The organism is Neobacillus sp. DFD-2R (assembly GCF_057747865.1).
On record NZ_CM173228.1, the window covers coordinates 977,287 to 1,207,972 of the forward strand.

General features: G+C 38.1%; 188 protein-coding genes, 22 tRNA genes, 3 rRNA genes, 1 pseudogene, 1 riboswitch and 1 other annotated feature (2 of these 216 running past the window's edge). Of the genes and pseudogenes, 181 read left to right on the forward strand and 33 right to left on the reverse strand.

Features of this window, described 5'->3' with window-relative positions; translation table 11 throughout:
• Window positions 1–696: the 5' end (the start) of an MDR family MFS transporter gene (locus tag AC3ANV_RS04730; RefSeq protein WP_488312515.1), read on the reverse strand. Its footprint begins 831 nt before the window's first position; the window shows 696 of its 1,527 coding nt (coding positions 1–696); its start codon is at window positions 694–696; its stop codon lies beyond the left edge, outside the window.
• Window positions 697–850: 154 nt separating this feature from the next.
• Between AC3ANV_RS04730 and AC3ANV_RS04735 the strand changes: the two genes are divergently transcribed.
• The gene (locus AC3ANV_RS04735; RefSeq protein ID WP_488312516.1) at window positions 851–1,318 is read left to right on the forward strand and encodes a MarR family winged helix-turn-helix transcriptional regulator; all 468 of its coding nucleotides are present in this window, start codon (window positions 851–853) and stop codon (window positions 1,316–1,318) included.
• Between the two features lie 18 nt (window positions 1,319–1,336).
• Window positions 1,337–2,203, forward strand: a complete 867-nt coding sequence (locus tag AC3ANV_RS04740; protein WP_488312517.1) for an aldose epimerase family protein — start codon at window positions 1,337–1,339, stop codon at window positions 2,201–2,203.
• Here AC3ANV_RS04740 and AC3ANV_RS04745 read toward each other — a convergent pair.
• The 7 genes from AC3ANV_RS04745 to AC3ANV_RS04775 form a co-directional block, all read right to left on the reverse strand.
• Entirely contained in the window at window positions 2,114–2,461 is a 348-nt protein-coding gene (locus tag AC3ANV_RS04745; protein ID WP_488312518.1) for a hypothetical protein, read from the reverse strand. The two genes, AC3ANV_RS04740 and AC3ANV_RS04745, sit on opposite strands and share 90 nt — an antisense overlap.
• Window positions 2,462–2,499: 38 nt before the next feature.
• Window positions 2,500–3,714 carry an MFS transporter gene (locus tag AC3ANV_RS04750; RefSeq protein ID WP_488312519.1) on the reverse strand — a complete coding sequence of 405 codons (1,215 nt, stop codon included), beginning with the start codon at window positions 3,712–3,714 and terminating at the stop codon, window positions 2,500–2,502.
• A 13-nt stretch (window positions 3,715–3,727) separates the two neighbouring features.
• A complete protein-coding gene (locus AC3ANV_RS04755) occupies window positions 3,728–4,141 on the reverse strand; it encodes a MarR family winged helix-turn-helix transcriptional regulator (protein WP_488312520.1) in 414 nt (137 codons plus the stop codon).
• Between the two features lie 687 nt (window positions 4,142–4,828).
• Window positions 4,829–8,278 (reverse strand): methionine synthase, encoded by a 3,450-nt coding sequence (metH, locus tag AC3ANV_RS04760; RefSeq protein WP_488312521.1) that lies wholly within the window; start codon window positions 8,276–8,278, stop codon window positions 4,829–4,831.
• Window positions 8,256–10,124 carry a bifunctional homocysteine S-methyltransferase/methylenetetrahydrofolate reductase gene (locus AC3ANV_RS04765; RefSeq protein WP_488312522.1) on the reverse strand — a complete coding sequence of 623 codons (1,869 nt, stop codon included), beginning with the start codon at window positions 10,122–10,124 and terminating at the stop codon, window positions 8,256–8,258. The genes metH and AC3ANV_RS04765 overlap by 23 nt, the downstream gene beginning before the upstream one ends.
• Window positions 10,121–11,308 carry a cystathionine beta-lyase gene (gene metC / locus AC3ANV_RS04770; RefSeq protein ID WP_488312523.1) on the reverse strand — a complete coding sequence of 396 codons (1,188 nt, stop codon included), beginning with the start codon at window positions 11,306–11,308 and terminating at the stop codon, window positions 10,121–10,123. The genes AC3ANV_RS04765 and metC overlap by 4 nt, the downstream gene beginning before the upstream one ends.
• Window positions 11,308–12,420 carry a methionine biosynthesis PLP-dependent protein gene (locus AC3ANV_RS04775; protein WP_488312524.1) on the reverse strand — a complete coding sequence of 371 codons (1,113 nt, stop codon included), beginning with the start codon at window positions 12,418–12,420 and terminating at the stop codon, window positions 11,308–11,310. Before AC3ANV_RS04775 ends, metC begins: the two co-directional genes overlap by 1 nt.
• An 88-nt stretch (window positions 12,421–12,508) precedes the next feature.
• Window positions 12,509–12,623: riboswitch (SAM riboswitch) on the reverse strand.
• Window positions 12,624–13,073: 450 nt separating this feature from the next.
• On the opposite strand from AC3ANV_RS04775, the gene AC3ANV_RS04780 reads away from it, so the two are divergent.
• The 39 genes from AC3ANV_RS04780 to AC3ANV_RS04970 all read left to right on the forward strand — a co-directional run bounded on the left by AC3ANV_RS04780 (window position 13,074) and on the right by AC3ANV_RS04970 (window position 50,550).
• On the forward strand, window positions 13,074–15,023 hold the full coding sequence (locus tag AC3ANV_RS04780; RefSeq protein WP_488312525.1) for a lasso peptide isopeptide bond-forming cyclase: 1,950 nt from the start codon (window positions 13,074–13,076) through the stop codon (window positions 15,021–15,023).
• A 4-nt stretch (window positions 15,024–15,027) separates the two neighbouring features.
• Window positions 15,028–15,195, forward strand: coding sequence for a paeninodin family lasso peptide (locus tag AC3ANV_RS04785; protein WP_488312526.1), 168 nt, complete (start codon window positions 15,028–15,030; stop codon window positions 15,193–15,195).
• A 165-nt stretch (window positions 15,196–15,360) separates the two neighbouring features.
• On the forward strand, window positions 15,361–16,290 hold the full coding sequence (locus AC3ANV_RS04790; protein ID WP_488312527.1) for an aldolase: 930 nt from the start codon (window positions 15,361–15,363) through the stop codon (window positions 16,288–16,290).
• Window positions 16,291–16,593 carry a lasso peptide biosynthesis PqqD family chaperone gene (locus AC3ANV_RS04795; protein ID WP_488312528.1) on the forward strand — a complete coding sequence of 101 codons (303 nt, stop codon included), beginning with the start codon at window positions 16,291–16,293 and terminating at the stop codon, window positions 16,591–16,593. It abuts the gene before it with no gap.
• 38 nt (window positions 16,594–16,631) lie between these two features.
• A complete protein-coding gene (locus AC3ANV_RS04800) occupies window positions 16,632–17,114 on the forward strand; it encodes a lasso peptide biosynthesis B2 protein (protein ID WP_488312529.1) in 483 nt (160 codons plus the stop codon).
• Window positions 17,107–18,273 (forward strand): nucleotidyltransferase domain-containing protein, encoded by a 1,167-nt coding sequence (locus AC3ANV_RS04805; RefSeq protein ID WP_488312530.1) that lies wholly within the window; start codon window positions 17,107–17,109, stop codon window positions 18,271–18,273. The genes AC3ANV_RS04800 and AC3ANV_RS04805 overlap by 8 nt, the downstream gene beginning before the upstream one ends.
• Window positions 18,274–18,286: 13 nt before the next feature.
• A complete protein-coding gene (locus tag AC3ANV_RS04810) occupies window positions 18,287–20,086 on the forward strand; it encodes an ABC transporter ATP-binding protein (protein WP_488312531.1) in 1,800 nt (599 codons plus the stop codon).
• Window positions 20,087–20,302: 216 nt separating this feature from the next.
• Complete coding sequence (locus AC3ANV_RS04815) at window positions 20,303–21,040, forward strand: YveK family protein (protein WP_488312532.1); 738 nt, start codon at window positions 20,303–20,305, stop codon at window positions 21,038–21,040.
• Window positions 21,027–21,683, forward strand: a complete 657-nt coding sequence (locus tag AC3ANV_RS04820; RefSeq protein WP_488312533.1) for a CpsD/CapB family tyrosine-protein kinase — start codon at window positions 21,027–21,029, stop codon at window positions 21,681–21,683. Before AC3ANV_RS04815 ends, AC3ANV_RS04820 begins: the two co-directional genes overlap by 14 nt.
• 259 nt (window positions 21,684–21,942) lie before the next feature.
• Window positions 21,943–22,083 (forward strand): hypothetical protein, encoded by a 141-nt coding sequence (locus AC3ANV_RS04825; protein ID WP_488312534.1) that lies wholly within the window; start codon window positions 21,943–21,945, stop codon window positions 22,081–22,083.
• Between the two features lie 37 nt (window positions 22,084–22,120).
• Window positions 22,121–23,947 (forward strand): polysaccharide biosynthesis protein, encoded by a 1,827-nt coding sequence (locus AC3ANV_RS04830; protein WP_488312535.1) that lies wholly within the window; start codon window positions 22,121–22,123, stop codon window positions 23,945–23,947.
• 13 nt (window positions 23,948–23,960) lie between these two features.
• On the forward strand, window positions 23,961–24,851 hold the full coding sequence (gene galU, locus AC3ANV_RS04835) for a UTP--glucose-1-phosphate uridylyltransferase GalU (protein WP_488312536.1): 891 nt from the start codon (window positions 23,961–23,963) through the stop codon (window positions 24,849–24,851).
• Window positions 24,852–24,875: 24 nt separating this feature from the next.
• A complete protein-coding gene (locus AC3ANV_RS04840) occupies window positions 24,876–26,027 on the forward strand; it encodes a glycosyltransferase family 4 protein (protein ID WP_488312537.1) in 1,152 nt (383 codons plus the stop codon).
• Entirely contained in the window at window positions 26,012–27,118 is a 1,107-nt protein-coding gene (locus AC3ANV_RS04845; RefSeq protein ID WP_488312538.1) for a glycosyltransferase family 1 protein, read from the forward strand. Before AC3ANV_RS04840 ends, AC3ANV_RS04845 begins: the two co-directional genes overlap by 16 nt.
• A 51-nt stretch (window positions 27,119–27,169) precedes the next feature.
• Complete coding sequence (locus tag AC3ANV_RS04850) at window positions 27,170–28,303, forward strand: glycosyltransferase family 1 protein (protein ID WP_488312539.1); 1,134 nt, start codon at window positions 27,170–27,172, stop codon at window positions 28,301–28,303.
• Entirely contained in the window at window positions 28,266–29,168 is a 903-nt protein-coding gene (locus AC3ANV_RS04855; RefSeq protein WP_488312540.1) for a glycosyltransferase family A protein, read from the forward strand. Before AC3ANV_RS04850 ends, AC3ANV_RS04855 begins: the two co-directional genes overlap by 38 nt.
• Window positions 29,169–29,187: 19 nt before the next feature.
• Window positions 29,188–30,255, forward strand: coding sequence for an EpsG family protein (locus AC3ANV_RS04860; RefSeq protein WP_488312541.1), 1,068 nt, complete (start codon window positions 29,188–29,190; stop codon window positions 30,253–30,255).
• 69 nt (window positions 30,256–30,324) lie between these two features.
• Window positions 30,325–31,407, forward strand: coding sequence for a UDP-glucose 4-epimerase GalE (gene galE / locus AC3ANV_RS04865; RefSeq protein WP_488312542.1), 1,083 nt, complete (start codon window positions 30,325–30,327; stop codon window positions 31,405–31,407).
• Between the two features lie 14 nt (window positions 31,408–31,421).
• Entirely contained in the window at window positions 31,422–31,562 is a 141-nt protein-coding gene (locus tag AC3ANV_RS04870; protein WP_488312543.1) for a YwzD family small protein, read from the forward strand.
• Window positions 31,563–31,590: 28 nt separating this feature from the next.
• Window positions 31,591–32,205 carry a sugar transferase gene (locus tag AC3ANV_RS04875; protein ID WP_488312544.1) on the forward strand — a complete coding sequence of 205 codons (615 nt, stop codon included), beginning with the start codon at window positions 31,591–31,593 and terminating at the stop codon, window positions 32,203–32,205.
• Window positions 32,202–32,867 (forward strand): acetyltransferase, encoded by a 666-nt coding sequence (locus AC3ANV_RS04880; RefSeq protein ID WP_488312545.1) that lies wholly within the window; start codon window positions 32,202–32,204, stop codon window positions 32,865–32,867. Before AC3ANV_RS04875 ends, AC3ANV_RS04880 begins: the two co-directional genes overlap by 4 nt.
• 28 nt (window positions 32,868–32,895) lie before the next feature.
• Window positions 32,896–34,023 carry a DegT/DnrJ/EryC1/StrS family aminotransferase gene (locus AC3ANV_RS04885; protein WP_488314140.1) on the forward strand — a complete coding sequence of 376 codons (1,128 nt, stop codon included), beginning with the start codon at window positions 32,896–32,898 and terminating at the stop codon, window positions 34,021–34,023.
• A 40-nt stretch (window positions 34,024–34,063) separates the two neighbouring features.
• Entirely contained in the window at window positions 34,064–34,420 is a 357-nt protein-coding gene (locus AC3ANV_RS04890) for a helix-turn-helix domain-containing protein (protein ID WP_488312546.1), read from the forward strand.
• Between the two features lie 10 nt (window positions 34,421–34,430).
• The gene (locus tag AC3ANV_RS04895; RefSeq protein ID WP_488314141.1) at window positions 34,431–35,168 is read left to right on the forward strand and encodes a glycosyltransferase family 32 protein; all 738 of its coding nucleotides are present in this window, start codon (window positions 34,431–34,433) and stop codon (window positions 35,166–35,168) included.
• Window positions 35,169–35,197: 29 nt separating this feature from the next.
• Entirely contained in the window at window positions 35,198–35,827 is a 630-nt protein-coding gene (locus AC3ANV_RS04900; RefSeq protein ID WP_488312547.1) for an acyltransferase, read from the forward strand.
• Window positions 35,828–35,862: 35 nt separating this feature from the next.
• A complete protein-coding gene (locus tag AC3ANV_RS04905; RefSeq protein ID WP_488314142.1) occupies window positions 35,863–37,065 on the forward strand; it encodes a glycosyltransferase in 1,203 nt (400 codons plus the stop codon).
• 18 nt (window positions 37,066–37,083) lie between these two features.
• Complete coding sequence (locus AC3ANV_RS04910; RefSeq protein WP_488312548.1) at window positions 37,084–38,112, forward strand: glycosyltransferase; 1,029 nt, start codon at window positions 37,084–37,086, stop codon at window positions 38,110–38,112.
• 16 nt (window positions 38,113–38,128) lie between these two features.
• Window positions 38,129–39,289 carry a polysaccharide pyruvyl transferase family protein gene (locus tag AC3ANV_RS04915; protein WP_488312549.1) on the forward strand — a complete coding sequence of 387 codons (1,161 nt, stop codon included), beginning with the start codon at window positions 38,129–38,131 and terminating at the stop codon, window positions 39,287–39,289.
• Window positions 39,290–39,302: 13 nt separating this feature from the next.
• Window positions 39,303–40,502 (forward strand): glycosyltransferase, encoded by a 1,200-nt coding sequence (locus AC3ANV_RS04920; protein WP_488312550.1) that lies wholly within the window; start codon window positions 39,303–39,305, stop codon window positions 40,500–40,502.
• A 4-nt stretch (window positions 40,503–40,506) separates the two neighbouring features.
• Window positions 40,507–41,700: a glycosyltransferase gene (locus AC3ANV_RS04925; RefSeq protein ID WP_488312551.1), complete on the forward strand. Its 1,194-nt coding sequence runs from the start codon at window positions 40,507–40,509 to the stop codon at window positions 41,698–41,700.
• Between the two features lie 73 nt (window positions 41,701–41,773).
• Window positions 41,774–42,334 (forward strand): acyltransferase, encoded by a 561-nt coding sequence (locus AC3ANV_RS04930; protein ID WP_488312552.1) that lies wholly within the window; start codon window positions 41,774–41,776, stop codon window positions 42,332–42,334.
• Window positions 42,335–42,373: 39 nt separating this feature from the next.
• Window positions 42,374–43,585 (forward strand): glycoside hydrolase family 88 protein, encoded by a 1,212-nt coding sequence (locus AC3ANV_RS04935; RefSeq protein ID WP_488312553.1) that lies wholly within the window; start codon window positions 42,374–42,376, stop codon window positions 43,583–43,585.
• Window positions 43,586–43,598: 13 nt separating this feature from the next.
• On the forward strand, window positions 43,599–44,561 hold the full coding sequence (locus AC3ANV_RS04940; protein ID WP_488312554.1) for a glucosamine inositolphosphorylceramide transferase family protein: 963 nt from the start codon (window positions 43,599–43,601) through the stop codon (window positions 44,559–44,561).
• A 40-nt stretch (window positions 44,562–44,601) separates the two neighbouring features.
• Window positions 44,602–45,480 (forward strand): glycosyltransferase family 2 protein, encoded by an 879-nt coding sequence (locus AC3ANV_RS04945; protein WP_488312555.1) that lies wholly within the window; start codon window positions 44,602–44,604, stop codon window positions 45,478–45,480.
• Between the two features lie 73 nt (window positions 45,481–45,553).
• Complete coding sequence (locus AC3ANV_RS04950; RefSeq protein ID WP_488312556.1) at window positions 45,554–45,880, forward strand: acyltransferase family protein; 327 nt, start codon at window positions 45,554–45,556, stop codon at window positions 45,878–45,880.
• A 143-nt stretch (window positions 45,881–46,023) separates the two neighbouring features.
• Window positions 46,024–46,662 (forward strand): acyltransferase family protein, encoded by a 639-nt coding sequence (locus tag AC3ANV_RS04955; protein ID WP_488312557.1) that lies wholly within the window; start codon window positions 46,024–46,026, stop codon window positions 46,660–46,662.
• A 194-nt stretch (window positions 46,663–46,856) separates the two neighbouring features.
• Window positions 46,857–47,858: a glycosyltransferase gene (locus tag AC3ANV_RS04960; protein WP_488312558.1), complete on the forward strand. Its 1,002-nt coding sequence runs from the start codon at window positions 46,857–46,859 to the stop codon at window positions 47,856–47,858.
• Between the two features lie 83 nt (window positions 47,859–47,941).
• Window positions 47,942–48,862, forward strand: a complete 921-nt coding sequence (locus tag AC3ANV_RS04965; protein WP_488312559.1) for an SP_1767 family glycosyltransferase — start codon at window positions 47,942–47,944, stop codon at window positions 48,860–48,862.
• A gap of 128 nt (window positions 48,863–48,990) precedes the next feature.
• Complete coding sequence (locus tag AC3ANV_RS04970; protein WP_488312560.1) at window positions 48,991–50,550, forward strand: lipopolysaccharide biosynthesis protein; 1,560 nt, start codon at window positions 48,991–48,993, stop codon at window positions 50,548–50,550.
• Between the two features lie 173 nt (window positions 50,551–50,723).
• Here AC3ANV_RS04970 and AC3ANV_RS04975 read toward each other — a convergent pair whose 3' ends face one another.
• Together AC3ANV_RS04975 and AC3ANV_RS04980 are read right to left on the reverse strand one after the other, a co-directional pair.
• Window positions 50,724–53,045 carry a right-handed parallel beta-helix repeat-containing protein gene (locus tag AC3ANV_RS04975; protein WP_488312561.1) on the reverse strand — a complete coding sequence of 774 codons (2,322 nt, stop codon included), beginning with the start codon at window positions 53,043–53,045 and terminating at the stop codon, window positions 50,724–50,726.
• A gap of 269 nt (window positions 53,046–53,314) precedes the next feature.
• Entirely contained in the window at window positions 53,315–55,435 is a 2,121-nt protein-coding gene (locus AC3ANV_RS04980) for a right-handed parallel beta-helix repeat-containing protein (protein WP_488312562.1), read from the reverse strand.
• A 324-nt stretch (window positions 55,436–55,759) separates the two neighbouring features.
• On the opposite strand from AC3ANV_RS04980, the gene AC3ANV_RS04985 reads away from it, so the two are divergent.
• The 6 genes from AC3ANV_RS04985 to AC3ANV_RS05010 all read left to right on the forward strand — a co-directional run bounded on the left by AC3ANV_RS04985 (window position 55,760) and on the right by AC3ANV_RS05010 (window position 60,533).
• A complete protein-coding gene (locus AC3ANV_RS04985; protein ID WP_488312563.1) occupies window positions 55,760–56,011 on the forward strand; it encodes a hypothetical protein in 252 nt (83 codons plus the stop codon).
• Between the two features lie 87 nt (window positions 56,012–56,098).
• Complete coding sequence (locus AC3ANV_RS04990; RefSeq protein ID WP_488312564.1) at window positions 56,099–56,884, forward strand: hypothetical protein; 786 nt, start codon at window positions 56,099–56,101, stop codon at window positions 56,882–56,884.
• Window positions 56,884–57,159, forward strand: a complete 276-nt coding sequence (locus AC3ANV_RS04995) for a PqqD family protein (RefSeq protein ID WP_488312565.1) — start codon at window positions 56,884–56,886, stop codon at window positions 57,157–57,159. Before AC3ANV_RS04990 ends, AC3ANV_RS04995 begins: the two co-directional genes overlap by 1 nt.
• The gene (locus AC3ANV_RS05000; protein WP_488312566.1) at window positions 57,146–57,595 is read left to right on the forward strand and encodes a S24/S26 family peptidase; all 450 of its coding nucleotides are present in this window, start codon (window positions 57,146–57,148) and stop codon (window positions 57,593–57,595) included. The genes AC3ANV_RS04995 and AC3ANV_RS05000 overlap by 14 nt, the downstream gene beginning before the upstream one ends.
• 20 nt (window positions 57,596–57,615) lie before the next feature.
• Window positions 57,616–59,424, forward strand: a complete 1,809-nt coding sequence (locus AC3ANV_RS05005; RefSeq protein ID WP_488312567.1) for an ABC transporter ATP-binding protein — start codon at window positions 57,616–57,618, stop codon at window positions 59,422–59,424.
• A 14-nt stretch (window positions 59,425–59,438) separates the two neighbouring features.
• Complete coding sequence (locus AC3ANV_RS05010; protein ID WP_488312568.1) at window positions 59,439–60,533, forward strand: nucleotidyltransferase family protein; 1,095 nt, start codon at window positions 59,439–59,441, stop codon at window positions 60,531–60,533.
• Window positions 60,534–60,570: 37 nt separating this feature from the next.
• On the opposite strand, the gene AC3ANV_RS05015 is transcribed toward AC3ANV_RS05010, so the two are convergent.
• From AC3ANV_RS05015 to AC3ANV_RS05025, 3 genes are all read right to left on the reverse strand, one after another.
• The gene (locus tag AC3ANV_RS05015; protein WP_488312569.1) at window positions 60,571–61,437 is read right to left on the reverse strand and encodes a metallophosphoesterase; all 867 of its coding nucleotides are present in this window, start codon (window positions 61,435–61,437) and stop codon (window positions 60,571–60,573) included.
• Between the two features lie 167 nt (window positions 61,438–61,604).
• The gene (locus AC3ANV_RS05020; protein WP_488312570.1) at window positions 61,605–62,909 is read right to left on the reverse strand and encodes a uracil/xanthine transporter; all 1,305 of its coding nucleotides are present in this window, start codon (window positions 62,907–62,909) and stop codon (window positions 61,605–61,607) included.
• 80 nt (window positions 62,910–62,989) lie between these two features.
• Entirely contained in the window at window positions 62,990–63,694 is a 705-nt protein-coding gene (locus AC3ANV_RS05025; protein WP_488312571.1) for a DUF421 domain-containing protein, read from the reverse strand.
• A gap of 167 nt (window positions 63,695–63,861) precedes the next feature.
• On the opposite strand from AC3ANV_RS05025, the gene AC3ANV_RS05030 reads away from it, so the two are divergent.
• From AC3ANV_RS05030 to AC3ANV_RS05060, 7 genes are all read left to right on the forward strand, one after another.
• Window positions 63,862–65,793 (forward strand): BglG family transcription antiterminator, encoded by a 1,932-nt coding sequence (locus AC3ANV_RS05030; protein WP_488312572.1) that lies wholly within the window; start codon window positions 63,862–63,864, stop codon window positions 65,791–65,793.
• Window positions 65,794–65,820: 27 nt separating this feature from the next.
• Window positions 65,821–66,129, forward strand: coding sequence for a lactose/cellobiose PTS transporter subunit IIB (locus AC3ANV_RS05035; protein WP_488312573.1), 309 nt, complete (start codon window positions 65,821–65,823; stop codon window positions 66,127–66,129).
• 359 nt (window positions 66,130–66,488) lie between these two features.
• A complete protein-coding gene (locus AC3ANV_RS05040; RefSeq protein WP_488312574.1) occupies window positions 66,489–66,794 on the forward strand; it encodes a lactose/cellobiose PTS transporter subunit IIB in 306 nt (101 codons plus the stop codon).
• 13 nt (window positions 66,795–66,807) lie between these two features.
• Window positions 66,808–68,145: a PTS cellobiose transporter subunit IIC gene (gene celB / locus AC3ANV_RS05045; protein WP_488312575.1), complete on the forward strand. Its 1,338-nt coding sequence runs from the start codon at window positions 66,808–66,810 to the stop codon at window positions 68,143–68,145.
• Window positions 68,146–68,245: 100 nt separating this feature from the next.
• On the forward strand, window positions 68,246–68,575 hold the full coding sequence (locus AC3ANV_RS05050; protein WP_488312576.1) for a PTS sugar transporter subunit IIA: 330 nt from the start codon (window positions 68,246–68,248) through the stop codon (window positions 68,573–68,575).
• Window positions 68,572–69,900, forward strand: a complete 1,329-nt coding sequence (locus AC3ANV_RS05055) for a 6-phospho-beta-glucosidase (RefSeq protein ID WP_488312577.1) — start codon at window positions 68,572–68,574, stop codon at window positions 69,898–69,900. Before AC3ANV_RS05050 ends, AC3ANV_RS05055 begins: the two co-directional genes overlap by 4 nt.
• 196 nt (window positions 69,901–70,096) lie before the next feature.
• The gene (locus tag AC3ANV_RS05060) at window positions 70,097–71,059 is read left to right on the forward strand and encodes a 2-hydroxyacid dehydrogenase (RefSeq protein ID WP_488312578.1); all 963 of its coding nucleotides are present in this window, start codon (window positions 70,097–70,099) and stop codon (window positions 71,057–71,059) included.
• A 58-nt stretch (window positions 71,060–71,117) separates the two neighbouring features.
• Here AC3ANV_RS05060 and AC3ANV_RS05065 read toward each other — a convergent pair whose 3' ends face one another.
• The gene (locus AC3ANV_RS05065) at window positions 71,118–72,179 is read right to left on the reverse strand and encodes a lactonase family protein (RefSeq protein ID WP_488312579.1); all 1,062 of its coding nucleotides are present in this window, start codon (window positions 72,177–72,179) and stop codon (window positions 71,118–71,120) included.
• Window positions 72,180–72,401: 222 nt separating this feature from the next.
• Between AC3ANV_RS05065 and AC3ANV_RS05070 the strand changes: the two genes are divergently transcribed.
• From AC3ANV_RS05070 to AC3ANV_RS05100, 7 genes are all read left to right on the forward strand, one after another.
• The gene (locus tag AC3ANV_RS05070) at window positions 72,402–74,216 is read left to right on the forward strand and encodes a sensor histidine kinase (RefSeq protein WP_488312580.1); all 1,815 of its coding nucleotides are present in this window, start codon (window positions 72,402–72,404) and stop codon (window positions 74,214–74,216) included.
• A complete protein-coding gene (locus AC3ANV_RS05075; RefSeq protein ID WP_488312581.1) occupies window positions 74,213–75,286 on the forward strand; it encodes a response regulator transcription factor in 1,074 nt (357 codons plus the stop codon). Before AC3ANV_RS05070 ends, AC3ANV_RS05075 begins: the two co-directional genes overlap by 4 nt.
• A gap of 99 nt (window positions 75,287–75,385) precedes the next feature.
• Window positions 75,386–76,666: an ABC transporter substrate-binding protein gene (locus tag AC3ANV_RS05080; protein WP_488312582.1), complete on the forward strand. Its 1,281-nt coding sequence runs from the start codon at window positions 75,386–75,388 to the stop codon at window positions 76,664–76,666.
• 131 nt (window positions 76,667–76,797) lie between these two features.
• Window positions 76,798–77,712 (forward strand): carbohydrate ABC transporter permease, encoded by a 915-nt coding sequence (locus tag AC3ANV_RS05085; RefSeq protein ID WP_488314143.1) that lies wholly within the window; start codon window positions 76,798–76,800, stop codon window positions 77,710–77,712.
• The gene (locus AC3ANV_RS05090; protein ID WP_488312583.1) at window positions 77,712–78,530 is read left to right on the forward strand and encodes a carbohydrate ABC transporter permease; all 819 of its coding nucleotides are present in this window, start codon (window positions 77,712–77,714) and stop codon (window positions 78,528–78,530) included. The genes AC3ANV_RS05085 and AC3ANV_RS05090 overlap by 1 nt, the downstream gene beginning before the upstream one ends.
• Window positions 78,531–78,644: 114 nt before the next feature.
• Window positions 78,645–80,660, forward strand: coding sequence for a beta-galactosidase (locus tag AC3ANV_RS05095; protein WP_488312584.1), 2,016 nt, complete (start codon window positions 78,645–78,647; stop codon window positions 80,658–80,660).
• Between the two features lie 22 nt (window positions 80,661–80,682).
• Complete coding sequence (locus AC3ANV_RS05100; RefSeq protein ID WP_488312585.1) at window positions 80,683–82,011, forward strand: glycoside hydrolase family 30 protein; 1,329 nt, start codon at window positions 80,683–80,685, stop codon at window positions 82,009–82,011.
• A 56-nt stretch (window positions 82,012–82,067) separates the two neighbouring features.
• On the opposite strand, the gene AC3ANV_RS05105 is transcribed toward AC3ANV_RS05100, so the two are convergent.
• Window positions 82,068–83,228 carry an ROK family protein gene (locus AC3ANV_RS05105; RefSeq protein WP_488312586.1) on the reverse strand — a complete coding sequence of 387 codons (1,161 nt, stop codon included), beginning with the start codon at window positions 83,226–83,228 and terminating at the stop codon, window positions 82,068–82,070.
• A gap of 228 nt (window positions 83,229–83,456) precedes the next feature.
• On the opposite strand from AC3ANV_RS05105, the gene xylA reads away from it, so the two are divergent.
• The 27 genes from xylA (at window position 83,457) to nagA (ending at window position 120,732) form a co-directional block, all read left to right on the forward strand.
• A complete protein-coding gene (gene xylA / locus AC3ANV_RS05110; protein ID WP_488312587.1) occupies window positions 83,457–84,788 on the forward strand; it encodes a xylose isomerase in 1,332 nt (443 codons plus the stop codon).
• Window positions 84,789–84,972: 184 nt separating this feature from the next.
• Entirely contained in the window at window positions 84,973–86,472 is a 1,500-nt protein-coding gene (gene xylB / locus AC3ANV_RS05115; protein WP_488312588.1) for a xylulokinase, read from the forward strand.
• Between the two features lie 167 nt (window positions 86,473–86,639).
• Window positions 86,640–87,689 (forward strand): aldose epimerase family protein, encoded by a 1,050-nt coding sequence (locus tag AC3ANV_RS05120; protein WP_488312589.1) that lies wholly within the window; start codon window positions 86,640–86,642, stop codon window positions 87,687–87,689.
• A 435-nt stretch (window positions 87,690–88,124) separates the two neighbouring features.
• Entirely contained in the window at window positions 88,125–89,633 is a 1,509-nt protein-coding gene (gene xylB, locus AC3ANV_RS05125) for a xylulokinase (protein ID WP_488312590.1), read from the forward strand.
• Window positions 89,634–89,803: 170 nt separating this feature from the next.
• The gene (locus tag AC3ANV_RS05130) at window positions 89,804–90,427 is read left to right on the forward strand and encodes a YesL family protein (RefSeq protein WP_488312591.1); all 624 of its coding nucleotides are present in this window, start codon (window positions 89,804–89,806) and stop codon (window positions 90,425–90,427) included.
• Window positions 90,428–90,887: 460 nt separating this feature from the next.
• On the forward strand, window positions 90,888–91,907 hold the full coding sequence (locus AC3ANV_RS05135) for a LacI family DNA-binding transcriptional regulator (protein ID WP_488312592.1): 1,020 nt from the start codon (window positions 90,888–90,890) through the stop codon (window positions 91,905–91,907).
• Window positions 91,908–91,960: 53 nt separating this feature from the next.
• Window positions 91,961–92,842: a carbohydrate ABC transporter permease gene (locus AC3ANV_RS05140; protein WP_488312593.1), complete on the forward strand. Its 882-nt coding sequence runs from the start codon at window positions 91,961–91,963 to the stop codon at window positions 92,840–92,842.
• Between the two features lie 60 nt (window positions 92,843–92,902).
• Window positions 92,903–93,796 (forward strand): carbohydrate ABC transporter permease, encoded by an 894-nt coding sequence (locus tag AC3ANV_RS05145; RefSeq protein WP_488312594.1) that lies wholly within the window; start codon window positions 92,903–92,905, stop codon window positions 93,794–93,796.
• Between the two features lie 206 nt (window positions 93,797–94,002).
• The gene (locus tag AC3ANV_RS05150; protein WP_488312595.1) at window positions 94,003–95,277 is read left to right on the forward strand and encodes an ABC transporter substrate-binding protein; all 1,275 of its coding nucleotides are present in this window, start codon (window positions 94,003–94,005) and stop codon (window positions 95,275–95,277) included.
• A 150-nt stretch (window positions 95,278–95,427) separates the two neighbouring features.
• Window positions 95,428–96,684 (forward strand): amidohydrolase family protein, encoded by a 1,257-nt coding sequence (locus AC3ANV_RS05155; protein WP_488312596.1) that lies wholly within the window; start codon window positions 95,428–95,430, stop codon window positions 96,682–96,684.
• A 5-nt stretch (window positions 96,685–96,689) separates the two neighbouring features.
• The gene (locus AC3ANV_RS05160; RefSeq protein ID WP_488312597.1) at window positions 96,690–98,726 is read left to right on the forward strand and encodes a hypothetical protein; all 2,037 of its coding nucleotides are present in this window, start codon (window positions 96,690–96,692) and stop codon (window positions 98,724–98,726) included.
• Window positions 98,727–98,744: 18 nt separating this feature from the next.
• Window positions 98,745–99,404, forward strand: coding sequence for an aspartate/glutamate racemase family protein (locus tag AC3ANV_RS05165; protein ID WP_488312598.1), 660 nt, complete (start codon window positions 98,745–98,747; stop codon window positions 99,402–99,404).
• A 37-nt stretch (window positions 99,405–99,441) separates the two neighbouring features.
• Window positions 99,442–100,389 carry a class II fructose-bisphosphate aldolase gene (locus AC3ANV_RS05170; protein ID WP_488312599.1) on the forward strand — a complete coding sequence of 316 codons (948 nt, stop codon included), beginning with the start codon at window positions 99,442–99,444 and terminating at the stop codon, window positions 100,387–100,389.
• A 3-nt stretch (window positions 100,390–100,392) separates the two neighbouring features.
• The gene (locus AC3ANV_RS05175) at window positions 100,393–102,819 is read left to right on the forward strand and encodes an alpha-mannosidase (RefSeq protein ID WP_488312600.1); all 2,427 of its coding nucleotides are present in this window, start codon (window positions 100,393–100,395) and stop codon (window positions 102,817–102,819) included.
• A gap of 2 nt (window positions 102,820–102,821) precedes the next feature.
• Window positions 102,822–103,493: a class II aldolase/adducin family protein gene (locus AC3ANV_RS05180; protein ID WP_488312601.1), complete on the forward strand. Its 672-nt coding sequence runs from the start codon at window positions 102,822–102,824 to the stop codon at window positions 103,491–103,493.
• The gene (locus AC3ANV_RS05185) at window positions 103,490–104,764 is read left to right on the forward strand and encodes a four-carbon acid sugar kinase family protein (RefSeq protein WP_488312602.1); all 1,275 of its coding nucleotides are present in this window, start codon (window positions 103,490–103,492) and stop codon (window positions 104,762–104,764) included. Before AC3ANV_RS05180 ends, AC3ANV_RS05185 begins: the two co-directional genes overlap by 4 nt.
• A gap of 27 nt (window positions 104,765–104,791) precedes the next feature.
• A complete protein-coding gene (locus tag AC3ANV_RS05190) occupies window positions 104,792–105,421 on the forward strand; it encodes a D-sedoheptulose-7-phosphate isomerase (protein WP_488312603.1) in 630 nt (209 codons plus the stop codon).
• On the forward strand, window positions 105,418–106,395 hold the full coding sequence (locus AC3ANV_RS05195; protein ID WP_488312604.1) for an ROK family protein: 978 nt from the start codon (window positions 105,418–105,420) through the stop codon (window positions 106,393–106,395). The genes AC3ANV_RS05190 and AC3ANV_RS05195 overlap by 4 nt, the downstream gene beginning before the upstream one ends.
• Window positions 106,396–106,431: 36 nt before the next feature.
• Window positions 106,432–108,585, forward strand: coding sequence for a Sip1-related alpha-galactosidase (locus AC3ANV_RS05200; RefSeq protein ID WP_488312605.1), 2,154 nt, complete (start codon window positions 106,432–106,434; stop codon window positions 108,583–108,585).
• A 19-nt stretch (window positions 108,586–108,604) separates the two neighbouring features.
• Window positions 108,605–111,757 carry an FAD-dependent oxidoreductase gene (locus tag AC3ANV_RS05205; RefSeq protein ID WP_488312606.1) on the forward strand — a complete coding sequence of 1,051 codons (3,153 nt, stop codon included), beginning with the start codon at window positions 108,605–108,607 and terminating at the stop codon, window positions 111,755–111,757.
• Window positions 111,758–111,794: 37 nt separating this feature from the next.
• Window positions 111,795–113,138: a GH1 family beta-glucosidase gene (locus AC3ANV_RS05210; protein WP_488312607.1), complete on the forward strand. Its 1,344-nt coding sequence runs from the start codon at window positions 111,795–111,797 to the stop codon at window positions 113,136–113,138.
• Between the two features lie 7 nt (window positions 113,139–113,145).
• Window positions 113,146–115,029 carry a beta-N-acetylhexosaminidase gene (locus AC3ANV_RS05215; protein ID WP_488312608.1) on the forward strand — a complete coding sequence of 628 codons (1,884 nt, stop codon included), beginning with the start codon at window positions 113,146–113,148 and terminating at the stop codon, window positions 115,027–115,029.
• A 12-nt stretch (window positions 115,030–115,041) separates the two neighbouring features.
• Window positions 115,042–116,535, forward strand: coding sequence for an FGGY-family carbohydrate kinase (locus AC3ANV_RS05220; RefSeq protein WP_488312609.1), 1,494 nt, complete (start codon window positions 115,042–115,044; stop codon window positions 116,533–116,535).
• Between the two features lie 36 nt (window positions 116,536–116,571).
• The gene (locus tag AC3ANV_RS05225) at window positions 116,572–117,651 is read left to right on the forward strand and encodes a GNAT family N-acetyltransferase (RefSeq protein WP_488312610.1); all 1,080 of its coding nucleotides are present in this window, start codon (window positions 116,572–116,574) and stop codon (window positions 117,649–117,651) included.
• Between the two features lie 75 nt (window positions 117,652–117,726).
• The gene (locus tag AC3ANV_RS05230) at window positions 117,727–118,545 is read left to right on the forward strand and encodes a sugar phosphate isomerase/epimerase family protein (RefSeq protein WP_488312611.1); all 819 of its coding nucleotides are present in this window, start codon (window positions 117,727–117,729) and stop codon (window positions 118,543–118,545) included.
• 28 nt (window positions 118,546–118,573) lie between these two features.
• A complete protein-coding gene (locus tag AC3ANV_RS05235) occupies window positions 118,574–119,551 on the forward strand; it encodes a Gfo/Idh/MocA family protein (RefSeq protein ID WP_488312612.1) in 978 nt (325 codons plus the stop codon).
• Between the two features lie 26 nt (window positions 119,552–119,577).
• Window positions 119,578–120,732, forward strand: coding sequence for an N-acetylglucosamine-6-phosphate deacetylase (nagA, locus tag AC3ANV_RS05240; protein ID WP_488312613.1), 1,155 nt, complete (start codon window positions 119,578–119,580; stop codon window positions 120,730–120,732).
• Window positions 120,733–120,811: 79 nt separating this feature from the next.
• Here the strand turns inward: nagA and AC3ANV_RS05245 are convergent, their stop codons facing one another.
• Window positions 120,812–121,615, reverse strand: coding sequence for a sugar phosphate isomerase/epimerase family protein (locus AC3ANV_RS05245; protein WP_488312614.1), 804 nt, complete (start codon window positions 121,613–121,615; stop codon window positions 120,812–120,814).
• A complete protein-coding gene (locus tag AC3ANV_RS05250) occupies window positions 121,612–122,700 on the reverse strand; it encodes a Gfo/Idh/MocA family protein (protein ID WP_488312615.1) in 1,089 nt (362 codons plus the stop codon). Before AC3ANV_RS05250 ends, AC3ANV_RS05245 begins: the two co-directional genes overlap by 4 nt.
• A 124-nt stretch (window positions 122,701–122,824) precedes the next feature.
• Between AC3ANV_RS05250 and AC3ANV_RS05255 the strand changes: the two genes are divergently transcribed.
• From AC3ANV_RS05255 to AC3ANV_RS05340, 18 genes are all read left to right on the forward strand, one after another.
• A complete protein-coding gene (locus tag AC3ANV_RS05255; protein WP_488312616.1) occupies window positions 122,825–123,673 on the forward strand; it encodes a cupin domain-containing protein in 849 nt (282 codons plus the stop codon).
• A gap of 26 nt (window positions 123,674–123,699) precedes the next feature.
• Window positions 123,700–124,284, forward strand: coding sequence for a YesL family protein (locus AC3ANV_RS05260; protein WP_488312617.1), 585 nt, complete (start codon window positions 123,700–123,702; stop codon window positions 124,282–124,284).
• A 276-nt stretch (window positions 124,285–124,560) separates the two neighbouring features.
• Complete coding sequence (locus AC3ANV_RS05265; protein ID WP_488312618.1) at window positions 124,561–125,901, forward strand: ABC transporter substrate-binding protein; 1,341 nt, start codon at window positions 124,561–124,563, stop codon at window positions 125,899–125,901.
• A 79-nt stretch (window positions 125,902–125,980) separates the two neighbouring features.
• Window positions 125,981–126,955: a carbohydrate ABC transporter permease gene (locus AC3ANV_RS05270; protein ID WP_488312619.1), complete on the forward strand. Its 975-nt coding sequence runs from the start codon at window positions 125,981–125,983 to the stop codon at window positions 126,953–126,955.
• Window positions 126,952–127,827: a carbohydrate ABC transporter permease gene (locus AC3ANV_RS05275; protein ID WP_488312620.1), complete on the forward strand. Its 876-nt coding sequence runs from the start codon at window positions 126,952–126,954 to the stop codon at window positions 127,825–127,827. The genes AC3ANV_RS05270 and AC3ANV_RS05275 overlap by 4 nt, the downstream gene beginning before the upstream one ends.
• A 35-nt stretch (window positions 127,828–127,862) precedes the next feature.
• Window positions 127,863–128,885, forward strand: coding sequence for an ROK family protein (locus tag AC3ANV_RS05280; RefSeq protein WP_488312621.1), 1,023 nt, complete (start codon window positions 127,863–127,865; stop codon window positions 128,883–128,885).
• Entirely contained in the window at window positions 128,866–129,450 is a 585-nt protein-coding gene (locus tag AC3ANV_RS05285) for an SIS domain-containing protein (protein WP_488312622.1), read from the forward strand. Before AC3ANV_RS05280 ends, AC3ANV_RS05285 begins: the two co-directional genes overlap by 20 nt.
• A 37-nt stretch (window positions 129,451–129,487) precedes the next feature.
• On the forward strand, window positions 129,488–130,408 hold the full coding sequence (locus tag AC3ANV_RS05290; RefSeq protein WP_488312623.1) for a class II fructose-bisphosphate aldolase: 921 nt from the start codon (window positions 129,488–129,490) through the stop codon (window positions 130,406–130,408).
• Window positions 130,409–130,424: 16 nt separating this feature from the next.
• Window positions 130,425–131,792, forward strand: coding sequence for a protein O-GlcNAcase (locus AC3ANV_RS05295; protein ID WP_488312624.1), 1,368 nt, complete (start codon window positions 130,425–130,427; stop codon window positions 131,790–131,792).
• Complete coding sequence (locus AC3ANV_RS05300) at window positions 131,789–133,123, forward strand: amylo-alpha-1,6-glucosidase (protein WP_488312625.1); 1,335 nt, start codon at window positions 131,789–131,791, stop codon at window positions 133,121–133,123. The genes AC3ANV_RS05295 and AC3ANV_RS05300 overlap by 4 nt, the downstream gene beginning before the upstream one ends.
• The gene (locus AC3ANV_RS05305) at window positions 133,120–134,928 is read left to right on the forward strand and encodes an MBL fold metallo-hydrolase (RefSeq protein WP_488312626.1); all 1,809 of its coding nucleotides are present in this window, start codon (window positions 133,120–133,122) and stop codon (window positions 134,926–134,928) included. The genes AC3ANV_RS05300 and AC3ANV_RS05305 overlap by 4 nt, the downstream gene beginning before the upstream one ends.
• 210 nt (window positions 134,929–135,138) lie before the next feature.
• The gene (locus AC3ANV_RS05310) at window positions 135,139–135,933 is read left to right on the forward strand and encodes a DeoR/GlpR family DNA-binding transcription regulator (RefSeq protein WP_488312627.1); all 795 of its coding nucleotides are present in this window, start codon (window positions 135,139–135,141) and stop codon (window positions 135,931–135,933) included.
• A 237-nt stretch (window positions 135,934–136,170) separates the two neighbouring features.
• Window positions 136,171–137,190, forward strand: a complete 1,020-nt coding sequence (locus AC3ANV_RS05315; RefSeq protein ID WP_488312628.1) for a Gfo/Idh/MocA family protein — start codon at window positions 136,171–136,173, stop codon at window positions 137,188–137,190.
• 17 nt (window positions 137,191–137,207) lie between these two features.
• Window positions 137,208–138,269 (forward strand): Gfo/Idh/MocA family protein, encoded by a 1,062-nt coding sequence (locus AC3ANV_RS05320; RefSeq protein ID WP_488312629.1) that lies wholly within the window; start codon window positions 137,208–137,210, stop codon window positions 138,267–138,269.
• A gap of 241 nt (window positions 138,270–138,510) precedes the next feature.
• The gene (locus AC3ANV_RS05325) at window positions 138,511–139,281 is read left to right on the forward strand and encodes a sugar phosphate isomerase/epimerase family protein (protein WP_488312630.1); all 771 of its coding nucleotides are present in this window, start codon (window positions 138,511–138,513) and stop codon (window positions 139,279–139,281) included.
• On the forward strand, window positions 139,278–141,053 hold the full coding sequence (locus tag AC3ANV_RS05330; protein WP_488312631.1) for a glycoside hydrolase family 2 protein: 1,776 nt from the start codon (window positions 139,278–139,280) through the stop codon (window positions 141,051–141,053). The genes AC3ANV_RS05325 and AC3ANV_RS05330 overlap by 4 nt, the downstream gene beginning before the upstream one ends.
• A 23-nt stretch (window positions 141,054–141,076) precedes the next feature.
• Entirely contained in the window at window positions 141,077–144,223 is a 3,147-nt protein-coding gene (locus AC3ANV_RS05335) for an alpha-mannosidase (RefSeq protein ID WP_488312632.1), read from the forward strand.
• Window positions 144,224–144,324: 101 nt separating this feature from the next.
• Window positions 144,325–147,828: a glycoside hydrolase family 38 N-terminal domain-containing protein gene (locus tag AC3ANV_RS05340; protein ID WP_488312633.1), complete on the forward strand. Its 3,504-nt coding sequence runs from the start codon at window positions 144,325–144,327 to the stop codon at window positions 147,826–147,828.
• A gap of 272 nt (window positions 147,829–148,100) precedes the next feature.
• Here the strand turns inward: AC3ANV_RS05340 and AC3ANV_RS05345 are convergent, their stop codons facing one another.
• Window positions 148,101–149,237: a substrate-binding domain-containing protein gene (locus tag AC3ANV_RS05345; protein ID WP_488312634.1), complete on the reverse strand. Its 1,137-nt coding sequence runs from the start codon at window positions 149,235–149,237 to the stop codon at window positions 148,101–148,103.
• 450 nt (window positions 149,238–149,687) lie between these two features.
• Here AC3ANV_RS05345 and chvE point away from each other — a divergent pair, with 450 nt between their 5' ends.
• The 8 genes from chvE (at window position 149,688) to AC3ANV_RS05385 (ending at window position 162,009) form a co-directional block, all read left to right on the forward strand.
• Complete coding sequence (gene chvE / locus AC3ANV_RS05350) at window positions 149,688–150,764, forward strand: multiple monosaccharide ABC transporter substrate-binding protein (protein ID WP_488312635.1); 1,077 nt, start codon at window positions 149,688–149,690, stop codon at window positions 150,762–150,764.
• A gap of 84 nt (window positions 150,765–150,848) precedes the next feature.
• Window positions 150,849–152,387 carry a multiple monosaccharide ABC transporter ATP-binding protein gene (mmsA, locus tag AC3ANV_RS05355; protein ID WP_488312636.1) on the forward strand — a complete coding sequence of 513 codons (1,539 nt, stop codon included), beginning with the start codon at window positions 150,849–150,851 and terminating at the stop codon, window positions 152,385–152,387.
• A complete protein-coding gene (gene mmsB / locus AC3ANV_RS05360) occupies window positions 152,384–153,598 on the forward strand; it encodes a multiple monosaccharide ABC transporter permease (protein WP_488312637.1) in 1,215 nt (404 codons plus the stop codon). The genes mmsA and mmsB overlap by 4 nt, the downstream gene beginning before the upstream one ends.
• A 281-nt stretch (window positions 153,599–153,879) precedes the next feature.
• Window positions 153,880–155,574, forward strand: coding sequence for a ribulokinase (gene araB / locus AC3ANV_RS05365; protein WP_488312638.1), 1,695 nt, complete (start codon window positions 153,880–153,882; stop codon window positions 155,572–155,574).
• Window positions 155,568–156,263 (forward strand): L-ribulose-5-phosphate 4-epimerase, encoded by a 696-nt coding sequence (gene araD / locus AC3ANV_RS05370; protein WP_488312639.1) that lies wholly within the window; start codon window positions 155,568–155,570, stop codon window positions 156,261–156,263. The genes araB and araD overlap by 7 nt, the downstream gene beginning before the upstream one ends.
• A 54-nt stretch (window positions 156,264–156,317) precedes the next feature.
• A complete protein-coding gene (gene araA / locus AC3ANV_RS05375; RefSeq protein WP_488312640.1) occupies window positions 156,318–157,805 on the forward strand; it encodes an L-arabinose isomerase in 1,488 nt (495 codons plus the stop codon).
• 669 nt (window positions 157,806–158,474) lie between these two features.
• Entirely contained in the window at window positions 158,475–160,244 is a 1,770-nt protein-coding gene (locus AC3ANV_RS05380; protein ID WP_488312641.1) for an ABC transporter ATP-binding protein, read from the forward strand.
• Window positions 160,231–162,009, forward strand: a complete 1,779-nt coding sequence (locus AC3ANV_RS05385; protein ID WP_488312642.1) for an ABC transporter ATP-binding protein — start codon at window positions 160,231–160,233, stop codon at window positions 162,007–162,009. Before AC3ANV_RS05380 ends, AC3ANV_RS05385 begins: the two co-directional genes overlap by 14 nt.
• Window positions 162,010–162,084: 75 nt before the next feature.
• Here the strand turns inward: AC3ANV_RS05385 and AC3ANV_RS05390 are convergent, their stop codons facing one another.
• Window positions 162,085–162,399 (reverse strand): winged helix-turn-helix transcriptional regulator, encoded by a 315-nt coding sequence (locus AC3ANV_RS05390; RefSeq protein ID WP_488312643.1) that lies wholly within the window; start codon window positions 162,397–162,399, stop codon window positions 162,085–162,087.
• A gap of 142 nt (window positions 162,400–162,541) precedes the next feature.
• Here AC3ANV_RS05390 and AC3ANV_RS05395 point away from each other — a divergent pair, with 142 nt between their 5' ends.
• From AC3ANV_RS05395 to AC3ANV_RS05410, 4 genes are all read left to right on the forward strand, one after another.
• On the forward strand, window positions 162,542–163,303 hold the full coding sequence (locus AC3ANV_RS05395; RefSeq protein WP_488312644.1) for a DODA-type extradiol aromatic ring-opening family dioxygenase: 762 nt from the start codon (window positions 162,542–162,544) through the stop codon (window positions 163,301–163,303).
• A 185-nt stretch (window positions 163,304–163,488) separates the two neighbouring features.
• Entirely contained in the window at window positions 163,489–164,193 is a 705-nt protein-coding gene (locus tag AC3ANV_RS05400) for a DsbA family protein (RefSeq protein ID WP_488312645.1), read from the forward strand.
• Window position 164,194: 1 nt separating this feature from the next.
• Window positions 164,195–164,614, forward strand: coding sequence for a disulfide oxidoreductase (locus AC3ANV_RS05405; RefSeq protein WP_488312646.1), 420 nt, complete (start codon window positions 164,195–164,197; stop codon window positions 164,612–164,614).
• Between the two features lie 86 nt (window positions 164,615–164,700).
• A complete protein-coding gene (locus AC3ANV_RS05410) occupies window positions 164,701–166,299 on the forward strand; it encodes an acetolactate synthase large subunit (RefSeq protein ID WP_488312647.1) in 1,599 nt (532 codons plus the stop codon).
• Window positions 166,300–166,423: 124 nt separating this feature from the next.
• Here AC3ANV_RS05410 and AC3ANV_RS05415 read toward each other — a convergent pair whose 3' ends face one another.
• Window positions 166,424–166,513 carry a YjcZ family sporulation protein gene (locus tag AC3ANV_RS05415; RefSeq protein ID WP_488312648.1) on the reverse strand — a complete coding sequence of 30 codons (90 nt, stop codon included), beginning with the start codon at window positions 166,511–166,513 and terminating at the stop codon, window positions 166,424–166,426.
• A 343-nt stretch (window positions 166,514–166,856) separates the two neighbouring features.
• Here AC3ANV_RS05415 and AC3ANV_RS05420 point away from each other — a divergent pair, with 343 nt between their 5' ends.
• From AC3ANV_RS05420 to AC3ANV_RS05485, 14 genes are all read left to right on the forward strand, one after another.
• Window positions 166,857–167,456: a cell wall hydrolase gene (locus AC3ANV_RS05420; RefSeq protein ID WP_488312649.1), complete on the forward strand. Its 600-nt coding sequence runs from the start codon at window positions 166,857–166,859 to the stop codon at window positions 167,454–167,456.
• Between the two features lie 349 nt (window positions 167,457–167,805).
• Window positions 167,806–169,158: an APC family permease gene (locus AC3ANV_RS05425; protein ID WP_488312650.1), complete on the forward strand. Its 1,353-nt coding sequence runs from the start codon at window positions 167,806–167,808 to the stop codon at window positions 169,156–169,158.
• A 376-nt stretch (window positions 169,159–169,534) separates the two neighbouring features.
• Complete coding sequence (locus AC3ANV_RS05430) at window positions 169,535–170,827, forward strand: Glu/Leu/Phe/Val family dehydrogenase (RefSeq protein WP_488312651.1); 1,293 nt, start codon at window positions 169,535–169,537, stop codon at window positions 170,825–170,827.
• Window positions 170,828–170,868: 41 nt separating this feature from the next.
• Window positions 170,869–171,159 (forward strand): SAV0927 family protein, encoded by a 291-nt coding sequence (locus AC3ANV_RS05435; protein ID WP_488312652.1) that lies wholly within the window; start codon window positions 170,869–170,871, stop codon window positions 171,157–171,159.
• Between the two features lie 16 nt (window positions 171,160–171,175).
• On the forward strand, window positions 171,176–171,424 hold the full coding sequence (locus AC3ANV_RS05440; protein WP_488312653.1) for a biotin/lipoyl attachment domain-containing protein: 249 nt from the start codon (window positions 171,176–171,178) through the stop codon (window positions 171,422–171,424).
• 309 nt (window positions 171,425–171,733) lie between these two features.
• On the forward strand, window positions 171,734–173,872 hold the full coding sequence (locus tag AC3ANV_RS05445; RefSeq protein ID WP_488312654.1) for a sigma-54 interaction domain-containing protein: 2,139 nt from the start codon (window positions 171,734–171,736) through the stop codon (window positions 173,870–173,872).
• 431 nt (window positions 173,873–174,303) lie between these two features.
• The gene (locus tag AC3ANV_RS05450) at window positions 174,304–175,797 is read left to right on the forward strand and encodes an aldehyde dehydrogenase family protein (RefSeq protein ID WP_488312655.1); all 1,494 of its coding nucleotides are present in this window, start codon (window positions 174,304–174,306) and stop codon (window positions 175,795–175,797) included.
• Between the two features lie 21 nt (window positions 175,798–175,818).
• Window positions 175,819–177,189, forward strand: coding sequence for a putrescine aminotransferase (locus AC3ANV_RS05455; RefSeq protein ID WP_488312656.1), 1,371 nt, complete (start codon window positions 175,819–175,821; stop codon window positions 177,187–177,189).
• Between the two features lie 50 nt (window positions 177,190–177,239).
• A complete protein-coding gene (gene gabT, locus AC3ANV_RS05460; RefSeq protein ID WP_488312657.1) occupies window positions 177,240–178,610 on the forward strand; it encodes a 4-aminobutyrate--2-oxoglutarate transaminase in 1,371 nt (456 codons plus the stop codon).
• A gap of 1 nt (window position 178,611) precedes the next feature.
• Entirely contained in the window at window positions 178,612–180,072 is a 1,461-nt protein-coding gene (locus AC3ANV_RS05465; protein ID WP_488312658.1) for an NAD-dependent succinate-semialdehyde dehydrogenase, read from the forward strand.
• A gap of 151 nt (window positions 180,073–180,223) precedes the next feature.
• Window positions 180,224–181,408 (forward strand): CaiB/BaiF CoA transferase family protein, encoded by a 1,185-nt coding sequence (locus tag AC3ANV_RS05470; protein WP_488312659.1) that lies wholly within the window; start codon window positions 180,224–180,226, stop codon window positions 181,406–181,408.
• Between the two features lie 12 nt (window positions 181,409–181,420).
• On the forward strand, window positions 181,421–182,629 hold the full coding sequence (locus AC3ANV_RS05475) for an acyl-CoA dehydrogenase family protein (protein ID WP_488312660.1): 1,209 nt from the start codon (window positions 181,421–181,423) through the stop codon (window positions 182,627–182,629).
• Between the two features lie 45 nt (window positions 182,630–182,674).
• On the forward strand, window positions 182,675–184,150 hold the full coding sequence (locus tag AC3ANV_RS05480) for an APC family permease (protein ID WP_488312661.1): 1,476 nt from the start codon (window positions 182,675–182,677) through the stop codon (window positions 184,148–184,150).
• A gap of 223 nt (window positions 184,151–184,373) precedes the next feature.
• Window positions 184,374–185,501 carry an HAD family hydrolase gene (locus AC3ANV_RS05485; RefSeq protein ID WP_488312662.1) on the forward strand — a complete coding sequence of 376 codons (1,128 nt, stop codon included), beginning with the start codon at window positions 184,374–184,376 and terminating at the stop codon, window positions 185,499–185,501.
• 228 nt (window positions 185,502–185,729) lie between these two features.
• Here the strand turns inward: AC3ANV_RS05485 and serA are convergent, their stop codons facing one another.
• Window positions 185,730–187,370 carry a phosphoglycerate dehydrogenase gene (gene serA / locus AC3ANV_RS05490; RefSeq protein WP_488314144.1) on the reverse strand — a complete coding sequence of 547 codons (1,641 nt, stop codon included), beginning with the start codon at window positions 187,368–187,370 and terminating at the stop codon, window positions 185,730–185,732.
• 141 nt (window positions 187,371–187,511) lie between these two features.
• Window positions 187,512–187,724, reverse strand: a binding site (T-box leader).
• A gap of 252 nt (window positions 187,725–187,976) precedes the next feature.
• Here serA and AC3ANV_RS05495 point away from each other — a divergent pair.
• The 4 genes from AC3ANV_RS05495 (at window position 187,977) to nagE (ending at window position 193,692) form a co-directional block, all read left to right on the forward strand.
• Complete coding sequence (locus tag AC3ANV_RS05495) at window positions 187,977–189,272, forward strand: homoserine dehydrogenase (protein ID WP_488312663.1); 1,296 nt, start codon at window positions 187,977–187,979, stop codon at window positions 189,270–189,272.
• On the forward strand, window positions 189,269–190,330 hold the full coding sequence (thrC, locus tag AC3ANV_RS05500) for a threonine synthase (RefSeq protein WP_488312664.1): 1,062 nt from the start codon (window positions 189,269–189,271) through the stop codon (window positions 190,328–190,330). Before AC3ANV_RS05495 ends, thrC begins: the two co-directional genes overlap by 4 nt.
• Window positions 190,327–191,244: a homoserine kinase gene (gene thrB, locus AC3ANV_RS05505; protein WP_488312665.1), complete on the forward strand. Its 918-nt coding sequence runs from the start codon at window positions 190,327–190,329 to the stop codon at window positions 191,242–191,244. The genes thrC and thrB overlap by 4 nt, the downstream gene beginning before the upstream one ends.
• A gap of 561 nt (window positions 191,245–191,805) precedes the next feature.
• Complete coding sequence (nagE, locus tag AC3ANV_RS05510; RefSeq protein ID WP_488312666.1) at window positions 191,806–193,692, forward strand: N-acetylglucosamine-specific PTS transporter subunit IIBC; 1,887 nt, start codon at window positions 191,806–191,808, stop codon at window positions 193,690–193,692.
• A gap of 127 nt (window positions 193,693–193,819) precedes the next feature.
• Here nagE and AC3ANV_RS05515 read toward each other — a convergent pair whose 3' ends face one another.
• Window positions 193,820–194,119, reverse strand: coding sequence for a spore coat protein (locus AC3ANV_RS05515; RefSeq protein WP_488312667.1), 300 nt, complete (start codon window positions 194,117–194,119; stop codon window positions 193,820–193,822).
• Window positions 194,120–194,323, reverse strand: a complete 204-nt coding sequence (locus tag AC3ANV_RS05520) for a hypothetical protein (protein WP_488312668.1) — start codon at window positions 194,321–194,323, stop codon at window positions 194,120–194,122.
• Window positions 194,324–194,469: 146 nt separating this feature from the next.
• Between AC3ANV_RS05520 and AC3ANV_RS05525 the strand changes: the two genes are divergently transcribed.
• The 4 genes from AC3ANV_RS05525 to AC3ANV_RS05540 all read left to right on the forward strand — a co-directional run bounded on the left by AC3ANV_RS05525 (window position 194,470) and on the right by AC3ANV_RS05540 (window position 197,232).
• Complete coding sequence (locus tag AC3ANV_RS05525; RefSeq protein ID WP_488312669.1) at window positions 194,470–194,679, forward strand: spore coat protein; 210 nt, start codon at window positions 194,470–194,472, stop codon at window positions 194,677–194,679.
• 14 nt (window positions 194,680–194,693) lie between these two features.
• Window positions 194,694–195,053, forward strand: a complete 360-nt coding sequence (locus AC3ANV_RS05530) for a spore coat protein (protein ID WP_488312670.1) — start codon at window positions 194,694–194,696, stop codon at window positions 195,051–195,053.
• A gap of 18 nt (window positions 195,054–195,071) precedes the next feature.
• Complete coding sequence (locus AC3ANV_RS05535; RefSeq protein WP_488312671.1) at window positions 195,072–196,208, forward strand: zinc-dependent alcohol dehydrogenase; 1,137 nt, start codon at window positions 195,072–195,074, stop codon at window positions 196,206–196,208.
• 145 nt (window positions 196,209–196,353) lie between these two features.
• Window positions 196,354–197,232, forward strand: a complete 879-nt coding sequence (locus AC3ANV_RS05540) for an alkaline phosphatase family protein (RefSeq protein WP_488312672.1) — start codon at window positions 196,354–196,356, stop codon at window positions 197,230–197,232.
• 32 nt (window positions 197,233–197,264) lie between these two features.
• Here the strand turns inward: AC3ANV_RS05540 and AC3ANV_RS05545 are convergent, their stop codons facing one another.
• The gene (locus AC3ANV_RS05545) at window positions 197,265–197,843 is read right to left on the reverse strand and encodes an RBBP9/YdeN family alpha/beta hydrolase (protein WP_488312673.1); all 579 of its coding nucleotides are present in this window, start codon (window positions 197,841–197,843) and stop codon (window positions 197,265–197,267) included.
• 167 nt (window positions 197,844–198,010) lie between these two features.
• Here AC3ANV_RS05545 and AC3ANV_RS05550 point away from each other — a divergent pair, with 167 nt between their 5' ends.
• Both AC3ANV_RS05550 and AC3ANV_RS05555 read left to right on the forward strand, forming a co-directional pair.
• Entirely contained in the window at window positions 198,011–199,411 is a 1,401-nt protein-coding gene (locus tag AC3ANV_RS05550; protein ID WP_488312674.1) for a DEAD/DEAH box helicase, read from the forward strand.
• A 148-nt stretch (window positions 199,412–199,559) separates the two neighbouring features.
• A pseudogene (locus AC3ANV_RS05555) lies at window positions 199,560–199,658 on the forward strand (fumarylacetoacetate hydrolase family protein); the annotation flags it as partial.
• Between the two features lie 118 nt (window positions 199,659–199,776).
• Here AC3ANV_RS05555 and AC3ANV_RS05560 read toward each other — a convergent pair.
• Both AC3ANV_RS05560 and AC3ANV_RS05565 read right to left on the reverse strand, forming a co-directional pair.
• A tRNA-Ala gene (locus AC3ANV_RS05560) sits at window positions 199,777–199,849 on the reverse strand.
• Window positions 199,850–199,934: 85 nt separating this feature from the next.
• Complete coding sequence (locus AC3ANV_RS05565) at window positions 199,935–200,630, reverse strand: MgtC/SapB family protein (protein WP_488312675.1); 696 nt, start codon at window positions 200,628–200,630, stop codon at window positions 199,935–199,937.
• 759 nt (window positions 200,631–201,389) lie between these two features.
• On the opposite strand from AC3ANV_RS05565, the gene AC3ANV_RS05570 reads away from it, so the two are divergent.
• The 29 genes from AC3ANV_RS05570 (at window position 201,390) to AC3ANV_RS05710 (ending at window position 216,865) form a co-directional block, all read left to right on the forward strand.
• Window positions 201,390–202,939, forward strand: a 16S ribosomal RNA gene (locus AC3ANV_RS05570).
• Window positions 202,940–203,179: 240 nt separating this feature from the next.
• A 23S ribosomal RNA gene (locus tag AC3ANV_RS05575) occupies window positions 203,180–206,115 on the forward strand.
• Window positions 206,116–206,246: 131 nt separating this feature from the next.
• Window positions 206,247–206,362: ribosomal RNA gene (rrf, locus tag AC3ANV_RS05580) — 5S ribosomal RNA — on the forward strand.
• The 16S, 23S and 5S rRNA genes sit together here with 21 tRNA genes alongside, the layout of an rRNA operon.
• A 9-nt stretch (window positions 206,363–206,371) precedes the next feature.
• Window positions 206,372–206,447, forward strand: a tRNA-Val gene (locus AC3ANV_RS05585).
• A gap of 8 nt (window positions 206,448–206,455) precedes the next feature.
• Window positions 206,456–206,531, forward strand: a tRNA-Thr gene (locus AC3ANV_RS05590).
• A gap of 25 nt (window positions 206,532–206,556) precedes the next feature.
• A tRNA-Lys gene (locus AC3ANV_RS05595) sits at window positions 206,557–206,632 on the forward strand.
• A gap of 34 nt (window positions 206,633–206,666) precedes the next feature.
• A tRNA-Leu gene (locus AC3ANV_RS05600) sits at window positions 206,667–206,751 on the forward strand.
• 35 nt (window positions 206,752–206,786) lie between these two features.
• Window positions 206,787–206,861: transfer RNA gene (locus AC3ANV_RS05605), tRNA-Gly, on the forward strand.
• A gap of 6 nt (window positions 206,862–206,867) precedes the next feature.
• Window positions 206,868–206,956 (forward strand) — tRNA-Leu (locus AC3ANV_RS05610).
• A gap of 37 nt (window positions 206,957–206,993) precedes the next feature.
• Window positions 206,994–207,070 (forward strand) — tRNA-Arg (locus tag AC3ANV_RS05615).
• A gap of 7 nt (window positions 207,071–207,077) precedes the next feature.
• A tRNA-Pro gene (locus AC3ANV_RS05620) sits at window positions 207,078–207,154 on the forward strand.
• Between the two features lie 19 nt (window positions 207,155–207,173).
• Window positions 207,174–207,249: transfer RNA gene (locus AC3ANV_RS05625), tRNA-Ala, on the forward strand.
• Window positions 207,250–207,267: 18 nt separating this feature from the next.
• Window positions 207,268–207,344: transfer RNA gene (locus tag AC3ANV_RS05630), tRNA-Met, on the forward strand.
• Window positions 207,345–207,371: 27 nt separating this feature from the next.
• Window positions 207,372–207,448 (forward strand) — tRNA-Ile (locus AC3ANV_RS05635).
• Window positions 207,449–207,465: 17 nt separating this feature from the next.
• Window positions 207,466–207,558, forward strand: a tRNA-Ser gene (locus AC3ANV_RS05640).
• Between the two features lie 178 nt (window positions 207,559–207,736).
• Window positions 207,737–207,810: transfer RNA gene (locus AC3ANV_RS05645), tRNA-Met, on the forward strand.
• Window positions 207,811–207,813: 3 nt separating this feature from the next.
• Window positions 207,814–207,890, forward strand: a tRNA-Asp gene (locus AC3ANV_RS05650).
• 6 nt (window positions 207,891–207,896) lie between these two features.
• Window positions 207,897–207,972, forward strand: a tRNA-Phe gene (locus AC3ANV_RS05655).
• A 29-nt stretch (window positions 207,973–208,001) separates the two neighbouring features.
• Window positions 208,002–208,077 (forward strand) — tRNA-His (locus AC3ANV_RS05660).
• 15 nt (window positions 208,078–208,092) lie between these two features.
• A tRNA-Gly gene (locus AC3ANV_RS05665) sits at window positions 208,093–208,166 on the forward strand.
• Window positions 208,167–208,171: 5 nt separating this feature from the next.
• Window positions 208,172–208,248: transfer RNA gene (locus tag AC3ANV_RS05670), tRNA-Ile, on the forward strand.
• Between the two features lie 20 nt (window positions 208,249–208,268).
• Window positions 208,269–208,343 (forward strand) — tRNA-Asn (locus tag AC3ANV_RS05675).
• A 3-nt stretch (window positions 208,344–208,346) separates the two neighbouring features.
• A tRNA-Ser gene (locus AC3ANV_RS05680) sits at window positions 208,347–208,437 on the forward strand.
• 4 nt (window positions 208,438–208,441) lie between these two features.
• Window positions 208,442–208,513, forward strand: a tRNA-Glu gene (locus AC3ANV_RS05685).
• A 414-nt stretch (window positions 208,514–208,927) separates the two neighbouring features.
• On the forward strand, window positions 208,928–210,874 hold the full coding sequence (glgB, locus tag AC3ANV_RS05690) for a 1,4-alpha-glucan branching protein GlgB (RefSeq protein WP_488312676.1): 1,947 nt from the start codon (window positions 208,928–208,930) through the stop codon (window positions 210,872–210,874).
• Window positions 210,816–211,961: a glucose-1-phosphate adenylyltransferase gene (locus tag AC3ANV_RS05695; RefSeq protein WP_488312677.1), complete on the forward strand. Its 1,146-nt coding sequence runs from the start codon at window positions 210,816–210,818 to the stop codon at window positions 211,959–211,961. The genes glgB and AC3ANV_RS05695 overlap by 59 nt, the downstream gene beginning before the upstream one ends.
• Window positions 211,962–212,005: 44 nt before the next feature.
• Window positions 212,006–213,037, forward strand: coding sequence for a GlgC family sugar phosphate nucleotidyltransferase (locus tag AC3ANV_RS05700; protein ID WP_488312678.1), 1,032 nt, complete (start codon window positions 212,006–212,008; stop codon window positions 213,035–213,037).
• Window positions 213,034–214,482 (forward strand): glycogen synthase GlgA, encoded by a 1,449-nt coding sequence (gene glgA / locus AC3ANV_RS05705; RefSeq protein WP_488312679.1) that lies wholly within the window; start codon window positions 213,034–213,036, stop codon window positions 214,480–214,482. Before AC3ANV_RS05700 ends, glgA begins: the two co-directional genes overlap by 4 nt.
• Window positions 214,472–216,865, forward strand: coding sequence for a glycogen/starch/alpha-glucan phosphorylase (locus AC3ANV_RS05710; RefSeq protein WP_488312680.1), 2,394 nt, complete (start codon window positions 214,472–214,474; stop codon window positions 216,863–216,865). Before glgA ends, AC3ANV_RS05710 begins: the two co-directional genes overlap by 11 nt.
• 82 nt (window positions 216,866–216,947) lie before the next feature.
• Here AC3ANV_RS05710 and AC3ANV_RS05715 read toward each other — a convergent pair whose 3' ends face one another.
• Window positions 216,948–217,877 carry a 1,4-dihydroxy-2-naphthoate polyprenyltransferase gene (locus AC3ANV_RS05715; RefSeq protein WP_488312681.1) on the reverse strand — a complete coding sequence of 310 codons (930 nt, stop codon included), beginning with the start codon at window positions 217,875–217,877 and terminating at the stop codon, window positions 216,948–216,950.
• A 350-nt stretch (window positions 217,878–218,227) separates the two neighbouring features.
• Here AC3ANV_RS05715 and AC3ANV_RS05720 point away from each other — a divergent pair, with 350 nt between their 5' ends.
• The 6 genes from AC3ANV_RS05720 to menC all read left to right on the forward strand — a co-directional run bounded on the left by AC3ANV_RS05720 (window position 218,228) and on the right by menC (window position 225,697).
• Window positions 218,228–219,628: an isochorismate synthase gene (locus AC3ANV_RS05720; protein ID WP_488312682.1), complete on the forward strand. Its 1,401-nt coding sequence runs from the start codon at window positions 218,228–218,230 to the stop codon at window positions 219,626–219,628.
• A gap of 1 nt (window position 219,629) precedes the next feature.
• Entirely contained in the window at window positions 219,630–221,387 is a 1,758-nt protein-coding gene (menD, locus tag AC3ANV_RS05725) for a 2-succinyl-5-enolpyruvyl-6-hydroxy-3-cyclohexene-1-carboxylic-acid synthase (RefSeq protein WP_488312683.1), read from the forward strand.
• On the forward strand, window positions 221,378–222,187 hold the full coding sequence (gene menH / locus AC3ANV_RS05730) for a 2-succinyl-6-hydroxy-2,4-cyclohexadiene-1-carboxylate synthase (RefSeq protein WP_488312684.1): 810 nt from the start codon (window positions 221,378–221,380) through the stop codon (window positions 222,185–222,187). The genes menD and menH overlap by 10 nt, the downstream gene beginning before the upstream one ends.
• A gap of 19 nt (window positions 222,188–222,206) precedes the next feature.
• Window positions 222,207–223,025, forward strand: a complete 819-nt coding sequence (gene menB / locus AC3ANV_RS05735) for a 1,4-dihydroxy-2-naphthoyl-CoA synthase (protein WP_488312685.1) — start codon at window positions 222,207–222,209, stop codon at window positions 223,023–223,025.
• 69 nt (window positions 223,026–223,094) lie between these two features.
• The gene (locus AC3ANV_RS05740; protein ID WP_488312686.1) at window positions 223,095–224,591 is read left to right on the forward strand and encodes an o-succinylbenzoate--CoA ligase; all 1,497 of its coding nucleotides are present in this window, start codon (window positions 223,095–223,097) and stop codon (window positions 224,589–224,591) included.
• Window positions 224,591–225,697, forward strand: a complete 1,107-nt coding sequence (gene menC / locus AC3ANV_RS05745) for an o-succinylbenzoate synthase (protein ID WP_488314145.1) — start codon at window positions 224,591–224,593, stop codon at window positions 225,695–225,697. Before AC3ANV_RS05740 ends, menC begins: the two co-directional genes overlap by 1 nt.
• 246 nt (window positions 225,698–225,943) lie before the next feature.
• Here menC and AC3ANV_RS05750 read toward each other — a convergent pair whose 3' ends face one another.
• Window positions 225,944–226,102 (reverse strand): DUF1540 domain-containing protein, encoded by a 159-nt coding sequence (locus AC3ANV_RS05750; RefSeq protein WP_488312687.1) that lies wholly within the window; start codon window positions 226,100–226,102, stop codon window positions 225,944–225,946.
• Between the two features lie 198 nt (window positions 226,103–226,300).
• On the opposite strand from AC3ANV_RS05750, the gene AC3ANV_RS05755 reads away from it, so the two are divergent.
• Window positions 226,301–226,870, forward strand: coding sequence for a beta-class carbonic anhydrase (locus AC3ANV_RS05755; RefSeq protein WP_488312688.1), 570 nt, complete (start codon window positions 226,301–226,303; stop codon window positions 226,868–226,870).
• Here the strand turns inward: AC3ANV_RS05755 and yidD are convergent.
• Window positions 226,867–227,094, reverse strand: coding sequence for a membrane protein insertion efficiency factor YidD (yidD, locus tag AC3ANV_RS05760; protein WP_488312689.1), 228 nt, complete (start codon window positions 227,092–227,094; stop codon window positions 226,867–226,869). The genes AC3ANV_RS05755 and yidD overlap by 4 nt on opposite strands.
• 132 nt (window positions 227,095–227,226) lie before the next feature.
• On the opposite strand from yidD, the gene AC3ANV_RS05765 reads away from it, so the two are divergent.
• On the forward strand, window positions 227,227–227,700 hold the full coding sequence (locus tag AC3ANV_RS05765) for an S-ribosylhomocysteine lyase (RefSeq protein WP_488312690.1): 474 nt from the start codon (window positions 227,227–227,229) through the stop codon (window positions 227,698–227,700).
• Between the two features lie 27 nt (window positions 227,701–227,727).
• On the opposite strand, the gene ytzI is transcribed toward AC3ANV_RS05765, so the two are convergent.
• Both ytzI and AC3ANV_RS05775 read right to left on the reverse strand, forming a co-directional pair.
• The gene (ytzI, locus tag AC3ANV_RS05770) at window positions 227,728–227,910 is read right to left on the reverse strand and encodes a YtzI protein (RefSeq protein WP_488312691.1); all 183 of its coding nucleotides are present in this window, start codon (window positions 227,908–227,910) and stop codon (window positions 227,728–227,730) included.
• A 138-nt stretch (window positions 227,911–228,048) separates the two neighbouring features.
• Complete coding sequence (locus AC3ANV_RS05775) at window positions 228,049–228,306, reverse strand: DUF6154 family protein (protein ID WP_488312692.1); 258 nt, start codon at window positions 228,304–228,306, stop codon at window positions 228,049–228,051.
• A 217-nt stretch (window positions 228,307–228,523) separates the two neighbouring features.
• On the opposite strand from AC3ANV_RS05775, the gene AC3ANV_RS05780 reads away from it, so the two are divergent.
• A complete protein-coding gene (locus AC3ANV_RS05780) occupies window positions 228,524–228,847 on the forward strand; it encodes a hydrolase (protein ID WP_488312693.1) in 324 nt (107 codons plus the stop codon).
• Window positions 228,848–228,944: 97 nt separating this feature from the next.
• Window positions 228,945–229,427: an RNA deprotection pyrophosphohydrolase gene (ytkD, locus tag AC3ANV_RS05785; RefSeq protein WP_488312694.1), complete on the forward strand. Its 483-nt coding sequence runs from the start codon at window positions 228,945–228,947 to the stop codon at window positions 229,425–229,427.
• A gap of 21 nt (window positions 229,428–229,448) precedes the next feature.
• Here the strand turns inward: ytkD and AC3ANV_RS05790 are convergent, their stop codons facing one another.
• Together AC3ANV_RS05790 and AC3ANV_RS05795 are read right to left on the reverse strand one after the other, a co-directional pair.
• A complete protein-coding gene (locus AC3ANV_RS05790; protein WP_488312695.1) occupies window positions 229,449–230,255 on the reverse strand; it encodes an ABC transporter permease in 807 nt (268 codons plus the stop codon).
• Window positions 230,236–230,686: the 3' portion of an ABC transporter ATP-binding protein gene (locus AC3ANV_RS05795; protein ID WP_488312696.1), read on the reverse strand. Its footprint extends 326 nt past the window's final position; only the last 451 of its 777 coding nucleotides appear in the window; its start codon lies off the right edge, out of view — the gene reads right to left on this strand; the stop codon is at window positions 230,236–230,238. Before AC3ANV_RS05795 ends, AC3ANV_RS05790 begins: the two co-directional genes overlap by 20 nt.

Genomic DNA, 230,686 nt, shown 5'->3' on the forward strand with positions numbered 1-230,686 from the left:
AAATAACCCGATAATTTGTGGAGAATTCCAATCATATTCTTTTCCGCCAAATTCGAGGGCAAACATTAAGCTGACAACGGAGATGACAAGAGTAATTGCGCCAGCCCAATCAATTTTTTGCTTCGAATGCTGTAAAGATTCTTTATAAAAACGAATAATCAAAATAAGGGAAACGATTCCAATCGGAACATTTACATAAAAGACCCAATGCCAGCTAAAGGTATCGGTTATATAAGCTCCGAGCAGCGGTCCTAAAACGCTCGCTGCACCAAATACGGCACCGAGTAAACCGGTCATTTTTCCACGGTTTTCCGGCGGGAAAATATCAAAAACAATCGTAAAGGCGATCGGCATGAGAGCCCCGCCGCCAATCCCTTGAATGGCCCGGAAGATACTTAACTGAATGATGCTTTGTGCCAATCCGCAAAGGGCAGATCCGATTAAAAATACAGCTAATCCGAATATGAAAAAGCGTTTCCGCCCGAACATGTCTGACAGCTTCCCGAAAATCGGCATACCCGCCATAACAGCAACCATATAGGCGGACGTTACCCAAATAAATTTGTCAAAACCGCCAAGGTCTGACACGATTGTTCCCATCGCCGTCGCTACAATCGTATTATCCATAGCCGCCATTAAAATCCCTAATAGCAGACCCGCAACAACGAATTTAAGGTTATTATCTTTTTTTATCATAAAATATCTCCTTATTCATTCCTGAAATTTAAAGTAATCGTTTTAATAAACCTCCTTTATTTTAAAAATGGGATAAGATAAAATAAACATTAGAATACCGTATATCTTGATAATCAAGATATTTTAATTTTAAAAGGAAGGATGAAAACTGTCAATGGCTATGTCCAATCATCCTGAGCTCATTAGTCAATTAATTAGCGGCTTGCGAAGATTAACCACGAGAACGGTTCTTTTTCAACAAAAGGCCGCTCATACTCTTGGGGTTATTCACACTGATTTTAAAACGGCTGACATTTTGAATGAAGTCGGACCCCTGACTGCAGGTGAGTTAGGAAAAATGACAGGTCTTAGCACTGGATCTGTTACTGCTTTAATCGACAGGCTCGAGCAAGCAGGGTTTGTGAGGAGAGAAAAGGATCCGGGCGACCGTCGTCGGGTCATAATCGTTCCCGTTAAAGAACGTCAGCAGTATATCAAAGAGCATTATGTCCCTTTAAACAAATCTTTTTCAGAATTATGCTCACACTATAATGAAGCGGAATTATCGCTTATTATTGGCTTTATTGAAAAAACGATTGCCATTCATGAACAAGAAATTCAACGAACCGGTCAATCGGATTAGGAAGGATGTAAAGAGTTTATGTATCAAGTTAAAGTATATAAAGATAACGCATTGGATGTTTATGAACTGATTCATTCGGGAGCTGATTCCTGGTTAAAGGTCGTTCCCGAGCGCGGAGGAATTATTATCGGCTTTGGAGTTAACGGAGAAGAAACACTTTTCCTCAACAAAGAAACTTTATATAATCCTGATAAAAATATCAGAGGCGGTATTCCGATTCTTTTTCCGATCTCCGGTCAATTAGATAACGGCGAATATGAATGGGACGGGAAAGTTTTTCAAATGAAAAATCATGGTGTGGCAAGAAATCAGTCATGGGAAATAATTGCCACCAAGGCAGATCAAGATCAGGCATCCATTACTTTATGTTTAAAAAGTAATGAAGAAACTAAAAATGAATATCCATTTGATTTTGAATTAATTTTCACCTATACCTTAAATGAAGCCGGGTTAGAGATACATCAGCAATACATAAACCATTCCGAATCATCGATGCCAATGTATCCGGGTTTTCATCCATACTTCAAAACAACATATAAGGATTTGTCATATGTAACGGATGCAAAAACGTACTTGGATTATAATGATATGGCGGTAAAAGAAATGGAAGGAAGCTTGGACTTAACGGAAAAGAAGGAATCCTTCGCACTTTTGGATGCAGCCCAAAGAGAAATTGAATTTGAATTACCTGATCGCCAGAAAACGATAAGGCTGACATATGGTGAGGAATTTAAATATGTTGTCCTGTGGACGGAAAAGGGCCAGGATTTCGTTTGTGTGGAACCATGGATGGCATTAACAAATGAACTCAACCGGAAAGAGCAATTGGTTATGGTTCAGCCGGGGGGAAATTTGAAAACCGGGCTGAAGATTTTCGTAAAATAAAAGAAGGTCAGCCTCTAGATAGTCTTCTTGGCAAATATAATAAAAAGAACCATCATTTCCTTCATGGGATTGATGGTTCTTGTGTTTAAATAGATATAAATGATCTTTCTTCGTCTTGGTTGTTCTTGTTCGCATGTCAGTAAAAACAAACGGACTACGCTTTGCTTCAGGATTCATTCTTCCTTCACGCGTCAGCTTTTCGCGCAGTTTTTTGGCTTTTGACTTTGCCATAAAATCACTCCTCATATAATGGTACATTCCATTATATTACATTAAGAGCGTATTTGCGAGGTGTTTTAGGATTCTTTTACACTTAAATTTTGTTCGCTTTTTAATTTCTGTGATGAAGCCTGTTTACGTGTATGCAAGAAATAGTAGAGAACAGCTCCGAAAAGAATATAGAAGGAAGATAAGTAATATAAAGAACTATAATCCATTTTTGCCACAACCAAGCCCACTAAAAACGAACCCAGCGCAATACCCATATCAAAAATCGATAAAAAGGTAGCTGTTGCTATGCCTCTTTTTCTAGGTGCAGCATCCTGAATGGCAATTGTCTGAAAGGTTGGAAAAAGGGTTCCCCATCCTAAACCAATTATTCCAGCTGAAACGAGGAAAGTAACCGCTCCACCGCTTCTGCTTAAAACAAACATTCCGATTGCAAATAGAAAAATGGCTGGAAAGGTAATAACGTTAGAACCATATTGATCCAACCATTTTCCAGTAAACGGTCTTGACATTAACAGAACAATAGCATATACCACAAAGAAAAGACTTGAGACATGTTCAAGATGAATTTCATTTGCATAAACCGATACGAATGAAAGTAGGGCTGAATAGGCGATTGCAAGGAAGCCGCCAACAATCGCAATTGGAACAGCAGAAGCTTCGACAAGGTTTCGAATGGAAAAAGCTGAACGAACTACCATTTGCTTTGATTGTTCTGTTTTCGTAAGCTTAACACTTAAACCGGTAATCAAAGCACCGACAGCAACAATCACACTGATGATAAACATGATTTTTGCGCCCCATTGTTGAATGGCCATCAAACCGAAAAATGGACCTATTACCATTGCCATATTTGTCGACATAATAAAGTATCCCATTCCTTCTCCGCGGCGTGAAGTCGGAATGATGTCGGCAACAATTGTACCTACAGCTGTTGTCGCCATACCAAAACCAACTCCATGTAACAGACGAATCACAAGAAAACCGATGACGGTTTTTGGGAAAAAGTATAAGAGTGAGGCACCCGCGAAAATTAAAAGTGCTATTAACAATACTTTTTTATTCCCAACCCTTTCAAGCCATTGACCCGCGATCGGCCGTGAAATGATGGAAGAAAGCAAAAAGACAGTGGTCATTAATCCTGCTTGGGTGGCACTGCTGTGAAATTCCTTTAATGCAAAAATGGGAAGGGTAACAAGCAGGATATAAAAAGTCAAAAACAGAAAAAAATTACTTAAGGAAATACTGATAAAATCCTTTGTCCATAGTTTAGGTTTGTTCATGTGATGCACTCCTTTATAAAAGATTCTTTAACCATTCGCTTTGTAAGGAGAAAAGTTGTTCTTGGGATTCATCTGGGAAATTTTTTAATAACGACTGATTATGATCGATAACCGCTTTTTCCCACTTTGGATACTCCTTTAAGGCCGCTTCGGTTAATTGAATATGCTTTTCCCGTTTGTCTTTCCCCGGCACTTGTGTAACATATCCTTGTTTGACTAGTCTTTGAATGGTTCTTGTCATCGGCGGTGCTTCAACAAATAAATACTCACAAAGTTCTTTTTGCGTTAAGGAACCTTTTGTTTTTAAAACAAAAATGACAGCCCACTGAGCGCCGTATAGTCCAAATGATTTCAATACTTCATTGAGTTTGTTGGTGAGGTGTCTTGAAAGCTGATGAAGTGTATGGAATAATTCGTGGCTATGCATGATGAAAATCACTCCGGATATTTAATTAGTAAAATTAGTTACCTAGGTAACTATAAGGTGTTTTATAAGGATTGTCAAGAAATGTTCACAGTTTGAAGTGTCACAATAGCGTTTGCGGAATCATTGAGAATTCGCGCGGAATGAAAAGGAAAGTTCGCGGAATGCTCAGGAATTCGCGTGGAATTAATAAAAAAGTTCGCGGAATAATCAAGCAAACGTGCGGAACCCATATGAATCCCGTAGGAGAACCATAAAAGTTCGCGGAATGCTCAGGAATTCGCGCGGAATAAATAAAAAAGTACGCGGAATAATCAGGAATTCGCGCGGAATTAATAAATAAATTCGCGGAATCATCGAACAATCGCACGGAATCCATATGAATCTCGTAGGAGAACCATGAAAGTTCGCGGAATGCTCAGAAATTCGCGCGGAATTAATAAATAAGTTCGCGGAATTATCGAGCAAACGCGCGGAATCCATATGAATCTCGTAGGAGAACCATAAAAGTTCGCGGAATGCTCAGGAACTCGCGCGGAATAAATAAAAAAGTTCGCGGAATCATCAGAAATTCGCGCGGAATTAATAAATAAGTCCGCGGAATCATCGAACAAACCTGCGGGAAAAAATAAAAATCCCGCGGAACGATGATGATTTTCCGCGGAATCTAAAAACTCTTATTAAAAAATCCTACCTTAACACATTGAAATACCTAGCCTCAGGATGTGCAAATACAATCGCCGAAACTGAAGCTTCCGGTTCCATCATGCATCCTTCAGTTAATTGAATACCAATTTCTTCTGGACGGATCAGACCGAACAATTTCTTCTGATCTTCTAACTCAGGACAAGCAGGGTATCCAAAGGAGAAACGCTGACCTTGATAATGTGCCGCGAAACGATCCTGCATCGAGAAATCAATTGGATCCGGGAATCCCCAGCGGTCGCGCATTTGCCGGTGAATCAATTCAGCAAAACCTTCTGCAGTTTCAAGTGCAAGTGCTTGAAGAGCATGACACTCCAAGAATCGTCCTTCACTTTTAAATTGCTCAGCTCGTTCACGAATGCCGCGGCCTGCTGTTACTGTAAAGAAGCCGACATAATCTTTCTCACCGCTATCAACTGACTTAAGAAAATCAGCTAAACACAAATGCGGTGCTGACTCCTGGCGTGGGAAGTCAAACGTTTCAATGACCTGTTCAGGGTTTTCAGGATGATAAATAATTACTTTGTTCCCATCCGATTGAGCCGGGAAAAATTGATAAACTGCTGCAGGTGTGATCCAATTATTTTGACTGGCATCTGCTAGCAATTGATCGACTACTCCTTTTACCTTTAGCGCCTTTTCATCCTTCTCGGCTACTAATTTTGCGATTTTCCCTTTTACGCCAAGATGATGGCCGATCAACATTTGCATATTGATATACGGTTCAATATGAGATAGAGAATATGATCTTAGTAAATGCCTCTTCGTATCCATTGGCGTAAAGACAGGAACCTGTGTTGACACTGCCGGCTTTGGTTTTACCGCGACGGAAACAGTAGCTGGGCGTTCATATTCCCTAGGAATATCTAAAGAGGCTAACTTTTTACTTTTCTCTTCTAACAAATTTTGAACTTCCTCTTCCGAATTCAGCTGATTCGCAAGGGCAAGACCTGTCATCGCATCCTTTGCATAAAGGACGAGACCATCATATTCCTTGGAAATTTTGGTATCGGTAAACTTTCGTGAAAGGGCAGCGCCTCCAACTAAAATCGGCACGGAAATTCCCGCTTCCTTCATATCCTGTGCCGTTAAGACCATTTGCTGTGCTGATTTTACCAGTAAGCCGGATAATCCAACCATATCAGGTTTTTCCCTACGAATCGCCTGAACCAAATCGGTTGGTGAAACCTTTATGCCCATGTCGATGACATCATAACCGTTATTGCTAAGGATAATGTCGACAAGGTTTTTACCGATATCATGAACATCGCCTTTGACGGTTGCTAAAATAACTTTTCCTTTTGAAGAGGAAACATCGCCTTTTTCCATGTACGGTTCTAAAAACGATACGGCTGCTTTCATGACTTCGGCACTTTGCAGCACTTCAGCAACAATAAGCTGATTATCGTTAAAGAGACGGCCGACTTCCTTCATCCCTTCCATTAATGGACCATTAATAATCTCAAGCGGTGCAGGATAGGCTTCGAGTGCTATGGCTAAATCCGGAAGCAATCCTTCCTTTGTTCCTTCTATAACGTAATAAGCAAGACGCTCCTCCAAAGTCATATTCGGAACTGTCACTTTAGCTTCCTTCTTTTTGCCCCGATAAAATTCAGTAAATGTAGCCAACGTTTCATCAGTTGTATTAAAGAGGAGCTCTTCTGCCATTGCCACTTCTTCTTTGGATATCGAAGCGAATCGCTCCAGTTTTTCTGTATTGACAATCGCATAATCAAGCCCGGCCTGTGTGCAGTGGTAGAGGAAAACTGAGTTTAACACTTCACGGCCAACAGGTGGAAGTCCGAATGATACGTTGCTGACTCCGAGAATGGTTTGTGTTTCAGGAAGCTGTTCTTTGATAAGGCGAATTCCTTCAACGGTTGCTTTTGCCGAACCAATATATTGTTCATCCCCGGTACCGACCGGAAACACAAGCGGGTCGAAAATAAGATCCTGCGGGTTAAGATGATATTTGTTGACTAACAAGTCATAGGACCGCTTCGCAATGGCTAATTTTCGCTCCGCCGAAACACCCATGCCTTCTTCATCAATGGTTCCAACAACAACAGCTCCGCCGTAACGATGAATTAACGGTACAATCGCTTCGAAGCGTTCTTCGCCGTCTTCAAGATTGATCGAATTAATGATGGCCTTTCCTTGTGAAAACTTTAGCGCCCTTTCGATTACCTTTTCATCCGTTGAATCGATAACAAGCGGTACCTTGATTTTCTTCACCACTTCTTTAATGAAGTTTTCCATATCGACAATTTCTTCACGATCGGGATCGGCAAGGCAAATATCGATGACATGTGCGCCGCTTTTTACCTGTGCTCTGGCAATTTCCGAAGCTTCCTCAAATTTCCCCTCGATAATCAACCGTTTAAATTTACGCGAACCAATAACATTTGTTCGTTCGCCCACCATAATCGGGCGGAGGGTAGGGTCGTCGTAAATAAATGGCTCAATGCCAGAAACCATGTGAGTTAATGATGATTTGGTTTCCCGCGGCTGGTAATTTTGCATCACTTCAGAAATGGCGCGAATATGCTCCGGAGTGGTACCGCAGCATCCGCCAACAATGTTAAGCCATCCTTGGGCCGCAAAGTCCCCAAGCTTCTTCGCCAAGGTTTCAGGTGTTTCATGATAGTGTCCTTCTTCATCCGGTAAACCGGCATTCGGATAACAGCTGACAGCAGATGTAGCCAAATTCGCCAATGAGCGGATATGCTCCTGCATAAATTCCGGACCTGTTGCACAGTTCAAACCGACCGCAACCGGATTCATATGTTCAATAGAAATATAGAAGGATTCAATGGATTGACCGGCAAGCGTAGTGCCCATTGGTTCAATGGTTCCTGATAGCATTAACGGCAGCGTTTTGCCTGTTTTTGAAAAAGCATTTTGGATCCCAACGAAACCGGCTTTGACATTCAACATATCCTGACTCGTTTCAAGAAGAAGAAGGTCGACTCCGCCGTCAATCAAGCCAATGGCTTGTTCTTCATAGGAAGCAGTGAGTTCATCAAACGTTGTCCCGCCGGTGACACTTAAAGTTTTTGTCGTCGGTCCCATCGAACCGGCAACATAGCGGGGCCATTCATCTGTCGAAGCCTTTTGTGCTTCCCGGCCCGCGATCAGTGCGGCGATTTTATTAATTTCATACGCTTTGTATCCAAGTCCATATTCATCAAGGACAATGCTCGTTGCCCCGAAGGTATTGGTTTCTATGATATCTGCTCCTGCCTCTAAATATTCTTTATGAATAGTAGCAATCACCGAAGGAGCTGTTAAATTCAAGTTCTCGTTACAGCCATCATATTCTTCACCGCCGAAGTCGGCAGCCGTAAGATTGGCCCGCTGGAGCATCGTACCCATTGCCCCGTCCATTATGAGGATTCGTTTCTTTAGTTGATCAATAAATGGAGCTTTCGACATAGCTGTTCCCCCTAATCTGACTTGCACGCTGACGGGCATAAATTGCCAACTCTGCTGTTAGTTCATAGCGTAAAAATGGTGTAATTAAATAAATTCCGTTAAATAGGTCAAGGGCTGCATCAATTAATGATTTCGTAATTTCAATTCCTTCACGAACGGCAAGCTCAGGATTGTCATTTAAGGCAGCCATAGATTCGCGAATGCTATCGGAGATTTTGATTCCCGGGACTTCGTTATGAAGAAACTCGGCATTTTTGCTGCTTAACAATGGCATTAAGCCGATATAAATCGGTGCTTCTAGATGCTTGGTATTTTCATAGACTTCGAGTAATTTCTCTTCGGAAAACACCGGCTGAGAGATAAAGTAATCGGCCCCGAAGTGAATTTTCTTTTCAAGCCTTTTCACCGCTTTCTCGAGTGAGCGAACGTTTGGATTAAAGGCAGCGGCAATGCTAAAGGCGGTCTTTTGTCCAAGATCTTTTCCTGAAAAAGATAACCCGTTATTCAGCTGCTTAATCATTTGGATTAACTCGAATGATGAGACATCGTAAACGGATGAAGCTCCAGGGAAATCTCCCACTCTGGCAGGATCGCCGGTAATCGCCAATACATCATGCATCCCCAGGGTATGAAGGCCCATTAAATGAGATTGCAGGCCAATGATATTACGGTCTCTGCAGGCAATATGGATAAGTGGTCTCATTCCTAACTCTTGTTTAACCAAATATCCTAATGATTCATTCGAAATTCTTACAGAGGCAAGGGAATTATCGGCTAGCGTAATCGCATCGATTCCTGCTTCTTTTAATGCTCTTGCCCCTTCAAAAAACTTAGTCGTATCGAGCTTTCTCGGAGGATCTAATTCGACGATTACGGACGGCTTTTCTTTTACGAGTTCCTGAAGAGGAGAATCCTCCCGCTTCGCCGGAACAGAAACGGCTTCAACAATAATCTTCTCCGGCTTTAATTTTACGCTTTTTTCTGAAATCGGTACACTATTCTTTAGTTCGGAAGCAAAGGCCTTAATGTGTTCCGGTGTTGTCCCGCAGCAGCCGCCAAGCAAGCGGACACCTTCTTTTCGAAAGGCTTGTGCGGACTGCCGAAAATAATCTGCATCACTTTCATAGTGGAATTTTCCGTCTGTATAGGTCGGAAGACTGGCATTTGGATACGCCGAAAGATATGCATGCTTTGGCAGTTCGATCTGTTCAAGTGCTACGAGCATATGATGGGGACCGAGCCTGCAATTGAGGCCGACTACATCTGCACCAAGTCCTTCAAGACGCTTTAGGGCATTATTTACGGGTATTTGATTTTGCAAAATTCCCGGCTCCTGCAAGGAAACCTGAGCAATGATTGGCAGCTTTGTTTCCTTCCTGGCGATGGTGAGAATGGTTTCAAGCTCTTCAAAGTCATAAAAGGTTTCGAGCAGTATTCCGTCCACACCCTCTAACAATAGACAATACAGCTGCTCACGGAAGCTCCGCTTTATATCTTCCTTTGTAATAGAATTAGGCTTGATACCGCGATTTCCGCCAATCGTACCAAGAACATATGCTTGATTTCCCGCAGCGATTTTGGCATTTCGGACAGCGGCGCTATTAATTTCTTTAACAGAGTCCTCCAGACCGTATCTTAGCAGCTTCAGATAGTTGGCCGCATAGGTATTGGTTTGGATGACATCTGAACCGGCATCGATATAAGCTTTATGGATAAGCTGGATTTGCTCCGGGTGAGACAGGTTTAATTCTTCAAAACAACAATCCGTCCCATATGAGTAGAGAAGTGTGCCCATGGCGCCGTCAGCAATTAAAATTTGATTTTGTAATTTTTCTAAAAAGCTCATGAGGATTCTCCTTGCTGTAAAACTAATTCTTTTTGCTGAATAGATTCCAGGGCATCAGAGAAATCCTTAATAAGGTCATCGGGATTCTCCAGGCCAACTGATAAACGAATCAGGCTATTTTTAATACCGCGTTTTTCCCTCTCTGCTTCGGGCATTGCGGCATGAGACATTTTGGCCGGATAAGATAAAATCGACTCAACCGCCCCGAGGCTTACAGCAAAAACAGGGATCTTAACCTTTGAAACAAAGGAACGAAGGGCATCCTCATCAGCCAGTTCAAAGGATAAAACCGCTCCGGGACCGGCTGCTTGGCTTTTTTGCACATGGTATTGCGGATGATGCTCAAGGGCCGGATAATGTACCTTTGCAACGAGCGGATGCGCATCTAAAAATTCCGCCAGTTTAATCGCTGATTTTTGCGATTGTTCCAGGCGAACGTGAAGTGTCTTTAATCCCCTTAGAACGAGCCATGCATCCTGAACGCCAAGGATTGCCCCAAAGCCATTTTGCAAAAAGCCCAATCGTTTCGCCAAATCTTCGTCCTTGACAACGGCAAGTCCTGCGACGACATCACTGTGACCGGACAAAAATTTAGTGGCACTATGCAGCACAACATCTGCGCCAAGCTCCAATGGTTTTTGCAGGGCAGGAGTTAGAAAGGTATTATCGACATAGGTTAATGCCCCAATTTCCTTTGCTAATTCGCATATTGCTTTGATATCCGTTACCTTCATTAACGGGTTGGATGGTGTTTCGACATAAAATGCTTTTGTATTTGGCTGAATCGCCTGTTTTACTTCATCTATATTGGTCATATCGACAAAGGTATGCTCAATTCCGAATCTCGTCAGAACCTGTGTAACCATCCGAAACGTACCGCCGTATACATCTTCGGTAATAACCATGTGATCACCTTGAGAAAGAAGAAGAAAAGCGGTTGAAATGGCGGCCATTCCTGATGAAAAGGCAAAACCTTTAGTGCCGCCTTCTAATTCGGCAATCACATCCTCCAACGCTTCTCTTGTTGGATTTAAACTGCGGCCATAATCATATTTACCAAACTGATCGAAATCCGCTTGGTGGAAGGTGGATGCATGCTGGATCGGTACACTTACTGCCCCAGTAGCAGGATCAACCTTGTGCTTATTATGAAGGAGTCTTGTTTCAAATGTATATTCACCCATTATGCAATCACTCCTTCTTTAATTTTGGCAAATGCCTGTTCAAGATCCTGTTTAATATCCTGTGAGTCTTCAATTCCAACGGAGAAACGCAATAAACGATTGCACACTCCTTGTTGGATTCGTATCTCTTCCGGTATATCAGCATGTGTTTGTGTTGCCGGATAAGTAATGAAGCTTTCCGTACCGCCAAGACTTTCAGCAAAAGAAATGAGAGATAAACCTTGTAGGAACGGATTCACCCAAGATTCATCTTTGATCCGGAAAGAAAGCATTCCGCCTTTTCCAGGATAAAGGACGTCAGTTACACCGTCATGATTAGAAAGATATTCAACAAGTTCCTTCGCATTTTTCTCATGTCTTTCCATTCGGAGGGCTAGTGTTTTCATTCCGCGCATGACCAGCCAAGAATCGAATGGACCAAGAACTCCACCTGCTCCGTTGTGATATAATGCCAGGTCTTGACAAATTTTTTCACCCTTCGCAACAATCAGCCCGGCAAGGACATCATTGTGTCCGCCTAAGTATTTAGTGGCACTATGAATGACAATATCGGCACCAAGTTTGATTGGCTGCTGGAGGAGTGGAGTATAGAAAGTATTGTCAACAATCAGCAAGATTCCGTGTTTCTTGGCAATTTTTGAAATAGCGGAAATATCTGATTCCTGCATGAGGGGATTGGTCGGAGTTTCAAGAAAGATGGCCTTTGTATGAGGAGTAATCTTACTTTCCACTTCGTCCGGACAACACGTATTCACATATTGAGTCTTTAAGCCCCATTTTTTAAAACCTTGCTCTAACAAACGGTAGGTACCGCCGTATAAATCTTCACTTATTAACCATTCATCTCCGGATTGGAATAATGAAAGAATCGTATAGATGGCTGCCATTCCCGAGCTGCAAGCATAACCTTGGTCCCCATATTCCAAATCGGCAATTGCTTTTTCAAGGAGCTGGCGAGTCGGATTTCCTGTGCGGCTATAGTCAAAGCCCGTTGACTGGCCAATCCCCTCATGACGGTAAGCCGTTGAAAAATAAACAGGTGGGTTTACAGTTCCTGTTGCGGTTTCACTGCGATTTCCAATTTGAGCAAGCTTCGTTTCAATTTTATACATGTCATCCACTCCCATTTTTTAAAATAATAATAAAAAAAAGCCTTCTTATAAGAAGAAGACTTTGTCTGTTCGGACCGTTCAGTCATTCTTCTTATCTCGCAAATTACCTAGAATTTGCAGGACTTAGCACCTTTTCAATGAAAAAACCATTGAAGGTTGCTGAGGTGTCTTCGGGCCATTCCCTCAACCTCTCTTGATAAGAAAGCAATATTTAGATTATTTATAAAATTTACTACAATTTCGCGGGGGTGTCAATTGGTTTTTTATTTTTCTCAATGGCTGATTCAAGATTAGAAAATTATGAAAAAATTTAAAGTTAATTTCCAAGAAAGATGTTGACACTAATATTAAGAGATGATATTTTTAATCTACAAGGTGTTCTTAATAATGAACTATATTGAACAGTAAATTGTCATGTAGAATCCAAATGAACATTGTCATAAAAAGCAAGAAACATAGATTTACATGGTTTTATAACAATGAAATAATAGTTGGTAATAAGGGAGAATCATTGTGAATGAACCCTTATCGATTAACTATGGATTGCGTGTTCTGTTTAAAGAACTACAAGCTGGTAACGTTCTATATTTTAATACTACATATAAATTATTTAAACTACATACAGTTTATTTCATGCTTGGCAGGAGGAAAAGATGAGTGCTATTGCTGGTATTTATCATTTGAACGATGAACCTATTAATCTAGAACATGGCAGGCGGATGATGAAAGATTTGGAGAAGTATCCGGCTGATGATGTTCAAATATGGCATAGTGACAAAGTCTTTCTTGGCTGCCATGCCCAGTGGATCACACCTGAATCGATTGGTGAAAAGTTGCCTAACTATGATCATGATAGGAAGTTAGCCATTACGGCTGATGCGATTATTGATAATCGTGAGGAATTGTTTGAAAGACTGCAGGTCAAAAAATCTGATAGAAAAACAATAACAGATAGTGAACTTATTCTTCTTTCCTATGATAAATGGGGAGAGGATGCACCGAAGTATTTAGTTGGCGATTTTGCTTTTATGATTTGGGATGAGAAAAAACAACAATTTTTTGGAGCCAGGGACCCTTCGGGATATCGAACACTTTATTATTATTATAATCAATCCAAACTAGCATTTTGTACAACTATCCAACCGTTATTGTCCCTGCCGTATATTGAAAGGAAATTAAATGAAAACTATATTGCTGAGTTTTTGGCAATTACGGGAATGATTGATACTGTAGATGCTCGTATGACGCCTTATTGCAATATAGATCAAATACCACCATTTCATTCAATTACTATTATTAAAGATAAAATAAAGTTAACTAAATATGGTGTTTTTACTCCTAGTGAGCAATTAAAACTAAAATCAGATGAAGAGTATGTTGAGGCATTTCAAGAGGTTTTTCAAAAATCAGTAAACTCTCGGCTAAGAACTTATCGTAATATTGGTTCATTTTTAAGTGGGGGTTTAGATTCAGGAGCTGTTGTTGGTTTTGCTGCAAAAGAATTGAAAAAGGAAAATAAGTTATTACATACATTTAGTTATATCCCACCAAGTGATTTTGTGGATTTTACATCTAAACAATTAATGCCTGATGAAAGGCCATTTATTAATAAAACCATTCAGTTCGTGGGTGGAATCTCTCCTAATTTCTGCGATTTTAAGGGTAGGAATTCTTATTTGGAAATTAATGATACTCTTGAAGTGATGGAAATGCCTTATAAATTTTTTGAGAATTCCTTTTGGTTAAAGGGAGTATTTGAGAAAGCCCACGAAAAAGGAATAGGGGTATTACTGAATGGAGATAAAGGAAATTTTACGATATCTTGGGGTTTTGCCTTAGACTATTACGCGATCCTATTAAAGAGGTTGAAATGGTTGCGTCTATTGCAGGAATTGAATCAATATAGTAGAAATACTGGTGGAGATAGGTACCGAAATCTCCCTTTTATTACAAGAATAGGATTTCCAATTATTGATAAAGTATTTTCGATTAGGACACCACAAAAATACAATACATTAATTAATCCAACTTTTGCACATCGAACAGGTGTTTTTCAAAAACTAAAAGATCATGGATTAGATGGGTCAGGATGGCTTGCAACATCAAACTTATATGAGCAAAGAAGGGTTACATTTGAGGATCTTTTACCTTGGAATTCAGGGAATACACTGGATTCTAAGCTTTCCTTACGATATTCATTATGGAAACGTGATCCAACTAACGATATACGAGTTGTCCAGTTTTGCTTGTCTGTTCCAGAAGAACAATGTGTACAAAATGGATTAGATCGAGCCCTTATTCGGAGATCTACTAAAAAAATTTTACCTGACCAAGTTAGGTTAAATCAACGAATTCGAGGGATTCAAGCTGCTGATTGGGTTCATCGGATGACTCCTTATTGGGACCGCTTTATAGAAGAAATTAAGCAACTTAGTGAAGATAAAACAATGTTAGAGTTTGTGGATGGTCAAGTAATAGGATCTGCTTTACTCAAAGCCGAGCAAGGAGCTCAAAGAGAGCATATTACTGATCCAGAATATAGAAAGCTAATGCGAAGTTTAATTGTATATCGTTATATTAAAAAAAATTTTGAAAGGAGGTGATACTATGAAAAAGGAATGGCAGAAACCAACATTGGAAATGCTGGATGTAAAAATGACAATGGCTCAATTTTCTGGTACTCATGTTGATGGTTCTTATGACGCCCAGCATCCACCTCAAACAGTACCTGATCCAAATAACCCAGGTAAAGGTATTGGCTTGGTTATGAGTTAAATCATTTATTTTATTCAATTATCAATACACGGGCTTTTTATACATTTGAAGTCACGAAGGTAGCAGTACATTTTTTTAAAAAGAACAAATTTCAAATGCCCTTATATTATGAATAAATGATATAAGGGCTTTTATCATAGTCGGGATAGTAACGGAGTGAAAAGAATGTTAAAAGTTAAGGAAAAGGTGAAATATCAGGCTTTTGGCTTATCCATTTATAGTGAAATTACTCTGCCTGAATTACCAATAATTAGTAATGAGGGGAATATAACAGATATAGAAATAAAATTTGGTGATCTATCGGAAATATGGAATGAATTATCAGGTAAGGAATTTGATTTCGTAATTAATGAAAATTTAGTAATTTTCCAAATTCCTAGTGTCGCAATATTTTCTATTCAAGATGGAAAAGATATTACCGTTTCACCTTTGAATGATGCGGATGAGGATATAATTAGAATATTTATTCTTGGAACTTGTATGGGTGCTGTATTGATGCAGAAAAAGATATTCCCTTTACATGGTAGTGCAATAGCCATTAATGGTAAGGCATTTGCTATTGTAGGTGACTCTGGTGCTGGGAAATCCACCCTTGCATCTGCATTCTTAAGTAATGGTTATAAACTTTTAAGTGATGATGTAATAGCCGTTTCCTTTTCACAAATTGATAAAACTCCAATTGTTGCCCCATCTTATCCTCAGCAAAAGTTATGGCAGGATAGTTTAAATAGTTTTGGAATGGAAGCTAGCAATTACCAATCGATTTATGGCAGAGAAAACAAATATTGTATTCCAGTTTCCTCCCAATACATCACTGAACCATTACCTCTTGCTGGGATTTTTGAACTAGTGAAAACTGAGGAAAAAGAGATAGACATCTGTCCTATAGAAAATCTTAATAGGTTCCATACTCTCTTTATGCATACCTACAGAAATTTTTTTATTGAAAGATTAGGGTTAATGGACTGGCATTTTAGTTTTTCAGCTAATATCCTTAAACACGTGGAAATTCACCAATTGAAACGTCCAATGAAGGGTTTTAGTGCTTCTCACCTAGTATCCATAATATTAAATACAATAAAAAAAGGAGATTAAATGATGATTACTAAAGGAAATATTTCATTAGATCAATCCATTTCACAGGTAAAGGGACACCTTGTTAGTGATATGGGTGGGGAAAAGGTAATGTTAAGTGTTAAAAATGGAAAATATTATAATTTAGGCAAAACTGGTGGAGTTATTTGGGACCTAATTGAAGAAAAGGTAGAGGTTAATCAATTGATTACAACTTTAATATCAAATTATAATGTCGAGCAGTCAGAATGTGAGGAACAAGTTATTTCCTTTTTGAAACTTTTATTGGAGGAAGAAATAATTGAAATAAATGTAAACTTATAATCTAGAAAGCAATATTTAATATAAGTAGGGAGTATTAAATGAATGTGTTGAAAAGAATAATCCTTTTTTTGTTTTTTGACTTGGAAACAAAGTTCATATTAATAGAGGCTTTTATACTTCTAGCTTGGGCTCGAGTTTTTAAAAGTATGTCATTTTCAAAGGTGGCAACTTCTTTAGGTGAGCAAATGTCTGAAACATCTTATATTACGGATGAATCAAATATAAAGTTAATTAAGCATGTATCTAAAGCAATAAATATTATGAGCCGTTATACTTTTTGGGAAAGCATGTGTCTTGTAAAAGCCATTGCTGCAATGAAAATGTTGGAAAGACGAAAAATCGAAAGTACTATTTACTTTGGTACTGCAAAAGATGTGACTGGAAAAATAATTGCTCATGCATGGTTACGCAGTGGCCCTTACTATATTACGGGATTCGAAGAGATGAATAGGTTTACCGTTGTTGGTAAATTCGCAAAAAGAATTAGGGCTGAAAATATTAAGGGAGAAAATAATGGATAACAACTTAAGTCTCAATTTAGCTCAGGTTCCTAAAGAACTTAAGCTAATACTTGAAATTTTAAACGCGAAAAATATTGAAAATATCAGAGAATTGTCCGCTGATATTGATTGGGGACTATTTCAGGAATTAGCAATGCATCATCGAGTGTATCCACTATTGTATTCTACCATAATGAAGATGGATGGGAACTTGATTCCTTCGAATATTGTCGAAGTATTATATCAGCAGTATAAAATTAATACTTTTAGAATGCTTCAATTGGGTGCAGAAATGGAGATAGTGGATAAAGCATTTAAAGAAAATGATATTTGCACTATTTTTTTAAAAGGACCTATTTTAGCAGCTGAACTTTACGGTGATCTATCACTCCGTCCTTCCAGTGACATAGATATCCTTGTTCCAATAAATGATCTAGAAAAAGTGGATGAGATACTATTAAAGTTTGGCTATGTGCAGGAAGACCTTTTTAAATCAATTTTAGGTGACTGGAAATGGAGAAACCATCATAAAGAGTACTACCATTCTCAAAAGGGTATCAAAGTTGAAATTCATTGGAGGTTAAATCCTGGTCCTGGGAAAGAGCCTAAATTTAATGAACTGTGGAAAAGAAAAAGTATAAGCAAGAAATCATTGTTTTTTTTAGGGGAAGAAGACTTATTTTTATTTCTTGTTTCTCATGGTGCGCGCCACGGATGGTCACGACTACGTTGGTTAATTGATATTGATAAAATTGTGAAAAAAGGACTTGATTGGATAGCTCTTAATAAATTATTGAAGAAATATAACTATCTACATATTGCTGATCAGGCATTAATCTTATCTTCACAATTATTAAATACACCTATTTCCAAAGAAACAGAATTATTAAATATTAGAAAAAGGCCATTAAGGTTAGCGCAAGAGGCCGTTTTTTATTTTGAAAATATGGTGAATCTACACTCACCTCCAGTTCCTAAGGATGTAGCAATGTATCACAAGCATCATTTATTTTCTCTTATGTCTACTCAGCAAAAGCTTTTATTTGGTTTAAGTTGTTTACATCCTTATCCCTCTGATGCCGAGACACTACCATTACCTAAAAAACTTCACTTTTTATATTTTATTTTACGTCCCTTTTTATGGGTCTGGAGGAAATCAAAAAAACATGCAGTATCTTAGGAGGATTTTGGAAATGAAACATGTTTTTTATTTTACAAAACAAATACACTCCTTTTCTGGAAAAATTCTCTACTTAAATCTTATAGGTATGGTTTTGATAAGTCTATTTGAAGGTGTAGGTATATTATTATTAATTCCATTAATAAATCTTAGTGGGATATTAGATGTCAACCAAAAATATAATTCGGTCCTATCTTTGATGTCTTCATTTTTTCATAGCTTTCCTAAAACTTTGAGTTTGTCGATCATCTTAGGTTTATATATCATACTAATATGTGGTCAGAGTTATTTTCAAAGGAGACAAACAATCTTAAATGTTAAAATTCAACAAGGTTTTATACGACATTTAAGAGAAGAAACCTATAAGTCATTATTAGAAGCAAATTGGGCGTTTTTTCTTAACAAAAGGAAGTCAGACCTGATAAATTTAATGACTACAGAAATAACACGTGTAAGTGCAGGAACATATATGTTTTTACAGTTCTTAACCTCACTAGTATTTACATTAATCCAGTTAGGAATAGCCTTTTGGTTGTCCGCCAAAATGACTATTTTTGTCCTGTTTTTTGGAATAGCAATTATCTTTTTTTTGCGTAAATTTGTAAAAAAATCTAATACTCTAGGTAAAGAAACTATAGAACTTTCCCAAATGTTTTTAGCAGGGATTACAGACCATTTTAATGGAATTAAGGACATAAAAAGTAATATGCTCGAGGAATCACATGTAAATTGGTTTAGAGTTATTATCCAAAGAATGGAACAAAATACAATTAAATTAGTTAAAGTGAATACAATCTCACAGTTTACATATAAGGTAGTTTCTGCTTTTCTAATAGCAATCTTTATGTATTTATCAATAAAAATGTTCCAAGCACAGCCTGCACAGTTAATCTTAATAATTATGATTTTTTCAAGATTATGGCCACGATTTAGTGGTACTCAAGCAAATTTAGAACAATTAGGTTCTATTGCTCCCGCATTTAAAGCGTTGATAGATTTGCAAAACCAATGTAATCGGGCCAAGGAATTAGATGAAAGAGAAATTCATAATGTAAAACCAATCCATATCAGGCGTGGTCTGGAATGTCGAAACGTTAATTTCCGATATAATCTTGATGAACCTGAATATGCACTTCTTAATATAAATTTACAAGTTCCAGCTAATCGAATGACAGCAATTGTTGGTCGATCTGGAGCGGGGAAAAGTACACTGATTGATATACTAATGGGACTCAATCAACCTGAAACGGGTCAGGTTTTAATTGATGGGAATACTTTAACTAATGAAAATTTGCTTGAATTAAGGAGATCGATTAGTTACGTACCCCAGGATCCTTTTTTATTTAATGCAACAATAAGAGAGAATTTACTAATTATTAATCAATTTGCGAGCGAAGAGGAAATTTGGGAAGCATTAAAATTCGCTGTTGCCACAGATTTTGTAAGGAAATTTCCTAATGGCTTGGATACTCTCATTGGTGATAGGGGTATTAAGCTTTCGGGCGGGGAACGACAAAGGCTTGTTCTTGCTCGGGCCATTTTACGCAAACCATCAATTCTTGTTTTAGATGAGGCAACTAGTGCATTAGATACAGAAAATGAGTCAAAAATTCAAGAAGCTATTGAAAAACTCAAAGGAACAATGACAGTTATAGTTATTGCCCATCGGTTATCCACAATTAGAAATGCTGACCAAGTAATTGTATTAGACCAAGGTGAGATCATCCAACAAGGCCAATTTAGCCAACTTGCTAATGAAAAAAAAGGAGTGTTTAGTAGTTTGCTAAGAAAGCAAATGGGAGTTAGTGTTTAATTATTAGTATGCCGCCTTTTTTCTATGAGTTTTAATCTATTTTTAATTGACATGTTCTATATAAAGAACTAATATTATGGATATAAAGATCAATTATGGTTTTACGATGTAATTTCCTAGAATAAGCAAGTTAGAGAGAAACTAAGTTTTTTTAATCAATATGTTCTTTATCTAGAACAAAAGAGTTATTAAAAGTCTTATTTAAAAGGTGGTTTAATGAATAGCTTCGATCAAATGAACAATGGAGACCAAAGGAAAGCAAAGGAAATTAATTTAAAAGAGTTATTCACTGTTATGAAAAGACACTTTTGGGCGATCCTAATTGTTACCCTACTTGCAAGTATCGTGGGTTTTATTCAAAGTAATTCCAAGCCTGCTCTACTTTATCAAGCTTCTTCCAGGATCATTATAGGTGCTGATGATCAATCAAGGACTACACTTCAAGTTATCATTAAAGATTCAACAATCCTAGACAAAGTAGTAAAAGAGTTAAATCTTAAAAAGTCATCTGATGCTTTGGCTAATCAGATAACCGTTGCAAGTGTTGATAATTCGCAAGTAGTAAGTATAAGCGTTGTGGATACCAATCCATTGCTAGCTGCCGAAATTGCGGATACGACAGCCCAAGTGTTTAAGGATGAAGTACCAAACATAGTTGGCCAAAATTATGTACGCCTATTATCTCAAGCCAAAGTAAATCCATCACCTATTAATCATAATAATAGTAATAAAAAAATTATGTATTACTTTATTTTCGGTTTAGTTATTGGAGTTGGATTAGCATTTTTATTAGATTCCTTGGATGATACGATTCGCTCAGACCGTGAAATAGAATCATTACTAGGGGTGCCTGTATTAGGAAGAGTCTCTAAAATGAACAATAAAAATATCAAAAAGAAGAAAAACAAGCAAAATGATTTAGAGTTAAGGGGTGAGACAATTGGTTTTAAATAGACAAAAAACCTTAGTTGCTTCAAAAAGAAGAACATTAATTACCTATTCTAATCCAGAGTCGATCATTTCGGAGCAATTTCGGACTATCCAAACAAATATTAAATTTTCGATTACTAAGCAAAAAAGCCAAACTTTCTTAATCACATCACCAGGTGAAGGTGAAGGAAAATCGACAACTGCGGCAAACCTAGCAGTTTCAATTGCACAGCAAAAAGAAAAAGTCCTGTTAATCGATGCAAATTTAAGAAAACCTGCAGTACATTCGTTTTTTAAAATTCCCAATTCTAATGGGTTGACAGATGTTCTTACAGGTAAAACATCTTTCGAGGAAGCTATTTATCCTACGGAAATTGGTAGGTTAGATATATTGTTAAGTGGACTAATCTCTCATAATCCAGTTGAATTACTAGGATCGAGTATGATGCAGGAATTGCTTAAAAATGCTTTACAATCATATGACGTGATATTAATAGATTCCAATGCGATACTTGATGTAACAGATACCAAACTTTTGGTTCAACAATGTGACGGTGTAGTATTGGTCATGCAAACCGGCAAAACAAAGTTCGAAAAAGCAACAGAAGCTAAAAAAGTATTAGATTTTGCTAAGGCAAGACTTGTGGGAGTAGTTTTGAATCAATAAAAGAAATACAGATTTTTTTTAACTTAACCGTTCTTTATTTAGAACTTATTTGTATTTTTTAACGTGTTTATGAATTTCTGGTAATGTCTCCTTTCCATTATAAATGGAGGCACTCGGTCATGCTGTGGGTCAAAGACCTTAGACGCTAGTCGTCGAGAGTGTGATGTGAGGGCGGGTTAAATGCCCGACTTAATTAAAAAGGTTAATTATTTGTTCTTTACGAAGTTCAAATAATTAACCTTTTTAAGGAGATGAAAGAATGAAAAATTTTGATCATTACCCCAAATCAATCAAAAAGGCTGTTAGATACATTAAACAGGATGCGACGAAGGAACAGCTCGAAGAAATTAGGCAATTAATTGAAAGTGCAATCAAATTAAGAAGTCTTAAAGTAGATTAGTAGATGTATGATAAAGCTTTCTTAAAGGAGGGAAAGTATGACGTATCGCCAAAGGCTATCATTATTTATCATTATTGATTCATGTATTGTACTTACGGCCTTTTTCATAAGCTGTTTTTTAGTAAACGGTACTTTAAATGTAATTACCTTTCCAATCGTTTTAAGTTCTCTTGTTCTTTTGTTGAGTCACCATTTTTTTACATTAAAATACAAGCTTTACAAAAAGGCATGGGAATATGCCAGTGTTGGGGAATTATTAATTATTTTAAAGGCTATTACATTTTCAATTTTAATTTCAGCTATTACTCAACAATTATTCCTTCAAAAAACTTACATTCGATTACTTATCGTAACCTGGCTAGTCAATATGTCATTTATTGGTGGCTCCCGTTTTTGTTGGAGAATGGTGCGCGATTCCTATCTGTTTAAATCTGAAAACAAAAATAGAACACTCATCATTGGTGCAGGATCAGCCGGGATGATGGTAGCAAGACAGTTAAAGAAAAATAATGAAGCTGACCTATTGCCGGTTGGATTTATTGATGATGATGAAAAAAAACATGGTCTTGATATTTTAGGAATTCCTGTACTTGGGGGAATTGAAGATATCGAAGGAATCGTCAATGAGCTGGACATAGATAACATTGTTATCGCCATCCCATCATTAAGTAAAAAAGCGTTAAATACGATATTTCAAGAATGTATAAAGACGCGTGTAAAAACGCAGATTCTTCCGATGCTCGAGGATCTTATGACTGGAAAGGTATCTGTTAAACAGTTTCGGGACGTTCAAGTGGAGGATTTATTGGGAAGAGACCCAGTTGAATTAGATATCGAAAGTATATCAAGCTATATCAAGGATAAAGTCGTTTTGGTAACCGGTGCCGGTGGATCGATTGGATCGGAAATTTGCAGGCAAATTTCAAATTTTAATCCGAAAAAGCTTGTTTTAGTGGGACATGGTGAAAATAGTATTTATTCGATTGAGATGGAATTAAAAGAGACATATAAAAATTCAGAAATTGAGTTTGTTCCAGTGATTGCTGATTTACAGGATGAAAAGAAAATGATGATTGTTATGAGTACATATCAACCGGATACTGTTTATCACGCAGCGGCTCATAAGCATGTTCCACTAATGGAGGGTAACCCTGAAGAAGCCGTTAAAAATAACTTGATTGGTACGATGAATGCTGCAAAGGCAGCAAGTTGGAATGGAGTAAAGACATTTGTGATGATTTCAACTGATAAAGCCGTAAATCCAACAAGTGTAATGGGAGCAACGAAAAGGCTTGCGGAAATGATCATCCAAAACATGGATAAAATAAGTGATACAAAATTTGTTGCCGTACGTTTTGGGAATGTATTAGGAAGCAGAGGGAGTGTTATCCCCTTATTTAAAAGACAGATTGAAAAAGGCGGACCCGTCACCGTTACTCATCCTGAAATGGTTCGTTACTTTATGACCATTCCTGAGGCATCAAGACTTGTTCTTCAAGCCGGGGCACTTGCCAAGGGTGGTGAAATCTTCGTATTAGATATGGGCGATCCTGTTAAAATTGTTGATTTGGCAAAAAATTTAATCAAACTTTCAGGAAATTCCATTGATGAAATAGGGATCGAATTCACAGGCATGCGACCCGGGGAAAAGCTATTTGAAGAATTACTTAAAGAAGATGAAGTTCAGGAGCAGCAAATCTATCCGAAAATTTATATTGGAAAGACATCTGAACTTTTTTTGGAGGAAATTGAAGAAATAATAACAACTTATTTAGTTTTAGAGAAAGAGGAAATTAGAGAGAGGCTTCTAAAGCTAGCTAATAAAAAAGTGATGCCTCATCCTATTTTGTCAGCCTCAATTTAAAGGAGTGCATGAAATGAAAGTCAGAAAAGCAATCATACCGGCAGCAGGACTTGGTACAAGGTTTCTTCCTGCAACGAAAGCAATGCCAAAAGAAATGTTACCCATTGTCGATAAACCAACGATTCAATATATTGTTGAAGAAGCGGTAGAATCAGGAATTGAAGATATTATAATCGTTACCGGTAAAGGCAAAAGAGCGATTGAAGATCACTTTGACAACTCTTTTGAACTGGAACAAAACCTCTATGAAAAAGGGAAGTTTGCTTTATTAGATGAGGTTCAAAAGTCATCGAAGATGGTGGACATCCATTATATTCGCCAAAAGGAGCCGAAAGGATTAGGCCATGCCATTTGGTGTGCACGAAAGTTTATTGGGGATGAACCATTCGCCGTATTACTGGGAGATGATATTGTTCAGGCAGATAAACCTTGTTTAAGGCAACTGATGGATCAATATGAAAGATACAATGCTTCTATCCTTGGTGTGCAATCAGTTGCAGAAAGTGAAGTATCGAGGTATGGGATTGTTGACGGTAATTTTATTAACGAACGTTTTTATAGTGTTAACAGTTTAATAGAAAAACCAAAACAAGAAGATGCACCCTCTAATCTTGCGATTCTTGGACGATACATTTTAAGCCCTAAAATTTTCGAAATATTAAGTAAGCAAGGACCGGGAGCAGGCGGTGAAATTCAACTTACTGACGCCATATCTAATTTAAATCTTTACGAAGCTGTCTACGCCTTTGACTTCGAAGGGGTTCGATATGATGTCGGTGAAAAAATGGGCTTTATTCAAACCAGTATTGAATTTGCATTACAACGTGAAGAGTTAAGAAATCAGTTATTAGAATATTTATCATCTGTTCTGGAAAAAGAGCTCATTAAAGAAAAAGCCCTATAAAAAGATAATAGGTGGATGATAAATATGCATAAAAAGGTGCTTTTTTGTGCCACAGTGGATTACCATTTCAAAGCCTTTCACCTTCCATATTTGAAGTGGTTTAAGGAGAAGGGGTGGGAAGTTCATGTTGCTGCAAGTGGAGATTTAAAGCTTCCGTATGTAGACAAAAAATTTACTATTCCCATTCAACGATCTCCTTTGAACAAATTGAATTTAGCAGCTTACAAAGAGCTTAAAGAAATTATAAATAAACATCAGTATAAGATCATTCATTGCCACACACCTATGGGTGGAGTACTCACTCGGTTAGCTGCAAGAATAGCAAGAAAGAATGGGACGAAAGTCATTTATACAGCCCATGGTTTTCACTTTTGTAAAGGTGCTCCTTTACCTAACTGGATTCTCTATTATCCAATTGAAAAGTTTCTTTCCAGGTTTACAGATTGTTTGATTACGATTAATCAAGAGGATTTTAATCTGGCACAAAAACATCGGTTTAAGGCTGAATCAATCAAGCATGTACATGGTGTTGGGGTTAATACGGAAAAGTTTAAACCAATAGAAATAGATCAAAAGGATATTGTTAGAAAATCACATGGTTATAAAGCAAGTGATTTTTTAATGTTTTATGCGGCCGAATTTAACAAGAATAAAAACCAAAAGCTGCTTATTGAATCCTTAGCCATAGTTAAAAATGAGGTGCCGAATATGAGGCTGTTACTCGCAGGAAATGGTCCTTTATTAAAGGAATGTCAAGAACTTGCCCAAACGTTAGGTGTTGATGGGATGGTTGACTTTCTAGGGTATCGGGATGATATTGAGGAGCTTTTAAAAATGAGTGACGTAGCAGTTGGGTCAAGTTTACGCGAGGGACTTCCAGTAAATATTATGGAAGCGATGGCTTGCGGATTGCCTGTGATCGCGAATGAAAATAGAGGGCATAAAGAACTTATTGAAAATAACAAAAACGGTTTTATTAGTAGGAATAATTCTGTGGAATTTTCTAATAAGATAAAGCTTCTAGCAGGAAATAAGAATTTAAAACATGAACTTGGATTACAAGGACGTAACCTGATCCTTACAAGGTATAGTATCAATAAAATCCTTGAAGAAAAAAGCGATATTTACAGATTGTATATGGATGAAATGGAGGATGTAATGTGGGCAGTCCATTAAGGATATTACATGTTGTTGTCAATATGAACCGGGGCGGTGCAGAAACCTTGATTATGAATCTGTATCGGAATATAGATAAATCTAAAGTTCAATTTGACTTTTTGACATGTAAAGAGGGTGTATTTGATGCTGAAATATTAAAAATGGGTGGTAAAGTCCATAGAATTCCTTACATTTCGGATGTTGGACATTTCAAATATATTAAAGAACTTGATAAATTTTTTACTACCAATCATTATAAAATTGTGCATTCACACATGGATAAGATGACTGGTTTGGTTCTTCGCTCAGCCAAAAGGGCAGGCATTCCAAATCGAATTTCACACAGTCATAATACTAGCAGTGAGGGTGGATTGGCTGCAAGGTTTTATAAATGGTATATAGGTAAAAACATCTTAACTAGTGCTACAAATTTTCTGGCATGTTCTACCGAAGCTGCTACCTGGTTATTTAAAGGTAAATCTCAGTCAGCAAGAATTGTAAAAAACGGGATCGAAAGTGAAAAATTTGCTTTCTCTTCTGCAGTAAGAGATGAAATAAGAGAAGAACTTAATCTTAATAATAAATTTGTTATAGGTCATGTAGGGAGATTTTATCAACAAAAAAATCATTCGTTTCTTTTAGAGATTTTTAATGAATTTAACCAAATTAACAATGATTCTGTTTTAGTATTAGTCGGTGAGGGGCCTCTAAGGATGGAAATTGAGAAACAGGTTAGGGATCGTAACTTAGTAGACAAAGTGAAATTTGTCGGTGTCCGTAGTGATATACATCGTTTGCTTCAAGGGTTTGATGCTTTTGTGTTCCCATCCCTGCATGAAGGGTTACCAGTTACACTAATTGAAGCTCAGGGTGCAGGTTTGCCCTGTGTTATTTCTAATGTTATTTCTAAAGAGGTTGATTTAGATGTAAACTTAATCAGCTATGAAAATATTAAAAATAGCCCTGACGTATGGGCGAAAAAAATTCTTCTCATAAAAAAACGTGAAGAACAATTTAAAGACATATCCTCAAATATAAAAAATAAAGGATATGACATAAGAAAATCTTCTTCATGGCTTCAGGAATATTATTCTAGCCTTTCTTTATAATGAAAATTCTTTTAAAAAAGTAATTGGAAAAACAATAAGGGGTTTAAAGAAATGTCAAAAATTTCATGTTGCATTAGGATGGGGGAGATTCCTCTTCATCTTTACCAAATTACTAGTGGATTTCTTTCTCTTCAAAGATCTGGAATTATCGATCTAAGGTTAGAAAAATTAGGGAAGAATGATAAGAATAGATTACCTTACAACATGATGGAAGTTATTATTAATGATAATATCCGAATTTTGTACGATGTGAATGATGGATATGATAATCTATTATCCAAAAGTCAGGATTACATTGAGTTTATGGGAAAACTATTAGAAAATGTGGATTTTTGTTTTAAAAGAAGTTTTAGCCATAAATATAATAGTAAATTAAAAGAAAGTAATAAAATTTTTCCCCTTGGACTGAATTATATGGTCACTGTACCAAGGAATATTTCTCATTATCCTACCCCGAATGATCCTAGTAAAGAGAAACTAAAAAAGTTAATACGAATGGTTCCATTTACACAATATTTTAATGGGCAATATTATATTGATTCATTTGAGGATATCCCAAAACGAGTTACTGACCCTAAAATCCTTTTTATGGCAAGACTATGGGATATTGAGGGTGATAAAGGAATGAGTATACCATTAGCAAAAAAAGAGGAACGATCTTATATTAACGAGTTACGAGTTAGATGTATGAGACTTTGCAGAAAAGAATTTGGGGAGAGTTTTTTTGGTGGTATTTCACCATCCCCATATTCTAATAGAAGTTACCCTGATGTCGTTATTCATGATAAAGAGATTACTAAGAGAAACAATTACATAAGCAAAGTAAAAGATTCCTCCATTTGCATTGCGACAATGGGATTACATGAATCAATTGGCTGGAAATTTGCTGAATATATAGCTTCAAGTAAAGCAATTGTTACGGAAGAACTACACTATGAATTACCTGGAAACATAAAAAATGAACAAAATTATCTGATTTTCAAGACACCGGAAGAATGTATTGAACGGATTTATCAATTAAAAGCTAACGACGATTATAGGTATCAAATGATGGTAAATAACTTTAACTATTATCACCAATATGTCAGACCAGATCGATTAGTGTTAAATAGCTTATTAACAGTTTTAAATAATGGAGGGATCAAGCATGAAGCCGACTTTAACAGTATTTACGCCTACATTTAACCGTGCTTATACTCTTCATTTGTGTTATGAAAGCCTAAAAAAGCAAACTTGTGGTGATTTTGAATGGTTAGTCATTGATGATGGATCTACTGATAATACAAAGGAATTAGTAAACCAATGGTTAATCGAAGGGGTAATACCAATAACATACGTTTATCAAGAAAATCAGGGAATGCACGGTGCCCATAATAAAGCATATGAATTAATAAAGACTGAACTTAATGTTTGTATTGATTCAGATGATTATATGCCAGATGACGCAGTAGAAAAAATCGTTTCGTTTTGGAGAAAACAGGGAAGCAGAGATTTTGCTGGTATTGTTGGGTTAGACGCTACAAAAAACGGGGAGATTATTGGAACAATATTGCCAAGTGGAGTAAAGGCATCAAAACTTACCGATTTACATGGAAAGCATAATGTTAAAGGTGATAAAAAATTGGTTTACCGAACAGAATTAACTAAGAAAGTTCCCCCCTATCCTATTTTCCAAGGCGAGAAGTATTGTCCTCTTAGTTATAAATATATCCTTATTGACCAAGAGTACCCATTGCTCTTGTTGAATGAGATTGTTTGTCATGTGGAGTACTTAGTTGATGGATCTAGCATGAATATAATTAATCAATATAAAAGAAACCCAAACGGGTTCTCTTTTTTTAGAAAAACTGCAATGAAATTTGCGCCTACCTTTAAGACAAGGTTTAGAGAATGTATTCATTATGTTTCAAGTAATTTGATGATTAAAAATTTTAAATTTCTGGCTGAGTCTCCATGTAAGCTACTTACCTTTTTAGCAACTCCTTTTGGTGCAGCGCTTTATTTTTATATTCAAAAAACAAGTAAGACAACAGTTTTAAAAAGTAATTAAAGTGAAAGGATATTAATTCATGGCTCCTCTATGGATTAACCTAATAATTGTTTACTTTTCAACGTTTTTTGCAAGATATTTTTCTAAATTTCAAGCAATAAATATTCCATTTGTTAAGCCAAATAAATTACTAATATTTTTGTCAATTGTTTCATTAATAATTATTTCAGGTCTTCGGAACAACATTGGTGATACATATTTTTATATGTATAGCTACAAGATTACGAATTTTAATTCATCAAGTACTATATTTAAAGGAGACTTTGGATTTAATCTCCTACAAGGAATTTTACAGAAGGTTTCGAAGGACCCACAAATATTAATTTTCACTGTAGCACTGCTTACTAATTTTTTGATAGTAATAGTATTATACAAATATTCTAGAATGCTTGAATTAAGCTTATTTGTTTATATTGCTTCTGGAATGTACACTACATCAATGAATGGAATAAGACAATTTCTTGCTGCTGCAATTGTATTTTCTGCAACGAAATTTATATTAAATGGAAATTGGAAAAGTTTTATTTTAATCGTTCTATTAGCGTCCACAATCCATCAAACAGCTTTGGTTTTTATTCCCATATATTTTATTGTCAGGAGGGAAGCCTGGACTAAAGTTTCCTTTATACTCTTATTTTTAGCCGTATTAATAGCAGGAGCATTTGGTCAATTTTCATCACTTTTATTTGATGCTCTTGATAACACACAATACGGACACTATAGTAACTTTTCCGAGGGAGGTGCAAATATCTTAAGAGTGGCTGTCACGAGTGTACCTCTGATTATTGCATTCTTTGGAAAGGAAAAACTTAGAGAACTATGGCCGAAAAGTGATATTATTGTAAATTTATCATTAATAGGATTTGTCTTTATGGTCATATCAACAAAAAATTGGATATTTGCAAGATTTGACATTTATTTTGGGTTATACGATCTAATATTAATTTCTTGGATGGTAAAATTATTCTCTAAACGGGATAGAAAAATTATATATTTTCTGCTTTTAGGGTGTTATCTTTTATACTTTTACTATGAGCAAGTTATATCCCTTAATATCATATATAAGAGTAATTATATTAGTTTGTAATTTTAATTATCTATTCAAATATTAGATGGTAAGTGAAAATATTTAGAGTTTCGGAGGTGTAAAATTTAAATGTCAATTTTAATTACTGGAGGCGCCGGCTACATTGGCAGTCACACGTGTGTAGAACTCTTAAATGCCGGTTATGAGATTGTAGTATTGGATAATTTTATTAATAGCAAGCCCGAAGCAATCCAACGAATAGCTGAGATTACAGGCAAATCGTTTAAATTTTATAATATTGATTTGCTGGATGAGAAAAAAGTGAATAAGGTCTTTTTAGAAAATGAAATTGATGCAGTAATTCATTTTGCGGGTCTAAAAGCAGTAGGAGAATCTGTCTATCTTCCTCTAAGATATTATCATAATAATATAACAGGAACACTTGTCCTCTGTGAGGCGATGAAAAAAAATAATGTCAAAAAATTAGTTTTTAGTTCTTCGGCAACTGTTTATGGAATCCCAAAACAATTTCCGATTTCAGAGGATTTTTCTTTAGGAGCTTTAAATCCTTATGGAAGAACAAAACTAATGATCGAGGAGATTTTACAAGATCTTTATCATTCTGATAATAGCTGGAGAATTGCACTTCTTCGATATTTTAATCCAATTGGTGCTCACAAAAGTGGTCTCATAGGTGAGGATCCAAATGGTATTCCTAATAATCTTATGCCATACATAACACAAGTGGCTGTAGGAAAGCTGGAGCAGCTTAATATTTTTGGAAATCAATATCCAACCAATGACGGAACGGGTGTACGAGACTATATTCATGTGGTGGATTTAGCAGAAGGGCACTTGAAAGCACTCGAAAAGGTTTCGAACTTTACAGGAATAGAAGCGTATAACCTTGGTACAGGAATAGGGTACAGTGTATTGGAAATGGTATCTGCTTTTGAAAAGGCGTCCGGAAGAAGGGTTCCCTATAAAATAGTTGAAGCCAGGCCTGGGGATGCAGCAGTTTGTTATGCTAATCCGTTAAAGGCTGAGCAAGAATTGAATTGGGTAGCTGTTAGGGATATTGAAGATATGTGTAAGGATTCATGGAGATGGCAAGAAAAGAATCCAAATGGATATGATACAGAATTAAATATGTTTGAAAGTCCTCACTTAGTAAATAGTGGGGACTTTTTATATAGTAATAAACAAAGTTAGGTGAGGATCAGATTATGAAAGTCTCTGCAAATTTAACCCTTCAAAAATTTCAGGAAATTTTATTCAGTGCCTATTTGAAAGGCCAAGAGAATGAAAAGATTAATGCAAAAGAATTAATAGAGGATATTAAAAAGCAAGTTTTAATGAATAAGTAATATGAATATTTTCAGGGGATGGCTGGTAATGAAGCGTTTGTTTGATTGCTCTTTTTCATTGGTATTGTTTATAGGTCTTTTCCCTATTTTTATCATTATCGCATTATTGGTCAGGATTAAATTAGGAGTCCCCATCATATTTAAACAACAACGGCCAGGGTTATATGAAAAGCCTTTTTATCTTTATAAGTTTCGTACAATGACGGATGAAAGAGATCCAAATGGTCATTTGTTGCCAGATAATATTAGGTTGACTTCCTTCGGCAGGTTTCTTAGAAAGTATAGCTTAGATGAATATCCGCAATTAGTGAATGTGATAAAAGGTGATCTTAGTTTGGTTGGACCTAGACCGTTACTAATGGAATATCTTCCACTATATACAAAGGAACAAGCTATGCGCCATAACGTTAGACCAGGTATAACTGGATGGGCACAAGTAAATGGACGGAATGCGATTACATGGGAAGAAAAGTTTAAATTGGATGTTTGGTACGTCGAAAAACATTCTTTGTTCCTTGATCTTAAAATCTTATTTCTTACTGTTTTCAAAGTCATGAAATCAGAAGGGATAAATCAGCCTGGTAACGCCACAGTTGAAAGTTTTACTGGATCTAAATCTTCTGTTGGAGGGGGTCATGGATGAAAATTGCTGTAATAGGTCGCGGAGGTCACAGTAAGGTGATATGCGATATGATTTTATCGGATGAAGAAAATGAAATTGTCGGGTTTTTAGATGATAAATACGAAGAAGTAAGATTAATAGAAGATGCATTTTGTGGTCCGATAAAAGCAGCTAAAAAGTTGATTGAATACTTTAAAGACATAAAATTTGTGATTGCTATTGGCGATAATAAAGTCCGGAAATTAATTGTTCAAAGACTTAGCATTCCTATTGAGTATTATGCTACCGTATGTCATAAATCTGCAGTAATTAGTCCAACTTCAAGGATAGGAAATGGTACTGTTGTTATGCCTCACTCAGTTATAAATGCCGATACGAAAATTGGAATCCATTCCATTATCAATACGGGATCAGTGATTGAGCATGATTGTTTAGTTGGGCACTATGTTCATGTGGGCCCTAATGCTACATTAGCTGGGACTGTTTATTTGGGGGAGGGTTCTTTCATAGGAGCAGGAGCAACGGTTATTCCTAACATTAAGATCGGTGAATGGTCTAATATTGGAGCGGGAGCAACTGTAATAAATCATCTTCCTTCCAAATGTACTGCTGTGGGTGTTCCTGCTAGGGTTAACAGATTAAATAAGGAAGAGGGTGAATACATTGCTAAATACAACTTATAAAAAAAGGATTTTCCTTTCATCACCACATATGAGTGGAAATGAAATCAACTATATTAATGAAGCATTTGCAACAAATTGGATTGCTCCATTAGGACCCAATGTAGATGCTTTTGAAAGAGAGATTGCCCATTATGTAGAAGTCAAGGAAGCGGCAGCAGTTAATTCGGGAACTGCAGCGATTCACTTGGCTCTTTCTTTATTAGACGTAAAAAAAGGTGATAGGGTTTTTTGTTCGAGTCTTACTTTTGTTGCTAGTGCTAACCCAATTATTTATCAAGAGGCAGAGCCAGTTTTTATCGATTCTGAGCCTGATACATGGAATATGTCACCAGAAGCATTAGAAAGAGCATTTATAGAAGCTTCTAATGAAGGTAAACTGCCAAAAGCAGTTATTGTGGTTAATTTGTATGGCCAAAGTGCAAAGATAGAAGAAATTCTAACCATTTGTAATCATTATCAGGTTCCGATTATCGAAGACGCAGCGGAATCTCTCGGCTCTACATACAAGGGTAAAGCAAGTGGAACCTTTGGAAAGTTTGGTATCTATTCCTTTAATGGGAACAAGATTATCACCACTTCTGGTGGGGGCATGCTCATTTCCAATGAAATTGAGGCCTTAAGAAAAGCTAGATTTTTGGCTACTCAAGCAAGGGACCCAGCGCCACATTATCAGCATAGTAAAATTGGATTTAATTATCGGATGAGTAATGTTCTGGCTGGAATTGGAAGAGCACAATTAGAAGTATTAGATGAAAGGGTGGAAGCGAGAAGGGCAATCTTTAATTGGTACTTTCAAGAATTAGCTCAATTACCTGGTATTTCGTTTATGCCCGAATTAGCCAATACACGATCAAATCGTTGGCTAACTGCCCTTACCATTAATGAAGAGGAAACAGGTGTTTCAGTCAAGGAATTGTTAAATGTCTTAGCTAAAGAAAATATCGAGGCACGTCCAGTATGGAAACCACTTCACTTGCAGCCACTCTTCCAAGGGCTTCGTTACTATCCTCATAGTGAAAATAAGAGTGTTTCTGAACATTTATTTGAACATGGTATTTGTTTACCATCGGGGTCGAATATGACGGTGGAAGACCAATTGAGAGTTATTAATTGTATTAAGCAAATGGTAGGAAAGAGGATAAAGAAAAGTATCTAATTTTTTGAAAATATTAGAACTAAAAACGGGGTATGTGTTGATGATTGGGGCTAAAATTTATGAAATTCGTAAGATGAGGGGATATACCTTATCTGGTCTCGCAGAGAAGGCAGGTATCTCTAAGTCATACTTAAGTAATATTGAGAGAAATATAAATAAAAATCCATCGATTCAGGTAATAATAAAGATTTCAAGTGTGTTAGATGTTGACTTAGACGTACTATTAAAATATGAACAAATTTTTGAAGAACAAATGCCTGATAAAGAATTAATTGATTTAGCAAATGAACTAAAGGAATCTGGGATTGAAAAGGAACAATTCCAAGATTATAAAACATTGATTCAATTTATCAAATGGCAGAATCAAAACTTGCAAGGAAAAAATAAAGTTGACTGAGGAATCTGAGATGAAAAATAAAACTAACAAGATTCCAAGAATCATTCATTACTGTTGGTTTGGAGGCAAAGAGAAACCAGACTTAGTAAAGAGATGTATTGAGACTTGGAAAAGGAACTTATCAGATTACAGAATTGTTGAATGGAATGAAACAAACTTTGATATAGCAGCAAATTCATATGTGAAAGAAGCGTATGAATCAAGAAAGTTTGCATTTGTCAGTGATTATGTCCGAGTGTTTGCACTCTATAACTTTGGTGGTATTTATCTAGATACGGATGTAGAGGTTTTTAAATCATTTGACAAATTGCTGCATCATACTTCTTTTTGGGGGTTTGAACAAGAAAACTATATTGCTACCAGCACTATTGGGGCTGAAAAAGGAAATAGGTTAATTAAGCTATTCTTAGATTCTTATAAGGATAAAAAGTTCATTCAAGAGGATGGGACATATAATGATTTAACAAATGTAGCAATGATAAGTGAAATACTAAAGGATTTTGGACTTAAACTAAATGGACAATATCAAGAAATCACTGATATGGGTGTTTTTTACCCTCAGACATATTTTTCACCATATGATTATATCAATTGTCGAAAATTTCTTTCCCAAAACACCTATACGCTACATCATTTTTATAAAAGTTGGCTTCCTCCTAAAGCTAAATTTAAAGGCCAATTAAAATTACTTTTATCAAAAATAATAGGCGGAAACAATATCGCTAGGTTAAGAAAAATAAATCGATAAAATAAAATCCATAAGGAGAAATATTGATTATGGGTATGGTTAAAAAGATAGTTATAGTACTAGCTACGGAATGTAATAAAAGAGGAGTTTATTTAACAATTATAATGAATTTATCCCATTTGATCGGAGTCTTAAGAGGTTTTTTCTTTAAACTTATTTATTTTAAGAATATTAAGTCATCCATTTTTTCACTCCAGGCGAACAGTTGTATAGAGATTTTTAATAAAAAAGCAAGAATCAATATCGGAAAATTTGTTTTTGTTAGAAAAAATGCGAGCATTCGTATCGATTTTAACGGAGAACTGAATATAGCCGATAATGTTTTCATAAATGATAATTGTAATATAAATTGCGTAAAACGAATAACGATTGGAAAAAACACAAAAATTGCACCAAATGTTTGTATAAATGACCATGATCACAATTATAAGAATTCTTCTGAGGATCACCTTGTGAGAGGTGAGGTAACGATTGGAGAAAATGTCTGGGTTGGATCAAATGTAGTGATATTAAAGGATACCCACATTGGAGATAATGTTGTCATTGCTGCAGGAAGTGTTGTAAAAGGAGTTATCCCTGCTAATACATTATTTGTCAATAAAAGAGAGAATGAATTTATACAATTTAAAAGTAAAAATAAGGTGATTAATATTAAATAGGTGAATATTACCCCTTTTTAGAGCGAGGATGAATGATGAAAAAGAATATTTTAATTTCAGTATACAATATGGAAATTGGTGGAATTGAAAGAAGTTTAATAAACATGTTAGAAAGCTTTGATTATGAAAAATTTAATGTTGATTTATTTATCTTTCATCATGAAGGTGACTTCATGCGTTTAGTTCCAAAATCTGTGAATATCTTACCTGAAATTGAAAGCTACACTGTGTTTCGAAAATCAATTTCCCAATGCTTAAAAGAGGGGCAGTTTTCCTTATCATTGGTTAGAGTCCTATCAAAGTATGTAGCAGGGCTAAAAGCTAAAAGTAGAAAATTAGAAGAGGGCTCTGGATATATTCAAATGCAGCTCACTCTAAAATACGCTTCTCTATTCTTACCAAAGCTAGACAAAGAATATGATGTAGCAATCAGTTACGCTTGGCCGCATGATATTCTGGCCAAAAAGGTGAAAGCAAAAACAAAAATTGCTTGGGTTCATACCGATTATAGCAAGTTGGAAATAGATAATAAGCTGGACTTAAGTGTTTGGAGTCAATTTAATTACATTGCATCGGTTTCCGAAGCATGTACAAATTCGTTTTTAAAAATGTACCCATCTTTAAAAACGAAACTTTTAGTTATTGAAAATCTGACTTCACCTAATTTTATAAAGAATATGGCTTATCAAGAAGAAGTTCCATTAAATAGCGGAAGGAATCATACATTTAATATTGTTTCTGTAGGAAGATTGTCTTACGTAAAGGGTTTTGATCTGGGTATAGAAGCACTGAAATCCTTACATGATAAAGGATTAACTAATATTAAATGGTACGTTGTTGGATATGGTGGATATGAAAAGGAATTAAAAGAATTGATAAATAAATATAATTTAGGTAACAGCTTCATTCTATTAGGTAAAAAAACAAATCCGTATCCATATATCAAAGATTGTGATTTATATGTACAGCCGTCGAGATATGAAGGGAAAGCAGTAACGGTTTCAGAAGCAAAAATATTAGGAAAACCTATTCTTATCACAAATTACCCAACCGCAGCCAGTCAAATTGAAAATGGAGTAGAGGGAATCATTTGTGATTTAAGTATTCCAGGCCTAGCTAATAGCATAGAGAGATTTTATTATAATCAAGAATTAAGAAATTCATTGGTTAACAATATAAGAGATAAGGATTATAGCAATAGTTATGAATTAGATAAGCTTTATAAAATCATTAGTTAGTCCAGGGAGTGATTTGATATGAGTGTAAAAGTAAGTGTAATTGTACCTGTCTTTAATGCAGAAAAATATATAACTCAATGTATCGAATCACTATTAGCACAAACACTTGATGAGTGTGAATTTATTTTTATAAATGATGGTTCATCAGATAATAGTGCAAATATTATTAAGGAATATCAAAGGTCTGATCACCGAATAAAATTATTAGACCAAAAAAACCAAGGTGTAAGTATTGCAAGAAATAGTGGGCTTCGTATTGCTACTGGGGAATATATTGGTTTTGTTGATGCTGACGATTTTGTTGAAGAAGACATGTTTAAAATATTATACAATATCGCAATAAAAAATGAATGTAATGTAGTCGTATCTAACTTTCAAAGTGAAATGAATGGACGAAAAGTAACATCAATCTTACCTTTTCAAAAGGATGTTAAATTAAAGGAAGATTATATTAAACAGGAAATTCTTCCTAACTTTTTAAAATCAGATTGTTTAAATGCAATTTGGAATAAAATTTATAAAACAAAAATAATCAAAGAAATGAATTTAGTATTCCCCAAAAATATTGCACTAGGGGAAGATATGCTTTTTAATATAAGATTTTTTAGCTATGCAAGAAATGTCTATTTTATAAACTACAGCGGTTATCACTACAAGGAGGTTGATGGGAGTGCAACTAGAAATATTTCAAAAAAAGATTATTTTCAAAGAGCACTAGAGGTATACAATATGGACATTCCAGAAATTAACAAAGTTGTTTCTGACAAAAATTTGGTAAAGAAACTAAAGTCAATAAAATTAATCAATAGTGTAATTTCTTTTATACATATCTATTTTTCCCCATGCAAAGAAGTGAATTTTAGAAAAAGGTTTAATTACGTAAAGAATATGATTAGAAATAAAGAAGTAACAGAAGCCTTACAAAATTATAATGAACTTTTTGAAAATAGAGGAAGATATGAAAAACTAATAATGAATATGATTAAAAGAAAATTTACTTTTGGACTGTATTTTGCAACTTCTTATAGTAGATTTAGAAATAAGTAAACCAGGAGGGATTTAAATGAAAATTATGATGTTTTTACATGCAGGAAGCTTAAATCGTGGTTGCGAAGCAATAGTTCGTTCATCCACAAGCTTGATAAAGGAAAAGATAAATAATGCACAGGTTTATTTATCCTCAGGAAGACCAGAAACAGATAGAGTTATCCCAAAATTAGACGCGATATTTGATGGATCTGATTCCAAATTAAAAAGTTATTCATATGATTGGTTCATATCTTCATTTAAGGTGAAGTTTTTTAATGATGAATCATACGCGTTAGGAAAAATTCATAAAAACATTATAAAACATATAAAAGATGTAGATGTTTGTTTATCTATTGGAGGTGACAATTATTGTTATGGAGAACAACCTGGATGGTATGAGGTTGATAGAAGAATAAAGGGCCAAGGGAAAAAGTTAGTTTTATGGGGATGCTCAATTGGTGAGGAAGACCTGTCTGATAGAAAAATGGAAGATTTAGAGTTATTCGATTTAATATTAGCTCGTGAAACTCTTACTTATAACTTATTAAAAAGTAAAGGAATAAAAAATATCAAATTAGTTGCTGATCCCGCATTTACAATGGAAAAGGAAGAGTTGGCATTGCCAAAAGGATGGCAAGAGGGAAATACTGTTGGACTGAATTTTAGTCCACTTGTTTGGAAAAGAAATATGGAATCTCAAGCAGCAATAAGAGAACTAATTAATTATATTTTAAATACTACCGACATGACGATTGCCTTTACCCCTCATGTTATTGATGAAGGGAATAATGATTACGAGGTTTTATATGAATATTATAAAGAATTTAAGAATACGGGAAGGGTTCTCATCTTACCAGATCATTTAAATGCCGTTCAATACAAAGGCTATATTGGTAGGATGAGATTTTTTATTGGTGCCAGAACTCATGCAACAATAGCTGCTTACTCTAATTATGTACCAACAATGGTTTTAGGATACAGCATTAAGTCCAGAGGAATTGCAAAGGATATATTTGGTGAAGAAAAGTTAGTTTTGGGTATCAGAGAAATTTCCGATAGTCAAAAATTAATAACAAATTTTGACCAAATGGTTCGTGATGAAAAAATAATAAAACAACAATTACAGGGGTCTATTCCTAATATTAAGAAAAAATCGCTTAAGGCAGTAGAGTATTTGAAAGATCTAGTTGGATAAGGCGAGGTTCATTATGAAGAAGAAAAATTTATTATTTGTAATTCCTAGCTTGACTGCTGGTGGAGGGGAAAAAAGTTTAGTCAATCTTTTACTTCAAATTGATTACTCTAAATATAATGTTGACCTATGTTTATTTAGTAAAAAAGGGATCTTTATAAACTCCTTACCAGTCGATGTAAATGTACTAGATTTAACAAATGACTATAAAACTTTTTCTAAAAAATTTAATAGTTCAGTATATGCCTTTTTTATTAACAAACAATTTAAATTAGCTTTAAGTAGAATAATGTTTACTTTTACAAACAAAGTGCGAAGAAATAAAGCAGTTTCAGAACAATTAAATTGGAAATATGTTGGTGAAACTTTCGTCTGTTTAAATAAAGAATATGATGCAGCAATTGGATACTTAGAGAAGTCTTCTATCTATTATGTGGTCGACAAAGTGAAATCTAAAAAGAAAATTGGCTGGATTCATACTAATTATTCAGATTCTGGAATGAATAAACACTTTGATGAGCCATATTTTAAACAATTAAACTATATTGTTACTGTATCGGAACAATGTGCAAAATCTTTAAAAGAAAACTTTATAAATTTAAAGAATAAGGTTAGAGTAATTTATAATATTGTATCACCAGAAATTATTTATCAATTATCAAATAAGGATGAATTAGAGGGATTTTCCTACGAGCACGATTCTATTTATATTGTTACTTTAGCAAGATTAAGTGAGGAAAAAGGCATTGATCTTGCAATAGGGACGTGCAAAATATTGCTGAAAAAGGGATATAAAGTAAAATGGTTGGTGGTTGGGGATGGAAAAGAACGGATGAATCTCCAAAAAATGATTGAAGAAAATGGTATTAGTGATCATTTTAAATTATTAGGAGTTAAAGAAAATCCATATCCATTTTTAAAAAGAGCTGACATCTATGTCCAACCTTCTAGATATGAGGGTAAATCAATTGCCTTAGATGAGGCAAAAATACTTTGTAAACCCATAGTAGTAACAAACTTTGAAACGGCAAAAGACCAAATAAGTCATGAAGAAGATGGACTTATTGTAAATATGAATATAGAGGGATTATTTATTGGAATTGAAAAACTAATTAATAACAATGAACTAAAGGAAAGACTAATGTTAAATTTATCACATCAAAAGTTAGGAACCGAAGAAGAAGTAAATAAATTATATGGGATATTAAACGAGTGATAATATGAAAAAACAAATATTATTTATATCAAATAATTTAAATTGTGGCGGGGCTGAAAAAGCTATCATCTCTCTTTTGGAATCAATTGATTACTCGAAATATAATGTAGACTTATTTCTTTTTAAACATGAAGGCATATTCATGAATAAGATTCCCAAAAAAGTGAATTTATTGCCTGAACCGACAAATTATAAATATTTTGACATGCCAATAAAAAAATCTCTAAAGGAGTTAGTTTCGAAAGGAAATATTAAAGTAGCATTAAATAGAATGAGATTGGGATATTTAGCCAAAATGGAAAAAAATAGTTCAATAGTTGAGCAAAGATTATGGAAGCATCTTTCGAACTCTTTAGATGGGATTAAAAAGGAATATGATGTAGCAATTGGTTTTCAAGAAAAAAGTCCAATTTATTTTTGTGTAGATAAGGTAAAGGCTAAAAAGAAAATCGGTTGGATTCATACTGATTATGATAAATTAGGAATCAACCAAGAAAAAGATCGATTTTATTTTAACAACCTGGATTTTTTAGTGACTGTTTCAGATGATTTAGTAAACAAACTTAAAGAAATTTTTCCTGACATTGATGGGAAAATACGGTGTATCCATAATATTATTTCAACTAATATGATAAAAAAAATGTCTTTAGAGGTAGTTGATATAAAAAAAACTTCCGATTATATTACTTCTATTATATCCGTTGGAAGATTAGCTAAAGAAAAAGGATTAGATATATCATTAGATGCAATTGAAATCCTAATTAAAAAAGGCTATCTTGTTAACTGGTATTTAATTGGCGAAGGAAATATAAGAGGGGAATTAGAAAGAGGCATAAGGGCAAAGAAACTAGAGGGGAAAGTAGTCTTAATGGGACTAAAGGAAAATCCGTATCCCTACATTAAGCAGTCAGACATATATATACAAACCTCAAGATTTGAAGGTAAATCTATTTCCATTGAAGAAGCTAAAGTATTGGCAAAGCCAATCCTTATCACGAACTTTGATACTTCAAGCAATCATATAATCGATGGCAAAAATGGCGTAATATCTAATATGGATTCTTTATCAGTAGCAAACAATCTTGAAAAATTAATTAATGATAAAGGGTTAAGGAATAAGTTAATTAACAACTTGCAAGAAGAATATTACGGAACTGAGGACGAAATTAAAAAATTATATCAGCTTATTGAATGCTAAAAAATTAGAATGCCTTTTCTCAGTCACTCTCTATGAGTGATTTTTTATTGTCGGCGAAAGTTGGTGAATGTTCATGATTGATCGATTTATAAAGTTTCTTATGATACGTCTCGGTAAAACAACTCCCGAAGATCTTACAGTAAAAGCATGCATAGAAAAAGGAATGAAAGTAGGCAGAAACTGTCATGGATTAACTGGTTGCACGATAGATTATGCACATTGCTGGTTGATAGAAATAGGTGATAATGTAACGTTTGCTCCACAAGTTTATTTACTTGCCCATGACGCCAGTACCAAAAGATATCTCGACTACACTAAAATCGCAAAAATTATAATTGAGGATAACGTATTTATTGGGGCAAGGGCTTTAATAATGCCCGGTATTACTATTGGAAAAAATGCAGTAATAGCAGCAGGCAGTATAGTCACTAAATCAATCCCAGAGGGATCTATAGTTGGTGGAAATCCTGCGAGGATTATAGGAAAAACAAAAGATTATATCGAAAAACATAATATAAAATTAAAAACTTCACCTATATATGATTGGAGCTGGACTTTAGGCGGAGGTATTACAATGGATATGGCGAATAAAATGTCAGATGATTTGAGAAGCTCCATTGGATATGTAAAATAAAGATTTAATTTAGATTAATGAAAGGAAATAACTAAAATCATGATTTTACAAGCCTTGATTGCAATAATAATTATTATTTTACTCCTAATTATATTCATTGATTTAATTCCGATTTTAAATGATTGGATATCACGTGTGCACATTGGGAGATATGATGATGTGTCAAAGTGGAATAGGGCTATTATCCCAAAAGGCACAGTATGGTTAAAAAATACTCCTAAAATCAAAGTTACGGATAATACCAGATTAATTTTTATTGATATGTTAAAAGGAAATTATTCAAAAAGCACAATTCAACATTGGCAAGAGGGATCATTGCTTTTAGGGTTAAACGAATATTTAAAATCAGAAACAGATGAAAAAGTGAAAAATGAAATATTAGATTACCTGGATTTAAAATTTAACTCCAATGGTGATTGGATCGATAAGCCAAAGCATATTGATTCAGTACTACTTGCTTATGCGGTCATGAAGTTAGATTTCATAGATAAAAATAAATATAAAAAAGCCTTTGATTACACGTGGGAACTAATAAAAGATCATATAGGAATAGATGGAACGGTTGAATACAGAAAGTCAATGAAAACCTACCGATATGTTGATACGATTGGTTTTATCTGCCCATTCCTAGTTAGATACGGTATTGAATATAACAAAAATGAATGCATTGAATTAGCAATAAAACAGATAAATGAATATGTACAATTTGGATTGTTAGAAAATTATTTCATCCCATGCCATACCTATGAAATAAAGAATAAAGCTCCTATAGGTTTGTATGGATGGGGCAGAGGTCTTGGATGGTTTGCAATAGGCCTTATAGACGCATGGAACGATCTGCCAAAAAATCATAATTGTAAATTTAAACTAGAGGATTGTGTTAAAAGGTTTGCAAAAGCTGCTATGGAATTTCAACAGGAAGATGGAAGTTGGAACTGGACGGTTACTCGAAATGAATCAAGACCAGATTCCTCCGCAACAGCTACCCTAGGATGGTTTATGTTGAATGCAGCAAGGATTAATGAAATTTCAAAAGAATGTTTTGACAGTACTGATAAAGCTATAAAATTCTTAATGGGTGTTACCAGAAGAAGTGGAGCTGTTGATTTTTCTCAAGGAGACACGAAAGACATAGGAGTTTATTCCATGAATTTTAATATACTCCCTTTTACACAAGGTTTTTGCATTAGAGTTATAAATTTATATGGAATTATTTTAAAGGAACATAAAAAATTCCGTTCAATATCTTAGGAGTGACCAAAAGGTGAGTATTCTAAAAAAAGAAATAGATTTAGCGATATGGTCAATAAAAGTGTTTAATTCTAACTTAATATCCTCGGAAAAACCAAATGAGTGTGTTTTTAATTCCCCTTCAATTAAAGCAGATGATGTTTCGGATGTCCCTGCTGAATTTGTTGCGGATCCGTTTATGGTCACACATAACAAAAAGATCTATTTATTTTTTGAGGTTCTTAATAAACGAACGGAACGTGGAGAAATTGGCTTAGCGATAAGTTCTAACGGTGAAAAATGGGAATATCAAAAGATTGTTTTAAAAGAAAAATATCATTTGTCTTATCCCCATGTTTTTATTCATAATGATGAATTTTATATGATTCCAGAATCTTCGGAAGCCGATCAAGTTTTTTTATATAAAGCCAAAAATTTTCCGTATGAGTGGGAAAAGGTAAGTGGATTAGTTAAGGGAAAATATATAGATCCAACGGTATTTTATTATAGTGGAAAATGGTGGATGTTTGTTGGTACGCCAAATGGAGATTTACATCTCTTTCATTCGGATAAAATTGAGGGGACCTGGTTAAAACATTCTTTAAGCCCTTTAATATCAAATAACAATAAGATTTCTAGGCCAGCTGGCAGGGTCATCATTAATAAAGATACTATCTATAGATTTACTCAAGATAGTGAACCCTATTACGGTAAACAGGTAAGATCTTTTAAAATTAATAAACTCTCAGAATACGAGTATCAAGAAGAGGAAATTTCTATCATCTTAAATGGTTCAGATAAGAAAGATGACTGGAGAAAAGATGGAATACACCATATAGATCAACTAGAGATGAATGATAACCAATGGCTAATAGCAGTTGATGGTCATGTGTTTAAAAAACAAAATTATTTAAAATGGAAATTAGGATCCCTTTTAAGGGCCCCTTTACCAAATATTTATAGGTTTATTAAGAATAGAAAAAAAGTGAGTGTATAAAGAATTTGGAAATTTCATTTAAATAAAGGAGTTAGGTACTATGAAAATTACAGTTTTTACTCCGACTTTTAATAGAGCATATATAATAGAAAACTTGTATAGATCCTTACAAAAACAAACCTTTACAGATTTTGAATGGTTAGTAGTTGACGATGGATCAACGGATAATACTAATAAATTGTTTAATTCCTGGTTAAAGGAATGTAATAAATTTCCGATTAGATATTATAAAGTAGAAAATGGGGGAAAACATAGGGCGATTAATAGGGCTACGGATTTAGCAGCAGGAGAAATGTTTTTTATTGTTGATTCTGATGATTATTTAACTGACAACGCCTTAGAAAATATTGTGAAATGGGAAAGTACACTAGAGAATAAAGAGGAATTTTGTGGTGTATCAGGAAATAGAGGAAAAAATAAAAATGACTTCTGGGGAACAACTTTTGACGGGGAATTTATAGATGCAACTTCACTTGAACGGAACAAAAAAAATATTACAGGTGATAAGGCAGAGATCTTTTATACCAATATACTAAAAAGATATAAATTTGCTGAATTTGACGGGGAAAAATTTATAACGGAAGCAACAGTATGGAACCGAATGGCTGCGGATGGCTACAAAATCAGATGGTTTAATAAAACCATTTATATTAGCAATTATCTTGAAGATGGTTTAACAAAAAATATGGAAACAATTTTTGCAAAAAACCCCAAAGGTACAGCCTATTATATAAAACAACAAATTAAATTTGATAATTGCAATCTTAGAGGGAAATTATCCTATTATAATTTATATTTTAAATTTGTTAAGAGTAAATTAGGAATTAGGCTAGCAGCTAAACACCTGGAAATTAAAACGATAATACTATTTTCCGCGGTCTTTTTTGTTAATTGTAAAAAACTTATTACTGGGAAATGATTTTTCATGTTCAAAATAGAATAATTGCTTCCTATTATCATAATATTAAGGTTCGAAAATTAAGGGGGTTAAAATGTTAACCAGGTATAACGAGCTGGATTCACTAAGGGACATTGCAGCTTTAATGGTTTTAAATGTGTATTTTTTGGAACTATTTCCATATTTAGATGGTCCCATTATGAACTCTAAAGCTGGAGATGCTTTTTCTTTTATGTGGAATGGACATGCAGCTGTGATTATGTTTTTTTTATTGAGTGGGTTTGTTTTATTTTTACCTATTTATAAGACTGGACAGATATCTTATTCAGGATATATTATTAAAAGGGTTTTTAGGATTTACATTCCTTTACATATTAATTATCTTAATAGCTGTTTTATTAAAAACAATGCTTCAATCTAAAACTGGAAATATTCCAGGGTTGGTAAACTGGGCATTATGGAATAATAAAACTTCTTTTAATACAATTATGAACCACATATTTTTTTTTAGGAGAATATGATGCTAATACATTCGTTATGGTAATTTGGTCATTAGTTCATGAAATGAGAATCTCTATTATCTTACCTTTTGTTGTATTATTATTGATTCGAATTAATTGGAAATATAGTATTATTTTTGCCTTCATATTATCGGGTGTTAGTTTTTTCTTTATAAAGCACTTTCCAACAGAGTTCAATACAACTGTTTCAACAAATTATTTTATTACCTTACATTATACTTCTATTTTTATTGTAGGATCATTGCTTGCTAAGTATAGAGATTATCTTACAAGAAAAGTTTTAAATTTAAAATTTTTATTAATCTTGATTTGCTTTTCTATTTTATTTTTCAACTATCCTCAAATACCTTTTATGATTCTTGCCAAATTTGACGGAAATATGGATTATTTATTATACAGTATTTTGATTGATTGGTTTATAGTCTTTGGTGCAGGGTTAATTATTTTATTAGCTTTAAGTTTAAAGTTTTTTTCAAAAACTTTATCATGGAAACCTGTCCGTTTCTTGGGAGAAATTTCATATAGTCTTTTTTTAGTTCATCCTGTTGTATTGTTCACAATGGTTCGATTTTTGTATTTTGCATTGCCAGTACCTTTAATCATATTAATTTCATTGTTATTGTCATTATTAATTGCAAGGATCTGTTTTGTTTATATAGAGAAACCTTCAATTGAACTATGAAAATATTTAACATTAAAAGGAAACTCTTTAATGAATTTTAAACTCCATCTTAATAATAGCAGGAGTTTTTTTAATATAAAAAAATAGATTAGAAAGTATCTATGGATATTTATATATTTTTGTAAACAATTAAATCTTTGTCTATAAATCGAAACTATTTTCTGAAAGTAATATATCCTTGGAAGGAGATAAAAATGATAAATAAGAATCCTTCAATTTCTGTAGTCTTGCCAATCTATAATGTTGAAAAATATTTGAAAAGAAGCATAACAACTATATTAGAACAACCTTTTTCTGATTTTGAACTAATTCTTGTGAATGATGGTTCTTCAGATAACAGTGGTGAAATATGTAATCATTTTGCAAATTATGAAAAAAGAATAACGGTTATTCATAAAGATAACGGAGGACCAAGTAGTGCCAGAAATGCCGGAATAAAGATTGCTAAAGGTAAGTATATTGTATTTATTGATGCTGATGATCAAATTTGTGTAGATTATTTTACAAAACTATACGAAATCGCAGAACAAAAAGAATGTGATGCTGTTATTAGTGGATATAAGACCATACCTAATAATAATGAGGTTTCTCCTATGTTTAAATTAAATACTATTATGAATGGAGTTGAATTTGTATTAAGTTCAAAAAAACTACATTTCAATAATGATCTTTGCTTTGCATGGAGGAATATATATAAATTAAGTTTAATAAAAGAAAAAAATATTCAATTTAATGAGCAAATTTTTATTGGGGAGGATACTATTTTTAATTTAGAGTTTTTCTTGGAATCGAAAAGACTTTATGCTATATCCGACATCCTTTATCTTTACACTGTAAATAATCCAAAGAGTTTGATGAAGACTGATTATAAACCACACTTGGAAAGTAACTTAGTACTTCAATACAAAATAAAAAAACAATTATCACAAAAATTTGGACTACTAAAGCATAAACATTTTAAAAAAGATATGGCAAATTACAATATAAATAATATATATAGACTTATGTTAAATAATCTAAAGAATCGTAAAAATAAGGAAATTAAAAATGAGTTGAAAAGGATTGTTAATTATCCAATGATTAAAGAAAGTTTAAAAGAAATTGGACCTTTTTACCCATGTAGTAATATTAAAGAATATTTATATTATTTATCGCTTATATTTAAATTTTATCCCCTATTATTAAAAGATGTTTAGTGAAAATATTTCTCATTTTATTTAATTGGAAATTTTCGGTATTTGATTTTCAACTAAAACAATAAAAAGAGGAGTTTTGAAAAGTGATAAAAGTAAAAAAAATATTGGTTATTCTATGGAATAAATTTGTTGACATTAGAAATAAAATGATGAATCAAACAATAATAATTAGAGATTACATTATAAGGAATATATATAAAGCTCCATTAATTAAATCTATTGATGATACATTAGAGGAAATAATTAATAAAAAAGCATCCATATGTAGATACGGAGATGGTGAATTTAAATTAATAAAAAATGAAAGTATTACTTTCCAAAAGGCAAATTTATTATTATCCAGAAGATTAAAAGAAATATTAGTTAATCCAGAAGATAACTTTTTAGTCTGTTTGCCTGAAGTTTTTAAAGATTTATCTGAATTAGCAGATGAACCAAGATCCTATTGGCTTTTACATATTGCAAAGAATAGATTAGCCTGGTACCAACTTTTGGATAAAAAAAAATTTTATTATAATTCCTTTATTTCAAGGTTTTATTATCCTTTTAAAGATAAATCAAATTGTGGTATATGGTTATCAAAACTAAAGTTGTTATGGGAAGGAAAAGAAATAGTAATAATAGAGGGAAATAAAAGTAGATTAGGAGTAGGAAATGATTTATTTGATAATGCAATTTCTATAGAAAGAATCTTAGTTCCAGAAGAAGATGCCTTTTTTCAATATAATCAAATCCTCGAAGAAGCGAAAAAAAGTGATAAATCAAAGCTAATATTATTGGCAATAGGCCCTACTGCAACCATTCTTGCTTATGACCTTTATAAACTTGGATATCAGGCAATAGATATTGGACATGTAGACATTGAATACGAATGGTATTTAAGAAAAGCTAAAAATAAAATTAAGATTGATAATAAATATGTATGTGAAGCAGGTGCAGGTATAGGTGTTGGAGATATAAAAGATAAAAAATATTTAAGTCAAATAAGAGCAAAAATTATTTAAACCATTTTTCTAAATTGGATTAAACAGCTTAACACGATACAATACTTCAATGTATGAGTATCTTTTTTTATTTTTAACCAGAAAACTTTAAGTTCTGAGTAATTAATTCCTATTGTAGGGAGAAAAAAATGAGAGTAAAAAATTCTATTTTAAATGTAACAGCAGGTATAGGAAGCCAGATTATTATTACGTTATTGGGCTTTATTTCAAGAAGTGTGTTCGTTAATTATTTAGGCGCGGAATACTTAGGGGTTAATGGCCTTTTTTCTAATATTCTTGGAATGCTTTCCTTGGCAGAGGGAGGAATTGGAGCAGCTATTATTTATAATCTTTATAAGCCGGTAGCAGAAGGTAATGAGGAAAAAATTAATGCTCTTATGAATTTTTATAAAAAAGCATATATTGCAATCGCTGTAGTTGTTTTATTACTTGGTTTGATATTACTCCCATTTATAGGGTACTTTATAAAAGATTCTCAAATAAATAATTTAAGTTTAATATACATTATTTTCTTGATAAATACTGCCTCGTCATACTTGTTTTCATACAAAATTTCGTTTTTAAATGTATGTCAAAAAGGATATGTTGTCACTAGCGTGTATTCAATTTCTTCTATTATAGCTACCTGCATTAAAATGGGAATTTTATACCTTACAAAAAATTATATTTTATATTTAATCGTAGATATATTAATTACAATAACAACCTCTACCTTTTTATCTTTTATAGCTAATAAAATGTTCCCGCTTTTAAAAAATAAACTCTCAGGGAGTCTGGATAAAGTAACAAAAGATAATATTGTGAAAAATGTAAAAGCTCTCATTTTACATAATATTGGTGGTTATGCTGTTTTTGGTACTGATAATATGGTAATAGCTACATTTGTTAGTATCAAAGCAGTTGGTTTATATTCAAATTATTATATGTTAATTAATATTTGTAGAACTTTTATAAACCAATTTTTCGATAATATTACATATAGTGTAGGCAACCTAGTAGCTGAAGAAAGTGAAGAAAAAATATTTACCATCTTTAATGTTACAATGCTGGTGAATTTTTGGGTCTACTCATTTTTTACAATATTTTTGTCTATTATTTTGGAACCATTTATTACTTTCTGGTTAGGTGCAAACTTTCTTATGGGTAAAGGCGTACTGTTGATTCTAATGATCAACTTTTTTGTTTCAGGCATGCGAAGGTCCATCTCCATGGTTAAAACTACTTCAGGAATATTTCATGATGACAGATATGCTCCTTTTTTAGAAGCTATTATAAATCTTGGTGCCTCCATTTTTTTGGTTAAGTACTTTGGAATTGCAGGTGTTTTTTTAGGAACGTTAATAAGTACATTATCCGTACCATTTTGGATTGCTCCTTATTTAGTTTATAAACAAGTATTTAAAAAACCGGTAAGTCTTTATTATTTGAAATATACTTACTTTGTTGTCATTGGATTATTCAACTATTTTACAACTAATTTTCTTTGTGATTTATTTTTAACAAATAGAGGGTTTATTTCTCTTGTTATAAAGGGATTGATTTGTCTATTGATACCAAACATTTTATATACAATTATTTTTTACCGCACCAATGAGTTTAAATATTTACATGGGATTTTTATGGGTATTTTGGAGAAAATCTTCGGAAGAAATAAATTTGGAAAGAGTAAATTACCTGTCGGTCAATAATTAATTCTATAGTAATTTATAAATATTTCAGGGACCTAATTGAAATGTTACTTTTAAAATATTGTGTTAAGAAAATTATAAAATAAGAAATGTCGGAAAAAGGACGACATTTCTTGTTTTTAATTAATTTTTTTTGTTAACTTTTATTTAGTTGTCTACTGAAAATATTTATTCTATAATTTTGTGATTGTGACACCAATTGGGATATTTACTGAGTATTGAATAGTAATTGAATTTAAATCATTAATCAACACATTTGGGTATATAATTTGCGATTGTGGTGAAAGACACAATACATATGGGTCTATAGTATTCAAATTATGAGTAATTGTTACTGAATATTGAGCACCTTCAGGTTGTAGTGTAACAATTTGCTTGAATTTGTAATCTGGATCATAGCCAATATATACTCCGGGATCTTGAGCAGGAAGATTTATATTAATAAATTTGTTATCTGCGGATATGAAATTTTTAATCTGTGTTTTATTACTATAGTAATTAAGTTGAAGTGGGGCCGTTCCTTTGTATTCAATAATGCACTTTTTAAGGATTAACTGGTTAACTGCTAATCCGCTTCCTGATTTGAGAAGATAGGAGAAATTAGAATTGTTTATTACAATGTAACACCTTTCTGCTTTAAAAGTGGTATATAATCTGTTTGTGTCAGAGGAAAATATGCTGGTTAATGTATTTACTGTAATTTCACAATCCTCTAAAGATATAAATGGATTTTGATTATCAATATTAGTAATTCCAACTAATACTGTGGTATCTATCAACTTTGATTTTGAAACCGTCACAAATCGAGCTTTACCATTGAATAAATGATTTCTAATGACACTGTTAGTAAAAATACACATGTGATATAAAACTTTTTCAGATTGAGTTAGATAGTTGAGGGATTGAGTACGAACCATAACATTTTCAAAAGAACATCCTTCAAACTGATAGACAGTAGAAGTAAACTCAGTTAGAGAAGTTGCTTTAAACGTACAACTCTCGATTTTGGTTGCCTGGATATTAGGTGCGGAAGAAGTGGGTACGGTGAAACTAATATGATTATTGATAAACCTGCAACTGTCACCAGTAACAATTAATGTGGGGTTAACAAAGTCATTTTTAGCTAGTAGAATTTCATAAGTAGTGTTATTAATATTTGTCGTGCCGCCATGAAAACTGTTTCCTAAAATCTTGACATTGGCAGCATCAAAATTTGAAGTCATAAGACCTATATTGTTTTGACAGTTGTAAATAAAATTGCCCTTTATTGTTGCATCCAACAAAGAGTACAGATTAATAGCTATATTATCAATATTATAAATGTGGTTATTTTCGATTTGAATAGAATAGCATCCGACCAATATCCCATGATAACTGCCATAAATGAGATTATTTCTAATTACACAGTTATCTCCATATGAATCTTCCTGATTAATCGAATATCTTGTTGGGTCATTAAAAATAGGCTTTCCATCTAGGAACCTCACCAAACCCTTACCATTATCTCTAATGACATTATGCTGGATGATATTATAACTTCCTCCTAAAGAAATACCCCCCCGGTGCCCATTATATATTTCATTGAATTCTACAACGTTATGATGTGGTATGCTTCCCCATCTTATTGTTATTTGCATATATTTAGAGGGATTTGTTTCGTTATAAAATAACAATCTAAACTTTGTTGCTCCTACAGGTACTGATATGTCAGTATATATTTTTCTTTTTTTCATAGCGCCAATAAAGTTGTTATTTTGACCATAGAAAAATATATCAAAATCCTTTGATACAAGATTTGTAAGTCGAGAATATCCTGCACCAGTTACCATAATGGAGTTATATTTCAAATCTTGAGGTAGGTCAATAAACCGTGTAATGACTGTATTAGTAGATGCAACTGGCTGGCCTGTTGAATAGTCTAATGCATTCAACGTAAGTCCTTGATTAAATTCCGCATAACCTGCAATGGAATCACTGGTAAAAGTAATATTATCACCCATATAATCTCTAACAACGCAGTTTTTAACAGAACTATAGCTTGTACCTTTTGAAATTACGATACCATAACTGCTTTCTACAGCAACTTCTGTAGGATTTGAAAAGCTCCTATCATCTCTACAACCAATAATAGTTCCATTAATAAGGTAAGCATTCGTTACATTATCAAAAACGATGCTGTTCCCTACAAAGTTGTAATAATCGGTAGTTGTTCGAATATCAAACGGTGATTTTCTATCAGAATCATAAATTACTTTTAAAGTTGAACCATTTAAGTTAAATATCATGTTACTAACCAATTTTATTTCTCTTGGATAACATAGGGCATATTGGCCTTTAGGTAAAATTACACCGTCATACCCGTTGCTATAGGCATACTGTATGGCATTATTAATCCCTTGAATATTTGCATCTGCCATATAAAAATTTGCATCTGTATAAGGTTTTGTAGGTAAGCCTTGTTTTATATTCCATTTATCAAGTTCGATAAGATACATCTTTTTACACTTCCTTTCGATTTAATCTTAGATTTGTCATTATGGTCTGAGACAATTTTAATTATTTTATTTTTAAAATCCCATAATGGTGGGTCAAATTATAATATGTTTTAGAATTTTTTATGGTTGGACAAGTTTACTAGATTTTTTATATTGGATATAGCGAGTGAGTAAAAAAATTTCTTGATCTTGTAATTTGCTACGAGTACTAAAATCATTATAAATAAATACTAAGAGCCCTTCTCAACTAAGAAAGGGCTCTTGTTTCTTTAATGGAGTTTATTGTTTCGATTAATATCATTTGCTTTTAATTCCAAATTCTCATTAAAAATCTTATTATTTTTAATCAAAAATGAAGGAGAATGTTTACCTACAAAAATCGTAGAGATACCAACGGCTTCTTTGTCTTCAGATCTTAATGTATTTCCTTCTATTGTTAAATTTGAAACGCTAAAAATACTATTCTTTTTCCAATAATCTCCCACTTGGATAATGGCAATTGTTTTGTAAGGAAATGTACCTGTTTCAATAGTGTTATTTTCAAGGCTGACTTTTTTACCTGCTTGTATGGAGACACCAGGACTGTTATTTCCTAATACTTTTATTGTTGAATTCTTAAGGGTGACACTGTCAGGCATTCCGTGCACTTTATTCGTTTCAAATCCACCTCTAAATGATGTGAATCTACAATGACTGAATTCGTAATGACCGGAATTGTTAACGGCCACTCCATATTTGCCTTCAGCCGCCTCAAATTCACAGTTACTGTAAGTACCCCTTGGTAATTGGGTCCGTTCATATCCGATTACTTTTAAGTTAACAAAGGTGCTTCCATCTGCTGCATTGCCACTAAAACTATCCAAGGCAGCCTGGCCAGTAATCGTAACATTTTTCAAATGTATTGGATTTCGATTTACTCCGAATTGAGTTTGTTCTCTCTTTGTGTTTTTGACAGTAATATTGGAAGCCTCAATGCCGAATGGAGTGGAGCTAGCCAAATTGACTAACGTATCTTTAAACTCCATACCATTTATTTTAATATTGTTTCCAAGGAAAGCAGCTAAACCACCTTCCATTTTATTTGATATAAAAGTTGCATCATTGTATGCGTAAATTCTTGCATCTTTAAATGTATTATTTTTAACCTCTGCATATTTGAAAGGTTCGGATATGGCAAGGCCGATCGACTTGGAAGAGAAAGAATTGTCTTCAACGGTGGCATTTTTGCCATCATATAAAATTAAGTCATAGGCTTGGTTGTTATAAAAAATATTTCCTTTGATTTTAATACGGTTATTTAAGTTATAACCAGCTTCAACATCAATTCCTGATTGAGGGGCCGTACCTCTCATATCGTGAATCTTGTTATTAAGGATAATAGTATCTTGCGCACCTCCAATTGTAATACCTTGGCGGCGATTAAACGCAAATTCAGAATTTTTGACTGTTACGTTTTTTGAAACGCCTTGCATCCAAAATTCGATATACACATTATTTGGAACAGAAGGCGTATTAAATACGGCATTGAAATAAGCAGCATTTTTGGGAATATGTATCAAGCCCCATCCAACCGGTTTGTTTTCTTCTTTTGAATCGACGCTCTTTATAAATGTCCCATCTGATTTGTAAAAGTAAGCAGTATAGTCTTTAATTGGCATATTTTGTTGGTGAAGGAATTGAAAAGTATTTTGAATCTCAAAATACCTGTCAGTTAGCGGAATCTTTTCCAACCTTATTTTTGAGGAGTCGTTTACAAGCTTTCCTTCAGTATTCACGGATCCAGGTATAAAACTCTTCGCATAAAATTCTTTGATGAGTTTACCCATAGAACCAATTGCTAAGCCATCCCCTGTAAAATGAGTGGATTTAATTCCCTCAATAGTTACATTACTTGCGCCGCTCGTAACAATCCCATATCCCCCTTCATGTGTTGATTTTACTGCTTTATAATCGTGTGTATCTTTGTCTCCTTCGTAGGTTCCACCTTTTAAGGTGACATTGTTTACCCCGGGTCCTACATAAAGAAGAACATAATCCTTGTTTCCATTTGTTTCCTTTTGAAAGACTGAATCTTTTCTTAATTCAAAGACCATATTGCTGACCATATTGATTTGTCCATCTTTTGAAATCAAATAAATCCCATCTGGAACAACAAATGTAGTGTAGCCTTGTTGATGAGCCCATTTCAAAGCATTATTCAATCCATTTGTTGTTTCCTCAGCATGTGTAGCATCGTTATAAATACCCCAGCGACTTAACTCTAATACATATTTGGAACTTATTTTTGTTTTTTCTGCATGAGCCTGGACAAGCGAGTTAGTAAAAGTAGCAGATACTAAGAAAATTAACAAAGAAAGCGTTATTGCAATTATAAAAAAATATTTTTTCATTATGTTCATCCTTTACTACTATTTCTTATAATTTAATCATGATATAATCCTGTCCAAATTGAACTAATGAAATAAGCTGTTTTAGGAAAATTTATTTTGTAAATCATCTAAGAATAGCAATCGATTGTATTTTCGAATTAAATAGATTTTTGTCGAAAACATGTTCTTTAAAAAGAATTAATTATGATCTATAATATTCAGGTAGAAGGGACAAAACTTTAATTTATGGCATTTGTTTATATATTAGAAAGAGGAAGTTTTATTTTTTTAGTTTTGTTGTTCGTTATAATGAACTTGGTGAAGGGTGGTTAAGGAGGTGAATTTATGATAAAAGAAAAAGTCTATTCCAAACCAACAGTCTTAAGCCATCAACCAATCCAATTTGAAACCAGACATAGCTGGAATCCTGGAAAAGGGAAAAATCCGGCATCACCAGGAAATGGTGGGATCCATTTCCCACACACTAACCCAAATCCACAACCATGTGGAGCAGGAACCCCTGGAAATGGGAATAAGAAAGGCAATGGAAATGGCAATATAGGAACTGGCCAGTGTAATCCAAAAGTAAATCCATAATTTCTTCACAAACGGGAGGGCAAATGGGAACATTTCCATTGCCTTCCCATCTACATAAATTTAATGACTTTTCCTTAGGAGGCCAATATGAAAGAGATCTACACCAAAATTGGCGACCACTTTATCCAAATAAATTGTGAAACAAAAAGCCTAAATCAAACGTTTTTAAAAAATTTCCATTCTTACAAAGGTGTTAAAATTCAGCAACCAGATCTCACTATCCAAATTAATGACGGATACGGTGTGCCTTTTACTGACTATGAAGTGCGAATCAACAAACAACCTAATAAAATTACCTACATCCGAGCTGATTATCTTATTGAGGTCGATTCGGACTATAAGTCTGCGACAATATCAGTTTTTAATGATTTCGCCTTAAAACACGCATTAATGAATTTATACAGTGCCTTCCTCGTCTATCAAAACTGGGGCCTGTTAATCCATTCTTCATGTGTCATTGAAAAGGGAATGGCCCATATTTTTGCCGGTCAATCGGGTGCAGGGAAATCGACGGCTGCAAAACTATCGTTTCCACGTCAACTTCTATCGGATGAAGCAACGCTTGTCAAAATTACTCCAGAAGGGGTAATGGTGTTTAATTCTCCATTCAGGAGTGAACTGGATGCAGATCGTTTTGAAGGAAACATCAAATTATCAAGCATACAGATCCTTAAACAATCCCTTCAAAATAAAAGAATCATAATACCAAAATCCGATTCTTTTATTCACTTAATGGATAAAGTCTTTTTCTGGCCGCATAGTCAAGAGGAGACGAAAACCATCATGAAATTATTGACGATGTTAGTGAAGAATGTACCTGTGTATGAACTCCATTTCCAAAAAAACAATACCTTTTGGGAGCTGATCTCTTGATGATGAAATATATTCAAACGGGAAATTATGATGCAACGGAACTGGATGGAGAATGGATTATACTCAACACCGATCAATTCACGGTAACGAAATTGAATGAAATGGGCGGGTTTTGTTGGTCCTTGCTTAATAAAGTCCAAACATCCGAAACTCTTGCCCAATCCGTGATAGAGAAATTTCCATCAAATGAAAATGCTGAACAGATAAGAATAGATATGGAAGAATTTCTGGCAAACCTTCAACAGTGCGGGCTGATTCAACATGTTAATGGATGAAAATACGTTAACCTTCCTTAAAAGAACAATAAACAAGGATGGCTGGTTGGAGCTTCCTGCTTATGGAAATAGTATGTTTCCTTTTATAAAACAAGGAAATATATGCCGATTTGTGCCTTGTGAACCATCCTTATTGAAACTAGGCGATGTCATCTTGTTTTATTCCCAAGCGGGTCAATTAATTGCCCATCGGCTTGTAAAGATAAAAACAATCCATAATCGCCCCATTTTTTTGTTTAAGGGTGATACAAACCTTGGTTTAGATCAACCGGTGGAGGAAGAGTGGATCATTGGAAAACTGGAGCACGTGCAAAAACGGGGCAAACAACTAACCCCGGAACATTTTATGGCAAATGTATGGGGGAAATTGATTCTTTCTTTTCCCATTCTATCAGGCATTCTTCGAAAACATTTAAATAGGAAGTTCCAATTTTAATAGTATGGAGTGTCCATAATATGAAAGAACAAGTCAAATCACTCATAAATCAATATTTTACGATGAAGGACATTCGCAGGGCCTTTTCTTTTGTATTGCCGTTCATCCTTAAGCAATGGAAGGCTTATTTGGCCATTCTTGTTTTACTAGGAGTGGACATTTACTTAACCATTGCCTTTGCGCGGTATTATGGAGAGATGACAGATGCAGCTCTTCATGGGGGGTATCACCAAATTTTATCCCTGATCCCATTTGGTGCTTTTCTTGTCCTTAGCAGTATCGCCTCCAATGTTTCTTATACCTATTTTAATACGATAGCAACCAACGCGGTGAAAATGGATTTAAAAAATCATTTATTTCACCATATTTTAAGGCTGCCGGCGGGATATGCCTCCAATCTTCGTTCAGGTGAATTGATGTCCCATTTTTCTAATGATATCCATGGTGCCGATGGGGTAATCGGAAGTAATCTGCTTAGTCTTATTCGACTTCCCATTATCTATATCGTCGTTTTTGTTTATTTGGTACATATCAATTTGACACTCTGTTTGGTCAGTCTTATTTTTGCGCCGATCGCGGCCATTGCGGGTGTCGTATTTGGATTATTGCTCCGGAAAAATGGGAGATCCATTCATCATCTGATAGGTGAGATTAACAGCCTTTTAAATGAGACCTTTCATGGATTTCAGGTCATTCGCTCCTTCACCCTTGAAAAGCTTCAATATAAAAAATACGCCCAACAAAATAAGGAATTGCTTCATTTAGAGCTCGAAAATGCCAAGCTGCAGAACTGGTATAATGCGGGCGGAGAAATAATCGGGACGATTACCTTTCTTGTCAACCTTTCTTTAGGTGCCATTTTCGTTTCAAAAAATGTTCTGACGGTAGGGGCGCTGTTAACATTTCTTAATTTAGTCAATCATCTTTTTTATCCAATCACAGGAATGGCAAGTATATGGGCCGGATTTCAACGATCGGTGGCAGCACTTGAAAGAGTACTCAATGTTCTCGAAAAACCAGCCGATTTTCATGAATTACCTTCGTTTACTCTGTCGTTGGATGTTGGCGGTTCCATCCAATTTCAAGACGTTACCTTTAGCTATGGTAACAATCATAATGTGTTCGAATCCTTTCATCTGGAGATTCCTGCAGGAAAAGTGGTTGCTTTAGTTGGGCCGAGTGGAGCAGGAAAAAGTACTTTATTTAACCTGTTGCAAGGATTTTATCAGCCGCAATCGGGTGTCATTCGGATCGCCGGAAAACCGATTCAGGAGCTTTCACCTTCCAAATTGCGAAGCTCCATCGCCCATGTTCCACAAGAAACATTTCTGTTTGCGGGAACCATTCGCGACAATCTCTTCATTGCCCGGCCAAATATTACTGAAAAAGAAATGGTCGAGGCAGCGATCAGTGCAGAAATTCATGATTTTATTCTGTCGCTCCCAAAAGGCTATGACACAGAGATAGGAGAAAACGGCATTAAGCTATCCGGCGGTCAGAAACAAAGAATGGCCATTGCCCGGGCCATATTAAAGGATGCTCCCATTCTGTTACTCGACGAAGCCACCTCTGCTTTAGATGGGGAGACCGAATATCACGTGAAGGAAGCATTAGAGGAATTGATGAAAGGTAGAACAACAATTGTGATCGCCCACCGTTTATCTACCGTTCAAAATGCGGATATCATTATGGTGATGAACGCAGGGAAAATTGTTCAACAAGGAACGCATGAAGAGTTAATCAAACAAAAAGGGTTATATCGAAACCTGAATGGAACATCCTTTAATAAAACTAAAGAGAGACCGTTAGCCTTAGTTTCTAAATCGTAAATGGAGGTGATTTTATGAGTATGGAGTTAGTCAAAGCCATCTACAATCAACAGTCACCGTTGCTGTATGATGAAAATTTCTATCATCACTCTCTTCAAGATATTGAAAATGATGGAATCTCCTCTCAGATTTATTTTTTATTAAAGCAGCTGGGAAGAATAGACCAAACTCCGGTATTTTTTCAAATACGGCTAAAAGACAACTATGATAAAGGATTATATCAAAACCTTTTGATTAAAAACCAGTTGGAGTTAATCGTAAGAAGTTTTGAGGATCAAGGAATCGATGTCATCCCCATTAAAGGAGTTTATTTTGCAGAAAAATATTTCGGACATATTGGGGCAAGGGCGACATCGGATATTGATTTATTAATCAGACATCACGATTTAAGTAAGGCGATTGATGCTGTGAAATTATTAGGGTTTACAGTAGATGGAGAAGAGATTCCCGGCCATTTTCATAGTAGCTTTTGCAAGGAAATGCCAAATTGTCCCATTTCTTTAGTCGTGGAACTACACTGGAACCTTGTTAAAGAAAATACAGCAAATTTTCAGATTGAGGATCTTTGGAACCAATCGACTTCCATTGGTTCATCCACACATATTAAGGAACTATCGCCAAACCATACCTTCTATATGATTTGTCTTCATGGTTGGCGGCATAACCTAGATTCATTAAAATATTTTTTGGACATCATTCAAGTTATTTATAAATTTAGGGATGAGCTCGACTTTGAGCAAATTTTTAAATTGGCTAAATCCCACCAAACCTACAAAAGAATGATGAGGACTTTATCCATTCTTTATCAGCAATTTCCTGAATTAGATTATATGAAAAAATTTCCGAATAAAAGGAGAAAAACCCTTTGGAGATACCGTCCAGCTAAAGGAATTAAGCAATATGCTGATTTTATCGATTATCAATTTTTCAGTTATGATTCGTTAAAACATAGTTTGATTGAGCTCCATAGTTGGTTCTGGCCTTCAAGACATGAGCTATATTCAGAAATGGGGAGGATGGATCAACAAACTCAATCCTTCTTAAGAATGTATTTTTCTTTGTATAAAAAGAGAGTGACCAGTATGATAAAAGCTTTATTACCTCATTAAAAAAGCCATCTGCCGCAAACAGATGGTTTAATCTTTTTTAGCTCAAATGAAACACCGTAATCTCCGGCCTGCAAAAAAAGCGAATAGCAATGTTAGTTGTCCCAATTCCACGATTCACATACAATGGCATTTTACTATCCCCAACCTGATAGAATCCATCATTATAGTTAGTCGCTAAGGGCTGTCTTATGATTGGTCCGTAAAAAGGTAAACGTACCTGTCCCCCATGGGAGTGCCCTGAAAACTGTGCACTAATCGGGAACTTACTGCTTTCATCTGCGATATCGGGTTCGTGTGCAAGCAACAACACACAATCATTGTCCGATCGGCCTTCGACTGCTTTTCCGATATTTGGAGAACCATACATAACATCATCTATTCCTGCAATATAAAGACGTTGTTGGTTAACCTCAATAAAATCATGGTTATTTACTAACACCTTAAATTGCGAGTCCTGTAATACCTGAATGACTTGATCCTTTGTATAGAAATCATGGTTACCGATCACCACCCATTTTCCTCCGCGAGGTGTCTTCAGCTCTGTGAGCAATGGAATAGCCAGTTCCGGTTCCCTATTTCCGATCTGGATGAGATCACCGGTAAAGAAAATAATATCCGGGCTTATGTTATTAATCATATTTACAACGGGTTGAAAATCCTCAATTCCATAGTGAAAGCCTAAATGGATATCACTAATCTGGACGATTTTCCAACCTGCAAATGCTTTTGGAAGATTTTTCACTTTCAGTTGAACTTCCTTAATTTGATACCAGAATCGTTCTATCTTGAAAGAGTAGGTACCCATAACCATACTTGTTGCCAGTAAGCCTAAAGACATTTTTCCCGCTTTTTTTAAAAAAGTTCGACGATTAATCGGGATCCTTTCCGTTTGTGATTCAGTCATACGTACACCATACCTCTTTCATTTAATGCTGATCATTGTTCATTTTTAAGAACATTATAAATGATGTAAATAGAATACTCAATCTTAAGGAAATTTCAATAAGCCTATTCCTTCATACCATTCCATTAAAAAAGCCACCTGTCGGCTTGACAGATGGCATAAAAACATTAATGTGTAGGTTCGCCCAATTCCCCAAACGCATCCCATTTGACGCTCATCTCCAAAATGATGGAGAGAATCAATCCCATGATTAATCCATTGCTAATTAAAGGCTGAATTAACACGGGAAAGCTCGAAAAGACAACTGGAGAGAGGTTCATTAATGAAACCCCAAACAAAAGGGGCATGGCAAAGCGAAAGATTGTTTTGGAATTAAATTGTTGGGACTTCATACTTTTCATGGCTGTGCCAAACAATTGCATGTAGGCGACAAAAAGGACAGCATTTCCAACTGTGACAGGAAGGGTCGTAAAAAATGATACTAATGGACCGACTAACCCCATTACTGCAAACAATAGACCGCCGATGATAAGTGGTTTCCGATCAAGAATTCTCGTGCTTTCCAGTAATCCGAGCGAAGAGGCGTACGGACAATTTGGAACCAGCCCGAAAACGATCGATACCATCGATAATAATCCTGTAATAATAAATGAACGTTTATAATTCTTGTTTGAAATCGAGTAGCCGTAAAGAGGTTCTGCTGCTTTTACAGCTGAAATATTATTGGTTAGGTTCAGCAGTCCGGTGATAAAAGCAGTTAAAACGATGCCGATTTCTAAATTTGGTTTTCCCCACGGAAATAAGGTAAATGTGAATCCTCCGGCAGTTGAAACTTGTTGGTTCGTGCCGAAAATGATTGAGTAAAAAATCCAGCCGACAATAATCCCGATTAAGACTGCAAAATTGCTAATCATCCCTTTCCCTTTAATACTAATCACACTCGTAATAATAACGAGAGCGAGCGAAAAGAGGCTGACAGGTAAATCCAATGAACCATCAGAAGTGACTTGCAGCATTCCTTTAAAGAAAATAAGGATGAGTTCAATGGAAAGAAGGAATAAGTAAACCGACATGACCATGGGCGTAAATAGTTTTTGCAGTAGTGGAATGAGATTGAAGTAACCAATTAAAACGGTGATGGTCCCTGCTAATATCATCCCTGTTGCCAAAGCCCCTCCCACTCTCGTAAAGGCCATCCCGGAAGAAGCTGCTGCTGAGCATAGGCTTAAGATTAACCCCCACCAAAGCCCCGAGTGTCCTTCCATTAACGAAAAGCGATGACCAATCAATCCTTGAAGTGCACATGCGATCCCAATGAAAATAAAAGATGTCCTTAATGTTACCGCAATAACTGCCGGTGACAAGTGAAAGGCTGTCCCGACAGATAGGGGCACAACCAATGTATTGGCAAAAATAAAAAACAGCCATTGCAAGGAAGCAAAAATTGTAGTAGAAGTATTTAATTTTGACATAAAACGAATCCCTTCTTTTACCGATTATAATTCCACAAAGTATTACTTTACTTGAACGGTCAAGAAAAATGAAGGATTTTTTATTTATAAAGGAATACTTGAATTTTGTCTTTGGTATCGATCGTTGCCAGTAAAACATTTTGTACTTCTGTTTGATGAAGGTTTTTCAAACTGTTCCTTAACCAACCTTCTTCTTTATTGATTTCCTTCAAAACCTGATAATTAATCTTGCCGTCTAAAATAATTGTTTTCGGCAGGTCAAATGGTTCTGTTTGCATTTGATAGGTTGCCGGGGTTATCGGCTGATATTGAGGATCTAAAAAAATAGAAATTTTCCCGTCAGATTCCCATAAGGCTAATGCAACTTTTTTTACATCCTCCACTTTTTCCTTCCGTAATTCAGCCAATAAATCTTCAATTGAAATTCTGGCCTTTTTAAGTCCTTGATAACTGATTTCTCCTTTACTAATCAGTGGAAAGGCCACAGAATCAACGACCTTTCTAAAACCCACCCACTTTAGGCTTAAGAAAACACCGCCCATATACAAAGCCACCAGTACAATGGTGGAAATGATCGAACCCTTCATTCCAATTGTTTGGTCAGACAGAGGGTGAGCGATGATGTTTCCCAACATGAGGGCGATCACAAAGTCAAGTAACCTTAATTGAGAAATAGCACGCTGGCCCATGACTTTTGCTAAAATGAGCAGAATGAAATAGGCGATTACCGTTCTTAAAACCCACTCCATGGTCGTTAATGCTTCCTGTCCCCGAAAAAAATCCAATGAAGACACATCCTTTTAACCTAAATCAACTACTTCTTAGTATTGTCTCGAATGATTTGTTTTTACGCTTTATTGAACAAAGATTTATCTAATAATTGCCTGTATGTTAAAATAAATAGATTATAAGCAGAAAATTTTAAAACTCCTTCCGGGAAGCGAGGTAGGCTATGTTAAATACTCGAATAACTGCTATTTTACGAGAATTAATGAAAGCGGAATCACCCGTAACCAGTGAGTATTTGGCAAAGGTTCTTGACGTGACGTCGAGGACTGTCAGAACGGATATAAAGGACTTAGAAACCGTTGTTTCTGATTTTGGGGGTACCATAAAATCTATAAGGGGAACAGGGTACGAGCTTGAAATTCACAATGACCAACTTTTTCTACAACTTTTACATGAGGTCACCAATAAGGATAAAGAGGGATTCGAAGAGATACCTACATTACCCGAAGAACGTGTCAGTTATATTGTGAAGCGTCTTTTACTTGCGGAAGCTTATATTAAGCTGGAAGATATGGCCGATGAGATGTTTATAAGTAAATCAACCTTACAAAATGACTTGCGTGAAGCGAAAAAAATCCTTTATTCATATGGAATCAAGCTGGATAAACGGCCAAATTTCGGGCTGAAATGTAATGGGGATGAATTTAAACTGCGCTTGTGTATGGCTGATCATCTATTTAACCAATCCGAACACGTTTTAGATATGGAACAAACAATTGTTCATGTATTTTCAAAAGAAGATATTGCTGTGATTCGAAAAATTATCTTAGAACAGATAAAGATACATGAAATTAGTCTATCCGATATTGGATTAAATAATCTTATCATTCATATCGCCATTGCTTTTAAAAGAATTCAAAATGAAAAATATGTTAACCTGTTTCCCAATGAATTAATGGATATAAAAAGTCAAAAACAATATAATGTTGCTGAAGAAATTGTATGGAATCTTGAAAAGAGTTTCGGTATTTCATTTCCGGAATCTGAGATTGCCTATATCACCATCCACCTTCTTGGTACAAAGATGATTACGCAGCTTCACCTAAATGATAGAGAAATTCAAGGGATTTTTGATCATTCGTTAAACGAAATAGTCGAAAAGATTTTAGATAGGATTGATCATGAGCTTGGCTTGCATATAAAGGAAGATAAAGAGCTTCAAATTGCGATGAATTTACACTTAAAACCGGCCATTCATCGCTTTCGGTATGGGATTAATTTACCCAATCCATTACTGGATGATATCAAATCCAATTACCCCATTGCATTTCAAGCCGCGATTATTGCCGGAACCGTTCTAAAACGTGAAATGGATATTGAGATAAATGAAAATGAAATTGGCTACTTGGCCCTTCATATTGGTGCAGCAATTGAAAATATGAAAATAGGAAGTCAACCAAAAAGATGTATCATTGTTTGTGCTTCCGGGGTAGGAAGTGCTCGGTTATTGGCTTCAAAGCTAAAATCGAAATTCGGAGCAAAGCTCGAGATTGTCGGGACAACCGAATATTATAAATTGAATCAAATTCCGATGCATTCGATCGATTTGCTTATTAGCACGATTCCCGTTACTGCAAAATTACCTGTACCTAATATTCAAGTTAACACCATCCTTGGCTGGAAGGATTTTGAGAAAATCGAAAATGTTTTAGTAGAACATTCGGATGAAAAACGAAAATATACGAGAAAAGAACTCGTATTTCTGCAAAAGGATTTTAATACAAGGGAAGAAGTATTGTATTTTTTAGGAAAACAGTTGGAATCGATGGGATTTGTAAAAGAGAACTTTTTAACTGCGGTTTTTGAAAGAGAAGCCCTTTCGCCTACAAGCTACGGTAATTTCGTTGCGATTCCTCATCCGGTAACACCGCAAACAGAATCTACCTTTTGGTCAATATGTACACTTAAGAAACCGATTGATTGGGGCGGAAAAAGGGTTCAATTCGTTTGTTTATTGAACGTTGAGAAAAATAGTACAAACGATTTACAAAACATGTATGATTTGTTAATTAAAATAATTGATAACAGTCATGTGGTGCAGCAACTCATCAAATGTAAAACCTACAAGGAATTTGAAATGATTTTCTTTAAATGATCGGAGAACACCGCAGGGGGAGTAACAATGAATATTTTATTATGCTGTTCTGTAGGTATGTCAACGAGTTTATTAGTTTCAAGAATGAAAAAAAGTGCTCAGGAACTAGGTATTGAATGCCGAATTTGGGCAATCCCTATAGAAACAGTTGCAAAACAAATCGATCAGGCAGATGTTTTATTGATAGGGCCCCATGTGCGATATATGTATCCTGAATTTAAAAAGTTAGGTAATGAAAAAGGCATTCCCGTTGAAGTAATCAATACGGTCCACTACGGGACTTTTAATGGTCAAGAAGTATTGAAATTTGCACAACAATTATACATAGAAAAGTAAAAAGCAGGATGAGTAAAGGGCTCATCCTGCTTTTTCTTTTATTTTACACATTTAAAAACTTACTGCATACCGGATTATCAATTTTAATACTATTTCCATGTTAAATTTTTAGTTTATTCTGAACAATTATTTCCGTTGAGTAACGGAAAAAGGATGTATGTAAATGTAAGCGCTTTTACAATAGAATGAAACTATCAAGAGAGGATAATAAAAAAAACAGCTGAGAGAGTTAAAAAGAGAACGTTTTCTAACGAGCAGTGCAGGTGTAATGAAATCATTTTTATCCTATTAAAAAACACTGAAACTCTTCTCTTGAAACGATCCAATTATATGAAAAGAATACTGAGGAGGAATTAGAAATGAACATTTTATTATGCTGTGCAGCGGGTATGTCTACAAGTCTATTAGTAACAAAAATGGAAAAAGCAGCAGCTGAACAAGGGCTTGAATGCAAAATTTGGGCAGAGGGTGCCGAAGCGGTAAAAAATCATATCGGCCATGCCGATGTGTTATTACTTGGGCCGCAGGTTCGCTATTTGTTGCCGCAAATGAAAAAGTTAGGTGAAGAAAAGAACATCCCGGTTGATTCTATTAATCCGGTTCACTACGGAATGTGTAACGGTCCTGAAGTTCTAAAACATGCTCTAAATTTAATTAACCAATAAGGAGTGGGATGGTATGAACAAATTTATGACCGTTTTAGAAAACAATTTTATGCCTTTGGCCGGTAAGCTAGCAGCTCAAAGACATTTACAGGCACTCCGTGATGGTATCATTCTCGCAATGCCGATGATTATTATCGGATCGATCTTCTTGATTTTAGGGTTCCTGCCCATCCCGGGTTACTCTGATTTTATGGCTAAAACCTTCGGTGCCCAGTGGCTAAGCAAATTAATGTACCCGGTTGATGCAACATTCAATATGATGGGGCTTATCGCAGCCTTCGGTATCGCTTATCGTTTGGCAGAAAAGTATAAACTTGATGCCTTAACAGCTGGTGTTATCTCACTTTGTGCCTTCCTACTGGCAACACCGTTCCATGTTCCTTTTACACCGGAAGGGGCAAAAACAGCAGTTGATGTTGGCGGCGCAATTCCTGTTGCGTTAATGGGAAGTAAAGGTTTATTCGTAGCCATGCTTTTGGCAATGTTCTCTACAGAAGTATACAATTTTATTGTAAAGAAAAATATCGTCATCAAAATGCCGGATGGCGTTCCGCCGGCTGTAGCAAAATCCTTCGTCGCCTTAATTCCCGGTTTAGTTGTTGTAACAATTGTTTGGTTACTCCGTTTAGCCGTTGAAAACACACATTTTGGCAGCATCCATAGTATTATTGGCGATTTGCTTGCAGGTCCGCTAGGTGCATTAGGCGGCAGTTTATTTGGAACCATCATCGCAGTCTTTCTTATGCAGCTACTTTGGTCAGCAGGCCTTCATGGTGCCAACATTGTTGGCAGTGTTATGAGCCCAATCTGGCTGGGAGCTACCGGGGATAATATGGAAGCGTTTAAGGCCGGTCACCCGGTACCTCATATTTTTACACAACAATTTATCGATGTTTTCGTTAACATGGGGGGTTCCGGGGCAACCTTCGGCCTTGTCATCATCATGTTAATTTGGGCTAGAAGCATGCAAATGAAACAGTTAGGAAGACTTGCATTAGCTCCCGGTATCTTTATGATTAACGAGCCGATTTCGTTCGGCATGCCGATCGTTATGAACGCATTAATGATCGTGCCCTTTTTCATAGCACCAATTGTAAACGTTATCACAACATATATTGGAATGGATTTAGGCCTTGTAGCCAAACCGGCAGGTATTGCGATCCCGTGGACAACTCCTCCGATTATCGGTGGATATTTAGCTACTGGCGGTCATATATCTGGATCCATTATCCAGTTATTTAATATCGTTCTTGATTTCTTTATCTACCTGCCATTCTTCAAAATGTGGGATAAACAGAAATTCGTCGAAGAAGGCGGAACTCAAAGCTCATTAGGTAAAAAAGCAGTTTAATCAGAAGCATCCAATTGATTAGCATTGAAAGGATGACTCATTCTCATGGGGACAGATCATTAGGAGGCATCCTTTATGGAAAACAACAGGAGGGAATTTTATGGAAAACTTAGAAGGGATTATTTTTCAAATCATTTTACACGGCGGAAATGGAAAAAGTTCTGCAATGGAAGCTATTGCAGCTGCTAAGCAGGGGAATTTTACTGAAGCAAGTGCAAAATTACAAGAAGCCGGCAATGCATTAAATGAGGCACACCATATTCAAACCTCTTTGATTCAGGATGAAATAAGGGGAGAGAAAACAGAGCTCTCACTATTAATGATTCACGCTCAAGATCACTTAATGAATGCAGTCACACTAAAAGATTTAGCTACAGAATTTGTTGACTTATATGAAACTTTAAAAATCTCAGGAGGCGTTAGAGCATGACTAAAGGAATTAAAATTGTAACCATTGGCGGAGGATCCAGTTACACTCCCGAACTTGTAGAAGGTTTTATTAAAAGATACGATGAGCTCCCTATTCGAGAGCTTTGGTTAGTGGATATTCCTGTTGGAGAAGAAAAGCTAAAGATTGTAGGTTCATTGGCTAAACGGATGGTGGAAAAGGCCGGTCTTCCGATTGAGGTTCATCTCACACTTGATCGCCGTGAAGCATTAAAAGATGCTGACTTTGTAACCACACAATTTCGAGTAGGATTATTAGATGCCAGAGCAAAAGATGAGTGCATCCCGCTTAAGTATAATGTAATAGGTCAAGAGACAAACGGACCGGGCGGCTTATTCAAAGGTCTTAGGACAATTCCGGTTATTTTGGATATCTGTAAAGACATGGAGGAATTATGTCCTGACGCATGGCTCGTTAACTTTACGAATCCTGCAGGTATGGTAACAGAAGCAGTATTACGTTACAGCAACCTTAAAAAGGTGGTTGGATTATGTAACGTGCCTGTAGGGATCAGAATGGGGATTGCCAAAGCGCTTGATGTTTCACCGGATCGTGTCCAGGTTGATTTTGCAGGCCTCAATCATATGGTTTTTGGTTTGAACGTTTACTTAGATGGAGTTAGTGTCCTTGAGCAGGTCATTGAAAAAATGGCTGATCCTGAAAATGCGTTATCGATGAAAAACATTGCTGCTCTTGGCTGGGAACCGGATTTCCTTCGCGGTCTAGGGGTGATTCCTTGTGGATACCATCGTTACTATTACAAAACAAGTGAAATGCTAGAGGAAGAATTAGAAGCAGCTAATACAGTTGGCACACGTGCTGAAGTCGTAAAACAAGTCGAAAAAGAATTGTTTGAGCTTTACAAAGACCCTGAGCTTGCTATTAAACCGCCACAGCTTGAAAAGCGCGGCGGTGCATACTACAGCGATGCAGCCTGTAATCTAATTAATTCAATCTACAACGACAAGCGTGATATACAGCCTGTTAACACAAGAAACAATGGCGCAATTGCCGGCATCCCGGATGAATCTGCAGTTGAAGTTAATAGTATTATTACAAAAGAAGGTCCTAAGCCCGTTTCTGTTGGCGATCTCCCGGTTGCTGTTAGAGGGCTGGTACAGCAAATTAAATCATTTGAACGAGTAGCGGCAGAAGCAGCGGTAACAGGTGATTATAATACAGCACTCCTTGCAATGACAATAAATCCTCTTGTTCCTTCTGACAAGGTTGCCAAACAAATTTTGGATGAAATGCTTAAAGCACATAAAGAATATTTGCCGCAATTTTTTCAAAAAGTAGAGGCTTGAAAAGCTTAATCAATCATTGCTAAACGAAAAAAACCCTCACAAGGAGAAATCATTCGCCTGTGGGGGTTTTTTTCTTCTATTTGGATTTTTTTATGTATAATTGAAATTATTACTTTTATAATACCGATGTGTTAAACACGATCCTAGATTAGTAGTGAGGAAAAACAATTAGCCTATTTAAAGGAGAGAGCTCGAATTGAAACCAAAAGTATATATTACGAGAAGACTTCCTGATGAAATTATTGCAAAAATGAAAAAAGAATGTGAGATCCGGATATGGGATGAAACGGACATACCTGTACCACGTGAAGTATTAGAAAAAGAAATTGCGGATGTGGAGGGACTTTTCTGTTTAATAACGGAAACAGTGGACATGGAGTTGCTGGAGAAGGCACCACAGCTAAAAGTAGTCAGTAATATGGCTGTTGGGTATAACAATATTGATATTAAAGCGGCTAAAGAAAAGGGAGTTACTGTAACCAATACACCGGGCGTTTTAACAGAAACAACGGCGGATTTGACCTTCGCGCTTTTGATGGCTACAGCACGGAGATTGGTCGAATCCTCGGATTATTTAAGAAGCGGGAACTGGAAAACCTGGTCCCCGATGCAATTGACAGGACAAGACATTTACGGTGCGACGCTAGGAATTATTGGAATGGGGAGAATAGGTGCTGCCTTAGCTAAAAGAGCAAAAGGCTTTGATATGAATGTTCTTTACCATAGCCGCAGCCGTAAGCTCTCATTAGAAGAAGACTTGAACATGAAATTTGCCGAACTTGATTCATTATTAAAGGAATCTGACTTTGTTTGTATCATGACGCCCTCCACTTCGGAAACAATAAATCTTATTGGTGCACGGGAATTATCCTTAATGAAAAAAACAGCCATTCTTATCAATACTGCACGCGGCGGAATCGTGAATGAGGACGACCTATATTGTGCCTTAAAAAACAGGGAAATATGGGCAGCCGGCCTTGATGTTTTTGAACAAGAACCTATTTCTCTTGATCATCCGTTACTCTCTCTTCCTAATGTCGTAACCGTTCCGCATATTGGCAGTGCGAGTATCAATACTAGAATGAAAATGGCGGATTTAGCTGCGGAAAACTTGCTTTTAGCACTTAGAAATCAGATTCCGAAGTATGTAGTAGAATAAATAAAATTAAAAAAGACAGCTGAGCACAAACTTCGCTCTTCTGTCTTTTTAATTTTATTTAATAATTTAAAAACTTCACACAAACCGGATAAGGCACCATAATATCCGATTGCAGAAGGGTAAGTCTGCCTGAATCCGGATCCCTTTTATATAACACAAGATTGCCGGATTCTTGATTGGATCCAACGAGGAATTTCTCTGTTGGATCTAATTGAAAGTCTCTAGGCCAATCTCCCTCAGATGAAGTACGTTCGACAAAAGTAAGCTCTCCTGTTTCCAAGTCCGTACTAAATACCGCAATACTGTTATGTCCGCGGTTTCCGGCATAGACAAAACGCCCATCAGAGGAAATGTGAATCGCACTGCCTTGATTATTTTCAGTAAAATCCTCAGGAAGCGTTGAAATATACTGCCTTTCTGAAAAATGGCCATTTTCAGTGTGATAGGTTAACACAATCACTTCGGAACTAAACTCTGTCATGACGTAAGCTAATTTTCCATTCGGATGAAAAACAAGATGTCTCGGGCCGCTTCCGCCCTTCAGGGGCAATCGGCTTACTTCCGTTAATTCTGCTTCATTTCCTACCTCATAAGTGATTAGACAATCTGTTCCTAATTCAACAACTGCAAGAAATTTTTCATCCGGAGTCAAACCGGCATAATGTGTATGCGGTTTTTCTTGCCTTGGATCAGGTCCTGATCCCTCATGCTTGATGACAGAAGTTGGAGGAGCAATTGAACCGGATTCAGTGTTAAGCAAGTAAGATTCCACAGAACCTTTATGGTAATTCGCACTGAACAAAAACTGGCGTTTACTATCTAAACTAACATGACATGGCGAAGAACCGGATAACAGCTGGGTATTAATTGGTGTAATTTCCGATGATGAATCATCGATCGAAAACGCAGCCACACCGCCTTCTTCTCCTTTTTTTACTACAGAATAAAGGTAACGATTGTCTTTACTAATGTTTAAGTATGTAGGATTTTCTAACTCTGCGGCTACTTCGACATTTGTTATTTTGCCTTCCTGTGCATCCAGCGTAAACGAGTAAATCCCTTTGCTTTCGCCTTTCGTATACGTCCCAATATAACCTTTAAACTTCGTATTCATTGTCATAATAATGCTCCTTGGGAAAATTTTGTTTCTTTTATTTTATCATAATTCCATCGGATTATTTATTTTCATGCTTTAGTCGTTTAGCAGATAAATGAACTAGAAAGATTTTCTAAATTCTGATGGTGTATCTTAATTTCCACTTCCATTTATTGTTTTTTGACAAATCGCAATTTTAAAACTTATATATTAATAAAGAAACTTTTTGAAAAGGAAAGAAAAATTATGGCGAAATTAAACGGAGCACTAAATAAATGTCTATTTCATTTGCAGCAAAAACTTTCTCGTAAAATAGCAAGCAGTATTCGCTACAAACTAATGGTTCTGATGCTTACTGTCATGATTTTGCCATTACTATTATTAATCGTATTTTCGATCAATGTTTCGCAAAGTAATTATGAAAAAGAATTAGTGAATTCAAATGATTCAAGAATCATCCTGGCCGGTAAATATCTTGATGAAAAATTAAAAGAAAGTGACAAAGTATTGTTTGCCAGTTTAATTGATGAAAAGTTAGTTCCAAGTATTAGTCAAATCAATGATGAAAATATCCCTTTGGACTTTAGTACCTTGGACTATATCCAGGATAAATTATCGACCATTTACTATGGAAATGAACATGTCGATGCTGTTTCGATTTTTGCTAAAGAAAGTAAAAAAATCTATTCCCTAAAAGATGGCGATTTTAAAGTATCGAAACTATCTTCACAAAATGGGGCAAGTTGGAATCATTTGCTGAGTAGTCCTAATTATCGCTTTGAAAGTGGTCCACATAAACAAGATTTTTCGCTAACAAGAAATATTAATAGATTTGAGGATCGAAAAATAGTTGGTGGAATATCGATTGATATTAATTGGAATATAGTCGACAGTGTCATTGAAATGTTGAAATCAGAACGGGAAAGTTCTGTCTATGTGCTGGATAGTAAAGGGCATATTCTTTACAATCCAAATCAAATAAAAAAAACCTCTGTTGATTTTCAAAAACTGATCAAACCAATTAATGAAAGTAAGGAAAGTGAATCCCATCTTAAAATGAACAACGGATATCTTTTTTTTAAGAAAGCCTTTAATAATAAAGTAGCCATTGTAAAAGTTGTCCCGGAAAAATTGCTCCTGAATGGCGTTACGAAAACGTTGATATTTGGCATCATTATTAGTGGTTTATCAATCCTTCTTACTGTTATTTTATCCATCGTTGTTTCCCTTAGGACCACAAAGCCAATTATTCAATTAGTAGATGCGATGCAAGAAGTTGAAGGGGAAAACTTTGATATAAAGATTAAAACAATGCGGGAAGATGAGATTGGGTTACTGGAAAAAAGATTTTTATTAATGGTTTATCGAATTAAAGAGTTAATAGATAAAGAGTATAAAAGTGAAATTGCCACGAAGGAGGCTCTGTTTAAGGCATTGCAAGCACAGATCAATCCTCATTTTTTATACAACACGCTTCAGTTGGTTGGCGGAATGGCAGTGGCCGATAATGCCGATAAGATTTATTCCATTATAAGTGCCCTAAGTGATATGTTTCGCTATATAACGGGAAAGCAAGGAGACATGGTTTTGATTGACCATGAAATCGAGCATATCAAGAACTACCTCTATATACAAAACCTGCGTTTTGAAGGAAAAGTAAAAACTGACATATTTATCGAAGAAGGTACGGAAGCGTATTCAATCCCTATGTTAACGATTCAGCCTTTAGTAGAGAATGCTTTTAACCATGGATTTGAACAGAAAATGGGGTTATGGATACTATCCATTGAGGTCCAAAAAGTGTTTGAAGATATAGAAATAACAATTACAGATAACGGAGTCGGGATATCGAAAGAGATAGTAGAAGATCTTAGGGAGCACATAAAAAGTACGACCAATCCTTTGAATACGAAAGGAAGCATCGGAATTAAAAACGTTGCGGCAAGGATCCGCTTGTATTTCGGTAATGATTACGGTCTTGATATTTCAAGTGAAGTTGGTAAAGGGACACAAATAGTGATTAGAATTCCCGCTCGGATTACATTGGAGGATATAAAATGATCAAGATATTAATCGTAGATGATGAAAAATGGACAAGAGAAACGATTAAACAATTTGGAAAATGGGAGGAATATGGTATCGAGGTAATCGAGGAAGCTGCAGATGGACAAGAGGGGTTGAGGTTAATTGAACAAATGTCCCCGGATATTGTCATCACTGATATGAAAATGCCGGGTGTTGACGGCATGGAGTTACTTCGAATTGTAGCAGAACGCTTCCCGCAGATTAAGCTAATTGTAGCCAGCGGCTATGACGATTTTAACTATATGCGTCAGGCAATCTTGTCGAAGGCTAATGAATATTTACTGAAGCCAATCAATGCAGTGGAATTAAATCTTGCTTTAGAAAAATGTACGCAGGAGATCATACATCAGTTAAGGTCTCATTCTATAAGGCCTTTTTCTTTTTTAAGTAAAGATATCACCACCTTGATTATGGAATATAAAAAAACAATTGCTTCCTTTTTGGATGAGTTAAATACTGAGGGCTTTGAAAACGCCATGCAGCGCTTTTTCAATGAATTAAAAAAAGTAGATCGGATTGACAGCAATGTCCTTACTAAGATTGAACATGAATTTATTCTTTTATTAGAAGAGCAAATGATAAAAAATGATTGTAATGTTTCAGATGTGTTTGAAAAAAATGAGGATTTGCTTAATGAAAGCGGCCTATCACTTGATTCAATCTTGAAGAAACAACAGGGTTTAGGAAAACGTTATATTGAATTTATGCTCAATTTAAAAAAACGGAAAAGTAGAGTAAATCTGGAGGAAATAAGGGAATATATAGACCGGAATTTTGCGGATTCACATATCTCTTTGGAATCATTAGCAAATAAGTTCTTCGTTAGTAAGGAATATTTAAGCAAAGCATTCAAAAGTATGTATGGATGTAATATCACAGAATATATCGTTAGCCGTCGCATGGATCAGGCAAAACAATTACTTGAAGATAATCAGCTGCAAATAAAGAGTATTGCCACAATGGTTGGCTATGAAGATATTTCTTATTTCTACCGCGTATTTAAAAAGTATTTTAAAATTTCTCCCGGTGAAATGAGGCAAAGCTAAAAAAGTCCAAATGTAAGCGCTAATATTTTCAATTTTCCGATAGGGAAGAAATGATTAATATAAAAGTATGATTTAACTATTAATCAGGGGGTCATTAAAATGAAGAAAGCGATTTCATCCTTACTTATCATGATTCTGGCAATTGGGTTGTTAGCAGGCTGTAATTCTAACGACACTGCATCCGGTCAAAGTTCGGCAAAGGAAGGAAAAAAAGTTGATTTAAAAGTTTTCATTGGACAACCACGATTTAAACAGCAATACGAAACCTATTTTGATCAGTTTGTTAAAAAAGAGAAGCAGGACAAGAATATTGATGTCAATATCAAATTAGAGCTGCCAAATGTAAACCAGGCATCACAGCTATTAAAAACCAGACTTGCATCAGGTGATAGCCCGGACATTTTTAGTCTTCACGCAGTTAATGATATCCCTTTATTTAATAAAGCGGGGTATCTGGAAGATTTATCAAAAGAACCATTTGTGACTAAATTATATGACACGGTTAAACCCGCTGTAACCACAACAGATGGAAAGGTTGTAGCAGTTCCTTTAGAGACTATTCAATGGGGATATTTATACAACAAGAAGATTTTCAATGACTTAGGTCTAAAAATCCCGCAGACGATTTCAGAAATGAAACAAACGATTACTGTTTTAAAACAACATCAAATCACGCCATTTTTGTTAACGTATAAAGATGCATACATCCCGCAATTATTTCTGCCTCTGACAGTAGGCGGAGATTTAAAAACGGATGCGCCTGATTTTATTAAGAATATGAATGCGGGAAAAGGTTCTTTTAAAGAAATAAAAGACATGTTTACGATCATGGATTTAGCGAACGCAAACGGTACTAGCCGAGCCTTTGAGAACGGACAAGATCAAGGAGCATCCGATTTTGCAAATGGTAAGGCAGCAATGTGGATACAAGGACCATGGATGGCAGATTCCATTCTTAGTGCAAATAAAAACTTTCAATTTGGGGTTGCTCCACTGCCTATAAACGATAATCCGAAAGCGACGTTGTTAAATCTTAGTACATCAACATCACTTGCCGTATCTAAAATGAGCAAAAATAAAGCGGTAGCCAAGGATTTAATCAATTATATTTTGGATGATAAAGATTCTAGTGCATTTTATAAAAGTCTTGGATTTAATCCTGTTTCCAAAGTTCATACGTTTGAACCGTTCCCGTGGTTAAAAGATTCATCTGAATATGTATCACAAGGAAGGGCCTACCAGGATCCGGCCATTCCATCTGCGGTTAAAGACGAGTCGCAAAAACTATTCCAGAGTTATCTTGCCGGTGATGCATCTAAAGGTGATGTAATCAAAGGTTTGGATCGTGCATGGGATCAATTTAATAAAAATAATAAGTAAATAGATAACTATCAGCCAACGATAAAGGCAGCTTTACAGCTGTCTTTATCATTATCCAAAACAATATGTCAGTGAGGTGTGGGGTAATGTCACAGTTAGGTAAACAGAGCAGTGAAATGATAATCGAACAAATGCAGCCGAAAATAAGGTCTAAAGGTGCATTAAGTTTGAAAAAACAAAAAGGTGCATTTAGCTTGGTTTTATTCGTTCTACCGGCGTTTCTATTTTACTTTGTATTTTTATTGATTCCGACGGTTGGGGCAGGATTTTACAGCTTTACAGATTGGAATGCTCTATCCCAAACTTTTCATTTTGTAGGTTTTAGTAATTATATTGAAGCATTTAGAGATGACCCTGATTTTCGTCATTCCTTTTTCTTTACTTTGAAATATACGGCGTTCATGTTTGTCTTTCAGAACGCGGTTGCATTGCTTCTAGCCTTATTCATTGAAACCAGGGTTAGAACAAAAGGTTTTTTTCGAACCATCTTCTTTATGCCTAATATGTTAAGTTTGATCATTAGTGCCTTAATGTTTTCTTTTATTTTTACAAATGTACTTCCTGAACTATCGAAACAAGCCATTTTTCACTTTCTTGATCAACCATGGATCGGTAATGCGAATGTTTCCTTCTACTCGATTCTAATCGTGTCATTATGGCATGGGATTGGCTATATGATGGTCATTTATATGGCAGCACTCCAAGGTGTTCCGTCACACCTTAAAGAGGCAGCTTTGATTGACGGAGCGAATCCTTTTCAAAGACTTATTCATGTGACGATACCTATGATTATGCATGCTATTACGATTTGTGCGTTCTTAACATTGAATGGGGCCTTTAAAGTATTTGATGTTGTTTATGCGCTTACTTCAGGCGGACCGGGAAGATCGACAGAGGTTATGGCACTTAATATTTATGAAGAAGCCTTTTCGAATAATTTTAGATATGGCTATGCCAATGCAAAAGCAATGATTCTTTTTCTAATTGTTTTAGTGATTACATTGATTCAAGTGAAAGTGTTGAAAAAGAAAGAGGTGGAAGCATAATGAAAAAGATGTATGGGGTTGCAACTACACTAATTCTGGCAATTTTTGCCGCGATTTCGTTTTTCCCCATTTATATGGCTGTGATTAATTCCTTTAAAACACAAGGGGAAATTTTTAAATCGGTTTTGAAGCTGCCTACTAAATTGCATTTTGAAAACTATCAAGGGGTATTTGAACAGTTAAATTTATTCCATAGCGCATGGAATACCGTGATTGTTACGGTTATCGGATTAGCAGGAATTGTTTTGTGCGGATCATTGGCAGGATATAAATTGGCTAGAACTCCGGGTAAATTAAGCAATTTTATTTTCACGTTATTCCTGGCATCGATGCTTGTGCCTTTTCACTCCATTATGATTACCTTGACCAAAGTATCGAAAGGTCTGCATGTTCAGGGGTCCATATATGGTTTAGGGTTAATTTATATAGGTCTCGGGGTTAACATGGCGATCTTTCTATACCATGGCTTTGTAAAATCAATACCAAAAGAGCTTGAGGAAGCAGCCAAAATCGATGGTTGTAATGATTTTCAGATATTTACGAAAATCATTTTTCCTCTCTTGAAACCGATTACTGCTACCATCTTAATTTTAGATATTTTATGGTTATGGAATGACTTCTTATTGCCATTGATTATGCTGACAGATGTAAATAATTACACTTTAATGCTGTCGGTTAACATGTTATTTGGAGAATACAACAGTGATTGGCCAAAAATTCTTTCCGGGCTTATCATAACTGCCCTTCCTGTAGTTGTTTTTTATGCGATTTTCCAAAAATACATTCTGAAGGGAATTGCAGAAGGCGCTATTAAATAATTAGGTTGTGTTAAAGGCCATTGTTGATTTTGTAACTATGTTGATTGGAGCGCAAATCTAACACAACTAATAATTAAAAAAACAGTATGTAAAGAACAGGGAGGGGTTTACCTGATGAAACAATTGTTATACGGGGTCGCGTATTATGATGAATACATGCCCTGCGATAGATTAGAAAAAGATATCCAGATGATGAAGGATGCCGGGATTAATGTTGTTCGCATTGCCGAATCAACATGGAGTACACATGAGCCGCAAAACGGAATCTTCGATTTTACATCCGTAGATCGGGTACTTGATGCTATGCATAATGCCGATATCAAAGTCATTGTTGGAACTCCTACCTATGCAGTTCCAACTTGGATGGTGAAAGAACATCCTGAAGTGTTGGCTGAAACGCCAAAGGGGCCGGGAAAGTATGGTGCCCGTCAGATTATGGACATCACGAATCCTACCTACCTTTTTTATGCTGAAAGAATCATACGAAAATTGATCGCCCATGTAAAAGACCACCCTGCGGTGATTGGATACCAAACCGATAATGAAACAAAACACTACAACACTGCAGGTCCAAACGTACAACTGTTATTCGTTAAATATATGAAAGAAAAGTTTAAAACACTTGAAAAGATAAATAAGAACTTCGGGTTGGATTATTGGAGTAACAGGATAAATAGTTGGGAGGACTTTCCTTCAGTTGTCGGAACCATTAATGGCAGCCTTGGCTCAGAGTTTTCTAGATTTCAGCGTAAGCTCGTAACTGATTTCCTTAGCTGGCAAGTATCCATCGTCAATGAATATAAGCGATCTGATCAGTTTGTAACACAAAACTTTGACTTTGAATGGAGAGGGTATTCCTACGGCATCCAGCCGAATGTCGATCATTTTGAAGCATCAAGGGCTTTTGATGTTACAGGAGTGGATATTTATCATCCTACACAAGATGAACTTACAGGGATTGAAATATCATTTGGAGGAGACGTTGCTAGATCCACTAAGGGAAAAAATTATCTAGTGATAGAAACAGAGGCTCAGGCTTTCACGAACTGGACTCCATACCCGGGTCAATTGAGATTGCAGGCATTTAGTCATCTTGCTTCCGGGGCTAATATGGTAGCTTACTGGCATTGGCATTCCATCCATAATTCGTTTGAAACCTATTGGAAAGGATTATTAAGCCATGATTTCGAACCGAATCCCGTGTTCAATGAAGCAAAAACAATTGGAAGGGATTTCAACAGGCTATCTCCAAAACTAGTTAATCTTAAGAAAAACAACAAAGTGGCCATTCTGGTAAGTAATGAATCGTTAACGGCTATTGAATGGTTTAAATTTAATTTTTCCGGTTCGAAAAACTACAATGATATTGTTCGAATGATGTATGACGAGCTTTACAAAATGAATATTGAATGCGATTTTGTGCATACGTCCAGTGAAAATCTCGAAGACTATACGCTGTTAATCGTTCCGGCATTATATACTGCTTCTGATCTTCTATTAGAACGATTAAATGAATTTGTCAAAAATGGCGGGCATATTGTTTACACCTTTAAGAGTGGTTTTACGGATGAAAATGTAAAGGTAAGAACTACTCACCAGCCGGGGATCATTAATGAGGCTTGCGGCATTTATTACAATATGTTTGTTGAGCCGAAAAATGTTTCGTTAAAAAACGATCCCTTTCAGGTGGGCAATGACAATAATACAGTTGAAACATGGATGGAGCTGATTACTCCAACAACGGCAGAGGTTCTGGCTTATTATGACCACCCTCATTGGGGGAAATATGCGGCTGTCACTGAGAACCGCTACGGCAAAGGTGCTGCAACATACATTGGTTGCATACCGAGCGCAGCCATCATGAAAAAGGTACTGGAACATGCGGTAAAAAAAGCTGCTCTATGGGAAGCAGATCAGGAGCTTGCCTTTCCATTAATAGTTAAGTCGGGAATCAATCAAGAAGGAAAGAATCTGCGTTATTACTTTAATTATTCTGAGAACCCTAATTCCTTTACATATCCTCATAATGGGGGAAGGGAATTGTTAACTGAAAGAACAGTGGAAATGGGACAAACATTGGAAATAGAGCCCTGGGGAGTTCTTATAATAGAGGAATTAAGTACTTTTTAAAATAAGTTTGGAGGATACGAATATGAGAAGTAAGTCTATTCAATGGTTTTCCACAGAAAAGCAAAATGCTTGGACCAAGAAAGAAGTGTTCCAAACAGAATCCGGTTCTCCCAATTTAACCTTGACAGAGCAGAATCAACGGATTATAGAAGGTTTTGGCGGCTGCTTTAATGAGCTTGGAATAACAGCTATTCAACACCTGACAGAAGATGACAGAAATAAAGTTTATGATGCCTTGTTTGATCCTAATGGAGAGTGTAAATTCAATATTTGCAGACTTCCAATCGGGGCGAGCGACTATGCCTTGGAGTGGTATAGTCATAATGAAGTAGATTCAGACTATCATATGGAATATTTCAATATTGACCGGGATCGCATCTATTTAATTCCCTATATTAAAGAAGCGTTGAAACGTAATCCTGAAATGAAATTATTTGCTTCGCCATGGAGTCCGCCTACATGGATGAAGTTTCCTAAAGCATATAACCATGGAACACTACGGTTCGAGAAGGAAGTCTTAGAAGCGTATGCCTTATACTTTGTAAAGTTTGTGGAGGCCTATAAACAAGAGGGGATTACGATTGACCAAATACATGTGCAAAATGAAGTGGTTGCTGACCAGAAATTCCCTTCCTGTGTTTGGACCGGTGAGCAGCTTCGCGAATTTATAAGCGATTATTTAGGTCCGGTCTTTGAAAAACATGGGCTGGACACGGAAATATGGTTAGGTACCATCAATGGAATTGTCGAGCAATTATTTCAAAAATCAGCTTCAGATTATGATCAACTCGCTAATACAGTGCTAAGCGACCCTGAGGCATATAAATACATTAAGGGTGTCGGTTACCAATGGGCAGGTAAGTATGCAATCCAACAAACGGTACAAAGCTATCCGGAACTTCGTTATATGCAGACAGAAAATGAATGCGGTGACGGAAAAAACACCTGGGAATATGCTCAATACGTCTATAATTTGTTCCGGCATTACTTTGTAAATGGGGCAAATTCATATGTCTATTGGAATATGGTATTGGAGCCGTTTGGACGAAGTACATGGGGCTGGGAACAAAATTCGATGATTACCGTAGATCCTGAAACAAAAGAAGTGATATATAATCCGGAGTTTTATGTTATGAAACATTTTTCACATTTTGTTACACCCGGTGCTGTTAGAATTGAAACAGTAGGGCCATGGACCGGAAATACGGTTGCGTTTAAAAATCCTGACGGATCGAAGGTGGTTGTCATTGCAAATCCGTTTAAAGATCAGCGTGAACTTTGTCTGGAAGCAGATAACGAAAAATATCAATTTACCTTAGAACCGGATTCCTTCAATACATTTGTTTTGTAAAAAGTAATGACAACCCCACCATTATTTAAATATAAGGTGGGGTTGTTTAATGAAAATTAAGGATTTTTTATTTCGTCTTTGATAAAATTCTCCACTGCGAAAGCAGAAGCGCCTAATGCGGCTGAATAAATCGAAAGCTTTGAAAAGAGAAGCTGTAAATCACTTTGGTGTAATGACAAGGTATGGGTTTCGATGGTTTTGCGAATCGGTTGTTCTAACCATTTTTTAGCCATTGCTAAACGATTCCCAATCATGACCTGCTCGGGATTAAAGGTATTAATAATATTGTTAATTCCATAGCCAAGATAGGTGCCGATTTGTTCAAAAAGCTTCAAGGTGTTTTCATCCTTTTCTTCCGCTAATTGAATTAAGGATTCGAGGGTTGTATCCTTGTTGTTCGCAAGCTTTAGCAATGCGAGCTCTGAAGCGTATGCTTCCCAGCAGCCTTTACTTCCACAGCTGCACTGCTTGCCATCCACATCAATAATCATGTGACCCATTTCTCCTGAGAAACCACTTTTACCGCGATATAAATCTCCATTTAAAATGATTCCAACACCGATTCCGATTCCGGCACTGATATAAATGATATTTTGTAAATATTGACCTGTACCGAATTGTTTTTCGCCATAAGCGCCTGCATTTGCTTCGTTTTCAATGCACACCGGGACGTTAAATTCATCCTCAATCTCTTTTTTTAAGGTAATATTCTTCCAGCCTAAATTTGGAGCGAGCAGTACGACTCCTTCTTTATCTACAATTCCGGGAACGCCAATTCCAATTCCAATAATGCCGTACCGATTGTCCGGCATTTCAGCCGTGATAGTACGAATCATCTTTTTTACCTGTTCGATCACAACAGAAAAAGAGGAATCTAGTATTGGTTGTTTTTTTTCAATCAGAATTGCACCTCTTAAATCGGTTAAAACACTTAAAATATAGTTAACCCCAATATCGATTCCAATCGAAAAACCTGCACCTTTATTGAAATGAAGCAGGACAGGACGGCGTCCGCCGCTTGATTCACCAGGGCCGGATTCATAGGTCAGTTCTTCCTCTAACAACTCATTTACTAAAGAAGAAACGGTTGCCTTATTTAAACCGGTTACCTGGGCAATATCAGCACGGGATAGTGGCTCTTGTTCGATAATCATTTGTAAAACGAGTGATTTGTTATTTTTTTTGACGACTTGTTGATTCCAAGTAATTGGCGGCACTTATAAAACTCCTTACGTAAATTGGTACGTTTATTTTAGCACAAACTTAGTTTATTGAATAGACAAACTAAGTGAATAATGATAAAATCAATTTAAAGATTCAAACAACGAGAAAATGCATATAGCATTAAAATGCGCAGACTTTCTCTTTTTAGTCTGAATATAAAAAATTAAATGTAAGCGGTATCAGTATTTATTATTATTCTTATATTATAGGAGGAAACTAGAATGGCTTATTTCGAAAATGTAAAGAAAATTCAATTTGAAGGTGCAGCATCAAAAAATCCATTAGCATTTAAATACTATAACGCCGAGGAAAAGGTTAATGGAAAAACGATGGAGGAATTATTACGTTTCTCCGTAGCGTACTGGCATACGTTTAATGCAGATGGTACCGATCCTTTCGGCGTTGGAACAGCTATCCGCCCTTGGAACCACTTAACAGGACTTGATTTAGCAAAAGCACGTGTAGAAGCTGCCTTTGAACTTTTTGAAAAATTAAACGTTCCTTTCTTCGCTTTCCATGATGTTGACATCGCTCCAGAGGGTCGTACATTAAAAGAAACCAATGAAAACCAAGATGTCATTGTCGGGATGATTAAAGAATATATGAAAACAAGCAAAACAAAATTGCTTTGGAACACAGCTAATATGTTCTCCAATCCAAGATATGTTCATGGTGCCGCAACTTCTTGTAATGCTGATGTTTTTGCTTATTCTGCTGCAAAAGTGAAAAAAGCCTTGGAAGTAGCAAAAGAACTTGGCGCAGAAAACTATGTATTCTGGGGCGGCCGTGAAGGCTATGAAACCCTTTTAAACACAGATATGAAGCTTGAACAAGACAATTTAGCCCGCTTCTTCCATATGGCTGTAGAATATGCGAAAGAAATTGGCCTTAATGTTCCGTTCTTAATCGAGCCAAAGCCAAAAGAGCCAACGAAGCATCAATATGATTTTGATGTGGCTACAGGCCTGGCATTCCTACAAAAATATGATTTAACTGATTACTTTAAATTTAATATTGAAGCAAACCATGCCACTCTTGCCGGACATACGTTTGAACATGAGCTACGAACAGCACGTATTAATGGAATGCTTGGCTCTGTTGATGCGAACCAAGGTGATACGCTGCTGGGATGGGATACAGATGAATTCCCAACTGACTTGTATTCTAATACATTAGCAATGTATGAAATTTTGAAAAATGGCGGGTTAGGTAAAGGCGGTCTTAACTTCGACGCAAAGGTAAGAAGGGGATCGTTTGAGCCGGAAGATCTTTTCCATGCACATATTGCCGGAATGGATGCTTTTGCCATTGGTCTAAAAGTTGCGAACAGACTGATTGAAGATAAAGTGTTAGATCGCTTTATTGAAGAACGCTACAGCAGCTACACGAAAGGAATTGGCTTAGATATCGTGGAAGGAAAAACGAACTTTCGTGAATTAGAAGCCTATGCATTAGAGTTAACTGAAATTAAAAACCAATCAGGCAGAACAGAACGCTTAAAAGCATTGATCAATCAGTATTTACTTGAAACACTTTCAAGCGTATCTGTTTAATTAAATAAATAGAATCATTAAAAATGTGCCGGATGTTAGTGTCTGGCACGTTTTTATAGAAGGCTATGTTAAAGCTCATTGTTGATTTAGCTCAATATGTTGATTGGAGCGGAAAGCGAGTGCCTGGAGCGGAAATCAACAGGCAAGTTTAACAGAACCTTATAGAAAAGGGAGGTTAAATAGGATGAAATACGTAATTGGAGTAGACCTTGGAACGAGTGCAGTAAAAATCCTGCTTGTTAATCAAAATGGTGAGGTATGCCGCGAAGTATCTAAATCGTATCCGTTAATTATTGAAAAATCCGGATATAGTGAACAAAACCCCGAAGAATGGGTTGAAAAAACTTCCGAAGGGCTGGCAGAGCTAATCAAGGAATTTGCCGGAGATGTGAAAGATATTGAGGGCATCAGCTTCTCAGGACAAATGCATGGTCTTGTTTTATTAAATCAAGACCATAAGGTTTTACGAAATGCTATATTGTGGAATGACACAAGAACAACGAAACAATGTCAGGAAATTTATGATGTCGTTGGCAAAGAGCGGTTATTAGAGGTAACGAAGAACCCTGCCTTAGAAGGATTTACATTGCCGAAAATTCTTTGGATAAAAGAAAACGAGCCTGAAATTTTTGCACGTTCAAGCGTATTCATGCTCCCTAAGGATTATTTGCGTTATCGGATGACCGGGAATATTCATATGGATTACTCGGATGCTGCCGGAACCCTAATGCTCAACGTAGCTAAACGGGAATGGAGCACAGAAATCTTAAATCTATTAACCATTTCTCCTGACTTCTGTCCGCCATTAGTAGAATCTCATGAATGTGTAGGGACCATATCTGCTGAGTTTGCCAACGCTACAGGCTTGTCAGAAGCAACGAAGGTTTTTGCAGGCGGCGCGGACAATGCCTGCGGTGCTATTGGTTCAGGGATTTTATCGGCAGGTAAAACACTATGCAGCATTGGTACCTCCGGTGTGGTTCTTTCCTATGAAGAAAGAAATGATCTCGATTTTGAAGGCAAGGTCCACTATTTTAATCACGGGGAAGAAAATACTTACTATACCATGGGTGTCACTTTAGCTGCAGGGTATAGTTTAAGCTGGTTTAAAGATACATTTGGAAAACCGGAAGAGTTTGATCAATTCTTACAGGGGATTGATACTGTTCCCGCAGGCTCTAACGGATTACTATTTACTCCATACATAGTTGGAGAAAGAACACCGCATGCGGATTCGATTATTCGCGGAAGCTTTATTGGCATTGATGCCTCCCATGAACGAAAACATTTTGCCCGCGCTGTTCTCGAAGGAATTACATTTTCATTAAATGAGTCGGTTGAGATTTTTAGACGAAGCGGAAAAACTATTGATTCTATTATCTCGATTGGCGGCGGTGCCAAAAATGAAAGTTGGCTGCAAATGCAGGCAGACATTTTTAATGCCAGGATCGAAAAACTTTCAAGTAAGCAAGGCCCGGGAATGGGTGCAGCCATGTTAGCAGCATACGGCTGCGGGTGGTTTGCTTCTCTTAAAGAATGTGCAGAACAATTTATACACATCGCAAAAACCTATGAGCCTATCGAAGAAAATGTTGCAGCATATAAGAAATTATTTGAAATTTATCAACAGGTTTATACGCAAACAAAAGTTTTGAATGACCAATTAAAAGTGTTTAGAAAGTAGAAGCAGCAAAAGATTATGGATTTACTGAAAGGATTGTTCACCGAATTAAAGCAAATTTATAGATAAATTTCCTTTTCTGTAAAGTAAAATAAAAGAGAGCCGGACCCTGTTCCAGCTCTCTTTAACAACTTACATATATCAAAATATATAGCGGAAGGAAGATTAATATGAAAGTCATTCACGAAAATTTTGGGCAATTCGATCATAAGCCTGTCGATTCGTTTACATTGGTAAACGATCATGGAATAGAGATTACAGCTATTAATTATGGGTGTATTATTACTAAAATTCTTACCCCGGATAAAGCCGGAAACTATGAAAATGTTGTCCTTGGCTATGATTCCGTCGAGGAATATGTGAAAAATAATTCTTACTTCGGAGCTGTTTGCGGGCGTGTAGCAGGAAGAATAAAGGCCGGATCCTTTGAACTGGACGGCAAAACATATGCCTTAGCGCAAAATGATCATGGTAATCATCTGCATGGCGGTATTAAAGGTTTTGATAAAGTAGTATGGGATGCAAACGTTATTGAAAATGAGCAAGAGGCCGGAGTTCAATTTTTGTACAACAGTCCTGATGGCGAAGAAGGATACCCCGGAAATTTAACGATAAAAGTTACCTATTCTCTAAATAATAACAATGAGCTGTCTATTCGCTATTTTGCTCAATCGGATCAAAACACATTGCTTAACGTTACCAACCATTCTTATTTTAATTTAAGCGGAAACTTAAAAAGAGATATATTGGGTCATTCCTTAACAATTAAAAGTGAGCAATTCCTGGAATTAAATGAAGAGCTGCTCCCAACAGGAAATTTATTGGATGTTAAAGGTACGCCATTTGATTTTGCTAAGGAAAGAATCATTAAATCGGGAGTAATTTCGAATCATCCGCAAAACTTACTTGCAGGAAATGGGTATGATCATCCTTTTCTATTAAAAACAAACCATGATCATGAAATTGTTTTAAAGGATCCTGAAAGTGGACGAATAGTAACTGTTGAAACAGACGAGGCAGGTGTTGTCGTTTATTCAGGAAATTCTTTAAGCCAAGACGGGGAAATTCGCGGTGTTCCGTCCGGAAAACATCTTGGAATTTGTTTAGAAACACAGGGCTTGCCTGATGCTATCCATCATCCGCATTTTCCTTCATGGATATTGAAAAAGGATGAAGAGTTCTCATCAATAACAACGTATCGATTTGGAATCGAAGAATGAAGGTAAAATGAAAGGGGCTGGCCAATCCTTTTATTTGCCAGCCTCTTTTATATTTTTTGGCTGTGTTAAAGGCCATTGTTGATTTCGTAACTTGTTGATTGGAGCGGAAGGCGCGAGACTCCTGCGGGAGAACGGGGCAGGGGAGACCCAACAGGCGCTTTAAGCGCCGAGGAGGCTCCCCGGGACCGCCCGCGGAAAGCGAAGCGCCTGGAGCGCAAATCAACTGGCAAGTTTAACACGGCCTATTTTTTAAAAATTAAAAATATAAAAATATGATATTATAAATTTAAATTTTGTTTGAAGGAGCAACCAAGTTTAAAACGATGGAGGAAAACGATTAATGAAAAATATTTTTATGATTGGAAATGCCCTTCCTGAAGAACAGATTAATGAAACAAATCTAATGGAAAATCCCGAGAATTCCTTGGTGATTGTATGAAGCATTTCTTGGGAATTGATTTAGGAACATCCTCACTAAAAGTGGTAGTTGTGAATCGATATGGAGAAATAACAGCGAGTGTGACAAAGTCTTATGATATTCTCACGCCTTATAATGGCTGGATTGAACAAAATCCTGATCAATGGCTTACTGCCATGATGGAAGCATTAGCAGATGTGAAAAAACTAAATTCCCATATGTTCAAAGAAATAAATGCCATTTCTGTGACAGGGCAAATGCATGGGATTGTTCCGGTTGATAAAAATGGGAAGGCGCTCCATCATGCCATTCTTTGGTCCGACCGTAGAAATGAAGAGGAGTTAGCAGCCCTTCAATCAACAATGACCAATGAAGAATGGGTTTCGATCACGGGGAATCTCCCGAATATTAGTTTCACACTTGGGAAAATCATGTGGTTTAAGAAAAATAAGCCAGATCTTTATGAATTAACAGACAAGTTTCTACTTCCAAAGGACTTTATTCGGATGCAGCTAACTGATTCATTTGAAACGGATTATACCGATGCCTCTGCTACACTGCTTATGGAATTGCAAACCTTAAAATGGTCCGAAAAAATCGTCAGCCATTTTCAATTGGACCAATCAAAGCTGCCGGACATTAAACCTTCGACAGCAGTGACAGGTTCTGTTACTAGAAAAGCAGCCGAAGTTTATGGGCTATTGGAAGGGATTCCGGTGATTTGCGGGTGTGGAGATGCCCAAGCCCAAGCTCTTGGAAATGGGATTATTAATTCAAAAGACTGGTTATGTACGATAGGTACAAGTGGGCAGCTGTTTGTAAGTACCGATCAATTGGCCATTGAAAAGAACGGTTCACTTCATTCATTAGCTCACGCCGAATCAGGAAAATGGGTATTAATGGGCGCAACATTGTCTGCCGGAATGTCTTTTAAATGGTTAGCAGAATCCATTTTTAGTGACATGATAGAGATAAAAGACCTGCTTGACTTAGCGGGTACAGCGGGTCCGGGAGCGAAAAATTTACTTTTCTTGCCGTATCTTTTTGGAGAGCGTTCACCATACATGGATGAAAAAGCTAAAGCTACGTTTATAGGTTTTACCAATGAGCATACAAAGGCTGAAATGGCCCGGGCTGTTGTGGAAGGTGTCCTCTTTTCTTTATATCAATCATTTAAAATAGTTGAAAAAACAACCGGATATAAATGCAAGCACCTTCTGTTAACAGGGGGAGCGGCACAGCATGACCTATGGGTTACGACGGCCGCCCATATTTTTAATGTTCCGGTGGTCAGAAACAGAAGCCGTGGCGGTGGAGCCTATGGAGCGGCAATGCTGGCTGCAGTAGGAGCCGGTGATTTTAACAATTTAGAGGAAGTTTCAGATCATTGGGGCTTGCAGCAATACGAGCAGGTTTATCAACCAAATCCATCTTTGCATGAGGAATACGAAAAACTGTATCTGGTTTTTGAAAAAACCTATGATTCTTTAAAAGAAATCTTTCATAAGTTACATGATTTGAAATAAAAAGAGTGGAAAATTTAGATTCGTTTCAAAAAGATGACTAATTACATTTGAAAAATGTAATTAGTCATGGGAACATGGTTATAAGTAAAATTTAAAAGGTAATTATTATTAATAGAGAGCATCAATGAAATTCTTATTAAATTTACCTTATGTTTAAAGGATGAGCTAAATTGGAAAGAAAAGGATTAAGCGGTTTTATTTATCGGCTGACAGAACTGGTAATGCAGTTTGCTTACCTCCAATTATTATGGATAGCATTCACAATCGTCGGATTAGGAATTTTTGGGATTTTCCCTTCAACAGCCGCCATGTTCTCAGTTATTCGGAAATGGGTAATGGGAATTGAGGATACACCCGTTTTTAAAACATTTTGGAAAACATATAAAACTGATTTTGTAAAAGTAAATGGTTTAGGTTGGATTATAGTGGTAATTGGTTGGTTATTATATTTTGATTTTCACTTCTTCACTTATGGCGAATCGATTGGTAGTTCTATGGTAAAAATAGTGATAATATTGATATCCTATTTTTTTATTACAACATGTATTTATTTTTTCCCGATTTTCGTTCATTTTCAATATCGTTTTTTTGAATATCTAAAATATAGCTTTTTATATAGTGTCGCTTCACCGTTAAAAACATCGGGTATCGTTATTATTTCCTATATCATTTATGTTCTGTTGATAAAAGTACCGGCACTGTTTATGTTTTTTAGCAGCAGTATTATTAGTTATATTTGGATGTGGTATGTTTACAAGACACTCGATAGAATGAATCCACGTAAACAGGATTAAATGGCAAAAATATAATCTGAAAATTTTATAATCTATTTGACAAAAGGGAGACAAGCGCTTACAATTTAATTAAATTAAACTTTCTTTTTCTAAAACGGGAACGTTCCCAAAATGAAGTTCATATTTATAGATTATAGTCATATAACCTATAAATTTTATCACACAAAGAGGCCGGTTTTATAGCGGGAAAAAATTTTTTTAGGAAATGTAAACGGTTTCTACCAGGCGGTATAGGCAGTTCTCCTTACTTTAGAGCTTCGTAGTACATAGGTGTAGCAGTTGGCAGAATGGTGGGCAAGATTGTTACAACAAATGTTATATTTCGATTTTTTTGCTTTATTTTATGGGGCCGTTATTAACGGTTGTTAGCTTTTTATTTATATGAAAAAATTTTACTTATTAATGGGAACGTTCCAATTAATTAACAAAGAAATTATAAGCCTATGCAAGGAGGGTACAAATGAGTCCAACTATTAAAGATGTTGCCAAACTGGCCAATACATCAAAAAGTACAGTATCTCGATATTTAAATGGACAGTCAGTAAAAAAAGAAACAGAAGAAGCACTAAAAAAAGCTATAAAAGAACTGAATTATCACCGGAATGAAAATGCCAGAAGACTGGTTGTTAGTAAAACGCAAACAATTGGCATTGTGGTTGATAGTATTACGAATTTGTTTTATTCGACGATCTTCAAAGGTATTGAAGAAGTAGCCAAAGCGAAAGGTTTTAATTGTGTTTTCTACAGTATGACCTCCAATAAATATAACGAATCTTATTTTCAAAATTTATATTACGAGGGACATGTTGATGGAATTATCATGATTAGCTTCATGAAAAGGGATAAACAAGATTTGTTGGAAATAGCAGAAGCAGATTTTCCGGTGGTAGTTTTTGGTGATTCCGCCAATGTCGATGATTTAGTTTCGGTGGATGTTGATAATTACTTCGGTATTTCAGAGCTTGTTAAATATCTCCATAGAATTGGGCACAAAAAAATAGCTTATATATCAGGACCGGAAGGTGCAGCTGCAACAAAATCCCGATTAGCAGGTTATCTGGAAACGATGGAACAATTGGGGTTAGCTGTCCATCCAAATTGGATCGCTCCTTCAAAATGGTCCAATGAGGATGGTTATCATGCAATGAACCATCTGTTAGACAGAGAGGATTTCACCGCGGTCATTGCCTCAAATGATGAAACAGCCATTGGAGCTTTAAGGGCCGTTCAGGAAAGGGGCTATAACGTTCCAACGGATTTTTCCATTACAGGATTTGACGATATTACGCTATCAAGTTGGGTTTATCCGTCTTTAACTACCGTGAAACAACCATTTATGGAAATGGGGATAAAAGCAGCAACAGAACTTTTTAAGAGAATGGAAAATAGCGAGGAATATATAGCTGAACGTCATCTTTTAAAGCCAAAACTAATTATTCGAGATTCATGTAGAAAAATATCCGAACCAATTAAAAGTTAAAAAGACATTCGATTTTCTATGATGAAACAAAAAAGGTTAAAGGCTGTGAAAATATGAGAAATTCTATTAATAAATCACAATATGGTTTTTATTTTGTGGCTCCATTCTTCATCACATTTCTTGTTTTTGGTTTAATGCCCATACTTTACTCACTTTATTTAAGTTTTACAAAGTGGGATGGTTTTTCAGATCCTGTATTTATTGGGTTACAAAACTATATTCGACTAATACATGATACGTTCTTTTTTAAAGCAGTTGGGAACACGTTAATTATCTGGGTTCTATCAATTATTCCCCAATTGGTACTTTCTTTAGGGTTAGCGATGATTCTTAATGAGAAATTTATTCGTGGAAAACATTTCTTTCGGGCAGTCTACTATTTTCCTCATATTGTAACACCAGTAACACTTGGGGTTTTGTTTAGTTTAATGTTCGATTGGCAAACGGGAAGCGTTAATAAGTTTTTGATGAATTTAGGGATCATTCATGATCCTGTTAACTGGTTAAACAGCCCTTGGTTAGCAAGGATAATTGTCGCAACGGTTATAATGTGGCAATACTTTGGATTCAACCTATTAGTCTTTATTGCCGGACTTCAATCCATCCCGCATGAATTGTACGAGGCCGCTGAAGTAGATGGGGCTTCACGCTTTAAAATGGCTTCAAAAATTACATTGCCATTATTAAAACCAGTATTGTTATTTACCTTTATTACTTCCATTATCGGTGGTCTTCAACTATTTGACGCACCATTAATGCTAGGTAATGGCCCTAATAACTCAACATTAACAATGGTTATGTATTTATACCAAACGGCTTTTAAAAGCTTTGATTATAGTTATGGTGCAGCAATTGCTTATGCTATCTTTGTGATAATTTTAATCTTCTCGTTAATTTCGATAAAGTTTTCAAAGATGAACAAAGTTGAACAGTAACATGCCTTTTTACTTTAGAAAAGTAGGAGACCTTCGGCTCAGAATGAAAGGAGATCCTTTATGAAAGCTACTAATAGTATTGCTGATAATAGTATTTCATTAAGAAATCGAAAAATAAGTAAAGAAAGAAATATGAAACAATTTATGGGTAAATTTGCAATCTATTCTTTCTTAATTTTAGTCGCATTAACCTGCCTGCTCCCTTTTTATAGTATGTTGGTCACTTCATCACACACAAATTCAGAGATTGCTAGGAAGTTACTGCTTGTACCTGGTGCAGAGTTTATGAATAACTATCATCGTTTAATAAATACAGTTCCAATATGGAGAGGTTTCGCTAATAGTTTGTTTATTTCCGTTACTTCAACAACATTAAATTTATACTTCTCAGCACTTGCCGGCTACGGATTCTCAAAATATAACTTCAGATATAAAAACATTCTATTCATGGCTGTACTGGGAACGATGATGATTCCGGGGCAATTAGGAATTATCGGTTTTTTTAAACTAATGGATTCATTCAATATGTTAAATACCTATTGGCCGCTTATACTACCGTCTATTTCAAATGCGTTTGGTATTTTCTTTATGAAACAAATGTGTGATTCAAGTATTCCAACGGAAATACTTGAATCCGGACGGATTGATGGATGCGGTGAGCTTAAAATTTTCCACCGTCTTGTTTTTCCATTGTTAATGCCTGCTGTTGCAACACTTGGGATCTTTTCATTTATTGGCAAATGGAATGACTTTTTGACACCGATGATTATTCTTTTTGATAATAATTTGCAGCCATTGCCTGTCATGATAGCCAGTGTTAAATCTCAATTTTCAACTGATTTTGGGGCAATGTATGTAGGAATTGTAATTTCAGTGATACCAATTTTAATCTTTTTCTCTATTGTTTCGAAGAAGATTATTAGTGGTGTAACTGCAGGAGCAATCAAAGGATAATCGTTACGATTACTTGATGGGGGTGATGTGTAAAGAACTAAAACATCACTGAAAAAACCTTCAGTGAGGATCGTACGATCTCCACTGAAGTAAAGCTATGTTTATCAACTCTATTAGTGTAAAGACTTGAGACCCTTTTGCACTTTTAGAGAAGGATAATAGAACAATAGACGTATATTATACCAAAAAAGGGGCTGTATTTCTACATGAAAAAGTGGTTTTCTATCCTATTTATCGCAGCACTTGTCCTTTCGTTATTTTCCGGATGTTCTAGTAATAAGGATGCGTCCGGGCAAAAAGCTAGTAATGGTAAAGTTGAAGGTAAATTAACAATTTGGACATTCTTTGGCCAAGTAAAAGATATGGCAGCACAATTTGAAAAAAAATATCCGGGAGTACAGATTGATGTAAAAGTGTTCCCTGGAGATCAATATCAAACGAAACTCCTTACTGCTTTGCAGTCAGGTAAAGATGTTCCGGATATTTTTGACTTAGAAAGAGGGTATATCGGTAAATTCATCAATTCTAAGTACGCGACGAACCTTTCCAGTATGGGTGCTGAATCTCTTGTAAAAGATTATGTTCCTTATGTCCAGGCTCTAGGAAGAGACAGTCAAGGTAATATTAAAGCGATTTCCGATCACTCTTCGCCAGGCGGTTTCTGGTATATCAAAGATAATGCGAAAAAATATTTAGGAACTGATGATCCGGATAAAATCAGCGAAATGGTCAGTTCATGGGACAAAATTATTGAATTAGGGAAGAAAATTAATCAAGAAAGCAATGGTAAAGTACATTTAATTTCCCACTATGGTGATGTATACAATGTGGAAGCCTATCATGCCGAACCATGGGTGAAAAATGGGAAATTAAACATCGACCCTGCATGGAAAAAAGATTATGCACTGCAAAAGGAAATTTTCAATAATAATGTTGACGCAAAGCTTGAATTTTTCTCAGCCGGCTGGGGTAATGCCATTAATGATGGAAGCGTTATATTAACAGAAATGCCTGCATGGGCAAGCTTTATGGTAGATAACAAGAATGATAAAGCAAAAGATAAGTTTGGAGTTGCTAAAACACCGGAAGGTTTTTATATGGGAGGTACTTACCGTTCCATCTATGAAAAATCACCAAACAAAGATCTGGCATATAAATTTATGCAGTACATTGCAAGCAAGGAATGGCAGCAACACAATCTTGAAACAACCGGAAACATGCCTGGACTTTTAACTGTATATAAAGACAACTTAAACACTTTTAAGTCCCCAATGTTTGGCGACCAAAATGTTTTAAAACCATACTATGAAATGGTTAAAGATATTCCTGCTTACAAACCGGACAAATATGGTGAAGATGTGTTGGGAATCTGGAGAAAAGTTGCCGGGCAAGGTGTAAAGGATAATGCAAGCATTAATGATGTAATTAAGAATTTCAAAAAGGAAGTAAAAAATACATTCCCTGAGATTAATGTTGATTAATTAGTATGGTTGTTAAGAAGAGGATGACTTAGGGCAGCCCCTCCTACTACCCAAAATAGTTTAGTAGATCTCTTATTAAACTATTTTGGGTACATAAAGGCGGAGCGCAATCTTTTGAGTCATCCTTTCATCATTAGGAGGAGCAGTTAAATGGGTAGCATACATGAAGAAATTAATAAAATTCGCATAATTGATGGACACGAACACATCGATCCAATGGAAATTCGAAAAAAAAATAAAGTGGATTTTTTTGGTCTTCTTCATTACTTAGATTCAGACTTAATCACTGCAGGGATGAAACGAGGGATCTTAAGCCGGGACTCAACAATAAGCGATGAAGAGAAAGCAGAGCAATTTTTATCTTTTTTTCATAAAACCAAGAATACCACCTACGCACGAACGTTAAAAACAGCTGTACACGATTTATATGGAATGGATGATTGGTCTGTTAATGGAATCTTAACCTTAAATGAAAAAGTATTAGCAGCGACAAATGATGAACAATGGTATCCCAAAGTGTTAAAAGAGAAATCAGGAATTGATTTAGCCTTTACGTTAGCGTATACAACAAATGTTGATATTTCACTCTTTCGCCCCATTATGTTTCTGGACTACGCATATAAATTGAGAACCATTAAGGATGTGCAGGTAATTGAAAGAGATTCCGGAGAGAAGGTTCGAACTTTCCGGGAATATCTACATGCCGTAGACGCCTTATTAAATAAATTTGTCACACAAGGAATGGTGGCCACGAAGTTAGGTCATGCGTATTGGAGAACTCTAAAAACAACGAAGCCAACATTTCATGAGGCCGAACAATGTTTTAATCGTTTACATTCTTCTTTTATTCATGAACCAATGTCACAGCAAGAATCGGTCGTTTTACAAGATTACTTGATTCATCACATTATTCAATGTTCTATCAAATACGAATTGCCGATTCAGATTCATACCGGGCACCACGAAACAAGTGTTTCAGGTAATGGAAATAATATTACTAACTCGAAGGTATCGGATTTAATTCCGCTATTAGCAACATATCCGGATGCAAATTTTGTTCTGTTACATTGCGGTATTCCTTACCACCAGGAATATTTAAGCATTGTAAAGAATTACCCGAATGCATATGCAGATTTTACTTGGGTATATGTTATATCTCCTACAATTGCTAAGCAAATCATGCATCAAATGATTGAAATGGTTCCTCAAAATAAAATCTTTGGCTTTGGCGGGGATTACAATTTTATAGAAGGAACATATGCACATCAAAAGCTTGCACGCAAAATCGTTGGCGATGTATTGACGGAAAAAGTACAAGACCGGATGTTAATAGAAAAAGAAGCCGTAGAGTTTGCTAAGCGGATTTTTAGAGATAACCTAATCGAACTTTACAAACTAAAGGTGTGATTCCCTTGAGTACATTTATTAACGTACATGAAAATGTCAAAAAAAAATACGAGATTCACGTTCATTCTGTAGATCGAAAGAGCGGCAATGCATTTCTTCGACTCGACTCACTTCTTGATATATACAACGAGGAAAAGGACGTAGAAAAAATTCAAATTGATGAAGTAAAAAAGATAGATGATGGTTACCGCATTTCAGGCAGTGGCGATGTTTTTACAGTTCATTCAGGATGGAAACCTGTACAAGATGGATGCGGTTATATCCAAGTGGATCTTAATGTAACGTATAACAAAGAAGTTTCAGCGGCTTTCGGCTTCCGGTTTAACTGCGATTTACTTGGCGGAGGTAAGCCAACATGGATGATTCCAGGTGCTTTTTATAAAGAAAATCGCTTCGAACATAATGCCAGGAAGTATCCAAGATATGATTTCAGGGATGGCAATCATGATGAGATGGTTTCAGATCATTGGTCTTTTCGATCAGATCGTGCCGCCCTTCCGGCCGTTTTTGCCTGGAATGATGAAATGTGCGGGGCTCTTTGTGTAGAGGAAATGAGTGAGATTGGACTTACAGGGGTTGGTTTTCGCGGAAATGAGTCAGGGATATCTATTTGGGTGAATTTTCCATATAAAGAGGAACCTGTCACTTTTGTTGGCGAGCCGATTCCAGAGCCAAAAGATATCTCATTATATACCTTTAAACCAGGTGAAACGATCCATTTACAATTAAAAATCTATACATCATCGCCTGATTTACACTCCTATGATCCGTTTATCCGTGAGATGTACAAGCTTCATCAACAAGAGTATCCATTAAATCCATGGATGGGTCTTGAGGAAGCTTCGGAATTAACAGCACATGGCTTATATCGTTGGCATTATATGCCTGAACATAGCATTCTAGCTGAAACAGCAGCATTCGACCGTGAGTTTAACAATAATGTAAAAGGAATGGGAGACCGCCCCCATATGCATGTTGGTTGGGTTAGTGGGGTGCCTTATGCCTATGCATTGCTTACTTATGGGAGAAAAAATAAAATCAAACAATATGTTGATGCAGCAATTGATGTCATGAATAATATTGCTTTAGCACTTGCTCCAAGTGGGACATTCTGGGCGTCATGGGTGCACGGAAAAGGCTGGGGAACAGGTTGGAATCCAAAGAACACTTGGTTACAAGCGAGAACGATTTCTGAAGCAACCCTGTTTTTGGTTCGTGCCCTGATCTTTGAAAAGCAAGCGGGGATTAACCATCCTGATTGGGAAAAAGCAGTTCTATCTAATTTAAACTTTGCCGTTGCCCATCAACGGGCAGATGGCAACTTTGGATCCTATTATCATTGTGAAACAGGAGAGGTTGAAGAATGGGATGGAGCCGGAGGAATGCTATGGATTGCTTCATTACTGGAAGGAAGTAAATTTTTCGAAAAAGAAGAATACCGAGCTGCTGCAGAAAGAGCAGGTCATTATTATGAGCATTTTGTGCTGGATGAATATATTTATGGTGCACCGGAAGATGTTCATTTAACACCAACATCTGAAGATGCTTATAATGCGGTTGTTGCTTATGTATTACTCTATGAAAATGATAAAAATGAAAAATGGTTGAGGCTAGCAAAATATGCAGCTGATTGGTTAATGACCTTCCGCTGGACATATAATCTAGCATTTCCGGAGCATACATTCCTGTATCAATACGATTTTCGGTCTCGGGGTGCTGACCAGGCTTCACCATCTAATCAGCATTTACATAACTATGGACTATTTTGTGTTCCGGAAATGCTCAGGCTTTGGAAATATACGGACGATTCCTATTATTTAGACCGGACTCGAGATCATATTGCCTGTTTCTTGCAGTTTATAGCCAGAAAAGATGGCGATTTTAATGCTTATAAAGGAATGGTCACAGAGCGTTTTTATAATACGAATTGCTTTCAGCCAAAGGGAATGATGTTAACACTTTCTCATTCCTGGTGTGTCGGGCTTGTTCTTTATGCGACACAAGAGGCTTTGGCGTTTAATCGTGAATTACAGTTATCTTAAATGATGGGGGAACCGGGTATGAAGAAGAAACTTGCAATTATCCATACGACTCCTGTTACCATTGAGCCGTTAAAGGATTTAGCAGCAAATATAATTGGAGATTGCGATATTGTTAATTTGATAGATGATTCAATCCTGCCTCAATTAAGCCAAAATGGCGGTAATGTCCAGGAAATAGCTCAGCGGTGGGAAAGCTATGCTAAAACAGCTGAACATCTAGGGGCAGATTGTATATTAAATGCATGTTCATCCATTGGAGCACTCGTTTCATCCATACAGCCAAAGGTATCCATTCCGATTGTCCGTATTGATGATGCAATGGCGGAATTTGCCATTAACTCTGCAGAAAAAATTGGAGTTGCTGCGACATTGGAAACTACTTTAAAGCCTACCTTAGAATTGCTTAAGCAAAAAGCTGATGATAAAGGGAAAAAAGTAGAGTTTGAACCGATTTTAGTTGCATCTGCCTATCAGAAATTACTGGCAAACGATAAAGAAGGACATGATTTGGATTTGTCTAAAGCATTAAGGGATTTAGCAAAAAAGGTTGATATCGTTGTTTTGGCACAAGCATCTATGGCTAGGGTCGTTTCAAGCTTTACACCTGAAGAACAAAGCTATTTTGTAACAAGTCCGGAATTGGGAATGGAAGCTGTTAAACGTACATTACAAAATTAAAACCGATAGATTGAATACAAATTAGAAGGAATGATACATGATGAATCGATTAAAACCACAAAATGTGGTCCCTTTAACTGATGCCCTAGCGATAGCGGAAAAATTCCAGTATGCGACAGGTTCTTTTTCACCACGCTATACGGCCATGATTACTCCAGTTTTAAAAGCAGGACAAAAAAATGCTTCACCCCTAATTGTTCAAATTTCACAAAAAGAATTAGAACGGTACGGGATTACACCCTTTGATTTTGCAAATGAGTTCTATTTTCAGGTAGAAAATTTAGCGATTACTGTGCCTATTGTTTTACATCTGGATCACACGAAAGAGTTTAAAGTCATTATGGATGCTATCGAAGCCGGTTTCACATCAGTAATGATTGACGCTTCAGAAAAGCCATTTGCAGAAAATGTGAAAATCACAAAGGAAGTTGTGGAATATGCACATGCCAAAGGAGTTTCTGTTGAGGCTGAACTTGGAATGATCGGAACCACTGATTTTATTGAAACCGATAAAGATGAAGAATTATATACAGATCCCGTTGAAGCAGCTGAATTTGTTAAACAAACAGGTGTGGACGCATTAGCTGTATCATGCGGCACTGCACATGGTGTGTATATGGTTCGTGAACCAAAGGTTGATTATAACCGTTTGTCTGCCATTCGTGAGTTAACTCCGGTTCACCTCGTGCTTCATGGGGGGTCAGGTGTACCGAGTGAGATGATACAAAAGGCATTTCAGTTGCCTAATGGCGGTGTAAGTAAAGTAAATATTGCAACAGATCTTGAGCTTTCTTTCTTAAAAGCAATAGAGCGTGAAGAAAGGCTCACAAATGTGGAGTGTAATCAATTGCCTGCTGATTGTTTACTGGCAGGTCAACATGCAGTTGAAGAAACGGTGGGAGAAAAAATTACCCAATTTTTATTAAGTGATAATAAAGCAAGACATTTCACCGATAAGACAATAAGAATGGGACGGGGGATTTAGGAAATGAAGGATAAAACATTCCATATGATTGGTAACGCTCATTTAGATCCGGTTTGGCTTTGGCAATGGCAAGAGGGATTTCAAGAAACAAAAGCCACTTTTCGCTCTGCGTTGGATCGCATGAAAGAATACGACGATTTTATTTTCACTTCAAGTTCTGCAGCAATGTATGAATGGGTAGAAGAGAATGACCCGGAAATGTTTTTGGAAATCAAAGAGCGAGTTAAAGAAGGGCGTTGGCGGATTGTAGGGGGATGGTGGATCCAGCCTGATTGCAATATCCCAAATGGAGAATCGTTTGTACGACAAGGTCTTTACGGCCAGCGATATTTTCAAGAAAAGTTTGGAGTAACGGCAAAGGTTGGCTACAATGTTGATAGTTTTGGTCATCATGGCATGCTTCCGCAAATATTGAAAAAAAGCGGCATGGATTCATATGTTTTCATGCGCCCAATGCCAAATGAAAAAGGGCTTCCAAACAGACTTTTTTGGTGGGAATCTGATGATGGGTCACGAGTAATGGCATTTCGAATCATGTATGAATATCTTTCATGGGGTAAGGAACTAGAAAGGTATGTGCAAAGATGCAAAGGCGAGTTTAAAGGAAATATCGATGACCTCATGCTTTTTTATGGAGTTGGAAACCATGGCGGCGGACCAACAAAGGAAAACATCGAAAGTATCTATCAGTTAAATGAAGATAAGAATCTTCCTAATCTCGTTTTCTCAACCCCTGAAACCTATTTTGAAAAAATGAAGAATACGATTGATTTACCAGTTGTGCATGACGATTTGCAGCACCATGCCAGCGGCTGCTATGCAGCCCACTCAGGTGTAAAACAATACAATCGTAAAGCAGAAAATATGCTGATGACCGCTGAAAAATATTCAGCCCTCGCATTTTGGTTAACCGGGCAGCCATATCCGGTTGAATTCAACCGTGCTTGGAAGGATGTTTTATTTAATCAATTCCATGATATTTTAGCTGGAACAAGTATTGAGTCTGCCTATGAAGATGCAAGAAATTTATACGGTGAAGCTTTGGCCATCGCCGATCGGGCTTTGAATAATGCCGTACAGTCTATTTCATGGAAAATTGACATCGAGCAAGATGAGCGAATGAAACCAATCGTTATCTTTAACCCACATGCTTGGGATAGCAAAGTGAATGTTGAAATTGAAATAGGGGGCTTAAAACCAACGTCCGTTTTAGTAGATAATCAGGGAAATCCAGTTCCGTTTCAATCGGTACAATCACAAGCAACAGCAAGGGGGCGTTACCGACTAAACTTTTTGGCTGATCTACCTGCAATGGGATACCGTGTATATAAGCTATATACAGAATTAACCGGCATTCAACCAATTGGTGAACCAATTAAAGCAAGCGGGCTGTCAATGGAAAATGACCGCTTTAAAATTGAATTTGATGCTGAAACCGGTTGGATTAAGAGTTTATTTGATAAACAAGTCGAGCATGAAGTATTTTCAGGACCGGCAGCTAAACCGGTTGTCATCGATGATAAAACAGATACATGGAGTCATGATACACTTCATTTTAATAACATCGTTGGTGATTTCAAAGCGACGAAAGTATATCTTGCTGAACATGGACCGGTTAAATCAGTGATTCGGGTGAAAAGTGAATACGGCCGATCAGTCTTGATTCAAGACTTTACAATGTATCGGGAAAATGACCAAATCGATGTTAAAGTAACGGTTGATTGGCGTGAAAAGTTCAAGATGCTGAAACTTATCTTCCCGATTAATGCAATCTTTAGAAAACAAACGTATGAAATTCCTTATGGAACGATTGAGCGAGAGCATAATGGTGAAGAAGAGCCGGGTCAAAGCTGGGTTGATGTGACCGGGATTAGACCAAACCAAGAGGGTGTATATGGCCTTAGCCTAATCAATAATGCGAAATATAGCTACAGCATTCACAATAAAGAGCTTTCTTTAACCGTATTACGGAGCCCAATCTATGCTCACCATGATCCGCTTGTACCGGAAGAGGACGGGGATTATACCTTTATTGATCAAGGAGTTCAACAGTTTGAATACTCATTACTTCCTCATGAAGGCAGCTGGGAAGAAGCGGAAACACCGAAAAGAGCGGCAGAATTAAATTGTAAACCAATCTCAATCATCGAGACCTTTCATAAAGGTTCATTACCGCAAACGGATTCTTATGTAAAAGTAAATGCTGATAATATACACGTTAGTGCAATCAAAAAGGCGGAAGACAATAACGATCTTATCATTCGTTGCTTTGAAACGAATAAAGTGCCTACAGAGGCGGAGATTACTTTGCCAAAATTTAATCGTAGTTTTAAGGCATCTTTTAATCCATCTGAAATTAAAACTTTCCGTATTCCCAAAGATATAGACAAGCCGATTAGGGAAACGAATTTAATTGAATGGGATGAGTAGCAATGGTTTTTGAGGATCAGAAACAAGAAATTAAAAAGCAATTACAAGAAACCGGAAAATATATGATGGAATTTGACTTAGCATGGGGCAATTCAGGTAATATTAGTGCCAAAACCGAGGACAACTTGTTTCTTATTACAGCGAGCGGGACTTATTTAGGAGATTTGGATTTTGAGGATTTTACCGAATGCTCGATAGAAAATTGCAAGAGTATTAATGGCGGTAAAAAACCTTCTAAAGAGGTACCGATGCATCGTGCAATCTATGAATCCCGTCCTGATATTGGAGCTGTTTTACATGCATCACCTTTATATAGCACGCTTATCGCTTCTTCAAGCATTAATATTCCTTCAGGCTGGTTTGTTGAAGGCATGTATTATTTAGAACGTATTGAGCGAGTTCCGTATGCACATCCCGGTTCAATGGAACTTGGTGAACTCGTTAGAGAAAAAGCGAAAAAGGCAAACATCCTTTTATTAGAAAATCATGGCGTCCTTGTTTATGACACATCCATAAAAGAAGCTAAAATGGCTCTTCAAACATTAGAAATGGCATGTAAAATGCTTGTAATCTCCCGTAAAGCAGGGATAGAACTTCAAGAACTTCCTGAAAACGAAATTCGTAGTTTTCTTTATGAATCTTGCTATAAGCCGCGAAGGAAGTGGGAAATTTGATTGGAATCATCGCTGACGATATTACTGGCGCTAATGATATTGGCATCATGTTTGCTAAAGCAGACTGGCGAACGGATGTCTATCCATATCCGTTTTTAAAAGCAAAAATGGGAACGTTCCCGCCGGATGTATTGATTATCGATACAAATTCTCGTCTTGATTATGATCAAGAAGCCTATGAGAAGGTTTTTATTAGTACGAAGAGTTTGCAATCACTGGGGTGTAAACAATTTTTTAATAAAACATGTTCTGTTTTTAGAGGGAATATCGGTGCTGAGTTTGATGCAATGCTTGATGCGCTTGAAAGTGAATTTGCCGTGGTTGTTCTTGGATTTCCTAAAAACGGAAGAACCACGATGCATGGTAAGCACTATGTTCATGGAAAAGAATTAGCAGATTCTGAGTTTCGTAATGACCCTGTTCATCCCATGCACCAATCTGACTTGGTTAGAATTTTACAAGCGCAAACAAAGCGTAAAGTTTCCATGGTTGATATCGAAATCGTTGACCAAGGAAGCGACAAATTAAAACAAGAAATTGAAAGAATGCGGTCTGAGTGCCATTACTTAATTTTAGATGTAAAGGACCAATCGTCCTTACAAGTCATTGCACAAGCGATTAAGGATGAACAGATTATTTGCGGGGCTTCAGGGATTGCAGAAGAATTGTCCATGAAAATAGAAAAAAATCAAAAAGGGACTCGAAATATTATTTTACCTAAATTAGAAACCGGTGTATTATGTGCGGCCGGCAGCTTAATGCCGCAAACCTTTAATCAAGTTGAAGAAATGAAGCTCCGAGGGCTTCCTGTTTTCGAAATGGAATCACCTATGTTATTTTCCGATCAGAAAACTGCCTATCTCGATAAGTTGATATCAAAGCTCGTTACTTTACTAAATGATGGCAGCGATGTGCTTGTGCATTCTTCAAATAACCCGGAGATTGTTAAGGAAACGAAACAAATGGGTACTAGATTAGGATATTCAAATACAACCGTTTCAAGGACCGTCTCCGATTCTTTGGCTTTTGTAGTGGATGAGACATTGAAGAGAACAAAGGTAAATCGCTTATTAATAGCAGGCGGTGAAACCTCTGCTTCGGTTTGCAGCAGGCTTGGGATTGAAGGTCTTACTGTCTGGAAAGAAATCGAACCCGGTCTTCCTTCGTGTATTAGTTTAAATACACCAACGCGTTTGCTTGTATTAAAGTCAGGCAGCTTCGGGAGCACCGATTTTTTTGCTAAAGCCATTCATCACTTAAAGGAATGTTAATCAACAAATTTACTAGGGGATGTTGAAATGAATAAGCGATTAGAAAATCTATTTGAGAAATATCCTGAATTAATAGAATGTCAAACAAGTATTGAGGCTGCCTTTGAAGCAATCAAACAGGCCTATCAGTCGGGAGGAAAGGTTCTCCTTGCAGGAAATGGCGGCAGTGCAGCTGACTGTGATCATGTGGTGGGCGAATTGATGAAAGGTTTCATGTTAAAACGCCCTTTGGCACAAGAGATGAGAGAGAAATTATTGGCAGCTTCAGGAGGGGATGAATACTTAGTTGAACATTTGCAAGGGGCGCTGCCGGCAATCTCCCTTGTCAGTCAAACAGCCCTTATGACAGCATTCTCCAATGATGTTGCCCCGGACATGGTTTTTGCACAACAAGTATATGGCTATGGAAAAGCAGGCGATGTCTTTATCGGATTTAGTACATCCGGAAAATCAAAGAATATTAACCATGCTGTAAAAGTTGCTAAGGGACTGGGGTTAGTAACCATCGGGCTCACTGGTAAAAGTGGCGGGACGTTAAAAGAGTTATGTGATGTAACCATTACTGTCCCATATGATTCCACACCGGAAATTCAGGAAAGACATCTTCCAATCTATCACTCCCTTTGTTTAATGCTAGAGGAGGCATTTTTTGCATGAAGCCCGTACTGGCCGGTTTAGATATTGGGGGCACAAAGTGCGCCGTTGTCATAGGAATCGAAGAAAATCATGGAATGGAGTTAGTTGCAAAATATAGCTTTCCAACTCCGGATACACCTGAAAAAGCACTTGGTCTAATGATGGACGGGTTAGAAAAATTGTTGGCGGAGCAAAAGGGTTTTGAATTAAAGGCGATCGGAATTAGCTGTGGCGGACCGCTTGACAGTAAAAATGGCCTTATACTTTCACCGCCAAATTTACCGAACTGGGATAGAATTGATATCGTGTCACCTTTGCGTGAACGTTTTCAAGTCCCGGTTTCAGTCCAAAATGATGCCAATGCTTGTGCCTTGGCGGAGTGGAAGTGGGGAGCTGGAAAAGGTGCGGACAACATGATTTTTCTAACCTTTGGTACGGGGATGGGTGCGGGCTTTATATTGAATGGACGATTATATACAGGAACAAATGATATGGCTGGTGAGGTTGGCCATATTCGTTTAGAAGATGCCGGCCCAATCGGCTATGGAAAAGCAGGCTCATTTGAAGGCTTTTGCAGTGGCGGCGGAATTGCCCGCCTGGCTCAAGTTAAGGTCAAAGAGTGGATGGTACAGGGGAAAACAACTTCCATTTGTTCTTCCCATGATGATATTGCTGAGATTTCCGCAAAAACAGTAGGGGAAGCCGCACAAGCAGGTGATGAGCTTGCCAATGAAGTGTATCAAATTGTAGGCAAGAAATTAGGGCGAGGAATAGCATTGCTAGTGGATATGCTTAATCCCGAAAAAATTGTTATCGGCAGCATCTATTTACGGCAGGAAAATTTGTTAAAACCAATCGTCATGGAAGAACTTCAAAAAGAGGCACTTTCCTATTCCCTCGGGGTCTGCACTGTCGTACCATCGGGATTAAAAGAAAGTGTTGGAGATTTAGCTTCTCTTTCTGTTGCCAAATATGCGTTAGAGATAAAAGGATAAGGGGTCTGCCCCAAATAAGGGCTAAAGGAGCATACTATGTTTCAATTCCAGCAAAAACAAGATGAGCAAAAATGTCTTTTGAATAATGAGACGATTTTCTCCGGAATTCAAGTCTCTATCAATCTTAATCATCAGGCAAATCAATGTTTAAATTTTAAATCTTCAGAAGAAATTATGGGAGAAGACCAGCTTGGTGTATATAAAGAAAATCGTTATGAATTTCATGATGGATTAGAATCAATTTACGCGACAGTAAGATTCCGTTGTTACGATTCATTTATCACCACCTTCGTTGATGCATCTATAAAAAATGAAGAATTATTCAAAAAACAAGTCTTTTTTTCGCCTCAGCATGCAATCAATATTACCCTTAAGAACATGCTGAATGAGTATGAGATTATGGCGAATTACCAGCATAAAGACTGGTGGACTCGCCCTTATTTTACGAAAGACATCCATGAAGTACCTGAACGTACACAATCCTTGCTTCTAAAAAATGAGCAAAGTTATTATCATATGCTGCCTGTTTGCGATGAAGTGACACGGACAGATTTAGTGGGGACGGAAGAGGGCTTGCAAATCTCCATTTCTCCATTCCATGGCGGCTATGATCATATATCTGCATTTGCATTCATTTTAGGTACTGCAACCAACCCATTTCATTTAGTGAATGAAACTGTTAAGGCGGCCTTAACTGCAGGTGGTCATAGAACCCTCCAGCGGGAAGAAAAAAAATATCCGGAAATCTTGGATTACTTAGGCTGGTGCAGCTGGGATGCTTTTTATCATGCGGTAAATGAGGAAGGAATTCTAACAAAAGCAGAAGAATTAAAACAAAAAAATATCCCTGTCAAATGGATGATGATTGATGACGGTTGGTCTGAGGTTGATGGAAAGAAACTCCAATCATTTAATGCGGACCAAGAGAAATTTCCGAATGGATTAGCCAATACGGTTTCATTACTGAAGAAGAAATATGGTGTGAACTGGGTGGGAGTATGGCACACCCTTGCAGGTTACTGGGAAGGGATTGCACCAAAAGGTCCATTAGCTAAAACGTTAGATAGGCATTTATATAAAACAAAGAATGGAAGCCTCATTCCTTCACCGATTGCGGAAGAGGGTTTTGGTTTTTGGCATGCATGGCATTCTAAATTGAAAAAAGATGGAATTGATTTCGTTAAGGTAGACAGTCAAAGCGCCATCGCCAACTTTATGGCGAATAACCAATCGGTTGGTGAGGCAGCAAGCGGGGCACATACGGCACTTGAAGCATCATGTTCCTTACATTTTGATAATACTGTAATCAATTGTATGGGAATGGCAGAGGAGAATATTTGGCACCGTCCATACTCCGCTGTCTCACGTAATAGTGATGATTTTGTCCCGCAAGAAGCAAGTAGCTTCAAAGAGCATGCCTTACAAAATGCATATAACTCCCTTTACCATGGTGCTTTTTATTGGGGCGATTGGGATATGTATTGGACACAAAACCATGATGATTTACAAAATATGATTTTACGAGTGGTTAGCGGCGGCCCGATTTATTTTAGTGATGCAGTTGATCAAACAAATCCGGAAATGATTTGGCCGCTAATTTATCAGAATGGACGGATTATTCGTTGTGAACAACCTGGAGTTCCAACAGAAGATTGTCTATTTATTGATCCAATGAAAACGAAAATGCCGCTAAAAATATGGAATACATGTAAAGGTGCAGGAGTTGTCGCTGCGTTTAATATTAATGAAGGAACTGACGCCGTACATGGTTCCATCGGCCCTAGTGATGTTCCAAATTTAGCTGGTGAAACGTTTGTCATTTTTGACGTGTTAACAAAGAGCCACTGGATATTGAACAAAGAAGAACGCATTGAGATCAAATTAGCTGAAAACGGCGTTTCCTTATATTTAATCACTCCTTTCCAAGATTCCGTTACACCAATTGGCCTTCTAAATAAGCTGATTTGTAATGATGGGATAGAAACTATATGGGACATGGAAAAAGAAATGAAGGTAACCTTAAAAGAAGGCGGTATCTTTGCGTTCTTGTCTGAAAGAGAACCTCTAAAAGCTACGGTCAATGGTGAATTAGTATTGATTCAACAAGATTCTCTAAATCCGCAGCTTTTTACCATTGATTGTAATAATGCACAAGGCGAAGTGCTTGTTGAGATTGAAAAAGCACATTAATTTGAAGGGGGCTATGGTTGTGGATAATCAGCAATTGCCTGCCCAAGAGATTCCTATTTTGGCGGAGGTGGATGTTGCCGTTATTGGAGGAACCTTCGCCGGTTTAGCGAGTGCATTACAATTCGCCAATCAAGGTAAGCAAGTGATGGTAGTTGAATCAAGGACTTATTTGGGAAGTGAAATGACAGCGACACTTAGTCCTTGGATGAATCGATTTGAGAAACAATGTTCCAAAATAATTGAAACATGTGCAGAGACCTGTGGGAAAACCTTAATTAATGGAAGCTCGCACTCGGTCGTTTTCCATGTCGATCAATTGAAAATACGGCTTGAAGAGGAATTATTAGCAGCAGGTGTGCAATTATTGTATACATCATTGCCAATAGGACTTACTCGCTTTGATGGCAATTGGCATGGTTTAGTTATTGCTAATAAATCCGGCAGGCAATTAATCCGCTGTCAAGGAATTGTCGATGCAACCGAAACTGCCATTACCGCATTTTTGTCCGGTGAACCGGTGAAAGATTCAATTAAGGGAGAAAAAGCCTGCTATAAACGTGTTTTAGAGTTTACCAATGTTCTAGAGATGGATCAACAAGAAATAACGGTTCCCTTAGGATTAGGAATAAAAGATAATAAAGTGCAGCTCTACCCCGGCTATCATGAAAATGGTCATTTCTATGTTGAATACCAAATGTTATTACAAGCGGAAAACAGCCTAGAAGGAAATCAGTTTCGTGAAGCAGCAGCACAAAAACTGGGAATTTCTCTTACAGAATATCTTGTTCACGAGGTTCCGTCGTTTCATAAAGCGTTGCTATGTGCTAGCTCCAATGAATTAAAAGGTCCATATTTAGTGAATGAGAATGAAGAAGACATTCAATCTCGACAACAAGTGCAAATTCAAAAACTAGTAATAAACTATCCTAATACATGGTGTTTTTATAAAGATTTTTTTGAGAATAACAATGCGGGGTGGCTTGATCCTGTAATAGGGGCAGCTTATGGTGAACAGTTTGCAGATTTAGTAAAAAATTTCACTTTAGAAAATAATCAGAGTGATATACAGCTAAAAAATCCTCTATCCAAAGTGGATTCTGCTTATGAAATGAGAATTCCTGTTGATTTTTTAGACCGGAAACTTAATTTCGGGAACGTTCCTGCTCAAGAAATTTTCCTCTCTAAAAAAGCTGATGTACTCGTTTCAGGAGCCGGATCAAGCGGAGGTTCAGCAGCCATTGTTTCAGCACAAGAAGGAATGAATACCATCCTGGTTGACCTTAACCCGGGTCTTGGCGGCACTGGTACTTTTGGCGGCGTCGACAGCTATTGGTTTGGGAAGCGTCATGGATATGCTGGGAAAATTACGAAGCGAGTTCATGATATACAGAAAAGAATGAAGTATAAGGGGCATAAATGGAATATTGAAGCAAAAAAATATGCCCTTTTAGAAACAGCTGAACGTTTAGGAATCGAAATGTTATTCAACACCATTACCTTTGGAGCCATAATGAAGGGAACTCGTGTATGCGGCTGCATTACAGCAACCAAGTGGGGTGTGTGTTCGATTATAGCGGACTGTGTCATTGATGCCACCGGTGATGGTGACCTTGCTGCATTTGCCGGAGCAGAATTCGTATATGGTTCTGTTCGCGATAATGTAGTGATGTGGTATTCGCTGGCTCAATATAATACACCGGGTAAATTGCAGAATAACTTCACCAGTATGGTGAACGTATCTGATGTGCAGGACTACACAAGGGCGATTTTGGCAGGGAGAAGAAGATGGAGTAATGACGTTGATGGATGTCATGATCATGGAATTTATGTTGCCCCCCGTGAAAGCCGCCATATTGTTGGTGACGTTGTTATGAATATGAGTGATCAATTACTGCAGCGAAGCTGGCCCGATGTCATTAATATTCATTTTAGCAACCATGATATGAAAGGTATCAGTGAGGCGAACTGGTTACATGCCGGTTTGATCCCGCCAAACCTTGAAATAGAAATCCCATTCCGAATGCTTTTACCAAAAGGGCTTGATGGAATACTAGTGGTTGGTAAAGCGATCTCCGCCACACATGATGCATTACCTGCCATCCGCATGCAATCGGATTTGGAAAATCTGGGTGGTATTGCAGCCCTAGCTGCTGCTATGGCTTTGAAAGAAAACAAATATCCCAGACAGCTGGACTGTCGCCTCTTACAAGAAAGAATCGTAAAAGAAGAGTTAATGCCTGAAAGAATTTTAACGAGGAAACTAGCGGCAATTCATTACACTGATGAAGAACTAATGACACTGATTAGTTCAATCGAAGTGGATGAGCCTCTATATGAATACTCCAATATGCGGATGAATGAAATCTATCAAAAGCGAATACCATTTGTTGAGATTTGTACGGCAGGGAAACGGATTATCCCTTACCTTAAAAAAGCATATGAAGACTCGGAAGGAATTCGCAAGGTTCGAATCGCACAGGCGTTGGCCATGTATGAATCAACAGTAGGTGTACCAACATTAATTTCAGAAATAATGACCATGCTTCAAGGGCAACACTTGCCGAAAAGGACTGCGGATATTTTGTATGTGACAATGCCGCCTGATCATGGCGCCATGCCGGATGTCTGTTATTTACTCTACTCATTAGGACTTACCAGGGATAGACGGAGTATTGAGGTTTGGCAGCGTGTGGCTGATATATTGCATCCTTCAGAGGAAGATTTTAAAGATTCGATGGCGGGAATCTTCTATTATATACACGCTATCTGCGTTGGAGCTGAAAGATTAGGAGATAGGAATGCCATTCCGGTCCTTATGCAGTTACTGCAAATTCAATATGTAAATAATCAACACTGTTATCAAGGCCATCAGGCTGATTACTTTCTTGAAAGACGATCTATCCTTGAATTAGCCGTTGGCCGGGCATTAGCTAGATGCGGAAGTGCAAAAGGGTATGAAATCTTAATCAATTATCTTGATGATGTCCGTTCCCTCCTTAGCAAGCAGGCACATACAGAATTAATGCGGTTAAGTGCCACGGATTTTCAAAAAGACATCAAGGCTTGGAGAAATTGGCTCGAAAAAGAAAAAGCTAATCTGAAACCAATACCCTACATTGAACAGACAGATCTTGTTGAAGAGAATGAAACAATTTCGAGAAAAGTCTTTTAGTGGTTCACTAAGATACTTTTGAAAGGAGTTAATTATTATGGCAATTATTACATTTCCGAAAGATTTTCGCTTAGGTGTGTCGACAGCTTCCTATCAAATTGAAGGTGCCTATAACGAAGATGGAAGAGGCATGTCGATTTGGGATACGTTTAGCCGCATTCCCGGTAAAGTCCGGAATGGGGATAATGGTGACATCGCTTGCGACAGCTACCATCGAATGGATGAAGATATTGCGTTATTAAAGGAATTAGGTGTAAACACTTATCGTTTCTCTATTGCTTGGCCGAGGATTTTTCCAAATGGGAGGGGAGAAGTCAATCAAAAGGGTTTCGATCATTACCATCAATTTGTTGATAAGCTCTTAGAAAACGGAATAGAACCGCTTTGTACCATTTATCATTGGGACCTGCCGCAGGCACTTCAGGATGAAGGCGGCTGGAAGAATCGGCAAACAATTGAGGCTTTTGTCGAGTACTCAGACTTATTGTTCCGTGAGTTTTCAGGAAAAATCAAATCATGGTTAACGATAAATGAGCCATGGTGTGTGTCATTTTTAGGTTATTTCATTGGTGAACAAGCACCGGGAGAACAAAATCTGCAAACGGCTCTAAATGTCGCCCATCACTTATTACTTGCCCATGGAAAAGCGGTTAAACGTTTTAAAGAGCTTGGAATCCCTGGAGAAATTGGTTTTGCGCCGAATGTTACTTGGTATGAGCCCTTTAGTAACCGACCGGAGGATATTGAGGCATGCAGACGCTTATCTGCCTGGTTTTTGGAATGGTTCTTCGATCCTGTATTTAAAGGTACATACCCGCAAATATTAGTTGATTGGTTTGCCAAAAAAGGTGCAAAGGTAAACATCGAGGAAGGTGATATGGAAATCATTTCTCAGCCTATCGATATTTTAGGAATCAATTATTATACGGGGACGGTTTCAAGATATAAAGAAGGTCAGGGAACGTTTGATTGTGAACATGTTGATATCGGATTTGATCAAACGGACCTAGGATTTATCATTTATCCTGAAGGGTTTTATAAAGTTTTAATGGATATTAAAAATAAATATGGTGATGTTCCTATTTACATTACTGAAAATGGAGCAACTTACAATCAAGACCCTATAGATGGGCGTGTTCGTGATGATAAACGCATCAAATACTTAAAGCAGCACTTAACAGAAATAAGCAGAGCCATTTCTTCCGGCGTGAATCTCAAAGGCTATTGTATTTGGTCATTGCTGGATAACTATGAATGGGCATATGGATACAGCATGCGTTTTGGTCTTGTTCATGTCGACTATCAAACATTAAAAAGAACGAAAAAAGATAGCTTTTATTGGTACAGTAAATTGAATCAAAACTATTGGTTTGAGGTGTAGTTCTGATATGAAAATTCACTTTTATGGTGATCTTACTTTTCTTGAACAGGGAATAGAAATTATCTGTAAAGAGCTTGGCATTGAACGAAGTGGGGAAGGCTTCCCAATCCTTGTCAAACAAATGGCCGGTCCTTTAAAGGTAAGCTGCCGGCAAAATAGCGGTGAAATTTCCTTTCAAGAGAAAATCCATTTCTTCCGGGCATTAGGCTTATGGTTACAAGAGTTTAAGGAACGAGATGAATTCCAATTGAGTGAAAAGCCGCATTTTAAAACCAATGGTGTCATGGTCGATGTTTCCCGTAATGCCGTTATGACTGTAGAAGGAATACAAACTCTGCTTCGGAAGATGGCTTTAATGGGTTTGAATCTTGTCATGATGTATACAGAGGATACCTTTACAGTCGAAAAATATCCTTATTTCGGATATATGCGCGGGCGATACAGTGAAATGGAATTACGGGCATGTGATGAATATGCAAATCTCTTTGGAATTGAAATGGTTCCATGTATTCAAACACTCGGCCATTTAACCGAGGCACTGAAGTGGAATTATGCTGCAAAAATGAAAGATACTTCCGATATTTTACTAGTTGGCAATGATGAAACCTATCTATTTATTGAGGAACTATTGAAGGCCGCATCCGGGCCATTTCGCAGCAAGCGTATTCATATTGGTATGGATGAGGCGCATCAGCTTGGGTTAGGAAAATATTTAGAACAGCATGGGTATCAAAAGCGCTTCTCAATAATGAATGAGCATCTGCATAAGGTGGTGGAGCTGGCAGAAAAGCTGTCGTTAAAACCGATGATTTGGAGCGATATGTATTTTCGGCTTGGTTCGAAAACCGGGAATTATTATGACCTGAATGCCCAAATACCGGAAGATGTAATAAAAGGTATGCCGAAGGATGTCCAGTTTGTTTATTGGGATTACTACCATACAGATGAAGAATTTTATCGGACCTTTTTGCAAAAGCATAAAGAGTTTGGCTCCGAGCCGATTTTTGCTGGAGGTGTCTGGACATGGAACGGAATCGCCCCAAACTATGGAAAAACCATTGCAACTACCATTCCGGCCTTGGAAGCATGTAAAAAAGAGGGAATCACTGAAGTGTTCGCAACGATGTGGGGGGATAACGGGGCAGAAACAAATCCATTCGCCGGCTTGGCTGGGCTGCAGCTATTTGCCGAACATGGTTATGGAAATGAAGTAACTCAAGAAAAATTAGCAAAACGCTTTTCATTCTGTACCGGTGGAAATTGGGATGATTTTCTTGCTTTGAATGAATTTGATGAGACCCCCGGGGTTTCAAAGGATAATCTGCATGAATCACATCCATCTAAATTTTTGTTGTGGCAAGATGTTTTACTAGGTTTATATGATGAAAATATTCGCTCCTTGCCGTTACCTGAACATTATGCAAATCTAGCCTCACGAGTAGAAAAAGCAATTGAACGAAATAAAAACTGGCAGGAGATATTCAGCTTTTACAAGCAACTTGCTAATGTTTTAAGTGTTAAGGCGAATTTAGGAATCAAAATAAAAGAAGCTTATGATCGAAAAAATAAAGAGGAACTCATTCATTTAAAAGAGGAACTTCCTTTATTGAGAACGATGATAGATGACCTGCGGAAGCTGCACCGTTCCTTATGGTTTTCAACCTTAAAGCCTTTTGGCTGGGAGATCCTTGATATACGTTACGGAGGAGTTTTATCACGATTAGAATCAGCTGAGTATCGACTTCAGCAATGGCTTAATGGCGATATTAATGATATCGATGAATTGGAAGAAGAACGGCTTTATTTTGACGCTCCATGGATTATGCCTCAAGGTGCATTGGGAAGAAATACGTATCATCGGATTGTTACCGCGGGAAGCTTTTCTGTATAGGGGGGGCTAGTTGTGTTTTTAGCAATAGATATAGGTACCACAAATCTTAAGGCAGGTTTATTTGAAGAGAATGGTAGATTAATTACTTTATCTATCAGGCAAACACACTATATAAATCATAAGGAAGGAAATTCGTTTATACCTGCGCAGAAACTTTGGAACTCGGTCGCAGAATTAATCCGGGAAACGATTGAAAAAGCGGGAAGTCCGCTAATTAGAGCTGTTAGTATTACGAGTATGGCTGAGAGCGGGCTGTTACTAAACTGGGAAACCGGAAGGCCGGCATCAAATATTATCCCATGGTTTGATTCTTCCTCCATAAAGCAAGCTGGTTTCATAGAGGGAGAGATTGATACGTTTGAACAATTCTGCCATACAGGACTTCATCTGTCCTATAAATATGGACTTTCGAAGCTGCTTTGGCTTCGTGAATATGATAGCGCTCTCTTCAATCATAAGGTAGTATGGTTATCGGTTTCTTCCTATATAGCTTATTGCCTAACAGGCGTAATTGCAGAGGAACGAACATTGGCGGCACGGACTTATGTTTATCAAATCGGCAGAGATAAATGGAACGAGGAATTGATTGGTCATTTTGGGCTAAGTCCCAATCTTTTCCCTCGTGTGACTCATTGTTTAGATTCTATTGGAGAAGTCAAACAGGAATTTATCAACCTCGGATTAGATTCGAATACGAATGTTTATATTGCCGGGCATGATCATGTTAGTTCTTCATTAGCAGCTGGGATAGTTTCGCCGGGCAATGTTTATAATTCCATGGGAACAGCTGAGACATTGGTTGGTACGTTTTCGAAGCGAGAACTTGGAATTGAAGATTACATTTCCGGATTATCGTTTGGCATACATCCCCTTGAAGATATGTATTTTTGGATGGGTGGACATTCTTCATCCGGCGGGTCTGTTGAATGGATGCGTGATATTCTCGGGGACGACCGCTTAACCTACTCCGAAATTAATCATTATTTAGAAATGGCAGGGGACGATCCAAGTGGAATTATTTTTTACCCGTATTTAACCGGCAGTGGTGCACCGACCAACAACCCGAATGCAAGATCAGCATTCCTTGGATTAAACAAAAATCATGGAAAAACCGAACTTCTTAAAGCAGTAATTGAAGGGAATGCCTACCAGATGGAAATGATTCGGGAGAAGGCGGAGAAAACGACGGGAATGACCATTAACAGAATGAGTGTGATTGGCGGCGGAGTGCGTAATCCACATTGGATCAAAATAAAAGCAACTATTTCAGGCAGTGAACTCGTCCTTCCGGATATTTCAGAAGCAGCGCTTAGTGGTGCAGCTTTAATTGCGGCAACCGGTGAAGGGATATTCCCATCATTAAGGGATGCCGTTAAAAACTCATTAAAGAATACCGAACAAGTGGTTCAGCCGGACAAAGAAAAATATCACGAATATCGTAACATTTATGAAAAGCAGTATAAACCGATCAGTAAATTGATTGAACAACTGTCGTTTATCAATTAAGAAAAATGACTCTTGATAGATGAAGAGGAGAACAAAATGATAGAATTTCGATTGCTAAAATCTGATGAATTCCCAAAAGCTATCGCATTAGCTGACAAAACGTTTCGGGATGATGAGCATGCATCAATGGGGGAGGCATTTCCACAGGTATTTTCAGCTGCTCTTAACCAATCATATGGTGCATTTATCAACGATGAATTAGTCTCTTTTATTGGTTTAGTCCCTTCCGTCATCCATTTAGGAACTGCAGAAGTTCAAGCCTATTCAATCGGGGCTGTTTGTACACATCCAAATCATCGAAAGAAAGGCTATGCCTCCATTTTATTAGAGAAGGTAATCGCCCATGTTCAAAGAGCTAAAGCTTCTATTATATTTGTATCTGGAAATTTGCCAATCTATATAAAAGCAGGGTGTTCCTCCTATGGGAAATTGAATAAATACGAGCTACAAAAAGGAGATTTACCAGAAACAGAAGACCATTCTATTCGAGAATTCCTTCCGTTTGATTGGTTTGATTTACGCAGGTTAAACCACACTCATAAAGTTTACTTTGAGCAAAGTATAGCTGATATGGCCATCCTTAATCAGTCCAAAGGCTTTGCTAGTATTCATAAAATGGCGCACAAGATTTTGGTAGCGGAAGCGGGAAATAAAATGCAAGGGTTTGTCGTTTTGGGCGTTTCTCTTTCTTCTTTAGAAGAAACCGGAGCTCGAGTCATTGAATGGGGAGGGGACCCTCAAGCTATTTGTGCTCTATTAGCAAAATCGTTCGAACATGGAGTAAAATCGTTGAAAATATCGATTCCTTCATATGAACGTGAGCTTAATAGAATCCTAAATTCTATAGAGAAAACAGTTTCACCTTTTCCGGGGACCGTTAAGATCTCGGACCTAAATTTGTTGCTTACGCAGCTGGATCCCTACTTAAAAGGAAAAATAGAAATTGTAGATGTTGATGGAAGCCATAAAAAACTGATGTTCAATCAAAACCTGATGATTGTAGACAACGCTTCTTTGGAAAAATTAATCCTTCAAGGAGATCCTAATTTGGATGGTTATTTAAACAAAATTTTTCCTATTCCACTCCCATTTCCTGAAGGGCTAAATTACGTTTAATCATAGGCAGCTAGTCTACTTAATTTACAACTTTGTGTTCTGGAATTTTATTCTATTAAAATATGAGGTGGTTTCATGATTATCGGTTTTCAATCAGCCAATTACTTTGCGCGATCAACCAACTATCAAACAAGTATGGACGAATGGGGAGCTGCAGAAAGAAAAGTAATCGAAAATTTTAGTCTGACGGAGTTTGAAAGGATTTGCAGTGATATTCAAGGTGCTGGATTTCAGCATATGGAATTATGGATGGGTCATGCGTTTCCCAAGTTTATGACCCCCTATTTGGCAGATGAATTAAAGGCGATATGGCAGCGGCATGGGTTAAATGTTTATTCTTATTCGTGTTCCCTTGGGGACCCGGTAAGGTATCATAGATGGACCCGACTTTGTTTTGAAACAGCAAAAATGCTGGGAATAGACATGATCACAAGTGGAATTTCGAAAGAGTCTGCTCCAATCATCTATTCTTTATGTAATGAGTACGGATTAAAGGTGGCAGTTGAAAATCATCCCGAAAAGAGTCCTGATGAGATTAAAGCTGTTATTGGCGATTATGGAGATTTAATTGGTGCTGCAGTTGATACAGGATGGTTTGGTACACAGGGCTTTTTTGCCCCTGAAGCACTTTGGCAATTAAAAGATTCGCTTTTAAACGTTCATTTAAAGGATGTTAAGGAAGCAGGGGAGCACCATCCCGTTGCTCTTGGTTCAGGTATTGTCAATATTGCGGAATGTGTACAGGCTTTGAAGGAAATGGACTACAGAAAAACGGCTTCGATTGAACAAGAGTCCGGGGACCATGATCCAACGGATGATTGCGCAGAGGCTTTAAAATGGATAAACGGTTTGCTTGAAAGTAGTTCGTTTGCAGCCAATACAATTAGAAAATAACAACACTTTAATAAGGAGAGGGATAAAAATGGTGCGTTTAGCAGTGGTTGGTACAGGCTGGCAGGGTCAAGGCCATTTAAATACGATGAATGAAATAGAAGATATCCAGGTTGTCGGTGTATGTGACCTTAATGAAGAGATGTTGAAGAAGGCCGCAGCCAAATTTGGAATAAAAGGATTTAACAACTATGTTGAAATGTTGGAAGAAACCCATCCTGATGGAGTTATCATTTGTACACCGCCTGAAGTGCGGGAGTTCTTAGTTCGTGAGGCTGCCGAACGTGGAATCCATTGTTTTATAGAGAAACCACCTGCAAAAAATCTTGAAATGGCGAAAAAAGTAGATGAAATATTAGATCGTACAGGAGTCATTAATAGTGTTGGATTTATGTACCGTTACAGCGGGGCAGTGGAGAAGACAAGAGAGTTAATTGCCGGCAAAAGAGTTGCGCTAGTAAGAAGTGCCATGCTTGATGGGCTTGCACTTAGACCCAATTGGCCGCGCTGGTTTTTCGATAAAGAACGTTCCGGTGGACCGGCATTCGACCAAGCCATTCACATCTTTGATTTATCGCGATACCTGCTGGGGGAAGTCGATCAAGTAACGGGGTATCAAGAAAATCTGATTGTCTCAAAGTCAGATGATTTTACGATTGAAGATAGCTTCAGTCTGACGATGAAATATACCAATGGTATCTTACAAACACATACCCATACTTGGTCATATCCGGGTGTTGTTACCCAAATTGAACTGATCTCCGATGAATTGCATTTAACCCTTGACCTTGTCAAAGGGATTGTCAGCGGCCAGGTGGATGAAACGAAAGTCTTTTTTGAATCAAAGGATGATGCATTATACCGTCTTGAGCTGGAAGCATTTGCAAAGGCGATAGCTGAGAATAATCCAGACCTCGTACTATCAACCTATAAAGATAGCATTCGCTCACTTCAGGTCGCATTAAAAGCGGTTGAAACACTGGAAACAGGTGTAAAAGTTAAGCTTTAGTAGAAATATAAGGGGGTATCAAATTAATGAATACTACGTTAGTTTATAATGTTCAATTGTTATCCGATAAGGAACCGGAACCCGGATGCATTTTTATACGGAATGGCCAAATAGTATCCATTCATCATGCTAACGATGTCCCTAATATTTCAGCTGATACTAAGATTGATGGAAACGGCCATCTTCTCATTCCGGGAATGATTGATGTCCATATTCATGGTGCAGAAGGATATGACATGATGGATGGCACGATTCAGAGTGTGGAGGCCGTATCCAAGGCATGTGCCCGGACTGGATGCACCTCCTTCTTAGCTACATCGGTTTCTTCCTCATTAGATGATCTGCTTAAAATGATTACGAATGTAAAAGAAGTAGCTGGCAGAGAACCCGGAGCGCAAATTATTGGAATTCACGTCGAAGGACCGTATTTAAATGTGAAACGTAAGGGTATGCAAAATGTAAGCTATTTACGGCATCCTGACCTGGAAGAAATGAAAATAATCAAACAGAATTCAGGCCCTCTACTACGAATGGTGACGCTGGCACCAGAGCTGCCGGGGGGGATTGAAATGATTGGTTATTTAAAGAAGCAAGGGATCATTGCAGCAATTGCCCACTCCGATGCAACTTATGAGGAGGCGAGACAAGCATTTCAAAAAGGCGCCAGTCATGTTACCCATTGTTTTAATGGGATGCGTCCCATTCATCATCGAGACCCCGGCCTTGTCATCGCCGCATTTGAGGAAAGCAGCGTTAGTGTTCAGGCCATCGTGGATGATGGCCATCTTCATCCTGCTATCGTTAGACTGTTATATCGGGAAAAGGGTCCTGACAAAATGGTCCTGATTACAGATGCTCTCCAAGCTATGGGGATGGGTGATGGAACATATTTATTCGGTGGACATGAGGTTAAGGTGAGAGATGGAGTTGCTAAGCTGGCTGACGGTACGTTGGCATCAAGTACAGTGACGATGAATGAGGCATTGGCAAAAACAGTTCAGTCGGGAATTCCTTTAAGGGATGCCGTGATGATGGCGACACAAACACCGGCTACTATACTTGGATTGGAAAAGAAAGGGCGGATTGAACCTGGTGCTGATGCTGACTTAGTTCTATTAAACAAGCGATTCGAGGTTTTGTGGACAATTGTAAATGGAAAAATGGTTTATCGCCGGGATTAGGAGAGCATGGTAAGGTGCTCAATTGATTGGCTCATTTTAATAAGGCATGAACGAATTGGTTCATGCCTTATCATGTAAATTATTTTGAATCCGGGAGGAAACTCTTTAAATAGTTTATTGAACGTTGAACATCCTCCGTCATTGTTCGAGCAGGGTTAGTGCTTTGCGGATGCCAAAGTTCGAGTGCCAGCCAGCCATCATAGCGGGCTTGAGCTAAAGAATCCATCAGGGAAGCGAAATCAATCTCACCTTCTAGCAAGTCTTCAGAAGGGATATTTCCAATTTGGTTACGCAAATGAAGAGCAGAAATCCGATTAGGATAATTTTTTATCCATTCAATGGGATTGCAGCCGGATACATAAGCCCAGCCTGTATCAACACAAAGTCCAACACTTGTATCTGCATATTCGATGACCGATCTCAGGTCTCCTGTGGCTTGGAGGCTGTCAGCTGCATGATTATGCAAACAAACCCTTAATCCCATTGGAGCAACCAGTTCGGAAATACGGGATAAGTTTTCACCTTGCAGCTTTAATTGTTCTTCCGACTTGGCCTCGGGATTTTTCCAACTGATGGGATCTGCATTTAACAGCAAATCAGAGCCTTCAGCACGGGCCAAACGCTCAGCGAATGGCAGCACGGTTCGTTCCACTTCAATAGTGTCGAATGGTACATGTAAAGGAAGACCGAGATAGGAGGCTGAAACGCCCAATCCATAGGAACGTGCCAATTTAAGTTTTTCAATATCAGCATCCATTTCTACTGCATTTAGGCCCGTTTCCGCACAAGCACGTAATATCTTGTCCAATTCGGGATTCTTGCTATCCATTTTCCAGCGCTCAATCCAGCCGTACAGATTAGATGAAAATCCTTGTATGTTCAAATTGTTACTCCCTTCCGGGTCATTTCGATTGTTTGTTTTTGCCCTGTTTTCTCGGCAATATAAATAGCTCCCAGGCAGCGGTAATTATCCAAAGCCTGCTGGTTAACGTTCGTGTGCGATGTTAATCCTCTCACTTTCCGATAAAAGTGATGTAGTGGGTTATCAAAAATGGTGTATTCACTCCGAGGTCCGGTTTCTATCTGTTCCTCAACAATTTTCCCTTGGTGATCATAACGGCGGAAGATCGGCTGCCTTGAATCAAATGGAGTCCACCTGACAGAGCCGAGTGTACCTTCGATTTCAGCTCTTACGTACTCTTCACCATGTGTACATGACGCACGCTCATAATGAACGTGAATTGGATGGCTATCACTTGTGTAGGTCATGAAGGCACCAACATGTGTTTCCACATCGTATGGTGTATCGCAGGGATCAATTTCTGTAATCGGCTTGGCAATCCAAGCAGCATTTATTTCAATTTTGCTAGGATTCAGGATGTCATTTAACGTGGCAAAGTCGTAAGGTCCCCAATCCATAAGGACACCTCCGCCGCTTTGTGTTGAATCTAGAAACCAGCGGCTTGAGGGCTGGTATTCAATTCCTGAGCGGCTGCGTTCCCATTTGTTAACAAATGTAACGTGATAGATGTCACCAAGTAAGCCGGAGCGGATTACTTCCTTAACGGCTTCCATGTGAGGCATACCTTTAAATCGTACGCTGCAACATCCTAATAATCGATTCCGCTCTTCTGCCATTTGAATCATATTTTGAGCTTGTAAATAATTCATTGCAAGAGGTTTTTCACAAAGGACATGGCGGCCGGACTCGAGTGCCAGCTTTGCTGGATCAAAATGCGCTAATGGGGGTGTACTGATGATCACGATATCATCGTTTTCCGCGGCCTCAGAGTTAAGCATTTCCTTGATATCAGTGAAACCAATTGCCTCAGGAAATTGGTTACAAAACGCAGATAGTGCAATAGGATTCGTATCAGCCACGCGCAATGGAATGAATTCAGAAAGTTTTTTTGCAGCTTCCGCATGGGTACGCCCGATTACGCCTGCTCCTATGATATATAGTCTCAAAATTCTCACCTCGGTTTTAATATGTTTAAACTCTAGCATAGTTAAAAAATTAAATTCTCCTCAAAATAAAGTGAAAACTTATCATTTTGTACAAAGAAAAATTTTTCGTTTAGGGGCGTTTACTATGTACGTAGAACATTTACAATTGCAGCGTTCGTTTGCGTTTTGCCGCGTTTGGGGGTCTGATGAGGAACATGATTTGCATGTTCATGATTGTTTAGAGATCGGAGTTGTGCTTAAAAATGAGCTGGACTATAGATTCAACCAGCATACCTACCCTGGCCGGCCGAGAGACATTTTTTTATGTCGTCCTTTCGAGCCGCACTGGAGTTTTGCCCGTCCTGATAGACCGTTTGAATGTATTCTTGTCCTTTTTACCCCCTCTGTAGTAAGTAAAATACCCGATGGAAATCAACTGCTCATGCCTTTTTACACCACACAAGGTGTAAAGCCTTTTATCCCTGGGAATACGGTTTATGCTCGGGCGATTAGGGAGGCTGCGGTATCTGCGATGGAAGCACAGGAACGGGGAGAAGATACGTGGGTTACTCATCAATACATGTATTTAATTGATATATTACTGCAGGTGAATCGGTTTGTTAAAGAATCCATCCCTACTTCTGATTTGAAATGTCCGCTTTCAGAAATAGCTACAGCTGTTGGGTACATTTTGGACCATTATCAGGAGCCTCTTGATGCCGAAGCACTGCCGCGATCGGCAGGAATGGGGAGAACGATGTTTTTTAAAGAGTTCCGGAAGCTAACAGGGCTTACTCCAAATGAGTTTCTCAACCGGCTTCGCGTGCAAAGTACAATGGGTTTCATTCGTGCTACAAACCAAAGTATGGTGGACCTTGCCTATGCAAGCGGATTTCAGTCTTTGAGTACCTTCAACAAGCAATTTAAAAGATATACAGGTCTATCGCCTCGCGAGTATCGAAGGCTGGACCCAAGCTTCAATTTAAGTTTATAAAAAAATTTTTTTAGGAGAGGATCTTTATGGGCAAAAAGTTAATCGTTCGCATTATGAATTGGACATGGCGGCTTTCATGGATTAATGTATTGTGGTTATTATTTTCAGTGCCTGTTGTAACCATAATCCCTGCAACCTTTGCTATGTATTCGGTGGTAATTATGTTGATTAAGGAAGATGTCGAAGTAGATATATTACCTGCATTTAAAAATGCTTTTAAAAAATATATTATCAAAAGTTTTCCTCTTGGAATTGTTTTAGTGCTTATTGGGGTATTTTTGTATTTTGACTTGATGATCCTTAAGCAGCAAACAGAGAGTATATTGTTAATTTTACGCTACGCAATTCTAATCCTAACTATTTTATTTATTCCGATTGCTTGTTACAGTGTCCCGGTATTTATAGAATACGAGGTTACTTGGTATAAAGTGCTGCCGCTAGCATTTGTTTTGGCAATAAAAAAACCGGTCAATCTCCTTTTAGTAGTTTGTGGTATTATGGGGGTTTTGTTCCTGTTGTTATTTTCAACGGGCATTGGAGTTTTATTCTTTGGAAGTCTGTCTGCATTGTTCACGACAAAAGGGGCAATCTCAGGTTTAAGAAAGGGATAGAAGGGCAAGAATTGCTCCTCTTGTTTTAAAAAAAATAATTTTCAAAATATTATTGACAATGAAAGCGCAACCATAGATAATAAAGGCAAGTCAACACAATCCCACAATATACACTAATATTCCAAAATTGGAACGTTCCCAAAACCGCAAAACATCACAATATTGATTAAAAACCACAATAATTGTCGTTTTGGTAAACTTACAATCTAGTAAAAAACATAAGTTCCAGTGAGGTTGTGGATGACTTAAACATTTAAATTAAAAGGGGGAAAATGTATGAACGGTTTTAGAAAATCTTTCGCACTGGTATTAGTTTTAGTAATGGGATTAGCAACGTTCTTAGCTGGATGTGGAACAGACAAAGCATCAACTGCAACATCTAATAAAAGTGGCAACTCAAAAGATCAAGTCGTTGAACTGGATTTTTGGTCCTTTTGGGGATCTGCTATTCGTAAACCGATTATTGAAAAGATTGTCGATGACTTCAATAAATCCCAGAATAAAATCCACGTTAAATATACATATCTTCCATTTGGGGATATCTGGACAAAAGAGCTGGCTTCAGTAGCTGCCGGCCATCCGCCCGATGTAATCATCAATGATATTAACACAGTTCAACAACGCGCCCAAAAGAACCAAGTTCAAAGTTTAGCAGAATTTATTAAGAAGGATCCTAGTCTTAAAGATCAATATTTTCCTGAATTATGGAATGCAGTTCAAAAAGATGGAGTCCCATACGCACTGCCTTTTAACACCGATACACGTTTACTATTCTGGAACAAAGATTTATTTAAACAGGCCGGTTTAAATCCGGACCAACCTCCAAAAACATGGGATGAAATAAAGGAGTTTGCGAAAAAAATTGACCAAAAAAATGGAGATCGTTATACACGAATGGGATTCTTGCCAAGACAAGGCATCGATTCAGATGTTTGGATGTTTAATGCAACAGGTAACGGATTTTGGGATTTTAAACAAAATAAACCGGTTGTGAACGACTCTAAAGCTGTGGAAGCCCTTCAATGGGTTAGCGATTATGAACAGCAATATGGGGATAAGGTAATTAATACGTTTAAGGGCCAATTTGGTGATAACCAAACAGATCCATTTGTTTCCGGCAAAATCGGGATGGTTATCCAATCGGCAACTTCCTATACGAAGATTCGTGATTACGCTAAAGGAATGAATTTTGGTGTTGCCCCAATGCCTGAATTTAAACCTGGAAATGGTAATACTTCGTGGGGTGGCGGATTCGTAGCAGAAATACCAAAAGGTGCGAAACATGCGGAAGCATCTTACGAATTTATCAAATACTTGACTGGTGCAAAAGCACAAGAGTATTGGGCTGTTAAAAACTTCGACAATGTTGCGAATATTGAAGGTGCAAAAAATGCGGGTAAAAGTTCTGATTTATCTGAAAATGATAAACGTGTTTACAATTTAGCAGTAGAAAATATGAAACAAACCATCCTGACTCCAATCCCGGTTGAAGCGCCGGACTTTGTCAACTTAATCAAACCTGAGCTGGATAAAGCTTTGTTAGGAAGTAAAACTCCTAAACAGGCATTGAATGATGCCCAAAAAGCTGTTGAAAATTTGGTAAAAAGTACAAAATAAATCATTTATGTAAACAGGGAGTGAATTGAATTTTCGCTCCCTGATTACATAAATGTTCGAAGAGGAGGACGGAAAAACGATGCAAACTGAGATCGCGACTGAAACGAGTGCTAAACCAAAAGTAAAGAAATTAAAGATGACCCTTGAGCAAAAGGAAGGGCTGCAAGGATATATTTTCATCGGTCCATGGCTATTGGGATTTCTCCTTTTGACTGCCGGCCCAATGTTGTTCTCACTGTATGCCAGTTTTACGAACTATGATATAACCTCAAGAATGGATTTTATTGGATTAAAAAACTATTTCAGGATGTTTACCCAAGATGACCTTTTCTGGGTGTCGTTGGGGAATACCCTTTATTATGTTGCGATATCTGTACCTTTAACCACAATAGGAGCAGTATTATTGGCACTGTTATTAAATCAGGGGATACCGGGAATGAGGCTGTTCCGAACGATTTTTTATCTTCCTGCCGTATTATCAGGTGTCGGTGTTTACTTGCTATGGATGCAATTATTAAATCCGGATTCAGGTCTTGTCAATACCGTTTTATCTTGGGTGGGAATTACTGGTCCTGCCTGGTTATTTGATCCGCATTGGACGAAGCCGGCATTGATTTTTATGAAGCTCTGGAGTGTTGGCGGTGGAATGCTTTTGTTCCTAGCAAGTTTACAAGGGGTTTCTAAGTCGCTATATGAAGCGGCAGAGATAGATGGTGCGAATGCTTTTCACCGATTTAGACATATTACCTTACCGATGATTTCGCCTGTAATTTTCTTTGAAGTAGTTACAAGTATAATTGGAGGTTTCCAAGTTTTCCAAGAAGCTTACGTCATGACTAGTGGAAATGGTGGTACAACTACCTCCCTTGGTGGTCCGGCTAACTCCCTTGTCTTCTTTAACTTACACATGTTCGATAAAGCATTTAAAGTTTTTGATATGGGATATGCGATGGCCATGTCTTGGATCCTGTTTATCATTGTATTAATATTCACTGTAATTAACTTAAAATTAGCTCCTCGGTGGGTGCATTATGAAGGGGATGATCCGAAATGAGTGTAGCATCATATAAGAAAACCTCATACTTCGAAAGTGTAAAAGTTCGAAAAAAGATCTCACAAACCATAATCACAATTATTCTCATACTCGGAAGCCTGTTAATCTTGTCGCCTGTATGGTGGATGTTTGCGACATCAGTAAAAAGTATGGGAGAAATCATGCAATTTCCTCCAACCTTTATCCCAAAAGAATGGCATTTTGAAAATTACATTGAAACATGGAAGGCCGCTCCCTTTACACGCTATTTATTCAATACCTTGTTTATCACTCTCTGTGTTGTGATTGGAAACGTAGTCGCAAACTCTTTTATCGCTTATGGATTTGCCAAAATTCGCTTTAAGGGACGTAACTTTTTATTTGCAGCAGTCCTTGCAACCATGATGATTCCAGGGTTTGCTACGATGATTCCCCATTACGTCATGTATTCTAAATTAGGTTGGCTTAATACCTATCTTCCATTAATTTTGCCGGCGTTTTTTGGGAGCGCCTTTAATATCTTTTTAATCCGCCAATTTTTCTTAGGGATCCCGAATGAGTTGATCGAGGCAGCAAAAATTGATGGTGCCAGTCACTTCTATATCTGGTCAAGAATTATGCTTCCACTTGCTAAACCGGCAATCGCAACAGTAGCGATTTTCTCATTTAATGGTGCATGGAATGACTTCTTAGGCCCTTTACTTTATATCAACGATGATTCTCTTTATACATTACAACTGGGGCTTCAAGTGTTTAAAGGGCAGCTTGAAACACAATGGAACTATTTAATGGCAGGCTCTTTGCTGGTTTTACTTCCGGTGATTATTATCTTCTTCATTTTCCAGAGATATTTTATTGAGGGAATGAATTTATCGTCCGGATCAAAGGGTTAATATCTTAGGGATACAAGTCATAGGGGTGGATAAGCATGGATCAACCTGTTGTTATTGGGATGGATATAGGTGGTACCAAAACATTAGTCGGTTTAGTAAATTTACAGGGAAAGGTACTTGCAAAATATCAATTTCCTACAAATATAGATAGTCAGCCTGAAGAACATCTATTGAAATGTATTAAAGCTGCTCAGATGCTTTTAGTAGAAAAAACCATAAATGAAAAGTCCGTTTTAGGAATAGGTGTTAATGTCCCCGGGTTAGCAGATTCGATAAGAGGCATTCTCATCCATGCCCCATATTTAGAATGGCGAAATGTCATGGTACGGGAGATCGTTCAACAGTATTGTCCCGGTATAGCTGTACAAGTTGCTAATGATGTAAATGCTTGTGCTCTAGGTGAGCTCCTGTTTGGAAAAGCAAAAAAAATCGATGATTTCGTATGGGTCACCATAAGTACAGGAATCGGCGGGGGGATTATCGTTAATCGCCAGCTGGTAGAGGGAAACAGCTATATTTCAGGAGAGATAGGTCACTTCGTAGTTGAGTGGGAAAATGGTTTTCGATGTTCATGTGGAAATCGAGGATGCTTAGAAGCTTATAGTTCCGGAACAGCAATTGCTAACCAAGCAAAAATGAAAATAGAAAATGATAGAGAAGGAGAGCTTGCTGCCTATATTAATAGTAGAAACTTGTCCATTTCCGCTGAAAATTTGGCAAAAGCAGCATATGAAGGTGTCAAATCCGCATTAGAAATCTACCATTTGGCAGGGAATCAACTTGGAAGGGCCCTTTCATATGCTATTAATTTACTAAATCCCGGTGCAATCATTATTGGTGGCGGTGTAAGCCTGTCATTTGATTTGCTTGAAACCGGAATACGAGAAGTTCTTGGAACATCTGTTATAAGCGAGAAAAATAAAACGACCCCCATTTTTACAACAGGACTTGGATATGAAGCGGGATTGATTGGAGCAGCAAGCTTGGTTTTCTTGAAGGAAAATACGAGTAAATCTAATTGGAATGGGGGATCAGAAGATGTTTCAATCCTATTATAGTAATTACAAAAAAGAATTTCTGGAAACCGTTGATTCTTTGGATTTTGAGATGATTCACAAAATCTACCAAACGATGGAAGAAGCGAGAAACAATAATAAACAAATTTTCCTCATAGGAAACGGTGGCAGTGCCTCCAGTGCTTCCCATTGGGCCTGCGATTTTGCAAAAGGAGTTAATGTCGGGGCAAGTATCCGCTATCGGCTGATTGCTTTGACAGATAATAATCCCTTAATCACTGCATATGGAAATGATGTTGATTTTGAAGAGATCTTTGTTGAACAACTGAAAAATTTCCTGAAACCTGGTGATGTAGTGATTGGTTTATCTGTATCAGGCAGTTCAGAAAATATTGTCCGTGCTTTTCAGTACGCACAAGATAACGGGGCTATGACGATCTCATTAATCGGGAATCGCGGAGGAAAGATGAAAGATTTTTCAGATTTATCTCTTGTGATAGCATCTAACAATTATGGGGTTGTCGAAGATGTCCATATGTACGTGAACCATGTTATCTCTCAATATATTAAACAATCTAATCAAGAGAAAGCAATACAAATACGTTAGTCTAAAAAGGATTTTTTCAAACAAAGGAGAGTTAATTATGACAAAGCAAATAAAGCATAAGAATGTACTTACCTTAAAAGAAGCATTAGAAATGGCAGAACAATATGGATACGCCATTGGATCTTTCTCACCACGGTATACTCCGATGATTCGACCTGTCTTACGTGCAGGGGAAAAAACAAAATCTCCATTAATTGTCCAAATCTCACAAAAAGAGTTGGAGAGATATGGCATTACACCATTTGAATTCGGAGAAGAGTTTTATAAAGCGATAGAAGAAGAAAAAATCACCGTTCCTGTTGTCCTGCACCTTGACCATACAAAAACGTTTTCAGTGATTAAAGATGCGATTGAAGCAGGATTTACCTCTGTCATGATTGATGCGTCGGAAAAAGAGCTTTGGGAAAATATCTCTATTAGTAGGGTAGCTGTAGAATATGCCCATGCCAAGGGTGTGTCTGTGGAAGCGGAATTAGGAAAGATTGGGACTACTGATTTTGTTGAGACAGATAAAGATGAGGAACTTTATACTGACCCTAAAGAGGCGTTACAGTTTGTGAGCGAGACAAAATGTGATGCTTTAGCTGTTTCTGTTGGTACTGCACATGGAGTCTATAATGTGAGACAACCGAAAGTGGATATTGAACGATTAAAAGCGATTCGGGAACTTACTCCAGTTCATTTAGTCCTTCATGGAGGATCAGGTGTTCCTTCAGAAATGATAAATGAAGCAATAAAACTTCCTAGTGGCGGAATCAGTAAAGTAAATATTGCTACCGACTTAGAAATTTCATTACTTAAAGCAATATCCCGGGAAAAAAGTATGACGAATATGGAGTGCAAAGCTTTAACACCGGAACAGTTAGAGCTTGCGCAAAATGCGGTAGAAACTACTGTAGTTGAAAAAATTCAGGACTATTTGGGCAGTGCAAATCAAGCCGGAACATTCATTCTTTAAAATGGAGAGTTGACCAATGAACAATTCCTTTTTTCCTGTCAGGGGAGTGGTAGAAGGTTTTTATGGTGCTTTTTATACAGCACCTGAACGAAACGATCTTATTTCATTTCTCTCCGAACATGGGTATAACCTATATGTTTATGGACCTAAAAACGACCGGCAGCACCGTTCAAGGTGGAGGGAGCACTATCCTGATTTTATCATGGAGCAGTTTGCTGAAACAGTGGCCTATTCCCAAAAGCTTGGTGTGGAGTTTTGCTACTCCATCGGATCGGGTGTTTCCATTAATTATGCATCAGATGAAGATTTTCAACATATTACCTCTAAATTTAAGGCCTTCTATGATATCGGTGTAAAAACCTTCATGATCATGCTAGATGACATTAAAGCGGAATTTCAGTATGAAGCGGAACGGAAAATCTTTAAAAGTTATGGTGATGCACATGTTTATTTAACCAACAAGCTTTATCATTGGCTGCAATCACTTGATAAAATGTGCAAATTGTCCATTTGTCCAACTGATTATCACGGTAAAGCACCTTTTAGTGACTATATTCATGTAATCGGCGGGGGATTGCACCCTGAAATTGATATTTGTTACACAGGTCCTGAGATTTGTTCAAAAACAATTACTGAACAAGACACGGCTGATTTTGCAGATGCTATAAATCGGAAGCCAATCATTTGGGATAACTATCCGGTTAATGACTTAGACATGAAAGCTGAAATGCATATTGGTCCAATAAGTGGGCGTGATGCTTCACTTTCAAAGGTATGTAAAGGATTTATTGTAAATACAATGAGCCAGGCAGAAGCGTCAAAAATTTCCTTAATCACTTTCGCTGATTACTTTGAAAATCCAGAAAGCTACGATCCTTGGGACTCATGGAAGAGGGCATTAAAAAAGGTCGGTGGTAAGGAAAACGATGATGCTTTAAAATGCTTTGCTGAAAATTCGTTACATTCCTGTCTTGGTTTTCCGGAAGCAGAAAGGTTGGAAAATCTAACAGCCAGTGCATTAAGTGCTCTTCAATCTGAAGAAAGAGTAGCAACAAGCCAAGCGATAAACGAGCTGTACGATTATTTGGATTTGCTGGATGAAGCGGGTTATCACCTAAAGTTTAGATTAACTAATTATGCTTTACGCAATAATCTATTGCCATGGATTGAATTGATGGAAAGCTGGGCCTGGGCCGGCAGAAGAGCTATTGCCGTATTAAGAGCAATAGAAAATAAAGAAGAAGTAAAGGATCTATCTAATTGGCTGAAGGATTCCGCAGAAGAAGTGGAAAAACATCCGAAGCGTTATGCTGGAACGATACTGCTGCCGTTAATTACGTATGCAATGTCGAAGGTTGAAGAGAATAAGGGGTCGTTGGTATGAAAAATCAAGTATTTAAAGACAATTTGATTAAAGAAGGCAGAAATAGAGCAGAAGAACTTTTGATTGCAAATGGCGGGGAATTAGGATTGCTTGGGTCAAATCAAGCATATCAACAAGTCTGGGCAAGAGACAGTATGATTTGTGGATTAGGGTTATTACTTAGTAATAACCCCAGTGGAAGAGAAATCCATAAACGATCATTAGAAACTTTACGAAATTTTCAAACGGAACTTGGAAAAATTCCGCATAATGTAGGCTTAACAAGCGTAGCGGACCCCGCTTTAATTGCACACGGAGGGAAATTGGATGTAGCTGGAAAAGAGGGAGTCGCTATTGAGGACACCATCCATGCTGGCTGCGTGGATGGGAATCTTTGGTATATTATCGGCCATTATTACAATTATTCCATAACGAAAGATCGCGAGTTTTTAAAAAATGCCTGGTTAAGCATAGAAAAGGCTATGCTTTGGCTCAGGTACCAGGATTCAAATGAATGTGGATTGCTGGAAGTTCATGAGGCTATGGATTGGGCAGATTTATTTGGTAATCGTTACAATGTTTTGTTTGATAATGTTCTTTACTATGCAGCCTGGAAGTGTATGGCAAAAATGGCGAAAGAACTTGGATATGAATATGAATCCTATGACAATAACGCAAATGATGTACATAAAAAGATTAATGTTTTGCTATGGGTAGGACCTGAAGAACCAAATGATTATGAATGGGTTGCAAATGAACGTAAGGAATGGCTGTATCCGATGAAAAGGGTAGAGACAGAACTCGTTGAACGCCCATTTTATTTACCGTATATGGGTTTCCGGGATTATGCGGACCGTTTTGATACGCTTGCAAACCTTTTGGCGATTGTTTTCGGTGTCGCAGATCAAAAAAAGGCAGACAAAATATTAGATTATATTCACGGTTGCGGGCTAAACGAACCCTTCCCTGTACAAGCTTTATATCCCGTCATCCGTCCGGGTGAAAAAGACTGGCAGGAATATTACCGAGTACGGAACTTGAATCAGCCGCATCATTATCATAATGGTGGCTCTTGGCCATTTATTGGCGGGTTTTATGTCGCAGCGTTAGTTCAAGCTGGCCGTTTAGCTGAAGCAAATACACAGCTTGAAAAGTTGGCCCAAATGAACAAAATGGGAAAAAACGGTGAATGGGAATTCAATGAGTGGTTCCATGGTATTTCAGGGCGTCCAATGGGCTATAGCGGACAATCCTGGTCAACTGCCATGTATATTTTTGCAGAAAATGCTGTAGAAGAGGGGCGTTTAAATATATTTAATAAGGAAAACAATTGGGGCTGTGACGGGAAATGATGAGGCAAATCACAACTAATCTTTTCCAATACGAAAATACGTGTAATGCCTATGTGATTAAAACTGGAGAGAATGCGATTTTAATTGATTTTGGAAATGGGGATGTTTTAGATCATCTTGAAGCAATTGGAGTAGAAAGAGTTACTGATGTCCTTATGACCCATCATCATCGCGATCAAGCTCAAGGTCTGGGCGCTGCAATAAAAGCAGGAATTCGAATTTGGGTTCCCCATACGGAACAAGATTTATTTGGAAATGTGGATGAACATTGGAAAGCAAGAGAAATCACTAACAACTATAACATGAGACAGGATCGTTTTTCGTTGCTCCACTCTGTGCCTGTATTTGAAACATTAAAAGATTACACAACACCAATCATAAACGGAATAGAGTTCACTATAATACCGACACCAGGACACACAATTGGATCCATTTCAATCTTAGCTGAAATTGATCGGAAGAAATTGGTTTTTTCAGGCGATTTAATCTATGCCCCAGGAAAAGTATGGTCTTTGGCCGCAACCCAATGGACATATAACGGGGGAGAGGGACTTGCATTTAGTGTTCTTTCATTATTGGATCTAAAAGAGAGGAAGGCTGATTTGCTGCTCCCTTCTCATGGATCAGTAATGGAAGAACCATTAAAAGCTATCGATCTCTTAGTTGAACGGTTTACAGAGCTGATGAAGCAGCGAAAACAAAATCCAAGGCTTTATCAGCTTCGTGATAAACCATATGAGGTGATTACACCTCATTTATTAAAAAATCGTACAAGTATGGCCAATTCTTATGTTCTCCTTTCTGAAAGAGGAAAGGCGTTATTGATTGACTTTGGGTACGATTTTATGGGAGGGCCTGCGTCCGGTAATGATCGCGCATCTAGGAGACCTTGGTTATATACTCTACCAGCATTAAAAAAGCAATTTAATGTCGAAAAAATTGATGTTGCGATCCCGACTCATTTTCATGATGATCATGTGGCTGGATTGAATTTATTGAGGGATATTGAAGGAACAGAAATATGGTGTCCTGAAAATTTTTCCGATATTTTAGAACAGCCGAAAAAATATAATTTACCTTGTATTTGGTACGATCCCATTAAGGTAAATCGAATTCTTCCTCTCGAGGAAAAAATAACGTGGGAGGAATATGAATTTACTATTTATGATCATCCGGGACATACCCTTTATGCAGCTGCAATCTATTTTACGGTTGATGGAAAAAACGTGCTGGCCATTGGCGACCAGTATCAGGTAAAAGAGGATTACAACTATGTTTACCAGAATCGGTTTCGAATAAAAGATTATGTAGATAGTGCAAAGCTATACAGAAATCTTAAGCCGGATTTTCTTATTTCTGGTCATTGGGATCCCGTGGAGGTTACGGAGGAATATCTTCAACAAATTGAAGAAAAGGGAAAAGTGCTGGAACAGCTTCATTGGGAGCTATTACCATTGGATGAAATTGATCTAGGAGCTGAAGGATTTGGAGCTGTTATCCAACCATATCAAACAGTCATTCAGGATGGTGAAACCTTTCCAATTACGGTAGAAATAAAAAATCCCTTCCACGAACAAAAAGAGGTGTGTGCTAAAATCATCACCCCAAACGGTTGGCATGTTGATAACAACGAGTTTCGAGATACCATAGCCGGAAAAGAATACATTCAATTTACAGCAGCCATTACCGTTCCAATAGAAACAAATGGATATAGAGAACGAATCGCTGTTGATTTAACAGTTGGAAACCATCCTTTTGGCCAACATGCTGAAGCATTGGTTTCGATTATTAATAAATGTAAATAAAAGAGAGCATCATTGTTGGCTGAGGAAACGACAAATGGAGTCGAACGATGAACGCGGTGTTTAAACCTTCAGAGATTAAAACATTTTGTATCCCGAAGGACCCTTATGAGCCAATTGTTGAAACAAATTTACTTGAGTGGGAATAGTAAGATACAATCAGGTTGATATTCATAAGATTAGGAATTGCATGTGTCCAGGGGGAATTTATAAATGATTGTGGCCGAACGTCGTAAGCTCATTAAAGATTTACTATTGAAAAATAAAAGTGTCAAAGTTTCTGACCTAGTAGAATTACTGCATGTGTCAGAAGAGACAATTAGGCGTGATTTACTTCAGCTTGAAAAAGATGGAATCGCAGAAAAAAACTATGGAGGGGCTATTCTAACTGAAGAAGCTTCAAGCATGCCTGTCATTCTTCCGGTTGATGAAAGGAAGCTGCAATACTCTCGTGAAAAGGATTTAATTGGAAAGGCAGCAGCGCAATTAGTAAAAGAAGGGCAAATCATTATTTTGGATGCTGGTTCTACAACTTGGAATATTGCCAAAAACCTGCCTAAAAGTGCTAATTTAACTGTCATTACAAATGGAATGAACGTTGCAGAAGAATGCAGCAAAGATGAGACTGCTTCTATTTATTTATTAGGCGGAAAACTCCGAAGAAATTCAATGAGTCTTGTAGGACCTCAAGTTGAATCAGAGCTAAAAAAATATAGTGCTGATTTTGTTTTTCTGGGATCTACCGGGATTTCCTTAAGACAAGGCTTTACAAGTTCTGATTTATACGAAGCCGAGATAAAACGAGGAATGGTTTCGGCCGGACAAAAGATAGTTGTTGTAGCCGACCACAGCAAGCTTGAGAAAGCTGGTCTAACCACATTCTGCAATTTTGAAGAAATAGATATTTTTATTACGAGCGATCTTGCAGATAAAAAAATCCTTGAAGAAATAGACCAAAAAGGTGTTGAAGTAATAGTTGTACCTGTATTAGGTCAGCCAAAAGAGTGATTAAGTATTTTTACGAAAAGAATGTGCTAGACCTCTTATTTAGGAAAAATGGTGAGGAATTTCATTCGTGCGGGATCATGGAGAAGGAAAGTTTAGTTATATTGATTTCGCACGCTTTCACTAAGTGGAAAGGAAGTGATGGGAGGAAGGCAGAGAGGTTTATTCGCTTTTTTCCCCTGACTTCTATGAAATAAACATTCTCTTAAAAAATCAAACTTGCAAAAGAGAGGTTATTAAATGTTGAATGTTGCTTTGTTAAGTAAATGGCATGTCCATGCCGATGATTATGCACGTCAAGCAAATCAAAATGAACACATAAAGATCGTACTAGTCTGGGATGAGAAGGCTGAACGCGGCCAAGAGTGGGCAAAGAAACTGGGTGTTCCTTTCGAACAGGATTTAAAAAAAGTTTTAACTAATCCTGAGATTGATGCTGTCATTGTCGATTCGCCAACCAATCTTCATAAAGAAATTATCATTCTTTCTGCTGAAAATAAAAAACATATTTTCACGGAAAAAATTCTCGCATTTACGGTGCAAGACTGTCTGGAGATTTATGAAGCAGTGAAAAGAAACAATGTGAAATTAATGGTTTCACTACCTCGGTTAACTGAAAATTACTATTTATTTGCTGAGCAAGTACTGAATCAGGGGCTATTAGGGAAACTCATCTATATCCGCTGCCGGTTAGCACATAACGGTGCGGTTCCTTCTGAGGGAAATCCAAACGGCTGGCTTCCGAGGCATTTTTTAAATAAAGAAGAGTGCGGTGGCGGTGCACTGATTGATCTTGGGGCACATCCGATTTATTTAACGAATCGTCTGGCAGGGCGGGCAAAAGCAGTGACAGCCAGGCTGCAGCAACGATCTGGGTATGAAGTGGATGACAATTCTGTCTGCATAATTGAGTATGAAAGTGGTGTCTTAGGGACAATTGAAACAGGATTTCTTTCTGCCGGAAGCCCCTTCCAGCTTGAACTGTATGGCACAGAAGGAACCTTATTAATAGAAGATCAAAAAATTCGCTTAAAAAGTAAGCAGTTAGGTGATAACTGGAATACACCAGAAGTACTTCCTGATCCACTTCCAATGCCGATGGAACAGTGGGTTAATTCCATCATTGCGGGGAAAGTACCTACCATTACTGAAAATGATGTATTAGGATTAACGTTAATTAATCAGGCGGCACTAGAGTCACAGAATCAAGGCCGGAGAGTAGAAACAGCTGAAATTCTCATTGCAGAGCAAAGGGTATAAAGAGAAGGAGGAGAAAAATGGGAAAAACATTAAGAGTAGGAATTATCGGTGCAGGAGGCATCGCAAGGGATGCACATATACCAAACTATTTAAAATGCGGAGAAAAGGTTGAAATCGTTGCGGTAAGTGATGTCGTAAAAGAAAAGACTGAGCAATTAGCAAAAGATTTCAACATTCCTCATACATTTTCAAGCTATGAAGAAATGTTTCAAAACGTTGAAATTGATGCGGTGAGTATTTGTACACCAAATAAATTCCATTATCCTGCAACAATGGCCGCGTTAAAGGCCGGCTGTCACGTTTTATGTGAAAAGCCGCCAGCGATGACAGTAAAAGAAGCAAAGGAAATGGCAGAAGCTGCTGAGAAAGCAGGGAAGATATTAACCTATGGTTTCCATTATCGTCATGCCCCTCAAGTAGAAATGTTAAAGCGCTTTATCGAAGGCGGAGAACTTGGTGATATTTATGCTGCACGTGTAACAGCCATGCGTCGCCGCGGAATTCCCGGCTGGGGTGTGTTTACAAACAAGGAGCTTCAGGGCGGCGGACCTTTAATTGACATCGGGGTGCATATGCTGGATACGGCTTTACATCTAATGGGGTATCCGGAGCCGGATACGGTGTTTGGCGTAACCTACCAGAAGCTTGGGAACCAAAAAGGTGTCGGACTAATGGGTGCATGGGACTGGGAAAACTTCTCAGTTGAAGATATGGCACGAGGAATGATTACGTTCAAAAACGGGGCTTCCATTCTATTAGAAACAGCCTTTGCTGCAAACGTTGAAAAAGCGGATGAAATGAATGTGTCGCTAATGGGCGACAAGGGCGGAGCCGATGTTTTTCCACTTAAAATTTATCAAGAAAAGCATGAGTCGCTCATCGATATTACTCCAGCACATTTGCCAAAGAGGAATTATCATGAATTTGAACTTCGGAGATTTGTGGAAGCTTGTTTAGATGACTCAACTCCATTAAGTACTGCAAAACAAGGTGTTTATCTTCAGCAAATTATAAATGGCCTTTATGAGTCGGCCCATAAAGGTGAAGCAGTCAAAATAAGTGAGAATGTACATGTTTAATTAAGGCTATTTTCGCATAGATTGTTGTTTTTCGTATAAGTTTATCAACCCGTATAATTAGAAGCTTCGTGGCATCTTTTCGTAAGAACATTTGCGAAAATTGCCTAGAAACTTAGTAAATGAACTTTATTAAGCTTCAAAAGCAACAAAGTTTACGAAAAGAGCCTTAATTAAAAATAAAACTAAGGGTGGTGTGTCTTTTTGCCGCCCTCTCTCTATTGGGAAGGAGCCCGGAGTTTAAATGAGTAAAATTGGTTTACAGTTATTTTCTGTATGGAAAGATGCTGAAAAAGATTTTTTGGGAACGCTCCCAAAAGTGATTGAACTTGGATATCAAGGAATTCAATTTGCAGGCTTTTATAATACCCCGGCAGAAAAAGTTAAAAATTTATTAGATGAATACAAAACTTTAGTTGCAGGAGCACATGTAGGAATCCGTCAACTTTTACACGATCAAATAGAGAAAACGTTTGAATACCACCGTACCATTCAAAATCAGCTCATTATTTGTCCCGCTCTTCCAAAGGAAATGCGGCAAACGATTGAGGATTTTAAAAAAACTGCAGAAATGTTAAATCAAATAGGTGAGGTATGTAAAAAGGCTGGTTTTACTTTTGGCTATCATAACCATGATTTTGAATTTGCAAAATTGGGGGAAAAGACAGGTCTTGAGCTGCTATTTGATAACACGGATCCGGATTTAGTGAAAATGGAACTGGACTGCTATTGGGCCAGCTTTGCAGACAACGATCCATTAGAAATCATTCGCAAATATAAAAACCGGGTGGTGTCACTTCATATTAAAGATATGAAGATTGAAAATGGCAAAAAAACTGGAACGGAGGTTGGTAATGGCCAACTTGATCTTACATCACTTATTAAGGCTGGGAAGGAATTTGGTGTTGAATGGTTCACGGTAGAACAGGAGGAATTTGAACGTGATCCTTATGAAAGTCTGGCGATAAATGTTGAAAATCTAAAGCAATTAATATCGGGGGCAGCTATAAAATGATAAAAACAATTCCCAGACCGGAATATCCGAGACCGGACTTCACACGTACCGAATGGCTAAACCTAAACGGGCAATGGAATTTTGATTTTGATGATAATAACATCGGGCTTAAAGAAGAATGGTATTTAAATCATGATTATTCACAAGAAATTACCGTTCCATATGCCTACCAATCAAAATTAAGCGGGATTGAAACAATCGAGTTCCATGATGTTGTTTGGTATGAAAGAACATTTACCATTCCGGAAACATGGCAGGAGAAACGGATTCATCTCCACTTTGGGGCTGCAGATTATTGTACGACTGTTTGGGTCAATGGAAGGTTTGTTACTACCCATGAAGGAGGCCATACCCCCTTTCATGCTGATATAACAGATGCGTTAATAAGTGGATTAAATGAAATGGTTGTAAGGGTTGAGGATTTATCGGCCGACTTGGAGCAGCCACGCGGGAAACAATATTGGGAAGTGGAATCGAAAGGAATTTTCTATACGAGAACAACAGGCATTTGGCAAACAGTTTGGCTCGAGCCACTTAATCCATCTCACATTGAAAGAGTAAAGCTGACTCCAAATATTGATTCAGGTGAAGTGACAGTTGAATACCTTATTCAAAATAGGTCAGAAAACCAAGAAATCGAAATCGAAATTTATTATCAAGATCAAGTTATGGCTAAAGAGTTTGTAATAGTGGATCTTGTCCAGCGCAGGAATAAACATTCTATCGCATTAAAGGATTTCAAAAACGGTGAAGGAAAGCTTTGGAGTCCGGAATATCCATATCTATATACAGTTAAGTTTTGTTTAAAAGCAGGAAATGAGATTTTAGACGAAGCAGCCAGTTATTTTGGGATGAGAAAAATTTCAATAAAAAACGGTAAAATTGAACTGAATAATAAGCCTTATTATATGAAACTTGTTCTTGATCAAGGCTATTATCCTGCAAGTCTATTAACAGCTCCAACAGATGAAGACTTAAAAAGAGATATCCGCTTAACGAAAAAAATGGGGTTTAATGGGGTCAGAAAACATCAAAAAGTGGAGGAACCTCGTTATTTATTTTGGGCAGACCACTTAGGAATCCTTGTCTGGGGAGAAATGGCTAATTGTCATACATTTACGGACAAATCGGTAAAAAGGATAGCAGCTGAATGGCAGGAAGCAGTAGAACGGGATTATAATCACCCTTCCATTGTAGCCTGGGTACCCATTAATGAAAGCTGGGGTGCTCCTCGTTTAAAGAGGGATCTTCGTCAAGCAAACCATTTATTAAGTATGTATTATTTAACAAAATCACTGGATTCTTCACGTTTGGTTATTTCAAATGATGGATGGGAACATACCGTTTCAGATGTCTTAACGATTCATGACTATGCAGGGGAAAAGGAAGTATTAAAAGAAAGGTATTCCAAGCTTGAAAATGCATTACAGTTTACACCCGCGGATCGTTTTCTATATGTTCCTGGATTCAATTATCAAGGTGAGCCCATTTTTGTTTCGGAGTTCGGTGGTATAGCCTATCAAAAAAGCAATTGGCAAGGGTGGGGCTATACCTCTGCCTCAAACGAAAATGATTTTATAGAACGATATTATCATGTAGTTTCCAGCTTGCTAGAGTCGCCGCTTGTTCAAGGATTTTGTTATACACAATTGACAGATGTTGAGCAGGAAATAAATGGCCTGTTAACTTATGATCGCAAACCTAAGGTTGAACTCAATATTATACGTGAAATAAATGAGGGGAAAAGACTTCCGTTTATTGCAAAAGAATGACTGAAAAACAAGGAGTGTTTACGTTGTATTTTACTATTGAAAAAATTGAGAACTACATAGCAGAATTGAAGAATTACATTTACAGAGCCACAAAAGATATCCCTTCATTTCGATACAAAGAATGGGAATTTGGTGACGAAGATAAAGACGCATTTAAGCCTGATTTTGATGATCATAACTGGACAAATTTTCAGATTGGCGATTTTTGGGGTGGATATGATAAATCTGCCTGGTTCCGGACGACTGTTTTGATTCCTAATGAATGGAAGAATGAACGGCTGGTGCTGCACTTTTTGGTTGGGCCGCGTGATGGCGGAGGCTCGACGGCTGAATCATTGCTGTATGTAAATGGCGCTCCATTACAAGGAATTGATGTTTGGCACGAGGAAGCATGGCTTCCGCCAGAGTTGATACAAAACGGGGAGCTGCAGATTGCGATAAAAGCATGGAGCGGTGTTTTAAATCCTCCTGATCGCCGAAGATTTAAAGTGGCAAGGCTTGCCTGTGTTGATGTTTCAACCGAGAGGTATTTTTATCTGGCACATACTTTAGTCAATACAGTAAAGGTTCTTAATGAAAATGATTTAAGACGAACAAAAATGCTTCAATTATTAAATGAATCTATGTTAAAAGTTGATTTCATCAAACCAGGTTCAGATTGCTTCTATCAATCTATACAAGAGGCATATGATTTTCTGAAAACAAAAGCAGATCAATTAGCTGAAATGGAAGAATTAAAGCCGTTAGTAACAGCACTTGGACATTCACATATCGACATGGCCTGGTTATGGCGCTTGGTTCATTCACGGGAAAAAGCATCGAGGACCTTTTCAACGGTACTACATTTAATGCGCCAATATCCTGAATACCGATACATCCACACCTCTCCTCAATTGTACAAATATTTAAAAGAAGACTACCCTGAAATTTTTGAAAGGGTAAAAGAAAAAATTGCTTCTGGAGAATGGGAAATTACAGGGGGGATGTGGATCGAGCCTGACACAAATCTTCCCAATGGAGAGTCGCTGATTCGCCAACTCCAGTTTGGAAAACGGTTTATGAAAGAAGAGTTTGGTGTTGATACGAGGGTTGTTTGGCTTCCTGATGTATTCGGTTATTCCTGGGCGTTACCGCAAATTATGAAAAAAAGCGGGATTGAAACCTTCATGACTACCAAAATTAGTTGGAGCCAATATAATCGCTTCCCATTTGATACATTTAATTGGCGCGGAATTGATGGCACGGAAATATTCACCCATTTTATAACGACACCTGAAGTTGGTGCAAGGTCCTATACGTATAACGGAATGGTGGAACCGGCAAGTGTCAAAGGAATTTGGGATGCCTATCAACAGAAGGACGTAAATGATGAGCTTTTACTAGCTTTTGGATGGGGGGATGGCGGCGGCGGACCAACAAAAGAAATGATTGAATCCGCTCGAGCCATGGAAAATCTGCCGGGACTGCCAAGAGTTCAAATGGATAAGGCAGAGCCCTATTTTGAACGGTTACGAGAACGTGTGAGAGATAAAGAGCTGCCGGTTTGGGATGGGGAATTGTATTTAGAATATCACCGGGGGACCTACACCTCTCAGGCTGCCATAAAAAAAGCAAACCGAAAAGCGGAAATAACCTATCATAATGCTGAATGGTTAAACACCCTTGCTGATCATTTTTCTGGGAAGAGTAATTATCCGCATGCAGCCCTAAATGAAGGCTGGGAAATGTTACTTCTTAATCAATTCCATGACATTTTACCGGGATCTTCGATTCGACAGGTAAATGAAGATGCACGACGAGATTATAAAACCGTGCAAGCTATTGCGGAATGTGCTTTAAAAGAGGCACAGGGTTTGATTGAACAGAACATTCAAATTGATCAAGATGGAATCGTTGTCTATAACCCCCTTCCATTTGAGCGTGATGGATTAATCGAATTGCCTGTTTCATCAAATTTAACAGAGATTACAACCATGGTTGATGAAGAAGGAAACTCATTGCCAGCTCAGGTAATTCAAGATGAAAATGGTAAAAGGGTGTTAATTCAATCAAAAAACGTACCGGCATTAGGTTATAAAACATTTAAACTAGCTGAACGTACTGTCTTGGGATCTGACCTTGTGGTGAAAAAGGATTATCTTGAAAATGATTTTTACCAAATTCGGTTAAATGAAAAAGGTCAGATTGCCTCATTGTTTGATAAACGAGTAGAAAGAGAAATACTCGCCGAAGGGGCAAGGGGGAATGTTCTGCAGACTTTTGAAGATAAACCAATGAATTTTGATGCTTGGGATATTGACCTGTATTACCAAGAAAAAATGCGTGAGATTGATCATATTACAGCAATTGAGGTCCATGAGGAAGGTCCAATTCGAGGAACCCTTAAATTAACTTGGGAATTCTATGATTCTACTATTACACAATATATGACTATTTATAAACATTCCCCAAGAATTGATTTCAGGACGGAAGTGAATTGGCAGGAAAAACAAACCTTATTAAAGGTGGCATTCCCGGTTAATGTTCGTTCCACCAAGGCAACCTACGATATCCAGTTTGGAAATATTGAGCGCCCGACGCATTGGAACACAAGCTGGGATTATGCTCGGTTTGAAGTAGTCGGTCATAAATGGGTTGACCTTTCCGAAGGGAATTTTGGTGTTAGTTTATTAAATGACTGTAAATATGGTCACGATGTAAAAGATAATGTAATCCGTTTAACCTTAATCAAATCTTCCATTCAACCGGATGAAACAGCTGACCGGGGAATTCATGAATTTACCTATAGCTTGATGCCGCATAATGGAGATTGGAGTGAGGGAAATACTGTGAATGAAGCCTATCATTTGAATGTTCCATTATTGGCCAGAGAACTTAACGCTAATCAAAATGGGAATTTACCTGGAACCTATCAATTTGCTGAAATTGATAATGACAATGTTTTGTTAGAAACGGTGAAAAAAGCAGAAGACGATGATGCAATCGTTGTGCGCTTCTATGAATATAAGCAATATAGAAATAAAACAAATGTATTATTCGCAAAGCCGATTAAAAAAGCGGTCGAATGTAATTTGATTGAAGAAGAAGAAGAAGCCGCAGACTATCAGGGGCAAACCCTTTCATTCTCTATTTCACCATATGAAATTAAGACTTTTAAAATCTGGTTTTAATCGATAGAGATATAGCACCATAAATATTTTATGGTGCTATATTTTTAACAAGATAAAAGATTACAAGGGCAATTAAGATAATTGATAAAGGGGTAGCTAAAATGAAAGAGGATCTTCTGTGGTCGATTGGTTCTCCATCGGGCCACTCTATGAAACTAATAGACAATTACAAACAGCCTAATCTATTCGGCAACCATGTTTTCAATGTCAATATTGATTCAGAAGAACAAAAATGGCCTCTTTTTCATCCGAGCGAGGCTGATCCGGATGCCGGTTATCGACTGTATCCCTATACCATTAAATTTAATTTGAATGAAGAACCAAGTACTTGTTACAGTTTAAAAATTTACTATCTCGTTATTGCCCCGCGTTTGGCCTATCTTGAAATTGCTGTGAATGGGGTTAAAGGAAATGGATATTTACGTCCAAAGCCATCGGAATCAGACGAGATTACCCTTCATTCAGGCTTACATACTACTATCTACTCGGAGGGAATATTAGAAATCATTATCCCAAATCATCTCCTAGTTAAAGGCGAAAATTCAATTGTATTAACCAGCCGAGATGGAGGAGATTTCTTCTATATTGATAATATCGAAAAAATAAAACGACTTGATCGTATGGCAAATGGTGCCGGTTTTATCTACCAAGCTATCACATTTTCAAGACTTGATGAAGAATTGAACACCACCATTAAAACGGTTGAAATCAAACCTTCAGTACTCTACAAAAAAACAAGCAACGGTGAGCTTTCAGAAATATGTCATTTCTATCTTGAATTAAATCACCCCATTTTAGAAACAGAATTAACTTTAATACTTCAATTTGAAAACAAGAAGAAAAAAATCACATTCCATATACCCGAACATAACTTTGGTCATTTTTATACCAGCTTCCATCTGATTGATGGAGAAGGCATTGTTGAATATGAGCTAAAAGGTGACAATTTCATTCAAACCGGTAAATTCAAGCGCAGGCGTAAATGGAAGGTATATATTACCCCACATTCACATACGGATATCGGCTATACCCATCGGCAGTGGGAAGTAGCTGAACGGTTATGCAGAAATATTGATGCTGCTTTAGATTTTTTAGAAAAAGAAACAATGGAAAAATTGGACATACCTGCTTTTGCTTATCACCTTGATGCATCATGGGTTCTTGAAACATACATGGCTACACGTAATAAAGAAAAAGTCGAGAAAATGTTTAAGTTTATCAAAGCGGGAAGGATAGGAGTTCCCCACTCTTATGTAGACCTTTTAACACAATTTGCCTCATTAGAGGAGCTTATCCGAAACGGAGAGTACACGGAATCATTACTCAGACAGAAAGGACTGAGAGCAAACTATACATCTGTGGTGGATGTACCTTCCTTATCCGGATCGCTCCCGGCGGTATACGAAGGTTCGGGTGTGAAGTATTTAGTTCATGCGAATAATCAGGATCGTGGTCCTTTCCGATTAAATGGAGGACTTCACAAAGTCTCCCCCTATTATTGGGAAGGTGTAAATGGAGGAAGGGTTCTTGTTTGGTTAGCCAAAATGTATTGTGAGCTGCGAAAGGTTTGTGGAAGCCCTCCTACCAATAGTGCTGCAGAACGAGGATTGCAAATGTGGCTTGATGAGTATGAAACAGATGAATATCAACCGGATGCTGTCCTGCTTTACGGGCAAGAGGCGGATAATACGGATATTGACCCGCAGCCAATCGAATTTACGAAAAGTTGGAATGAAACATATGCGTATCCAAAATTAATTGCTAGTGATGTAAATACATTTTTTGAATATGTTGAATCCAATTTTGGAGACTCATTCAAAACAGTTAAAGGAGATGGAGGAGCCTATTGGGAGGATGGAGTGGGTTCAACAATTGTTCCAGCTGTTCAAATAAGACAAGCACAGGCAATGCTTCCTGCTGCAGAGAAACTTGAATCACTGGCTGTTATCCATAATAAGGGCTGGGAATTTCCAGAAAAACAGTTTAATGAGGCGTGGCGGGCTAATCTCCAATTTGTTGAACATACATGGGGCGCTTTTTTAAGTGGAACAGATCCGTTTGCATTATTGCAAAAAGACCAGTGGGCAATTAAAGAGCATTTTGCAAAAGATGGATTCCAATGGGCCCAACGTCTTCTTCATACAGCCGCAGTAAGGCATAGTCTAAATTGGAATAACAATGGTAGAGAAATTGTTGTGTACAATCCGCATAGTTGGATTGTTAGCGGTGAGATAATTGTTGAAATAGGCCAAAATGAACAATTGTTTGATCAAGGAACAGGGGAAGTAATTCCAACTTACTTAATCCGTTCAACAAGCTCACAAGCCATTGTTGCTTTTTGGGTGGAAAAAATCCCCGGGTTAAGCTATCGCCGGATGGAATTAAAGGAAATGAAGACACCTAATAGAGCCATAGCAGAAAAACAGAATTCATTGGAAAAAGTAACGATAGGCAAAATAGTTACATTAGAAAATGAATATTACCGGGTGATGTTTGAGGTTGAAAAAGGCTTTATTATAAGCCTATATGATAAAGAACTTCAAAAAGAATTAGTAGATTTGGAGGATAAGTGGGGCTTTGGACAATTCCTTTATGTAAAAGGGGGAGAAGGTACTCGCCTTGTCGGGAACCAAAAGGATCTATTAGAAGGAAACGCGGAAATACTCTATGATTTTTCCTTACAAAACTACGAAGTTCAAAAACTTTCCTATGGATCATTAATAAAAATAAAAGGAAAAATACCAAACGGAAATATTGAAGTGGAATGGAGATTGTTAAACAAGGTAAAGCGTCTGGATGTAAGCTTTCTATATGACAAAGAAGAGCACTTAGAAAAGGAAGCTGCTTATGTTGCATTTCCATTATGTATTGAACACGCCGAAACATTATCAGATTCACAGCTTGGGTGGGTGAACTGGGATAAGGAGCAATTACCGGGAGGATGCAAAGAATGGCTCCCGCTTCAAACAGGGATTCTTGTGGAAGGAAAGGATGCAAATGTGTTTATTGCCTCTCCTGATATCCCGTTATTTTGTATCGGTGATGTTGTAAAAGGAAATTGGCCAAAAGAATTGGCTTTATCCGGAAGCCGAATATTCTCGTATGTCCTAAATAACTATTGGAATACAAACTATAAGGCCTCCCAAGGAGGGAAAATTTCGTTTCAATATAGTTTAACCAGTCGGTCCATAATTAAAAAAGAGGATGCCTACCGGTTTGGCTGGGAAATTCGTAGGCCGCTATATGGACACCGGATCAGTTTTCAGGATTTTAGAGAACTAAAAGCTCCTTATCATCAAAAGGAACAATTTTCATTGGTTGATATTGATAGTGAACAAATTTCTTTAATTACCATTAAAAAAGCTAAATGGGCTGAAGGTTGGTTAATGAGATTTCAAGAAATTTCCGGAGAAAATCAGACCGCCACTATTACGATTCCAGGGATGAAGATCACAGAAGTTTGGGAAATGGATTTGCTCGAAAAAGATCTCTACTCTTTGGAAGTGAACCCCGATGGGTCAATCAATGTTGAAGTACCTGCTTGGGGGCTATCGACAGTAAGAATCGTCTTAAAAAAAGCGGTAGTGGCAGGTGCCAAAAATTAAAAATAATTTGAATTTTTGAGAATGAGTATGGATCCTATGAAGTAGAAAGGCAGTCAATATGGTATAACCACCGAAAAAGACAACCGGAAACGGCACTAAAACCAGTAGCGGAAATAGCTTGTTTATCTTCACTAATATGAGTATTAAAGAAAAATCCCCCTTGGATTAAGATGAATAAATTCAAGGGGGATTTTTCTGTATAAGTATTTGTACTGATCGCAATCCCTTTGAATCGTTTTAGGATTTCTTTTAGCTAAAACAGTGACATAGATTTAATTGCTTTCAATCGATTCACTTTTTAGAGAAGCCGTTGAATTTCTTACGATAAGCTCAGGCTCATAAACAATCGAATGTTGAGTCGATCCTTCAGAATTTTTATTTTCCACAGCAGAAACAATCCATTTAGCAGCATCGATACCCATTTTCTCTTTGGGATGAGTAACAGATGTTAGTTTTATTTCTGTAGCTTCAGCCAAATAAGAATCATCATAGCCAACGATTGAAATATCTTTAGGAACCGATAAGTTTAATTCCCTTAAAACATTAAATACAGATAATGCAACCTGATCGTTATAACAAACAATCCCAGTCGGTCTGGTCTCAGAAGATACCAGAATATCCTTTATATTTTCGATAAGCTTTTCTTTTTGTTCCTCCGTGGTGAAATTAATAATCATTTCAGGGAAAAATGGTATGTTGTTTTCCCTAAATGCACGGATAAAACCCTTCATACGGTATACACCTTGGAGATCATCCGTTTTAAAAATCCCAACAATTTTTTCATGTCCTAGTTTAATTAAATGATCTGTTGCGAGAAAGCCTCCCTTTTCATCGTTAACAATAATATGGGAAGGGATAAGCTGCGAATAGAATTGGTTAATCATCAAGTAAGGGATATTATGGTGTTCCAATTCTAAGTAATAATTGATGTTTGGATTGTAGCTGCTGCTTTTTGTAGGCTCCACAATGAGACCATCAATATTTCTGCTTAACATACTTTGTAAACATTGTTTCTCTAATTCAACATCATTATTTGTACATGCCAAAGTTAAAGAATAACCTTGTTCCGACAAATAGGATTCTATTCCTTTAATAATCAAGGGAAAAATATAGTCAGAAATGTAAGTTGTTATGACGCCAATATTTTTACTATTAGGAGCGGAATTTTGGTCTGTAATTTGATTTTGAACCAATCTGTTAGAACAAAATGTTCCGGCACCTTGTTCTCGATACAGCCAGCCTTCATGGACCAAATCTCCCACTGCTTGGCGGACAGTATGCCTGCTTACGCCAAACATTTTTACAAGCTCATTTTCTGAATAGATCTTGTCTCCGGGCTTTACCTGACCACTTGTAATCCATTCTTTTATCTTAGCTAGTACCATTTGATGTTTTGTTTGTTGTACCATTGTGTACCACCACTTTCAACTCTAAATAACTTATACGTACAACATTATTCCTTATATACTATTGTAATAAAAAGTGCAGAAAATCTAAAGAGCTTTATTTAACCAATTTTATCAGATAGAGCATATCTAATGGTAAAAATTTTTTATTTTTGTCACATTTTTAACTATTGCATTTCCTATAAGGCATGAATTATAATGGTTGTACGTACAAATAGTTGGTTTTGATAAAAAAAAACGTATTTTGATAGAACTATTGTTTATAATTGTAATTGATGTACGTACAATAATCGAAATTAATGCTAAACCAAATTTATTGTTAGATTATTTTTTACTTAAAATGAAAGCGTATTCTGAAAGGGTTTTCTAATGGGTTTATTGGTCTTATTATTTCGACCTCACATACCTAAATGGTATTGAGATAAAAAAGAAAGTAAGGAAAGGGGAAAATCAATGAAAAAGCTTTTATCTATTTTATTACTTGCTGTTATGGTGTTTTCGCTTGCAGCTTGTTCAAGTGCAACTGGAGGTAATGGAAACAAAGGATATGTAGGTATTGCGATGCCCACAAAATCCTCTGAACGATGGATTAATGACGGGAATTACATGAAAAAAGAATTTGAAAAGCGTGGTTATAAAGTTGACCTTCAGTATGCGGAAGATGTTGTTGAAAACCAGGTTTCCCAAATAGAAAACATGATTACTAAAGGAGCAAACGTTATCGTTGTTGCTTCAATAGATGGTGAAGCGTTAACAAATGTTTTAGAGAAGGCACATAAACAAAAAATTAAGGTTATTGCGTACGACCGATTAATTAAGAAAACTCCTTATGTTGACTACTATGCAACTTTTGATAATTTCAAAGTTGGTGTGCTGCAAGGATCTTATATTGAAAATAAACTAGGCTTAAAAGATGGAAAAGGACCATTCAATATTGAGTTGTTTGCCGGATCTCCGGATGATAATAATGCGTATTTCTTCTTTGATGGTGCAATGTCTATATTAAAACCATACATCCAATCCGGAAAGCTAGTCGTCCGTAGTGGACAAACAAAATTCGAACAAGCTGCCACATTAAGATGGGACGGTGCAACAGCGCAGTCACGAATGGATAACTTGTTAAGCGCCCATTATTCAACTGAAAAAGTTGACGCTGTATTATCTCCGTATGATGGAATCAGTATTGGAATTTTATCCTCTTTAAAGGGTGTAGGTTATGGAACGGCTGCAAAGCCGCTACCGGTTGTAACCGGACAAGATGCGGAGTTAGCATCAGTTAAATCAATTATTACCGGTGAACAAACTCAAACAGTCTTCAAGGATACTCGTGAACTAGCTAAAAAAGCTGTTGATATGGCTGAAGCAGTATTGAAAGGCAAAAAGGCTGAAGTGAATGATACAAAAACCTACAACAACGGTGTAAAAGTCGTCCCGGCTTATTTGTTACAACCGGTTTCTGTTGATAAAACAAATTATAAGTCTGTATTAATTGATAGCGGATACTATAAAGAATCTCAGCTTAGCAAATAATAGATTAGTAAATTAAATGATTTAGTGGTAGTGCCTATAGCCATCACTAAATCATTTATTACATTGTAAGGGTGTGGTGAATGGATGACAGCTACTATTTTAGAAATGAAGAAAATTACGAAAGAATTCCCGGGTGTTAAGGCGCTTAATAATGTTAATCTTCAAGTCAAAGAAGGCGAAATTCACGCCTTATGCGGTGAAAATGGTGCAGGGAAATCGACATTAATGAAAGTATTAAGTGGTGTTTATCCACATGGAACGTACGAGGGAGATATTTTTTTTAATGGAAATGTCTGCGAATTTAAAGATATAAAAGGCAGTGAAGGTTTAGGTATCGTCATCATTCACCAGGAATTGGCTCTAATCCCGGAGCTTTCCATTGCAGAAAATATTTTTCTAGGCAATGAGCAGGCGAAACGCGGTGTAATTAATTGGAATGAAACAATCTTAAATACAAGAGGATTGCTTCAAAAGGTTGGTTTATCAGAGAATCCCAATACCTTAATAAACGATATTGGTGTAGGAAAGCAGCAGTTGGTTGAAATCGCCAAGGCTCTATCAAAAAAAGTAAAGCTTTTGATCCTTGACGAGCCTACAGCTGCTTTAAATGAAGATGATAGTGAAAATCTATTAGATTTATTGTTAGAATTTAAAAAACAAGGAATGACCTCGATCATTATTTCTCATAAGTTAAATGAAATTTCCAAGGTGGCAGACTCGATAACAATTCTCCGCGATGGACAAACCATTGAAACACTTGATGTGAAAAAGGAAAAGGTTTCAGAAGATCGGATTATCAAAGGAATGGTTGGCAGAGATTTAACCAATCGTTATCCGGAACGGGTTCCAAACATTGGTGATGTAATTTTTGAAGTTAGAGATTGGAATGTGTACCATCCTCTCCATAGTGATAGAAAAGTAATTGATAGTGTAAGTTTTGATATTAAAAAAGGTGAAATTGTCGGGATTGCCGGTTTGATGGGTGCAGGTAGGACAGAATTGGCAATGAGTATTTTTGGAAAATCTTATGGTAAGAAAATTAGTGGACATTTATATAAGAATGGTTCAGAGATTCAATTGAAGGATATCACTGCAGCCATCGATAATGGACTTGCCTATGTTACTGAAGATCGAAAACACTACGGTTTAATTTTAATCGATGATATAAAGTCAAATATTTCATTGGCAAATTTAAAACGGATTTCAAAAAAATCTGTCGTAAATGGATACCAAGAAGTGGAAGAGGCAGAAAAATTCCGTAAGAAAATGAATATTAAAACACCTAGTATTCTGCAAAAAACTGGGAATTTAAGTGGGGGAAACCAGCAAAAGGTTGTACTTAGTAAATGGATTTTCTCTGAGCCGGATATTTTAATGTTAGACGAACCCACAAGAGGAATTGACGTGGGAGCGAAATATGAAATCTATACGATCATAAATCAATTAGCTAATGATGGAAAGGGAGTACTGGTCATCTCCTCAGAACTTCCTGAACTGCTCGGTATGTGTGACCGTATTTATGTAATGAATGAAGGAAGAATGACCGGGGTAGTAAATAAGGCGGAAGCAACGCAAGAAAAAATTATGAAATTTATGACCAAGAGCAAGGGGGAAAAAAGATGAGTACGCTAACCCAAATTCAAGAGCAGCCTCAAAAAGAAAAGAAAAACTCGATAGTAAAGTTGCTCCAAAGCAATATGAGACAATATGGAATGTTCACTGCGTTAATTTTAATCATGATCTTATTTCAGGTATTAACTGATGGTATTTTATTAAAGCCTCTGAACATTACCAACTTGATTTTGCAAAACAGCTATATCCTTGTTTTAGCTATTGGAATGGTTCTAATCATCATTACTGGTCATATTGATTTGTCTGTAGGATCGGTAGCCGCTTTTGTCGGAGCTATTTCAGGAATCCTTATTATTAATCAGCATATGCCGGTGTTTCTCGCTATCCTTATTTCAGTAGCGATTGGTGCTTTAATTGGAGCTTGGCAAGGATTTTGGGTAGCGTATGTCAAAATTCCGGCATTTATTGTTACGTTAGCAGGAATGCTGCTATTTAGAGGTTTAACGATGCTTGTTTTAAAGGGACAATCTGTTGCACCATATCCTAATTCCTTCCAAGATATTAGCTCCGGGTTTATCCCTGATATTTTTAGCAATGGGGAAGGACCTTTACATATTTTAACACTAGTAATTGGGATAGTCTTTTCAGTTATCTATATAGTAAATGAAGCAAGACTCCGGAAAACTCAGCTAAAATATAATTTTGAAGTATCATCTAAAGGGTTATTTTTTGGCAAGCTTATTGCGATGGTTATTTTAATTAATATTTTCACATATGTGCTTGCTACATATGAAGGAATTCCGGATATCTTAATTATCTTGTTTGCTTTAATCGTAATCTACTCTTTTGTGATGAAAAAGACTGTTATGGGTCGACACGTTTATGCCATCGGAGGTAATGAGAAAGCAGCAAGCTTATCCGGTGTCAAAACGAAGAAGGTTACCTTCTGGGTATTTGTAAATATGGGTGTTCTTGCAGCCCTTTCCGGACTAATCTTTGCTGCACGTCTAAATGCAGCTACTCCGAAAGCGGGTAACTTATTTGAACTAGACGCGATTGCTGCCTGCTTCATTGGCGGTGCATCTGCTTACGGCGGTATCGGAACAGTAGGCGGTGCAATTGTCGGCGGCCTTGTAATGGGAGTTATGAACAATGGTATGTCCATTATTGGTCTAGGGATTGACTGGCAACAGGGCATAAAAGGACTTGTGCTACTGTTTGCCGTTGCCTTTGATATTTATAACAAAAATAAAGCATCATAATGAATTTTGTATAACCGGGTAGGCTTTTGAATTAGGCCTACCTATTTTTTAGGGAAATTCTTCTCTTATTCGTCTCTAATTTTCAAAGAAGAAAGATAAAATGATTAATTCTTTCTATTTTCATTGAAAAAAAATTAATTGGTGATAAACTTTAATTAAAGTTATACGTACAACTTAAATGGTTATCCATATTTAATGAAACTTGTAAGGATGAATGAAGGAGTGTTCAGCAATAGTTTTTATCATTTGTATAAAGATCAACAAATAAAGGGTGATATCAAATGGTTAAGTATTCAATAGGTGTTGATTACGGTACACAATCAGGAAGAGCAGTGCTGGTTGAGATAGGAACAGGTAAAGAAGTGGCTACCGCAGTTAAGGAATATACACATGGGGTAATGGATGAGTACCTTCCGGATGGAACTACAAAGCTAGAACATGACTGGGCATTGCAGCATCCGGCCGACTATCTTGAAGTTTTACAGATTACGATTCCGGAAGTATTAAAGAAAGCACAAGTTTCAGCAAATGATGTAATCGGCTTAGGGATCGATTTTACAGCTTGTACGGTCCTCCCGATTGATGCGATTGGAACTCCGTTGTGTTTTAAACCGGAATTCAGCAGCCATCCACATAGCTATGTAAAGTTATGGAAACATCATGCGGCACAAGATGAAGCCAACAGATTAAACGAAATTGCTGAGCAACGTGGGGAAAAATTCTTACAGCGTTACGGTGGAAAAATTTCATCAGAATGGATGATCCCGAAGGTATGGCAAATCCTTAATGAAGCCCCTGAGATTTATGAAGCTGCTGACCAAATAGTAGAAGCAACGGATTGGGTCATCTCTCAATTGACAGGCGAAATTAAGCGCAACAGCTGTACAGCCGGTTACAAAGCAATCTGGCACAAACAAGAGGGATATCCATCCCGTGACTTTTTTAAGTCGCTAGATCCTAGGTTGGAAAATGTAGTTGAAGATAAACTTTCAAACAAAATTGTTTCAATTGGATCTAAAGCTGGAGAAATTACGGAGAAAGCAGCGAAGTTAACCGGGCTAAATCCAGGTACAGCGATAGCAATTGCCAATGTCGACGCTCATGTTGCCGTTCCTGCAGTTGGCATAACTGAACCGGGAAAATTATTAGCCATCATGGGGACTTCAACCTGCCACATTTTGCTGGGAGAGGAAGAGAAAGTTGTTCCGGGTATGTGTGGCGTTGTAGAAGATGGCGTAATTCCCGGCTACATGGGGTATGAAGCCGGTCAATCATGTGTAGGTGACCATTTTGAATGGTTTACTGAAAATTGTGTTCCTGCAACCTATTTTGAAGAAGCAAAAGAGAAGGGTATAGACATCCATGAGTTATTAACAGAAAAGGCAAGTAAACTAACTGTCGGTGAAAGCGGTCTCTTAGCGTTAGATTGGTGGAATGGAAATCGTTCAACTCTTGTAGATGCTGACCTTACGGGTGTACTTATAGGAGCTACCCTCCTCACAAAACCGGAGGAAATTTATCGTGCGTTAATCGAAGCAACAGCATACGGTACACGAATGATTGTTGAAACATTCCGTCAACACGGGGTTCCGATAAATGAATTTTATGCATGCGGTGGAATTGCTGAGAAAAATGCCCTGATGATGCAAATCTATTCTGATGTATTAAATATGGAAATTAAGATTTCAGCGTCTTCCCAAACGCCAGCACTAGGCTCAGCGATGTTCGGAGCTGTTGCAGCTGGAAAAGAACGCGGGGGCTACGATAGTATCACAGATGCCGCTAAAGATATGGGTAGAGTAAAAGACTATGTCTATCAACCTATTGAAAAGAATGCAGGAGTTTATGATCAGCTCTTCAATGAGTATGCTCGCCTCTATGATTATTTCGGCCGCGGTGACAACAATGTAATGAAAACGTTAAAGCAAATTAAAAAGGAAAGCTCCTTAGAAAAGAAGGAGGAAACAGTATGTTAGAGCGTTTAAAAAAAGAGGTATTAGAAGCTAACTTGCAGCTTCCTGAACATGGATTGGTTACGTTCACATGGGGGAATGTGAGTGGAATTGACCGTGAACAAGGTCTTGTGGTTATAAAACCAAGCGGTATACCTTACGAAGAGTTAGAAATAACTGATCTTGTTGTTATGGATTTAGAAGGCAGAGTTGTAGAAGGAGCTTTGCGTCCATCTTCAGACACACCAACACATCTTGCTCTATATCGTGCCTTTCCGAAAATTGGTGGAATTGTTCATACTCATTCTCCAGGGGCTACAAGCTGGGCTCAAGCGGGGCGTCCGATTCCTGCGCTGGGTACAACTCATGCGGATTACTTTTATGGGGAAATTCCTTGTACACGTACCCTAACTCAAGAGGAAATTGAACGAGGATACGAACTTGAAACAGGGAATGTCATTATTGAAACCTTTGATAAGGAAAAACTTGATCCGTTAGCAATGCCGGGGATTCTATTATCGGGTCATGCACCATTTTGCTGGGGGAATAATGCCAATCAAGCAGTACACAATGCTGTTGTTCTAGAGGAAATAGCCAAAATGGCTTTGCAAACTTTCCAGCTTAATCCACAGATTAAGCCTATTGATCAATTTTTGTTGGATAAACACTATCTCCGTAAGCATGGAGCTAATGCCTATTACGGACAAAAATAGCGTAATAACTCTATCAATTTAAAATAATCATTCATCACTTAAGGGGGATTTACCTTGTTAACTACTACTAAATCTTATGAGTTTTGGTTTGTAACCGGAAGTCAATTGCTATATGGAGAAGATGTACTAAGACAAGTGGAAGAGAATTCAAGAACGATCGTCAATGGGGTGGACGATGATTCAGCTGTACCGTTTAAATTAGTCTTTAAAGAAGTAGTAAAGGATTCTGAGTCCATTCGCAAACTGATCCTGGAAGCAAATGCGGATGAAAATTGTGCCGGTATTATTACATGGATGCATACCTTCTCACCATCAAAAATGTGGATTGCCGGGCTAACTTCCCTTCAAAAGCCTTATCTTCATTTAGCAACACAATTTAATCGTGATATCCCTTGGGATTCTATCGATATGGATTTCATGAATTTAAATCAAGCTGCACATGGTGACCGTGAGCATGGTTTCATCGCAAGCCGCTTAAAAGTAAAGCGTAAGGTTGTTGTTGGACATTGGGAAAACCCGGAAGTTAGAGAACGCATTGGCAGCTGGATGAGAACGGCAGTTGCTTTTGAAGAAAGTAAAAACTTAAAGGTTGCGAGATTTGGTGATAATATGCGCCAAGTAGCTGTTACCGAAGGGGATAAAGTAGAAGCGCAAATCAAGTTTGGCTGGACAGTGGATGGTTACGGAATTGGTGACCTTGTTCAACGTATGAATGATGTAACGGAACAAGATCTTGACCGGTTAATGGCTGAATATGAAGAGCAATATGACATTACGCCTGAAGGTCTTACTGATGGTCCGATTAGAAATTCCATCCGATATCAAGCAAGAATTGAACTTGGAATGAAAGCGTTCTTAACTGAAGGCGGCTATACCGCATTCACGACCACTTTTGAAGATTTACATGGAATGCAACAGCTTCCCGGTCTTGCTGTGCAGCGTTTAATGGAACAAGGCTATGGTTTTGCAGGTGAAGGTGACTGGAAGACAGCTGCTCTCGTAAGACTGATGAAAATCATTGCCGGCAATGAAGGAACTTCCTTCATGGAAGATTATACGTATCATTTTGAGCCGGGAAATGAAATGGTTCTTGGTGCCCATATGCTTGAGGTTTGCCCAACAATTTCAGCAACCCGTCCTAAAATTGGGGTTCATCCGCTTGGAATCGGCGGTAAGGAAGATCCTGCGAGAATCGTGTTTGATGGAAGAGGCGGTTCTGCACTGAATGCATCTATCGTTGACCTTGGACACCGTTTCCGTCTATTAGTTAATGAAGTAGATGCAGTACAGCCGGAGAAAGATATGCCTAATCTTCCTGTTGCAAGAGTGCTATGGAAAACTCAGCCTTCTTTAAGTCAAGCTGTTGAAAATTGGATTCAAGCAGGCGGAGCCCACCATACTGGCTTCTCATATAAGGTTAAGACCGAACAATTGAGAGACTTTGCCGAACTAGCCGGAATCGAAATGGTCGTTATTAATAATGACACTAATACACAAGCGTTTAATAATGAACTACGCTGGAATGACGTTATTTATCGTTAATCATCTAAACATAAACCAAATAGATAAAGGGTCGCTTTTTGAGCGGCCCTTTTTAATCATTGACAACTTCATATAAAATTCGAGCGACAATATCCTGATCATAGTTTCCAAAGTTTTTTCCATATATCGTTAATCCGCCTTGCTGACTGGAAGTTTGGACATCTCATCGGAGGAGAACCCTATTGTCCAGTTGTTGCACAAATTACACGGGATGCATTAAAAGCATGTATTGAAAATGCCGATCAAATTGCAGAGGGAAATAAGAAGGAATACGGGTATTAATAGAAGCCTTAATAAAATCCGGCTTGGCCATGCTTTTGCTTGGTATTGATAGTGATCTTGTAAAAAGAAGTTTAAGTGAAGCCCATCATTTAAGAGATCGTTTTACGGTATTAAAGTTTCTTAACGGGATTGAAAAAGAGGAACATCATTTAGAATCCGAGAACTAATTGAGCGGATTTATTGTCCGCTATCGGGCAAAATTTAAAAGTAAGAGCTGTCCACTTCCAGGGGCCCCCTAAGTGGGGGGAGTTAGGCTGTTAATCTAGGAATCTTTATTCCCAATTACCTCGGGGGTCGAAATAATCTTTATGATCCATTCATATCAGGGCCATAAAGCTAATATTATATATTTATGTTTAAAGAGCAATCGAAGGGAGGAAGTGGATCATGCAAAGCATGCGTTGGGCGTGGGGCTATATACGGCATTATCGGGTTAGATTATTCATTAGTCTTTCATTTTCATTAGTTATTTCAGCACTTAATATGGTTAATCCTTATTTTGCAGGAAAAATCGTCGATAAAGTTATTTTTGGACATCAAACTAATTTGTTATTGCCCCTTTTAGCAATCATGATTGGAGTTACCATCGTTAAGACTGTTATTCGCTATAATTATCAATTATCGTTTGAGCGTATATCGCAACGTGTTATTTTTAAGCTAAGGGAAAAGTTGTATGATCGGCTTCACCAATTGGATTTCAGTTTTTATGATCGAACCAAAACAGGAGAGATTATGGCTCGAATGACAGGTGATTTGGAAGCCGTCAGGCATTTTATCGCTTGGGGAATTTATATGATTTTTGAAAACTTTACTATTTTAGTATTCGCAATTCTTTTCATGTTTTCCATTCACCCACCGTTAGCCTTGGCTATGCTTGCCGTTACACCGATTATTGGCTTTTTTGCTTACAGATTAGCCTTTACAGTCAGACCGACTTTTACAGAAATAAGGGGACAGTTTGCCAAGTTAAATTCTGTCGTCCAGGAAAACATTAGCGGAAATAGAGTAGTCAAAGCCTTTGCAAAAGAAGACTATGAAATTGATAAATTTTCCTATCAGAACAAAGAGTTCAAGGAGAAGAATCTTCTCTCCGCACGTGTTTGGGAAAAATATTTGCCTGTTCTCGATTCACTTGCAGGTGTTTTATCTGTTGTGATGATTTTAGTTGGCGGATTTATGGTAATCAAAGGTTCCATTACGATTGGACAATTAGTTACGTTCAATTCCTTGATTTGGGCTTTAAATAACCCTATGCGAATGGCCGGATGGCTGATTAATGATGTTCAAAGGTTCATTGCTTCTGCAGAAAAAGTAGAAGACTTGTTGAACGCCAAATCTAAAATAACTAATGATGATATTCGCTACAATGTGAAAAATTTCAAAGGCGTTGTTGATTTTGACCATGTCTCTTTTAGCTACGGGGATGAACCCGTACTCGAAGACATTAACTTTAAAGTGATTCCGGGCCAAACCGTGGGGATCATTGGACCGACTGGCTCCGGGAAGTCAACATTAATGAATCTTTTAAGCAGGTTTTATGATACTACAAGTGGTGAGGTAAGAGTGGATGGAGTCAATGTAAAGGATTGGGATATTTATCATTTACGGGATAAGATAGCGATGGTGATGCAGGATATTTTCCTTTATTCAGATACTATTGAAGGAAATATCGCATATGGAAATCCTGAAGCCTCTATTGAATCGGTTCAATTCGCTGCTAAAGTTGCCGAGGCTCATGATTTTATTTCCGAGCTCCCCGATGGTTACGATACGATTGTAGGCGAACGCGGTGTGGGTCTTTCCGGAGGGCAAAGGCAGCGGATTGCCCTGGCACGGGCCATTCTGAAAGATCCAACCATCCTGATCCTTGATGATACAACCTCAGCCGTGGATATGGAAACAGAGCTACGGATCCAAAAAACCTTGAAGTCCATCCTTCAAGAAAAAACTTGTTTTATTATTGCCCATCGTATTTCCTCTGTCATGGAAGCCGATCTAATCCTCGTTATGGACAATGGCAAGATTATTGAAAGAGGTAAGCATAAAGAACTCATTGAGAAAAAAGGCTATTATTATAATGTATTTAAGAATCAATTTGGGAATTTTGATGATCAGGACCAAGGTAAGGAAGTGATTTCTATAAATGGCGCGGAATAAATTTGATGTAGATGAGGAATTGGAATTCCCTTTTAGTTTCATTCATTTAAAGCGGTTATTGGTTTATATAAAACCTTACCAAAAGAAGATCCTTTTTACCATCTTCATAATGCTGATTGCCAGTGCAGCGAATTTGATTGGTCCCTATTTGATTAAGCAGGCTATTGATGTGAAGATTCCTAGAAAAGACGTAGGGGGGTTAGGGGTTCTAGCAGGAATTTACGTAATTTCACTCATTATTACGGGAGTGTGTTTGAAATATAAAATTAGAATGATGACAGCGATTGGGCAAAGTGTCATTCAAAATATTAGAAAAGATTTGTTTACTCATTTACAAAAATTATCTTTCACTTTTTATGATAGCCGTCCACATGGGAAAATCCTAGTGCGAGTAGTGAACTATGTCAATTCATTAAGTGATTTGCTTTCAAATGGATTAATTAATTTAATTACCGATCTTTTTAGTCTTTTTGTCATTTTAGGTTTTATGTTCTCGATTGATGTAAAGCTGACGCTGCTGTCCATGGTAGGCTTTCCGATCCTGGCAATCGTGATCTTTCTTATCAAAAATGCCCAGCGAAAAGCATGGCAAACTTTGAGTAATAAACAATCAAACATGAATGCCTATATTCATGAAAGTATCAATGGTATAAAAGTGACGCAAGCATTTACAAGGGAAGATGAAAATAAACGAATTTTTCGTGAAGTATCTGAAAGCTATCGGACTTCGTGGATGAAGGCAGTAAAAATTCAATTTCTTCTCTGGCCTTCAATTGAAAATCTCTCTGTTTTTACGGTTTCCTTTATTTATATCATGGGAATATCGTCAATTGGCCATGGAGTGACTGTAGGGGCTTTGATTGCATTTGTTGGGTATATCGGAATGTTTTGGACGCCTTTGACGAATATCGGGAATTTTTATAATGCGATTATTAATGCAACAGCCTATTTGGAGAGAATATTTGAAATGATTGATGAAAAGCCAACCGTAATTGGTGATCCGGATGCCGATGAACTTCGATTAATTAAAGGTAAGGTTGAATTTAAAAATGTCGTTTTTGGATATGAACAGGAAAAAATCCTTGACAACATTAATTTTAAGGTGAATCCCGGTGATACGATTGCTCTTGTAGGTGCAACAGGATCAGGTAAGACAACAATTGTCAGCCTGATTAGCCGTTTTTATGATATAAACAGCGGGCAAATAGAACTTGACGGAGTTGATATCAAAACGGTAACGATTCCATCCCTCAGGAAGCAAATGGGAATCATGCTCCAAGATCCGTTTATTTTTTCCGGTACGATCATGGATAATATCCGCTATGGACGGTTAGATGCATCAGATGAGGAAGTGATTGAGGCTGCAAAAGCGGTTCAGGCCCATCAGTTTATCAGTTGTATGAAGGATGGATATCAAACCGAGGTAAACGAAAGAGGCACAAGGCTCTCCACGGGGCAGAGGCAGCTGATCTCTTTTGCACGGGCACTGTTAGCCGACCCAAGGATATTAATACTTGACGAAGCTACTTCGTCGATTGATACGGAAACGGAGCTTGCCTTGCAAAAGGGGTTGGAGACCTTATTGGTAGGAAGAACATCCTTTATCATCGCCCATCGGCTCTCGACGATTCAAAATGCAACCCGAATCTTGGTAATTGACAAAGGAAGAATTATTGAAGATGGGTCCCACGAGGAATTGATTCGCGGGAAGAGTTTCTACTGGAAGCTGCATAAATCACAGCAACAATCCTTAGAAGTGGGATAATTAAAAGAAAGTATTTATTTATCAAATAAGAATGTTAAATAAAAAAGGCAGAATGAGAAATCTCATCTGTCTTTTTTAATCCAATTCAACCCATTCCTGCGACCACTTCTCGATTTCCTTTAAAACAGGCTCCAACGACCGGCCTTTTTCAGTTAAAGAATATTCAATTCTCACCGGTGTTTCGGGGTAAACGTCTCGTTTAACAATTCCCTCTTGCTCTAAGTCCTTGAGCCTTTCTGATAAAAGTCTCCCGCTGACCGGGAGAGAAGATTCAATAGTACAAAACCGTTGTGGACCGGATAATAGTTGGTAAATGATTAAGCCGGACCATCGCTGACTGATGATCCTCATAGCTTTTTCAAATTTAGGGCATAATGTAGACTGATTCATGAACAATCACCTCTGTAATTCTATTATAGCTAATTATTATTTAAAATAAAGTAATTACATATGATTAATATATTACTTGACATAACTACATTACAAAATTATAGTTAGTTACATAAAGTAACTAATAAGAGGTGAATGAATAATGCTTCCATCTTTATTTTTAGCTCATGGATCACCGATGTTAGCAATAGAGGATACAGCCTATACAAGATTTTTAGAAAGTTTAGGACAAAAATATAAACCAAAAGCGATCGTCATTTTTACAGCTCACTGGGAAACAGAAACGTTAACGATTTCTTCCATAGACGGGACATATGAAACGATTTATGATTTTTATGGGTTTCCACCGGAGCTTTATGCCTTGAAATACCCTGCAAAAGGTTCGCCGAAGCTCGCTTCACTATTAAAAGAAAAGTTTGCAGCGGCTGGAATTTCCTCCATTCCGGATAAAAGCAGGGGTCTTGACCATGGATCTTGGACCATGTTATCAAAGATGTACCCGAATGCCGATATACCAGTCGTTCAACTATCTGTGAATCCTTTTTTAGCCCCTGAACAACAATACCGAATTGGTGAAGTATTACGAGGGCTCGGAAAAGACGAAATTCTTGTAATTGGCAGCGGTGTAACCGTCCACAATCTTCGAATCATAAACTGGGGGCAAACCGAACCCGAGCCTTGGGCAGTTGCTTTCGATGATTGGCTAATCGAAAACATCAATAAACAGGATTTAGAAAGTCTTTTCAATTATGAGAAATTGGCTCCAAATGCGAAGCTGGCTGTGCCAAGACCGGAGCATTTTGTTCCATTATATATCACGATGGGCAGTGGCAGCGGTACTGCGAAAGTCATTCACCGCAGCTATGACCTTGGGACATTAAGTTATCTTTGTTTGGAATTTTAATATTTTCATTCCCATCAATGAAAAATGCCATTTGCGAATGGCATTTTTTTCATTGACCAACATTGTTTAAAAATGGACAAATCCTTTTATTTGCTTTACTGTACAAGTTTAGTAAAATTTAAACTATCAGAGACAGAACCGTCTGATCTTTAGTTATTAAAAGTTCGAATACAAGGAGTTTGATTATGGCCAAAAGTAATAAAAAGACTAAAAAAGAATCTCAATCCTCATCAAAGTTTACCTTCTGGGTCATTGGATTAATCGCCGCTTTTGTTCTAGGATTCATCTTTTTAGGAAATCACACAAAAACAGTGCAAAAAGCGTCAAAAGAAACAATTGACTATTCAGAACAGCCCTTCCTTGGTAAGAAATCCGCACCGGTTTCGATAATTGAATTTGGCGACTATAAATGCCCAAATTGCAAAAATTTTGCTACGAATGTTATCCCGGTAATTCAAAAAGATTTAGTTGATACCGGTAAGGCAAAATTATACTTTTTCAATGATTCCTTCATTAATGTAGACTCGACCCGTTCTGCTAAATTTGCAGAAGCTGTTTTTCATGAGCTTGGGAATGAGACATTTTGGAAATTTCACGAAACTTTGTATAAGAAGCAGCCGGAAGATAGCAATGCTGAAAAAACCGATATTTATGATGAGAAGTTCTTAGTGGCAACATTAAAGGAAGCAGACCCAAATGCTGATGTAAATAAGGTTGTTGCATACTTCCGTGCAAATAAAGCGGATGCTGCATGGCAAAAAGATATGGACTATGCTGCAAAACTGGGTGTAACAGGAACACCGACCATTTTCGTTGATGGTAAGGTATTTAACGGGAAAACATTAGATGATTTAAATTCGATGGTAGCGAAAGCTGCAAAGGGGAAGTAAAATGAATAAATCTCTAAGTCTTTCGTGGATTGCTGCAATCGTCGCCACGCTTGGCAGCTTGTACTTCAGTGAGGTTCGCCACTTCATTCCATGTACACTTTGCTGGTACCAAAGAATTTTCATGTACCCTTTAGCGATTATTTTAGGCATTGCTGTCTACCGGAATGATACCGGAATTTACAAATATGTATTACCGTTGTCTATTATAGGGATGTTGATTTCAGGCTATCATACTGTTCTGCAAAAGATCCCCTATTTACAGCAATTTGAAATGTGCACATCCGGGGTGCCATGCTCAAAGGATTACCTAAATTGGCTTGGCTTTATAACGATTCCGTTAATGGCATTTATCGCTTTTACCATCATAACCATCAGCTTAACGGTTCTTGCACGAAGCAAAAAAGAAGAGACAGCTCGCTAGTCTCTTCTTTTTTTTGTTCTATGTTAAGTCCTTTTAAAATTTTTGCAAAGAATAAGTGGTAACAAATAAATTCTTTGGAGGACTAAATGAAAGCATCGGATGTATTGGTAAGCTGTTTAGAAAATGAAGGTGTGGAATATATTTTTGGGATTATTGGAAAAGAAGTCATTGACCTGGCTGATTCTTTAGCCAGGTCAGAGAAAATAACTTACATACCGGTTCGCCATGAGCAGGGAGCAGCCTTTATTGCGGATATTTACGGACGGGTTTCAGGAAAGCCCGGTGTATGTCTGGCCACACTTGGACCGGGAGCTACGAATCTGTTAACGGGAATATCCGGCGCCAATTTGGATCATTCACCTGTCGTGGCATTAACAGGACAAAAGGGGCTCGAAATTCAGCACCTACACGCACATCAGTATATGGATATTTCCAAGGTTTATGAACCCGCGACAAAATGGGCGGTTCAAATTAAAGATGCCAACACCATCCCTGAAATAATTAGAAAATCATTTAGAATGGCAATGGGAGAAAAACCGGGAGCAGTTGTTATTGAAATACCCGAAAGTATCGCAACCGAAAATGTAACTACCAACCCATTACCCGTTTCGAAATTACCGAAAAGTGTGCCTGCAGACGAATCTCTGGAGCTTGGTTTGAAAATGCTTAATGATAGTAAAAAGCCCTTTATTATTGTTGGAAATGGGATCATTAGGCAAAATGCTGTCAATGAAGCTCAGGCATTTATTCATCAACTATCCTGTCCTGTTACCCACAGTTTTATGGCGAAAGGGCTTCTAGGAAAAGATCATCCGCAAAACTACTATACCTTTGGTTTTAACGAAAAGGATTATGTCCTTCGTGGTATAGAAGAATCGGACTTACTTGTTGTCATTGGCTTTGATTTTGAAGAGAAACTCCCATCTGAGTGGAACAGAAACAAAGTACCTGTCTTACATATTGACAATTTACCAGCGGAAGTGAATGAAGGATATCCGGTAAAAGCGGAATTAGTAGGGGATTTAAAGAAAACATTGCAATTATTCACCACATTAGAAATTATACCAAAGCCTTGGGAGCCATCAGGGGAATTAAAGAAGCGTATTGAAGAGTCCTATTCTATTATCGAAAAAACGAAAGAAGATACCAAGATAACAATTGAAAAAATATTGCATGTACTTGAAAGGGTTCAGCCAGAGCAGACACTAGTAATTTCAGATGTTGGATCACATAAAGTGTCAATTGCAAGAACCTATCAACCAATGGATGCGAACCGGCTAATCATTTCAAACGGCTTCGCATCAATGGGTATCTCCATTCCGGGTGCTATTGGGGCAAAATTGGCCTGTCCTGAAAAAAACATTATATGTATCACAGGTGATGGTGGAGCCTTAATGACTTTTGCTGAACTTGAAACGGCAAAGCGCCTTGGTCTTGCGTTTATCATTATTCTTTTAAATGATTCGATCTTAAAAATTGAAGACGAAATGATGAAGAAGAAATTTGGCGAAAGCTTTGGTGTTACTTTTACAAATCCAGACTTTATTACGTTAGCAAAAAGTTTTGGCGTAAAGGGAATGAAGCCGAAAGACATTATAGAATTTGAAGTGATGCTTTCTGAAGCCATGAGTTTGACCAATGAAATTGTTTTAATTGAGGCAATTCTTCAGCAATCGTTGCAATAAGTATAAATGTCATGATTAACGATGCCGATAAACTAAAAAAGGAGCGGATAAACCTAAGGTTTTCCGCTCTGGCAAAAAAAGTGCCCTTCATTAGATTGTCGGGCAGTTTATATTGGCATTCCCTTTAGTACACGAAAGCTGATCCGACAATGATTAATAAAATAAATAGAACTACGATTAACGCGAAGCTGCTGCGATGCTCAGACATAATCATATCACCTCCTATTGCTTGTCATTACAATGTATGTCTTATTTTAATTTTTGTAATGGACAATCGTTGAAATATATATGGTGAATTTAAATTGTGGGAAAAGTATACAAATTTCCTGTTACATAATGTTTACATGCTGTTAAAATTAGACCATTTTATTCCTAAGGAGGATTTTTTAAGCAGTTTCATTTCTATGGATAACATTTCCTATGATTTATCCAATAGTTTAATAGCGTAGGTTTATATTGCCTATATTTCCTTTACCAATTTTTGGACCAAGAATTGAAATATTACATCTGATAGCCTAATAGTAGACAAACGGACGATCTACTAGGAGGTTATACACATGAAAAAATTCAAAAAACTAATAGTAGCTGCGGGGTTATTGTTATCAATGTCAGCATTTACTTTAAACCTAAAAACGGAAGCAGCAACAGGAACAACACACAAAGTACAATATGGTGAAACTTACTGGAAAATCGCAAAAGGTTTCGGTATTCCTATAAATAGTTTAATGGCGGCAAACCATTATTCAAATCTTTATGCAGGAGAAAACATTATACTCCCTAACTCTCCAATATCAGCTTCAGATAAAGAATTGATGGCACGTTTAGTCCATGCAGAAGCAGTAGGAGAGCCTTATGGTGGGAAAGTTGCGGTCGCAACAGTGATTTTGAACAGAGTTTCCAGCCCGGACTTTCCAAATTCCGTGAAGGGTGTTATTTATCAAATTTCTAATGGCCACTATGCATTCACACCTGTCCAAAATGGTCAAATTAATCAACCGGCTGATGCAGCTTCAAAAAGAGCTGTAAATGAAGCAATAGCTCTTAGAGGAAAAGGTAAAGGTTCTTTATTCTTCTACAATCCTAAAACATCGACTAGCCCTTGGATTTTATCACGTCAAGTGACGGTTACCATTGGAAACCATCGATTTGCAAAATAAAATGGCATAGTCTTAAGCAGAAGAAACAAAAAGCAGTGAATTCCAACTATGGGATTCGCTGCTTTTTTCATTTGTTTATGCAAATTAGAGTAGGTTATGCAAAATTTCATAATATTAAAGGTTTAACTTTTTAAATTACTTTAATGACGGTAAATTAAAGATTGGCATGAAAATTGCAACTATTTTAAATAATAAGTTTTTTCATTAAAATATGAGGAGGGTCTGATGACACTTTAATAAGCTGAGCTCTTAAAGATTTACATCTTCGTTAATGAGTGAAACAAAATGTAAGTGTTTTCAATTGGCTGTTTAGTAAAAGAAATCCGGACTAAAAGGAGCGTTGATTAAATTGGAGAATATTACACTTAAGCGTTCACTTGGGCTATGGGCAATTGTTGGGCTTGGATTAGGTTATATGACACCAACAATTGTGTTTGATACATTCGGGATTGTGTCTAAAGGAACAAATGGTGTTGTCCCGCTTGCATATCTTACCGCTTTAGCTGTTATGCTGTTTACTGCTATTAGTTATGGGAAAATGGTACAGGTATTTCCAAGCGCAGGATCGGCCTATACGTATACGAGGGAAACAATGAACCCGCATCTTGGTTTCTTGGTCGGCTGGGCAGCATTACTTGATTACATCCTTCTCCCAATGGTGAATGCATTAATTATTCGTATTTATATGGTATCCGTATTTCCTGCCGTCCCGGCATGGATTTGGGTTGTCATTTATGTCGGCGTTGTCACCGGAATAAATGCATGGAGTATGGGGAAAACTTCAAATTTGAATTCCCTGCTTGTTGTTTTTGAACTTGTATTAATTGCGGCATTTATTGTTCTTGCCTTTGTTCAGTTTTCCCATGGTATGGGTGAAGGAACCATTTTAACAACTCAACCGCTTTTTCATTCCAATGTACATCTCGGTTCAGTTTTGACAGGAGCTACAGTGGTTTGTTTCTCATTTATAGGATTTGATGCCGTGACAATGTACGCCGAGGAGGCAATTGATCAAAAAACAATGCCTAAAGCGATCATGATGACAGTTCTTATTGGCGGGGCCATCTTTTTTGTCGCCGGTTATTTCGCACAAGCTTTATTTCCGGATGTTTCGCATTTTAAACAGACAGACGACACATTACCTGAAATTGGATTATATGTGGGCGGGGCACTCTTTAAACTTATTTTTCTTGCGGGCGCTTTTGCTGCAACAGTTGCTTCCGGACTTGCATCACATGCAAGTGTATCCAGGCTTTTGTATGTTATGGGACGTAATGGTGTACTGCCAAGAAAGCTGTTTGGTTATGTCCATCCGAAATTCCGAACACCTGTATTTAACGTAATCCTGGTTGGAGTTATTTCATTGCTTGCCATTGCCCCCAGCCTGGAGTTAGTTTCTTCTGTTATCAACTTTGGAGCGTTGATTGCCTTTACTTTCGTCAACTTATCAGTCATTGCCCATTTCGTGTTCCGCCAAAAAAGATATAAAACGGCAAAGGATATTTTCACTTACCTGATTATGCCAATAATGGGGGCAGGATTAACGGGGATTTTGTGGTCTAACTTACATGCTGATGCACTCATAGGTGGACTTGTTTGGGCCGGTATTGGGTTTGTCTATCTGCTTTTCCAGACAAAATTCTTTAAAACCAACATTGCCGATTTTAATTTTGAAGAAGCGGATAGTACTTCAACCCTATAATTATAAAAATGTTTGAAAAAGCGCATTCAACATCTTGAATGCGTTTTTTATAGTTTAATTATAAAAATCCAGAACTGTGAATATTTGTCATTGAGAGCCGATTTGAAGGACAGTATTCCCGTTCCACCGGCGGATGTTGTTCCATTCTTAATGATGGCTTAGTTTTGTGACTGAAAAATGAATCTCAGAAAGGGTAAGGTTCTTTGAAAACCATGAATGGTTTCGAAAAATACCAAAAGTTATGCAAAGACGAATAAATACAGTCATTTTTTCATAAAAACTGAAATTCACCTCCAAAAAAGCCGTCTAAATCGGCTTTCCATGAGTTGGCACGAAAATTGCTATTACTATTTATAACATTAAAAAATGGGGTGTTATGATGGCTGTTGAATTTGTCGGTTCGACAAAAATGGAAGAAGAACAGGAGAAAGAGAATTCGCTGATTGAGTTTCAGGAAACACTTAAGGAAGCTGTTACCATTATGGACTATCCTCCACAGGTTTATGAATTCTTAAAAAAGCCTATGAGATTTTTGGAGGTGAGCATCCCTGTTCGAATGGATAATGGGCAAGTGGAGATTTTCCAAGGCTATCGCGCCCAGCATAATGACGCATCAGGGCCGACAAAAGGCGGGATTCGATTCCATCCGGATGTCACACCTGAAGAGGTGAAGGCGCTGGCGGGATGGATGAGCTTAAAGTGCGGTATAACTGATCTTCCTTATGGAGGAGCAAAAGGCGGCATTGTTTGTGATCCACGAAAAATGAGCTTTGATGAATTGGAGCGATTAAGCAGGGGCTACGTAAGAGCCGTAAGTCAACTTGTAGGTCCAACAAAGGATATTCCTGCACCTGATATGTATACAAATTCGCAAATTATGGCATGGATGCTTGACGAATACGACCACATTCGCGAGTTTGATTCTCCAGGGTTTATAACAGGTAAACCACTGGCACTTGGGGGATCAAAGGGCAGGGAGACAGCTACCTCTAAGGGTGTTTTATATACGCTTCAAATGGTATGTGAATTAAAAAAAATCCCGTTAAAAGATACCCGCGTTATTATTCAGGGCTTTGGGAATGTAGGAAGCTATCTAGCAAAATATTTACATGATTTAGGTGCGAAAGTAATAGGAATTGGGGATGTACTAGGAGGCTTATATGATAAAAATGGCCTTGATATCCCTTATCTTCTCGAAAATAGAGACTCCTTTGGCATTGTTTCCAACCGCTTTAATCACTCGATTTCAAATCAGGAGTTATTGGAAAAAGAATGTGATGTATTGATACCGGCGGCTATCTCCGGAGTAATCAATAAACAAAATGCCAGTAGACTTAACTGTAATATTGTCATCGAAGCGGCAAATGGACCAACTACAAAAGAAGCACTGAAAATACTTGATGAGCGGCAAATTCTAACGGTTCCTGATATTCTAGCCAATTCGGGCGGTGTCATTGTCTCGTATTTTGAGTGGTGCCAAAATAACCAGGGATATTACTGGACTGAAGAAACGGTTGATACTAGGCTAAAAGAAAAAATGACACAGAGCTTTAAAAATGTTTATAACACCTCCAAAAAGTATGGGGTAAATATGAAGATTGCTGCCTACATCGAGGGGATTCAACGGTTAGCGGAAGCTTCTAGATTAAGAGGATGGTTAAAATATTAGTCTTAAAAAATTTTATAACGAAATAAAAGGAGGAATAATAAATGAAGCTGGAGATTATTTCCGAACTGAAAGAACAGCAGCTTAATCATTACTTTTGTATTATTTCAGGTAATCATCGCTATGATTTAACGATTGCTTACTCAGCTCAATTTTATGGAAAAGCGATGGTAACGTCCATACAAAGCGGTAACATGGTGTTACTTTGCCAAGAAGATATTCATTCAGATCAATTTTGGGCTCCAAGATTAGGAATTGAAACCGAGGACATTCCTGACTTTTACGAGTTCTTTGACCTAGTTTTACAAAGCCGGCCTTTTCAAGAACAATACTAAACTTGGGGGGATATTCATGTATTTTGGAGTAGTCATTAGCCCGTTTAGCGGGAAAGTGCAAAAAATTTCAATAAAAAGTGAGTCAAGAATCTATGAATGGGAACCATTATTTAAGATAAAAACAGATGATGGCAGGATAGAAACGATTCATACCGGCTTAAGTGGCGAGGTAGAGTCATTGGAGGTTCAAGAAGGAGATTATGTAATTCCCGGGATGGTCCTTGCTTATATAAAAGAAGATTTATTTGTTACAGGAAGTGATTAATCTTATAGAAAAGGCTATGTTAAAGCTCAATGTTGATTTAGCTCACTATGTTGATTGGAGCGGAAGGCGCGAGACTCCTGCGGGAAAAGCAGGTCAAGGGAGACCCCGCAGGCGCTTAGCGCCGAGGAGGCTCCCGACCGCCCGCGGAAAGCGAGTGCCTGGAGCGGAAATCAACAGGCAAATTTAACAGAGCCATAGAAAAAGAAGATGGACATACATCTTCTTTTTTTAACGGATTTTTTTATAGTTAAACAATTTCGGATTAAGTGATAGTATTAGAGTGATAAGGATATAAGGGGGATGGGAAGTATGTTTGCCGTTGCAAAAGAAAAAGTCATGCCTATTATTTCAGTTGCAGTTGATGAAAAAAAAGATAGTTTACGAGATGCCGTCATAAACAATAAAGAACCCTTTTTATTCTTAAAAAAGCATGATAAATTATTTGCCTATGTAACCTTGAATAATCAATTGCTTGAGAAGATGGAAAAACAAAATTTCCCGTTAGATTTGTTACTCGAACAGGCTAAATCTATTGATAGTATTTGTCATTTAAGTGAGCAAATTTCCCTGCCGGTATTATTCCAAATTGTAGGAGAACCATTTGCGATTATTCGCGGCGGCGACGGTGAACCTGCAGGGTATATTCGTCGTGAAGACGTCTTGGCTGAACTTTTTAGACAAGAAAATAAAAGTGTAGATTTGCTGAAAATCATCCTTACATCGATTCCAATGGGGATATTTGTATTGGATAAGGACAAACGAATTATTAATTGTAATGATGCGGGTTTAAAAATGATTAAATCCACTTCAGAAAAGGTTTTGAATTTTCCTGCCGGAAATATTTTTAGTGCAGAACACATTAACCATGTGTTCGCAACAGGGAAGACGCTACTAAACCATCTTGAAATTACCAACGAAATGGGCGTACTCGTCGATTATAGCCCTATTTTGAACTATGATCATGAAGTGGATGGGATTATTATCGTCGTGCAGGATTTGCCGATGGTAGAAGAAATGGCAATGGAAATTGAATATATTAAGGATTTAAATAAAGATTTAAATGCCATTTTATCGAGCATTTACGATGAAATTCTTGTTGTTAATGCTAAAGGGGAATTAATAAGATACAGCGAAAATATTATTCAGGATTTTTGGAAGGTTGATCTAAAGGAGCTTGTTGGAAAAAATATTCTTGAACTGGAGGACCTTGGCCTTTTTACCCCTTCTGTTACAAGGATGGTGATCGAAAGGAAGAAAAAGGTTTCTGTTGTGCAAGAAACGAATAACGGTAGAAAAATTCTGGCTGTCGGCAATCCGGTCTTTAATGAAAAAAATGAACTGGACCGGATCATTGTTGCTTCAAGAGACATAACCGAAACAACTCGGTTAAAAAGTGAATTGAAGGAAATGAGAAAAATTTCGGAGCAATACAAAAAAGAATTAAATGATTTTAAAAGTAAGGATCGCTTTTTAAAAAAGCTCATTTATTGCAGTCCTAAAATGGATAAAATAATAAATCAGGCCAAAAAAATTGCTGATTTTTCCTCGACAGTCCTAATTTATGGAGAATCCGGAGTGGGAAAAGAAGTAATTGCCCAAGCGATTCACCAACTAGGAAAACGATCAGCAAATCCGTTTCTTAAATTGAATTGCGGGGCTATTCCTGAAAATCTATTAGAGAGTGAATTATTTGGATACGCAAAGGGCGCATTTACAGGTGCGGATAAGAATGGAAAGGAAGGGTATTTCAAACAAGCCGACCAAGGAATTTTGTTCCTTGACGAAATCGGTGAAATGCCGATGCATCTTCAAGTAAAGCTTTTAAGGGTGCTTCAAGAACAGGAAGTCATTCCCATTGGAAGTACCACCTCAATCAAAGTAAATGTCCAGATTATTGCCGCAACGAATAAAAGATTAGAAAAAATGGTTGAGGAAGGGACTTTTCGTGAAGATTTATTCTATCGCTTAAATGTCATTCCTCTTCATATTCCGCCGTTAAGAGAAAGGACGGAGGATATATCGCTCCTTGCCTTCCATTTTCTACAGCAGTTAAATGAAAAATACGATAAAAATTATCATCTAACACCGGACGCCATCAATGTTTTAGAATTTTACTCCTGGCCCGGTAATGTTAGGGAACTGCAAAATATTATTGAAAGATTAGTTGTTTCAGCGGAGGATCAGGCTATTGATGCTGAGTTTGTCAGTCAATTTTTATCTTTAGGTTATGAATATAAAAAAATGAAGCCGGTCATTACCAGAGTCATTCCGTTACAAGAGGCTATCGATTATGTGGAGGAACAACTGATTATATTAGCGATGAATCAATACAAAACGACAACAAAAGCGGCAAAGGCATTAGGAATAAGCCAATCCTCAGTGAGTAGAAAATATCAAAAAATAGTAAGTGAGAAAAATCTTACTATCGAAAACCTATCCGCCCGTTAATCAAAAACTGTTTCAGATACAACCATCTGAAGCAGTTTTTTTTATGCAGAGAATAATAGACTTATGCAATTTTGCATAGCCCCTTAATTAGATTATTTAAAAAATATCGAGGATCGTGTTAGCTTTTCCAAGGGGCGGCCAGTGGCTAGTGTATGTCGCTAAACCGGGCGCTTGCGCCTTTCTAGAAAGATAAGAAAGTATAAATTTTAACTTTGAGAATTGTCTAGCTCCAGCGCCCAGCGACTAGTGTACTTCGCGCACCTCCTTACGATAAGTCAACATCGAATCGCAAAAAACGCGATTCGTGTTTCCTTTATCTCATACGGTGCGCTCCAGTCCATACGTCGCTAAACGGGGCGCTTGCGCTTTTCTAGTTGGCACGCTTCTTGCAAATAAGATAGTGAGAGCTGAAAAAAGGAGGAATCAAAAGAATGGTCGAGATAAAAAAACGGGTTGCCAATCTAAAAATGTTTATTGATGGCGAGTGGCGGGATGCTCAAAATCAAGGTACACGGCCGATTATTAATCCTGCTAATGGTGAAGTGATAACATTTGCTCCTGAAGGAACAGTAGCTGATGCTCGTTCTGCTATCTATGCTGCCCGAAGAGCTTTTGAGGAGGGGAGATGGTCAGGTTTATCAGCACAAGAGAGAGCCTCCTTTTTATTTAAGGTTGCTGACAAAATTGATGAATATGCCGATGAATTAACACAGCTAGAAACAATGGACAACGGTAAAACTTTAAGGGAAGCGGGCTATGATGTTGGGGATGCAGCCGCGTGCTTTCGCTATTATGCGGGGCTGATTACAAAACCCGATGGACAGACCTATCATGTTGCAGATCCAATGCAGGCAATGGTCGTCCGTGAACCTGTCGGGGTTTGCGGATTGATTGTTCCTTGGAATTATCCGATATTAATGAGTGTATGGAAAATTGCTCCTGCTCTAGCTGCAGGAAATACGATTGTTTTTAAACCTTCTGAAGTAACACCGGTTACCTCGAAAAAGTTATTTGAAATCTTTGAGGAAGTAGGCTTGCCAAAAGGGGTAGCCAATTTGTTAATGGGAGCAGGTCCTGTTGTCGGGCATGAAATTGCTTCTCACCCTGAAGTGGATATGGTTTCGTTTACAGGTGGAACGAAAACGGGAAAACATATCATGAAGACAGCAGCTGAAACAATGAAAAAGGTTTCATTAGAATTAGGCGGAAAATCACCAAATATTATTTTTGCCGATGCTGATTTTGAAACCGCTGTCGATTATGCTTTATTTGGAATTTACGCCGGTGCAGGTCAGGTATGTTCTGCCGGCTCGAGAATCCTTGTAGAGGAAAGTATTTATGATAGGTTTGTAAACAGTTTTGTTGTAAGGGCAAACCAAATAAGAGTAGGTCCCGGGGAGGCTTCACATTCTGAGATGGGGCCGCTTGTAAGCCGGGAACATCTTGAAAAGGTTCTTCATTATATTGAGCTTGGGAAAAAAGAAGGTGCTGTCCTGGCTTGCGGCGGGAAGCGGATTGTTTCCAATGGTTTAGACAAAGGTTACTTTGTTGAACCAACAGTCTTCATTGATGTGAAGCAGGAAATGAGAATTGTTCAGGAAGAAATTTTCGGTCCTGTTGTTGTTATCCAAAAATTCAAGGATGAAAGCGAAGCAGTAAAACTTGCGAACAGTACTGTTTATGGGCTTGCCGGTGCAGTATTTTCCAATGATGGAGCAAAGGCATTAAGGGTTATTAAAAAACTTCGCGCCGGGATTACCTGGATTAATTCCTATCACCCCACTTATAACGAGGCCCCGTGGGGCGGTTATAAGCAAAGCGGTATCGGACGGAGTCTTGGCACCTTTGGCCTGGAGGAATTTCAAGAAATTAAACAGATTAATATTAACCTGCAAGTAGAGCCAATTGGCTGGTTTTCAAATTAAAAATGAATGAGGAGCGATAGTATGATTGATTTAAATAGCGAATTAAAAAATAAGCAGGAGCGAAATGTTACCGATTACATTAACAAGGTTTTAAGTTTAATAGAAAAGGAGGAAATTAATAAAGACGAAGCTGCATGGATTACCCAAGAAACAGTAGATGGCTTCAGGGAGCACGTGAACCCGGGCTTCCTAGCTTATCGGAAAACAGTGACAAAAGACACTCAATTTGCCGCAGTGGAATGGTCGGATACCGGTTCCTGCTTTAAGGATGTAAACGGCAAGGAGTATATTGATTGTCTTGGCGGGTTTGGCATTTATAATGTTGGTCACCGTAATCCAAAGGTAGTAAAAGCAGTTACCGATCAATTGAAACGTCAGGCACTTCACAGTCAGGATCTTCTTGACCCTCTTCGGGCGATGCTGGCAAAAATATTAGCCGAGATAACTCCGGGTGATTTGAAATATGCTTTTTTCACAAATAGCGGGACAGAAAGTGTGGAAGCGGCTTTAAAGCTCGCCAAAATGTATAGTGAGCGGACGACCTTTATTTCCACAACTCGCGCTTTCCATGGGAAAAGCCTTGGCTCGTTATCAGGCACGGCAAAAGGAATGTTTCGAAAGCCTTTTCTGCCATTAATCCCCGGCTTCCGGCATGTGCCATTTGGCGATATCGATATGATGAGAAAAACATTTGAGGTGTGTTCTTCTGTTGGAGAGGATGTAGCTGCGGTTATTCTGGAGCCGATACAGGGCGAAGGGGGCATAATCCTGCCGCCTGAAAACTACCTGATGGAAGTAAGAGAGCTTTGTGATCAATTTGGTGCATTACTGATTTTTGATGAAGTACAAACTGGCATGGGGCGTACCGGCAAGATGTTTGCAGCCGAATTGTATGGGGTTGTTCCTGATATTATCTGTCTTGCAAAGGCATTTGGCGGTGGTGTGATGCCGGCAGGTGCAATTGTAGCGAAAGAGGAAGTGTTTAAGAGCTGGTTCCCGAATCCATTTATGCATACGACAACGTTCGGAGGAAATCCATTGGCGTGTGCTGCGGCGATTGCTACGATTGGGGTTTTGATTGAGGAGAAATTACCGGACAGAGCTGCAGTGGTTGGCGAATATTTTCTTGAGGAGCTGAAAAAAGCTGCCAAAGGCCACGAAGATAAGGTTCTTGAAATTCGCGGCAAAGGGTTAATGATTGGCATCGAATTCCATAAAGATGAAATTGGCTATGAGGTATCAAAAGGGATGTTTGATTTAGGTGTACTTGTTGCGGGAACATTGATCAACTCGAAGACAATCCGAATTGAGCCAGCGCTAACAATTGGCTACGAAGAGATTGATAAAGTCGTAGGCACCTTTAAACAAGTCCTTTCCGAAGTGAAGGAATAACTTTTTCAAATATGACGGGATTGGCACGACGTAAGGAGGCTGAAGTAAACGTGGAAAAGAAATATGTAAAGCTTCAAACAGCTATTCCTGGTCCAAAATCTAAGGAACTGCTCGAACAACGGAATAAATATGTACCAAAAGCAATCAGCAATAATTGCCATTCCTTTGTAAAAAAGGCACAGGGAGCCATTGTTGAAGATGTTGACGGCAATATGTATATCGATTTTGCCGGTGCAATTGGAACATTAAATGTCGGACATACACATCCAAGAGTTGTCAGGGCTCTACAGGAACAGGCAAGTCAATTTATCCATACAGGCTTTAATGTCATGATGTACGAATCCTATATTAGACTTGCGGAAAGACTTTGCAAGCTTGCTCCAGGTGAATTTGCAAAACAGGCAGCTTTTTTTAACAGTGGTGCGGAGGCCGTTGAAAATGCTGTGAAAATTGCCCGGAAATTCACTAAACGCCAAGGGATCGTTTCATTTACCCGTGGATTCCATGGGAGGACGTTAATGACGATGTCAATGACCAGCAAAGTTAAACCGTATAAGCTCGGATTCGGACCATTTGCTCCTGAGGTTTATAAGGCACCGTACCCATATGTTTACAGACGCCCCGAAGGTATGACCGAACAGCAATATAGTGCGATGATTATTGAGCAATTTGAACAATTTTTACTTGCGGAGGCAGCTCCTGAGACCATTGCTGCTATTGTTATGGAGCCTGTTCAAGGAGAAGGCGGTTTCATTGTGCCGGATCAGGCATTTGTGCAAAGGGTAAGAGAAATCTGCAGTCAATTTGGAATTGTATTTATCGCTGATGAAATTCAAACCGGCTTTGCCCGGACAGGAAAATACTTTGCTATTGAACATTTTAATGTGGTTCCTGATTTAATCACAATCTCAAAATCAATGGGTGCAGGTGTTCCAATCAGTGGTGTTATTGGGAAGGCGGAAATTATGGATGCGGCAGATATAGGAGAAATTGGCGGAACCTATTCAGGCAGTCCGCTGGGCTGCCGGGCGGCATTAACCGTTTTAGATATTATCGAAAGTGAAAAACTGAATGATAGGGCTCAAAGATTAGGAGAAAGAGTGATTGGAAAAATGAAGCACCTGGCCAGCCGCTTTGAGGAAATTGGCGATGTACGCGGGGTTGGATCGATGTGTGCCATGGAAATAGTAAAAAATAGACAGGATAAAACTCCTGATAAAGAGACAGTTGCCAAAATTGTTAAGGCAGCTTGTGAGCGCGGTCTTTTATTGTTAAGTGCAGGAATTTACAGTAATGTCATTCGAATTCTCATGCCATTAACGATAACGGATGAACAGCTGGAGGAGGGGTTACAAATTCTTGAGGAAGCAATCGAAGCAGTTTTGACCAATGACCCTGCTTTATCAATTGGGAGGAACTAGGATGGAAAAGATAAAGCAAAACTATCCAATCTATCCGATGTATATTGATGGAAAATGGGTTGGAAATGATCATAAGACATTTACTGAAATCATAAATCCCGCAACCAAGGAAGTAATTGGCGCCGTTCCGACCGGAGGAGCCTATGAGGCGGAGCAAGCAGTTGATTCTGCAGCCAAGGCTTTCAAATCGTGGTCGAAAAAGACGGCTGACGAGCGCTATCAGATCTTGATGAGATGGCACTATTTAATGGAAGAACACAAACAAGAGATTACTAGAATTATGACGATTGAGCAGGGAAAACCATTAAGGGAAGCGTTAGGAGAGGTCCAATATGCGAATGATTTTATTTCCTGGTATGCAGAAGAAGGGAAAAGGATTTATGGTGAAACCATTCCTGCCTCACACCCTAATAAACGGATTCTAGTCAGAAAAGAACCTGTTGGCGTGGTGGCAGCGATTACCCCTTGGAATTTCCCTGCAGCGATGATTACCCGAAAAGTAGCTCCGGCTCTAGCAGCAGGGTGTACAGCTGTAATTAAGCCTGCTGCCCAAACACCGCTTACTGCTTTGAAAATCGCAGAGCTTGCCCATGAAGCGGGTATCCCGAACGGTGTGTTAAATGTCATAACGGGAAAATCTGCTGAAATTGGCGACGTTTGGCTGAAGGACCCGCGTGTAACGAAAATTACCTTTACAGGTTCGACAGAGGTTGGGAAAACCTTGATGAGAGGTGCTGCAGAAAATGTAAAAAAAGTATCGCTTGAGCTTGGCGGCAATGCCCCTTTTATCGTCATGGAGGATGCTAATTTAGCGAAAGCCGCAATCGGACTTGTCCAATCAAAATTCCGAAATGCAGGTCAAACATGTATCTGTACCAATCGGGTATATGTTCAAGAAGCTGTTGCAGAGCAATTTATTACCCTTTTTCAAATAGAATTGGAGAAGCTTAAGGTTGGAAACGGTTTAGAAGAGGGAACCGATATTGGCCCATTAATCGATAAATCTGCTTATAAAAAAGTGGAAGGGCTGGTCACGGATGCGCTAAAAAAGGGAGGAAAAGTCACTTACAGCGGGCTTAAGCCTGATGAAGAAAACGGCTATTTCTATGCCCCTACCATTCTAACCAATATTAACGATGATATGGACTGTATGAAGGATGAAATCTTTGGCCCTTTAGCTCCAATTTCGACATTCCAAACCGAAGAGGAAGTCATTGCTCGGGCAAATAACTCTTGCTACGGATTAGCTGCTTATGTTTATACGGAAAATTTAAGCCGCTCTTTTAGAATCACAGAGCAGCTGGAGTACGGAATCATCGGACTTAATGATGCATTACCTTCAGCCGTCCAGGTTCCCTTTGGGGGTTATAAAGAAAGTGGAATTGGTAGAGAGGGCGGACATTACGGGATTGAAGAATTTTTAGAAGTAAAATATATATCCATTGGTTTGGATTTAAATTAAACTACTGCCTCATTCTTTTGAACCTCCTTCCGGAGGAATATACATGAATGTAAGCCGGTGAAACATTCAGTGCTCCTTTTTCATTGATTGTTTTCGCTGGCTTTTTTCACAGAATTAGTGGTGTTAATACAATAAAATGGGGGGAAGTTCATTGCCGGGGCCATTGTATGGTATTAAAATTGTTGATTTATCCCGTGTTTTAGCTGGGCCCTATTGCACAATGATCTTGGGTGACATGGGGGCAGAGGTAATAAAAATTGAAAGTGTTGATTCAGGCGATGAGACAAGGGGGTGGGGTCCTCCTTTTTTAGAGGGGGAAAGTGCTTACTATCTTTGTGCAAACCGAAATAAGCAGGGAATGACCTTAAACTTAAAAACGCAAAAAGGAAAAGAAATTTTGCAAAAGCTGATTTCCAATGCCGATGTGGTCGTTCAGAATTTTAAACCCGGAACGCTCGAAAGAATGGGCTTTGGTTATAAACAGATGAAGGAGGTAAATGAAGGGATTATTCTTGCATCTATCAGTGGATTCGGCTCTGACTGCCCCTATGCCCATCTTCCGGGCTATGATTATATTATTCAAGCAATGTCCGGGTTAATGAGCATTACAGGCGAAAAGGAAACCAAGCCGGCAAAGGTCGGTGTTGCGATTGCGGATGTTCTTACCGGCCTATTTACTTGTATTGGTATTTTGGGAGCAATCCAGCACCGAAATAGTATGGGGGAAGGGCAGGAAATCGATGTTTCGTTATTTGATTCCCAGCTTGCTGCATTAGTGAATGTTGCCGGCAATTATCTATCTACAGGTGAGATTCCAAAGCAACTTGGTAATTCACATCCCAATATTGTGCCTTATCAGGTGTTTACTGCTTGTGATGGGGATTTTGTCATCGCTGTAGGCAATGACCGGCAATATCGAAATCTAGCCATCCTGCTCGAAGATGAGAAACTGCTGTTGGAGCAATATGAAACAAATACAGGCAGGCTGAAAAATAAGGGTGAACTTATAAAAATTATCGCCGCGAGGATTAATACGAAATCAAGAGATGAGTGGAAACAATTGCTTGACAAAGCAGGCATCCCGAATGGGCCAATTTACAATGTGAAAGAAGCACTGGAATCTGAGCAAGCTGGCTCGAGTGAAATGGTCGTGAAGGTAAAACATCCTACTATCTCCAACTTAAAGCTGGTTGGCTCACCATTAAAGTTTTCAAAAACGCCGGTAGAAATAGAAAAGCATCCTCCCTTGCACGGAGAACACACAGAAGCAATTCTACTAAAGCTAGGCTATTCAAAATCAGAAATCGTGAAATTAAAACAAGAACATATTCTATGAGGAGGCAGTAAAATGAATTTTTCATTAACAGAAGAACAAAAAAGCGTGAGAAAGGTAGTTAGATCGTTTGTGGATCGGGAAATCATCCCTTTTATAAAGGAGTGGGATGAGAAAGGCCATTTTGAAACGAATATTTTGAAACGTTTGGCCGAATTGCAGCTAATGGGGGCATGCATTCCTGAAGAATATGGCGGAGTGGGAATGGATTATAATACACTGGCCATTATTTGCGAAGAGTTAGAACGGGGGGACACTGCCTTCCGAACAGCAGTTTCTGTTCATACCGGATTAAACAGTATGACTCTACTACAGTGGGGCACAGAGGAACAAAAGCAGAAATACCTCGTACCTCAAGCACTTGGGGAAAAAATTGGCGCTTTTGGGCTGACGGAGCCGAATGCCGGATCCGATGTTGCGGCGATGGAAACGACTGCTGTTAAAGAAGGAGACTACTATCTCATAAATGGATCAAAAGCATGGATTTCCTTATGTGACGTAGCGGACAACTTCTTAATTTTTGCCAAAACGAATTCCGGAGCGAAGCATCAAAGTATTTCCTGTTTCATTGTTGAGCGAACTTTTGCAGGGGTTTCTACGAAAGCCATTAAAGGGAAGTTAGGAATACGGGCCGGAAATACTGGTGAAGTGTTTTTAGATAATGTTCGAGTTCCAGCCGAAAATTTACTGGGATATGAGGGCGAAGGATTTAAAATTGCTATGTCAGCCTTGGATAATGGCCGTTTTACCGTTGCTGCAGGAGCCTGCGGGACAATTATGGCGTCGCTTGAGGCAAGCGTGAAGTATTGTGAAGAACGAAAAACGTTTGGAAAAGAAATAGGAAGGCATCAGCTTGTTCAACAGATGATTGCCAAAATGTCAGCTAATCTTGAGATAGCACGTTTACTGGTGTTAAAAGCAGGCTGGTTAAAAAATAGCGGAAAAAGAAACACACAAGAAACCTCTTTGGCAAAATGGATCTCATGCGATGCCGCTTTTGAAGCTGCAAACGACGCCGTGCAAATTCACGGTGCCTATGGATTCTCAAATGAATTTCCTGTCGAGCGTTATTTACGGAATGCAAAGGCACCGGTTATTTATGAAGGAACAAGAGAAATCCATACCATTATGCAGGCGGAGTATGCCCTTGGATATAGAGAGGACAAAACACTTCGAAAAATGCTTCCGGCATGGCCGTTTGAAGAGGCTGCTATCGAATGTTAATAATTGGGCTAGTTTAAGTCCTATTTTAAAGGGGAGTTGATATGTTTGTCTAAAGAGGTACATTCCATTGATAAAGATGTTGCGGACCTTGCGAGTCTTGGTTATGAGCAGGAGTTAAAGAGAAATCTTAATTTCTTTTCCAATTTTGCCATTTCGTTTTCCTTTATTTCAGCAACCACAGGTATATTTAGTTTGTTTGGATTTGGTTTAACCACAGGTGGTCCCGCTTTTATCTGGAGTTGGCCTATTGTATTCGTTGGTCAACTGCTCGTTGGACTTACGATGGGAGAAGTCGCTTCTCACTATCCTGTCGCGGGTTCTATTTATCAATGGACAAAGCACCTTGTAGGCAACACCTATGCATGGTTTTCCGGTTGGATTTATTTGGTCGCATTACTTGCAACTATCGCCTCTGTCGATTTTGGCGGGGCGCCATATATAGCACAGCTAATGGGATTGGATGCTAAAAATCATACTTTACTTGTCCTTATTACTGCAGTCATCGTGATCCTACAAACCCTAATCAACGCATTCAGCGTTAAATTGACTGCCCTTGTTAATAATATTGGAATGATTGCTGAAATTGTAGCCATGATTGTGTTGGCCATTGCCCTTTTTGCTGTTGGGATTCATCATCCTTTTAGCTTTACGTTTGAAACCGCAGGAACAGCTGGAACAGGAAGCTATTTACCTGTATTCCTTGCTGCCATGCTGACTTCTACATGGGTGTTATTTGGTTTCGATTCTGCAGGCAGTCTCGCAGAAGAGGTAATTAACCCTCGACGGGTAGTTCCCAAAGCCATTATATCTTCTTTGGTATTGACTTTTATCATTGGCGGGTTAGCTTTGTGGGCGTTCGTGCTTGCTATTCCTAACCTGGATGAGGCAATGAAGGCTGCAGTTCCATTAACTTATATTCTGGAAAAGAATCTGGGAACAGGGATATCTAATGCTTTTATCGTCTTAGCGTTAATTGCTATTTTCGTATGCGGCACAGCTGTGCAGGCAACCGTATCCCGTTTATTGTTCTCCTTCGGTCGTGATAATAAAATTCCCGGCTCCAAGCTATGGGCCAGAATGTCAAGAAAGCATGATACACCAGTGGCGGCCATTGTATTTAGTGGATTATTTACGATTCTGTTAGTTCTTTCCGCTTCAGCTGAGACCTATATCGTCAACATTTGCGTTGTCGGAATCTATCTTGCTTACTTATCTGTGACCGTTGGTGCACTTATCGCTCGAAGGCGAGGGTGGATTTCAGTTACCTCTCCCTGGAATTTAGGAAAATGGGGACCCGGGGTGAATCTTTTATCCCTTCTCTGGGGTGTGTTCGTTATTATCAATCTTTGCTGGCCACGCTCGCCGGATCAGCCTTGGTATATAAATTATTCTGTCCCGCTCTTGGCCATAGGTGTCTTATTACTAGGTGCTGTATACTATTTTGCTTCTGTGTATCCTAGTGATAAAGTCTTCCGGGAGAACGCTGAATCTGTTCATTTTGGACTTGAGAAAGATTCCTGATGTATGAGGGAACAAAAGAAATTCATATAATTTTCCAAGCTGAGTATGCTCAGTAATCAAAAAAACTAGTTAAAAAAGCCGTGTTGTTAGATTATAAAACACACGGCTTTTTTTATTTTTAATTTTTGTTTCAGCTTAGCTTGGTTTATTTTTTCTTTAAATTTTATTATTCTCTGTGTTACGATAACGTATAAAAGCGGAAAGAGAAAAGAGGGCGGGTTAAATGATTAAAACGATATTGTTTGACGTTGATGGGGTTCTTTTAAGCGAGGAGCATTATTTTGATGCCTCGGCACTGACGGTTTGGGAGATGTTAATAAGTAAAAATTACTTGGCCTTGTCACCTGATAAATTTAAGACGGATTATACTGAAGATGAAATTAAAGAAATTAGAGAACATGTTTTCCAACATGATACAGTCCTTAAGTTTCAAAAGTCACGCGGGTTAAACGCCAACTGGGACATGATCTATTTAACATTTGGTTACCAGTTGATACACCTGTTGTCGCAAGTTAAAGATACGGAATTTGAAAAAATTAACAACTGGCTCCAAAAGGCAATAGATAGGGAAGTATTAGTCGAAATCGGAAACACACTCAATCAATATCATGTTACTGTCCAATTCGAGACGTTTGTTGAGGATTTCGAGCGGTCAGATGCTACAAAGCAGGAATTACTTGGTTATCTTAATCAACTGGCAAAAGAAAAGCTTGGGGTTGAAACGGATATATTTAAGGGACAAGATGCTCTTTGGTCAGTATGTGAACATGTGTCCCAAGAATGGTATGTAGGGGATGAGAATGTCATAACCTCAACGGGCAGACCGTCTGTTCAGCTAGGGAAGAAAGGTTTTTTAGCAAATGAAACGACTTTAGCTGCTTCGGACGAAATCGATAAGCTGTTTCAATTTTTAACAAACTCCGGTTTCAAGATTGGGATTGGCACAGGAAGACCGGCCTTAGAAACGATTCAACCGTTTCACCATTTAGACTGGCTTAAGCATTTTGATGAAAATCATATAGTGACTGCAGATGAAGTATTGAAGGCGGAAAATGAATTAACATCAAGGAAATCATTATCCAAGCCACATCCTTTTACCTATATCATGGGACTTTACGGCAAGGACACACCGAGTGATCAGTGTTTACAGATTGAATTACCAATAGAAAATGGGGAAGGGATTTTAATTGTCGGTGACTCTCTGGCTGACTTGCTGGCAGCAAGACAATTGGGGTGCAAGTTTGCAGCTGTGTTAACCGGCCTTTCCGGTAAAGATGCCAGAAGCGACTTTGAAAAGCATGAAGCAGATCATATTTTAGATTCTGTTTTGGATTTGAAAGATATTTTATAAATAAAGGCTATTTTCGCATAGATTGTTGTTTTTCGTATAAGTTTATCAACCCGTATAATTAGAAGCTTCGTGGCATCTTTTCGTAAGAACATTTGCGAAAATTGCCTAGAAACTTAGTAAATGAACTTTATTAAGCTTCAAAAGCAACAAAGTTTACGAAAAGAGCCTAAATAAAAAAGGGTGATTGCGCAATGCAATTACCCTTTTTAAAAGATTAGGAAGCTTTTCTTATACTGTTTCTACTTTATGAAGTTCCTGGCGTCCGGGTTCGAATGTATCGACATTGGATAACTCTAAAAATTGTGCTTCGTTTAATCCATTTATTAATGTCAGAGCTTGAATGACCTCGGCGCTTACTTTTTTATCAAGCGTTAAAACCATGACTGCCTGGCCGCCAACCGTTGTTCGGCCTACTTGCATTGTACCGATATTGATTTGATAATCCCCAAGTAAAGAACCAACCTTTCCAATCATACCCGGCATGTCTTGATGCAAGATGTATAAAAGATGTTCTTCAGGTCTAACATCGATACGATAGTGGTTCATTTTTACAATTCGTGCTCCATAGCCGTTTAACACTGTTGCCCCAACAGTAGCCGTTTCGGTACCTTGTGAAACTGTAAGTTCCATATAATTGGCAAAGCCTTTATTAGTGGCATTTTTTTGGACATTATAGGAAACTCCCTGTTCTTTCAAAAGATGGAGGGCATTGATCAGATTAACAGAGTCACTTAAATGATGAGAAAGTACTCCTTTAATCATAGTACGTGTTAATAGTTCTGTATCCTCATCAACCAAATCTCCATGATAATTGATTTCGATTTTTGATGGTGCTTCTTTTAATAATTGGATGACTAACTGACCGATTTGATCGCCAAGCAAAAGATATGGCTGCATTTTTTGTTGCACTTCGCCGGACATTTGCGGCATATTGACAGCATTTGTAATCGATTGTGATTCGAAAATCTCAATAATTTCTGCACTTACCTCTTGAGCTACTTTTTCCTGTGCTTCAACAGTGGAAGCTCCAAGATGCGGCGTAACGATAATATTTGGATTATGAAGCAATTCCGGATCCGCTACCGGTTCTTTTTCAAAAACGTCCAGGGCTGCACCTGCAACATGTCCTGATTGAATTGCCTTAACCAACGCCTTTTCATCGATAATCCCGCCGCGGGCACAGTTGACAAACCGTACACCTTTTTTCGTTTTACGTAAGTACTCTTCATTTACCAGCCCTTTAGTATCTTTTGTTAAAGGTGTATGGATTGTAATAAAATCGGATTCACGGGCAATTAAATCGAGACTTGCTTTAGTCATCCCTAGTTTTTTTGCTCTTTCTTCTGTTAAATACGGGTCGAACGCTAAAATAGTCATCCCAAAGCTTTTTGCACGTTTGGCCACTTCAGTTCCAATCTTACCCATGCCGATTACACCAAGGTTTTTTTTGTATAATTCGACGCCTTTAAAAGAGTTGCGATCCCATTCACCGGTTACTGTTTTTTGGTGGGCTTGGGGAATTTTCCTAGCCAATGAAAGCATCATGGCTAAGGTATGCTCCGTAGCGGCAATGGTGTTGGCACCCGGGGCATTAATAACAATAATTCCTTTTCGCGTTGCAGCATTCACGTCAATGTTATCTACACCAACACCTGCTCTGGCAATAACTTGTAACTGATTAGCAGATTCAAGTAATTCTTCCGTTACCTTTGTTTGGCTGCGTACGATTAGGGCATCATAATTTCCAATGATTTTTTTTAATTCCTTCTCCGGCAGAGTTGGCTGACGATCCACCGTAAAATTGGGATGGTCAAATAAGCTTTTTAAACCAGTGTCACTAATTCCATCAGTTACAAGTACCTTATACATGTTCAATCCAAACCTCCTAAGTTTTTAAAAGATTAATAAAAAATAAAGCTGGAAAACTTTATATCTGTAGCACAAGCCCCCGGTTAAGGTACATCTGCTTAAAAATAAAAACGCCCCTCATAACAGACAAATGGTCTTGTTATGAGGGACGTGAATAAACGCGTGGTACCACCCTCGTTTGCTGCAAAATTTTGCAGCCTCAACATTCTAACGGATCATTCCGGGCAAGCCTACACATGCATTTTCAGCTAGCCAGTTCAGAAGGGCTGGGTAATGTAAGAAAGGACACCGGTTTGCAGCAACCACCGGCTCTCTAAAGACATTTCATACTACCGTCTTCGTCATCACTTTTATTTTTTGATTGAATATACGGAATATTCTACATGCATACCTTTAATCTTGTAAAGAGCTAAATATAATTATTTTTCTTAATAATTTATAAAAAATTTTTTTGAATTATAATAGTCCATTAACAACGCGTAAGTAAGCGATTACATAATTATTTATTGAGAGCACAACTATTGTAAAAATATTAAGAGAATCATATAATGTCTACTATATAAATACAATTGTGCGCTTGAAAAGGACAAATTAGGAGGGTAACTCATGAAAGCAATTTCGATTGGATTATTAGGATTAGGAACTGTTGGTTCCGGAGTAGTAAAAATTATCGAAAATCACCAAGATAAATTAATTCACCAAATTGGATGCCCTGTTGTTATAAAAAAAATTCTTGTCAAAGATGTACATAAAACAAGGCCTGTCGAAGTGGATACCAGTTTATTAACCTCTAATGCTGATGATATTCTTCATAACGAGGAGATTGATGTTGTTATTGAGGTACTGGGTGGTGTCGCTGATACAAAAGAATATTTGCTAAGCGCCCTCCGTCAAGGAAAGCATGTCGTTACAGCTAATAAAGATTTAATGGCCCTGCACGGTTCTGAGTTGTTAAGAGTGGCTTCTGAGCATGGCTGTGATCTGTTTTATGAAGCAAGTGTTGCCGGAGGTATCCCGATTCTAAGAGGCTTAGTAGATGGTCTTGCTTCGGATCGAATTACGCAAATGATGGGAATTGTGAATGGGACAACGAACTATATCTTAACAAAAATGAGCCAAGAAGGCTTGGCATATGAAGAGGTTCTTAAAGAAGCTCAGGTACTCGGATTTGCAGAAGCGGATCCAACATCTGATGTGGAAGGACTTGATGCGGCCCGTAAAATGACTATTTTAGCTACATTAGGTTTTTCGATGCATATAGATTTAGAAGATGTTAAGGTAAGTGGTATTACAAATATTACAGAAGAAGACCTGAGATATGGAAAACAATTAGGTTATACGATGAAACTCATCGGTTTCGCGCATCGTGAAGGAGAAAAAGTCGAGGTAAGTGTGCAGCCTACTTTCTTATCTGATAATCATCCGCTAGCCTCTGTTCAAAACGAATATAATGCTGTTTACGTTTATGGTGAAGCTGTTGGTGAAACGATGTTTTATGGACCGGGTGCAGGAAGCTTACCGACTGCAACAGCGGTTGTTTCCGATTTAGTGGGAGTTATTAAAAACCTAAGGCTTGGCGTCAATGGACGGAGTGCTGTTACACCACAATTTCCAAAGCAATTAAAGGACGACACCGAAAAGTACTCTAAATACTTCCTGCGAATTCATGTCCGGGATGAGGTTGGTGTTTTTGCAGATATTACTTCTCTTTTTGCAAAATACGGTGTAAGCTTTGAGAAAATACTTCAGTTACCGATAAAGAAAAATGAAACTTCAGAAATCGTTTTAGTAACACATCGATCTTCGTTAACTAACTATGAAAAGATTTTATTGGAATTAAATGATTTACAAGCAGTGAAGGAAATAAAAAGTTCATATCGTGTGGTGAGGAAATCATTATGAGATGGCCGGGTTTATTAGAAGCATATAAAGAATTTTTACCAGTAAATACCGAAACACCTCTCCTTTCGTTAAATGAAGGAAATACGCCATTAATTAAGCTCGATCGCCTTTCAAAGGAATGGGATGTTGAGCTATATGTAAAAATGGAAGGGGCAAATCCAACGGGGTCTTTCAAGGATCGCGGGATGGTTATGGCTGTCGCTAAAGCAGTAGAAGAAGGAAGTAAGACTGTCATTTGCGCCTCAACAGGAAATACTTCTGCATCCGCTGCAGCGTATGCGGCACGGGCCGGGTTACGTTGTATTATTGTCATTCCTGAAGGGAAAATTGCGATGGGAAAACTGGCACAGGCAATGATGTACGGGGCAGAAATTATTTCGATAAAGGGGAATTTCGATCAAGCGTTGCAAATGGTTCGAAATATCAGTGAGGAAGAGCCGATTACACTCGTAAATTCCGTCAATCCTTTTCGATTAGAAGGACAAAAAACCGCTGCCTTTGAGGTTTGTGATCAGTTGGGATTTGCACCTGATATTTTAGCAATTCCGGTAGGGAATGCCGGTAATATCAGCGCATACTGGAAGGGATTTAAGGAATTCGCAACTAAAAAGGGGACGGGACTGCCAAGAATGTTTGGTTTTGAAGCAGCAGGTGCAGCTGCACTTGTTCATAATCGTATATTCGAAAATCCTGAAACCATTGCAACCGCGATAAGAATTGGGAACCCTGCAAGCTGGAACTTAGCGGTTAACGCTGTAGAGGAATCAAATGGCAGGTTCGACGAAGTCAGTGACGATGAGATTTTATTTGCTTATAAAAAAGTTGCCGCAAGTGAAGGAATTTTTGCCGAACCGGCATCCTGTGCATCCCTTGCAGGTGTTTATAAAAATATTCAAAATGGCAAAATAGGAAAAGGTACGAAAATAGTAGCTGTGCTAACTGGGAATGGCTTGAAGGATCCGGATACGGCGATTCAGAATAGTCAAGTTAAATTGATTCAATTGCCCAATGATGAAGGGGCAGTGACTGAACATATTAAAGGAGTTGTCTTAAGATGACTCAAGAGAATCGTTTTATCATTAAAGTACCGGCAAGTTCCGCAAACCTGGGTCCCGGTTTCGATTCGATGGGGGTTGCCCTGGATTTGTATTTGCAGGTAGAGGTAGAAGAAAGTGATAAATGGGAATGCCATTCTACATCCGCTGATTTAAAGGATCTTCCAACGGATGAAAGCCATTTTATTTGCCAAGTTGCCATTCAAACCGCGGGAAAATATGGAAGGGAATTGCAGCCTTGCAAACTAAAAATTGACAGTGAGATCCCTTTAGCACGTGGACTTGGTTCCAGTGCTGCAGCTATTGTTGCAGGTATTGAGCTGGCAGACTGTGTCGGGAAATTAGAATTGTCGAAGAAAGAGAAGCTTCTCCTTGCCACTGAATTGGAGGGGCATCCTGATAATGCGGGTGCTTCCCTGTATGGGGGCCTAGTGATCGGCTGCTATCAACAAATGGAAGTGGATATGTTAACATTTTCAGATATGGCCTTTGAAATGGTAGCGTTAATCCCGCAAGAAATTTTATTGACGAAGGTAGCTCGGGAAGTACTGCCAAAAACTTTCTCGTATGCCGAAGCAATTCAAGCTTCTTCAACTTCTAATCTTTTGGTTGCAGCCCTTCTTAGCCAAAACTGGGCATTAGCAGGAAAAATGATGGAGCTTGACATCTTTCATCAGCCATACCGAAGACCGCTTATCCACTTCTATAGCGATATCGAAAAATGCGCGAAAGAAAAAGGAGCATTTGGAGTGGCCTTAAGTGGAGCCGGTCCGACGGTTATCTGTTTTATTGAAAAAGGAAAAGGAGAGCAGTTGGCCCTTTCTTTGCAAAGCACATTTTCTAAGATGACTGCTAAAGTTCTAAATATTGATAACACTGGAAGTCATGTTTATAAAGTGGAAAAATGTTTAAAGTAATTTTTCAAAACAAAAAGGGCAGCATATCACTGCCCTCAGGCTGTCGAAAAACCTTCGGCAGCCTCTTGTTTATTTATTTGCTTTAACAATTCACCGCGTTAATTTGTTATAATATTATTGGTATATAGGCTTTTAAACAGGTCTGTTGATTGGCGCTCCCGGCACTTCGCTTTCCGCGGGCGTGCCGGGTAGCCTCTCCTGCGGGTCTCCCCTGCCCCGTACTCCCGCAGGAGTCTTCGTGCCTTCCGCTCCAATCAACAGAGTGTTTTCAATAAAGACCTCCAACTAAACTATAAATAATTAAAATAAGTGGTGAAATCAATGTTTAAGCCAAAAGAGTCTAGCCAAAGTGAATTTGAATTTGTATCTATTGATGAATTGGTACCTTTACGAATAGAATAAATGAAATAAAGGAAACACTACTCAAAATAAAAGATGAGTAGTGTTTTTTATAAACAGGTCAAAATTGGTATAGACAACTATACAATGAAGTGGTAAGATGTTTTCTGTAGTATAAAAAGCGCTTTCATAATTTTTATTTTATAGATTGGAGAGATTTATATGCTAGGATTTTTACAACGTATTGGTAAAGCTCTAATGCTTCCAATAGCGGTATTACCGGCAGCAGGGCTTTTGTTACGATTCGGTCAAGCTGACTTATTAAATATCCCCTTTATCGCAAATGCAGGAAATGCTGTTTTTGCCAACCTTGCTTTAATTTTCGCCATTGGGGTGGCAATGGGATTTGCAAAAGATAATAACGGTGCCGCGGCATTATCAGGGGCAATCGGATATTTGGTTTTAACTCAAGGGGCAATAGCCTTAAATAAGGACATTAACATGGGGGTTCTTGGCGGAATTCTCGCAGGGATTATCGCTGGGTTATTATATAACCGTTTTCATAATATTAAGCTGCCCGAATGGCTGGGCTTCTTTAGCGGAAGACGTTTTGTGCCAATCGTTACCTCGGTTGCAATGGTTATTTTAGCAGGAATTGCCGGATTAGTTTGGCCGATGATTCAAGATGGGATAAACGGGTTAGGGAATTGGCTTATTGGCTTAGGTGCGGTAGGAGCAGGTCTTTTCGGAATCTTTAACCGTTTGCTTATTCCATTAGGACTTCATCACGTGTTAAATAGTTTATTTTGGTTCCAATTCGGAACTTTCCATGGGAAAACAGGGGATATCGCGCGCTTTTTAGCGGGTGACCCCCATGCAGGACAATATATGACAGGTTTCTTCCCTGTGATGATGTTTGGATTGCCGGGAGCTACACTAGCAATGATTTTAGCAGCAAAGCCGGAGAGAAGAAAAGCTGTCACCGGTATGTTTATCGGTGTAGCCTTAACTTCATTTATTACGGGAATTACGGAGCCAATTGAGTTTTCGTTTATGTTTATTGCACCGGTTTTATATGGAATTCATGCTGTTTTAACAGGGCTTTCTTTTGTGATCACTTCCATGCTGGGAATTCGCGATGGATTTACCTTCTCTGCAGGTGCAATCGACTATCTAATTAACTTTAATATCGCTTCAAAACCATTATTACTGCTGGTAGTTGGCTTAGTATACTTTGTCCTTTACTTTGTTATTTTCTACGCAGTTATTAAGGCATTCAATCTTAAAACGCCCGGGCGAGAAGATGAGGTTGAAGGTGAGCAGCAAAATACTGCAGCTGTTGTTGGTACTGATAAATTCGAGCAAATGGCTTATAATTTTATCAATGATATTGGTGGAAAAGAAAATATTACATCGATTGAAAATTGTACAACACGTTTACGTTTAAAAGTAAAGAATATGGAAAAAGTAAAGGATTCATCCTTAAAAGCACATGGTGCAAAAGGTGTAATGAAATTAAATGATACAAACCTTCAGGTTGTAGTGGGAACAGAAGTAGAATTTGTTGCCGATGCAATGAAGCGGTTGGATATGCAGGCGGTAAACACTCATCAATTTCAAGAACAGGAAGATGCTGCTCAAACTAGCGGACAGCTGCCTTTATCGGCTAATAATTTTGTAATGCCAATTGAAGGAGAAATTATCTCGATTACCGAAGTACCTGATCAAGTATTTTCCCAAAAAATGATGGGTGACGGCTTTGCGATTATACCTGAAAAGGGTTCTGTCGTATCTCCGGTCGATGGTAAAGTGATTAATATCTTCCCAACAAAACATGCGATTGGCCTTAAGTCTAACGAAGGGTATGAAATTTTAATTCATGTTGGAATGGACACTGTCAATTTAAAAGGAGAAGGTTTTACAATTTTTGTGACGGAAGGAGAGCAAATAAAGAAAGGGCAGGAGATTTTGAAGTTCGATCTTGAATTCTTAAAGAAATCCGCTCCTTCAACTGTTACTCCAATTATTTTTACAAACCTATCTAAGCTTACATTAAAGAAACAAGGAAAAGTGGAACAAGGAAAAAGTGGTATTTTATCAATTGAATAATGAGTAGTTCCAAGAGGAATAACCAAGAATGCTAAAAAAGGAGAACCGCGGTTCTCTTTTTTTAGCTAATAGGTGCAACTCCCCCTTTGTCTTCGCCCTTTGGGGCTCGCCAATCGGCGGGTTTTCTTTATTTATCTGCCAGTTTAATTGCGGTTTCAGTTGCAGTTAAGTCAACCTGCAACTGTTCCCTCAATTCATGCGGATGATAATATTCTTTTGCAATCATATAGTTAGTAATGATTGCATGAGCTTGAATCGCTGCAGTTAATTGTTCTCTTAAAACTTCCTTTAATTCCGGTGTTGCCGTTTCAGTAATGGCTGCCGCATAATTTCGAACGGCAGATTTTGCTGAAACCAAGTAATCTGTTGCAATAATTTGATCGGTTATGCCGCCCATTCCCATAAAGTTTTGTAAGAAATGGTTCATCTAATATTCCTCCCGACTTGACAAAAAACGTTGTAATTGCTGAATATGCTGTGTTCCTGTAGTCACCTCTTTAGAAAGGATTGCCTGTAGTTCTTCATCTTGAGCCAATGCCCCCATAGTAGTAGCTTTTGTTAAGGTTAGATTTTTGAAGGTTAATAATTCATGAACCTCAAGTGTTTCATGAAGCCCTAAGTATTTTGTCATTTCTTCTCACTCCCTCGGGCGAACTATTTTTCCTCTATAGATTCTCTTAGGCTATGGCTGTTTATTCATTTGCTGAAAAGTAACTTTTGCATAAACTGAAAAGGATGTAGGGAAAATATTTAAGTGATAAATCCGGAGGTGGATATATGGAAAATGAAAGCTTAGCCTTACATGAGACAATGGAAACACATGAGATTCTAAACTATAAAACAGTCTGCTTGCTTAGATCAAAATTAATGCAAGGTTTATGTTTTGATAATGATTTAAAAGCGTTAATGGAAAAAGACGTTCAACAAGCGATTAGAGATATAAATGAACTGCTTCCCTTTTACAAACAGAGTCAAATCCTACATTAACTGGAGTTGAAAAAATGGAAGATTATTTAGATCCCAGAAACGCAGAGGGAATGCCGAATTTAGCTGATTCTGCTTTTGCCATGGATTTTTTATTAACAATAAAGAATGGCATTCGAAATTATGGGTTCGCGATTACGGAGACAGCCAACCCGGAACTGAGAAACGTACTTCAAAAACAGTTGGATGCCGCCATAGATTTGCACGGAGAAATTTCCGAACTGATGATAAAAAAAGGATGGCTTCATCCATTTGATTTTAAAGAACAGTTTCCAATCGATATAAAAGCTGCAGAGACTGCTGTCCAAATTGCCCAACTGAATCTTTATCCTATCGATACGGACAGAAGAGGAATGTTTGCAACACCGAATAAATAAAAGGAGGGGAATGTATAAATGAAAGCCGTTACATATCAAGGCATTAAAAATGTGCAGGTCACAAATGTAAAAGATCCTGTTATTAAAAATCCGGATGATATTATCATAAAAGTTACAACTTCAGCGATATGCGGTTCCGATTTACATCTGCTTCATGCAATGATTCCTAATTTGCCTACAGACTATGTTATTGGCCACGAGCCATTAGGAGTGGTGGAGGAAATAGGGTCGGAGGTTACAAAATTAAAAAAAGGTGATCGAGTCATTATTCCGTTTAATGTAAGCTGCGGGCATTGTTGGTATTGCACCCATGACTTGACAAGTCAGTGTGACAATTCAAATCCTCATGGAGAAATAGGAGGTTTTTTTGGTTATTCGGAAACAACCGGCGGTTATGCAGGCGGGCAAGCGGAATATATGCGCGTCCCTTTTGGGAACTTTACGCCTTTTAAGATACCGGAGGATTGCGAAGTAGATGATGAAAAATTGGTAACTTTGGCGGATGCATGCGCAACTGCCTATTGGAGTGTTGATCATGCCGGTGTAAAGGCGGACGATTCTGTTATTATACTTGGATGCGGTCCTGTAGGATTGCTGGCACAAAAATTTGCCTGGTTAAACGGTGCGAAAAGGGTTATTGCCGTTGATTATATTGATTATCGATTAGAGCATGCAAAACGAACGAATAAAGTAGAAACGGTGAATTTTGAACAATACGATAATACTGGAGAATACTTGAGAGATATAACTGAAGGTGGAGCAGATGTGGTAATCGACTGCACCGGTATGAGCGGGAAGATGACGCCAATGGAATTTCTGGCCACTGGCTTAAAACTCCATGGCGGAGCGATGGGCGGTATCGTTATTGCTTCACAGGCAGTCCGTAAAGGAGGTACCGTTCAGTTAACAGGTGTTTATGGTGGACGGTATAATGCTTTCCCGCTAGGGGATTTCTTCCAGCGAAATGTAGATATTAAAATGGGACAAGCACCAGTAATCCCCTATCTGCCATTTTTATATGATCTCATTACGCAAGGGAAAGTAGACCCAGGGGATGTGGTTACCCATGTTTTGCCGTTGGATCAAGCAAAACATGGATACGAAGTTTTTGACACTAGAACCGATGGATGTATTAAAGTGGTGTTGAAACCATAAAATAAATTATTTGAAGTAACCACAGTTTTAGTATGGTTTAATAAACAAACAAAAGGTCTCCATCATTATATGGATGATCTTTTTTATTTTGATTAATTTCATACCTAATTGGTAAAATAATGGAATGAGGAAAGAGGCGAACGATTTGTTAAAAAAATGGGGTATACTCATTATTTCAGTTATGTTTATATTAAGTGCTTGTTCCCAAATTCAACCGAAAAAACAGACTCCTGTAAAATCGTCTAATGTTCCAACAGCAAAAGATGTGAAATTTCCGAAGATTGATCATATCGTTATTGTTATTGAGGAAAACCACGCACAACAGCAGATTATTGGAAATCGCTCCGCCCCTTATATGAATTCTCTAATGAATAAGGGGGCGAACTTAACAAACTATCATGCTATAGAGCATCCCAGCCAGCCGAATTATTTGGACTTGTTCTCAGGTTCAAACCAAGGTGTTACAGATGATCATGTTCCAAAAACTAAATTCTCAACAAGTAATTTAGCAAGTGAACTTATTGAAAAAAAGTATTCATTTGTGGGATACTCTGAAGATTTGCCAACGATAGGTTTTAACGGAGAATCAAGTGGAGATTACGCACGTAAGCATAATCCGTGGGTTAATTTCACCAATATCCCCCAAAAAGCAAATCAGCCATTAGAAAATTTTCCAAAAGATTTTAATCATTTGCCAACCGTTTCATTTGTTATCCCCAATCTCCAACATGACATGCATAATGGAACGATTAAGGAAGCAGATGTATGGCTGGAGAAACAGATCGATGCTTATGTCCAATGGGCAAAAACGAATAACAGTTTGTTAATTGTGACATGGGACGAAGATGATGATTCGCAAGATAACAAGATTCCAACCTTTTTTGTCGGTCCTATGGTGAAAACAGGGCAAAACAGTGAAGTGCTTAACCACTTTAATCTATTAAGAACCCTCGAAGATATTTACGGGTTGAAACATTCAGGAGAAAGTAAATCTGTTGAGCCGATAACAAGCATATGGAAATAAAAAAAGTGCTTTCAAAAGAGCACTTTTTTGTTTTATAGATAAACTTTCGACTTTTCATTTTTCTTTAAACATAAATCAAGGATCCAAGGCCATTTTCCGAATCCCGATTGTGTGTTGATATGACCTGCGTTTGCTAATGATATAGATGGGATGTTTAGTTTGGTGTAGTGGATTGTATCCTCAATGCTGCAATAGGGATCATTGGTAGAATGGACAAATAACGTTTCTTCTGCCACAATAGATAAATCTTTTCCATTTAAGGGTACCGGAAAAAAGGATTTCGCTTCTGAGAGTACTTTTGTCGGAGCAGGCGGTGCAACAAGAATAACTTGATTTGCAATTTGTTTATTCTGTGCTGCGGCGAAATGGAGCCATAAAAGACATCCAAGACTATGGGTAATAACCGTTAAGTAATGATCTTTTGGGATCGTGTCTATTGCAGAAGATAATTCATTTAACCATACATTTTTATCAGGTGAATCAAAATCAGAAAATGTAGGGTAACAGACATTAAGCTTTCGTTCCCTTAATTCTTGATCCAACCAAGATTGCCAATGATCAGGTCCACTTCCGCCCAGTCCATGGATAATAAGAAAACTCTGTTGGTTCATAAAATCCCTCCGTTTAAGTTAATTATTCCGATAAATTAAGTTGGTATTATCGAAATTATATCTTCTTTCTTTCAGAATGGCAATCAATGTTTAAAAATTATTCATTTTATTAAAAAGAGACTGAGATTTTATTGTTACATCATAATTAATTGAAAGTAGGGGTCTATTTGCCTGATTTTTTAGCGTTAGGTATATCACAAGAATTAACTAATAAATTACATGAATTCGGTGTGGTAACTCCCACACCCATTCAAGAGAGAGCCATTCCATATGTAATGAATGGTAAAGATATTATTGCCCAAGCTCAAACAGGAACGGGAAAGACGTTTGCGTTTATTTTACCTATGCTAGAAAAAATTGACTCGGATGTTCCATATATTCAAGCGCTTATTGTAACTCCAACGAGAGAATTGGCATTGCAAATCACAGATGAGATTGAAAAGTTGATTGCAGATTTGGAAGGAATTGATGTTTTGGCTGTTTATGGCGGACAGGATGTGGAAAAACAGTTAAGAAAATTAAAGAGAAATGTACAAATTGTCGTCGGGACACCCGGTCGACTTTTAGACCATATTAGACGTGGTACCGTACAATTATCAGAAATATCCTTCCTTGTTCTTGATGAAGCGGATCAAATGCTGCATATTGGGTTTCTAAATGAAGTAGAGGATATTATCAGGGAGACGCCTACTAGTCGACAGACGATGCTGTTTTCAGCAACGATTCCACCTGAAGTTAGAAAATTAGCGGGAAAGCATATGCGTACTCCGGAATATATTCAAGTAGAAAAAATCCAAGGACCTGCTGATAATGTAAAGCAAATTGCCATTCATACGATTGATCGGGCTAAACAAGCAACACTTATGGAGCTTATTGAAACACATCGGCCTTTTTTAGCCGTTGTTTTTTGCCGAACCAAGAGGAGAGTCAGTAAACTCTATGATGTCCTCAAGTCTCATGGATTTTCATGCGATGAATTACATGGTGATTTATCACAAGCAAAAAGAGAACGGGTAATGAAACGTTTTAGGGATGCTGAGATTCAAGTATTGGTTGCAACGGATGTAGCAGCAAGAGGTCTTGATGTTGAAGGTGTTACACATGTATTTAACTATGATATCCCTGAGGATGCTGAAAGCTATATCCATCGAATTGGAAGAACCGGCAGAGCGGGTATGAAGGGATTAGCCATTACGTTTTACTCTTCTGATGATAAGCCGACTCTGGATATGATTGAAAAAGAACTTAAAATAACGATTCAAAAACAAACGTTGGAAAGAAAAAATATACAAGATAATAAACAGGAACCGGTGAGAAAACAGTCATCTAAGGGCTCAAAAGCAAGACAAGATAAACCGAAAAAATTTAGCAGCAATCAAAACCAAAAGCAATCGAAACCCAATAATACAAAACAAAACAGAAATTCAGAAGGCCCGGAAAAATCTACGAAAGAATTTGGAACCAAGTATAAAACTGTTGAAGGAAAGAGAACAGCAGGCAGTTTTCAGGCAAGTAAAGTTGAAAGAAACCGCAGCAAAACAGGATCCGGCAGGAAAAAACGGAGATAAATAATCTTTGGTATACAGAAAAAATAAAAAGATGGGACTGTAAACAATTCAGTTCCATCTTTTTATTTAAAGCTTGTGACAATGGCCGGCTTCCGTTTTCACTCTAAGAGATAAATGTTCCTCTGACATGATCTTTACGTGCGCTGAACCTGAAGAAAGACAGGTTTACTTAAAGCAGGGTGATATTGTTACGGTAGAGGTTGAAAAACTAGGTGCATTAACAAATAGGTTCGTAGCAGAGAATTAATTGAAAAAAGACTGTTAATGCGATTTATCAAATATACATTTCCAATGCTCGGATTTGCATGAATAGAGATTTTATAGATAAAAAAGAAAACCCTTGCTGCGCAAGGGTTTTCGGGTTATGGAGAATAGGGGGCTCGAACCCCTGACCTCTTGCATGCCATGCAAGCGCTCTCCCAGCTGAGCTAATCCCCCGTATAAGTGGTACAAGAAAAATTATACCCGCAACAATGCAATCTTGCAAGTGGAAATTTTTAAAAGAGCCAAAAAAATTTGGCTCCTAACTAATGCTTTCAACCTCTGCCTTTTTTACTCCTTTAAAACTTGAAACAAAGGAGTATACATCAGTTGTTTTTTCCCGATAATCAACTGCAACCAAAATTTGCACAAGATGGTCACCATTATCTAAATCTTTTATCCGAACTCTTCGAATAATGTAGTTTCTTTCCATTAAAGAAGTAATTGCTACATCAATTTGACCTTTATCCCGTATAAATAGTTGCAGCATGATTTCTTTCTCTCTTAATTGTTTAGGACCGATGAGCTTCATTAAGAAAGGGATAAATTCAACACTTATTATAAGTAAGGATACACCGGCAAATGCCTCTAAGTAAAAGCCTGCTCCAACAGCAATACCAATACCTGCAGCTCCCCAAATCATCGCTGCAGTTGTTAGACCTGAAATACTGTCGTTACCCCTTCTTAATATAACTCCCGCTCCCAAAAATCCGATTCCGGAGACAATCTGTGCTGCAAGACGAAGCGGGTCCATTGTAATTTTTACTTTATCCGAATTGGGGAACATATAAGCTGACTGAATTGAAACAATTGTCAATAGACAGCTTACAATACAAATCACAAGACTTGTTTTTAGACCAACGGGCTTTCTTTTTAATTCGCGTTCAAGACCGATGATCAGTCCAAAAGCAGCGGAAATACCAAGCTTTATTAATATTTCCATATCAATACTGTTCATATAGGTTCACGTCCATTTAAAAATCTATTTGCAAAAGCTTTGATAAATTAATAGAGAAGGAATTTCCGGATTAGCATCTGCAAATTTTTAAAAAATCCAGATCTGACCCCTTTAGTGGCTTTCTTTATTAGCGGCTTTTTCCCTCTGTCAATTCACGCTTTGTAACATCATATTTATTATACGGTTAATTTGCTTTAGGTGGAGTCAGTGTGATTGGAGGAATCTTACTATTTATAATAGATGAAAGACAGATGAAATTAAAGGATTAGATAAAAAATCAGAAATGTTGAAGAGTAATAAACGTTTCCTCTATTTATATTATGAAATTAATTGGTCATTTGGAGAAGAGTTATTCACATTTTTTGGGTGTAGCAGTTTCCAAATCATATCAACAGCCTTAAAGATATACTGTCCTGTGGATAAGGATGTGAATAATATTTCAGAATTATACAAAAGCAAATACCTATTAAGGGAAATTTATTTTAAAAAAACTTTATAAATTATATTGCAATCATTTGTTTATCATGGTATATTAAATCTCGTCCTCAACAAGAGCGTCAAACAATGAAAAAAGAAAATAAAAAAGTTGTTGACACTTTAAAGGATGATGTGTTATATTGATAAAGTCGCTTGCGAGCGGTATTAGAAATTGATCTTTGAAAACTAAACAAACAAAATCGTGCAAACAAACAATAACTATTAGTAGATCTTTCGTAAGAAAGTGAAGCTAAGCCAACGTAACAAATGAGCTAATCAACTTTCTTGGAGAGTTTGATCCTGGCTCAGGACGAACGCTGGCGGCGTGCCTAATACATGCAAGTCGAGCGAATCTTTAGGAGCTTGCTCCTGAAGGTTAGCGGCGGACGGGTGAGTAACACGTGGGCAACCTGCCTGTAAGACTGGGATAACTTCGGGAAACCGGAGCTAATACCGGATAATCCTTTTCCTCACATGAGGAAAAGCTGAAAGACGGTTTCGGCTGTCACTTACAGATGGGCCCGCGGCGCATTAGCTAGTTGGTGAGGTAACGGCTCACCAAGGCGACGATGCGTAGCCGACCTGAGAGGGTGATCGGCCACACTGGGACTGAGACACGGCCCAGACTCCTACGGGAGGCAGCAGTAGGGAATCTTCCGCAATGGACGAAAGTCTGACGGAGCAACGCCGCGTGAGCGATGAAGGCCTTCGGGTCGTAAAGCTCTGTTGTTAGGGAAGAACAAGTACCGGAGTAACTGCCGGTACCTTGACGGTACCTAACCAGAAAGCCACGGCTAACTACGTGCCAGCAGCCGCGGTAATACGTAGGTGGCAAGCGTTGTCCGGAATTATTGGGCGTAAAGCGCGCGCAGGCGGTCCTTTAAGTCTGATGTGAAAGCCCACGGCTCAACCGTGGAGGGTCATTGGAAACTGGGGGACTTGAGTGCAGAAGAGGAAAGTGGAATTCCACGTGTAGCGGTGAAATGCGTAGAGATGTGGAGGAACACCAGTGGCGAAGGCGACTTTCTGGTCTGTAACTGACGCTGAGGCGCGAAAGCGTGGGGAGCAAACAGGATTAGATACCCTGGTAGTCCACGCCGTAAACGATGAGTGCTAAGTGTTAGAGGGTTTCCGCCCTTTAGTGCTGCAGCTAACGCATTAAGCACTCCGCCTGGGGAGTACGGCCGCAAGGCTGAAACTCAAAGGAATTGACGGGGGCCCGCACAAGCGGTGGAGCATGTGGTTTAATTCGAAGCAACGCGAAGAACCTTACCAGGTCTTGACATCCTCTGACACCCCTAGAGATAGGGCTTTCCCCTTCGGGGGACAGAGTGACAGGTGGTGCATGGTTGTCGTCAGCTCGTGTCGTGAGATGTTGGGTTAAGTCCCGCAACGAGCGCAACCCTTGATCTTAGTTGCCAGCATTCAGTTGGGCACTCTAAGGTGACTGCCGGTGACAAACCGGAGGAAGGTGGGGATGACGTCAAATCATCATGCCCCTTATGACCTGGGCTACACACGTGCTACAATGGATGGTACAAAGGGCTGCAAAACCGCAAGGTCGAGCCAATCCCATAAAACCATTCTCAGTTCGGATTGTAGGCTGCAACTCGCCTACATGAAGCCGGAATCGCTAGTAATCGCGGATCAGCATGCCGCGGTGAATACGTTCCCGGGCCTTGTACACACCGCCCGTCACACCACGAGAGTTTGTAACACCCGAAGTCGGTGGGGTAACCGTAAGGAGCCAGCCGCCTAAGGTGGGACAGATGATTGGGGTGAAGTCGTAACAAGGTAGCCGTATCGGAAGGTGCGGCTGGATCACCTCCTTTCTAAGGATATATGCCGGACATATGAGCCGGACAAAACAGTTTGTTTGAAACACGTTCTTTGTTTGTTTAGTTTTGAGAGAGCAATTAATCTCTCGAAGCTTTTTTTATTCGTTCTTTGAAAACTGGATAATCGTAAAGAAGAAGTCAAAGTAAGAACCGAGTAATTGGGAAAAATGCAGTTCAATTTTTCCTTGCCATTTTAGTTTTCTCTCTTATTATGTAAGAGAATTAAACCTTTTAGGTTAAGTTAGAAAGGGCGCACGGTGAATGCCTTGGCACTAGGAGCCGATGAAGGACGGGACTAACACCGATATGCTTCGGGGAGCTGTAAGTAAGCTTTGATCCGGAGATTTCCGAATGGGGAAACCCATTGCTCGTAATGGAGCAATATCTTTACCTGAATACATAGGGTATGGAAGGCATACCCGGGGAACTGAAACATCTAAGTACCCGGAGGAAGAGAAAGCAAACGCGATTCCCTGAGTAGCGGCGAGCGAAACGGGACATAGCCCAAACCAAGAGGCTTGCCTCTTGGGGTTGTAGGACACTCAACATGGAGTTACAAAGGAACGGGGTAGATGAAGCGATCTGGAAAGGTCCGTCATAGAAGGTAAAAACCCTGTAGTTGAAACTTCGTTCCCTCCTGAGTGGATCCTGAGTACGGCCGGACACGTGAAATCCGGTCGGAAGCAGGGAGGACCATCTCCCAAGGCTAAATACTCCCTAGTGACCGATAGTGAACCAGTACCGTGAGGGAAAGGTGAAAAGCACCCCGGAAGGGGAGTGAAATAGTTCCTGAAACCGTGTGCCTACAAGTAGTCAGAGCCCGTTTATGGGTGATGGCGTGCCTTTTGTAGAATGAACCGGCGAGTTACGATTACATGCAAGGTTAAGTTGAAGAGACGGAGCCGCAGCGAAAGCGAGTCTGAATAGGGCGAATGAGTATGTGGTCGTAGACCCGAAACCAGGTGATCTACCCATGTCCAGGGTGAAGTCCAGGTAACACTGGATGGAGGCCCGAACCCACGCACGTTGAAAAGTGCGGGGATGAGGTGTGGGTAGCGGAGAAATTCCAATCGAACTTGGAGATAGCTGGTTCTCTCCGAAATAGCTTTAGGGCTAGCCTCACGTAGTAAGAGTCTTGGAGGTAGAGCACTGTTTGGACTAGGGGCCCTCATCGGGTTACCGAATTCAGACAAACTCCGAATGCCAAAGACTTATCCGTGGGAGTCAGACTGCGAGTGATAAGATCCGTAGTCAAAAGGGAAACAGCCCAGACCACCAGCTAAGGTCCCAAAGTATACGTTAAGTGGAAAAGGATGTGGAGTTGCTTAGACAACCAGGATGTTGGCTTAGAAGCAGCCACCATTTAAAGAGTGCGTAATAGCTCACTGGTCGAGTGACTCTGCGCCGAAAATGTACCGGGGCTAAACGTATCACCGAAGCTGTGGATTGACATCTTCGATGTCAGTGGTAGGAGAGCGTTCTAAGGGCGTTGAAGTCAGACCGTAAGGACTGGTGGAGCGCTTAGAAGTGAGAATGCCGGTATGAGTAGCGAAAGATGAGTGAGAATCTCATCCACCGAATGCCTAAGGTTTCCTGAGGAAGGCTCGTCCGCTCAGGGTTAGTCGGGACCTAAGCCGAGGCCGAAAGGCGTAGGCGATGGACAACAGGTTGATATTCCTGTACCACCTCTTTATCGTTTGAGCAACGGGGGGACGCAGGAGGATAGGGTAAGCGCGCTGTTGGATATGCGCGTCTAAGCAGTTAGGCTGCAAGTGAGGCAAATCCCGCTTGCGTGAAGGCTGAGCTGTGACAGCGAGGGAAATTTAGTACCGAAGTTCCTGATTCCACACTGCCAAGAAAAGCCTCTAGCGAGATAAAAGGTGCCCGTACCGCAAACCGACACAGGTAGGCGAGGAGAGAATCCTAAGGTGAGCGAGAGAACTCTCGTTAAGGAACTCGGCAAAATGACCCCGTAACTTCGGGAGAAGGGGTGCTCTTTGGGGTGAATAGCCTCGAAGAGCCGCAGTGAATAGGCCCAGGCGACTGTTTAGCAAAAACACAGGTCTCTGCGAAGCCGCAAGGCGAAGTATAGGGGCTGACGCCTGCCCGGTGCTGGAAGGTTAAGAGGAGGGGTTAGCGCAAGCGAAGCTCTGAATCGAAGCCCCAGTAAACGGCGGCCGTAACTATAACGGTCCTAAGGTAGCGAAATTCCTTGTCGGGTAAGTTCCGACCCGCACGAAAGGCGTAACGATCTGGGCACTGTCTCAACGAGAGACTCGGTGAAATTATAGTACCTGTGAAGATGCAGGTTACCCGCGACAGGACGGAAAGACCCCGTGGAGCTTTACTGTAGCCTGATATTGAATTTTGGTACAGCTTGTACAGGATAGGTAGGAGCCGTAGAAGCCGGAGCGCTAGCTTCGGTGGAGGCGTCGGTGGGATACTACCCTGGCTGTATTGAAATTCTAACCCGCACCCCTCATCGGGGTGGGAGACAGTGTCAGGTGGGCAGTTTGACTGGGGCGGTCGCCTCCTAAAGAGTAACGGAGGCGCCCAAAGGTTCCCTCAGAATGGTTGGAAATCATTCGTAGAGTGTAAAGGCACAAGGGAGCTTGACTGCGAGACCTACAAGTCGAGCAGGGACGAAAGTCGGGCTTAGTGATCCGGTGGTTCCGCATGGAAGGGCCATCGCTCAACGGATAAAAGCTACCCCGGGGATAACAGGCTTATCTCCCCCAAGAGTCCACATCGACGGGGAGGTTTGGCACCTCGATGTCGGCTCATCGCATCCTGGGGCTGTAGTCGGTCCCAAGGGTTGGGCTGTTCGCCCATTAAAGCGGTACGCGAGCTGGGTTCAGAACGTCGTGAGACAGTTCGGTCCCTATCCGTCGTGGGCGCAGGAAATTTGAGAGGAGCTGTCCTTAGTACGAGAGGACCGGGATGGACGCACCGCTGGTGTACCAGTTGTCTTGCCAAAGGCATCGCTGGGTAGCTATGTGCGGACGGGATAAGTGCTGAAAGCATCTAAGCATGAAGCCCCCCTCAAGATGAGATTTCCCATAGCGTCAAGCTAGTAAGAACCCTGAAAGATGATCAGGTTGATAGGTCAGAGGTGGAAGCGCGGTGACGTGTGGAGCTGACTGATACTAATCGTTCGAGGACTTAACCAAGTCATATAAGGTGAACTCGTTTTTACCAAACTTCTTCTGCATTATCCAGTTTTGAGGGAATGAAAAAAAATAAAATTTCCTCTTGAAAAATATGAAAAAGACATTATAATAAAATAGTGTCTGATAAATAGTCTGGCAGCAATGGCGAGAAGGTCACACCCGTTCCCATACCGAACACGGAAGTTAAGCTTCTCAGCGCCGATGGTAGTTGGGACTTTGTCCCTGTGAGAGTAGGACGTTGCCAGGCTGTAAATTTGGAGGATTAGCTCAGCTGGGAGAGCATCTGCCTTACAAGCAGAGGGTCGGCGGTTCGAGCCCGTCATCCTCCACCATATTTACTGCCGGTGTAGCTCAATTGGTAGAGCAACTGACTTGTAATCAGTAGGTTGAGGGTTCAAGTCCTTTCGCCGGCACCACCTTTTAAAAAAGCATTATTAGTATGAGCCATTAGCTCAGTTGGTAGAGCATCTGACTTTTAATCAGAGGGTCGAAGGTTCGAGTCCTTCATGGCTCACCAGAGTTTTTTGCGATAGCAAAATAACTTTCAATACGCGGGTGTGGCGGAATTGGCAGACGCACCAGACTTAGGATCTGGCGCCGCAAGGCGTGGGGGTTCGACTCCCTTCACCCGCACCAAAGTTTTTAGCGATAGAAAAATGACTTGCCATATTGCGGAAGTAGTTCAGTGGTAGAACACCACCTTGCCAAGGTGGGGGTCGCGGGTTCGAATCCCGTCTTCCGCTCCAAGTAGTGCCGGGGTGGCGGAACTGGCAGACGCACAGGACTTAAAATCCTGCGGTAGGTGACTACCGTACCGGTTCGATTCCGGTCCTCGGCACCAAAGTTTTTTGCGATAGCAAAATAACTATCAAAATAATGCGCCCGTAGCTCAATTGGATAGAGCGTCTGACTACGGATCAGAAGGTTATGGGTTCGACTCCTTTCGGGCGCGCCATTATAAACGGGAAGTAGCTCAGCTTGGTAGAGCACTTGGTTTGGGACCAAGGGGTCGCAGGTTCGAATCCTGTCTTCCCGACCAGTTTTGAAACATTTTTTATGGGGCCTTAGCTCAGCTGGGAGAGCGCCTGCTTTGCACGCAGGAGGTCAGCGGTTCGATCCCGCTAGGCTCCACCATAATTTAATCTTATATTTGGCGGTGTAGCTCAGCTGGCTAGAGCGTACGGTTCATACCCGTAAGGTCGGGGGTTCGATCCCCTCCGCCGCTACCAAGTTTATTTATAAGTGAATTTTACCATGGACCTTTAGCTCAGCTGGTTAGAGCAGACGGCTCATAACCGTCCGGTCGTAGGTTCGAGTCCTACAAGGTCCACCAGTAATTTTATATAATATGGAGGAATACCCAAGTCCGGCTGAAGGGATCGGTCTTGAAAACCGACAGGCGGGTTAAACCGCGCGGGGGTTCGAATCCCTCTTCCTCCGCCATATTATTTATTTTTTATCTATAATTGTATTTATTACCGTCGCGGGGTGGAGCAACGAGCGTTACTTCATTGAATATCTGCGAGTTGTATCAATCAAATTGCTGCTTGAATAAGCTTACTGAGATTGATACAGTCCATACAAACTTTGGACATGAATTAAATAAAGTATTTATTACCGTCGCGGGGTGGAGCAGTCCGGTAGCTCGTCGGGCTCATAACCCGAAGGTCGCAGGTTCAAATCCTGTCCCCGCAATTTGGTCTGGTAGTTCAGTTGGTTAGAATGCCTGCCTGTCACGCAGGAGGTCGCGGGTTCGAGTCCCGTCCAGACCGCCATATGTTGGCTCAGTAGCTCAGTCGGTAGAGCAAAGGACTGAAAATCCTTGTGTCGGCGGTTCGATTCCGTCCTGAGCCACCATTTAATTTAATAATATTTTTTACATTGTGGCGATTGTGGCGAAGTGGTTAACGCATCGGATTGTGGTTCCGACATTCGTGGGTTCGATTCCCATCAGTCGCCCCATTTTAATAATCGTATGCGGGTGTAGTTTACTGGTAAAACCTCAGCCTTCCAAGCTGATGTAGTGGGTTCGATTCCCATCACCCGCTCCAATTATGGGCCTATAGCTCAGCTGGTTAGAGCGCACGCCTGATAAGCGTGAGGTCGATGGTTCGAGTCCATTTAGGCCCACCATAATTTAATCTATTTATTATTCCGCAGTAGCTCAGTGGTAGAGCTATCGGCTGTTAACCGATCGGTCGTAGGTTCGAGTCCTACCTGCGGAGCCATATAGAGAAGTACCCAAGTGGCTCAAGGGGCTCCCCTGCTAAGGGAGTAGATCGGGTAACCGGTGCGAGGGTTCGAATCCCTTCTTCTCTGCCATATTGGCCCCTTGGTCAAGCGGTTAAGACACCGCCCTTTCACGGCGGTAACACGGGTTCGAATCCCGTAGGGGTCATATAAAAAAACTGATGATAAATTGTCATCAGTTTTTTTATATGCTTTTTTGCATCACCTTCTCACTTTTATTAAAGGGGATCAAATTCTTTAATAAAATGCCTCTTTTATTTATTAAAATTCCCAATAACGAAACGCTATCTGTTTTTGAAAAGCTCCCCAGTTTAATTCATTATCTGAAATAAATTTCCCGAATAATGCAAACGTTTTCTCTAGAAAAAAATTTTAATAAGTTTTGTCGACATCTGAAATTATATTTATCACTTCTTGTCGAACGCTGAGGGATTAGAGTTATTTATGTCGATTCACGTTACAAAATGTCTGAAAAGAGAAAAAACTTTTTTGAGGAATAAATTGAATTCCGAATTATAATTGAACGATGTAATACATAATTTCAAGAGGAATGAGGAGAGCCATGACAGTGAATACATTATTTCCCACTGATTACCAGCTACATTTATTTCATGAGGGTAGTCTTTTCCAAAGTCATCAGCTTTTTGGCGCTCATATCTTAAAAGATACCAATAGGGTATATACACGATTTTGCGTATGGGCCCCTAATGCCCAACAAGTGAGGCTTACGGGGGATTTCAATAGCTGGAATGGTGAAGGATATGAACTGCAAAAGGTAAATGATGAAGGGGTTTGGATTATCGTTATTAATCAAAACCTGGAAGGTAGTCTTTATAAGTATGAAATTTTATCAGAAACGGGAGAAATCCTCTTAAAAGCAGATCCATATGCATTTTATTCTGAACTAAGACCGAATACTGCATCCATTGTATATTCCTTACAGGATTATGAGTGGCAGGATTATCAATGGGTTCATCGGAAAGAAAAAACAAATTTTTTATCAGAGCCTGCGGTTATATATGAGGTTCATGCAGGATCTTGGAGGAAAAAGCCAAATGGGGATTTCCTTACATATAGAGAACTAGCCTCAGAATTAATTCCATATGTTATTGAACACGGGTTTACCCACATTGAGTTATTACCGCTTGTTGAACATCCACTTGATGCCTCCTGGGGATACCAAGGTACAGGTTATTATTCTGTCACTTCCAGATACGGAACACCAAATGATTTCAAGTATTTTGTGGACCAGTGTCACCAGAATGGAATAGGTGTAATACTGGATTGGGTGCCGGGGCATTTTTGTAAGGATGCCCATGGATTATACCGGTTTGACGGTACACACTTATACTCCTATCGCACAGAGAGTGATAGAGAAAATCATGTCTGGGGAACAGCGAACTTTGATCTTGGAAAAGGAGAGGTACAAAGTTTCCTCATTTCGAATGCGTTTTTTTGGATGGATTACTACCATATAGATGGATTTAGGATGGATGCAGTTGCTAATATCATTTATTGGCCCAATTCCTCCGAGAATGAAGAAAATCCATTTGGAATTGAATTTTTAAAGAAATTAAATAAAGAAGTACATGAGTATGCTCCTAACTTCCTGATGATTGGGGAGGATTCTACAGACTTCTCTAATGTGACCGCACCTGTTCATTATGGCGGATTAGGATTCGATTATAAATGGAATATGGGCTGGATGAATGACGTTCTGGAATATGCAGAAACCCCGCCGTTCAACCGCTCCAGTGTACATTCAAAAATCACTTTTTCGTTTTTATATGCTTATTCAGAAAAATTTATGCTGCCATTTTCCCATGATGAAGTGGTTCATGGAAAAAAGTCATTACTAGATAAAATGCCAGGTGATTACTGGGAAAAATTTGCTCAACTTCGGTTATTGCTAGGTTATATGTTTGCCCATCCGGGAAAAAAACTATTATTCATGGGCTTTGAAATAGGTCAATTTGCAGAATGGAAAGATAAGGAACAGCTTGATTGGAACTTAATGGAATATGACATGCACAGAAATGTAAACACATATGTTAAAGAATTAACAAAGATATATAAGCGTTCAAAACCGCTATATGAATTAGACCATTTATGGGAAGGATTTGAATGGATAGACGTAAATAACAGCAAGCAATCTATTTTTTCCTTTATCCGAAAAGGTAAAAATGAAGATGAATTCTTAGTGGTTATTAGTAATTTTACCGGTGTTAGTTACCAAGATTATAAAGTTGGTGTACCGAAACTAGGCGAGTACCGGGAAATTTTGAATAGTGATTATCTGGAATACGGTGGTACAGGACTTATAAACAAAAAGGTAATTGTTGCTTCTGATGAGCCATTTCATGGAAGGCCATATTCGGTAAATATTACAATTCCCCCATTTGGATTTTTAATTTTAAGACCAGTCAAAAAACGGAAGGAGCGAAAAGGTAATGGTAAAGAAAAAGTGCGTAGCAATGCTGTTGGCAGGAGGGAAAGGAAGCAGGCTTAATTCGCTAACGAAAGATTTAGCGAAGCCGGCTGTGCCCTTTGGAGGGAAATATCGCATCATTGATTTTCCATTAAGCAACTGCAGCAATTCAGGTATTGACACGGTAGGAGTGTTAACACAATATCAACCATTGCTGTTAAATTCATACATCGGGATTGGAAGTGCCTGGGACCTTGACCGTAAAGATGGTGGAGTAACGGTTTTACCGCCTTATGCGGAATCGTCAGAAGTAAAGTGGTACACCGGGACCGCAAGTGCAATCTATCAAAATCTTAATTATCTAAAGCAATATCAGCCGGAATATGTGTTAATTCTCTCCGGCGATCATATTTACAAAATGAACTATGAGAGCATGCTCGAATATCATATTGAAAAAAGGGCAGATGTTACGATCTCATTAATTGAAGTGCCATGGGCGGAAGCGAACCGTTTTGGCATTATGAATACGAATGAAGATTTAAGAATAACAGAATTTGAGGAAAAGCCAAGCAGCCCAAAAAATAATCTTGCTTCTATGGGCATTTACATTTTTAACTGGAATATACTTAAAGAATATTTAGAAATGGACGACCGGAACCCGGATTCCAGCCATGATTTTGGTAAAGATGTTATTCCTCTTTTGCTTGAAGAGAAAAAGAAATTATTTGCTTATCCGTTTAAAGGGTATTGGAAGGACGTTGGTACTGTTCAAAGCCTTTGGGAAGCAAATATGGATTTATTAAATGAAGATTGTGACTTAGACTTATTTGACCACGGATGGAGGATTTATTCAGTCAATCCAAATCAACCGCCGCAGTATATTTCCCCGGATGCCCTTGTTAAGGAATCATTAATTAATGAAGGATGTACAATTGAAGGAGAAATTGATAAGTCAGTACTATTCCAAGGGGTTACAGTAGGAAAGGGTTCGACTATCAAAGAGGCGGTCATTATGCCTGATGCAACAATTGGAAAAAATTGTTTGATTGAAAGAGCGATTGTTCCAGGCGATGTGATTGTTCCGGATGGAACTGTGATCCGTTCATTTGATGATGAGATTATTCTTGTTACAAGCGAAATGTTAAGTGGGTTATACCCCGCTTTTTAAGTGTCCGGTATTAGCTTTTCTATAAAAATTGGGAGGGAATAGGTTTGAAGAGAGAGCTATTAGGCGTAATTGACGCAACAACATATCATGATGATTTAGAGGACCTATTAACACACCGGTCTCTTGCAGCGTTGCCGTTTGCAGGACGTTACCGTCTTATTGATTTTGTTTTATCAAATATGGTGAATTCAGGGATTCGCAGTGTAGCCATATTTCCGAAAATGCAATATCGTTCCTTAATGGACCACCTTGGTTCAGGCAAAAATTGGGACTTGAATCGCAAGCGCGATGGCCTATTCTTTTTCCCTTCACCGATTGTTGATAACGATGGTAATCGAGTCGGATCCTTTGATCATTTTGCTGCTAATATCGACTTCTTTTACCGCAGCACACAAGAATATTCTATCATTGCTAATAGTTATACCGTATTTAATATGAATTTTAGTTCGTTGTTAGAGTGGCATACCGAATCAGGCTGTGATATCACGGAATTACATCATAAAGACGGTCATTCCATGGAAATGTATTTAGTTAAAACCTCTTTACTCGTTGAGCTGATTGAAACAAGAGATGTAACAGGCTATACATGCATGAAGGATGTTGTTAATGATCTCAATAGCCTTTATTCTATTTGCCACTACGATTATGCCGGATATTCAGTGATGATCGATTCTATCGAAAACTATTTTTCTACTAGTATGAATTTACTAAAATCAACTATATGGAAACAATTGTTTTTAAAGGAACAGCCGGTATATACGAAGGTGAAGGATGAACCGCCAACTAAGTATATGAAAGGGTCGTCCGTACAAAATGCGATGATTGCCAATGGCTGTGTAATTAATGGAACCGTTGAAAACAGCATTGTTTCACGCGGGGTAAAAATAGGTAAAGGAACGGTTATTAAGAACTGTATCATTATGCAGAAGTGTCAAATTGAAGATAATTGCTATCTGGATTCTGTTATTTTAGATAAAGATGTTAAAGTGGAAGCCGGCACACATTTAACCGGCACTGCCCATTCACCATTTGTAATTCGTAAAGGTACGAAGCAAGGAGCGTTGATGAATTCGTGAAAGTATTATTTGCAGTTTCTGAATGTGGTCCATTTGCAAAATCCGGGGGACTTGCTGATGTAGCAGGTTCTCTCCCAAAAGAGCTAAAAAGCCTTGGAACAGATGTTAGAGTGATTCTTCCAAAATACGGTACAATTTCCGAAGAATATAAAAAAGAAATGAAAAAGGTAAAAGAGTTTTCAGTTTCTGTCGGATGGAGAAACCAATATTGTGGAATAGAGGAACTAACATACCAAGGTGTTACCTTTTATTTTATTGATAATGAATACTATTTTAAACGGGATCGCCTTTATGGTTACTACGATGACGGCGAAAGATTTGCGTATTTTAATAGGGCCGTATTGGAAGCAATCGGACACCTTAATTTCTATCCGGATGTAATCCATTGCCATGATTGGCATACTGCGATGATTCCATATCTTTTAAGAATGGAATATGTAAAGCGAAATGGATATGGCTTAATCCGTACTGTTTTTACAATCCACAATCTTCAATTTCAAGGTGTTTTTCCAAAAGAAGTCTTGGGAGATTTGTTGGGAATGGATTTCCAATATTTCCATCCTGAGCATTTAGAGTTTTTTGGTGCTATTAATTTCATGAAAGGGGCTCTTGTCGCCGCAGATGAAATAACGACTGTAAGCCCTACCTATAAAGAGGAAATTCAAACAGCCGCATTTGGAGAAAAGCTGGAAGGCCTCCTGAAGACAAGAGAAGAGGATTTAATAGGAATATTAAACGGGATTGATGAAGATTTTTATAATCCTGCCAAAGACCCACTAATCTATCAAACCTTTACACCGACTGACTACCAGAAAAAGGCGATTAATAAAAAAGAGGTTCAAAAACTTTTTGGATTGCCACAAAAGTCAACCACACCGTTAATGGTGATGATTACAAGGCTTACAAAGCAAAAGGGTCTCGACCTTGTTAAATGTGTGCTTCATGAAATCTTACAAGAAGATATTCAGGTAATCATTCTTGGAACCGGTGATTACGAGTATGAAGAATTTTTGAAGCACGCTGCCTATTACAATCCGGAAAAATTAAAGGTTAATATTGGTTTCAACGAAAATCTTGCACATAAGCTCTATGCGGCGGCTGACTTGTTTTTAATGCCATCCCTTTTTGAACCTTGTGGACTTGGACAGTTAATTGCCATGAAATATGGCGCTGTTCCGATCGTTCGGGAGACTGGCGGATTAAATGATACAGTACAAGCTTGGAACGAGGTTACCGAGGAAGGAAACGGCTTCTCATTTCGAAATTTTAATGCCCATGATATGCTCTACACGATTAGAAGGGCCATTCATTTTTATCATAGTGATGTGTGGGGAGAAATTGTCCAGCGGGCTATGTTAATGGATAATAGTTGGGCACAGTCAGCATTTAGATATAACCAGCTTTATGCTGAGCTCATCTCAAGGAGTGAAACCCATGTTTTCTAATAAGGTAGAGTTCAAGGAGACTTTTTTAAAAAGGCTTGAGATGTTATGTGGTAAGAGTTTTTCGGAAAGTTCTGAGCGGGACCATTATCAGACGCTTGGTAACATGATCCGTGAATACGTGAGTAATGATTGGATAAAAACAAACGAGAGTTACTTAGCGGCAAAAGAGAAACAAGTTTATTACCTCTCCATTGAATATTTATTAGGAAAGCTCCTAAGGCAAAATTTAATCAATTTGGGGATTGAAGATACGGTACAGGCAGGTCTTCATGAACTTGGAATTGATTTAAGTGAGCTGGAGGAATTAGAAGCGGATGCAGGTCTGGGAAACGGCGGCTTAGGAAGATTGGCCGCCTGTTTTTTAGATTCACTTGCTTCTCTAAATTTCCCTGGTCATGGTCACGGAATCCGTTATAAGCATGGCCTATTCGAACAAAAAATCGTTGACGGCTATCAAGTAGAATTACCTGAACAATGGCTTAGGGGCGGTAATGTATGGGAGGTTCGGAAAGCGGATTTGGCCGTTAAAATCCCATTTTGGGGCAAGGTGGAAGCTAGGACGGAAAACGGGCGACTTGTTTTTCATCATTTAAATGCTGAAACGGTTACCGCAGTTCCTCACGACATGCCGGTTATTGGTTATGAGACGAAGACAGTCAATACCTTAAGGCTGTGGAATGCAGAGCCTTCGCAATTCCCGTTTCATACAGATATTCTAAAATATAAAAGAGAAACTGAATCTGTATCGGAATTTTTATATCCGGATGATACCCATGACGAAGGGAAAATCCTACGGCTAAAGCAACAATACTTTTTAGTTTCGGCGAGCCTTCAATCAATCATTAAAACCTATCGGAAGCAACATCCCAACTTGAATCTTTTCCATCACCATGTGTGCATTCATATTAATGATACGCATCCCGTTTTGGCCATTCCGGAATTAATGAGAATCTTAATTGATGAAGAAGGCTTCGAGTGGGAGCGTGCCTGGCATATTACAACTAATACAATTTCCTATACCAATCATACAACCTTAACAGAAGCTTTGGAAAAATGGCCAATTCGAATTTTTCAACCGCTTCTTCCAAGGATTTATATGATCGTTGAAGAAATTAATGAGCGTTTTTGCCGGCAGCTATGGGAACAGTCTCCGGGAGCATGGGAGAAAATAGGGCAGCTTGCCATTATCGCTGACGATTATGTAAAAATGGCTCACTTAGCAATTGTTGGAAGTTTTAGTGTAAATGGTGTGGCAAAGCTACATACAGAAATTCTTAAAACACGAGAAATGAATCAATTTTATCAAATTTTCCCAGAGAAGTTTAATAATAAAACCAATGGTATCGCGCACCGTCGTTGGCTTTTAAAAGCCAATCCAAAACTATCAGCCCTAATATCCGATGCAATCGGAACTTCCTGGACCACTTCACCAAATGATCTTACCCAATTATTGAAATACCAAGACGATCCATCATTTTTAGAACAATTGTTTAAGATAAAAAAGGAAAACAAACAAACACTTGCCGAAATCATTTACAGCAAAACTGGAACAGCTGTCAATACGGAAGCCATTTTTGATGTACAGGTGAAACGGCTGCATGCCTATAAAAGGCAGCTTCTAAATGTTTTACACATTATGTATCTTTATAATCGAATTAAAGAGGATTCAAGCTTTACTGTAGTCCCAAGAGTGTTTATTTTCGGGGCAAAAGCATCACCCGGTTATTACTATGCTAAAAAAATTATCAAATTAATAAATACAGTAGCTGATAAAGTAAACAATGACCCAATTATCGGGGATAAACTGAAAGTGATTTTCCTGGAAAATTATCGTGTTTCCCTTGCAGAAAAAGTATTCCCTGCATCTGATGTGAGTGAACAGATTTCCACTGCTAGTAAAGAAGCCTCGGGAACAGGTAACATGAAATTTATGATCAACGGCGCCCTTACCTTAGGAACTTTGGACGGTGCCAATATAGAGATTCAAGAATTAGTTGGAGATTCTAATATCTTTATTTATGGTCTTACAGCAGAGGAAGTTCTCCATTATTACCAGCATGGCGGTTACCAATCCATAGAGTACTACCATCATGATAGCCGTATCCGGCAAGCAGTGGATCAGCTGGTGAATGGATTTTTCCCTGGTGTTCATAACGAATTTGAACCTATTTTTGATTCATTACTTGAGGAAAATGACCAATACTTTGTCTTAAAGGACTTTGCCTCTTATGCTGACATCCATAAAACAGTTGGGGAAACTTTTATGGATCAACGAAAATGGCAAAAAATGAGCCTTATCAATATTGCAAATGCCGGATATTTTTCAAGCGACCGAACAATTAAAGAATATGCAGATGACATTTGGAGGATTAAGCCTCTATAAAAAGAAAAGCGAAATACACTCGCTAATCGATGTCTGGAGCTAGACAATAAAAAAACTTCTGCCAGTATCGGCAGAAGTTTTTTTATTGTAGATAATGTCCAATAAAGATTCCAATCGCAAGTAAAAATCCAAAAATCGTATTTGTTTGCGCTGTAGCCTTCATGGCCGGTGCCATTTGAATAGGCAGTGTATTTTCAATAAATCCTTTAGTTGCTTTAATGGCTTTTGGTGCACTCAGAATCACGATCGCAATCCAAATTGGCGCAACCCCGGTAATAATAAGAGCTAATACCCAAAGATAGGAAAAAGTGAACATACCTGCTAATAAATAAATGGCTCTTTTTTTGCCTAAAAGAATCGCAACAGTTTTGCGTCCATTTTCTTTATCACCATCAAGGTCACGAATATTATTCGAAAGCATAATCTCACCGACAAGGACCATAATTGGAACTGAAACAAGAATACTTGTGCTATCAACAGTTCCGGTTTGAATAAAGAATGAAATTAAAATAATCAGCATTCCCATAAAAAAACCTGCAAAAATTTCACCAAATGGTGTGTAGGCGATCGGAAATGGTCCGCCGGTATAAAAATAACCGACTGCCATGCAAAAAAGCCCTATTAAGGCAAGCCACCAACTGCTATTCGCACAAATATAAACGCCTAACAATAAAGCAATACCGTAAAAGCCAAACGCAAGGTTGATAACTGTTTTCGGCTTGATGCCATCTCGGACAATGGTACCGCCAATTCCTACAGAATGCTCCGTATCGAGCCCGCGTTTAAAATCGAAATATTCATTAAACATATTGGTTGCCGCTTGTATTAACAAACTGGCCAGAAGCATTGTAACAAAAAGACCAATGTGGATTTTTCCAAGTCTTAGGGCAAGTGCGGTACCCAGCAGTACAGGAACAAACGAAGCTGTTAATGTATGTGGCCGGGTCATTTGCCACCAAACCTGGAAACCACGGTTTGATTCAACAGCAGGCTGCTGTAAATTTGGCTGCATATCTTTCTCTCCCTTTATATATTTTTCTTATTTATAGTCAATAGAACTTATCATTCTAATGGAACTTTCCACACCTAAGTGTATGGAATCCTGCTAATGGTGTCAATGGCTTTTTCCTAGTTGAATTAGAAGATAATCCCTGATTGATTATTATTTATTGTTTAGAGGAAAAATGAAATAACACACAAAGGAGCCATTACAAGCTGATCCTGATATTTTAATATATAATAGGAATTAAAATGGATAGTTAGTGACAAGTTTTATTGACTTCTTTACAATGGGAGTAGTATCTTAAAATAAGCTTTAAATGAATGGATAACAGTCATTTTGGCTGTTTTGGAGGGATTTTTTTGGTTACCATTCAAGAAACGGAATTAAAGGAAAGGGGTCTTATGGCTGTTAATCGTGCTAAAGAACTTGGCCGGCCCATTTTAATTAGTGAAGTTCATAAAATGGACACGATTAACCCTTTATCTTTTTTTAATATTGGAAAAGAGCGCTATCTAGGTGAACGTTTTTTCTGGAAAGACCCGACTGACGAGTTTATGCTTATTGGACTTGGAATATCTAAACAAATTCAATCGGATCAGGTTACTGACCGCTTTTTTCATGTTGAAGAAGAATGGCAGAAATTTTTAAAGGATAGTCTTATCTTTAATCCATATGCTGAAAATGGTTTGGGACCTGTCATGTTTGGCGGATTCTCTTTTGACCCTAATAATATGAAAACGGATTTATGGTCCAAGTATTCTGATTCTTTGTTCCATACTCCCAAATATATGTTAAGTATCATTAAAGGTCATACTTACTTAACAACGAATATTGTCTGTACCCCCCATGATCATCAAGGATTATTTATTAAAGTAATGGAAGAGAGGAAACAGCTTTTTAATTCTCTTGATACCAATTATCAGGTGAAAGCAGTTAATCTTCTTGAAACAAAGGAAATTTCTCCTGAGAACTGGAGAAAGGCTGTTGATGATGTTGTACAGGATCTGAAGACAGGGCCATTAAAAAAAGTCGTCCTTGCACGGGAGCTCAGGTTAGTTTTTGATGCACCTATTGAAGCGGAAACAGCTCTTTTCAATTTGATTAAGCAGCAGCATGAAAGTTTTATATTTGTTTTTGAATCAAACGGCGACGCATTTTTAGGCGCATCCCCTGAAAGACTTGTGAAAAAACAAGGGAATAACGTTTTTTCCACATGCCTTGCAGGTTCGATTCCAAGAGGCAATACAGAAGAGGAAGACAAAATTTTAGGTGAACAATTATTAAATGATCAAAAAAATCTTATTGAGCATGGCTTTGTTGTAGAAATGATCAAGGAAGCATTAGAGGAATCCTGCTCCGAGGTTATTCTTCCGGATAAGCCGCAATTAATGAAAATTAGAGATATTCAACATCTTTATACACCTGTAATTGGTAAATGTCATAAAGATGCTTCCCTATTGTTATTAGTCGAAAGACTTCATCCAACACCTGCTCTTGGAGGACTGCCTAAAAAGGAAGCAGTAGAAAAAATTAGAGAAGTGGAAGAATTAGACCGAGGTTTTTATGCAGCCCCCTTAGGTTGGGTTGATTATCGCGGAAACGGAGAATTTGCTGTTTCAATTCGCTCAGGCCTCATCCAAGGGAATGAAGCATCCTTATTTGCAGGATGCGGAGTGGTAGCGGATTCTAATTCTGAAAGCGAATATTTAGAAACAGGTTTAAAATTTAGACCAATGCAAAGAGCTTTAGGGGGAAAATAACATGGAGCATCAAGAAGCATTAACAGCATATATCGCTGCCTTTGTAAGCGAACTCGTCCAAACGGGGATTACAGATGTTGTTGTCAGTCCGGGATCAAGGTCAACACCTATGGCGATGGTAATGGCTGAACATCCTGATTTACGTCTTCATATCCACGTGGATGAACGTTCAGCTGCTTTCTTTGCATTGGGAATAGCGAAGGCTTCGAAAAGACCTGTTGCCATTCTTTGTACTTCAGGTACAGCAGCCGCCAATTACTACCCTGCAATTGTCGAAGCGCATTATTCCCGGGTTCCATTGCTGGTGTTAACAGCGGACCGCCCCCATGAGCTTAGAGAAGTGGGAGCACCCCAGGCTATTGATCAAATTCATTTATATGGACATCATGTAAAATGGTTTGCTGAAATGGCTTTACCGGAGAAAAATAACGATATCATTCGCTATGCCCGGACAGTGTGCGCGCGTGCAGCGGCACTCGCCAGTCAAGCTCCTTCAGGTCCGGTCCATTTGAATTTTCCATTTCGTGAACCTCTCATACCTGTTTTGGATGATAACCTTTTTCAAACGGAAGAACGCCCGAACGGCTATGTAAAGGTACATAATGGAAGTTTAACAATAAAAAGTGATCAATTTAGGGACCTTGCTGCTAAGTTGAGTAAAAAGGAAAAAGGTATCATTGTTTGTGGAAATATTGAAACAGAAGGATTTGCAGATGCTGTAACCCTTTTAGCTTCTGCTTTAAATTTTCCAATTTTAGCTGATCCCTTATCACAGCTTAGAAGTGGTAAACACAATAGCGGAAATATTATTGAGGCCTACGATTCGTTTTTACGTAATGAAGACGCTAAATCATTTTTAAAACCTGATGTGGTTATCCGATTTGGAGCTATGCCTGTTTCAAAAGCGTTAATGATTTTCTTAAAAGAAAATCATGGCGCTGATCAGTATGTTATTGATGGCGGCGGGGGATGGCGTGATCCTGCAGCATTATCGACAGAAATGATTTTCTGCAATGAAACAAACTTCTGTGAATCTTTATTAACGTATATCAAACCTAAATCTCCTACGGGGTCTTTAGAGAAATGGAAAACTATTAATAAGCTAACAAAAGAACATATGATTATGATTAATGACACAACAGAATTGAGTGAAAGCCGCCTGTTCTATCAATTGGCTGATATGCTGCCGGAAGGAGCTACTCTTTTTGTAGGAAATAGTATGCCAATTCGAGATATAGATAGTTTCTTCCTCAATAATGATAAGTCAATTAATGTAATAGCTAATAGAGGAGCGAATGGCATTGATGGAACGGTCTCTACTGCTTTAGGAGCTGCTTTATACTCAAAGCCATTATATCTTGTCTTGGGAGATTTAACCTTTTTCCATGATTTAAATGGACTGATAGCGGCAAAGCTATACAATATTGATATTCATATCATTGTTGTTAATAATAATGGCGGCGGGATTTTTTCATTCCTTCCACAGGCAGAACATACAAATAAATTCGAACTTCTCTTTGGAACACCTTTAAATGTGGAATTTGAACATGCAGTAAGAATGTTCAATGGGAATTTTACGAAAATAAAGGATTGGGACCATTTTAGCTCGATTATGAAAGATTCACTGGAAACACCTGGGCTAAATGTTCTTGAAATTTCAACAAATAGAGACAGGAATACATCAGAACATCGTGAATTTTGGCATTCTGTTTCCCAGGAAATATCAAATTTTGTAAAAGGTGACCAAAAATGTATGTAGTAATCGACGGGATCCGCTATTATGTCGAAAAAAAAGGTGAAGGATTTCCCCTTCTTCTTCTTCATGGCTTCACTGGTGATTCTTCGACATGGACCCCTTTTTGCCCTAAATGGGGAGAGCATTCAACACTCATTTTCCCTGACATTATTGGACACGGGAAAACGGAATCGCTTGATAAAAGTAATCATTATCAAATTGAAACAGTTGCAGATGATCTGAAAAACATCCTTGATAAACTTGGCGTGCATCAAGTTGATGTACTGGGATATTCAATGGGAGGAAGACTTGCGCTGACCTTTGCGCTGCTTTTTCCCGAAAGAGTACGAAAGCTCATTTTAGAAAGTGCTTCTCCGGGATTAGTAACAGAGCAAGAAAGAGAAACAAGGCGTATGAAAGATAGAGAACTTGCAGAATTTATTCTAAAAGCCGGTATCAAGCCATTTGTTGATTATTGGGAAGCAATCCCGCTCTTTTCTACGATGAATCGTCTATCTGAATCCGTCAAGGAAGCCATTAGAAAGCAACGTTTGCGCAATTCTCCAACGGGCCTGGCAAATAGTCTTTTAGGTATGGGGACAGGCTCACAGCCTTCCTGGTGGGGAGTTTTAGGAAGAATAACAAATGAGGTACTGCTGTTAACTGGAGAAGAAGATGATAAATTTTGTGCTATAGCTCAAAAGATGCTTGCTGAATTTCAAAATGGTACTTGGATAGCCCTTAAAAACGGGGGACATGCATTACATGTGGAAGAACCAGAAAAGTTTGGTACAATAGTAAGTGAATTTTTATCAAATACATAACACAAGGAGGAATCTTGTTTTGACAGTAGAATGGGTTGCTGTACGAAAATATGAAGAAATACTATATGAAACTTATAACGGAATTGCAAAAATCACGATTAATCGCCCCCATGTACATAATGCATTTACACCAAAAACCGTTATGGAATTAATCGATGCAGTTGCATATGCACGTGATGATTCAAGTATTGGCGTTATTGTGTTAACAGGGGCAGGAGATAAGGCATTTTGCTCCGGCGGAGACCAAAGTGTACGCGGACATGGCGGATATGTTGGGGAGGACCAAATTCCTCGTTTAAATGTTCTCGACCTCCAACGTTTAATTCGTGTGACTCCAAAACCGGTGGTTGCAATGGTTAAGGGATATGCAATTGGCGGCGGCCATGTGCTCCATATTGTATGTGATTTAACAATTGCTGCTGATAACGCTATTTTTGGACAAACAGGACCGAAAGTTGGAAGCTTTGATGCCGGTTATGGTTCAGGTTATCTTGCCAGAATCGTCGGGCATAAGAAAGCACGCGAAATCTGGTATTTATGCCGCCAATATAATGCACAGGAAGCGCTTGATATGGGCTTAGTAAATACCGTTGTACCTTTGGCGCAAGTTGAAGAAGAAACCATTAAATGGTGTGAAGAAATGCTTGAGAAAAGCCCGACTGCTCTTCGTTTCTTGAAAGCTGCATTTAATGCTGATACAGACGGCTTGGCAGGAATTCAGCAATTTGCCGGTGATGCGACATTACTTTACTATACAACAGACGAAGCGAAGGAAGGCCGCGATGCATTTAAAGAAAAGCGCAAGCCTGACTTCGGCCAGTTCCCGCGTTTTCCTTGATAAGAGATTTTTTACAGCAGCTTGATGGAGGCCATCAAGCTGTTTTTATATAGTGAGGTGACTACATATATGCTAAACGAAAGTATGCCTAATTTTTTTAAAAAAAGAGCGTTTCTGACACCGGATCGGACAGCGATTTATTTTCATGACCAGACTTTAACCTTTAAAGAACTTTATAATCGGTCGTTCAAAGCTGCCGGCCAGCTTCAAGCATTAGGGATTAAAAAAGATGATTATATTGGTTTATTACTAAAAAACCATCTTGAAACAGTTATTATCTTATTTGCTCTACAATTATTAGGAGTAAGGGCAGTCATTTTGAATAACCGGTTAACAACAGCAGAATTGGCTTGGCAACTGAATGATTCAAAAGCAAAATTTCTAATCCTGGAGCCATCTTTTACCGAAGTGGAAATGGCATTAAAAGCCAGTGTAGCTTCCTTAAGTTGCGTTACAAAGGATCAATTGTTTTCTACCAAAGCAGAGGATCCAATCATTCAAGAGGAAGTCGATTTGTCTGACGTTTGTACAGTTATGTATACATCCGGTACAACAGGAAATCCAAAAGGAGTTATGCAAACATATGGAAATCATTGGTGGAGCTCTGTAGGTTCAGCATTAAATTTAGGATTTATCGAACGGGATTGCTGGCTATGTGCAGTACCAATTTTCCATATTAGCGGTTTTTCCATTTTAATGCGTGGTGTGATTTATGGTATGCCAATTGTTCTTCATGAAGGCTTCGATGTTGAGAAAGTATTATCTGATATTAAAAATAAGCATGTTACGATTATGTCAGTGGTTGGAACGATGCTTTCACGAATGATTAATACCATGAAAGATGCTCATCTTCCTGAACAGTTTCGCTGCATGTTGCTTGGGGGAGGACCTGCGCCTCTGCCATTATTACAATCCTGCCTTGAGAAGGAAATTCCTGTTTTTCAAACGTATGGTATGACAGAAACTGCCTCTCAAATTGTAACCCTTTCTCCGGAATACAGCTTAACGAAACTAGGTTCTGCAGGGAAACCGTTGTTTCCTGCACAAATTAAAATAGAACTCGAAGATGGGACAATTGCTCCATCCGGGGCTGCGGGGGAAATTGTAGTAAAGGGACCGAACGTCACCTCTGGTTATTTATATCGGCTTGAGGCAACAAAAGAAAAATTACGTAATGGATGGCTGTATACAGGTGATATTGGCTACCTCGATGATGAAGGCTTTTTGTACGTACTCGACCGACGATCGGATTTGATTATTTCTGGTGGAGAGAATATCTACCCGGCTGAAATCGAAAGTATATTGTTAAGCCATCCTGATGTTATGGATGCTGGCGTTACCGGTATTGAAAATGAACATTGGGGACAGGTCCCAATTGCTTTTGTTGTAAAAACAGACGGGTCAACTATCACAAATGACATGCTTATCGACTATTGTATGAATCAATTAGCCAAATACAAAGTGCCTAAAGCAGTATATTTTATTGACACACTCCCAAGAAATGCTGCAAAAAAATTATTGCGAAGAAAGCTGCGGGAATGGAAAAATGAAGGTAGGTTTGATTGATGAAAATATCATCGATTCAGCTCTATGTTATTAAGGCGCCATTGAAATCCCCATTCTTAACTCATTTAGGTACTGTAAATGACCGTGAGGGAATTATTATCGAAGTAAAGGATACAGACGGGATTTCAGGGTTTGGTGAGGGTGTTGCTTTTTCATCTCCTTGGTATACAGAAGAAACTGTTGAAACTTCTCTCCATATGTTAACTGATTTTTTAATTCCATTATTGCAAAAACACCCGATTGAACATCCCGAGGATGCTTCAGCATTGTTTAAATCAATCAGAAGAAATAACATGGCGAAAGCAGGTCTGGAGACAGCGCTATGGGACCTATATGCCAGGAAAAAATCGCTCCCGCTTTCGTCTATTATCGGCGGCACCCGTAAGCTGATTCCATCAGGTGTAGTAATTGCTACCGATTCAATAGTAAAGGCAATGGAGCAAATAGAAACCTATCTCGCTGCGGGATATCAGCGAATTAAAATAAAGATTAACCCGAACCTGGATTATTCTTTTATAGCTGAGATCCGCCGTTATTACCCTGACCTTGACATCATGGCCGATGCCAATTCTGCGTATACTTTATCAGATCTTAACCGGCTAAAGGCACTTGATGAATTTCATTTACAGATGATTGAGCAGCCGCTTGCACAAGACGATATCATTGAGCATGCTATCCTTCAAAAGGAAATCAATACCCCTATTTGTTTAGACGAAAGTATTGTGTCCTTTGAAGACGCTAGAAAAGCAATTGAATTAGGTAGCTGCAAGGTGATTAATATTAAAATAGGCAGGGTTGGCGGGCTCTCAGAAGCAAAGAAAATTCATGATTTTTGTTTCGCCAGGGATATACCGGTTTGGTGTGGTGGAATGATTGAATTTGGAGTTTCACGTGCCCATAATATTGCGCTTGCTTCTTTGCCGGGGTTTTCAATTCCGGGAGACATATCCGCATCTGATCGTTTTTGGGAGCAGGATATCATTACTCCTGAGGTGACGGTTGAAAATGGCTATGTAACTGTGCCGCAGAAACCCGGGATTGGATTTGAGATCAACCTAAAAAGGTTAAATGAGCTTTTGCTGGAGAAAAGAGTAATCAAATTTTAACTTATTTGTAAAGGCTATTTTCGCATAGATTGTTGTTTTTCGTATAAGTTTATCAACCCGTATAATTTGAAGCTTCGTGGCATCTTTTCGTAAGAGCATTTGCGAAAATTGCCTAGAGACTTAGTAAATGAACTTTATTAAGCTTCAAAAGCAACAAAGTTTACGAAAAGAGCCTTTGTAAAAAACACACGATATTTCTAAGAGAAATATCGTGTGTTTCGTTTGAGTAAACCGGTTAAACTTCTTTTAAAGGTCTGTTGGTTCAAAGGTTTTACAGTCGGTTTCTTTGCTTGTGTCAGCTGATTTCCCTGTATGACTGACAACATAGATTTGTTCTGCACTGCATTTATTCCCATTTGCCCAATAGTTACAATTATTGACCTCACATAATACATCTTGTGCCATTTGTATCACTCCTTTAGTTTCGTAATACAGAGATAGCTTTTGATGATTTTAGAAAAACAATACCTGTCAGGAAAAGGGAAAAATTTAGGGAAATGGATAGGAATTCACAAATATCATCGGGCTGCGAGTTAAAAAATTGGTTAATCCGGCAAATTTTCTGTATCCTAAATAATAAGTTAAAAGAAAGGCGGAGTTAAAATGAATAATACATTATTGAAGGAAATCCTTGATTACAATCAAAAATTCGTAGAAAATCGTGAATATGAAAAATATGAAACGACCAAATTCCCTAAAAAAAGAATGGTCATTCTCACTTGTATGGATACAAGATTATTAGAATTATTACCTAAAGCTATGAATGTCAGCAATGGTGATGTGAAATTGGTGAAAAACGCCGGTGCACTTGTTTCCCATCCTTTTGGTAGTATCATGAGGAGCATCCTGATTGCAGTTTACGAACTGCAAGCAGAAGAAGTTATGGTTGTCGCCCATTATGAATGTGGAATGAGTGGATTAAAAGCTGAGCCTGTTATCGAAAGTATGAAAGAACGGGGAATTAAACAAGAAACCATTGATACTCTTACTTATTCAGGCATAGACATTAATCAGTGGCTCCATGGATTTGATAATGTTACTGAAAGTGTGGAGCATAGTGTCAGCATCATCAAAAATCATCCATTAATGCCTGAAGGTGTACCTGTCCACGGTCTTGTAATAGATCCTAAAACCGGTAAGCTTGACCTTGTTGTCGACGGTTCTTTGGCTTAATGATTTCTTTTCTCCGGAACAGGGTCAATCCCTCCAGGATGAAAAGGGTGGCATTTCAAAATCCGTTTGATTGTCAGCCATCCGCCTTTTATGGCGCCAAATTGCTGTATCGCTTCCAATCCATAATGGGAGCATGTAGGATAAAAACGGCATGTCGGTGGTTTTAATGGCGATATAACTTTTTGATAGAAACGTATGAGTAAAATAAACGTGTTTTTTAACATTGGTTTCGCTCCTTTATAAAACAAAATACCATATATAATTATTTAAGTCTAAATTGCTATATATATGTAAGTAGATGAAAAAACTCGGAATTTAATGTATGATAAAGTGTAGATAATAAAAGGAGTGATAACATGCCTTCAGTTGAAAGCTTTGATTTAGACCATAATGCTGTTAAAGCCCCTTATGTCAGACATTGCGGTGTCCATAAGGTAGGAAGTGACGGTGTTGTTAATAAATATGATATCCGTTTCTGCCAGCCTAATAAGCAGGCAATGAAACCGGATGCAATTCATACTCTTGAGCATTTGCTAGCCTTTAATATTCGCAAGCATTCTGAAAAATATGACCACTTTGATATTATTGATATTTCTCCAATGGGCTGTCAAACAGGTTATTATCTTGTTGTCAGCGGTGAACCGACTGTTGAAGAAATCATTGATCTTTTAGAGGACACGATGAAAGACGCAGTTGAAATCATTGATATCCCTGCTGCTAATGAGAGACAGTGCGGTCAAGCAAAGCTCCACGATTTAGAAGGTGCAAAACGCTTAATGCGCTTCTGGCTTGAGCAAAGTAAAGAAGATTTAAAGACGGTATTTGCATAAGATAAGAGGATGACTCCATGTCATCCTCTATTTTTCTTCCTTTTTTTCCATTTGTTCCATTTGATCTTGGCTATCTTCATTATTAATATTAGGGTTATTCTCCAGTGGGTCTACTGTATGTTTGTAAGTATAGGCTTTTGAAGTAGTTATTACACTAAGCAAAAGAACAATAATGACAATAATGATACATACTATAAAAATGGTATACATATCTGCCCCTCCTATTCTCATCCTATTGTAGCATGAATGTTTAATGAAAAAGGGGATATTATTTCAAGCGGATCGTTAATTTTGAAAAGATAAAAGGGAAGCTTTTGTTTTTGCTTCCCTTAACTGTGGTATGTAATTTCAATGAATATTTCTAGGATAGTAAGTATGGGTACGATGCTGTCCGTACTCTTCCTGTGCAAACTTCGCTTTTAAACTTTCGATTAAATATAGGCCCATTAAATCGTATAATTCCTGTTTATCCATCTCCTGAATTAAACCTAGTAAATCTTCATGTGTCATTTCTTCTAAAAAGGCAAATGCCAACATATCAATATCTTCTTCATCGCCTGTTAGCTTGTTTCGATACATTTCAAAAAGTTCATCCACTAATTTCATCTTTTCCACCTCCTTGAGAAAATAATTTCTTATCCATTATTAATCAATTCCCAAAAACATGAAAAATATCCCTTGGTCAATTGTTAGAAAAGTCTGTTTTCTTAATTTTATACCATTATATCGTATTCACTATAAAAAAATGAACTAAATTTTGAAAAAGAATAAAATTTAACCGTTTGTGGAAAACGATAAACAATGAGAAAAAGGGGGATGCAAAATGGTTGAACAAAAGAAAACCTATTATATAGATGTTGGGACAGGCCATATATCACAAAATGCTACAAGTTCCACATGGAGCTATAAAATCCAAGCAAACGATGAGGAGATCATCCGGCTTCGTGAGCTATTTGATCAAAACTATTCTACAGAATGGCAAAACTTTTTTCGAGCCCATGTTCCATATGTCCAATACCATTATGACCGTCATAACGATGCATATGACAAGACGATCCAACAGGTATATGGCATGATTTACAATCTCGGTGACGAAGAAGCAAAAAATCATATTGAAAGTATGAATATTTTACCTAAAGAAGATTAATTAAACAAGAAGAAAGTCCCTATTAAACAAAAGATAGGGATTTTTCCTTTTTTTCGATTATAATAATAGCAACAATGTACGGTGAGGCGGGTTTTGCATGAAAGAGTTTTCAGATCATTATGGGAATAAGGTCGAGCTTTCTTTTTTCCAATCTCCATTTCATGAGGAAGCGAAACATGTGTTAGTCATTTGCCAATATGGCGATAATTGGCTTTTAACGAGTCATAAAGAACGGGGACTTGAATTTCCCGGTGGAAAGAGGGAGGTTGGAGAAAGTCTTGAAGAAGCTGCACACAGGGAGGTTTATGAAGAGACGGGAGCCATTTTAGGAAATCTTCAAAGAATCGGTGTGTACAGAGTTACAGATCTTAAAGGTTCATTTGTCAAAGCAATATTTTGGGGAAAGGTAAGTAGGCTTGATAACACAAGTACTTATTACTACGAAACAAACGGACCTATTCTTATAAAGGGAGACATCTTACAATTACGTATTGGGGATGAATATAGCTTCATCATGAAAGATCAGGTAGTTGAGGAATGTATTAAATACATTTACGAACAACAAAGCAAAAAAGAATAGCAGATTGCCTTAAACAGCCCGCTACTCTTTAATAAGTTTTTTCTCCAATAGGTCTACTAGCTGATACATAATTGTAGCAAATACGGCAATTACTACGAGAGATAAGAATACAAGAGTAAAATTAAAAACTTGAAAGCCGTAAAGAATCATATATCCCAGCCCTTGTGAGGACACAAGAAATTCACCGACAATCACTCCGACCCATGATAAGCCGACGTTCACCTTCAACGTTGAAATAATTGTCGGAAAACTTGCCGGCAGGATTGCTTCTTTAAAGCATTGAAAACGTGTGGCCCCAAATGTTTGGAGCACTTTTATATAGTTTGGGTCTACTTCCTTAAACGACGTATAGACAACAATCGTTGTGATGATGACCGAGATGATCGCTCCCATTGCAATAATGGATGGGTACCCGGTACCGAGTGCGACAATTAGAATGGGACCTAGGGCTACTTTGGGCATAGCATTAAATATGACGAGATAAGGGTCAAGCACTTTTGAAACCATTGGTGACCACCACAGGACAGCGGCAATAATCGTACCCAGTAAAGTTCCAAGAAGAAAACCACCTATCGTTTCAGTTAAGGTTACTCCCAAATTCGTTAATAGGGAACCATCTTGGAGTTTTTCCAAAAATAATTGCCCTATTTTCGAAGGAGAACTGAAAAGCAGCGGGTCTACCCACTTTTTTTGACTGGAAATTTCCCAGCCAAAGAAAAACAGCAAAAAAATGAGTATTTGATAAAATCGAACCCATCGTTTTTCATTTTTTAATGATTGAATATATTTTTTATGGAGGAGTTTAACCTTACTGTTTTCTTGATTCAAGGGACTCCAGCTCCTTCCAAATGGATTGAAAGATGCTTGAGAATGCCTCATGGTTTCTGGCCTCGAAGGGAGACAGTCTCCGTAACTCTTCCGGAATCACAAAGGTTTGATGCAGCCTTCCGGGACTTGGGGAAAACAGAAAAACCCGATCACTCATGGCTATAGCTTCGCTAATGTCATGGGTAACAAGAATAGCGGTTTTGCCATAATTCTTTAGCGTTCCGGATACTAAATCCTCTAGTTTTAGCTTCGTTTGATAATCAAGTGCGGAGAACGGCTCATCTAACATCAGCAGTTTGGGTTCAGTTGTCAACGTTCTCACCAGAGCAACTCTTTGTCGCATTCCACCTGATAATTGTTTGGGCAGCTGTTTTTCAACACCGCTTAAACCAATCTGCTTTAATAGGTTTAACGCATTCGCTTTGGTCTTT

Coding starts and splice junctions, on each gene's coding strand:
- AC3ANV_RS05275 (WP_488312620.1), top strand. CDS start 126,952: ATGAGTGTAGCATCATATAAGAAAACCTCATACTTCGAAAGTGTAAAA.
- AC3ANV_RS05215 (WP_488312608.1), top strand. CDS start 113,146: ATGAAAATTCACTTTTATGGTGATCTTACTTTTCTTGAACAGGGAATA.
- AC3ANV_RS05270 (WP_488312619.1), top strand. CDS start 125,981: ATGCAAACTGAGATCGCGACTGAAACGAGTGCTAAACCAAAAGTAAAG.
- AC3ANV_RS05395 (WP_488312644.1), top strand. CDS start 162,542: ATGCTTCCATCTTTATTTTTAGCTCATGGATCACCGATGTTAGCAATA.
- AC3ANV_RS04970 (WP_488312560.1), top strand. CDS start 48,991: ATGAGAGTAAAAAATTCTATTTTAAATGTAACAGCAGGTATAGGAAGC.
- AC3ANV_RS05765 (WP_488312690.1), top strand. CDS start 227,227: ATGCCTTCAGTTGAAAGCTTTGATTTAGACCATAATGCTGTTAAAGCC.
- AC3ANV_RS04740 (WP_488312517.1), top strand. CDS start 1,337: ATGTATCAAGTTAAAGTATATAAAGATAACGCATTGGATGTTTATGAA.
- galU (WP_488312536.1), top strand. CDS start 23,961: ATGAAAGTCAGAAAAGCAATCATACCGGCAGCAGGACTTGGTACAAGG.
- AC3ANV_RS05485 (WP_488312662.1), top strand. CDS start 184,374: ATGATTAAAACGATATTGTTTGACGTTGATGGGGTTCTTTTAAGCGAG.
- AC3ANV_RS05475 (WP_488312660.1), top strand. CDS start 181,421: ATGAATTTTTCATTAACAGAAGAACAAAAAAGCGTGAGAAAGGTAGTT.
- AC3ANV_RS05150 (WP_488312595.1), top strand. CDS start 94,003: ATGAAAAAGTGGTTTTCTATCCTATTTATCGCAGCACTTGTCCTTTCG.
- ytkD (WP_488312694.1), top strand. CDS start 228,945: ATGAAAGAGTTTTCAGATCATTATGGGAATAAGGTCGAGCTTTCTTTT.
- AC3ANV_RS05065 (WP_488312579.1), bottom strand. CDS start 72,179: ATGACAATGAATACGAAGTTTAAAGGTTATATTGGGACGTATACGAAA.
- AC3ANV_RS04945 (WP_488312555.1), top strand. CDS start 44,602: ATGAAAATTACAGTTTTTACTCCGACTTTTAATAGAGCATATATAATA.
- AC3ANV_RS05015 (WP_488312569.1), bottom strand. CDS start 61,437: ATGACTGAATCACAAACGGAAAGGATCCCGATTAATCGTCGAACTTTT.
- AC3ANV_RS04815 (WP_488312532.1), top strand. CDS start 20,303: ATGAATAGCTTCGATCAAATGAACAATGGAGACCAAAGGAAAGCAAAG.
- AC3ANV_RS04935 (WP_488312553.1), top strand. CDS start 42,374: ATGATTTTACAAGCCTTGATTGCAATAATAATTATTATTTTACTCCTA.
- AC3ANV_RS04990 (WP_488312564.1), top strand. CDS start 56,099: ATGAAAGAGATCTACACCAAAATTGGCGACCACTTTATCCAAATAAAT.
- AC3ANV_RS04885 (WP_488314140.1), top strand. CDS start 32,896: ATGAGTGGAAATGAAATCAACTATATTAATGAAGCATTTGCAACAAAT.
- AC3ANV_RS05135 (WP_488312592.1), top strand. CDS start 90,888: ATGAGTCCAACTATTAAAGATGTTGCCAAACTGGCCAATACATCAAAA.
- AC3ANV_RS05315 (WP_488312628.1), top strand. CDS start 136,171: ATGTTGAATGTTGCTTTGTTAAGTAAATGGCATGTCCATGCCGATGAT.
- AC3ANV_RS05030 (WP_488312572.1), top strand. CDS start 63,862: ATGTTAAATACTCGAATAACTGCTATTTTACGAGAATTAATGAAAGCG.
- serA (WP_488314144.1), bottom strand. CDS start 187,370: ATGTATAAGGTACTTGTAACTGATGGAATTAGTGACACTGGTTTAAAA.
- AC3ANV_RS05415 (WP_488312648.1), bottom strand. CDS start 166,513: ATGATTATGTCTGAGCATCGCAGCAGCTTCGCGTTAATCGTAGTTCTA.
- AC3ANV_RS05330 (WP_488312631.1), top strand. CDS start 139,278: ATGATAAAAACAATTCCCAGACCGGAATATCCGAGACCGGACTTCACA.
- AC3ANV_RS04960 (WP_488312558.1), top strand. CDS start 46,857: ATGATAAATAAGAATCCTTCAATTTCTGTAGTCTTGCCAATCTATAAT.
- xylA (WP_488312587.1), top strand. CDS start 83,457: ATGGCTTATTTCGAAAATGTAAAGAAAATTCAATTTGAAGGTGCAGCA.
- AC3ANV_RS05200 (WP_488312605.1), top strand. CDS start 106,432: ATGTTTCAATTCCAGCAAAAACAAGATGAGCAAAAATGTCTTTTGAAT.
- metC (WP_488312523.1), bottom strand. CDS start 11,308: ATGGGTGAATATACATTTGAAACAAGACTCCTTCATAATAAGCACAAG.
- AC3ANV_RS05210 (WP_488312607.1), top strand. CDS start 111,795: ATGGCAATTATTACATTTCCGAAAGATTTTCGCTTAGGTGTGTCGACA.
- xylB (WP_488312588.1), top strand. CDS start 84,973: ATGAAATACGTAATTGGAGTAGACCTTGGAACGAGTGCAGTAAAAATC.
- AC3ANV_RS04890 (WP_488312546.1), top strand. CDS start 34,064: ATGATTGGGGCTAAAATTTATGAAATTCGTAAGATGAGGGGATATACC.
- AC3ANV_RS05545 (WP_488312673.1), bottom strand. CDS start 197,843: ATGAACCAACAGAGTTTTCTTATTATCCATGGACTGGGCGGAAGTGGA.
- AC3ANV_RS05740 (WP_488312686.1), top strand. CDS start 223,095: ATGCTAAACGAAAGTATGCCTAATTTTTTTAAAAAAAGAGCGTTTCTG.
- AC3ANV_RS04785 (WP_488312526.1), top strand. CDS start 15,028: ATGAAAAAGGAATGGCAGAAACCAACATTGGAAATGCTGGATGTAAAA.
- AC3ANV_RS04925 (WP_488312551.1), top strand. CDS start 40,507: ATGAAAAAACAAATATTATTTATATCAAATAATTTAAATTGTGGCGGG.
- AC3ANV_RS05380 (WP_488312641.1), top strand. CDS start 158,475: ATGCAAAGCATGCGTTGGGCGTGGGGCTATATACGGCATTATCGGGTT.
- AC3ANV_RS05120 (WP_488312589.1), top strand. CDS start 86,640: ATGAAAGTCATTCACGAAAATTTTGGGCAATTCGATCATAAGCCTGTC.
- AC3ANV_RS04750 (WP_488312519.1), bottom strand. CDS start 3,714: ATGAACAAACCTAAACTATGGACAAAGGATTTTATCAGTATTTCCTTA.
- AC3ANV_RS05035 (WP_488312573.1), top strand. CDS start 65,821: ATGAATATTTTATTATGCTGTTCTGTAGGTATGTCAACGAGTTTATTA.
- AC3ANV_RS05535 (WP_488312671.1), top strand. CDS start 195,072: ATGAAAGCCGTTACATATCAAGGCATTAAAAATGTGCAGGTCACAAAT.
- AC3ANV_RS04840 (WP_488312537.1), top strand. CDS start 24,876: ATGCATAAAAAGGTGCTTTTTTGTGCCACAGTGGATTACCATTTCAAA.
- AC3ANV_RS05435 (WP_488312652.1), top strand. CDS start 170,869: ATGAAGCTGGAGATTATTTCCGAACTGAAAGAACAGCAGCTTAATCAT.
- AC3ANV_RS05390 (WP_488312643.1), bottom strand. CDS start 162,399: ATGAATCAGTCTACATTATGCCCTAAATTTGAAAAAGCTATGAGGATC.
- AC3ANV_RS05465 (WP_488312658.1), top strand. CDS start 178,612: ATGGAAAAGATAAAGCAAAACTATCCAATCTATCCGATGTATATTGAT.
- AC3ANV_RS05075 (WP_488312581.1), top strand. CDS start 74,213: ATGATCAAGATATTAATCGTAGATGATGAAAAATGGACAAGAGAAACG.
- AC3ANV_RS05345 (WP_488312634.1), bottom strand. CDS start 149,237: ATGGTACAACAAACAAAACATCAAATGGTACTAGCTAAGATAAAAGAA.
- AC3ANV_RS05450 (WP_488312655.1), top strand. CDS start 174,304: ATGGTCGAGATAAAAAAACGGGTTGCCAATCTAAAAATGTTTATTGAT.
- AC3ANV_RS05050 (WP_488312576.1), top strand. CDS start 68,246: ATGGAAAACTTAGAAGGGATTATTTTTCAAATCATTTTACACGGCGGA.
- AC3ANV_RS05430 (WP_488312651.1), top strand. CDS start 169,535: ATGATGGCTGTTGAATTTGTCGGTTCGACAAAAATGGAAGAAGAACAG.
- AC3ANV_RS04825 (WP_488312534.1), top strand. CDS start 21,943: ATGAAAAATTTTGATCATTACCCCAAATCAATCAAAAAGGCTGTTAGA.
- AC3ANV_RS05070 (WP_488312580.1), top strand. CDS start 72,402: ATGGCGAAATTAAACGGAGCACTAAATAAATGTCTATTTCATTTGCAG.
- AC3ANV_RS04755 (WP_488312520.1), bottom strand. CDS start 4,141: ATGCATAGCCACGAATTATTCCATACACTTCATCAGCTTTCAAGACAC.
- AC3ANV_RS04915 (WP_488312549.1), top strand. CDS start 38,129: ATGAAAATTATGATGTTTTTACATGCAGGAAGCTTAAATCGTGGTTGC.
- AC3ANV_RS05155 (WP_488312596.1), top strand. CDS start 95,428: ATGGGTAGCATACATGAAGAAATTAATAAAATTCGCATAATTGATGGA.
- AC3ANV_RS04790 (WP_488312527.1), top strand. CDS start 15,361: ATGTTAAAAGTTAAGGAAAAGGTGAAATATCAGGCTTTTGGCTTATCC.
- AC3ANV_RS05140 (WP_488312593.1), top strand. CDS start 91,961: ATGAGAAATTCTATTAATAAATCACAATATGGTTTTTATTTTGTGGCT.
- AC3ANV_RS05710 (WP_488312680.1), top strand. CDS start 214,472: ATGTTTTCTAATAAGGTAGAGTTCAAGGAGACTTTTTTAAAAAGGCTT.
- AC3ANV_RS05010 (WP_488312568.1), top strand. CDS start 59,439: ATGAGTATGGAGTTAGTCAAAGCCATCTACAATCAACAGTCACCGTTG.
- AC3ANV_RS05020 (WP_488312570.1), bottom strand. CDS start 62,909: ATGTCAAAATTAAATACTTCTACTACAATTTTTGCTTCCTTGCAATGG.
- AC3ANV_RS05320 (WP_488312629.1), top strand. CDS start 137,208: ATGGGAAAAACATTAAGAGTAGGAATTATCGGTGCAGGAGGCATCGCA.
- menD (WP_488312683.1), top strand. CDS start 219,630: ATGGAGCATCAAGAAGCATTAACAGCATATATCGCTGCCTTTGTAAGC.
- ytzI (WP_488312691.1), bottom strand. CDS start 227,910: ATGTATACCATTTTTATAGTATGTATCATTATTGTCATTATTGTTCTT.
- AC3ANV_RS05000 (WP_488312566.1), top strand. CDS start 57,146: ATGTTAATGGATGAAAATACGTTAACCTTCCTTAAAAGAACAATAAAC.
- AC3ANV_RS05300 (WP_488312625.1), top strand. CDS start 131,789: ATGAAAAATCAAGTATTTAAAGACAATTTGATTAAAGAAGGCAGAAAT.
- AC3ANV_RS05165 (WP_488312598.1), top strand. CDS start 98,745: ATGAAGAAGAAACTTGCAATTATCCATACGACTCCTGTTACCATTGAG.
- yidD (WP_488312689.1), bottom strand. CDS start 227,094: ATGTTAAAAAACACGTTTATTTTACTCATACGTTTCTATCAAAAAGTT.
- AC3ANV_RS04975 (WP_488312561.1), bottom strand. CDS start 53,045: ATGTATCTTATCGAACTTGATAAATGGAATATAAAACAAGGCTTACCT.
- AC3ANV_RS05195 (WP_488312604.1), top strand. CDS start 105,418: ATGAAGCCCGTACTGGCCGGTTTAGATATTGGGGGCACAAAGTGCGCC.
- AC3ANV_RS05145 (WP_488312594.1), top strand. CDS start 92,903: ATGAAAGCTACTAATAGTATTGCTGATAATAGTATTTCATTAAGAAAT.
- metH (WP_488312521.1), bottom strand. CDS start 8,278: ATGTCGAAAGCTCCATTTATTGATCAACTAAAGAAACGAATCCTCATA.
- AC3ANV_RS05095 (WP_488312584.1), top strand. CDS start 78,645: ATGAAACAATTGTTATACGGGGTCGCGTATTATGATGAATACATGCCC.
- AC3ANV_RS04910 (WP_488312548.1), top strand. CDS start 37,084: ATGAGTGTAAAAGTAAGTGTAATTGTACCTGTCTTTAATGCAGAAAAA.
- AC3ANV_RS04875 (WP_488312544.1), top strand. CDS start 31,591: ATGAAGCGTTTGTTTGATTGCTCTTTTTCATTGGTATTGTTTATAGGT.
- AC3ANV_RS04950 (WP_488312556.1), top strand. CDS start 45,554: ATGTTAACCAGGTATAACGAGCTGGATTCACTAAGGGACATTGCAGCT.
- AC3ANV_RS04905 (WP_488314142.1), top strand. CDS start 35,863: ATGAAAAAGAATATTTTAATTTCAGTATACAATATGGAAATTGGTGGA.
- AC3ANV_RS04735 (WP_488312516.1), top strand. CDS start 851: ATGGCTATGTCCAATCATCCTGAGCTCATTAGTCAATTAATTAGCGGC.
- AC3ANV_RS05260 (WP_488312617.1), top strand. CDS start 123,700: ATGGGCAAAAAGTTAATCGTTCGCATTATGAATTGGACATGGCGGCTT.
- AC3ANV_RS04920 (WP_488312550.1), top strand. CDS start 39,303: ATGAAGAAGAAAAATTTATTATTTGTAATTCCTAGCTTGACTGCTGGT.
- AC3ANV_RS04880 (WP_488312545.1), top strand. CDS start 32,202: ATGAAAATTGCTGTAATAGGTCGCGGAGGTCACAGTAAGGTGATATGC.
- chvE (WP_488312635.1), top strand. CDS start 149,688: ATGAAAAAGCTTTTATCTATTTTATTACTTGCTGTTATGGTGTTTTCG.
- AC3ANV_RS05235 (WP_488312612.1), top strand. CDS start 118,574: ATGGTGCGTTTAGCAGTGGTTGGTACAGGCTGGCAGGGTCAAGGCCAT.
- galE (WP_488312542.1), top strand. CDS start 30,325: ATGTCAATTTTAATTACTGGAGGCGCCGGCTACATTGGCAGTCACACG.
- AC3ANV_RS05715 (WP_488312681.1), bottom strand. CDS start 217,877: ATGCAGCCAAATTTACAGCAGCCTGCTGTTGAATCAAACCGTGGTTTC.
- AC3ANV_RS05695 (WP_488312677.1), top strand. CDS start 210,816: ATGGTAAAGAAAAAGTGCGTAGCAATGCTGTTGGCAGGAGGGAAAGGA.
- AC3ANV_RS05750 (WP_488312687.1), bottom strand. CDS start 226,102: ATGGCACAAGATGTATTATGTGAGGTCAATAATTGTAACTATTGGGCA.
- AC3ANV_RS04780 (WP_488312525.1), top strand. CDS start 13,074: ATGAGTGCTATTGCTGGTATTTATCATTTGAACGATGAACCTATTAAT.
- AC3ANV_RS05080 (WP_488312582.1), top strand. CDS start 75,386: ATGAAGAAAGCGATTTCATCCTTACTTATCATGATTCTGGCAATTGGG.
- AC3ANV_RS05265 (WP_488312618.1), top strand. CDS start 124,561: ATGAACGGTTTTAGAAAATCTTTCGCACTGGTATTAGTTTTAGTAATG.
- AC3ANV_RS05775 (WP_488312692.1), bottom strand. CDS start 228,306: ATGAAATTAGTGGATGAACTTTTTGAAATGTATCGAAACAAGCTAACA.
- mmsA (WP_488312636.1), top strand. CDS start 150,849: ATGACAGCTACTATTTTAGAAATGAAGAAAATTACGAAAGAATTCCCG.
- xylB (WP_488312590.1), top strand. CDS start 88,125: ATGAAGCATTTCTTGGGAATTGATTTAGGAACATCCTCACTAAAAGTG.
- AC3ANV_RS04985 (WP_488312563.1), top strand. CDS start 55,760: ATGATAAAAGAAAAAGTCTATTCCAAACCAACAGTCTTAAGCCATCAA.
- AC3ANV_RS04930 (WP_488312552.1), top strand. CDS start 41,774: ATGATTGATCGATTTATAAAGTTTCTTATGATACGTCTCGGTAAAACA.
- AC3ANV_RS05340 (WP_488312633.1), top strand. CDS start 144,325: ATGAAAGAGGATCTTCTGTGGTCGATTGGTTCTCCATCGGGCCACTCT.
- AC3ANV_RS05455 (WP_488312656.1), top strand. CDS start 175,819: ATGATTGATTTAAATAGCGAATTAAAAAATAAGCAGGAGCGAAATGTT.
- AC3ANV_RS04850 (WP_488312539.1), top strand. CDS start 27,170: ATGTCAAAAATTTCATGTTGCATTAGGATGGGGGAGATTCCTCTTCAT.
- AC3ANV_RS04860 (WP_488312541.1), top strand. CDS start 29,188: ATGGCTCCTCTATGGATTAACCTAATAATTGTTTACTTTTCAACGTTT.
- AC3ANV_RS05325 (WP_488312630.1), top strand. CDS start 138,511: ATGAGTAAAATTGGTTTACAGTTATTTTCTGTATGGAAAGATGCTGAA.
- AC3ANV_RS04775 (WP_488312524.1), bottom strand. CDS start 12,420: ATGTATAAAATTGAAACGAAGCTTGCTCAAATTGGAAATCGCAGTGAA.
- AC3ANV_RS04895 (WP_488314141.1), top strand. CDS start 34,431: ATGAAAAATAAAACTAACAAGATTCCAAGAATCATTCATTACTGTTGG.
- AC3ANV_RS05525 (WP_488312669.1), top strand. CDS start 194,470: ATGGAAAATGAAAGCTTAGCCTTACATGAGACAATGGAAACACATGAG.
- AC3ANV_RS05410 (WP_488312647.1), top strand. CDS start 164,701: ATGAAAGCATCGGATGTATTGGTAAGCTGTTTAGAAAATGAAGGTGTG.
- AC3ANV_RS04800 (WP_488312529.1), top strand. CDS start 16,632: ATGAATGTGTTGAAAAGAATAATCCTTTTTTTGTTTTTTGACTTGGAA.
- AC3ANV_RS05055 (WP_488312577.1), top strand. CDS start 68,572: ATGACTAAAGGAATTAAAATTGTAACCATTGGCGGAGGATCCAGTTAC.
- AC3ANV_RS04830 (WP_488312535.1), top strand. CDS start 22,121: ATGACGTATCGCCAAAGGCTATCATTATTTATCATTATTGATTCATGT.
- AC3ANV_RS05515 (WP_488312667.1), bottom strand. CDS start 194,119: ATGAACCATTTCTTACAAAACTTTATGGGAATGGGCGGCATAACCGAT.
- AC3ANV_RS05520 (WP_488312668.1), bottom strand. CDS start 194,323: ATGACAAAATACTTAGGGCTTCATGAAACACTTGAGGTTCATGAATTA.
- AC3ANV_RS04955 (WP_488312557.1), top strand. CDS start 46,024: ATGAGAATCTCTATTATCTTACCTTTTGTTGTATTATTATTGATTCGA.
- AC3ANV_RS04805 (WP_488312530.1), top strand. CDS start 17,107: ATGGATAACAACTTAAGTCTCAATTTAGCTCAGGTTCCTAAAGAACTT.
- AC3ANV_RS05305 (WP_488312626.1), top strand. CDS start 133,120: ATGATGAGGCAAATCACAACTAATCTTTTCCAATACGAAAATACGTGT.
- AC3ANV_RS05100 (WP_488312585.1), top strand. CDS start 80,683: ATGAGAAGTAAGTCTATTCAATGGTTTTCCACAGAAAAGCAAAATGCT.
- AC3ANV_RS04900 (WP_488312547.1), top strand. CDS start 35,198: ATGGGTATGGTTAAAAAGATAGTTATAGTACTAGCTACGGAATGTAAT.
- AC3ANV_RS05445 (WP_488312654.1), top strand. CDS start 171,734: ATGTTTGCCGTTGCAAAAGAAAAAGTCATGCCTATTATTTCAGTTGCA.
- menC (WP_488314145.1), top strand. CDS start 224,591: ATGAAAATATCATCGATTCAGCTCTATGTTATTAAGGCGCCATTGAAA.
- AC3ANV_RS05170 (WP_488312599.1), top strand. CDS start 99,442: ATGATGAATCGATTAAAACCACAAAATGTGGTCCCTTTAACTGATGCC.
- AC3ANV_RS05385 (WP_488312642.1), top strand. CDS start 160,231: ATGGCGCGGAATAAATTTGATGTAGATGAGGAATTGGAATTCCCTTTT.
- AC3ANV_RS05180 (WP_488312601.1), top strand. CDS start 102,822: ATGGTTTTTGAGGATCAGAAACAAGAAATTAAAAAGCAATTACAAGAA.
- nagA (WP_488312613.1), top strand. CDS start 119,578: ATGAATACTACGTTAGTTTATAATGTTCAATTGTTATCCGATAAGGAA.
- AC3ANV_RS05420 (WP_488312649.1), top strand. CDS start 166,857: ATGAAAAAATTCAAAAAACTAATAGTAGCTGCGGGGTTATTGTTATCA.
- AC3ANV_RS05225 (WP_488312610.1), top strand. CDS start 116,572: ATGATAGAATTTCGATTGCTAAAATCTGATGAATTCCCAAAAGCTATC.
- AC3ANV_RS05175 (WP_488312600.1), top strand. CDS start 100,393: ATGAAGGATAAAACATTCCATATGATTGGTAACGCTCATTTAGATCCG.
- AC3ANV_RS05440 (WP_488312653.1), top strand. CDS start 171,176: ATGTATTTTGGAGTAGTCATTAGCCCGTTTAGCGGGAAAGTGCAAAAA.
- AC3ANV_RS05530 (WP_488312670.1), top strand. CDS start 194,694: ATGGAAGATTATTTAGATCCCAGAAACGCAGAGGGAATGCCGAATTTA.
- AC3ANV_RS04995 (WP_488312565.1), top strand. CDS start 56,884: ATGATGAAATATATTCAAACGGGAAATTATGATGCAACGGAACTGGAT.
- AC3ANV_RS04810 (WP_488312531.1), top strand. CDS start 18,287: ATGAAACATGTTTTTTATTTTACAAAACAAATACACTCCTTTTCTGGA.
- AC3ANV_RS04765 (WP_488312522.1), bottom strand. CDS start 10,124: ATGAGCTTTTTAGAAAAATTACAAAATCAAATTTTAATTGCTGACGGC.
- AC3ANV_RS05495 (WP_488312663.1), top strand. CDS start 187,977: ATGAAAGCAATTTCGATTGGATTATTAGGATTAGGAACTGTTGGTTCC.
- AC3ANV_RS05780 (WP_488312693.1), top strand. CDS start 228,524: ATGGTTGAACAAAAGAAAACCTATTATATAGATGTTGGGACAGGCCAT.
- AC3ANV_RS05755 (WP_488312688.1), top strand. CDS start 226,301: ATGAATAATACATTATTGAAGGAAATCCTTGATTACAATCAAAAATTC.
- AC3ANV_RS04795 (WP_488312528.1), top strand. CDS start 16,291: ATGATGATTACTAAAGGAAATATTTCATTAGATCAATCCATTTCACAG.
- AC3ANV_RS05285 (WP_488312622.1), top strand. CDS start 128,866: ATGTTTCAATCCTATTATAGTAATTACAAAAAAGAATTTCTGGAAACC.
- AC3ANV_RS05280 (WP_488312621.1), top strand. CDS start 127,863: ATGGATCAACCTGTTGTTATTGGGATGGATATAGGTGGTACCAAAACA.
- AC3ANV_RS05565 (WP_488312675.1), bottom strand. CDS start 200,630: ATGAACAGTATTGATATGGAAATATTAATAAAGCTTGGTATTTCCGCT.
- menH (WP_488312684.1), top strand. CDS start 221,378: ATGTATGTAGTAATCGACGGGATCCGCTATTATGTCGAAAAAAAAGGT.
- AC3ANV_RS04855 (WP_488312540.1), top strand. CDS start 28,266: ATGAAGCCGACTTTAACAGTATTTACGCCTACATTTAACCGTGCTTAT.
- AC3ANV_RS05310 (WP_488312627.1), top strand. CDS start 135,139: ATGATTGTGGCCGAACGTCGTAAGCTCATTAAAGATTTACTATTGAAA.
- glgB (WP_488312676.1), top strand. CDS start 208,928: ATGACAGTGAATACATTATTTCCCACTGATTACCAGCTACATTTATTT.
- AC3ANV_RS05405 (WP_488312646.1), top strand. CDS start 164,195: ATGAATAAATCTCTAAGTCTTTCGTGGATTGCTGCAATCGTCGCCACG.
- AC3ANV_RS04745 (WP_488312518.1), bottom strand. CDS start 2,461: ATGTACCATTATATGAGGAGTGATTTTATGGCAAAGTCAAAAGCCAAA.
- AC3ANV_RS05255 (WP_488312616.1), top strand. CDS start 122,825: ATGTACGTAGAACATTTACAATTGCAGCGTTCGTTTGCGTTTTGCCGC.
- AC3ANV_RS05295 (WP_488312624.1), top strand. CDS start 130,425: ATGAACAATTCCTTTTTTCCTGTCAGGGGAGTGGTAGAAGGTTTTTAT.
- araB (WP_488312638.1), top strand. CDS start 153,880: ATGGTTAAGTATTCAATAGGTGTTGATTACGGTACACAATCAGGAAGA.
- AC3ANV_RS05005 (WP_488312567.1), top strand. CDS start 57,616: ATGAAAGAACAAGTCAAATCACTCATAAATCAATATTTTACGATGAAG.
- AC3ANV_RS05230 (WP_488312611.1), top strand. CDS start 117,727: ATGATTATCGGTTTTCAATCAGCCAATTACTTTGCGCGATCAACCAAC.
- thrC (WP_488312664.1), top strand. CDS start 189,269: ATGAGATGGCCGGGTTTATTAGAAGCATATAAAGAATTTTTACCAGTA.
- AC3ANV_RS05190 (WP_488312603.1), top strand. CDS start 104,792: ATGAATAAGCGATTAGAAAATCTATTTGAGAAATATCCTGAATTAATA.
- AC3ANV_RS05090 (WP_488312583.1), top strand. CDS start 77,712: ATGAAAAAGATGTATGGGGTTGCAACTACACTAATTCTGGCAATTTTT.
- AC3ANV_RS04870 (WP_488312543.1), top strand. CDS start 31,422: ATGAAAGTCTCTGCAAATTTAACCCTTCAAAAATTTCAGGAAATTTTA.
- nagE (WP_488312666.1), top strand. CDS start 191,806: ATGCTAGGATTTTTACAACGTATTGGTAAAGCTCTAATGCTTCCAATA.
- celB (WP_488312575.1), top strand. CDS start 66,808: ATGAACAAATTTATGACCGTTTTAGAAAACAATTTTATGCCTTTGGCC.
- mmsB (WP_488312637.1), top strand. CDS start 152,384: ATGAGTACGCTAACCCAAATTCAAGAGCAGCCTCAAAAAGAAAAGAAA.
- AC3ANV_RS05400 (WP_488312645.1), top strand. CDS start 163,489: ATGGCCAAAAGTAATAAAAAGACTAAAAAAGAATCTCAATCCTCATCA.
- AC3ANV_RS05040 (WP_488312574.1), top strand. CDS start 66,489: ATGAACATTTTATTATGCTGTGCAGCGGGTATGTCTACAAGTCTATTA.
- araD (WP_488312639.1), top strand. CDS start 155,568: ATGTTAGAGCGTTTAAAAAAAGAGGTATTAGAAGCTAACTTGCAGCTT.
- AC3ANV_RS05290 (WP_488312623.1), top strand. CDS start 129,488: ATGACAAAGCAAATAAAGCATAAGAATGTACTTACCTTAAAAGAAGCA.
- AC3ANV_RS04980 (WP_488312562.1), bottom strand. CDS start 55,435: ATGAAAAAATATTTTTTTATAATTGCAATAACGCTTTCTTTGTTAATT.
- AC3ANV_RS05085 (WP_488314143.1), top strand. CDS start 76,798: ATGCAGCCGAAAATAAGGTCTAAAGGTGCATTAAGTTTGAAAAAACAA.
- thrB (WP_488312665.1), top strand. CDS start 190,327: ATGACTCAAGAGAATCGTTTTATCATTAAAGTACCGGCAAGTTCCGCA.